Consider the following 230,686-nt stretch of genomic DNA (forward strand, 5'->3'; position numbering starts at 1 on the left):
AGGTTTACCAGGCACGTCTTTTTGCCCAACAACCGTTATCCATTCACGCTCTAATAAACTTTTCATTATATTGCTACTTACAGCAACCCCTCTCACCTGCTCTATCTCACCTCGGGTAATAGGTTGACGATAGGCTATCAAGGCGAGGGTTTCTATGGTCGCTCGAGAGTATTTCACTGCTTTTTCAGGCCATAATTTACTTAATGGCTCAGCCAAAGAAGGCCCTGCTTGAAAACGATAACCAGACGCCACTTCAATCAACTGAACACCTCTTGTTGAATAGTGCTCAACCAGTGAGTCTATGGCTTGGGTTAATCTTTTAGCAGAAATATTGAAATCTTGCAGAACAGTTTCTTGTAGTCGACGCTTACTTAAAGGCTTCTCAGAAACAAAAATCGCTGCTTCGACTAGCTCAACGAGTTGTTCATCACTAAGACGCTTAAAAGCCATATTAATCTACAATTGCAAACACAAGGCAATATTATGACAGAGGTTCGGTTACTCTTGTAGTTTTAAAGATAAATAAATCTCTGATTGCGGGGTAATTTGGGTAAAAGTGACTAATTGTTCTTTGATCAGTTCAAGCATTGCTATAAATGTCACCACCACGCCTTGGCGTCCTTCAGCAAAATCAAACAAAGTGACGAAAGCACACGGGCCACTATGTTCTGAAAGGTGCCTTAGAATTCTCGACATACGTTCACGGGTAGACAAAACTTCACTTGATATTTGATGGTGGGCGAGCGTTTTCACCCGGGTCATCACTTGACCAAATGCAAGCACTAAGTCTTTTAAATTTAAATCAGGTAGTTTTTCTTCATCAAGTGCATTGTCGACATACTCTGCATTAGCTATGAAGAAGTCTTTTCCGACATGAGGCTGCTCTTTTAATGTTTCCGCCGCTGTTTTGAATTGTTCATATTCTTGCAAACGCTTGACTAACTCAGCACGCGGGTCGGCTTCTTCTTCAAGCTCTTCATGTGTCGGTAACAACATACGTGACTTAATTTGCGCCAATAACGCTGCCATCACTAAGTATTCCCCTGCCAATTCAAGCTGTAAATCTTTCATCAGCTCAACATAGCTCACATATTGTTTGGTAATGCTATGGATTGGCAGTTGCAGAATATCGAGTTTATGGCGCTTAATCAGATATAAAAGCAGATCGAGCGGGCCCTCAAAGCTTTCTAATATCACTTTAAGGGCATCGGGCGGTATGTATAAGTCTTCTGGCTTTTCTAAAACGGCTTCGCCATGAAGAAAGGCCAGTGGCGCAGAGTTACTCATTAAATGACTATTTTGTTAGCTATTGAAACGGCGTAACGTCACCGCACCCTTCGCGAAGAATGACAATATCATCATCAGAGAAGTCAACCACTGTAGTCGCTTGCTCAATCAAATAGCCACCATGAATAATAAGATCGACCTGTTTTTCTAGGCTCATACGAATATCATCAGGGTCTGATTCGGTAAATTGCTCACCAGGTAAAATCAAGGAACATGACATCAGTGGTTCATTGAGCTCTTCAAGTAACGCTGCGGCAATTGGGTTATCCGTTACACGCATACCAATGGTTTTTTTCTTTTCGTTTAATAAACGCTTAGGTACTTCTTTTGTGCCTTTGAAAATAAAGGTGTAAGGCCCAGGCGTATTGTTTTTTATTAAACGAAAAATTTGATTATCAACACGGGCATAGGTTGCCAGTTCTGATAGATCTCGGCAGACAAGTGTAAAATTATGGTGTTTTTCAATTCCGCGAATACGTTCAATTCGCTCTTTCGCTTGCTTGTTACCAATACTGCAGCCAAGTGCATAGCCTGAGTCGGTCGGGTAGACTATCACCCCACCCTTGTGAATAATTTCGACCGCTTGTTTAATTAAGCGTGCCTGCGGGTTTTCTGGGTGAATATGAAAAAATTGGCTCATTAGTTACACTCCTGTGCGTCTTGCCAAAACTGCCAAACAGCTTGACAATCTTTTGGTAAGTATAGGTTTTTTCCGAGATCTGACCAAGGCATAGGATAATGAAAATCTGAACCTTGACTCGCGAGTAGATCAAACTCTTGACTCAATTGCCCTAAAAACTGTCTTTCGCTCGGTGCTTGCTGCGGTAAAGCGACTTCCATCGCCTGCCCACCAGCGAGCTTAAATTCGTTAAGTAATTTACGTAGCCACTTATTAGACATTTGATATCGACCAGGATGCGCCAACACAGAAACGCCACCAGCAGCCTGAATCGCCGCAATGGCAGTTGCCATATCACACCAATTGCTTGGTACATAGCCCGTTTTGCCTCTGGCTAAGAACTTTTTAAACACACCTTGGATATTCTTAGCCACACCACGATCGACCAAAGCTTGCGCAAAGTGCGCTCGGGTGATTTCAGCATCTTTTGCCAATGCTTTGGCCTGTTCATAAATATCTTCATAGCCTTTTTTCGCTAAGCGTCGACCAATCTCTTGAGCACGAGCTTCACGTTTGTTTTGCTGCTCAGTCAATAAATTAAGTAGATGTGTATTTTCAGTATCTATAGATAAGCCGACAATATGGATTTCAAAGCTCTCCCATTTTGTCGAAATCTCAACCCCAGCCACTAACTCTAAATTTAAATCTCGGTCAGCAATAAATTGCTTTGCAGGCTCAATACCCGCGACTGTATCGTGATCGGTGAGGGCTAAAACATCAACCCCCTTTTCTGTTGCTCGCTCAAGCAATGCGTTTACGCTTAAACGACCATCAGAAAAGGTGCTATGACTGTGTAAATCATATTTAATCAAGTTTATTTCTCTTCATTATTATTCGTGTTCGTGTCAACGGGTCGGATTATATCACTAATACGCCCCATTAAATTTTGTATACTTTATATTTTTAATGTTTTTGCAACTTTTTAGCTTGACTCGCTCGTTCCGATAAGGTTTACTGTGTGCATAAATTGATTCGACATATACCTGATATGAAAACATTAACTAAAAACAAAATCTGGTGGTGGCACTCGTAACATTGCGGGCGCTTTGTCGTATCTATACGATTTCAAAACCCGCACATAAATGCGGGTTTTTTTATATCTAAATTTTTTGGAATACAAACATGATTAACAACAATATCAACACACATTCTTGGTGGTGGCGCCTGAACTAGCGGGACGGCATTGTTGTATCTGTTACACAACCCCCGCAAGTTAACACTGGCGGGGGTTTTTTATTATGGGGAATGAGGTTTTGATTTTTAGTCATATTACGACAACACCAGGGGAAGTGACGAGTATAAGACAACGGCGCGATTACATTAGCAGCCCACTGTCTTTATATGCGGCACTCGATAAAACAAATTCATTATTACTGGAGTCAGCAGAAATTGACTCTAAAGATAATGTGAAAAGCATCATTTTAGTCGATGCCGCACTTCGCATTGAGTGCAGGGGCAAAACCGTGATTGCCAAAGCATTGTCTAACAACGGTCAGCAAGTGTTAAGTTTCTTGGCTGAACAAGTTGAAAACTGTAAAGCGGTTGTTGAAGGTGATGTATTAACACTTGAATACGCACCGTTCGAAGCTGAACTGGATGAGTACAGTAAGCTTAAAGCAGATAATGCATTCAGTGCCCTACGTACTTGTATAAATAAAATCAAACGTAACTCAGATACCCCTTTTGCACTATTTTTGGGCGGTGTATTTGCTTACGACATGGTAGCCAACTTTGAAACACTGCCTGACGTCCCAGACGGTGATAATGACTGTCCTGACTATGTGTTTTATTTAGCAGAAACGCTCGTATTAATTGATCATCAAGCACAAACCACTGAGTTAATTGGTAATGTTTTCAACGGACCAGAAGTTCATGCAAACTGTTTTGAAGTTGGTAAACAGCTAGAAGAGCTGAATACGCGTTGTGATAATTTAATGCCGTATTTAGCAGCGCCAAATGAAGGCCAGTCTGAAGTAACAGTAAACATTGACGATGAAACTTACTGTCAGCAAGTCAAAACTTTAAGGCAAAACATTATCGATGGTGATATTTTCCAAGTTGTGCCTTCTCGTACGTTCTCTTTACCTTGTGCTCAGCCACTAGCCGCTTATCAACAACTTAAAAAACAAAATCCAAGTCCGTATATGTTTTACATGCGAGATGAGTCTTTTGTACTGTTTGGTGCCTCGCCAGAATCGGCATTGAAATATTGTGTGAACAGTAATCAAGTCGAAGTTTACCCTATTGCAGGCACACGCCCTCGCGGCAAGTTTGCAGATGGCAGTATTAATCCAGATCTAGACAGCCGCATTGAACTTGAGCTTCGCAACGATCAAAAAGAGCGTGCAGAGCACCTAATGCTGGTAGATTTAGCGCGTAATGACGTTGCGCGAATTAGTGTTGCAGGCACTCGTCACGCAAAAGAGCTGTTAAAAGTGGACCGCTATTCACAGGTCATGCATTTAGTATCACGGGTTGTGGGTCAATTAAAACCAGACTTAGACGCACTGCATGCCTATCAAGCTTGTATGAACATGGGCACACTAGTAGGTGCACCTAAAGTAAAAGCTGCAGAGTTAGTCAGACAGACTGAAAAGCAACGTCGTGGGAGCTATGGTGGTGCAGTTGGATACTTAACGGGCGATGGTGCAATGGACTCTTGCATTGTTATTCGCTCTGCATTTGTAAAAAATAGTACCGCATACGTGCAAGCAGGTGCCGGCGTAGTATATGACTCAGATCCTCAATCAGAAGCAGATGAAACACGTGCCAAAGCACAAGCCGTCATAAAAGCCGTGCAATCTACGTATCAAGGAGCCTGCTAATGTCTAATAACACAAAAGTATATTTTTTAGATAACTTTGATTCATTCAGCTACAACCTTGTTGATGAACTGACGCTACTAGGCCTAGATTTAGTGGTTTACCGTAACAATATCTCCGCTGAAAAAATCTTCGCCAAGATGCAGCAAGAAACTGTACCGGTAATCTTAGTGTTATCGCCAGGCCCAGGTAACCCAGCTCAAGCAGGCTGCTTATTAGAGCTAATTGAACTCGCTAAAGGCCAATTCCCTATGCTGGGAATTTGTTTAGGCCAACAAGCTTTAACACAAAGCTATGGCGGAACTGTTGGTCATGCAGGTGAAACAGTTCATGGTAAGTCTTCAATTATCGAAGCTGACGACCACCCTGTATTTGCAGGTATTGGCAAACGCTTCCCGGTTGCGCGTTACCACTCTTTAATGGCAACTCATGTTCCTGAGTGCTTAAAAGTGATTGCCAAATACGACACTATTCCGATGGCCATTTACCATCCTGAAGATAAGGTGATCGGCTATCAATTTCATCCTGAGTCTATTCTTACCCCAGACGGTGCTCAGTTATTAAAACAAAGTATCGACTACTTAACACAATAGGAGCCAACATGGACAGTTTAAATCTATTACTTGAACAACAAGACTTAACATTTGAGCAAGCAAATAGCTTCTTTGATTTGGTTATGCAGGGTGAAGTGTCTGAAATTGAACTCACCGCTGCACTCATTGCATTAAAAATTAAAAAAGAAACGGCACAAGAGATTGCTGGCGCAGCAAAAGCCATGCGTGATCATGCTACTGCTTTTAACGCACATAATCTTGTTTGTGCTGATAGCTGTGGTACAGGTGGCGATGGTTCAAATACCATTAATGTCAGCACCACAGCGGCAATTGTGGCTGCAGCATGTGGTATCAATTTAGTGAAACACGGCAATCGCAGTGTATCAAGTAAATCAGGCTCTGCAGATTTACTCAGAACTCTAGGCATTAATATCGAAATGACGCCTGAGCAAGCCAGTGTATGTTTAAAAGAAACCGGCTTCACCTTCTTATTCGCGCCGCTTTATCACTTAGGTGTGAAGCATGCGATGCCAGTGCGTACCACGTTAAAAACCCGCACGATTTTTAATATTTTAGGCCCATTGACTAACCCTGCCGCCCCACAAGTGCAGTTACTAGGTGTGTATGATAAAAGTTTATGCCTTCCGATGGCCGAGACTTTAAAGACACTCGGTACTGAGCGAGCAATGATAGTGCACGGTGAAGGCACAGATGAAATTGCCCTACATGGCACAACCCATGTGGCTGAGTTGGTTGATGGTGAAATTAAAGAATACACCTTAACCGTTGACGACTTTGGCGTTGAACATTATTCATTAGACCAAATCGCTGGGGATACGCCAGAATACAATGCCAAAGCCAGTATTGAGATTTTAAATGGCACAGCACCTGATGCACACAATGCCGCTATTGCGGTAAACGTCGCTGCATTATTGGTAATGCATAATTTGGCTGCTGATTTTAAAGCCGCCACACAGCAAGTATTAACAATTTTAAAATCTGGCAAAGCAGCAGACAAACTAAAAGAGATCGTCGAGGTAAGCAATGGCTAACGTATTAGAAAAAATCGTTGCAGATAAGCAACAAGAAGTTGCTCTAAGAAAACAACAAAATCCACTAGACTCTTTTATTAACGACCTTGTGCCTAGTGACAGAGATTTTCAAGCAGCACTGGCTGCAACTGGTACACAGTTTATTTTAGAGTGTAAGAAGGCATCGCCATCAAAGGGCCTGATTAGAGATAACTTTAATCTTGATGAAATCACTGGTGTATATGGCAAATATGCCACATGCATCAGTGTGTTAACCGATGAAAAATATTTTCAGGGTAGTTTTGATTACCTGACTTATGTCAGCAAAAAAGTTGACCAACCGCTTATTTGTAAAGACTTCTTCATTGACGAGTATCAGGTTTATCTAGCGCGCTTACATGGTGGTAACGCTATTTTGCTTATGCTGTCAGTACTTGATGATGCACAATATATACACCTTGCCAATGTGGCAAAGTCACTGAATATGTCAATCTTAACCGAAGTCAGTAATGAAGAAGAAGTACACCGCGCACTTGATCTGAATGCTGAAATTATCGGTATTAATAACCGCAACTTACGTGACTTAAGCACGAATTTAGCGACAACCGAGAAGCTCAGAAAGCTAATTCCTGATGGCAAAGTTGTGATCTCTGAGTCGGGGATTTACACGCACCAAGACGTAAAACGTTTAGCGCCATTATGTAACGGTTTCTTAGTGGGCAGCTCTATTATGGCTGAGCAAGACTTAGAAGTTGCTTGCCGTCGTCTTATTCTGGGTGAAAATAAAGTTTGTGGTTTAACGCGTTCTCAGGACGCCCAAGCGGCTTTTAACGCAGGGGCTATTTACGGCGGCTTGATCTTCGCCCCTAAATCGCCCCGCTACGTTGACATTGACTGTGCTAAAGCCGTCATCGATAGCGCACCTTTAAAGTATGTTGGTGTATTCGTAAACGAAGATTTAGAACAAGTCAGTGAAATTGCGCAAACATTAAAACTTGCAGCCGTGCAGTTACACGGCAATGAAGATAAAACTTATATTGAAGCGCTGCGCGCAAAGTTACCTGTAACTTGCCAAATATGGAAAGCACAAGGTGTGACTGATGAACTACCTGAACCAATCTCAGGAGTAGATAAACATTTGTACGATACTAAAACCTCTGCGGGGTTTGGTGGCACAGGTGAAGCTTTTGATTGGTCATTACTGGCTGAGAAGAGCGCGAACAGCTTTATGTTAGCTGGCGGTTTAAACGCAGAAAATGTACTTGATGCAGCTTATACAGGCGCACAAGGACTAGATTTGAATTCAGGGGTTGAACTGAGCCCTGGTAAAAAGTGTTCGCAAAAAATTGCAGATGCTTTTAAAAACATAAGAGGTTATTGAGGTGGAAATGAATAACGCAGCATATTTTGGCGATTTCGGTGGCATGTTTGTACCCGAACTACTCGTCCCTGCACTAAAGCAGCTTGAAGGTGAATTTAATAAATCCCAAAAAGATCCTGAATTTCAGGCTGAGTTTACAAAACTATTAAACGAGTACGCGGGCCGTCCAACGCCGCTAACGCTTACTCGTAATTTAGTTACAAACCCAAAAGTAAAATTGTATTTAAAGCGTGAAGATTTACTCCACGGCGGTGCACATAAAACCAACCAGGTACTTGGTCAAGCATTGCTTACTAAGCGTATGGGTAAAAAAGAAGTAATCGCCGAAACAGGTGCAGGTCAACATGGTGTGGCAACAGCACTTGCCTGTGCACTACTTGGTTTGAAATGCCGTGTTTATATGGGTGCAAAAGACGTTGAACGTCAACAGCCAAATGTTTTCAGAATGCGTTTAATGGGTGCCGAAGTGATCCCTGTAACTGCCGGCTCTGGCACGTTAAAAGATGCTGTAAACGAAGCCATGCGTGACTGGTCTGCAAACTATAAAACAGCCCACTACCTTTTAGGTACGGCTGCTGGCCCACACCCATTCCCGACCATCGTTCGTGAATTCCAAAAAATGATTGGCGAAGAGGCAAAACAGCAGGTGTTAGATACTGAGGGTCGTTTACCTGACGCTGTGATTGCCTGTGTTGGTGGTGGTTCAAACGCCATTGGTATGTTCAGTGACTTTATCGGTGATGAAAGTGTGAAACTCATTGGTGTTGAGCCTGCTGGTAAAGGGCTTGATACTGAAGAGCATGGCGCTGCTTTGTGTAAAGGTACTAAGGGTATTTTACACGGTGCGTATACTTACATTATGCAAAACTCAGACGGCCAAATCGAAGAGTCATACTCTGTATCTGCTGGCCTTGATTACCCTGCAGTTGGCCCTCAGCATGCATTTTTGCATGAAACAGGCCGCGCACAATATGTGGGTATTTCTGATAAAGAAGCACTTGATGCTTTCCAAGCGCTTGCTAAGCATGAAGGTATTATTCCTGCGCTTGAATCAAGTCATGCCCTTGCATACGCATTAAAATATGCCGAAGAGCAAACTGAAGAAACAATTTTAGTAGTGAACTTAAGTGGTCGCGGTGATAAAGACTTAGCACACGTTCACCAAGTACTAGCAGAACAAGGAGCGCTATAATGAGCCGTTATGCACAATCTTTTGCTGCCCTTGCAGAGAAAAATCAAGGGGCGTTTGTCCCGTTCGTGACAATTGGCGATCCAAACAAAGAACTGAGTTTTGAGATCATTAAAAGCTTGATCGACGGTGGTGCGGATGCGTTAGAGCTAGGTATTCCATTTTCAGATCCAATTGCAGACGGCCCAGTGATTCAAGCTGCGAATATTCGCGCCCTAGAGCAAAATATTAATACCCAAGACTGCTTTGATATCATTAAGCAAGTTCGTGAATATAATCAAGATATTCCGATTGGCCTATTACTATATTCAAATCTTATTTTTGCGCGTGGTATCGATGCTTTTTATCGTGAAGCAAAAGAAGTCGGCGTAGATTCAATTTTAGTGGCTGATGTGCCGCTTCATGAATCTAAAATGTTCAGAAGCGCTGCAAAAGCTGCAGACATTGAACCTATTTTCATTGCGACACCAAACGCAGATGACGATACTATCCGCACTTGTGCAAGCTATGGCCGCGGTTACACCTACCTGCTTTCACGCGCAGGGGTAACTGGCACAGAAACAAAAGCGCAAATGCCAGCTGACTCTATGATTTCTAAATTAAAAGAATATCATGCAGCGCCTGCACTGTTAGGCTTTGGTATTTCAACACCTGACGATGTAAAAGCGGCGCTAAATTCTGGTGCTGCGGGTGCAATCTCGGGTTCTGCTGTGGTTAAAATTATCGAGCAAAGCCTGAACGAGCCAAGCGTAATGCTAGACTCGTTACAAAGCTTTGTTGCGACGATGAAATCTGCAACCCAAAAATAGTTTCTCCGTCCTACATGAAGCTGCAGCGGTGTTGGCTACGCTGGATAACCCTACTTTCATAGAAAACCTATGTTCATTGGGATTAACTTACTTGCCGCCTAGCTGCAATTCCAAGTAGTTTGACGAAACTTTGATGCTTAGTTCGCTAAGGCGTCTTTCAGCGCCTTAGCAACTTTAAATTGTACCTTGTTTGCCCCTTCAATCATGATCTCTTCACCCGTTTGCGGATTTCTGCCCATCTTTGCCGGGTGATAGCTCAGTGCAAACGTACCAAAACCAGAGATAGGCACTTGATCGCCCTCAGATAAGCGCTTTTTTATGATCGCCAAAATACTATTCAAAGCTGCCTGAGAATCCTTCTTCGTTAACTCACTGTGTGCCGCCATGGCCGATACTAATTCTGACTTGTTCATATATATACTGGTTTATTACTGCTAGAGGGTGGCAGAGCCTAAAAATATTTTTTGTGAATGTCAACTTGCAGTCTTACTCAAATATTGTTAATACTTTGTTGTAGGACGTAATTTAAGAGAGGTATCTATGACTGCATTATTTGAATACTTACCCCTTATCCTATTTTTCTTAGTCTACAAAATGGTCGATATATTCTGGGCGACTGCGGTATTGGTCGGTATATCATTACTGCAAATTGCATATCAATATTTCACTGAGGGTAAGATCTCAACCAAAACTTGGGGTTTCTGTGTGATTGCTTTATTTCTAGGTGGTATGACAATCATATTCCAAGATGAACAGTACATTATGTGGAAAACGACGGCTATTTACGGCTTGCTCGCAGCTGCCTTGGTCATTTCTCGATTTATATTTAATAAGAACCTCGTAAAAACGGCTCTACTCAGTATGCTAAAAACCGCAGCTGAGAAACAAGGTGAGAAAGAATTAAAGGTGGATGTACCAAAATCAGTGTATGAAAAGCTCAATACGCTTTGGTTTGTATTCTTAATCAGTATTGCAATCTTAAACCTTTATGTCGCCTATAACTTCTCGCTCGACTTTTGGGTTAATTTCAAAGTCTTCGGTCTCGCAATCGTCACATTTATTGCCGTATTGCTCACTGTTTTTCGAATTTTTGAATACTTACCCGATGGGTTTCAAGAACAAGAAAACAAAAAATAATCCCGCAAATTTAATAAAACTGTCGCTTTTTTAGTCTAGGGGCAAACTATACTTTTTTAATAATATTTAAGAATGGGGTTTGCCTTTGACTGCTTCGCAATATCGTTGGTTTGAGCTCTGTGGCGTATTTTTCTGCTTACCGCTGTTTACTTATTTATTTAAAGATTACCTATCCAGTTGGTTGTTCCCTGCTTTACTTATCCTTATGATTGTTTGCACCTTTCTATTGCTCACCGACCCGCACTTTAAGCGCTTTCGTTTAACTTCTTTAGGTCAATTTTCACAAGTCAAACATCGACTTTTTACTGGCTTCTTCATTGGCGCATTGTTCAGTGCCATGTTATTTGGCTTGGCCAATCAAACGCTATGGTTTGCTATGCCAAAGAATGAAACCACTCAATGGTTAATCTTATTGATTGCATATCCGCTGCTTTCTGTTTTGCCTCAAGAGCTTATTTTTAGAAGCTATTTCTTCCATCGTTATAAACATATTCTGCCAAGTAAAAATGTGCGTATCTTTTTAAGTGCGCTTAGTTTTGCCCTCGCCCATTGTGTATACGATAACTGGGTTGCAATTGCGCTTTCATTCGCAGGCGGACTGTTATTTTCTTACACCTATGCACACAGTCGCTCATTAATGGTATGTGTACTAGAGCATAGCTTGTGGGGTTTATGGATGTTTACTATAGGGGTTGGCAGCTATTTAGATTCCGGGATGCGAATAACCACGGGATAAAAATTAATACCAACCCTCCATAATACTTAATCATTTTAAGGGATTAAAACTGACGCTAGCTTCGTTAAAAATTTCTCATTTAGAGCAACTAAATAGCAAAATTTTCGCCTCGCTATCGACAAGTTTTTCTTGCCTCAAAATAGATCACTTAATTAAAAGGGTTGGTATAAAAAAGGCCGAATAATCGGCCTTTTAACTTAAATATTGATGCGGGTTAAAAGCCAAATAGGCTTACTGCAAAAAACTTAGTGGCTACAGTATTTACAAAGATAAGTAGTAAAATCACAGGTATAAATGTCGATAGTGAAAAGTTCACATATTTCTCCATAAAACTACCTGAATAGCTGTCACAGCCCTGAGATAACTCTTCAGAAAGCTTGGCTTTCTTCCAGCGATAAGTGACAAACAAGCACACCATTAGACCATTCAGCGGTAAAATTGTGTCGTAGAAAACATCGTATACGATATCGAACATACTCTTGTCTGCACCACCATAACTAACAAACTGAGTTAGCCAATCAACCATACCAAATGACATCGTACACAGCACTGTCAGTAGACCTGTAGCACCAGCTAAAATTAATAATGCTACCTTGCGACTTACGCCTTTTTCTTCGATTAAAGCAGCTGTTGGTACTTCAACAATTGATACAAGAGAGGTAATTGCCGCAAAAAATACCAGTAAGAAGAAGACAAACGCCACGATTGACGCACCGGTATAACCAATGTCAGTTTGCAGTGCTAAAAGAATTTTAGGTAGATAAACGAAAATCATTGAAACCGATGAATCTGATAGCTCTTCTGGATTCGTCGCTGGATTGAAGCTGAAGATAGCAGGCAGAACCATAAGGCCAGCAATAAATGCCACTAACGAGTCAGTGATGGCGACCATTTTTGCGCCACCTACAATGTCGTCTTTTTTAGAGATATAAGACGCATAAGTCATTAAGATACCCATACCTAAAGATAATGAGAAAAATGCTTGAGACAAAGCGCCATTTAGAACACTGGCATCCATCTTAGAAAAGTCTGGGACAATGTAATACTCAACACCAGCCATGGCGTTATCTAGCGTGAGTACATACGCGACTAAACCAATTAGTAGTACAAATAGTGCGGGCATTAGAAACTTAGCTGCTTTTTCAATGCCTTCTTTAACACCACCCACTAGAATTAAGTTCACAATGATTGCAACTACAACCATGTAAACAAAAACCGTGTTTTGATTAATGAACTGACCAAAATGATCTGGATTAGCCAGCATATCCAAGTTACCTAATGCAGTTTGCGCTAGATAACCAAATATCCAAACTGTAATTACCATATAAAATACAGCAATCATAAAAGGAGTTAGTACAGCGAGGCCGCCCGCAAAAGACCACTTTTTGTCATTACCAGATAAAGATTTATATGCACCATATGGGTCTTTCTGTGCTTTACGACCCATTGCCATTTCAGCCATCATCACAGGCAAACAGATAAAAGCCACAAATAATGCATAAACTAATAGAAAGGCTCCACCACCATTTTTTGTTGCAGAGACGGGAAAACCAACTAAGTTACCTATACCTACTGCAGAGCCTGCAGCAGCTAAAATAAAGCCTAGTTTTGAACTAAAATGCTCTCTGTTCGCACTCATTAAAACGTCATCCTGTTGTTATTGTTTTTTTACTTCCGCCCGACTCTACCGTCATAGGATACTGTTATCAAGTTTTTAACGTGAAACACTGCGTCTCATAGTATTGCCATTTACAAAGGGCGTATAGAAAGCTTACCATTGCATACAATTTCATACAGACCCGAATAAAGTGAATTTTATGTTGTATATGATCTACTCTACTGATGTAGAGAATTCTTTAGAAAAACGTTTAGCTACTCGCCCTGCTCATTTAGAAAGACTCATGGCTTTAAAAGAACAAAATCGTCTATTCGCAGCGGGTCCTCTTCCTGCAATTGATAGTGAAGAACCAGGTTCAGCTGGTTTTACAGGCTCACTAGTTGTCGCAGAGTTTGAGTCTCTTGAAGCTGCCCAGCAGTGGGCTGATGCAGATCCATATATTGCTGCTGGCGTATATGCTCACAGTGTTGTTAAACCATATAAAAAGGTTTTGCCTTAACAACAAGTTCAGCTTTGGTTAATTCGTTAACTTATATTCTGAACACAATTGTTAAGCAGCCCTGTAACTGGAGCTCAAAATGCGTCTAACACTAGTTGGTTTTGTTGTTAGTTTAAGCTTGTCACTGATGTCAGCGACAGTCATTGCCAATAACAAAGCCAATATCGACAAAAAACAAGCTATTACGCTGGCCCTAGCAGAATATGCAGGAAAAACGTTAAAAGTATCAGAAGAAAACACCTATTTTGTCGTGAGGATCTTGCAAAAGGACGGACGCATTGTTGACCTCAAAGTAGATAAAAAAACAGGCAAAGTGAAGAAGGATTAGTATGCGAATTTTAGTGATCGAAGATGATATTCAACTGGCTGAGAATTTACGCTCAGCACTAGAAAAAGAAAAATACAGTATCGATTTATGCCATGATGGTGAATCTGGTTTATTTCACTTACAAGAATACCCGCTTGATTTAGCGGTAGTTGATTTAGGTCTACCTAAATTAGACGGTATCGAACTGATTAAACGCGCCAGGAAAGCGGGGGTGACTATCCCCATTTTAATTCTAACTGCCCGCGAACGTTGGCAGGATAAAGTAGAAGGGCTAGATGCTGGTGCTGATGACTACTTAACAAAGCCATTCCATGTTGAAGAGCTTGTGGCTCGTTGTAACGCGTTAATCCGTCGTAGTGCAGGCCAAGCAAATCCAGAAATTAATATTGGTCCTGTTAAAATTCACACCCGCTCACAACAAGTGTGGGTCAATGAAAAAGAATTAACTCTCACTGCTTACGAATACAAAGTGCTTGAATACTTAATGGTCAACCCGCAAAAGGTGATTTCTAAATCTGAACTTACTGAGCATATTTATGATCAAGACTTCGATTTAGATTCAAATGTAATTGAAGTGTTTGTGCTTAGGCTACGTAAAAAACTCGATCCTGAAGGCGTACTTAACCCAGTTGAGACTTTAAGAGGCAGAGGCTACAGGTTTAAGAGTCAGTGGTAAATTCTACACAGGTTCCATTGAAAATAAGACAAGGCTTCGTCCTTGTCTTTGTGCTTATAATCGCCCTTCCCGTATTGTTTTACTCTGTAAGCAGTGCCTATTATGCGTCACTTGTCGATGCCACCGAAAAAAACTTAGAAGCGCACTTATATTCACTCATTTCAGAAGTCGAGTTTATTGATGAATCGGTAAAAATGCCCAATACCATATTGGCACCCGAATTAAATCGCATTGACTCCGATACTTTCGCGCTTATCTACCAAAACAATGATTTGGTTTGGTATTCGGAGTCTGCTGTCTCACTTGAATTTAACCCTGATTCAATAGACTCTGAGACTGGTGCATCTGAATTCAAACAAGTGCACTATCAAGGCAATGCATACTGGCAACTCAGCCTCACTGTTATCTTAGGTAATGCCGAACAATCTCAACAAGCTGTGTTTATCCTGCTGCGAGACGATAATGCTTTAGAAGATATATTGTCCGAGTTTACAGACACATTAATGACTTGGATGTTAATTCTCGGTGCCATCATGACACTTTTAATGAGTTTAGGTTTTATCTGGAATATGCGACCTCTGCAGCGTTTAGACAAAGAAATTAAAGCGATTGAATCTGGCAAAAAGGAGCGCTTATCACATACTTATCCTGTTGAGCTCCAAGCTATTACAGAAGATCTAAATTTACTCCTTGAGTCTCAACGCCGACAAAAAGAACGATATAGAGCGTCATTAAGCGACTTAGCACATGCACTGAAAACGCCCTTAGCTATTTTAAAATCTAGTCCTATGGCAAATGATAATGATGCACAAGAGCAACTCGATAGGATCAACAGTATGATAGAACATCAGTTAAAGCGTGCTGCGACTGGTGGTACCGATACTTGGAAGAAAACCACCTCTGTTGCCCCTGTACTTGAATCGATTTTAAATGCGATGAAAAAGGTATATCATGAGAAAGCAATTGATTTTCAATCGAATTGTGCTGATAAAACGAAGTTTTTAGGCGATAAAACAGATTTAATGGAGATACTGGGCAACCTTATCGACAATGCCTGTAAAGCCTGTGTAAGCACTGTCCATGTTAATGTCACAAGTGATGAAAAGACCCTGAAAATTGAAATTTGTGATGATGGACCAGGAATTGAAGTCGGTGCTCGAAAAAAACTGTTACAACGCGGCACCCGCTTAGATACTTATGAATCAGGTCATGGCGTTGGACTCGCAATTGTGGCAGATTTGGTGAATGATTATCAAGGAAATATAGAGATAGGCTCTGCTTCACTAGGCGGTGCGTTGTTTATTGTTGAGTTTAAATATGACTAATTTTTTTAGATTACTTTTTTGTGCAGGATTACCACTAATAACACTTTCAACACACGCCTATGAGCTTAGAGAGTGTAAGCCAATACAAAGTAACTCTCCTGCTGAGGCTAGACAGTTTATAAAGTGCCTTGATAGCAATATTGAGACATTAGACAGGGAAAGAACTATCTGGATTAAAAAGCTGGTGATGGATATGGAAGAGCTTGAGCAAGACACCGGCAATACTCAACTGTTACCTATCATAAGACGAAGTTTAAAACATCAAGACAATTACATTGAAGACAGCTGCAGATGGCGCTACCTTCATAAGATGCCAAATTCAACCAAAGCTGCTGTTGCATATAAAGAATGCAAGATACGTTTATATACACGCCATATTGAAGATTTGAAACTTAGTTATTAAGCAACAATAAAAACGGCGCTCTTTCAGCGCCGTTTTCAATAATTAACTTAGCTTTGATTCTGTTTCTTCACCACTACCTAGCATAGTCGCTAGCCACTGCCCTTCTTCGCTATTTTCTAAGGCAATTTTCACCACCATGGTTAATGGTACTGATAACAGCATTCCCACAGTCCCAAACAGCCAGCCCCAGAAGATTAAAGAAAGGAACACGACTAAAGTAGATAAGCCGAGCCCTTTACCCATATATCTAGGCTCTATAACGTTCCCCATAACCGTGTTTATCGCCACATAACCAAGTGCAACAAAGCCACTGACAAGAGGGCCTTGGGTGATAAGTGCAATTAAAACCGCAGGCACTGCGGCAATAATAGAGCCGATATTAGGAATATAGTTTAATAAAAACGCGACAACGCCCCATAAAACAAAGTAGTCGACATCTAATATCCAAAGTAACAATGCAGCGCAAAAACCCGTTGCTAAAGACACCAAAGTTTTAATGGCCAAATAAGAGTTAATAGATTCTAGAAATTTATCGATTTGTTTTTGTCGCATTTCAGGGTCATCTAAGGCCAAATGCACTTTCTTATTGATCATCGGTGCTTCGAATAACATAAACACCACAGTTAAGATGATTAAGAAAATATTGGCCATGGCCGCGCCAAACCCAGTCAGCATATTGGTTGCCATATCAATCATTTTACCCGGATCAAACAATGCAATGAGCTGTTGTTTATCGATTAAAATATTGTACTGTGCAGCAGTATCTACCAACCAGACAAAACGGGCCTGTAGATCTTCTCTATATTGTGGCAATTGCTGCGAGAAATCATTCAAAGATTGGCCAACTAAGCCAGCTAGACTAGAGCCAACAGCCACTATCATTAACATGATAAGTAAGATAGCAATGCCTTTAGGTACTTTATAGCGGGCAAAGAATCTTAGTAATGGATTACAGATGATGGCAATAAATGCAGCCAATATAAATGGCACAATGATATCCGTGGCCAGTTTAAGGCCTGCCAGCACGATAAACAGTGATGCGATAATTACCAAGCTTTTACTTAAACCTTGAAGAGACGACACATAAATTCCTTCGAAAACAAGTTTACATTTATTCTACTTCAACAATACTTAATTGATCCATCAATGATTTTTTACGTATGAAATCTAAATATAAGCGCTAAGGTTGTAGGATGAAAATACTGATAACAGGTGCAACGGGATTAATTGGCTCCGCACTTTGCAAAATGCTCGCTGACAAGCACGAACTGATAGCTTTAACTAGAAACATAAACAAAGCTAAAAGCAGATTATCAAATTCAATCAAATTTATTGATAACCTTGAAGATTTAAATTTTGATGATTTGGATGCAGTGATTAATCTTGCTGGAGAGCCCATCGCAGACAAACGATGGAGCGCGCAACAAAAGCAAAAAATTTTTCAAAGCCGTTTAGGTATTACCGAGCAGATCGTCACTAAAATAAACGCCAGTGATGCACCGCCTAAAGTGTTTATTTCTGGAAGTGCTATTGGATTTTATGGTCGTCAACCTGCAGAGAATGTTGTCACTGAGTCATACTCGTCAACGTACCCTGAATTTAGCCACCAGCTCTGTAAACAATGGGAAGAGCTCGCTCTACAGGCACAGTCACCTGAAGTGAGAGTTTGCCTGCTAAGAACAGGTATTGTACTCAGCAAACAAGGTGGTGCTTTGGACAAAATGCTGCCCCCTTTTAAGTTAGGATTGGGTGGCAAAATGGCATCAGGCAAACAAATGATGTCCTGGATCCATATCGATGACATGATCAACGCCATTGTCTTCTTACTTGATGAGCCAAGTGCCCATGGTGCGTTTAACCTGACAGCCCCTGAGCCTGTTAGCAATTCTAATTTTACTCAAATACTCGCAAAAACCTTAAAACGCCCTGCTTTGTTTCCTATGCCAGAATTTGTTTTGAAACTACTCTTTGGTGAAATGTCTGACTTATTAATATATGGCCAAAATGTCATCCCTAAAAAGCTCGAACAGCAAGGGTTTAAATTCAAGTTTAAAACACTTGATACTGCTCTGAATGAGGTTTTGAATTGACCTCAATCTGTGACCTCGTTTTTTCTAGACATGATTTTGAAATATATAGAAATAATAAAAACCACGCAATTGCGTGGTTTTTATTATAAGAATTACTTGGTTCTAAAGAAGTTTAAGCAATCTTTCTGACTGTAATTCAGCTGTAGGCGTACTTGATAAGTATGCAGATAAATAATGGTCAAAATCTACTTTTTGACCTTGCAATTTATCATCTAACATAGCTACTTGTTCTGACATGCGCTCTGGGCTTGAGCTCTCATCATTCATTTTGTCAGACAAGATTTCAAGGCGTAAAATCAACTGCTCACTAGACAAATTCACATCGATTTTGCTAATAAACTCAGCAGGGATCGAGCCACCATTTTCAAGCGCCACCTTTAACGCATCAAATCGAGCGGTATTGGCAAGCTGCTCAAGCTCAACTAACTTATGCTGTAATTCAGAAATGAACTTTTGAGCTTGCTTTTTGACAGCTGGCAGAAAGTTAATTTCAGATAATTGAGAAATCAACTTTTTGATTTCAGCTTCGCTAGCGTTTTCAGGCAACTGAGCTTTAATTTCATCAAATTGTTGCTGCTGCTCTGAGTTCAGCGCATCTTTCTCAGCTTTTTGAGATTCAAATTCCGCACTGCGTTTCGCAAACACGGCATCGTTATGTTCTCTGAAAGCTTGCCATAACTGATTTTCTTTCTTGTTACCTGCAAAACCGATTGTTTGCCACTGCTTTTGTAGCGATTTCAATACGTCGCACGCTTGTGCTAAATCCTCAGCAGCAATTTGCTCAGCTGCTGTATCAACTAGACCTTGCTTTAACTGAGCATTATGTTCATGTTGTGAACGGATCGCATCACCAATGAGTTTGGCTTGCGTTTTGAATGCATTATTCAGTGATTTATATACATCACTGTCAACACTGCCTGCTGCACGCCACTGTTTATTTAGCTTATTAAACTGGCTTTCATATTCACGCCAGTTAAACCCTTCTACTGATGTGTCTGTTGCGGCGAGTTCTGACATTTGTTTAATCAAAGCTTCACGCGCTTGCTTTGCTTTTTCACGTTGTTGCTCTTGTTCAGCAAAGAAGGCACGACAAGGTGCAAATAGCAGCTCTAGTTTTTCATCGAACTGCTTCGCTTGTAGCTTCTCTTCGTCAGTATCAACTCGGCCTAATTCATGCCATTGTGCACGTAGCTTCTTAACTAACTCAGCGCGTTGTTTAGGCGCTAAATCACAGCTTTCAATATGCTCATCTAACACAGTTAAAAGCGCTACACGCTTTGGTGCTGACGCGTACTTTTGCCAATCACGAATATCATCTAACTGCGTAGCAATTTGCTCTCGAAGCGGTTCAAGCTGTGCTTGGTTTACTGCTGTTAAACGTTCAAAGTGCTCGTTGAATCCTTTAAACACGCCAAATGCGACTTTACTTCTGCCTTGCTCAACAAGTCGTTGAACATCTTTGGCTTTACGTCTAGCTTGTTTAAGCTCATTTTGTTGCGCATCAAGTTGTTCAGCCATGGCAGCTTTAAACTGCTTGCTTAACGCACTAAGCTTTGCTTTAGCTGGTTTTTTTAGTGTGTTAGGTAATTGTTCAATAATACCTTTCGCATTGTTGTAAGCCGACTTTTGCGAATTTAAAGTGTCATCAAGCTCACTCAATTCAGTTGATGGCGTGACATTCGCAAGTGCGTCAAGTGCAGTTTGGGCAGCTTGGTTTGCAACAACCAGTTCAGGTAATTGCTTTAATTGGCTTTCAAATTCTGTAAGTGTGTCTAAATGCTTAACGAGCTTATCACTGTACTCACTAGATGTTATTTTACCACGTACTTGACTAAGCTGAGTCCCTAGCTCCGTCTGTTTTGACACATCTAGTTGCTCTAGCGCATTTACTAACGCTTGTTCAGCTAGATTCAATTGTGACTCAACTTCTTTAAGGAACGCCTCTTTTTCACGCTTCGCTTGCTCAGCTTTTTCTGCCGCTTCGAACTCAGTTTGTAAAGCAGTCAAATGTGAAGAAATACGCGCTTCTATTGCGCTGTACTTTTGCTGATTTTCTTTTATAGCTTCTTCATCTAACCAAGACAGCTCTAGACCTTGCCACTGCTCAGTTAAAATTCCGAATTGGTTGTTTACTTCTTTGTAATCGTGCTTGTCTCTGAGCGCATTTAGCTTAGCTAAAATCATTTTGACTTGCGCAAGTACTTCAGCCGGTTTTTCTTTTGCCAGTTTTTGTTGCTCAAGAGCTTGCTCAAGTGCCGCTTTTGCGTCACCTTTCGCTGATTTTAATAACTGCTTTTGTAAGCCGTATTGCTCGACCAGAGGTAAAAGCAACAACTGCAGTTGTTCATCGTCTTGTTTAAAGCTCTGCTCAATCAGTTTAGGCTGAGCAAGACGTTTTAATAGTTTTACGCGAACTTCTAGGCTTGATTCAGAAAAAGCTAGCTTTTCTAGCACTCGTTTCGATGCGTATCTATCTACATATTCTTGGCGAATAGTACCGTCAAGTTCACTTTTACCGTTTAATACTGCACTGCTAATATGTTGTTCTGCTAGCTCTTTGAGGGCTTGGTCTTGTTTATAAGCTTGCCACCAAAGACTCAAGCTATTTAATTTATTTAAGGCTTTTTGTCTGATTTCAGTCGAATTATCTTCTAATGCCATCGTCTTTAAAACATCAGCATCCTTGTCTTGCTCTAGCTTATTAAGCGCCTGAAGTCTTACTTCAGTTTTTGGGTGTTTCCATTTTGGGGTAAATAGGTGTTTAAAGATCATTTTCACTGAACCTGGCTATCTCATTTTCTTTTTTAAATTCTTGTTGTAGTTCTCTTTTGGACTTCTGAACCATTTCCCCTTCTGCGTTGATGGTGAATTGCTCATTAGTCTTGGCTACTTTTGCCTGATAAAGCATAACAAGTTGTACTGTTTGCTCTTTTTGAGCTTCTGTCAGTGGAGTGCCATCAGGCCACTTACCTGTTGAGGCCCCATACTGCAAACGCTCAAATAATTCGGGTGTTAAATTATTTACTAAGCTGTCTATGTTCATGTCACTTTTTCTTTTTTAAATACACTAAAATAATTCTGTTTACTAAATACCAAAAACAACCAATCGCGATGGCGCCTCTGGTTAACCACATTTCAATTGAATCAGGTACTGGTTGGCGTGAATAAAGATATAAGAAACCACCGAGGAAAAGGATCAATGCAAGGAAAGAGTGATTCATAAACATCTGTTGCTTTTTAACTCTTTTACGTGCAGCAATACGAGCTAATTGCTCTTCGCTGACTTCTCCGAGCTGAAGGTCACAGTGTGGACAAACCTTGTTTTTACTTGAAATAGATTCGTTACAACTTGGACAAGAAACTATTGCCATATTTATGACTCCTGCTGATACAAAAAAGGCGTCTCGAGGACGCCATTTTACTCGTTTTTGTACCAAAAGTCTTTTACTAAGGTACGTTCAAAAACGATTTATTTTTCGTTTGGATGCTCTTTATTGAACTTATCCCAGTATTCAGTGACTGACTCTTTCATTTCTTTACGAAGTAAGAAAATACCGAATAAGTTAGGTAAGGTCATCACAACGATTGCAACTGCTGCTAGTTTCCAAACTAAAGTCGTGTCTGCAAATGATGCCCAGAAGAAGCCTGCAACATAAAATACTCGGTAAGGCATCACTGATTTGCTACCAAGTAGATAAATCATTGCACGGTCGCCATAATAAGACCACGCAATTGCTGTCGAGAAAGCAAATAATAACAAGCCAATTGATACGATATATTTACCATTTTCACCAAAGAAACCTCGGCTAAATGCTTTAGTTGTCAGCTCAGCAGAATGAACTAAAGACTTACCGGTGATCATAATATCTTTGTCTACAGGCATACCATCTTTAATTTCAATAGTGCCAGTATAAACATGCTTTTCAGTTAAACCGAAACGCACATCTTCAGCAATTGAGCGAGAGTGAATAATGGTAAAGTCTTTCTCTACCGCTTTACCCTGTATTGAATGAAGTTCACCATTATAAAGCTCTACACCATGGTCTTTGTGACCATTTAAATACTTATAAAGTGATTGGCGATTTTCTTCGTTATCTTCAGAATACTGGCCTTGTAAAATGACCATGGATGAACGTTCAAATTGTGTTTCAAATTTTTCAGTCCATACACCAGAAGAAAGGATAACTAAGCCTGTCAAAGTACAGATGATGATGGTATCGATGAAAGGCTCAAGAATTGACACCATCCCCTCAGATACTGGTTCATCTGCTTTCGCAGATGCGTGTGCAATAGGTGCAGAACCTTGACCTGCTTCGTTCGAGAATAAACCACGGTTTACACCACGGTTGAAGGCATAAGCAAATGATGCGCCTAAGAAGCCACCCGCAGCAGCCGAACCTGAGAATGCGTCTGTGAACACAGCTGCAAATGAAGGTGCAATGTTTTCAATGTTGTAGAAGATTACCGCCAATGCACCAATGATATAAACCGCAGCCATTAATGGTACGACACGAGAAGTGATTGCGGCAATACGCTTAATGCCACCTAAAATAACAAGTGCAAGTAAGATAGATAGCACACCACCTGTATGCCAAGGCTCAAAACCAAAAGTGGACTCCATACCCTGAGCAATATTATTAATTTGCGGCAAGCTACCTGTACCAAAAGAGCTAATGACAGTGGCGACAGCAAATAATACGGCTAACCACTTCATATTCAAACGACGATCCATGTAGTACATTGGGCCACCAGCCATCGTGCCATCATCTGTTTTAACACGATACTTGTGAGATAGGGTTACCTCTACAAATTTAGTCGTCATACCGAAAAATGCAGTCATCCACATCCAAAATAGCGCTGCTGGACCACCAATTGAAATTGCCAGTGCCACACCACCGATATTACCAGTACCTACGGTGCCTGAAAGTGCAGTAGCAAGCGCTTGGAAGTGCGTTGTGTCACCCTCATGGCTTTTTTTATCAAACTTGCCGGTTACCACCTTACAAGCATGTTTGAAATATCTGATCTGTGGGAATTTAAGATAAATGGTGAAGAATAAACCCACACCAAGTAATACGTACGGGAACCAAGCTGCTCCCCCCAACATGCCATCTAGAGAATCTAGAAACTGCCCAAATGCATCCATGGAACATCCTCATTATTGTTATACATAAAAGGTAGCACCGTGGTGCTACCTTTTGATTTTACTGTTGATTATTATCTTAGTTTGTCTACAACCGATACAATTGCAGCAAGCGTATCTTGACCGAATTGATATGAACGTCTGTCAGACCAACCGTAATATGGGTCTGGTAGATTCGCATTATCTTTAAACGGCATTTCAATCGTGTAAGCCAACGCTTTAAACGCCTCACCCACAGCACAAGATGCAACCGTTAAGTTCGCTTCACCTGGCGCATCTTTTGGATAGCCAAACTCATCTTGGAACTCAGGTGTAATAGTAAGTAGTGCTGCTTTGAAGTCATTTTCTAATGACTCTAAACGCGCGTCATAACTTGGAATACCTTCACTACCAGCAACAAAGTTATAAGGCAATGCTTCATCACCATGAATATCTAAATACATATCAAGGCCTGCGTCATGCATCTTATTTAACACATGGAAAACCTCTGGTGATTTTTCAAGGCTCGGTTCAGCCCACTCGCGGTTAAGGTTAACACCCACTGCGTTTGTACGAAGGTGACCACGAACACTGCCATCAGGGTTCATATTTGGGACTACATAGAAAACAGCTTTTGAAAGTAATGCTGCTGCATGTGGGTCTTCGTCATCTAGAAGCTTGTGAAGTAACCCCTCTACAAACCACTCTGCCATTGTCTCACCCGGGTGCTGACGGGCAGTGATCCAAATTTTCTTTTTACCTTCTTCAGGTTCACCAATTGTAAGCAAACTAATGTCACGACCGTCTAGCGTTTCGCCAAGTGTTTCAATTTCACATGCATCATGGCTTTGCGCCCAATAGAGTAAGTCTAAATGACGCTCATAACTATAAGGAGCGAAATAAGCAAAATAGGTATGGCTCTGCTCAGGTTCGAAATCAATAGTAAGAGTACCGTTTTCGTATGCTGTAGGAACACGGAACCAAGTTTGGCGATCATATGATGCCACCGCTTGATAGTCATCCCACCCTTCAGGATAAGCTGATTTTTCTAGACCACCAATTTGCATTTTATGTTGTAAAAATGGTGTGCTTTCTAAACGAAAATGAAACCACTGAAAAAATTCAGATTCATTATCGTTGTTGATAGCGAGTTGAATATCGAGTGGCTCGTTGCTCGCAAGCACCTTGATATTACCACTGTCAAAATTACTGGTGATTTTCATCCGTAACCTTCTTTTTATAAATTAACGACGCAATAGTCGCAGACAAACATTAACTTTTTGTCTTTATCGTTTAGGAAGTGTAATTCACTTGTAAAAATAATTTTTAAAGAGTATCACACCGATTTAAGTTCAAAAACTAAAAAAGCCAGCAAAAGCTGGCTTTTTATTACTTTTCGCTATTAGCGAGGTAAGCTTGGGTATTCAACCTCAGCCATATCGTGCATAACACGAATAACCTGGCAGCTGTAACCAAACTCGTTATCGTACCATACGTATAGTACAACACGGTTACCATCAACAATTGTTGCTTGAGAATCAACAACACCTGCGTAACGGCTACCTACTAGGTCAGTAGAAACGATTTCAGTTGACGCTGTGTAATCAATTTGATCACGAAGGTCAGAGTACAGTGATGTTTCACGTAGGTACTCGTTTAATTCTTCAACCGTTGTCTCTTTTTCAAGGTTTAGGTTAAGAATTGCCATTGAAACGTTTGGCGTAGGAACACGGATAGCGTTACCAGTTAACTTACCTTCAAGTTCAGGTAGAGCTTTAGATACAGCTTTAGCCGCACCTGTAGAAGTAATAACCATGTTCAGTGCTGCTGCACGACCACGACGCTCTGCTTTGTGGTAGTTATCAATCAGGTTCTGGTCATTGGTGTATGAGTGAACTGTTTCAACGTGACCATTCTGAATACCGTACTTGTCATTAAGTGCTTTAAGTGTTGGTGTGATTGCATTCGTTGTACAGCTCGCCGCTGAAACGATTGAATCTTCAGAAAGGATGTCTTTGTTGTTAACACCATAAACCACGTTTTTGATGTCACCTTTTGCAGGCGCAGTAAGAAGTACTTTCGCAGCACCATTTGACTTAAGGTGAAGACCTAAGCCATCTCTGTCTTTCCAGATACCTGTGTTATCAACGATAAGTGCATTGTTGATACCGTATTCATTGTAATCAATTTCATCTGGAGAGTTAGCATAGATAACCTGGATATAGTTACCGTTAGCTTTGATTGCGTTACGCTCATTATCAACGGTGATTGAACCATTGAAAGGACCATGGATTGAATCACGACGTAAAAGACTTGCACGCTTTTCAAGGTCACCGTCACGGCCACCACGAACAACGATTGCACGTAAGCGTAGATCAGTGTGAGAGCCACCACGCTCGATAAGTAGACGTGCTAATAAACGACCGATACGGCCAAAACCGTAAAGAACAACATCGCGAGGCTCTTGATTGTCGCCTTTGTTTACGATGTCTGCTAATTCAGCGTTTAGGTATTCTTCAATTGAACGACCTTCGCCTGCATTTTTATGAACATAACCATAAGCTAATTTGCCTAGGTCGATACGTGCAGGTGCTAAATCCATTTTGCTAATAGCTTCTAGGAATGGGAAGCTTTCACGTAAGCGTAATTTGCTTTCTTCGAAACGTGCCACAGTCTTGTGAGCTTTGATCACGTCGATTGTGCTTGTATTTACAAGTGGACGACCGTAAACAGCGATTTCAACACCCTTGTTACGGTACAAACGACCAATGATTGGTTGCATGTTTTCAGCATAATCTTGGCGTTCTTGCCAGCTATTTTGATATTCTTGCTCGTGAGATAAGGTCATTTTTTCTGCCTAATTAAACAATTTTTTTGAACGGATAGCCCGTTAGGGCAACGCTATTCTAATTTAAACTGCTACGATTCTCCACTGTTACTGTCTAATTCATTAGGCTAAACTAGCCAGAGTTATTTTTTTATGCGGTTTTTTAGTGTAAAAACAGGTAAAACTCATAAAACACGTATATCAGGCTTATCAAATAACAAAGCAAACATAGCCTGACACAATTAAAACAATGAAGAGGAAGCAAGATGGCACTGCGGACGCTGCTCGCACTAAGTATTTTTACCCTTGTAGGTTGTGAGCAATCCCTGACCTTAAACAAAGTGTGCGAAGAAACACCTGGTTTTTGTGAAGATTTAAACAAAGATAGTCACTGTAAAGATCTGCGCTCTGATCTTATATTTGCCAGATATCACGAATACAAATCACCTACTGATGATAACAAATATGACTTACTAAAAAAGTTAGAGTCATATGATTCTTGTGTATCTCTGGCTGCAAAGATTGAGCACATAAAGTTAAAAGAAAAAACCACGTCGCGTGTTGAAGGTCACTTGACTAGCCTCAAAGAGATGAACCGTATTTTCCAAGATACAAAACAAACTGATCATCCTGGCTTACTTTATTATCACTGGTCTCGCAAAAACAGTACCTTTGCCATGAACAAACTATTAAATATGCAAGACCAAGACAACGTTAGAAATGATGCTGAAATTCAGTTATTTTTAGCAACCTATTACGCTAAATTTGATGATGAGAAAACAGTAGACTTACTCTACCGAGTACTGGAATTAAATGAAGCGGGTCAACAGCCTAAATTAGAGGTATACAGCAGCCTAGTCAGTATTTTCTTCAAACAAAAGAAATACAAACATGCTTATACTTTTGCAAAAATAGCGCAAATGTCTGGATTTGAAGACATTGATATTTTACCTGTAACGCATGAAATCACCAGTCGAGGTCGCTCGCTCGATCCATTAGACGAACTCGCTATGCAAACCTATGAAGAAATTCAAGCAGGTACGTTCGTTTCACCTCGTGACTTTTGATTAAGAAATCTCAGCTAATAAAAAACCCTAACAAGTGTTAGGGTTTTTTTATGTCTAGGCTAGTTAAGTGCTAGTTTATTTTACACCTAACTCTTCAAGACGCTCTTGTAAGTAACTATCAGCAGTGTAACGCTCTGATAACACAACTTCAGGTTTTGGGTGTAAGAATAACGGTAAAGAAATACGTGAATTCTTAGACGCTTTACCTGATGGATTGATTACACGGTGAATCGTTGATGGGAAGTAGCCACCAGATGCTTCTTGAAGCATGTCACCGATATTAATAATTAAGTTACCAAAATCACATGGTACGTCTAACCAGCCACCATCTTGTGTTTGAACTTGTAAACCTGGCTCATTTGAAGCTGGAAGTACAGTAAGTAAATTGATATCACCATGTGCCGCTGCACGAATAGCACCTGGTTCTTCATCACCTGTCATTGGTGGATAGTGAAGCACGCGTAGTAAAGTTTGCTCTGAATCTTTGATCATATCTTTTAGATCAATTGAAAACTTCGCTTTAACGTCTTCTGGTGCTTGCGCTTGAACCCAGCTTAATAACTCAGCAGCAAACTCATTCGCAATACGGTAGTACTCACGGATCTCAGCGTCTAATTGAGCAGGAACACGGCCTTTTGGATATACATGGAAGTATTCTTTGATGTCTTTAACAGTAAAGCCTTTTGCAACTTCTGAAACTTCTGGTGGGAAGTAACCATCTTGATTTTCTTTATCGAATAAGAAGTTGTGTTTCTCTTCTGTGTAGAAGAACTCTTGCCAATTTTTATAAATTGATTCAACTAATTCTTGTGGGATTGGGTGGTTCTTTAAAACGCCGAATCCTGTATTACGAAGAGATTCAACGAATTGCGCAGCTGCGTCATCTGCGCGGTAATCTACCGTAGGTAATTGTTGCATAATGGTCCACTCAGTTGTGTTTAGTTAAAACAGCTTTTTGATAAGTGTAGCCAATTATTTACTAGCCTTATCAAATAGTGTTGACCCTTGACATAAGAGTGCGGCGAGCATAAGAAAATAGACCGAGCTACATAAGGACTTATGTCCGCCTTTTGCGTAAGTGTTAAACTAAATTGAGATAGATCAATTAATCTAAATACATAAAAAAGGCTGCATAAATGCAACATTTTCTCTTTATTTACACTCAGGTTTTAGCCCTTTTTTCCATGCTGAACGCTTTAATGTCTCAGCTTCAGGGATTTTACTATTCAAAGTTTGCATGCGTGTGTCTGGGGCTGGATGAGTTGATAAAAACTCTGCTGGGCGCTCACCACTGAGTTTATTCATATTCTCCCAAAGTTTCACCGAACCAGTTGGTTCGAAACCCGCTTTTGCCATTAGATCTAAGCCAATTACATCGGCTTCACTTTCATGTGAGCGGCTGAAAGGTAAAGCCACTCCCACTTGAGCACCGACACCTAAGCCTTGCATAATCGCTTGGCGGTATTCCACATTACCCATTTGCAATGCCACATCACTTGCCTGCAACCCAAACTGCAACAAGCTATTTTGAGAAACTCGCTCATTGGCGTGCTCGGCGATAACGTGACCCACTTCATGGCCCATAACCGCAGCAAGTTGGTGTTGATCCTTTGCGACCTTTAATAGCCCTGTGTGCACACCAATCTTTCCACCTGGCAAGGCAAAGGCGTTGGCGCTGTCTTCTTTAAAAACGACAACCTCCCAGTCTTGATTTGCATATTGCGTGGGTAACTGTGCTATCAGCTTATCTGCAATACAGCGCACATAAGCATTGGTGTTTTTATCTGTTTCTATGGCTTGCTGCTCTTTCATTTGGGCAAAACTCGCAACCCCCATCTCATTCATCTTTTGTGGTGAGTAAAGCGCAATTTGTGTTCGCCCTGTTGGAGAGGTTTTACAACCTGCAGCCAATAAAGATAAGGCAACTATGCCGATCAGTTTTTTCATAGCGATTCCTTTAAAGGAAGTTTTAAGTGTATATGATTATTTTAAAATAAAAATTTACGTAAACAATATAATTCAGGCAACAAAAAACGGGCTAAATGAGCCCGTTTCAATTCAAAAAGCAGAAGCTGATTATTCAGCTGCTTTAGATACCATTACCATCGCAGGGCGAAGTAAACGACCGTTCAGAGTATAACCTTTTTGCATCACAGCTAGCACTGTGTTTGGTGCTACATCATTGCTAGGTTGAATTGACATTGCCTGATGGAAATCTGGATTGAACACTTCACCTTGTGGATTTACCGTTTCAACACCAAATTTAGCGACAGCATCTTCAAAACTCTTAAGCGTCATTTCAACACCTTCAAGTACTGGCTTAAGTGTTTCATTCTCTTTGTCAGAAAACTCAATGGCACGGTGAAGGTTATCGATCACAGGTAAAAGCTCATTAGCGAACTTTTCAAGTGCAAATTTATGTGCTTTTTCTACATCTTGTGCAGCACGGCGACGAATGTTCTCTACATCAGCTGCGGCACGAACAACACTGTCCTTTTGATCTGCAATAGTCTGTTTGGCTGCTTCAAGCTCTGCATATAAGCCTGCAATCTCTTCTTCTGGGCTTTGTTCAGTTTGTACTTCTTCTTGAGCTTGCTCTTGTTCTACTTCTACTTGCTCAACAGGCTCTACCACTTCTTGCTCTGGGGCATTATTTTGCTCAGACATATTTTTCTCCAAAATCTTACAACTGCGGACATTATGGGGATGGAAAAATCAGTTTCAAGTACTCGCCAACGAAAATTCTTCAATAATTGCTTCGATTGGTGCACAAGTTGAGCAAATCACACAAAAGCGGCTCTGATATTCACCATTTTCAAAATAAGGCAGGCTTAAAATCACTGTTTTGCCCAATTGATAACTCGATAACTCATTACCCATAATGAGGGATAAACCATTTTTAAATGCCAATTTATCTTCAATATCGTGGAGGAACCCAACTCCGAGGTTGAGCTCTTTATCTGACTCTATGGCGTTATATAAATGCCTTTCTCCAAGTAAAATACAGTTATCTGAACCTAGTTGCTGATGAAGTTGAGCAGTCCATTGTGTCAATTGAGCTGTACAAGTTTTAGGTGCGCTATTTGCCATCGCAAACATGCGTTGTAGGCCTTCTTTCAGGGGCTGCTGACTAAAAACTGTATTCATCCAAGATGCAAATTGATAACGTTGAGCATCGGTTTCAAAGTCTGGTTTATCTATCAAGATATTTTGTGACTGCCCGGCTCTATCAATTAACAGTACTAACCATGAACTACTATCAAAACCAAGTACTTCTACCCTAAAAATTATTTGTGAACTCGCTTGTGGTAAACCAACACAACAACACACTTGATATTTTTGACTGAGAGAGTGCGCTAATTCGACGAGTTTAGACTGCTCAGGTTGCCAATAGTGGCCAATATCAGACAAATTTAAATATTCACTGAGCCAGAATTTAAAACCTGCATCGGTGGGCATTCTTCCCGCTGAAGTGTACGGAGAACAGAGTAAGCCAATCTTTTCAAGCCGAGCCATCGCGTTTCTAACAGTAGCAGAGCAAACAGCCATGCCTTTTTGTTTCGCTATTTTACTCGATGGCACAGGCTGGCCTTCGCCATTGCAATACATACTCATCACAGCAGTAAAAATTTGCTGATCTCTGGGACTTAATTTCATACTTTATCCACAGGCCATCAAAAAAGTTTTCTCTTAAATGTTTTTCGGTTAGTCTTGCGCTAACTTAATCAAGGAAAATAATCATGACAAGCCCTTTTAAAACCATAGGCTTAATCGGTAAACCTAATCACAAAGGTGCGGCATTGACATTACACCGCCTTTATACCTTTTTGCAAGCATTAGGATACGAGGTACTTGTAGAAGAGCGAGTTGGTGCGCAAGTTAAAGAAATTGCCCCTGAAGGACTCATTGAATTAGTTGAGCTTGGAAAGCGCTGTGATCTGGCTATTGTTATTGGCGGTGATGGCAATATGCTCGGTGCCGCTAGAGTACTAGCACGGTTTGACGTCGCCGTTATCGGTGTTAACCGAGGGAACCTAGGTTTCTTAACCGACCTTAACCCTGATGGCTTTGAGCCTGCGCTCGAAGAAGTACTAAGAGGTGAATTCATTGCTGAATCACGCTTTTTATTAGAAGTCGAAGTCTATCGTCATGATGAATTAAAAAGTGCCAATTCCGCCATGAACGAAGCAGTATTACATGCCGATAAAGTCGCACATATGATTGAGTTTGAAGCATTTATCGATAATCAGTTTGTCTTTTCACAGCGCTCAGATGGCTTAATTGTCTCAACACCAACAGGCTCAACAGCCTATTCTCTTTCTGGTGGAGGCCCAATCCTTACCCCAGAGTTGAATGCCATGGCACTTGTCCCTATGTTTCCTCATACTTTATCAAGTAGGCCGTTAGTTGTAGATGGCGATAAAGAAGTCAGGTTAAAACTTAGCTTGGAGAATACAGATAGCTTACAAGTCAGTTGTGATAGCCATGTAGTCTTAGCTGTTTTACCGGGTGATGAAGTGGTTATTAAAAAAGCAGAAAAATCTTTACGCTTGATTCATCCGAAAAGCTATTCATACTATGATGTCCTAAGACAAAAATTGAATTGGGGCAGTAGACTTTACTAAACCCATTAAAACATTCAAAATCGGTACATAACTATCAGGAAGTACACACGTTATGAATTACATTATTATCGCCACAATCGTGCTACTAATCACACTTTTAGGCGTTTATCTTGTTATCGAAAATAATAGAAAAAAAGCAAAAAATGCTGAGAAGCAGGTTTTTAACCAAAGACACAATGAAGTAACACTGCATTTTAAAACTAAAACCTCTGAATTTGTTGCAGCCGGCGCTATACCCTCAAAATACAGTGGCACGATTAATACTATAGTTAATAACTTTTTTGTTGTGCAAGCACATACAGAAGACAATTTAAATCAACTCGAGCGCATCGTTGAGTTGTTTATTTTAACTGTGGGTGAAGAAGTGCATAAGCATCGTGAAAAGGACACCATGGATACTTTAAAAGATACCATGGCTGCTTTTGCAAAAGAACTTCCGACAAATGGTGTCGCGTATAACAAAGATTTCTACTATGAATCACTGCCTGCCATGATCACTTTATTAAAAACCGCTGACGTAGCAGATGTTGAAAGCCAAGATAAAGATGAAACAGATACAGACACTGACTCAGATCAGCACAATCAAATTGAAGTGAATAAACTCGCTACAGCACAAATTTAATTTCACGCTTGATTTATTGTTAACTACTGTATAAATTGACAGTGTAAATACTGTTTGGATATACAGATATGTTGATCAGTCTTGAAATTAGTAACTTCGCAATTGTAAATGATTTAAATATTGAATGGCGTGATGGCATGACAGCCATCACGGGCGAAACTGGTGCAGGTAAATCTATTGCCATAGATGCTCTATCACTTTGCTTAGGTGAAAGAGCGGACGCTGGTGCGATCAGACCGAGTGCTGACCGCGCTCAGATCGTGGCACAATTCAATATTCAGCAACTCCCTAAGGCTCAGCAATTTCTTAAAGAACATATGCTAAATAACGATGAGCATGATTGTATTTTACGTCGTGTCATTAGCCGAAGTGGTCGCAGTAAGAGTTACATAAATGGCGTTTCAGTTACTGCCAGTCAACTTAAAGAGTTAGGCGAATATTTAATCGCCATCCATGGACAACATGCTCACCAATTACTATTAAAAACTGAACATCAACTTCATCTCATTGATGCTTATGCAGGCCACACTCACCTACAAACTGCCGTAAAAAATCAATTTCAGCATTACCAGCAATTACAGCGAGAGTATTCAACTCTTTTAAAAGAACAGCAGGCTAAAGCGGCACAACAGCAACTTCTAGAATATCAAGTGGCTGAATTAGATGAGTTTTCACTTGAAGCTGATGAATTTAAGCAAATTGAAGAAGAGCAATATCGCCTGAGCCACAGCCAGACCATTATTAATACCTGCCAACAGGAGTTAATGGCTTTATATGAGCAAGATGGCACCACAGTGTTAAGTCAGCTACAGCATAGTGCACAACAGTTCAATAACTTAACCAGTGTTGATAGCAGCCTTTGTAACATCGCTCAGTTGCTAGAGGAAGCCGTTGTACAAGTTGAAGAAGCAAGCCGCGAAATTCGAGACTATGCTGACCAAATTGATCAAGACCCACTCAGATTGCAAGAAGTCGAAGAGCGATTATCTAAAATCATGGATCTATCTCGAAAGCACCATGTTAGACCTGAAGAACTTTATGAACATCATCAATCGTTAAAAGCGCAGCTTGATAATATTAGCTCTGATAACGCCCGTATAGATATTCTAGAGCAAGAAATAGCTCAAACACTGTCAGCTTACCAACAAGCTGCAATGGCGCTGAGTGATAGCCGAAGCCAGTCGGCGAAAAAACTACAAAAGCTTATTAGTGCGAGCATGGATGATTTAGCCATGAAGCACTGTAAGTTCGCGATTGAGTTGCTGCCAAAACCAGAACTTAGACCTAATAGTGAGGGTTTTGATGCCATAGAGTTTTTAGTTTCTACGAACCCCGGTCAACCTTTGCAAGCTTTAGCAAAAGTTGCCTCGGGTGGTGAACTCTCTCGTATCAGTTTGGCTATTCAAGTGATCATCGCTGAAAAAGTGACCACGCCAACACTTATTTTCGATGAAGTCGACGTGGGTATTTCTGGCCCAACCGCCTCTCAGGTTGGTAAATTACTTCGTAAGCTTGGAAAGTCGACGCAAGTTATATGTGTTACCCATTTACCGCAAGTTGCGTGTAGTGGTCATCAACAGTTTTTTGTCAGTAAGAAAGTCATCAAAGGGGAAACTTTTACTTCGATGAAGCCATTAGAAGATGCGCATCGAGTCGATGAGATTGCGCGACTTATTGGCGGTGAATCGATCAGTGAAACCACCCGAGCCAGTGCAAAAGAGCTATTGGCTATTCAAGCAGCATAAGCGAGAAGCGAGAAGCGAGAAGAAGATAACAAAAAACCCAGTTTGAAAACTGGGTTTTTTTGTGGGTAAAGATATTTAATATTAGACTTTAAACGTCTAGAAAATCCAGAATACCTTCGGCGGCATTACGGCCCTCAAAAATAGCTGTTACAACTAAGTCTGAACCTCGAACTGCGTCGCCGCCGGCAAAGATCTTAGGGTTACTTGTTTGGTGCGTGTAGGCCCCCTGCTCTGGCGCGACAATGCCACCCCAACTATTAATCTCAACATCGTACTGTGCAAGCCAATCAAGATTATGTGGTTTAAAACCAAATGCCATGATCACCGCATCAGCATCAAGCACATGCTCTGTGCCTGGTACTTCTTCTGCACGTTGACGCCCTGCTGCATCGGGTTCGCCTAAACGGGTTTCGACCATCTTCACACCAACAACTTTGCCTTCAGCATTTAATTCAATGCCTTTTGGCTGAACATTAAACTTAAAGTTCACGCCTTCTTCTCTGGCATTTTTTACTTCACGAACTGAGCCTGGCATATTTGATTCGTCACGGCGATACGCACAGGTAACATGCGCTGCGTTTTGACGGATAGATGTTCGTACACAGTCCATCGCTGTATCACCACCACCTAACACCACAACCTTTTGATTCGCCATACTGATATAAGGTTGTTGAGCTTCATCGTACCCCATCACTCGGTTTGTATTACCAATCAAGAAAGGCAAAGCGTCATAAACGCCCTCAGCATCTTCGTTCTCAAGGTTACCGCGCATACTTTGATATGTGCCCACGCCGATGAATACTGCATCATATTCAGCAATGATTTCATCAAGACTGATATCTTTGCCAACTTCTGTATTTAACTTAAACTCAACGCCCATCTCAGTGAAAATTTCACGTCGATTTTCCATCACTGATTTTTCAAGCTTGAAAGATGGAATACCAAACGTCAGTAGACCACCAATTTCTGGGTTACGGTCGAAAACAACCGGTTTAACCCCATTGCGGACTAGAATATCTGCACAGCCTAAACCGGCAGGACCCGCACCGATAATGGCGACTTTCTTGTCCGTCCATACAACATACGACATGTCCGGCTTCCAGCCTTGGGCAAAGGCAGTATCCGTGATGTATTTTTCGATATTACCAATTGTTACCGCACCAAACTCTTCATTGAGCGTACACGCCCCCTCACACAAACGGTCTTGAGGACACACTCGTCCGCATACCTCTGGTAAGCTGTTGGTGCGATGTGACAGCTCTGCAGCTTCTAAAATACGACCATTTCGGATCAACTTTAGCCACTGTGGAATATAGTTATGCACCGGGCACTTCCATTCACAATATGGGTTACCACAATCTAAACAACGGTCTGACTGAGAATTCACTTGGTTTTGTGAAAATGGCTCATAAATCTCTACAAATGATTGCTTACGTGATGAAATTGGTTTTTTTCTTGGATCAACACGTTGCACATCGATAAATTGGTAAACATTTTCGCTCATACTCTTCCCCTTACTGCGCCTGTACTCTTAATTCAGCGCTACTGCGAGCACGATGACCTAATAGGCTCTTTACATCACTTGAAATTGGTTTAACTAGTTTGAATTTAGGTAAATACAACTCAAATTCAGCTAGGATCTGTTCTGCTCGAGCAGAGCCCGTAAGCTCTAAATGCTCAGCAATCAAACCACGTAAGTGCTCTTGATGTGCATTAAGCTCTGACAGCTCAACAATTTCAACCAACTCTGGATTTATACGCTTTTCAAAGTCTGCTTTTTCATCTAGCACATAGGCAAATCCACCTGTCATGCCTGCACCGAAGTTGATGCCTACATTACCCAGTACGCAGACAACGCCGCCGGTCATATATTCACAGCCATTGTCACCTAAGCCTTCAACTACTGCCGTCACACCTGAGTTTCGCACCGCAAATCGTTCACCCGCTTTACCTGCTGCGAACAACTTACCGCCTGTCGCACCGTATAAGCAGGTATTACCCACAATACTTGCTTGGTGTGACTCAAAACTTGAACCAACTGGTGGACGAATTACTAGCTTACCGCCAGCCATGCCCTTACCGACGTAATCGTTAGCATCACCGACTAAAGTCATTTCAAGGCCACCTGCATTCCAAACACCGAATGATTGACCTGCTGTGCCGTGTAGCTCAATTGCCACAGGATCAGCCGCCATGCCTTGATTTCCATGTAAATTTGCAATGTAACCAGAGAGCATTGCGCCTACAGAGCGGTCCGTGTTGTTAATACGATTCACTAATGAAATACCTGATTTGCTCTCAATCGCAGCTTGTGCTTTTGATAGCAGTAGTTCATTTAGCTCTCCCTTATAATGAGAGGTATTCTCTGCAGAGCAATATAAAGTCTCATTAGTTGGGTTATTTGGCTTGGCTAACAAGCCTGATAAATCAAGCTTGCTTTGCTTGCTCGTCTTACCTTCGATCATTTCTAGTAAATCAGTGCGACCAATTAAATCGACTAAACGAGTTACGCCTAGTTGCGCCATGATTTCACGGGCTTCTTGAGCAATAAACTTGAAGTAGTTCATCGCCATCTCAGGTAAACCATGATAGTGCTTCTGACGAAGTGTATCGTCTTGAGTTGCAACACCTGTTGCACAGTTATTTAAATGACAAATACGAAGATATTTACAACCAAGCGCGACCATAGGACCAGTACCAAAACCGAAGCTTTCTGCACCTAAAATAGCTGCTTTGATGATGTCTAACCCTGTTTTAAGACCGCCGTCTGTTTGCAGACGAATGCGGTGACGAAGGCCATTTTCGACCAAGGCTTGCTGAGTTTCAGCAAGGCCCAACTCCCAAGGGCTTCCGGCATATTTAACCGATGTCAGTGGACTTGCCCCTGTGCCACCGTCATAACCTGCAATCGTGATTAAATCAGCATACGCTTTGGCAACACCCGTTGCGATTGTGCCAACGCCAGGCTCAGATACTAACTTAACTGAGATCATCGCCTCTGGATTAACCTGCTTTAAGTCAAAAATAAGCTGAGCTAAATCCTCAATTGAATAAATATCATGATGTGGTGGTGGCGAAATTAGCGTCACACCCGGTACCGAGTAACGCAATTTAGCAATATAAGGCGTTACCTTTTCACCCGGCAGTTGTCCACCTTCACCAGGCTTTGCACCCTGTGCAACTTTGATCTGAATAACATCGGCATTTCTTAAATAATGCGGAGTAACACCGAAACGCCCCGATGCAACTTGCTTAATGCGAGAGTTTTTCTCAGTACCAAAGCGCAGCTTATCTTCACCGCCCTCACCAGAGTTCGAGCAACCACCTAAACGGTTCATGGCAATTGCCAGCGCTTCATGGGCTTCTGGTGATAATGCACCAATACTCATGGCCGCTGAGTCAAAACGCTTATAAAGCTCTGTTGCAGGCTCTACATCATCAAGGCTGACAGGTGATACATCTGACTTAAGCGCCAATAGATCTCGAATGTTTGTCACTGGACGATTATTCACAAGATCCGCGTATTTTAGATAATCTTGATACTCACCAGATTTAACCGCAACTTGTAGTGTTTGAACCACATCAGGGTTATAAGCGTGGTACTCGCCACCGTGAACAAATTTTAATAAACCACCATGAGACAATAGCTTACGCTTACTAAAGGCGAGCTTATGAAGTTGCGCTTGTTCATAAGCAAAATCTTCAAAATCTGCACCCTTGATACGGTTCGCAACGCCTTTAAAACACATTTCAACAATGTCATCTGATAGGCCCACAGCTTCAAATAGCATAGAGCAACGATATGACGCGACCGTGCTGATCCCCATCTTAGACATGATCTTGAATAGACCCTTATTGATGGCATTACGATAAGCCAGCGTCACCTCGCGGTAAGTTTTATCAATCACTTTACTGTCGCACATGGCAACGAGTGTTTCGTATGTTAGATACGGATAAATTGCCGTCGCACCAAACCCTAATAACACGGCAAACTGATGCGGATCTCTGGCACTGCCTGTTTCAACTATGATGTTGGCATCACAGCGTAAATTAGTATTTACCAAACGCTGTTGTACTGCGCCCACTGCCATAGCCGCAGGTATTGGCAACATATCTTTGCTGATATTTCTGTCACTCAAAACCAGCATGACACAGCCAGAACGTGCTTTTTGTTCAGCCTCGTCACAGACTCGCTCTAGTGCTGACTTTAAAGACTCAGTTTTGTCATAGTTCAGTTGAATTTTACAGGCACAGTAATGTTCGTCATCGGCATTCACTAACTGCTGCATATCAGAAAATGTGAGTACTGGTGAGGCAAACTGAAGACGCTTGGCATGGCCTGTGGTTTCATTGAATACGTTTTGCTCACGACCAATGCAAGTCGCTAATGACATAACGTGATTTTCACGAAGTGGGTCAATCGGTGGGTTTGTTACCTGCGCGAATTTTTGACGGAAGTAATCGTACAAAGAGCGATGGCCTTCAGACAATACAGCAAACGGGGTGTCGTCACCCATTGAGCCAGTTGCCTCTTGGCCGTTTTGTCCCATTACTCGAATGACGTTGTCCAGTTCTTCATTGCTGTATCCGAATAGCTTTTGATAAGTCAGCAATAATTCATCGTCAAAATCGCGTACACCCGCATCTTCTTCTGACAAATCTTCGAAAGGTGTAAGGCGCTTTACGTTTTGCTCAAGCCAAGTTTTGTAAGGATGACGTGATTTTAAGTCTTGATCAATTTCATCAGACTGCCAAATTTTGCCATGAAGGGTGTCGATAACCAGCAATTCACCAGGACCAACACGGCCTTTTTCAACTACCTCATCAGCTGTGTAATCCCAAATACCGACTTCAGATGCAAGCGTGATAAAACCATCTTGAGTGATCACATAGCGCGCTGGTCGTAAACCATTTCTGTCTAGGTTACATGCCGCAAATCGACCATCTGACATAACGATACCCGCAGGACCATCCCAAGGTTCCATATGCATAGAGTTAAAATCGTAGAAGGCACGTAAATCATCGTCCATGGCTCGGTTCTTTTGCCATGCAGGCGGCACAAGCATGCGCATAGCTCGGAAAATATCCATACCACCGGCAAGGAATAATTCAAGAATGTTATCTAGGCTTGATGAATCTGAACCTTCTTCATTCACAAATGGCGCGGCCGTTTGTAAATCAGGTAACAAGGGTGAAGAAAACTTGTAAGCACGCGCTCTCGCCCATTGTCGGTTACCAGCAATGGTATTTATCTCACCATTGTGTGCCAAATATCTAAATGGCTGAGCTAACGGCCAACGCGGTTGTGTATTCGTCGAAAAACGTTGGTGGAAAACACAGATAGCACTTTTCATGCGCATATCTGCTAAATCTAGATAAAAGTTTGGAAGGTCTACAGGCATCATTAAGCCTTTATAAACCGTTACCAGACCTGAAAGACTCGAAATATAAAACTGCTCATCTTCAACTAAGCGCTTCTCAATTCGACGTCTTGCGATATACAAACGACGTTCTAGATCTTTTGGGCGCCAGCCTTCAGGAGCAGATACAAACACCTGCTCAAATTTAGGTAGTTGCTTTAAGGCGATAGGTCCTAACATACCTGGTTCAGTTGGCACGACTCGCCAGCCAACGAGCGTTAACGTTTCTTTTTCTAATTCTTCGTTAATCACTTTACGGGCTTGAGATGCAAGCGTTTCGTCAGCATTCAGGAACATCATACCGACAGCGTAATTTTTACCTAAGTGCCAACCGTTTTCTGTGGCAATGGCTCTAAAGAAGCTGTCTGGTTTTTGCAGTAATAAACCACAGCCATCACCTGTTTTGCCATCTGATGCAATACCACCACGGTGTTGCATTCGGTCTAACCCTGTAATTGCATTGCGGATCAGCTTATGACTTGCTTGCCCGTTTATCTGAGCAATTAAACCAAAACCACAATTATCTTTTTCTAACTTAGAGTCATATAGCATGCACCCCTCCCCCTGCTACATCTATGGTCGGAAATGAACGAGACGATTGTTCCGACAGATATTCAAAACTAGCTTTGTTTTAAAATAGAGTCAACAAAATTATGAATAGATATTCATTAACTTGAATATTTCTCATTGGTCTGACAAATTCACCAAAGAATTTAAAAAACGATAAAAATGTTAACTTGCGACACTCAAAAAACAAATGACACCGGTGACATTTTAAATTTTGTTTAACAAACTGAGAATTCAACAGCCAACCATTACTAGTTTACGTTTACGTAAACTGAAAATTAACAGAATAAATATTCACAATAATTGATATTAATAGAGGTGAGTAGCAGCTAAGTAGTGATTATATATGCTTGGCAAATAACGAATAAGTGTATGCATAAAAAAGGCCTTACATCAGTAAGGCCTTTTCATGCTTAACTTATCTATTATCAGAATCGATAAGACACCCCTAGTTGAACGTCTGATACCGAACCTGGCTGTAGATTAAAATGGCTGTAATCTAATTTAACACTCAAAGAGTCCGTTAATGAATAGCTTACTCCTAAGCCATAATATAAATCAGTCCCATCCATTTCATTTTTTATCAGTTGATTGTTCATTACACTCTCAACTTTATATTTCCATTTGTAGGCACCCATAAACGCGCCTACTCGAGCTTTACCAAACTTTAAGAAATTATATCTTGCTTGAAGAGCAAACCCTTCAGAAAAGTTAGGTGCTTGTTCAGAAATCGATTTATGAACATCAGCAGGTACCAATGATTCTCCTTTAAACGAAACTCTCCCTTGACCTAAATCGATATAACGTAAAGAAGTAGACCAATCAGATGTCAGTTGATAATAGACACCAGCAGACCAACTCTCACTCTTATCATCGATCATTATTTCTGAAACACCGTCCATATTGGCCATTGTGTAATCTGCTTTCGCTTGGCCAACACCTGTTTCTACTCCCCATTCAGACGCCAACGCTTGAGCGTTGACTAGGCAACTAGATGTAATAAGCGCAAAGCTTGGTAGAAGTGCCTTCCTTCTTCTTATTAGCAGTATAGAAATCATAATAACAACTAAGCCTCCTAGGCTACCTGATGATTTGTTTTCAATGGCGACACTCTGATGGGCTGTTACAGTGACACGCGCTTCACCTTGAGAAAGTGCACCTTTACTGTCTTTCAAAGTGTATTTGATGACATCTACACCACTAAAGCCCACTTTAGGGATATAAGTCAGTGTGCCATTCACATTGACTTTAGACTCACCATGCTGAGCAGTTGCACTGACAAGCGTTAACTCGTCTCCATCTTTATCCGTGTCATTTGCTAAAACATCTATAGTGATAGTTGCTTTGTCATTGGTACTCGCATTATCAAGTACCGCTGTTGGTGCACTGTTAACAATAAGGTTAACTGTAGCAGTACTATTAGATGTACCGCCTTTACCATCCGAAATACTGTACTGAATAATCGCTTGGCCAATTAAGTCGCTTGGAGGCGTATAAACAAGCTTATTATCTTCAATAGTAACCGAGCCAAAGTCGACGCTCGCCCCTGTAATTGTTAGCGTATCATTGTCTGCATCACTATCATTGTTTAACACATCAATAATAATTGCTTCACCAGAGCGAATTGTTACTTCATCAGACTGAGCTTGTGGTAAGTTGTTGCTGGTTTTAGGTACTGCAATACCACCTGGGTCAACCACAGCTCTGTTAGCAATACCGTCATCATCGTTTGGTCCACCGTCAACAATTTGCAATTGCACACACCAGTCACCTTCAGTTAGACCCTCAGTCCATTCATTACTACCTGGAGGAGGACAATAACCCGGTTCACCCGTTGCTGAGAGAATTTGGTTGCCATTGCCACTAACAAAATCAACCCACTCACCCTCTTTTAATTTACGATAAACAGCATTGAGTGGGATTGGTCTTCTCTGCGGAATTACAATACTGTAAGTATCACCTGCTTGTGGTAATCCCGTTGCTATAAAGTCGAATAAGCCACCAATGTTAAGCGCACTTTCATCACTAGGCAGTTCATTTTCTAATAACTGCACACCGCCAGTGCTGTTTTGTGCAACAGTAGCGCCTTTACGTAAACAAACCCCAGGTTCACCCTCAACTAAGAATTGACTGGACTCGCCAGCTTGTTCTTGCATCACATTACAGTCTGTAATTGCATCTTGGAAATCAGGAATACCATCGTTATCACTGTCAGAGTAGCCTTCTTGATCATCCGGTATTAAGTCACCATCTGTATCCTGTGAAGTTAGCGCAGTGAGCCCTTCTATTAGTTCAATGTAAACATCTTTAGAAGTTGACAGTAACGGCGTGCCATTATCTTCAGCAGTTACTGTTACTTTATAAATACCTGGAGACATAGAAGCTGTGGAGAACTCAAATACATCTGCATCTGAACTTTGATTAACAATGGTTTGTTCATTAGTACGCCAGTTAATCGTTAGACTGTCATTTGGATTTGCATCACTTGCAGTTGCCTTGATCGTGACTGGTAAGTCATTAATTTCAACTAATGAGCGTTTTTCATTATTTTGTGAAATTGTGACAGTAACCTCAGGTGCGACATTTTCTTCAACGATGGTGATGGTTGAAGCAGATTTTGCGCCCAAGTTTAAGCTGTTATCTAACGAGATAGTAAAGCGCTCGTTACCTTCTGCGATACCGTCTTCAAAAATAGAGAAGTTAATAACCGCTTCAGTACCTGAATCAATCGTTACTTCACCATTTACCAGATCGTGATCTGCGCTGTCGGCTTGACCAGATACGGTATAAGGAACGACGACTGGGTAAACCGGAGCCGGCCCATTCAAGAAGACTTTGACTTGATGCTCTCTACCTTCTGCAATTTGTGAATCCTTTGACAGTGAAATCAATGGATTTACCTGAACATTTTGCGTTGCAATAGATTGTAAACCTTGACTATCGGTAGCTTGCCAATAGACCAAATGCGCGCCAGGTGCAAATAATGGTGTTCTATCAACCAGTGAGACAGCAAGCGGATTATTGTTGAAATCAAGTGCGGTTGCGGTGCCTACATCCACTTTTGTGAATAACCCAGTAGCATTTGCAACAATATCGCTCGGTACAGTGATAACCGGTGCCGCTCCAATTGATGAAGTTATCTCTAAATTAACACTTCCTTGGGCTGTCCCTTTATCACTATCTACTATGAGATAAGACAAGGTAATTTTGCCAAGTACATCTGAAGGAGCCTGATAGTTTAATGCACCGTCAACGATACTCACTGAGCCAACCGATGCTTTTGCACCAATAATTGTTAGCTCAGAGTCTTCAATATCTATGTCATTTGCCAGTACATCCAATAGATATGTATTGTTTGCTACAGAATCAAAGTTGAATGTATCAGCATTTGCAACCGGCTTATCATTCACACTATTAACTATGATAGACACGGTCTGCACGGCACTAGTCAACGCACCATCAGATACACTGTAAGTAAAGCTATCGCTGCCATTAAAGTTAGCCTCAGGTGTATAAGTAAAGCTTGTGCCTTGAACAACTACTGTACCTTGCTGAGATTGACTAATAATCGAGACCGATAAATTGTCTCCATCGCTATCGGTCGCGCTGAAGTTTTGTGAAGTTGACGTATCTTCATCTAATGAAATTGACATCGCATTCGCAATTGGTGCGGCATTGACATAAGCAACATTGATGTTAAATGCTGAAAGCGATGCTGTTAACTCGCCATCAGATACTGAGATTACAATATTCTCAAATACGCCAACATCCCCTCTTGATGGTACACCTGATAACTGACCTGTAGCACTATCAAATTGAGCCCAGTTGGGTTTGTTAGATATGTTAAAACTAAGTGTTTCGCTATCAAGATCTTGCGCATTAGGCGTAAAGCTATACACAGTATCTTGATTTACTTGTGTAAGTGGCGAGCCTGATATCACAGGCGCATCGTTAATTGCAGAGACACTCACAGTGAAAGTTGCAGGCTCTGAGTCAAGCTCACCATCATTGGCGACAATCGTAAAGCTATCATTACCGTTAAAGTTTGCCGCTGGCGTATAAGTCACAACCTGACCATTGACTTCAGCAGAACCATTACTCGGCGAGCTAGCCATACGATAAGTAATATCTGTGCTATCTACGTCACTGGCAACGAGACTAATATCTAAAGCATTATCTTCATTTGTCACCAGTGATTGCCCAACTAAAATTGGCGAATCATTTACTGCGCTTACTGTGATTGAAACCGCCATTGGCTCAGAATCTAGTTCGCCATCATTTGCCACAAAGCTAAATAAATCAGATCCAGTAAAATCTTGATTAGGCGTGTACAGCCACTGTGTTACAGACTGTTGCACTAAACTCCCACTTACCACATCTTCAGTAATACGATAAGTCAATGCACTGTCTTCTGTGTCAGTCGCGCTCAGCGTAATCGTTAAGCTGGTATCTTCTGATGTTGTCAGTGACTGAGCTTCAGCCACTGGCGCATCATTAATAGCTTCAACTTGTAAATTCACAGTCGCAGTATTCGATTTTGCACCTGCAAAATCTTTCACACTGTAGGTAAATGCATCATCACCAAAATAATTCTCTTTGGCGACGTAAATAATCGATCCTGTTGAAGTGATCGTAACCTGACCAAACTGTGGTGCCGCTTCAACAACCACAGTTGACGAGTCAATTCCATCATCAACATCAGTGTCATTTCCAAGTACATTTACTTCAAACTGACCATCTTCTTGCAACTGAACTGTGTTATCTACTGCAACCGGCGCATCGTTGACAGGTGTTAATGTCACGGTCACTGTTGCCGGCTCAGATGTCAGGCCATCAGTGTCCGTCAAGGTGTAAGTGAAACTAAACTCACCGTTTTCATCTTGCTTAGGTGCAATATTAAGTGAACCATCCGCGTTTATAGTAACAACCGCTTTGGTATAATCCCCTGCGCCATTACCTTGGTCTTCTAACGATACATTTGCACCATTAAATTCACTTTGTTCTACATCACTATCGTTTGCGAGAATATCAAGTGAGACAGCCACATCTTCATCAGTTGTAACACTGTCATCCTGAGCAACTGGCCTGTCATTGACTGCACCAATGTTAATGGTCACGGTCGCTTGCTCAGATACTAGCCCCTCACTATCTGTAACCGTGTAGTTGAAACTATCTACACCATTTTCATTGCTATTGAGTGAATAAGTGAAAGTGCCAGCTTGCTGATCAAAGCTCACTTGACCTTTACTTGGTTGCGAAATAGCAACTAACTCACCACTTGGTATGCCATCTTCAATGTCTGAGGTATTTTCTCTGATAGCAAACACCGTCGCTGCTGCGTCTTCTTCTAGATTGACAGTAAAGTTACTGGCAATTGGCCTATCGTTCACCGCAGCAATAGAAATTGTTACTGTCGACGTATTCGATTCATTCCCTTCTGCATCGGACACTGTATAGGTGAAAGTATCTGTACCATTAACATCCTTATTAGGCGTATAGGTTGCTACTCCGTTATTAACAGAGACTGAGCCTAGTGTCGGTTGAGTTACAATACTTGTAGAAGAAGCAACCATATCTCCTTCAGCATCAGAATCATTGCTCAATAAATTAATGGTTATAGCCGTGTCTTCATTCGTCGAAGCACTATCATCTTGCGTAATTGGCGCATCTGCCACAGGCGTTATTTTCAATGTCACCGTATAAGTAGCCGATGTTGCATTCGCGCTATCCACCACTTGATATGTGAAGCTATCAGCGTGATCTTCTCCACCATTATGTTGATAAGAGAAGCTGCCATCGGTATTTAAACTAAGTTGACCATAAAGCGGCTGCGCGACAAGCGAAACCTGCAAGCTATCACCGTGAATTAAGTCATCATCGGTTGCCAAGCTCAATAAACCTGATTGAGCATCAACACTCAGCAGTGCAGCCTCATCTAAAGTGAAGCTATATGCGCTACCTAATGGCGCATCATTGACGTTATTAACCGTTAAATTGAACGCGGTTAATTCAGCAGACACTGTGCCATCAGATACCGCAATCACAACATTGTTTGTCGTGCCTACATGCTCATTATTTGGCGTCCCTGACAAGTTACCCGTTGCTGTATCAAAACTAGCCCAGCTAGGCTTATTGGTGATCGAGAATGTCAGGTTATCGCCTACGTCCACATCGCTGGCCGTTGCTGTAAAGCTGTATGCTGAATCTTCATCAACAGAAGCTGCAGGGCTGCCCGAAATAACCGGTGCATCATTGGTATTATTTACCGTAATAGTGAATGCATCGAGTGCAGTGCTGGTTGTGCCATCTGAAACACTGATTATGACATTGGCAAAACTACCAACATCATCATTCGTTGGTGTACCTGACAAGGTGCCTGTTGCTGTATCAAAACTTGCCCAGCTTGGGTTATTGTTGATCGAGAATATAAGATTATCGCCCAGATCAACATCGCTGGCTGTCGGGGTAAAGCTGTATGCTGAATCTTCATCAACAGAAGTTGCAGGGCTGCCCGAAATAACCGGTGCATCATTGGTGTTTATAACTGTGACGCTAAATGACGATAATGTAATGGTTTCAGTGCCATCGCTAACCGAGATCCGAATGTCACCGTAGACACCTACAAAACTATTTGTTGGTGTGCCACTTAATTGCCCTGTTGTACTATTAAAATTAGCCCAACTAGGTTTATTTACAATCGAGAATGTTAGGTTGTCGCCATCAACATCATTGGCTGATGGTGTGAAATCAAAGCTGGTATCTTCATCGACCGTGCTACTTGGCGAACCTGAAATAGTCGGTGCATCATTCACGCTGTCAATGGTGATGCTCACCGTGACTTCGTCTGAATCTAACTCTGCATCATTAGCGACGAAAGTAAAACTATCTGAACCATTGAAATCTGCATCGCCTCTATAAGTGACGACATTGCCAACTAATGAGGCTGAGCCACTTACTGGCGCTGTAACGATCCTATAAGTTAGCTCACTATTTTCAGTATCGGTCGCGGCAAGTGTAATGGTGATATCAGTATCTTCATCTCCTGAAACACTTTGCGCTGAAGCAACTGGTTTATCATTTACTGCATTGACAGTAATGCTAACAGTGGCCTCAACTGAATCATCGGTACCATCATTGGCAATAAAGGTGAAGCTATCCGCACCATTAAAGTCTGCATTTGGTGTGTACAACCAAGTTGTTTCAGTTTGTCGTACCAATGTACCGCTTGTCACATTGGTGGCAATCGAGAATGTTAAATCGTCATTTTCTTGATCGGTCGCTGCAAGCGTAATAACCAATGATCCATCTTCATCTAATTCAACTGACTGGGCGGTTGCAACCGGTGCATCATTAACAGAGTTAATGGTCATCGTAACTGTGGCTTCATTCGAAACAGCACCCGCTGCATCCGCTACCGTATAAGTAAATTTGTCGTTACCATAGTAATTTGCATTCGCCGTGTAAGTAATTGAACCATCAGCATTAACGACCGTTTGACCATTTTGTGCTGCGGTCACTACTTTCACACTACTTAAGTCGAAGCTGTCGTTTGCATCTACGTCAGTATCATTACCTAAAACGTTAACTTCATAAGAACCATCTTCTTGGATCTCCGCAGTGTTATCGACAGCTACTGGCGCGTCATTTACGGCGGTTAAAGTAACTGTGACTGTTGCTGTTTCAGATGCTAGACCTTCGCTATCTGTCAACGTATAAGTAAAGCTAAAGCTGCCATTTTCGTCTTGTTTCGGAGCAATATTAAGCGTGCCGTCGGTGTTAATCGAGACAGTCGCTTTAGTGTACTCTCCAGCACCATTACCTTGATCTTCTAAAGAAACATTCGCACCGTTAAAGCCTGAGTCCTCAACATCTGAGTCATTTGTAAGAATATTCAAAGTGACCGACACATCTTCGTCGGTGGTAACAGAATCATCACCAACAACAGGTCTATCATTTACGGCACCAATATTAACCGTGACAGTCGCTGTATTAGACGTCAAACCGTCACTGTCTTGGATAGTGTAAGTGAAAGTATCTTGCCCCACCTCATTTGCATTTGGCGTAAATATAAATGTGCCCGCACTTTGATCAAAGCTCACGCTGCCTTTTGCAGGCTCTGTAACAACCGTTAAATCTCCAGTTGGTATTGTATCTTCAATATCCGTTGCAAGAGCTCTCAAATTAGTGGCTTCAGAAGCTGCATCTTCATTGATTGAAATGGTTTTATTCGCAGCAACCGGTGCATCATTCACTGCATTAACAGTCACTGTTACAGTTGCTTGCTCTGAGGTGTTGTTCGCCGCATCTTTTACTGTATAGGTGAAAGTATCCTGGCCGTTTGTATTTGCCGTAGGCGTATATGTTGCGACCCCATTGGTAATTGACACAGAGCCATTACTAGGATGAGTAACAATTGCCGTAGACGAACTCACCATATCCCCTTCAGGATCAGAGTCATTCGCTAACAGATTAATCATCACTGCGGTGTCTTCATCTGTCGTTGCGGTGTCATTTACAGTAGTCGGGGCGTCAGCAACTGGCGTAATTGTGAGTGTAACCGTGTAAGCAGATGAGCTTGCACTGTTGTTGTCATTCACTTGATAAGTAAAGCTGTCACTGTGATTTTCACTGCCATCATGCACATAACTAAATGAACCATCAGAGTTTAATGTTAATTGCCCGTATTGTGGTTGGGTCACCGCAGAAACAGTCAATGTATCGCCACTATCGCTGTCATCGTCACTAGCCAGGGTCAATAAACCATTGTTTAAATCTCTCGATAAAGTTGCGCCTTCATCTAAAGTAAAGCTGGTATCTTGTCCTGTCGGAGCATCATTGGTGTTAACCACTTCAAGACTAAATGCCGTAAGACTCGCCGAGTCAGTACCATCGTTTACCGATATAGTGATATTAGAGGTTGTGCCAACATGTTCATCAGTTGGTGTACCAGATAACTTGCCTGTTTGGGTATCAAATTCTGCCCAGCTAGGTAAATTGGTCACACTGAAGGTCAAGCTGTCATTATCAACATCGCTGGCTGTTGGCGTAAAGCTATACAGTGCATCTTCATCCACTGAAGTTTGCGGTGTACCTGAAATAACCGGCGTATCGTTCACTGAAGCTATAGTGATTGAAATCGTCGCTGTATTTGAACGCCCTCCTTCACTGTCCAAAATTGTATAGGTCAACGAATCTGAACCAGACACATCCGGATTAGGTGTATAGGTGAGTGTACCGGCCGTTTGATTAATCGCAACCGAACCTAGACTAGGACCTGTGGCAACTTCAATGTTACCCGTCGGGTTCGTATCTTCGACATCTGTTGCACTTGCTCGTATCGTTAGCGCAGATGTGGGCGTATCTTCATTGATACTCGGCGCAAAATTCGCAGCAACAGGCAAGTCGTTGACGGGTGTAATCGTAATCGAAACAGTCGCAACATTTGACTCTGCTTGAGCACTATCTTTCACCGTATAGGTAAATGAGTCAGAACCATTAGCATTGGCATTCGGTGTATAGGTCACACTGCCATTGTTAATCGAAATTTGCCCTTTGGTAGGCGACGTTTTGACGGTAACCGATGAAGCCAATAGCGCATTTTCAGGGTCATTGTCATTGGCTACAACATTTACTGTACCTGCTGTATCTTCATTGGTAATCAGCGTGTCATTTACCGCCGTTGGCGCGACATTATATTGTTTTGTCACAGTATCACTAAAGGCACTACTTTGATTTCCAGCGACATCCGTCACCAACACCGTCAGTGTTAATGTACCCTCACTCAAATTAGTAACATCAATAGACGTTACTTGCGCAGTAGAACTTGTAATGGAAGTTGCACTACTGCTACTGACTGAACTTGTGCCATCTGAAATCTGATAAGTGAAACTGCCTGAACTTTCTAATCCACTTAAAGAGAAACTCAACGCAGCTTCATTATCTGCATTGATTTGACTTTGATCTATTGTCGAACTGACACCCGTTGGTGCGGTGGTATCAACTACCACAGATATAGTCGAACTATCCGTTGTATTACCCGCTGTATCTGAAGCTCGAGCAAAAACAGAATGCGTACCAGAGTTGATAGCCGTAGTTGGCGTTATACTCCATGCACCACTACTGGCCACCCCGCTTGCAATGGTACCGCCATTACTTGAAATTAGCGTAATGGTGTCACCAGTTGTGCCCGTTCCTGTAAAGGTTGGCGTTGTATCGTTTGTAATATTATCCGAACTTGAGCTACCTGTATCGCTAGCTGCTGCCAAGTCAGGCGTACTTGGTGATGTTGGTGATGTATTATCTATGGTCACACTCAGCGCCGCTGAACTACTGCTCACATTATTGGCTGAGTCAGTTGCCGTTGCACTAATGGCATGTGATACACCCGAAGCAAGCGCGCTGGTAGTGATTTGCCAATTTCCACCTGTCGCCGTTGCACTACCAATTACTGTTGCCCCACCACCAACTTGATCACTATACAATTTAACCGTTGAGCCACTTTCCGCAGTGCCGCTCAAAGTCAGCGTTGTGTCGCTGGTAATATTATCAGTGCTCGAAGCACCTGTGTCAGAGCCAGTGTCTAAATCAGGTGTGCTAGGTGCATTAGGCGCTACATCGTCATTAACAGTAATGGTAAATGATTCTTGATAGCTCGCCGTGCCATCGCTAGTTTGAATACAGATAACGTAATCGCCCGGAGAGGTAGAAGCCTGAGTTTGTAATGTGCTGCTCGAAAACTGGAAGCTGCCATTGCCAGAACTTGCACTACATGACCCATTATCACTAGCACCTGAGCTAACGAAGCTATAAGTGAAACTACTACTATCCACGTCCGTGCTGCTGGCAGTTGCTACGGTTGCAGATGTACCCGTGCTAGATTGATCGATACTGGTTGCCGTCAGAGCAATATCTGTCGGTGCATCATTAACTGCATTAATAGTCACTGTCGCTTGGTTGGTACCCGTGCTATTGGTTGTACCATCGTTAAAGGTGTAATTCAGCGAAACAGAAGAAGCTGGATCTTCTGAACTATTGCTATAACCAATTGATTGTAAGGTGCTATCAACCAATACCGAAGTGGCACTGCTGTTGAAAGTAAGTACTAAAGTGCCAGAGGAATTTGTCGTAACAGTACCGATTGATGTGCCATTGTATTCAAATGCATTCCCTTGAGTCAAAGTACCCAGTAAACCTGTGTTACTGAACACATCTTGTGAGTTTGCCCCTCCTGAACGAGCAATCGTGAGTGACGCGCCGCTATAATTACCATTATTACTATTTAAGGCATCCAGCTCAGTATCTGCAACTGTCACATCACTATCAATAACAATTGTTGAACCGTTTTCTGTAAAGCTATTACCACCGTTGAGACTCGTAAATACGGGTGCTTCATTGGCTGCTTCAAAAGTTATCAACGTATCACTACCAGAATCAGCCACGGTATATACCAAGTCACTGCTCGGCGAATTGGTAAGAGAAAGTGACACTTCTACACCTGAGAAATCGGTCGCATTGGTATCAACTTCCAGTGTGCTTGAGCCATTAAAGCGCACATTACTAGTAGAAAGCCCTGTGATTCCCGTTATTGTGATGGTATCGCCCGCAGCTAGATCAGCAATGGTGTCACCATTTAAGTCACTAGCAGCACCTGCAAAGTTGTCATTGCCCGCATTGCCGGTCATGGTATCCGTACCAGCACCTGGGCGAATGGTATCTGCACCACTGCCGCCTGTGATCGTGTCTGAACCATCTAAATCGGTTGCGCTGATCTGCAAAATATCATTCGTAAACGCTGAAGCATTTATGGTTAAATCTGCTGAAATTGCACTGCCGGTAGTATTTGTAACCGATATGGTTTGCCCATCGGCACTAAAATTATCAGTCAATGTGATTGTCGCGTTATTGTTGGTACCAATAGCAATACCTTCAATGGCAGATACCGTGGTTGTTGAAAAATCAAATGTGCCACCATCCATTAGTTTCAGCGTTTCACTGCCACCACTACCCGTAATTGCCGTGGCAAAGTCACTGAGGTTAGCTGTATCAATCGCTATTGTTGCCCCACTAACCACATTAAACGTACCTATGTTGCTAAACACCCCACCACTGACGTCTGCACCGTCCGCCACTTGTACATTATCAGCAACTGTTGAATCGCCTGTTAATGTACCTGTATAGGTGCTACCACCGATAGAGAATGTGATAGCGTCCGTGGTTGAACTAGCCGTAACACTTGTTGTGCCGCTAGAGACCGTAATTGTTCGGGTATTCGTTGTGTCATCACCGACACTGTAACTTTCAACGCTCGATAAGGTCGTAATATCACCATCACCGCTGATGGTTATGGTCTCCGAACCCACTGCGGTAACCGTGCCCGTAAAGCTACTATGTTGGCTATTGGTCATCGACACCGACGCACCAGATGCTAACGTCAGGTTCGTTACACCTGAAACTGTTGCACTGGTAATATCTGCACCTGAACTTAACGATAATGTATCGGCAACGGTATTGTCGCCTGTTATCGTTCCGGTATAGGTCAATGAACCAATATCAAATATAATTGCATCTGTGGTCGATGAGCCTGTTATTGAGTGACTTGCGCTACTGATATTCACCGTTCTTGAATTAGTAGAATCATCCGATAGGGTATAATTTTCAAGTGCTGAGACCGTCGTAACATCACCGTCTCCTGATACGGTTAGTGATTCTGTTCCACTACCTGATACCGTACCTGTAAATCCAGACAACTGTGCAACAGTCACTGTCACCGAGCCATTGCTTGTAACAGATAAGTTTTCAAAACTACTGACTGTTGCTCCTGCAATGCTGCCACCATTATCGACAGATAAAGTATCTGTACCACTGCCACCAGCAAGCGTTCCGGTGGCCGTTAATGTGCCAACGTTTACCGTATCGTTGCCACTACTCCCCGTGAGATTTTGCGCGGCACTACCCAAAGTAAAGGTATTCGCAGCAGACAATACGTAGGTTTCGATAGCGCTGTTACCCGTTAAGCCATTGCTGACGTCACTAATAGTAATGCTCTCAGTACCGGCCGCAGTCATCGTAGTAAAGTTATCATGCTGCGCTTCGGTCATGGTCACCGAAGCGCCACTAGTTAAAGTAAGCGATTCAAAGCTGCTTAATGTTGCCCCGCTGATATTTGCACCTGTATCAGCTTGTAATGTATCAGTACCTGTCCCACCAGAGAGCGTTCCTGTCGTCGTCAGTCCTGTAACATTTATTGTATCATCACCGCTGCTGGCAGTTACATTCTGCCCTGCCGATGATAAAGTTAAACTCATTGCGCTGCTTAAAACATAAGTTTCAATATCACTATCTGCTGTCAGAGCTTGATCACCATTCGCACTAGAAATCGTAAACTGGTTGGCACCCGCGCCATTAATTGTTGTAAACGCTTCATGCTGCGTTTCTGTTAGCGTTACAGACGCACCACTATCTGGCGTCAAGGTCTCAAAATTAGTCAAAGAGGAAAAATTAGCCAAGTTGGAGCCAGTTGGCACATTTAGCGTATCCGTGCCCGTTCCACCGTCTGCGGTCGAACCTGAAATATGGCTCGTATCAGCAATCGTCAATGTTTCGTCATCACTGGTAAAGGTGATTGCCGGGGATAAATTCGTACCATTAGTGGTATTAAATGCAGCCGCAGTGCTGCTTGCTGCAGTTACATTAGCAACTGAAATAGTCGCTGTACGAGACACGCTATCGCTTGTGCCATCGTTGATAACCACAGTCACTGTTCTTGACGTTTCATTTGGTGAACTGGCCGTGTTGTTATAGGTCACAGCTTGTAAGAATGTTTGCACTTCAGAGGCCGTTGCCGTCGCACCTGACAAGGTAATGGTGTCTTGCAATGTAATATCTGACGAGCCAGATATACCGGTTAATGCATCTTGTGCAGAAGCACTCACATTTAGGCCTTCAGATGCGCCATCTTGGTCATTAGTAAGACTGACAGTAATTGTTGAAATATTGTCCCCATCAGCCTCTGTAACTGCAGGATTAGCTGCAATATTTACAGCACCACTACCTTCTGAGAAACTAGCACTGTTATCATCACTTCCTGTATTGGAATCTAAATCAACTACAGGGGCATTATTCGCCGTTGAGAAGTTAAAAGTAGTATCGTCACTGATACCCGTAAAGCTGTTACCTGCAGAATCATCTACGGCAGTCACATCAATGCGAATTGCATAGTTACGGTTGCCTGTAAGGCTATTCGTCGGATTAAGATAAATCTTATCATTAGTTATACCTATGCGGCCTGCGCTTGGTGATGTAGTTGTGCCATCACTTTCAGTTGCCACATTGAATACTTCAAAGTCGCTGCTACCCGTTACATCACGAATAGTTATATTACCCGTACTCAATGCGATAATTTCATTGAAATCAATAATAATGTCGCTACTGCCTGCTACATCTGTTGCATTATCATTCGGTGTTGAATTTGTACTATCAAATGTCGGAGCTGTGGTATCAATCGTAAATGAGGTTATCGGTAATGCCGAACTTGCATTTCCTGCAGAGTCTGTGATTGTAATCGTACAATCACTGTATGTGCCTGCCGCTAATGCTGAAGAATTATTGGTTTGAGTTAGGGTAATCGTTTGATTACCTGTACTGCTAATGGTCGTTGAACTAGATGTACCACAACTGCCGCCAACCGATAAAGTCCCCGTCTCGTTTGTGCTAAAGGTATAGTTTGGCGTTGTATCATTAGTAGGAGTTGTCACTGCGGTGACTTGACTAACTGTTGGCGCCGTACTGTCAATTGTTACGCTCAAACCACTTGAGCTATTACTTGTATTGCTGCTGCTATCCGTCGCTTTTGCACTAATAGCATGCGTGCCTGCACTTAAGGTACTAGTGGTAATTTGCCAATTTCCACCTGTTGCCGTTCCCGAACCAATAGAGGTTGCCCCGCCATTTACCTGATCACTATACAGTGTCACCGTGGAGCCGCTCTCTGCCGTACCACTAAATGTAGGCGTTGTATCATTTGTTATATTGTCTGAGTTTGACGAGCCTGAATCTGAAGCAGTGTCTAAATCAGGTGTAGATGGTGCACTAGGTGCTACATTATCATTGACGGTGATGGTAAGCGACTTCTCGTAGGTCGTTGTACCGTCATTTGCTTGTATACATACACTATAACTACCAGGAGACAAGGCTGATTGTGTTTGAAAATTAACCCCATTAGTACCTGATACAGAAAAACTGCCATTATTATCGTCACCAGAAGCTGAGCAACTCCCATTAGCGCTGCTAGCATTGGTCACAATACTAAAAGAAAGCGTATCACCATCTGAATCCGTACCTGATAATGTTCCTACAGTTACCGATGTGCCCGTTGCTGATTGATTTATTGACGTTGAAGACAATGAGATATCGGTAGGTGCGTTGTTAGCTGCTACAGCTGAACCTGTCACTATGGTATATATAACAAATCGGGTGTCATAATCACTCGTTGCTGTATTTTTAAAGTGGAATTGCACTTCATCTACATTCTGCCACCGAGTATCAGTAAAATCAGAACCTCGTGTCTTTGTGAATGTTTGCCCAGTTGAGCCAAAAGAAGGAACTGAGACTGTTTCACTGAATTCTGTACCAGAATCATCATTACCTACAATCGTTAATTCATAGTTACCTGTGTTTGTTAGTGTATGCGTGTAAATCGTGAAAGACTCTAAACTAAAGTTGTTGCTGTTATTGCTGGTATAAAATTTGTACGCTCTGTCCAGTTGAACATCAGGCACAGAGCCTAGCACCATGTTATTCGAAAAGGCACCAGCCGAGTTGAATATCTGCATATCGGATTGGGAGGTATAAGAATCACCCGAATATCCTGCATCTAACAAGTAGGTAAAGCCATCTGTATAGCTAATATTTCCTTGATTTGATACAACTGATTTCGTGGAATAATTGATTGTTACCGCTATTGCACTACAGCAGCTCAGAGCAATATAGGCAACACACACCTTTGCACAAAGACCGATGACTTTTTTCAACTTCATTTCTTAACTCCGTTTTGCATATAGCTAATACACCCAAATCCGAAATACTTTGCCTCTTCGCGTTGTACTGCCTACTTCTAAAATACCAACCTTTTTAGCTACAGACGCAACAAACAAAAAGCTTATAAATCAAAATGAAACTTTTAAAACCCAAGCGCTTCACCTTCATATCAAGAGGGGTGAAACGCTGAAAAACAAATGAAAATAAATTATGAACGTGACGGATATATGCCAATTAATACTATCTGCCAATTAACAACCTGCCCTGGATTCAAGATACTAAAGGATTGGGACTGCCCAGTTTGAGCAATAGTAACTGTACCTCCACCACCACCAGACCCTTCTATTGTTAGTCCTGATATTTCCTTCAAGGTTGGTTCCGGTGATAACCCACCAGCTTTGTAGAAATTTGCACTAGTTGTACTGGCCGATAAATAAGCCCCTTCGCTTGGCTCTGAGCTATTACCAGGGTTAGTGGCTGCCTGCAAAGAGCCTGTCAACTGCCCACCACCAGATGGCGCAAATGTAGCTGCATGCGTATGTTGTGGCAATTGCAGTGAATTTAACGCAATGTCTTCCATACCAAAACGAAAGCCTATTCTATAATCTCTTCCCCCAGGCATGGTCCCCATACCAACTGGGCTGCGGCCTCGTAAATCCGGTATGCCAAAAGTAGTACGTGCATCTCCACCATAGATGTCTCCAATTAAAGAAAATAGCGATGTATTTTCAGAAATTGCCATTAGCTGCCCTGAACATATAGCCCAATCACGAATTGCAAATGTACCACCGAACGGTCTCATAGTGCCGATATATGAATCTGCTGACATAGTTATTCCTCTTCATCTTTTATTTCTTACGTGGTGACAAGCGGACTTCATTCACTGCTCTCGAGTGCCACATCAACTAGGTTACTGCTCACTTAAAATCTAAAACGTAAACTTAAGCTCACTCTTTGTTTTCTTCAGATAACCCCAAAGGATCTGCCGAGAAAACAGGGGGAATAAATAACTCTGGCAGAGCCACCTGTCGAACACTACCCACCGAGGTATTACCAAGACAAACTGTACCCACGTCATTAACACTCAGCGTCACCGCTGGGTTATCTGAATCACTAGGAAAACGCCAATATAGCTCTGAGGTTTTATAGCGGATCAATACCATCTGTTCGCAACAATCAAATTCATCCGGCTTTTCGCTAAACTTATCGTGGTATTCAGAGAGTTTTTGCTTACCCATAAACTGTACAAGCAAACTCCCCATCCCCGGAATATCAACAATGGCGGACTCAGATTGTTCAACACCAAATCCCCCCCTCCCTTCCAACCTATTGATAACTTGAGCTTTATCATTACTTGGCAATGCGCCTGCGTTATATGGATACACAGCAATGTCATATCCGTACTGATTGGTTATCTCTATGTTAATCTTCATTCGTTAACTCGCATCTGAAATAAAATTCAAAGCAGTGTTTTAACTAAAAAACGATAACACCCACACAACTATCTATCGCTTTTTCTTACATTGCTTTCCCATTAAAGAAGGCGCTGAACTGTGTTTAACTGCGTCACAACCACTACAGCGACATACCAGCTTCTAAACCAAATAAAACAGCAAACCGGTAGCCATCAAAAAGCCCTTGTTGTGTGCCAATAACATCAAGGCGGACGGCCCCATCCGCGGTTTTAATAATTAATCCACGCAACCTATCCAACTCAATTACAGTTCCTGCCCGTATCCCTTTAATATCAAAAGACACACTACTAGCTTGTAGCAGTTGAAACCTTTCTCGACCCACAGAAAAAATTGCACAACCAGTATCAACATTACCGGCCCGGGCCATATCAGAGATTTGCTTTGAGCTTTGTTTTTGCCAATCAATGATTAGCAGACTTTCGCCTACTAATGGCGCAAATTTTTCGCAATTTGCATCTTGCTTTTGCCAGCAAATTGATTTCATTTGTATTGCTTGGCAATAGTTTTCAATAATTAGGGGTAAAAATTGGGCTATTTTTTGTTGCAAACAACTCATGGTATCGAATGGATGAATTGCAATATTAACTTCGATACCCTTAGCCACATCACCTGCATCAATTTGATCATTCACCTGATGCAAAGTAAGGCAAGTTGTTTCTTCACCGTTTCTCAACTGCCAATATAATGGCCAAGGCCCACGATAGTTTGGTAAAGGGCTGGGGTGAATATTCACTAAATTATTTGCGAAATACTGAACAAGATGAGGTCTCAGCTTGTGCCTAAACATGTATACCAAACCATGATTAACTTCTAGCTTATCGAGCTGCGCTATTAACTCAGTTTCATTATTTTTTTTATACTGCAGAGTATTTACGCGGTGTTGTTGAAGCCAATATTGTAATTGGGCCAAGTCTGGATTTGGCTGTGCCTCAACGAGTACAACACACGCTAACTTTCCTGCCTGCAATAGATATTGAATTGCTGGCATACTCTGGCAACTGCCAGTAAAAAGGGCGAACTTTTGCATAACCAAGTCTCCTTACACTTTCACTGGTACAAAACCAGGTAAACCGCTCAACTGGTAGTAAAATTGCACGGTATCACCACTATTGGCAACAAAATGAGTATGCTCGATTTCACGAGGCCTACTATCAATATAAACGCTCATTTCAGGTTTAGGATGAGTTATCCCTGAATCATATTGCCCCACACTCTCCTCAGCAAACGTATCAATATGCGCATAAATGGCTAAAAAGCGTTCAGACATATCTTCTACACCATCTGGGAGTGTAACCTTGTTAGCAGGCACTACATTCACCCCATCTTCCAATTCCAATATCGGCATATTGAGTAGGCTAGATTTATTGATACTAAGTATTTCTCCAAGCTCCACTCTATCCTCCTTTGCATCCTTGGTCATATTAGTAGAGTGACTATAATCAACTTCTTTCCATTGCTGATTGAACTCTGTTTCACCGACCACCATCATCCCCCTGATTGATACACTCTGAGGGATCAACCAGCCATCAATATTAAGAAATTTAACCAAGTGCTTGGCAATACTTAGTTGCCCTTCTTTAGTGAAACCGTGCTGCATGGCCTCAAGCACTAATAAATCTATATCTACATCAGGTTCGAATTGTGTTGCGTCCGCTTCTTGTATTAATGAAACATAGTCTTCTAACTGAAGGTCTTTTACTAATTGGTGTAATGTCATCACAGCACCCGGTTGAACATCTACCAAGATCACCTGAAGCTGTTGTGCACTGTATTTTTGTGTGTCTTTGTAATAGCTCAATAAAGGGAGGAGAAGCGGCGCGAATGGTCCGCATGCCGGGTATAAAATGTTAATTTTGGATTTGTGCTTGAGTTTACTTTGAATAGCTTTATCAATGCCTCTTGCATACCCTTTTATACGGTAAACATCTTTTATTGTGTGCTTACAATTATACGGTGACATAATTAAACCAGTATCAGAGATATACTGGCGAGTCAGTACTTCTTGACTGAGCTCTGCAAGCGCCATCGACTGCACAGCTTGATCGTACATATTTTCAAACGCGGATACTAACTGTTGGTGAGTAACTTTCGTATCACTCAAAATCAGGCTAATTGCTTCAACAAAACTTTTTTGCAATAGCTCAAGACGCTGTCCAACACTTACCTTAGATTGTAATAATGACTCAAGTTGAGTTCTAATAGAGTGCTTAAGTAATGAGTCTATATTCGGATCAGTATAATCTGAAAAAGGTTTAGTGTTTGTATTTTCTAATCTTTCCATGGTTTTATCAGCAACTTGTAAAGTTTATTTACTTAACATATTTCATAAAGCATAGTTCAAACTAGATGAAACATATGATTTAAATTAAGTTATTTATTACAGCACATTACAGTTTGTTGTTAAGGCAACTAAATCACTGCTATGTTAGGTTAAATTATGACCTGATATGTTTTTATGAAATTAACGCTAAACTGTGACGCACACTATTTTTCAAACTTTATCACTGCAGGCAGTGCTGAAAGAATTAGTCGTCAAATATCAAAAAATTTTGAACTAACAAAGCCCGAAAAAATTCAATTTCCTGACGGTAAGGAACTAAATATTTGGCCTTGGAAAATGAACTTTTTGAGTCCTCGATTATATGAATCAAAAAAGTTTTTATCACATCATGGAAGAAGCACAGTGGCGTTTGATGAATTGTTTAGTGTAATGCAATCTGTCAATAAACTTTTAAGAACTGAGTTTGATGTTTGCGTGTGCCTTTATTATCCCAATGGCGATGAATATATTGACTTTCACACAGACCTTCCTGCATTTGGGCCTACAGACACAATTGCCTCTTTAAGCATAGGGGCAACTCGGAACTTTGTTATACGAGATGGGGTTTCAAAAGAAGAGGTGCTCAATCTTGAACTTGAAAGTTGTTCTTTATTAGTAATGGGTGATGGCTTTCAAGACATTTATGAACATGCATTACAAAAAAATTCGAGTATTTATGCTGAGCGATTCAATTTTTCTTTCCGAAAATTTACTGGTTACTCAGAATAAAAATAAATACCGCACAAGCTAACTACCAAAAAAATGTTTTAAGGATGGAATCTATGACTAAGACAGACAAAATATTGCGCTTTCTGAGGGAAATTGACATTCCATACGAACTGACCCGCATTAAAGGGAAAACCTTCTTGCCTGCTTTGAAGTTTAATAACGGCGTGTTACTCATTGACCAAGAGAAACTTATATACCCCGGGGATATCTTGCACGAAGCAGGTCATTTTGCGGTTTGTGAGCCAGTTTTTAGACACTTGCTTGATTCCGATGTATATAAAAATGGCTTACGTATTGGACGCGAAGCCCAAGCGATGCATGGCGAGGAAATGGCTGCAACGGCTTGGGCGGTAGCAGCAGCTACTTATTTATCGTTGCCTTTAGAGACAATATTCCATGAAGACTCATACAAAGGTGCAAACAATCATCTAAAAAGTATTTTCGAAAATAATTCTGGATTTGGCTACCCCTTATTACAAGCTTGGCAAATGACCTGCCCAAATGAAGGTTATCCCAAAATGACGAAATGGATCAGAGAGTTGCGCTGGATAGAGGCTCTACCAATTCGTGAGTAAGTTTTAGTTAAGATCTATAAAAAGGCAAAGTGAGTAAAATAACCTACGCGCTTCATTAAAAAGAAATTAACTATTTAGTCAATCGCCTCTATTAACTAGTTGAAATATAATTTTACGTCTTAAGTAAAGGAACTGTAAATATGGATTTATGTCTTTCAAAATTAGATTTTTATCAGAAAAACGGCTTTGTTCGATTTGAAAATGCAATCTCAGATAGCCTGCTTTTAAAGCTTAGAAGCTTGTCAGATCAACTAGAAGAATCAGCTCAAAAAGAGTTCTTTGAAGGCAAAATCAGAAACCAATACAACATGAGTGTTGAAACTTCAGAACCTAGGTTATTTCGTTATAATGACCTTCTATTTGATTCACCAGAAATTATCATTGAATTATTGGCTAGCCCAATGATGATGGCAATATGCAAAGACTTATGCGGTGATCAATGTGTGCCAATGCAGGCAGATCTTGTTTATAAATACCCTCACCCTCATCCCCATATTGCATGGCACCATGACGCACCTCATTCCAGGCAATATCCTTACCTAAATGTCGGTGTTTACTTAGATGATGCCAATTTAAATGATGGATGTTTGCGATATATACCAAATAGTCAGCACAATATTACTGACATATATGAGCTTTCATCACAGTATGGCTGGGAAATTCCTAACGTAGTTCAGCAACCAGCTAAAGCTGGTGACATTTTAGTTCAAGATATGATGATCCTTCATAGTTCTGAACCCAAAAGGAGTCCGGGGGTTCGTAGAACTATTTATATTGAATTAAGACCCTTTTCAGCAATCATCGAAAATGGAAAACAAAGTAAGCAATGGGCAGAATTACGAAAAGAGTGGATGTCTTATATTATCCAAGCTGCAGCTCCTGAAAATATCCCTGAAGGTTGGTATGAGTTCTACGGTAAGCCAAAATATGATTTAAACACTTTAGTAGAATTAATTAAAGAAAAGTGGGAGCCCCCTATTCCTGCAGTTTGGTCTCATAAAAATGTTGAACATCCAAACTACCCGACTCCAGCTGATTTAAGGTAACTATCAAAGCAAAGTGAAGCTTCTAAAGCTCTACCTCGCGCTGGAAGCTTGAGCTTTAATCTTGCTTAGGCGCCAAATCAAAATGCAGATAAGCGGCATTCGACGCAATACGCCCTCTTGGTGTGCGCTGAATAAAACCTTGTTGAATTAAGAAAGGTTCAATAACATCTTCAATGGTTTCGCGCTCTTCACCAATAGCTGCGGCAATATTGTCTAGCCCGACTGGGCCACCAGCAAATTTTTCAATGAGTGCAAGTAGATACTTTCTGTCCATGTAGTCGAAACCGCATTTATCGACATCGACCATATCAAGGGCTTGCTTTGCGATATCTTGGCTGACTTTACCGTCGCCTTTGACTTGGGCAAAATCTCTTACTCGGCGCAGTAAACGGTTGGCGATACGCGGTGTGCCGCGTGAACGGCGGGCCACTTCATCGGCACCTTCTGGACTGATTGCTAGGTCTAAATAGTATGCCGAGCGCGAAATAATAGTCGCTAAATCTGCTGCTGAGTAAAACTCTAAACGCTGCACGATACCAAATCGGTCACGCAGTGGTGAAGTTAAAGAACCAGCGCGCGTGGTGGCACCAATAAGTGTGAATGGTGGCAAATCGAGTTTAATCGAACGTGCCGCAGGCCCCTCACCTATCATGATATCAAGCTGATAGTCTTCCATTGCAGGGTAAAGAATTTCTTCAACTTGTGGGCTCAAACGGTGAATTTCGTCAATAAACAGCACATCACCTTCTTCTAGATTGGTAAGCAATGCTGCTAAGTCACCGGCTTTTTCAAGTACAGGACCCGACGTAGTTTTAATGTTTACTTCAAGCTCGTTAGCGACAATATTAGCAAGGGTTGTTTTACCAAGACCTGGGGGTCCGAAGATCAAAAGATGATCGAGTGCTTCTTGACGAGAGCGAGCAGCCTCGATGAAAATTTCCATCTGCTTTTTAACATGGGGCTGGCCTGTGTAGTCGTCTAATAACTTTGGACGAATGGCTCTGTCTATAACTTCTTCGTTGCCTTGAACACTTGGCTCAATCAGTCTATCAGCTTCAATCATAAGGGTTATTACATCATAGATTTAAGCGCTTCTTTGATCAGCGCTTCGGTATTCATATCTGGCTGGCTTACTGCCTTCACCGCTTTTTGTGCTTGCGCTAGTTTATAGCCTAATGCAAGTAATGCAGCAACTGCATCATCGGCTGGATTATTGGCAACCGTCGGATCTTCTTGTGGCGCAATGACCGCATTATCGCTAAATGGCGTTAGCAAATCATTGCCGAAGTCTTTTAAGCGATCTTTCATTTCTAGCACTAAACGTTCAGCGGTTTTCTTACCTACACCCGGAATTTTCACCAAAGTGGTTGCATCTTCGTTATTCACACAGTGGATGAATTGCTCAGCTGACATACCCGATAAAATCGCCAAACCGAGTTTTGGACCCACACCATTGGCTTTTATAAGCTCTCGAAATAAAGCACGCTCTTTTTTATGATTGAAACCAAATAACAACTGGGCGTCTTCACGTACCACAAAATGCGTGTAAATCGCTGCTTGCTCGCCAACATTAGGTAACTCATAGAAACAGGTCATTGGCATTTGAACTTCGTAACCTACCCCATTTACATCAAGTAAAATCTCCGGTGGTTGTTTTTCTAATAGTGTGCCGCTTAGTCTTCCAATCATGTTTATTACCTTAATCTTCGACGAACCGTTTTACTGGCATTACCAGCTAAACGAATTAAATTTTGCTCAGAATGTGCATGACAAATGGCAATGGCTAATGCATCTGCGGCATCGGCTTGCGGTGTACCCGGTAACTTCAAGATACGTTTCACCATTTCTTGAACTTGCTCTTTTTTAGCGCCACCTGTGCCTACAACCGCTTGTTTTACTTGCCTAGCTGAATATTCATAAACAGGAACATCTTGCATAGTCGCAGCAACAATTGCTGCGCCTCGGGCTTGCCCTAGTTTTAATGCAGAGTCTGGATTATGTGCCATAAACACTTGCTCTATGCCAAAGCTTTGCGGGTTAAATTGTTCCACCAGCTGGGAGACACCTTGGAAGATCATTTTTAATCGGGTCGGAAAATCATGCTCACCCACTTTAATACAGCCACTGCCTAGGTAGGTAAACTTACTTCCTTGATGATCAATGACGCCGTACCCGGTAAACCTTGAACCGGGATCTATGCCTAAAATTACTGCCAAAGCACATTCTCATTTATTTTTTTGGCATAATGCCAAAATACTGTATGAATTACCAGTTATTCATTATCTCTTTGCAGCAACGGCAAAGACACGGTTGCAATTGCACCTTGATCAAGATGATTCTCTACTTGTAATTGTCCGTCATGGTTAAGCATGATTTGTCGACTTAATGCTAAGCCTAAGCCCGTGCCTTGCTGTTTAGTGGTATAAAAGGGCACAAACAAGTTATCAAAATTGGCGATCCCCTGCCCAAAGTCTCGGATGCTAATTTTCAACATGTCATCACTTTCTTCAAGGTCTAGCTCAATGCCTTGCTGGTTATTTGCAGCATTGGCTTCAATGGCATTTTTTATCAGGTTAATGAGCACTTGCTGAAGTTGTTTTTTATCAACATTCAGCACTAACTGTGAGGCAGCTTTTGGCCAATTTTCGCTATAAGTAAATTCATAATCAAACAAAGGCAGAATAGGATCAAATAAACTTTGTACGGTGACAGCTGATTTACTCGGCTTTGGCAATTGAGCCAATTCTCGGTAACTGGTAATAAAAGCCTGCAAAGAACTTGCCCGCTCGGAAATTATCTCAAGTCCTTGCTGAAACTGAGGTTGTTTAGGAAATTCACATTGTTGAATTTTCTTATTAAGGCTGCGACTGATTGTTGCAATTGGCGTGAGTGAATTATTGAGTTCGTGACTTAACACGCGTAATAGGTCTTGCCATGCTTGCTGCTTTCTCTCATCTAGTATTTGTTCTGCTTTTATTAGCAGCAGCAGCGTATATGGGTTGCCTGCGCTTAAATACTTATCTTTAAAAGCAAAATACTCGCCTTGAAGCTGTGAAGTTTTTAACGTCACAACTGCTGAATTTTTCTCAGTGAGTGATTTCATCCAATGGAAATCTTGAAGTGAACAAACTTCTAACCCTTGACCTAAAAACAACTGGGTATGCGCGGCATGATTTGCCATCACGATATTTTGCTCATTATCGTAAGCAAAGCACATAGCTTGAACCTGATCTAAAATTTTATCGATCAGGATCTGCTTTTCAGATACTTGGCGGCTCTTGGTTTGCAGGCTGTCAGCGAGCGTATTGATCAGTTTCAACAGCGGCGCGATAGCGGCATCTTGCTGTAAGTTTCCACGCATTGTGTAATCTTCTTCAATCAAAGCCGCCAATAAGTTACTAATAAGCTGTTGTTGTTTATCTATGTTATTTCGTGTGGCATAGACCACATAAAATAACCCTAACAAGGCGATGATGCTGAAAAATGCCAACAAATAGGTATTGAGCCCTACGTAAAGTAAACTAAAAAACGCCACAAAAATGGCAGGCAGCGACAAACCCAATATTAACCGAGTCTGTTGCTGTTTATGATCAACCGCTTTCATTTTGGAGCGCTTAAAAAATTGCATGCTATTGCGCTTCGTATTTAGCCAGCCGACGGTAATAACCACTGCGACTGAGACCCAAAGATTTGGCTGTTTCGGTGACATTCCCAGCAAAATGTTTAAGTCTTTGCTCCATTGCCTGAAACTCTATTTCATCTAAGGTTAAATTGGCTTGGGTGGTAATACTTTCTTCTGGCATCATTGTAAGTATATTTTGCTGAGCGTCATTAACGGTTACGTTGAGATTCAGGCTCTCAGCTGTGATACTTGTGTCACTTAAAAACAGTGCACGCTCTATACAATGACTCAACTCTCTTAAATTGCCCGGCCAGTGATACGCGAGCAATGCAGCTTTAGCACACTCAGATAAACAAACATCGGTTTTGCCATAATGCTTGCTATGCTTCGCAACAAAGTAATTTGCCAATGGTACTATGTCGTCTTTACGCGCTTTCAACGCAGGCATGTGCAAGGTAACCGTATTTAAACGATAAAATAAATCTTGTCGGAACGACCCTACTTGAATGCCAGATTCAAGATCTGTATTGGTCGCAGACACTAATCTTACATCAGCACGTTGGGTTTTGCTTGAACCCACAGGCTCAAATTGTTTTTCTTCTAATACGCGCAGCAATTTTGCCTGCTGAGCAAGTGGAATATTACCTATTTCGTCTAAAAATAATGTGCCCTGCTGCGCCAATTGAAAGCGCCCTGCGCGGTTTTGTTTGGCATCTGTAAACGCGCCCTTTACATGACCAAATAGCTCGCTTTCAAATAAACTTTCTACAATCGCGCCCATATTTGCACTAACAAAGGGCCCTGAAACTCGCTTTGAAAACTGATGAATTTTACTTGCAAGTAAGCTTTTACCTGTGCCGTTTTCACCTGTGATCAAAATGTTCATATCACTTTTTGCCAGACTTTGTGCCTGTTTAAGCAATTGCTGCATCACTACTGATTCTGCAATGAGATCGTCATGTTGGAGATATAAGTCTTGTTTCAGTTGACTATTTTCGTCTTGCGCAAGTTCGAGCTGTTGCTCGCGCTCGGCCAGTGTAATTTGAGTTTGAATGGTATTGATGAGTGCGTCGTCTTGCCACGGCTTTTGCACAAAGTCTTTTGCACCGGCCTTCAATGCTGAAACCGCGATATCTATGGTCGCCCAACCTGTCATGGCAATTATTGGCGGCAGTTTATCGGCCAAAAATTCATTCATTTGTTGAATAAATTCAATACCTTCACTGCCTGATGTGGTATCACGGTGGAAGTTCATATCCAGCATGACAAGATCAAATGTATGTTGCGTTAATTGGGTTTTAGCCGCTTCAAGAGACGTTACCCCTTGCACATCAAAACCATGATCATCTAGTAAAAACTGTAGGCTGGCGATGATGTTAATATCATCGTCAGCCACTAAAATATTTGCCATTATTATTGTTATTCCTTACTCATAGCGAAGTACCTGGCTTGGCTCCAATACTACCGCATTTCTGGTTGGAAAATAAATGGCAAGTAACACCGCGCTGGCAACTAGCACTGTTACGACGCACGCAAGTATCGGATAAATGTAAGCCGGAACTAGCTGCTCTGTAAAATTATGAAATACATAAGCAATCAAGACAAAAAGTAGTAAGGCTAAGCCACTCCCCAGTACCAACAATTTACTACCTTGTTTTACGAATAAACTGACTATCGCTCTATCTGTCGCACCGACAGCGCGGCGGACGCCAATTTCGTTGTAGCGTTGGAAAACTGTACCCGCACTCAAGCCATAAATACCTGTTAATGCTAAGAACAACGCGAAGAAAGCACATCCAAAAGTAATAAAGAACGCTGTTTTGGCCATTTTGTGCAGCATGCCAAAGTCATCTTCTTTCGATCTAAAATAACCAGGATCAGACGCTGGATCTAAACGGTAAAATACATGATAAAAATCGGTCTGTGCTTGTTGGCTATCTCCAAAGTGCTTTAATGTCACTCTTAAAGGCACGACTTCACCTTGTAACGCCGATGTATAAATTTCGTCTTCTTTATCAAGTGCAGCAAATAGAGACGATGCATTCATTCTATTTGTCACAACTCCCACAATTGTGTGTGTCTCTTTTCCTGATTTAAGTTCAACGTCTATTTGCTCTCCAAGTGGGCTGGCATTCGGCCAGTATCGTTTTGCCATTGAATCTGAGATCACGGCTGTTCGCATGGCATTGCGATGATCTTGCTCGTCAAGGTGACGACCTTCGAGCAAATACGGACCGTAGCTTTGTGTGTTTCCAATCAGCTCAATCACATCTACTTGTGGTTTATCCTGCTCTCTTTCAATGATTTGACCCGCTGGGTAGACCGGCTTTTTGCCCAAATAGGCACTGAGAGAGACATCGCTAATACTATCTTGCTGTTCAAGTTCAGCTTTTAGTAATTGATAGTAAGTAAGTTTTTGTTCTGCAGAGGTATAACGCTTTTCATCTAATGTTAAATTCACATCTAAACTATTCTTGAAGTCGACGCCCATATCCATATTAATAATAGTTTGTGATAAAAACGCAGATAACCCGCCAATCAGCATTAGGGTAGAAATTAAAAATATTTGTGCGGTCAATAATACCTTAGAAAGTCGGCCCGCTTTTTTACCTTGAGCTCCACGTGTACCGTCCCGTAGAGTGGCATTCACATCTTGTGTTGCTGCTTTATACGCAGGTAAGAAACAAGCAAAGAAAAGCGTCACTAAAGCAAACACTAAGGCCGCGAATAAGGTGTCAGTATCCATCCCCCAGTGCCACCAGAATGCAAGGTTATCAGCCATATGACTTTGTAAAATAATTTCTGTATAACTCAGGGCAGCTCCTGCTAATAAAACCGCTAACACAGAACCAAGAATGGTTAAAATGCTCCCCTCCCACATTAACTGAGAAATTAAACGTTTTGTTGGGGCACCTAACGCAGCACGGATCGCCGTTTCTTTATTTTTTTCTAATGCTCTAGCAAGTAATAAGTTACCAACATTGATACAAGCGAGTAATAATATGCATAGTGCAACACCATTGATAAAGGTAAAAACAATACCACCCGCACCATTTACTTGTGCACTCGGAAACGATGTAATCGCAACTGTTCTTGGCTCATAGTCACGGCCCAGTGCTTGCTGCTTCTGAGCATAAAACCCTTTTAACAAGCTGGATAATTCAGTTTCTGCTTGCTCAACAGACGTGCCATTATTTAAACGACCATAGGCACTAAGCCACTCATCGTTGCTCATTTGTGGCTGCCTGTATTGCAAAGATAAAGGCTGCCAAGCTCTACCTGCGACTGGAAAAGCAAAACCTTTAGGCATAACGCCTATAACCGTCGTTAATTGATTATTGAGATTAATAATTTGACCAATGATGTCTTGCTGACCATTAAAAGTGCTCTGCCAAATAACATAACTTAACACCACCACAGACTCTGCACCGACCTGGTAGTCTTCAGCTTGTAGTGTACGTCCCATTAATGGTTGAACTTTTGCAAACTCAAAGAAGTTACTATCCACTTTTTCTAAACTAAGTCGTTTCGATGTTTGTTCAAATAATATATGCCCAAATGTTGATACATAACGACCTATCTGCGCGAAACTGGTTTGTGATTCGATTAGATTCGCGGTTTCCCAAGCCGGCATAGGATCTAAGTCTGCATCTTCTTGTGATTGAGAAGAAATATGTAAAATGGTATCGCCTTCGGGTAAGGGCAAATCTTTGTATAGCACTGAATTCAAGAATGAAAAACTATACAAGCTGACAAATAGCCCGCCAATCAGTACCAGCAGCGTCAAGGCTGAGAATTTAGGCGATTGAAGTAATTGTCTGAGTGCATACTTAATATCAAGCCACATAATGTGCTCCTTACGCTGGTACTTTTTCGACAGAATGAAGCATGACATCATTGACTAATGTGCCATCAAGAATACTAACTTGTCGCTGCGCCATCTGAGCACTGCGAGGGTCGTGTGTCACCATGCAAATCGTGCTGCCATCTCTATGTAACTGGTCAAATAACGCCATCACTTTTTCTGCATTTTGACTGTCTAAGTTACCTGTTGGCTCATCGGCAAAGATAATTTTAGGATCGTTCACCAAGGCTCTTGCAACGGCTACTCGTTGCTGTTGACCACCAGACAGCTGAGAAGGAAAGTGATTCGCACGATGTTGCATACCAACACGTTCCAATACTTCATCCACCTTACTTTGCATCAAGCTCTTAGAGACACCATTTTGGTAAGTCAGCGGCAACATGATGTTTTCACTGATTGTGAGACTAGAGATTAAATTAAAAGACTGAAAAACAAAGCCGATGTCATAACAACGGATCTGAGCCCGTTTATCTCGGCTAAAGCCCGTGACATCCTGACCATTAAATAAATATTGCCCGCTGGTTGCGGTGTCGAGTAAACCTAAAATAGACAACAAGGTAGATTTACCACAGCCAGAAGGGCCAGACAGGGAAACATACTCACCTTGTGCTATTTCAAGATTAATATTACTTAGCGCATGGGTTTCGATGTCTTCAGTTAAAAATGATTTATTGATGTTACTTAAACTTAATAATGACATGAGAGATCCTTTTTAAACCTATTGATATTATTGTATTTTGACACTGCTATGAGATGCCCATGCGCTGGTGTCAGAGATAATAATTTGATCGCCTGGGTTAAGACCAGAGAGAATTTGAATATATTTGGCAGTACTGGTGCCAAGTTTAACTTCATGTTTTTGTGCAAACGCACCGTCACTGGTCGTTTTGAACAGATCTACCGTACGATTTTTTGGTGCAAATGCAGGGCGTTTTACATAAAGCGTGTTTTTGATGTTTGTCACTTCAATGTAACCATCAATATTAAGATCTGAGCGCGCTTCCTTAGGCAGTTCAGAGATAATCCCCACCTCCACTGCCACTAGGCCATTTTCAGATAGCGGTGAAATACGCTGCACTTCACCAGAGAGCTTATTAAAGCGGGTATCAATGGTGACGGGTTGACCCATCACAACGTCTTTAACTTGTATTTCTTGTACGTTTATCTCGGCAAATAACGAATCAGGATCTATTACTAAGGCTGCATTTTCACCGCTATTAAGTTGCTGACCAAGTTCAATCGGCAGCTTTTGTACTATGCCAGAGATACCCGCTATGATCGTTAAGCCATTTACCTGCTGCTGTGCTTTTCTGAGGTTATTTTCTACCTGCTCAAGACGTGCTTGTCTTGCTAATTCGCTGGCTTGATAGTTTTGTTGCATTTTATCAGCACGTTTTATTTGTGCCTGCCAGCGGGCATACTGTTGCGTGACCGCAAGTTGAGTGCGTTTAAAATCTAATGCAGACAATGAGCCTTTACCTTGATCTAGTAACGATTGCTCTGCATCAAGTTTTAGTTTTGAGCTTTTGTAATTAAACTCAGCTTCCATAACGGCATTTTCAAGATCAAGTTGTTGAGCTTGTTGTGCAACAGCGGCCGCGTTATTTTCAGCCTTAATGGCCTTAAGTTCCCATTGAATTTTCTCTAGTTCACTCAGCAGTTCAACATTTTCTAACACCGCAATTTGCTGTCCCTGCACTACACTGTCCCCAGGCTTTGCAAGTAACTGTTGAACTCTGCCTCTAGATTGCGCTGCACTCCATTGCAATGATTTTGGCTTTAAAACCCCAGAGCCCCTTACTTCAATTTTGAAGTCTCCCTGCTGCACGTTAGCCATTTGTAATTTATCTCGTGCGACAAAATAAGACGCATCGCCTAAAAACTGCTTTGATAGGTAAATCGCTAAAGCGATCAAAGATATAACAGGTAAGTACCAATATCGTTTAATTGCAGGTTTTGGTTGTGGGGTTCTCTTCGTATCCATAGCTGACTCCAATAGTTGAACTGAGTAACTTAAATCAACAATCGAGCCAATATTTATCTTATTGTTATTTAATGATTTTTATATTCTTCAAGTTGAAGATGGTGCTATATTGTGTCGAAACTGAAACAGCTTACAAAATAAAAGTGTCTCAATTATGAGACACTTTTATACTATTCAAAATGCTTTTAAGCTGTGACTTCTTGGTGATCATGGATAATTTCGAAGATTTCTTTAAATGAATGCGCTGTTTGAAGAATATTAACTGGAATATGTAATGCTCTAGCAATATCACTGGCTGAGATCATACCTCTTAAGTTACCTTTTTCATCAACCAATAGAATATGTTGATGACCTAACCCTCTTAACGTTTCGAGTACATCTCCTATTTTAGAGTTTTCTACCATTGAGTATGGCATCGCACGTAGATCTGATTTTTTTGTCATTAAATCTTCAACAGTCAGATCATTGCGAGACTGGTTGCGTTTTTGCGCCACAGTCAGCACTTTTCTACCCGTTAAATCACGAGAGTTAATAACTCCTAAAAAGGTATCGTCATGATCTATTACTAACTTAGACCTAACATGACCATTTACCATCATGAATAAAGCATGATCTACATCTACGTCTTTTAAAATAACTTGCGGCGTTCGTCGGGTAAAATCGGTCACTATCTTAAGGGCACTACTTTCAAGGTCTAGTTTTTCAGAGTCGAAATGATCGCAGAATTGATACACTCCTTTTAACTCGACTGTGTCTATTTTTTTAAATTCACCCATCTTATTACCTCTCAGAACCACTTTTTACTTCATTGCAATAATAAAAATATGGTTCAGTAAGCTCGAATGTGCAAGCCGGTGTAAGTGACTGTAATCGCATATTACAAAAAAAAGGCTTAGACTTGATTTGGGTTAATACAATTTGAACTTTTCAAAATTTCATTATTCGTTCAATGTGTGCATTAACAAGTTAAATCATATTGTGCTGATCATCTGGACAGTTTAGTATCAGCCGATTGTTTCAACGGAAAAATTTTTGGTATTAATTAAGAAAAGGAAGCATATATGGCTTATCTCATTGATGAACAAAAGCTTGAAAAGGTCTACCTAAAAAGCTACCACACCATTGGGCGGTTTAAATATAACGTTGATACGCTTATCAATTCGCCTGAAATCTCTCGTCATCATGCAATTATCGAACATACCCAAGGTAACTGGTTAATTCGAGATGTGAGCACCAATGGTATTTGGATCAATGATAAGAAAATAAGCAAAAACCTTCCTTATCAATTATGTCTAAACGATAAAATTGATTTTGCAGCACCTGGTCGCAGCTCTTTTGTTGTCGGCGATCTAAGCACTGATTGCCAATTCTTAGTGTCTCAGTCTGATAGCAATAAAGTGATCGAAATAAAAGATCAGTTATTATTGCCAAACGAGCAAGAAGCTACACATATTGCATACTTTGATAGCATGCTTAATTACTGGTTTTTAGAAGACTTATTCACAAATGACAGGCAAGTTTTGATTGATGGAGGACTGATCAGTATTTTTAATGATCAGTGGCAATTTTACTGCTCAAGCCCGTCGACCATTACCAAGCAACTTAAGAGCGAAATAGCACAAAATATTGAATATGCCTTGTCTTTTAACGTGAGCTTAGATGAAGAAAACACGCAGCTTACATTAAATGTTGCGAGCAAAACATTCGACTTAGGCACGCGTTCACATCATTACCTGTTATTACTATTAGCACGCACCCGTATTCTTGATAAACAAGCAGGTTTAGAGCCTGAATTACAAGGTTGGATGTATAGAGAAGAGCTTGCTAAAGCGTTAGGCATCCAAATGAATCATATGAACATCATGGTTCACCGAGCCAAAAAACAGTTAGCAGATGCTTGTATGGAAGTCTGCCCTGAATTTGCTTATATGCTTGAGTCTGAAAATGGTAAGGTCAGACTTAACTGTAATGACATTACCATTGTTAAAGGCAGTAAACTTGAGACCCGCATCTCTATCTAGAGCAAGTCTCATAGTTTCATCAAATTGCTAATTTCTGTAGGGGCCTGCATGTTCAATTATGCGGGCTTCTAAGCTTTTAAGCAGGCCAAGTTTAAATAGTAACTCAACCACGACGAATAATGGCCCTACTAGTAAGCCAATTAAATCATCAACAAATGCTGGCTTTTTGCCTTCATAATAGTGCCCGATAAATTGAATTATCCAACCAATAACGAACAGCCCCGCAAATAAGCCATAAAAACTCGCTGTTTGAGCATTCATGCTTTCATAAATACTGTCTACCCCCCAAAGTCCTAATAAATATAAGCCACTCATGAGTAGGCCTAATTTAATATCTAGGGCTAAGTAAAACAGCATAGCGAGTATCGCAATAATCAATGCTGGGGTGATCAGAAGGCTGTTGATTGACGTTAAAGGAAAATACAGCAAGCCAATTACCGCAAATACAATCAGCGGCACGCCCACAAAGTGGGTTAAGATATTGCGCTCATCGCGATGGTAGAGCGCATATTTGATTAAGTGTTGGTCTAATTTTTTCATTTTAGTTCTACTTATAAATAGAGTCATAGCACTAAATTAAAACCACACTTTTCACCTGCTTGTCAATTTATACCAATCCTCTTAATTAAGCGATCTATTTTGAGGCAAGGAAAACTTGTCGGTAACGCCGCTCACGCGTCCTGCTATCGCCGAGGTACCTACATCCATGTAGGCAAGGCGGAAATTTTGCTATTCAGTTGTTCTCGGCAATTGCTCCTGCATTGCTCTACCTTCTGCATCCATGCAGTCGTAAATAAGAAATTTCCAACAAAGTTAGCGTCAGTTTTAGTCCCTCAAAATGATTGAGTATTATTGAGGATTGGTATTAAAGGGCTAACTTGTTTGCAATCTCTGCCTTAAACCTGAACAACGTTGCAACTGTCTAGACATAGAAAGAGTTAAAACCGACATCTGTGCCACCAGCTCAAACTTTTGTTTTGCCCGAGTGATCCCAGTATAAACCAGCTGTCGGTTAATCCCTGAGTGCGCCCTTTGCATGGGCGGCAACAACATTGCGGTATGAGCAAACTCAGAGCCCTGAGATTTATGTATGGTCATAGCATACACTTTCTCGTGCCTAGGTAGTCTATTCGGATAGAAATCTCGAACATGACCTTGCTCATCAACAAAGACGGCTTTTAAACTTGCAGATGTTGAATTATTAGATTGATAATTCACTAAAATACCAATATCACCATTGAATAAATTCAGCTGATAGTCGTTTTGGGTGATCATAATTGGTAAGCCCGCATATTGGCGCTGGGTTAAATCAACTAAACCACTTTGATGCAGTCTCTGCTCAATACGTTGGTTCAGTGTATTTACTCCGTAAGGGCCCTCTTTCACTGCTGCAAGTAACTGGTACTGGCTAAAAGCATGATGCACAGCTTGCACATCTTCGGCATTCAAAACTGTTTTACTTTGAATAAGGCGTAAGTAGTTTTGATAATGCCCTGCCGCTCTGTCGATTAACGCTTGATAGGCATCATTACTGAAGTCATACAATTCTAAATCTTCAAAGCCATGCTGAATTGTCTGCTGTAAATGCTTCTGATCGTTATTGTTCACCGCTTGTGCCAATTGACCAATACCACTTTGGGCATTAAATCTATGGCTCTGCTGTAAAAATGCGATGTTGTCGCAAAGCAAAAAATGACTCGGTTTTTCGTGCAATTTTGTCGCATTATTAAAACAAATTTGATTGAGTGTATTTACACAGTTTTGTGAGTAATGGGGCTGCTCGCCCAACTTTAGATGCTCACATAAGTCCCCTAGCACATTACCGGTATCGACTGAGGCCAATTGGTCTTTGTCACCAAGTAAGACTAAGCGAGCATGAGATGGTAACGCTTTGACTAATTTGCTTAACAAGGGTAAATCTATCATCGACGCTTCATCGACAATCAATAAGTCTAAGTGCAGCGGGTTGTGCTCGTTATGCCTAAAGTGATGAGTGTGCGGTACGACCCCCAGTAAGCGATGTATGGTTTGCGCTTGCTCTGGCAACAAATCAAACAATTCGTCATCTATCATGCCGCTTTCGATTAACTTTTTCTTCGCGCCTATCATAGATTCTGTTAGGCGCGCAGCGGCTTTACCGGTTGGCGCTACCAGTTTAATACTCAGCGGCGCGCTTCGATATAGTGACTGTAAAATTGCCAGCAACTTAGTAACTGTGGTGGTTTTACCTGTACCCGGGCCGCCGGTGATCACACAAAAGCGATTTAATGCAGCCATCGCACACGCCACTTTTTGCCAATCAATATCATCTTGATCGTCAAAGAAGTGATTGAGTAATTCAGTCAATGTATCTAGGTTCAAGGTCACTTTGTTGTTGTTTAACGCTTGAAACGCTTCAGCAAGGCTTGCTTCGTAATCAAAGTAACGGGCTAAATATAAGTTATTGTTCAGTAACCTCATTGGTTTATCGTCACCCACAGCTGCATGTGACGCTAGCGCTTTTATCGCAGCTTGTTTGTCATCAGACCAAGGCGCGGTTAACACATTTTCGCCTTGTAATTTTACTGGTAACGAAAATGGGTTTTGCCAGTCTATCTGCTCTAACTCCAAGCAGCTATGTTGTTGCCTTTGCGCTCTAAGTAGCAGCAAAATTAAATAAAATGCGTCATCAATTTTGGACGCATTGAGTAATTTCGCCAGCGCAATATCGCTGTGTAGCAGTTTTTCTTGCTCGATTAAAAGCGCAATAAAGCTTTGATGATCAAAAGGAGCGATGTATGCGGGTTGAGCAAATAAATCGGTTTGTTCCATTATGCTGCTCCTTGTAAAAATAAGGCATCTAACTGTTCAAGTTCACTGAGTGATAGTTGTTTAAAGAACACCCCTTCTCCGTCGCCCATGGCGCGTAAGAAAACATAATAGACGCCACCTAAATGGTGCTCTGGCTGATAGTTAGGTAAGCGCGCTTTAAGTAAACGATGTAATGCCACGGTATAAATCATATATTGCAGATGATATTGGTGTGCGTTCATGGCTTGCACTAGGTTATCGCTGGCATAGTCGCTCGGTGCATCGCCTAAATAGTTCGATTTATAATCAAGAATATAATACTTGCCTTGATGCTCGAAGATTAAATCTATAAAGCCTTTTAGTAGCCCTTTGACATTATCAAATTTAAGATTACTTGGATGCTGGGTGATGTTTGAGACAATATTATTCAGTTTCACCTGATCTAATGGCGCAAGAGGTAAATTAAACTCCATCTCCACTAAACGCTGCGCAGGCGTTATGTCTTTAAGCGCTAAATTACTATCTAGTTTGCAGGTCAGACACGCTAACACCCAATGCTTAACTGGCGCTTGCCATTTATCTTCAAAACCGAATTTATCCAGCGTCTGTTTTACAGCTTCTTCTAGTGTCAGGTTCGGTGCTTGCGGCGTTTCTGGCTCGCTAAAATCAATTAATTCAAAAATTTCGTGTAAACAGCTACCCGCTTTGGCTCCTTTTGGAAAGGTGTAAGCATCTAGGGTTTCTTGGCTTTCTGCCAATGGTAGGTCAAGCAAGTGGTTTTCATCAATTGCACCTAATGGTCTGTCATCATGATCTTGATGATAGGTTAACTGGCTAAAGCTGGTTGCTCGCCAGTCGCGCTCAATATTTACTGACACCGCTTTTACAGCGCAATCAATCGTCTGCGCTTGTTGAGCTGGTGTGTAACTTTCGCTTGGCAAACCATTAATATCAAAATAAGCGACCTGTAAATTCGCATCACTTGTACAAAGTGCGTCAAGTCGCGCGTGCCACTGTTCTGCAGAAGTCATTATATCTGGTGCAAAAAGCACGTAGCCTAGGGCTGTACGAGTAATACCTGGCTTTTTACTGCGCCCTTCTGCTAGGTTATACATGCCTACATCACAGTGGTGTACAGCGCGTGTCAATGCCACATACAACAGACGAATGTCTTCAGCTAAACGCTCTTTTTCAGCCAGTTGCATGGCATCATCGGATTTAGATAAGTCATACACCAGTGTGTCGTCTTTATGATAAATCGCTTCGCTCGCTTCACGATAGCCGCTAGCAAAAGGTAGATACACTATTGGATATTCCAACCCTTTTGAGGCGTGCATGGTGATGATTTTAACTAGGTTCTCATCGCTTTCTAAGCGTACCTGTGCGGTATCGCTTAACGACTCGGTATATTGTTTTTCATACCAACGCAAAACCCGCTGCGTGCCTTCTAGTTCAATTTGCTTATGCTGTAAGAGCTCTGCAAGGTGGCGATAATCCGTTAACCAACGCTCTACATGATGACCTTTCTGTTGCCAAAGCGCTGGTAGGCCATTCTCAACTAATAATTGCTCAAGCATGGCCATTACGCCCTTTTTGTACCACAAGGCTTTTAGCTTAGAAAACTGTAACAAGTACTCCTGCCACGCTTTATGCGTTACATTATTTTGAGCTGCTTGAAGGCTGTCTGTCTCGTTTTGCAATGCAAAAATTTGCTGGTAATTCAGACCAAATAAATCACTGGCCAAAACACCTCTTAGCAGAGCTTCGTCGTATGGACCATGCAGCACCATCAAAAATTGCATCAAAGCTTGGCTGACTGGCTGCTGGAAAACGCTTTCTCTGGCAAGATACACACTGTCTATGCCTTTATTGGTTAAGGCACGTTTTATCAAAGCCGCTTCATTTCTATCTCGTACTAAGAAGCAAATATCTCCTGCCGCCACAGGTAATCCTGCGATTGTGGCTTCACCCTGCTGTGCTTGGTTCAAAAGCGTTGCGGTTTTACCGGCATAAAGCTCAGCCAGCGCTGGATGTGCAACGCCTTTACTGGTGACCTCCGAGGTATCTTTTAAAACGCTAAAACACAATGGTGCTGCAGGCTCATTACTTAGTTCAAAGCCTTCGCCGGGCTTTTTGCCATTTGCAGCCACGGCTTCAAACGGAATGTCTTTGTTATAGATAAAGCTATTTTCATTTTGTTTGAAAATACTGTTAACTGCATCGACCACGCCTTTTGCTGAGCGGAAGTTAGTTGCAAGGGTATATTGATGTGTGTCTTGTACCTGCTTTTTGGCATGGATATAGGTGAAAATATCTGCGCCCCTAAACCCATAAATCGCTTGTTTTGGGTCACCAATCATAGTCAAAGTAGTCGCTTCGCGGGTGCCGTAAATCGATTGAAAAATACCATATTGAATGGGATCGGTATCCTGGAATTCATCGATCATGGCCATTGGGAAAAGCGTGGCAATTTTCTCAGCTAAAAGCTCGCCTTGTTCAGCAGTGAGTGCAGCATGCAATTGAGTAAGTAAATCATCAGGCGTTAGAACGCCCTGCTTACGTTTTTGTTTTTCGAGTAAGGTCGCAACTTGTTTCGCCGCCTGTTGCACTATGGCCAGCGGTAACCCTTCTTGTAACTTCTGGTGTAATGCAAACATCTCAGAAAACGATTTAAGCAAGGGATGCGACATCGGCGCTTGCCCTTTCTTGTAATACTGACTGTCTGACAGCGTTTCTTCACTCCACAAGTTGAATGAGTGCTTGGCAGAGCCAAATTCAAAATACCAATTATCAGATTGGCAGTAGTCAATCAAAGCTGCAATATTGGCTACTCGCCCAGGCGCTTTGTTTTTCGCAAGGCCCGAATTATCTAATGCAGTAAAGAAGTCGCTTGCTAACAACGCACTTTTAAATGTTTGTGCTTGTTGCTGGTATTGCGCTTTAGTGGCCAGTACATCATCTAAGTCATAACTCGGTGTGATGGTGATATTGCCCTTACTCAACAATTTACTCACTTTACTATTGAGAGATTGCGGGTTTGGCACATGCTCTAAAATAGTCTGAGTTGTGTCTGTATCGAGCGGGTAAATAAAACTGCGCCAATAGTCTTTGACTGCTTGGTCGATTAAATCAGCACTGTCGAGGACAAATGTTTGGTTAAAGCCCATGTTCGATTCAAAAGCATGCTGTTTCAGCATTTTCTGGCAGAAACCGTGAATGGTGTAAATCGCAGCTTCATCCATCGACTTGGCTGCAGCATCAAGTAACGTAAAAGCTTGCTTTTTGTCTTTGACGTCTTTTAACACTCGTAGAATGAGGTCGTCTTTTGATTCTTTGCCGAGTAGCACATCGCGCGCTTCGACAATGCGTTTTCTCACTCGGTCTCTGATCTCAGCAGTTGCTGCATCAGTGAAGGTTACCACTAAGATTTGCTCAACGTTTAAAGGCGTGCTCTCTTGCTCAGGTATGGTCAAACCCAGTAAGCAACGTAAATACAAACCTGTAATGGTATAGGTTTTACCCGTCCCTGCACTGGCTTCAATTAGGTTTTGCCCAACCAAAGGCATGACTGTTGGATCAAGCATTTGCATATTTTTCTTCCTTCGCAAGGTCAATCAGTTTGCCAAATAACGATTTACTTAGGCTGACGAACTCAGCTTCATAATCAAATAGATTTTTAAAATCGAGCGCCACATAGGGGTTTTCGCTGTCGCCCATGCCGATATATTGGCCACCGTTAAATTTATTGGTCGCCTTATTGATGTCTTCAGTGAGCGCATATTCATAGCTAGAAGCTACAAAGAAAGGTTGCGGACTGCTCATGAGTGAAATGTAAAAATTGACCCATTTCTGTAGCTCGGTTTTTGCGTCTTCTGCCTCTAACGGCGCAAAGCTAACTTGCTCGTCTAAACCATAAACAGAAGTCGTGACCGATTGTCCCATACAATTCGCTGCGCAGTGGTAAATAAACGCTCTAACCTTGTCTTTGGCTTTAATACTTGCTGGGCGATAAAAGATTTGTTGCGATTCAAAGAGTTTATCAAGCCACCCTTGTAGTTTGATTGCACCGCAGTCAATATCAATTTCAACTGGCTCTGATGGTGATGTGAGTGTTGTTTTTAAACGCTCAGCTAGGGGGGTGATCCTTTGCTGTAATTGACCTAGTTGCACTTTACCCACTTCGGCTTGGGGTAGGTCACCTCGCTGTAAAAGTTGCTCAGGGGCTTTTTCTGTCTCATTCAGAGAATCTGTTAGTAACTCATCAAGATATTGATATCGAGACAGAGCATCAAGTGCAAATGGCTCATCGTCGTCAATCACTTCTTCCGCATTGTATAAGCGCACACCCACACGTTGCTGATAAAATGCTGCTTGCGGGTTTAAAACGGCTCGGATCAACTGATTGATATCTAGCTCATGCTCAGCTGTATCAAACGGATTTGGCAGGCCTTCGCTAAAGCTTGTGTTGTTTTCATTACTCGAAGGCTCTTTATTGGCCTTTGAAATCAACCAAGTGGGATTAAAGCTTTGCTTATCACTTTCAATATAATTAAGCGAAGAAAATGGCTGCAGTGTAGCTTGATTTAATAAATGCGCAGAAGGTTTACACGCTTTGCCTTCGATATAAAAACAGCGGTCAATGTAGTCAATGAGTTCGCTGACCAAAATTGACGGTACTTGCGGCTCGTTGTTATAACATGAGCGTCCCACGTAACTGAGTAAGAGTTGTTTGCGCGCACTCAATAATGCTTCTAAAAATAGATACCTGTCATCGAGTTTACGTGAACGGTCACCTTTTTTTCGCTGACTTTGCGATACAAGGTCAAAGCCTATTGGTTGCACACTGCGCGGATAGTCACCGTCATTCAAACCAAGTAGGCAAACGACTTTGAACGGCACCGCACGCATTGGCATTAGCGTACAAAAGTTAACTGCGCCCACAAGAAAACGTTGCCCTACCCCTTTCTGTGCAACTCCTTGCTTGACCCAATAACTGATAATTTCGGGGCTTACCGCTTCAAGCATGTCTTTATTGTCAAAGTGGGTCTGTAAAGTCTCAATCACTTTGTTGAGCACTTGTAGATCCCAGCTTTGATCTGAATCTGGATGATAAAACGTTTTTATCAGTGATTTGAGCTGTTCGGCTTTGATATTAAGTGGGTTATGTTCACTCAAAATATTTTTGTGGCTGATCAAATCATCAATAAAGTGGATCAGTTTACTGAGCGACTCAGTGGCCATGCCCTCAACTTGATCGCTTGGGAAAATGCCTTCAAATGCCAGAGACTCATCGCTCATAGCTATGCCAAGCAATAAACGATTTAAGCCCTGTTGCCAGGTATTAAGCTGCATTTTAGGTAGTTCATGCTCGGCTTTATGCTCTGCGTTAATACCCCAGCGTACCCCAACTTCTTCAAGCCAAAATCTGAACTGCTCAAATTCATCTTCACTACACTGGTATTGCTTTGCAATAGGCTCTACAGCGAATAAGTCTAGGATGTCCGATACGCCAAAACGGCTAAAAGGTAAATCAACCAAAGACAAAAATGAATTGATCACGGGCTTTTCTTGATCAATAGCTAAATCTGCCAATGAGTAAGGTATATAGCGCTCTGCGGTTGCGCCGCCAAATACTGCCTCAATATAAGGACTGTATTTCGCCACGTCCGGCATCATAACTATAAAGTCTTTCGGGGTAAGGCTTGGCTCTTCATGCATCAGAGCCAAGATATGGTCATGTAAGCGCTCGATTTCACGAAGTGGCGTATGGCAGTCTTGAAACACAATGGAGTTATCATCTTCTTCGATGGATAATTGACCCTCTTGGTTTATAAACCACTGTGTGTCTTCTACTAGGGTTTCGCCTTTAAACGATAAATCGAAAATTTCTTTTTGTACTTTGCCCAGTAAGTTATCGCTAAAATCTTCGACAAACCCGTCTATCCATGAGGCGTCCAATTGCAGCAGCTGTTCGAAGTAATCACGACCTAACTTACCCCATGCCGATAGAAGAGGATTACCAATTTGGAAATATTCTCCTGACTGCGCTTCGAGCTCTGGATATTTTACAAATTTAGCGGCGATTTTAGCCTGTGTTTTTTCATCAACCACATCGCCCCAATAGTGCTCACTCGGATTAAATAAGAACAACAACACATTGGTTTTCTGCGCTAGCGCTTGGAAAATCTCAAGCTGACTACTTGGAATGGCGGACAGACCAAATAAACTTATTCTTTGGGGTAACTGCTCTGCAGAGGCTTTAGCTAGGGCTTCGATTAACATGCCATGCATGTTGGCACGGTGATAAGGGCTTTGTCCTAGGTCTTCAGTTAATGAAACGAGCTTTCGCCATAAATCGGGCTGCCAAGGTGCAATAGAAACATCCACATCTGGCAATTCATCTATACCCGACTCCCATGTGTCTAACCACTCGGGGCGATACATTAAATATTGGTCAAACACGTCGGCAATTTTTTCACATAAAGCAAAACGCTTTTTGCCCGCTTCATCATCTTCTAAATATCGTTTTAAGGGCTCATAAACTGGAAATGCGAGTTGCTCAGGCAACAGAGTCATCAGCTTCCAAGTTAAGTTCGCTTTGTTAAAAGGCGACTCTTTTGGCACTTGCGGCAGAAAGGTCTGATAGAGCTGCCAAATAAAGCTGGAAGGCAATGGAAAATCAAGTTGCGCTGCCAAACCTGAATGCTGGCTCACACCCAGTTTTAACCACTGCGACATACCCGGTGACTGAACTAGAATAATTTCTTTACTAAAAATACTGTCTAAAGGCGCTGTGTCTAATACTTTATGGAGCTGCGCTTGCAACGCCTCCATGCGATTTGACTGAATAATGTGTAACATGGTGACAAGCCTCTGCGTTCCAATGCATGTTGATTATAGCAATCTAAAAATAGTTCTCTTTAATAAGAGTATTGGTAAAATATTTGCTGTTTGTAGTGTAATTTATTTAATAAAAACAATATATAGCCAATAAACTGCAAAGCAATATTGGTAGTAAATTTAAGAAAAGAAAGTAGCAAAAAGTTGAGGCGGGTAGAAAGTAACAAGCGCAGCGTAAGATTGCTGCGCTCTGATTGCTTATGCAGAATTAGAAAAGGTCTATATCGTTACTATCATCATCTTGCTGAGTGATTAGCTGCTGCTCGATGAGTTCTTCATAAAAGCACAGCTTGTCTCTGCCGTTTTCTTTCGCGTAGTAAAGGGCTTTATCTGCTTGCTCTAACACGGTAATTGGAAAATCATACGGACTTATACGCGACATACCTATACTCACAGACATGGTTTTTACAAACGGGAAGTGCGTACTTCTCACTAACTCCATGAACTTTTCAATTTTCGCTTTCATTGCTTCATAGCTACAAGGCTCAAAAACCAATACGAACTCTTCACCACCAAATCGGAAGATTAAATCGCTAGAGCGAAAGTACTGACGCATTTTTTGTGCGAGTAAGAGCAGAACTTCATCGCCACAGACGTGACCGTAGCTGTCGTTGATTTTCTTAAAATGATCGATATCAACCATCGCTAACCATGATGTTGCACCCATACCACGTTTACGATTGTCATTTGGGTAAGCTGATTTGTGGTGATCAATTAATTGTTTTTCTAGTAACTGCTTGAGCTTTTTCTCGAACGTTTGGCGGTTTAATAACCCAGTGAGTTTATCACGTTCATTTTCGTGCAGAATACTCAGGTAATTTTCAAATATTCGACAAAATGCATTGAGTAAAACCTGATCAGAACTACTTAGGCCCTTACTTACAATCGCGATGGCGCCAATTGGTTTCTCTTGTAATGTAATAGGTAACCAACGTCGCTCTGTACCATCCGCAGACTGAACTGTGATGATACAAGCAGATTGTAAGCACGAAACCAGCTCAGACGGCGGCTCTTTTACAACGTCACGGTCTTCCCATAAAAAGTCATCATGAGGCAATACTTTCAAGCATAAACTACGCTCAATAACTAGTTGTCCCTGAACCTGAAGATCTTTGTAGATACCAACTTCTTCACATCCTATAAATTCTTGAATAGTAGAAATTAAACTATATTCAAGCGAATCTACATCACGTGTTTTAGTTATTTTTATAACGGAGTTCAGTAGCTCTTCTTGCATAATACGTCCAATCGGTTATCGACTAGTAGAAAACAACCTAAACTTTCAACTGGTTAGTGATAAGACACTGCAGTACATTTAAGTTAAATTAACAGATGGGTGTTTATTCTAATAGAAAGCTGTTCAGATAGGAATAAAGAATTTGCAAGCTGTACCCAAAAAGGAAAGAATACCATAACAAGAAAAGACTGATTGAGAAATCGCTAGATATGAAATGGCGGAGAGGGAGGGATTCGAACCCTCGATAGGGGTTAGCCTATACACGAGTTCCAGTCGTGCGCCTTCAGCCACTCAGCCACCTCTCCACTGCGCCTAAGCGCGAAGCTATACTAAGTAAAGCACCACACTTAAGCAAGCTTTTTTGCCAATATGCTGAGCTAACTGCTTAACATATCGGCAAATTTGATTACTTCTTCAAGTTCCAAGAGAAATCTAACATACGATTTAGAGAGCGCAGCGCCCCTTCACGTAAGTCCATATCAACAAACACTTCTTTACCTTCTGGACTAACAAGTGCCTCTTCAATAGCTTTAAGGCCGTTCATCGCCATCCAAGGACAGTGAGCACAGCTCTTACACGTTGCACCTTCACCAGCTGTTGGTGCTTCAAAGAACTCTTTCTCTGGGCATAGCTGCTGCATCTTGTAAAAAATACCGCGATCAGTTGCAACGATGAACTTTTGGTTATCCATCTCTTGTGCTGCTTTAATTAGCTGGCTTGTTGAACCTACTGCATCAGCAAGATCAACGATTTCTGCTGGTGATTCAGGATGAACTAACACAGCTGCATCTGGATGAAGCGCTTTCATATCTTTTAGCGCTTTCGTTTTAAACTCATCGTGAACGATACATGCGCCATTCCACATGATCATATCAGCACCCGTTTTCTTCTGAATGTAAGAACCTAGATGCTTATCAGGACCCCAAATGATTTTTTCACCTTCAGAGTCTAAGTGCTCAACAATTTCTAAAGCACAAGAAGACGTTACGATCCAATCTGCACGAGCTTTTACAGCTGTTGATGTATTCGCGTAAACCACAACTTTTCGATCAGGATGTTGATCACAAAACTTTGAGAACTCATCAATTGGACAACCCACATCGAGAGAACAGGTTGCTGCAAGTGTTGGCATAACCACGGTTTTGTTCGGCGTTAAGATCTTAGCCGTTTCACCCATGAAGCGAACACCCGCTACGATGATGATGTCTTTATCTTCTTGATTTGCACCAAAACGTGCCATCTCTAAAGAATCAGCAACACAGCCGCCCGTTTCTTCAGCTAATGCTTGAATTTCAGGATCAGTATAATAATGCGCAACTAATACGGCATTTTTATCTACTAAAAGTTGTTTAATACGTGCTTTATATTCAGCTTTTTCGGCGTCGTTAAGTGGCGCCGGCTTTGGAGGAAAGATGTAATCCTCTGGCATGATTTGTTCTGCTAAACTCATTTCTCGACCATCAGTGCACATTGCAAAATTGATGCGAATTATACGTAATTGCTGAGCAGAATCCTAGTCTGTGACGAGAATAGTAAGGGATTATTAAAGTTTAATGAAATAAAGATATTAGGTGTATGGTGGGTCATGATGGACTTGAACCATCGACCAATGGATTAAAAGTCCACTGCTCTACCAACTGAGCTAATGACCCATACAGATAGGGATGAAGAATTTTGAGATGGTGGGTCATGATGGACTTGAACCATCGACCAATGGATTAAAAGTCCACTGCTCTACCAACTGAGCTAATGACCCGCTCAAAGGATATCGATATTTAAAGTAAGTGGTGGGTCATGATGGACTTGAACCATCGACCAATGGATTAAAAGTCCACTGCTCTACCAACTGAGCTAATGACCCGCTCTAGGGTTCTCGACACTTTAAATAAGTGGTGGGTCATGATGGACTTGAACCATCGACCAATGGATTAAAAGTCCACTGCTCTACCAACTGAGCTAATGACCCGCTCGAGGATATCAGATACTTTAAATAGTGGTGGGTCATGATGGACTTGAACCATCGACCAATGGATTAAAAGTCCACTGCTCTACCAACTGAGCTAATGACCCGCTCTGGATATCAATCTTACTAAGTAGTGGTGGGTCATGATGGACTTGAACCATCGACCAATGGATTAAAAGTCCACTGCTCTACCAACTGAGCTAATGACCCGCTCATGTGATATCAGTCTAATTAAGAAGTGGTGGGTCATGATGGACTTGAACCATCGACCAATGGATTAAAAGTCCACTGCTCTACCAACTGAGCTAATGACCCGCTCGGGGATATCATACACTTATTTAAAAGTGGTGGGTCATGATGGACTTGAACCATCGACCAATGGATTAAAAGTCCACTGCTCTACCAACTGAGCTAATGACCCGCTCGGATATCTGTTCTTAATTAAGTATTGGTGGGTCATGATGGACTTGAACCATCGACCAATGGATTAAAAGTCCACTGCTCTACCAACTGAGCTAATGACCCGCTCGGATATCAAAACTTAATAAGTGGTGGGTCATGATGGACTTGAACCATCGACCAATGGATTAAAAGTCCACTGCTCTACCAACTGAGCTAATGACCCACTTAGTGCAACAAGTGATTTGAATCAATCGCCTGCTGCGGGCGCTTATAATACTTATTTAAAAAATGAGTGCAACTGAAATGCGTAGTTTTTTTCAGTTTTTACGTCTAAGCGCCTAATTTTAAACCATACTGGCAAAATATTATGCCATTACATCTTACCAAGACGTTCTGTGGCCAATTTTGCAGCAGTCGTACTTGGGTATTCTTTAATTAGAGTATTTAACAACTCTTTAGCTTTTTCAAAGTTGTTTTCTTTTTGGAAGATAATACCTAGCTTTAATAAAGCATCAGGACGTTTATTTGAATTCGGATAATTACTCACAACATCTTGGAAGTGAATCCGCGCTTGTGCGTCGTTATTCTTGATAGAAAATAACTGTCCTAACCAATAATGCGCATTTGGCATATATACAGAATTAGGGAAAGCGGTTAGAAAGTTTTGTAATTCTGGAATAGCAGCATCATAACGCTTGTCCTTCATGATCAAAGCAACTGCTCGGTCATAGGCTTCGTTTTCTGATAAATCGCTGCTGATCGCTTGTGAGTTATCAACCACAACATCGGAAGATGTCGTTGCACTAGATTGCTCATAAACTTTAGACACGCGATTTTCAATTTCTTGATACAGCTCTCGCTGTCTTTGTAATACTTTTTCAAGTTTATAACTTTGCTCCTCTGTCACACCCCTTACTTGAGATACTTCATCTTGCAACAAATTAAGTTGTTGCTGGAGTTCGACTTGCAGCAAGTTACGCGTTTTCATCATGCTTTCTAGCTGAGCTAAACGCTGCTCAATTGTTTGGGTTGAATTTGCAGCCTCAGATACAGGAGCGGGAGCAGCCCATAAATGGGTGCTCCCGCTCATCATTATGGCTGCCAAAATATATTTCGGCTTCATAATCACTCTTTCAAATTAGTAAACTAAAACCGCACGACGGTTTTTAGCAAAAGCTTCTTCAGTGCGAGACTTAACCATTGGCTTCTCTTCACCGTAGCTCACTACAGAGATTTGGCTGTCAGAAACACCTAGGCTTTGTAGGTATTTAGCAACTGACTTACCACGGCTCTCACCTAGTGCAATGTTGTACTCAGGCGTACCACGCTCATCAGCATGACCTTCGATTAGTACTTTAACACTTGGATTTTTTACTAAGAAATCAGCGTGAGCCTGAAGTAGCTCAGCATACTGACCACGAATACTTGATTTATCGAAGTCGAAGTATACGATTTGCTCTTGACGAAGCGCTTCATATTTCTGTTGTAGTTTCTCAGCTGCAGCTTGCTCTGGTGTTAAAGTGTTAACTTCTACATTGCTACCAGATTGTGATGCGTTAGCACCATTGTTTTGATTTGCAGCACTTTCGTCAACGCTTGAAGATGAGCTACATGCTGCAAGTGTCATTACTGGTAAAGCGACCAATAAAGCTTTTAAGGTTTTGTTAAGTTGCATCGAGTATATTCCTATATCAAAAATTTATACCAGTAAAACTACTGTAAAAAAGGTGACCATGCTGGTGCCTTAACCTGTCCATCAGTAACAGGTAGACGCGCTTTAAATCTGCCGTCCATCGAAACCAGAGCTAATACCTGCTTGTTATTGTACAAGGTACTATACATAATCATAGAGCCATTCGGCGCAATACTTGGTGACTCGTCTAAACGAGTACGCGTTAGCACCTGGAATAACCCTGAATTTAATTCTTTTTTTGCAATATGATACTTTCCTAATGTTCTATTCACCATAACAAGTTGCTTGCCATCTGGTGTAATTGAACCCGCCAAGTTCATATCGCCATCAAAGGTAACACGCTTAGATCTACCAGTTTGTAAATTTAACTTATATATCTGAGCATTACCACCCCTTTCCGATGTATAGACAATTTCTTTGCCATTCGGGTGCCAAGATGGTTCAGTATCTATACTTCTGTGTTTTGTTAAGCGCGTTTCTTTTCGTGTTTTTAAGTCTAATAGGTAAACCTCAGTTGCACCACCTGCGTCTTTAGAAAGTACAATAAGTAACTTTGTACCATCAGGAGAAAACTGTGGCGCACCATTTATACCCGGATAGCTAGTTATGATATCTCGCTTACCCGTATACAGGTCTTGCATAACGATTTGAGATTGGCGGTTTTCAAAAGTAACATAAGCCAGTTTAGTACCATCTGGTGACCAAGCTGGTGACATTAATGGCTCATTTGAACGAAGCAATACTTGCTCGTTATAACCATCATAATCCGCTACAACCAGTTGGTAAGGCTTATCTGTATTTTCTCGCACAATGACATAAGCAATTTTAGTTCTAAACGCCCCTTTTTCTCCTGTTAGTGATTCATAAACTACATCACTGATTTGGTGCGCATAGCTTCTAAAACCCGCTTCGTTGATGATCGACTGGCGAGACTCTTGAATATGATCCTGACTTTTCATTAACTGGCCATTGGTCATCATACGCGTTTCGCCACCAGTGATTTGCGCTCTGATCACATCAATTAACTCATACTTAACCAAGTAACGACCACCCGGTTGTTGAGTGATAGAGCCGACTAAGACTGCTTCAACGCCCTTAGACACCCATGCATCGTAGTCAATGTCTTCATCTGTAGAAGGCATTTGAGGCAAATCAGCAAATGAAAGAGGTTTAAATTTACCACTTCGTGTTAAGTCAGCAGCAATAACATCGCTTAATTGCATAGGTAACTCACCTACACCTTCGAATTTAAACGGAACGATGGCAATAGGTCTTGCACTGTCTACCCCTTCGGTAATGACAATTTCAAGAGCCGCAAAAGCATAATTTTGAATAGATAAAACTAAGCAAACTAATAATACTTTGAATCGCTTGAGCATAGTTTTCCTTATAGTTCTGGTTTAATTGTTAAGTTGATGTTCTTGAGTTGTTCAAACACATCTTTATCTTTGGAAACAGGTAAGGTATCCGCTAAACGAATAGCCCTAAGTGCGGCATCACAAACAAGTTTGTCTCCTCCTAGAGGTTTTACACTTGTTACTAAGCCATTAAAGGCAAGTCGAATATTTACGCGACACTCTTTGCCTCTCATCGCTTCATCGGTCAATAGATTTGACTGAATGCGTTGAGAAATGAGCGCCTGAAATTTTTCAACTTCGCCCATCACTTGCTGCTTTCTTAGTTTATTGCGAGCAGCTTGCTCTTGTGCTAATTGCTCTTGAAGTAGCTGCTCTTCAAGTGCTTTCAAGCGAGCCTTTTCAGCTTCTTCTGCTCTGCGTTTTTCCTCTTCTTCACGTTTTTTTCGTGCAATTTCAGCTTTGCGCAACGCATCTTCTTCGGCTTTTCGCTTATCCGAAGCAGCCTTAGCGGCTTTTTCTGCAGCTAGCTTCTCAGCGCGCGCTTTTTCAGCATCTGCTCTTTGCTTCTCTTCAATTTTTTTGGCTTTCTTTGCTTGAGCTTCAGCTTTACGCTTTTCTTCTAGCTTAGCTAACCTTTGCTGCTCCAATTTTTTGATTCGACGCGCTTCAGCTTCTCGCTCTTTTCTGGCTTGTTGTGCACGTTTTTCCAGATCTCTGATACGCTTTTCTTCAGCACGTTTTTTATTGTTTTCTTGCTGCTTGAGTTCAGCAATTTTTTGCTCAACGAGTTTCTGGTCAACGGATACAGCAGAGACAACTTTTTCTTCTTGTTCCTCAACAACTGGATTTAGCTGAACCTGCATGACTTTGGGTGTCGGCATTTCAAAATTTGCCGTAGCAAACAAAAAACCACCTAAGGCGATATGAAGTAGAAACGACTTAACAAATCCACTGGTTAATGATTCCATGACTACTCCTCAAAAGACTTGGTCATTAACCCTACTGACGGCACGCCTGCATTTTTCAAGAAATCCATTAGTAGAAGCACTTCTTGATAAGACACACGACCCGATCCTTTTATCAAAACAGGGGTTTCAGGATTTTGCTGAAGCTTAAGTTTGATCACAGCAGCAACCTCAACTGCATCCATAGGCGCCTCAGGATCAGTGCCTACACTCACGTAATAGCGACCCTCAGCATCAATACTGGCTATAATAGGTGGTGCTTCTTTTGTTTCTACCAAATCAGACTCTGACATCTTAGGCAAGTCGACTTTTACACCATGAGTAATAAGTGGCGCTGTCGCCATAAAAATAATAAGCAATACCAACATAACATCGATGTACGGTACCACGTTTATTTCTGCAACCGGACGTCGTTTTTTACGTAAGTACATATTACTTGGCCTCTACCGAATTTGCAGCTTGACGATGAAGGATATTCGCAAACTCTTCCATAAAGTTAATGTAATGACTTTCCAACTTTTCAACATTCTTTGCAAAACGGTTATACGCCATAACAGCTGGAATAGCTGCGAATAAACCAATGGCTGTTGCAATAAGTGCTTCAGCAATACCTGGTGCAACCATTTGTAGTGTTGCTTGCTGAACCTCACCTAATGCAATAAAGGCATTCATAATACCCCACACAGTTCCGAATAAGCCGATGTAAGGGCTAATTGAACCTACTGTCGCCAAAAATGAAAGGCTTGATTCTAGCTTTTCGACTTCTCTTGAAAGTGCAACGCGCATTGAACGGTGCGTCCCCTCAATAACAAGGCCCGTGCTTTGATTCGAACTTTTCTTTTGTCTTGCAAATTCCTTAAAGCCAGACACAAATAATGCTTCTAAACCTGCTGGACTACCTGTGCGTGCACTAATTTCGTTATACAACTTACTAAGTTCCATGCCTGACCAAAATTTTTGTTCGAACTTTTTAGTATCATGCATGGCTTTTGAAATAATTGACTTGCGCTGAAAAATAATTGCCCAAGAAGCTATCGACATACCCACTAACGTCAACATAACCAGTTGAACCAATAAACTTGCTTTTAATATAAGATCAATGAAATTTAGACCCGATTCCACGTTGTAATACTCCTAAAATAGTTGTGTTTGGGCATTCAGCGCCATTAGCTTATTCATCGACAATGCCACAAGCCAATAGTTCATTTAGTTTACCCAGACATTGCAGCCCTGACAATCTGATTACTACGAATTGAAGTGATTTAACGACAAACTGTTTAAATAGCATTCTTATCTTACTAACCTACTGGTTTCCTTTCTCAAATTTGATGCTTACTGTTCAAAAACCACTTAAGAATTTACCATTATGTTGTCGTCAAAGTTTTATTTAAGCGTAAGTAATAGTTATTCATCCGAAATCAAAGCTACATAATAAAATAGCAAAATGAATAGGCGCTTATTTATGAGAAGATAATGCATAAATCGGAGCTCTTATTCAAAATAAATGAATAAACCCTCAAAAGCCCATTGGTAATACCAATTTCCAACAATAAAACTAATTACAAAAAACTTGTTCAAAATATACCTTTCACTTTTAAATCATATACATAACAATTTACAGATAGGTTTAAGCTAGAGTCAAAAACGAATAAAAGACTTATCGCATTAGATTTTTTTATCTGAAATGTGTAATTTTTCTAGTTTGATAACAAATCATAGAACTCGTATTATATCTCTCGTTCCAGTAAGACAACTTACCGAAACAGTTTTTAGCAATATGATTCCTGATTTGTCGTATTGCTTAGTTAGATACAACTTTATGTATTTAATGTTCCCTTATTACTTCCTTCAACTTGTTGTTTTGCCCGCTTTTTTAGCGGGCTTTTTTTTGCCTATTTTTTTATTGAAGTAAAATTCAGACAAAAAAAAGCCCGAACATCAGTTCGAGCTCTTGGTATTAAATAATTTAGATTAAGCTTCTTCGCTTTCATCTCTATATTTGTCAGCAGTTTCTTTAATTAACGGCTGTAACTCACCCTTTTGAAACATTTCTAAAATAATGTCACAACCACCAATTAGCTCACCTTCAACCCAAAGCTGAGGGAAAGTCGGCCAATTCGCATAGTGAGGTAACTCAGCACGAATATCTGGGTTTAAAAGAATATCAACATAAGCAAACTGTTCACCACAAGCCATTAGTGCCTGAGATGCTTGTGAAGAAAAACCACAGTTAGGCAGTTTAGGTGAGCCTTTCATATATAAAATGATTGGGTTTTCAGAAATTTGTTGCTTAATTTTATCAATGGTTTCCATTTATTAACCTCTATGTGACGATGCGTAGCCATGAAAAATCGAATTCGTTGCGTGGTAAAACACGCATTTTTGGCAAATAAAACAAATAGTCTCTAACTACGCCATTGCTGTTTGCCTAAACTTGAGTAAAATACTCAGGAATTATAGTATCACTATAAAGTTAATTCGTATAGAAATCTGGACCTCAGTAGTCTATGTTTCAGTCGTAATTAGCAAAATACATAACAAATGGAGATAACCATGGCTTTTGAACTACCGTCATTACCTTATGCAATCGATGCGCTAGAACCACATATTTCTAAAGAAACTTTAGAATTTCACCACGGTAAGCACCACAACACTTATGTAGTGAAATTAAATGGTTTAGTTGAAGGTACTGACTTTGAAGGTAAAACACTTGAAGAAGTAGTATGCAGCTCTGAAGGCGGCGTTTTCAATAACGCAGCACAAATCTGGAACCACACTTTCTACTGGCACAGCCTAGCACCTAACGCAGGTGGCGAGCCAACTGGTAAAGTTGCTGAACTAATTAATGCGAAATGGGGCTCATTCGCAGCATTCCAAGAAGCATTCAACGACAAAGCAGTAAATAACTTCGGTTCAAGCTGGACTTGGTTAGTACAACTAGCTGACGGTTCACTAGATATCGTAAATACTTCAAATGCAGCGACTCCTCTAACAGAAGAAGGTGTAACGCCTATCCTAACTGTTGACCTTTGGGAACACGCTTATTATATCGATTACCGCAATGTTCGTCCTGAATACCTGAAAGGTTTCTGGGCTCTAGTTAACTGGGAATTTGCTAACAGCAACCTAGCTTAACATATCTTTAATTGCAGATAATTGAATAAAGGCGTCTATAGACGCCTTTTTTGTACTTCCATCTATACCATTCATCAATTAAATATTTGGATTTTTTAGGCAATTTCCTAATTTCATGTCTAAGCTTTAAATATACCTTTTACTATTAAATAGTTTCTTATTCTTAGCTCACACAGGTTATTTGGAGGTCGTTATGACAATATTCGAACATTATCAAGCCAGATATGAAGCTTCCCAAGAAGAAGAATATTCAATCGCTGAATTTCTAGAGATCTGTAAGAACGATAAATCGGCGTATGCAAGTGCGGCAGAACGTTTACTCATGGCTATTGGTGAGCCTGAGATGGTTGATACTTCTACAGATGCAAGGCTAAGCCGATTATTTTCAAATCGTGTCATTGCTCGATACCCTGCTTTTAGCGAATTTTATGGCATGGAAGAGGCCATTGAACAAATCGTTTCATATCTAAAACATGCTGCGCAAGGTTTAGAAGAGTGTAAACAAGTACTTTACCTTCTCGGCCCGGTTGGTGGTGGTAAATCGTCGATTGCAGAAAAACTGAAATACCTAATGCAACAAGTTCCGATTTATGCCATCAAAGGGTCTCCTGTGAACGACCATCCCCTTTCTTTGTTTAATCCTGTAGAGGATGCAAACTTACTAGAGAAAGAATATGGTATTAAACCTCGCTATTTAAAAACTATCATGTCTCCTTGGGCAACCAAGCGCTTACATGAGTTTGGTGGAGACATCACTCAATTCAAAGTCGTTAAACGCTATCCGTCTATTTTAGATCAGGTGGCAATAGCGAAAACTGAACCTGGTGATGAAAACAATCAAGATATTTCTGCATTAGTGGGAAAAGTAGATATTCGGAAACTTGAACATTATGCACAAAATGATCCAGATGCTTATGCATACTCGGGTTCACTGTGTTTAGCAAACCAAGGCCTTATGGAGTTTGTTGAAATGTTCAAAGCACCAATTAAAGTGCTTCATCCTTTATTAACTGCAACGCAGGAAGGTAACTACAACGGTACAGAAGGCATTTCCGCGTTACCTTACAACGGTATGATATTAGCGCACTCGAATGAGTCTGAATGGCAAAGTTTCAAAAATAATAAAAACAATGAGGCATTCTTAGATCGAGTCTATATCGTAAAAGTGCCGTATTGCTTGAGAGTGTCTGAAGAAGTTAAAATTTATCAAAAGCTATTAGATAATAGCGAACTCTCTTCAGCGCCCTGTGCACCAGGTACCCTAGAAACACTTGCTAAATTTGTGTCGCTCTCAAGATTGCAGGAGCCTGAAAACTCAAGCATTTATTCTAAAATGAGAGTGTATGATGGTGAGAGTTTAAAAGACACAGATCCAAAAGCTAAGTCCTACCAAGAATATCGCGATTATGCGGGCGTCGATGAAGGCATGACGGGTTTATCTACTCGCTTTGCATTCAAGATTCTTTCTCGTGTATTCAATTTCGACCATGCTGAAGTTGCGGCCAACCCAGTTCATTTATTCTATGTACTAGAACAACAAATTGAGCGTGAGCAATTTAATGCTGAAGTACAAGAGCGTTACCTAAGCCACCTAAAAGGCTACTTAATTCCTCAGTATGTGGAGTTTATTGGTAAAGAGTTACAAACCGCTTATTTAGAGTCGTACTCAGAGTACGGCCAAAATATATTCGACCGTTATGTTACTTATGCTGATTTCTGGATCCAAGATCAAGAATACCGTGACCCTGATACAGGGCAGCTATTCGATAGAGCAGCTTTAAATGCAGAACTTGAGAAAATAGAGAAACCTGCCGGCATTTCTAATCCGAAAGATTTTAGAAATGAAATAGTCAACTTTGTATTAAGAGCGAGAGCGCATCACAACGGTGAAAATCCTGTTTGGACAAGTTATGAAAAATTACGCACTGTCATAGAGAAGAAAATGTTCTCAAATACTGAAGATCTTCTACCTGTGATTTCATTCAATGCCAAAACGTCTGCTGAAGACCAGAAGAAACACGAAGACTTCGTAAATCGTATGGTTGAAAAAGGTTACACAGAGAAGCAAGTTCGCTTGCTATCAGAATGGTATTTGAGAGTTAGAAAGTCTCAGTAAAGCGTGAGTTCTTGGAGGGTGATTTATGGCACATTTTATAGACCGTCGCCTGAATGGGAAGAATAAAAGTACGTTGAATCGTCAGCGCTTCATCAGACGGTATAAGAAGCAAATTAAAGAAGCAGTATCAGATGCGATAAATAAGAGAAGCGTCACCGATATAAGCAGTGGTGAAAGTATTTCAATACCACAGCGAGACATCAGTGAGCCTATTTTTCACCAAGGCAAAGGGGGTGATCGTGACATGATCCATCCTGGTAACGATCAATTCAGTACTGGCGATAAAATACAACGTCCCCCTTCTGGTCAGGGAGGGGGTGGCGGTGAAGGTGAAGCCAGTGATCAAGGTGAGGGTCAAGATGACTTTGTTTTTTCAATCTCGAAAGATGAGTATCTTGACCTGTTGTTTGAAGACTTAGAACTGCCTAACCTTCAACAAAGTCAACTTGACAAATTAGTGCAAATGAAAACTCACAGAGCAGGGTTTTGTAATGATGGTATGCCAAGCAATTTAGATATTGTTCGTTCCTTGCAAGGGTCGTTAGCAAGAAGAGTTGCAATGTCTGCTGGAAAAAAACGTCGATTAAAAGAGGCTGAAGAAGAGCTTGAGGCATTATTAAATGAAAGCGTGCCTCCAGAGCATCAAATTAATAATCTTAAGTTAGAAATAGAAGAGCTTAAACGTAAGATCGCAGCCGTACCTTTTATAGACAATTATGACCTACGTTTTCGTAATTACGAAAAACGCCCTCACCCAACAAGCAAAGCAGTTATGTTTTGCTTAATGGATGTATCAGGTTCAATGGATCAGGCTACGAAGGATATGGCAAAGCGTTTTTATATTTTACTTTATCAATTTCTAACTCGTACCTATAAAGATATTGAAGTCGTTTATATTAGGCATCATACCCAAGCAAAAGAAGTCGATGAACAAGAGTTTTTCTACTCTCAAGAAACGGGCGGCACCATTGTCTCTAGTGCACTTAAACTCATGGATGAAATAGTAAAAGAGCGTTACTCACAAGGTGACTGGAATATCTATGCAGCTCAGGCTTCAGACGGAGACAACTGGGCTGATGATTCGCCACACTGTACAGATATTCTTACCAATAAACTGCTTAAAACGGTTCGGTATTACGCTTATATAGAAATAACAACTCGCGCTCACCAAAGTCTTTGGCGTGAATATCAGGGCATTGCGCAAACCCACAGTAACTTTGCCATGCAGCATATTCGAAGTGTTGAAGATATTTATCCAATCTTCAGAGAGTTATTTAAAAAGAACCAAAAACAACATCAAGGCGCTGCTTAGTCTTAAGGAGGGGTTATGACATATAATCCGATCAACGACGGTCCTGACTGGACATTTGAACTACTTGAAGAATACCAAGCTGAAATTGCTCGTGTAGCGGAGTTTTACCGTTTAGACACCTACCCTAATCAAATTGAAGTTATCACTGCTGAGCAAATGATGGACGCGTACTCAAGTGTTGGTATGCCCATCGGCTATAGTCATTGGTCTTACGGTAAAAAGTTTATTCAAACTGAGCAAAATTATCGCCGAGGTCAAATGGGCCTAGCGTATGAGATTGTTATTAACTCGAACCCTTGTATCGCTTATTTAATGGAAGAAAATACTTTGCCCATGCAAGCGCTGGTAATGGCGCATGCATGCTATGGACATAACTCTTTTTTCAAAGGCAACTACTTATTTAAGACCTGGACCGATGCATCTTCTATCATAGATTATCTACTATTCGCCAAAAATTACATTTCTGAGTGCGAACAAAAATATGGCATTGATGAAGTAGAAAACCTAATTGACTCTTGTCATGCATTGATGAATTACGGTGTTGATAGATATAAACGACCCCAACAAATTTCAATGTATGAAGAACAAAAGCGTCAAAAGGAGCGAGAAGACTACTTACAATCTCAGGTAAATGAGCTTTGGCGTACAATTCCTAAAAATCAGCAAGAAGAAACGATAGATCAGCCACGATTCCCTTCTGAGCCACAAGAGAATATTCTTTATTTTATTGAGAAAAATGCCCCATTACTGGAGTCATGGCAACGGGAAATTATCAGAATAGTTCGAAAAATATCACAATATTTTTATCCGCAAAAACAAACTCAGGTGATGAATGAGGGGTGGGCGACATTCTGGCATTACACCATTCTGAATCATTTATATGATGAAGGAAAATTATCTGACGCATTTATGCTAGAGTTTTTGCAAAGTCACACCAATGTTGTTTTTCAACCGCCTTACAACAGTAAATTTTACTCCGGTATAAACCCCTATGCGCTCGGTTTTAATATGATGACAGATATTAGGCGTATTTGTGAGAACCCAAACGAAGAAGATAAACGTTGGTTTCCAGAATTTGCTGGCGCAGATTGGCTTGATACCCTGCATTTTGCCATGCAGAACTTTAAAGATGAAAGCTTTATTAGTCAGTTTTTATCCCCGAAACTGATCAGAGATTTCAAGCTCTTTACCATTATCGACAAACAAAAAGCGCCACATTTAGAAGTTGGTGCTATTCATAATGAAGAAGGTTACCAAAAGGTTCGTTCTGCGCTCTCAGCACAGTACAATTTGAGTAATCATGAGCCCAACATACAAGTCTATAACGTGGACGTAAGAGGTGATAGATCTCTCACACTTCGCTACGTACCACAAAATGGTATTCCACTTCATGATTCAAAAGCAGAAGTAATTAAACACCTTTATAGACTTTGGGGTTTTACTGTTCGACTTGAACAAGTGAATGAGTCGGACATAGTTGAAACAATTGCACAATGTCCTAAGGAAGAAGATGCTAAAAAAGTAAGCTGAACTTAGTCAGCTTACTCTTTCATATCTTTACTAAAACAGGCGACACGGTTACGGCCTGTTTCTTTGGCGTGGTATAAAGCAATATCAGCCGCTTCAATCCATTCTTCATGTTTTTGAAAATCGCTTGAAAAAGTAGCGACTCCAATGCTGACAGTGACTTTAATTACTTTATCATCATAAAAAATGGAAGATTTTTCGATTAAAGAACGCAGCCTATCTGCAAACACCACAGCCCCCTCTTGAGAGGTATCGACTAAAGTAACTGCAAACTCTTCGCCACCATAACGACCAGCAGTATCCGACTCTCTTAATGTTTTCTTGAGCAGATCAGAGATATGTCTAATTGCTTCATCGCCGCCACCATGACCATACTCATCATTGATCTTCTTAAAGAAATCAATGTCGAACATTAACAAGCTACTGGCACCTTGGCTTCTTTGTAATCTTAGAAACTCTTTTTTAAGTTGATCTTCCCAGAACCCCCTGTTCGAGAGCTTAGTTAAGCTATCTGTACGGCTCATTTTTTCAAGTTGACGATTGGCTAGTTCAAGGTCTTGCTTGTTCACCGCCTCATCCGTCACATCGTATATTATTAGGCAAATGTGACTCACTTCACCTGTAAGCGTGGTCAGTGGTATTATGGTTGAATTCTGATACATATGATCAGCTTTACCAGTGATCGGACGGTAATTTTTAAACCTAAAAATATAAGGTTGCTGCTCCCAAATAGTGAAAGAGCGATTTTTTAAAACAAAAACTGGCTCTGTTTTACTTCTAAACCACTTCTCATCAAGGCTTGGAAATAAATCAAATATATCTTTATCTTTTACCGCGCTTGGTAATAGCCCTGAATGGTTTTCCATAAAACCATTCCATACACAGACCTGATAATTTCTGTCTAACACAACTAGACCGACGTCAACTGTGTTGAACATATCCATCAGCCAGTGAACTTCATTCATGTCAAAATCTGCAGCAGGCATACGATTATTCTTCTAGTAAATAAGCAACTTTATATTTGAGGGTCTTAATTGAATCCTCAGTAAATAACAGCATCAGATCACATTTAATATCGTGATCTTCAATACCATAGCTAATCTCAATCGCTAATGTTCTTTGCCAGCGACCCTTATTAGCTTTAACCAGATCTGACACTTCACAATGTTGACCCAATACAACCGGGTGTCCTTGACTAAATGGCATATCTAGCTGGCGAGACAGTCCTGACAAAATAGCACCAATCAGTATGTTGCTAATATCCATCAAAAGCTCTAACTCAACCTTATTATTTAATTCCCCTGAATAATTCATTAGGGAGGCAATTTCTTTAAAACTGGAGTCATTTAATAACAGCAAGGCTTCACCAGACACGCCGCCGCCGATAAACCCCTGACATACGCCAGATGTCGATGCATTTGCATCAATGGCTTGAAGCGCCATGTGAAGCTCGCTCACTTCCAAGACATTAACATTTGGTATTGGTAATTCAACGAACACATTTAGTAATCGTGCAAGTAAATCACCTGCTTGACCCATTGCAACGTTGGTTAATTCTTGATAAATGTCTCGTAATTCAGAGTCTACTTGTTCACCTAATTTGTGAACTAAGCTTTCACGAATTGCTCTATCTCGAATACCATGCTGCTCTATGATTTCTATCAGCTTTTCTTTATCACAGGGTTTACGAATAAAATCAATTGCACCTAAAGACATCACACGCTCATGAGCATTTGGCTGAATATCACCAGAGACAACCACTGTCAGCACATTTAATTGCTGCTCATTGATAGCTTGAAGTACTTCATAGCCGTCCATATGTGGCATGTTTAGATCTAAGAAAAGTATTTCTGGAGAGAACTGTTTGATTTTTTCAAGGCAGTCTAAACCGTGCTCTGCAAATTCAACTTTGATATCCCAGTCTTCTGGTAACGAACGGGCCAATTGCCGACGCGCAAGTTTGGAATCATCACAAATTAATACCAATGTTGACATAAAAGCTCTCTTCACTGTTGAACTACAAGTTACCGTAATTCTCTTTTGATTATAATTATTTGAAGTGCAGAACGATTGCAAATGTTAATAAATTTGGCTTAGATTTACAACGCAATTATTCTTAGTAACATATCGTTTGATTATAAGTATAATACAGTTGAAACAATTAAGTTAACCCAATAAGGAATACTTTATGCTGAAAAAAATCATACTGGCGTTGAGTTTAGCTTCATCAGCAACTCTTGCACTAGAAATTGAAGAGAATCAAATCGATAAAGGCAAAGTATTTGCGCAAGGTAAAGAGGTTACTTTATTGGGTAAAGGTGTAACTATCGGGCAAAAAGCACCAAATTTCAAAGTGGTTGATGCTCAGTTTAAAGCGGTTACATTAAATGATTTTTCAGGCAAAGCGGTATTAATAAGTATAGTGCCTAGCCTTGATACAGGTGTATGTAGTTTACAAACTAAATTCTTTAATCAAGAAGTCGCAGACAAATACAACAACATAGAAATGCTCACCATCAGTGCTGACCTACCATTCGCACAAAAACGCTTCTGTGCAGTTGAAGGCATAGATAAAATCCAAACGCTATCCGACTCAGTTTGGCGAGATTTCGGTAAGCAATATGGGCTTTATATTAAGGACATGGGCCTTTTGAGCAGAGCTATTCTGGTTTTAGACAAAGAGCACAAAGTGACATATAAACAACTAGTGTCAAATCTTGCCACTGAGCCAAATTACGAAGAGGTTATCACACACCTCAATCAGCTATCTGGCAAAACGACAGAGCCCAAAACTGACACAGAATAAAACGAAAAAAGCCGCAAATGCGGCTTTTTTAATTACTGGCTAAAAAAATTAATTAACCTAGTAATTCACCTAGCTGAGCGCTTACCGCTTCTACAGCCTGTGTACCATCTAAACGGTGGTACTGAGTATTGCCCTGCTCTGCTTCTGCTTGGTAGTAATCAACTAGTGGTTTTGTTTGGTCGTGGTAGATACCTAAACGCTTACGTACTGTTTCTTCAACGTCATCATCACGAATGATAAGGTCTTCACCCGTTACGTCATCTTTTCCTTCCACTTTAGGTGGATTGTAAACTACATGGTAAACACGACCAGAACCTGGGTGTACACGGCGACCGCCCATACGCTCAACGATGATCTCATCAGCAACGTCAAACTCAATAACGTGGTCGATAGCAATGCCATTCTCTTTCATTGCATCCGCTTGAGGGATTGTGCGTGGGAAACCATCTAGTAAGAAACCATTTTCGCAATCAGCTTTAGCAATACGCTCTTTCACTAGACCGATGATGATTTCATCAGAAACTAGCTGACCTGCGTCCATTACTTTCTTAGCTTCAAGACCCAGAGGCGTGCCCTCTTTGATTGCAGCACGTAGCATATCACCAGTTGAGATCTGTGGAATGCCGTATTTGTCCATTAAAAATTGAGCTTGAGTGCCTTTACCTGCACCCGGCGCGCCTAGAAGGATGATGCGCATAGTGTGTTCCTCTTATTCGGGAGTTTATTTGAAGTTGTTGGGATTTTTTCACAAGCTGCATGTTATCTCAAGCAACTTATACTAATTGCTGATTAACTGCACAAAAAAAGGGGCCAAAGTGATACTTTGGCCCCTTTAATATTCAATTAAGCGGTTACTTGCTTAAATCAAGCATTAGCTTGTTAAGTTTCGCTACGAATGCAGCTGGATCTTTCAGGCTGCCGCGCTCTGCCAACAAGGCTTGGTCTAGTAATACATCAGACCATTGTACAAATTTATCTTCATCTTGCTCAACGTTTAAGTGTTTCACAAGTTGATGTTCAGGGTTTAGTTCAAAGATTGGCTTCGCTTCTGGTACTGCTTGGCCTACTGATTCCATCAGCTTTTGCATTTGTGAACTCATGTCGTTGTCATCAACAACAACACACGCCGGAGAGTCAGTCAAGCGGTGCGTGAAGCGCACTTCTTTAACTTTGTCGCCTAATACTGTTTTAATGCGCTCAACTAAGCCTTCAACTTCTTTTTCGCTTTCTTCTTGCGCTTTCTTTGTTTCTTCGTCGTCTAAATCACCTAGGTCTAAGTCACCGCGAGTAATTGATGCAAACTGCTTTTCGTTGAACTCAGTTAAGTGACTCATCATCCACTCATCAACGCGATCTGCCATAAGTAGTACTTCGATGCCTTTCTTGCGGAAGATTTCTAAATGAGGAGAGCTCTTCGCCGCCTCGAAGCTATCTGCAACAACATAGTAAATCTTATCTTGCCCTTCTTTCATACGCTCAATGTATTGCTCTAAAGACACATTTTCAGTGCTTTCGTCAGTATGCGTTGAGCTGAAACGAAGTAGCTTCGCAATGGCTTCTTTATTAGAGATATCTTCAGCAGGACCTTCTTTTAATACCTTACCGAATTCATTCCAGAATGTTTGATACTCTTCTGGTTTGTTCTTGCCCATGCGATCAAGCATTTTAAGTACACGAGATGTACAGCCTTTGCGGATCGCTTGAGTGATCTTATTATCTTGTAGAATCTCACGTGATACGTTTAGTGGTAAATCGTTTGAATCTAGAAGACCTTTCACAAAACGAAGATAGCTTGGCATAAACTGCTCTGCATCATCCATAATAAATACGCGCTGTACGTAAAGCTTCAAGCCACTTTGACGGTCACGGTTCCATAAATCGAATGGTGCTTTTTTAGGAATATAAAGCAAGCTAGTATACTCAGTCTTACCTTCTACTTTGTTGTGTGCCCAAGTTAGAGGCTCTTCCCAGTCATGACCTACGTGCTTATAGAACTCTTTATATTCTTCGTCAGAAACTTCTGATTTGTCGCGCGTCCAAAGCGCTGTCGCACGGTTAATAGCTTCCCACTCGCCTGGTTGCGCCGGGATTTTCTCACCGTCTGGGCCTTCAGACTCTTCAACAGGTTGCTTATACATTTCAACTGGAATTGAAATATGATCTGAATACTTAGTCACGATACTACGTAAACGGTACTCTTCTAAAAACTCCGTTTCGTCTTCACGTAAATGAAGGATAATATCTGTACCGCGCGATGCTTTTTCAACTTCAGCCAGTGTAAATTCACCTTCACCTTTTGAATGCCATTCTACTGCCTTTTCTTCGCCAGCCTTACGTGTCACAACCGTTACTGCATCAGCAACAATAAATGCTGAATAGAAACCAACACCAAACTGACCGATTAATTGTGAATCTTTTGCTTGGTCACCAGATAAGTTTTGGAAAAATTCTGCAGTACCAGACTTTGCAATCGTACCAAGTGAGTTGATCACTTCTTCGCGGGTCATACCAATACCGTTATCTGAGATAGTTACGGTTTTTGCGTCTTTATCTGCACTAATACGAACGCGTAAGTTTGCATCACCCTCGTAAAGGTCACCGTTTTGCAGCGCTAAAAAGCGAAGCTTGTCAGCTGCATCCGATGCGTTTGAAACCAATTCACGTAAAAAGATCTCTTTATTTGAATATAAAGAGTGGATCATTAGGTTTAGTAATTGTTTGACTTCTGTTTGAAAGCCTAATGTTTCTTTTTGAGCTGTGGTCATCTTTATCTCCGATTAAACCAGTATTTGCACAGTGTTATGAGGTATATGGGGCGAGGAAAAATAACTTCAAGAGGAAATTTGAAATTTTTTGCGCTGCAATGACTGCAGCGCAAAAAAAAGAATGTTTAGTTTTGAACTTGGGGCTTCCAACTATCAGACCAAGCATTGAACAATGCTTTCACAAGCGATGCCATTGGGATTGCAAAAAATACCCCCCAAAAGCCCCACAAACCGCCAAAGAATAACACTGCAACAATAATAAATACTGGGTTCAGGTCTACCGCTTCGGAGAATAAAAGTGGGACTAATACATTACCGTCTAAGGCTTGAATGATCCCATACACAATTAAAATGGTCCAAAATTGCGTATCTAATCCGAATTGGAACATAGCCACCGCAGCAACCGGAATAGTCACTAACGCTGCTCCTACAAATGGAATAAGTACAGAGAAACCAACTAATGCTCCTAGTAGCGCCGCATAGCGTAAATCTAAAATCCAAAACGCGACAAACGTGGCAGTACCAATAATGAGAATTTCTAGCACCTTACCACGTATGTAGTTCATAATCTGATGATCCATTTCATGCCAAACTTGCTGAATAAGACGTCTGTCTTTAGGCACCAATACAGACATACTTTTAGTGAGTACATCTTTGTCTTTTAACATAAAGAAAACCAGTAATGGCACTAAGATTAAATAAATCATCCAAGCGACAATATCTTTAATAGAGGTTAGTGAGAACGATAAGATAACTTGTCCGGCTTCAAGAATTTTATTCTCTGTACTGGCAACTAATGCTTTTACTTGTTCACCTGAGATAAGCGTAGGATATTGCTCTGGAAGATGTAAAAGTAAGTCTTTACCCTCTTCTAACATCACTGGCGCTTCTTGTAATAAATTACTCAGTTGTTGCCATAATACCGGGATAAGCCCTAATGCCATGGTCAGCAACACGCCAGAAAAAAGTAAAATAATAAAACTTGTCGCTAACACACGGCTTTTTATAACATTTTCAATTTTAGCAACTGGCCACTCTAATAAATATGCAATAACCAAAGCCACCAACACAGGAAGAATAAATGGGCCAAATAAATAGAGCGAAACAGCCAGCCCCAACACAATAAACAGAAGCGTGACAGAATTAGGATCAGAAAATTTATTCTTGTACCACTTTGAAACAAGTTCAAACATATTAAAGATTCACCTCTATATAAGGATAAGGTTTAGCATCATGGTGCTGAGTGTAGCTAAACTTTTTTGCTTCTAAAAAAAATAGAATGTCATTTATCAGTTGCTTTTGTTCATAAATAAAACATACAGATTGCTTATTTAATTGTGCTTGCTTTAACTGAAGTTTAAATTGCACAAATAATTGTGGGCACTGATAAGTACTTAAATCAATTGTTAAACACATAACCGCTTTACCAAATTTTACCCGCGATAGTGTAACATTAAAAAATTACACATAACCATCTACAAAGTAGATAGCTCAGCCACAATCGTTTATTCTATAAATAGTTTTACTTTTTTTACGCGTATTTATGGCAAGAGTTAACAACAAAGCAAAGTTACCTGATAACCCGACACTTAAAGACATCAACTGGTATAAGAAGCAGCTTAACTGGGGTGAGCTGCCGCCTTTCTATCATTTAGTTGCCTCTTCCGTCAGTGAAAGTGACGGACTGTTCCAACATGGGTTTGATAATGCTGTTACACGCCTAGTTGACAAGCGTAACTGGAATTTAGCACTACTAGACGGCTATGAAGACGATAACGGCAACATCTTTTGTGAAAATAAACCCAAAATAGCCATAGACCAAGTTTTTACTGACCGAGGTTTTGAATTATGGGCACTGCCATACGCAAAAGATAAACCCTTAGAAACTGATATGTTAATTAAGGATAATAAGTTTCTAGAATTTAATACCTGGGACCCTCATGCAATGAAGACGCTTCTGCGCTTCAATCAACTACATAAATTTATTGCATTCTATTTCGAACGTGGCGATGTTGCAGACAAAGCCCTTATCCTTCATTCTCATAAAGTAGTGCATAAAATTATTACGTATCTAAAAAAAGAAATGAACGTTGTTACAGTTAAAGGGGTCTCAATAAAAGAATTCTATCAACTGTGCGAAAAAGACAGCCGTATGTGTAGCGATGAGATTGACTTAGCTCAGATCATGCTTGGACTTAGCGGCAATAAGGAATAACATGCTCAAAAGCTTATTGCTGAGTGGTTTACTCAGCACTATGCTACTATTTTCAAGTAGTTCAATTGCTCAAACAGACTTTAAATTGCCCGATTTAGGCTCATCTGCTTTAGAAGTGCTCCCCATTGATAAAGAAAAAGCCTTGGGTAAAGTCATGATGATGCAGATCAGAGGCGGTTCACCGCTTGTTCAAGACCCAGTTTTAGACGAATACATATCGTCTCTTGGCAATAAGCTTGTTGCAAATGCCAACAATGTGCGCTTTCCGTTCACATTCTTTATGATCGATAATCAAGCCATTAATGCATTTGCTTTTTATGGTGGTCACGTCGGTATTCATACCGGTTTGATTGCGCAATCAGATAACGAAAGTCAACTTGCCTCGGTGCTGGGGCACGAAATTGCGCACGTCACACAGCGACACCTAGCGAGACGTTTACAACATCAAAAAGATAATTCAGCAATGACTGTCGCAGGTATTGTCACTGGCATACTTGCAACAATAATTGCGCCTGATGCTGGCATGGCAATCCTGTCGGCAAGTACTACTCAGGCGGGTTTAAGTCAATTGTCTCACAGTCGAAAAGCTGAGCAAGAAGCAGATCGCTTTGGGATGCAAACCTTATATAACGCAGGATTCGATCCCTCTCAAGCTGGTGCCTTTTTAACAAAATTGTCAAACCAGGTACGTTTTCAAACCAAACCACCAGCGTTTTTACTAACTCACCCACTACCTGATTCTCGAGTTTCAGATGTGAGATTAAGAGCACAACAATACCAAGCGAGGCAAATACAGCCAAGTGAAGACTTTAACTTAGCTAAAAGCCGTGTCATTGCAAGATATCAATTAGACAGCAAAGATGCTCAAGCTTTTTTTGAGAATGAAATTCGCAAATCAACTTCACTTGATAAAAAACATCTAGAATACGGTCTTGCCATCAGCTTACTGGATCAAAAACAAGCTAAAGAAGCTGAAAAAATATTGCAGCCTCTACTTGATGACGAGCCTAACAACTTATTTTATTTAGATGTTTATACCGATATTTTGATTAGCCTTGGGCAATCAGAACAAGCGGTAGAAATGTTAACCAAACATAATAATTTACGACCAAATAATCAGGTATTGGCTTTAAATTACGCAAACTCAGCAATTAAAGCAAAGCAGTATGATATTGCTGAGCAAACCCTAAAATTATTTTTACTCGATGAGCCTGAACACTTACTTGCAAAAGAGTTGCTCGCTGAGCTCTATAAGAATAATGGCGACCAAGCAGCCTATTATGAAGCCAAAGCAAGTGTGCTCGCTTCTTACGGTGCTTTTCTCAAAGCCGCTGATGAGGTACAACGTGCACTTAATCATGTTGATACTTTAGAAACCGTCAAGAAAACCAGACTCAAAGCACTTTTAAAACAATATAGACAGATGCAGAAAGAGCTTGCCAAACTTTAAGTCTTTGCCTCGTTCACTTAAAATACGCAAAATTTAATTTAGGAAATGAATATGTCTGTAACCATTTATCATAACCCGCGTTGTTCAAAGTCACGTGAAACGCTCGCTTTACTAGAAACGAATGGTGTGACACCAGAAATCGTTGAATATTTAAAATCGCCCGTTGATTTAAGCACTTTAGATACTTTACTTGCTCAGTTAGGTTTTGAATCGGCACATCAACTTGTACGTAGTAAAGAAACACTTTACAAAGAATTGGGCTTGAATAAAGACACAGATGAAGCCGCTCTTAAACAAGCAATGTTAGAGAACCCTAAACTGATTGAGCGCCCTATCGTAGTAAAAGGCGATAAAGCGGCGATTGGTCGTCCACCTGAGTCTGTGCTGGCTATTCTTTAATGACCACATTATTGGTTTTGTTTCATTCTAGCCACGGCTCTGTGAGAGCCATGGCCAATGAAATTGCAGAAGCTGCTGAATCACAAGGTGCAACCGTGTTGCTTCGCACTTTTGAGCAAAGAGAAACTCATGACATCGTCGTCTCAAAAGACGACCTGTTGCGATGTGACGCACTTGCATTTGGCACACCTACTCGATTTGGCATGATGGCAGCACAAGCCAAACAATTTTGGGAAACAACCAGTGATATCTGGTTAAAAGGTCAGCTTATTGACAAACCGGCTTGTGTGTTTACTTCTTCAAGTAGCATGCATGGTGGTAATGAAGCAACATTACTTAACTTATCGCTACCATTACTACATCATGGCATGATGTTACTAGGTGTCCCCTATGATGTGCCTGAATTATCTCAAACTACCACTGGTGGCACACCTTACGGTGCCAGTCATGTTGCTGGCACTACAAATACATCAATGCTCAGTGAGACAGAAACGAAAATCTGTCGCTCTGTTGGAAAACGTCTCATCACTATTGCTGAAAAATTAAAATGACATCTGTAGAAAAAAAGCCGCTAACTAAGCGCTTTCAAAATATGGCTTTAACAGGCTACGTAGGTTTGCTGATTTTAATGCCACTGTGGTTATTTGTACTTTCTCCTAGAGAAGGTCACAGCCTTGGGTTTATGTTTACGGTATATATTCTTCCGCTACTGTTACCCTTACGAGGGTTTATAAAAGATAACCCTTACACTTACGCTTGGGCAAACTTCATCGTATTGATTTACTTCTTGCATGGCTTCACCTTGTTGTGGATTGCAACTGATGAGCTACTTTGGGTGCTGTTAGAGCTACTCTTTGCAAGTTTAATGTTCGTTGGTTGTACATATTATGCAAAACACCGTGGTCAAGAACTGGGGTTAAGAATTCGTAAGCTCAAACAAGATCTCGCTGATGAAAAGGCAGCACACGAACATACTGAAGAACAAGATTGATACCGCTCCTTAATCATACTCAGTTTTAAATATAAAAAAGAGCACCAACTGGTGCTCTTTTTTATTTGTAGTCTTGTATTTTAAAACAGAAGATAAATTAACTTGTTAAGACGGTAAATAACACAAGCAGTGATAACATGACTTGTAAGCTCGTACTCAAATAGGCTTTGCCATAAAGAAGCTTTAAAGACCAAGGGTGTCGTTTAACCGGATACAAGGCCCCTCTTTTGATTTTCCGAGATAGCGTAATGAGCGCAATGCTCAAGATAGAGAAAAACCACACACTTTCACTTTTATAATCAAAAGTATCACTAAAGAATAACGACAGCTGAAGTGGAAATGCAAAACATACTATTGCCACAAATATGTGCACTAATCTGATTTTATTATATTGCTCCCCTTCTGACAGCTCTTTAATACCATGCTGTTCAAGCGTCTTCTTCGCGATAAATGCACCATGCTTCAATGCTAAACGGTAAGGTGTTTGCCCTAAGTCATTAACAACTTTTGCCTTGCAATCATGCTTAAATAGCAAAGCTATCATGGCTGAAGAATTAGATAGAACCGCGAAGTGCATTAATCCATTTCCGTCTTCGTCTTTTTGGCTAAGATCCTGTGAATCAATAAGTTGTTCGACAATACTCACAAAGCCCTGCTCGATAGCATGCATAAATGCGTTTTTGCCATGCTCGTCAACTAATGTAGCTCTTGCACCTTGCTTTATATATTCAATCAGTTCTGCTTGTTTTACATGCTCTGAGGTGATCAAATTCAGCAGAGCTTGTTCTGTGAGACTCTTGACTTCATCTTCATCAATTAAGTGGCTCAGTAAATCAAAAACAGGTTCATCTGAATTAGTTTGAGTAAGTAAATATTGGGTCGTTTCATCAAGGTTCAGCAAACAATCAGGAAGAAGTGCAATCAGGGGCTCTTTTAAAACATCTTGTCGCCAACAGGTGAGTAGTTGTTTTGGTGACAAATTGACGCCATTTTGAATCGTCCAAAGTATGACATCAGCCATAAGTTTATCAGACAACAACTCGAAAAAGTCAGGGTATGAAACACAGTTGAGCTGGGCGTTAATTTGACTGTATTGAGCTAGACGCTGAATAAGCATTAACACAATTGCTTGATGATCGAGCCCTGCCTGATTGAAATGAGAAACCAGCATTTCTGTATACGTGCGGTGTTCTTCTTCATATTCATCGATATGTTGAAAATGACAGGCTTCAAATGGGTCTAGTGGCTTAAGCCAAATCAAATAGAAAACTGGCGGTAAAATGGTACTTTCAACACCTTGCTCATCGGTTAAGGTCTGACATTCAGGCCAAGCTTCTAGTGCATCGAGAATGAATGCGCCATTTTGCTCCGCAAGCCCTTTAAGAAGTAATGGATATTGTGCAGGCCAAATTAAAACTTTTTCCATCAATTACTCACAAACTTTGAAGCTATCTGTATTAATCTTAAATGCGCAGATCATAGCAGCTCATATATATAAAATCTTATTTTTTCAGCTGAATTCAAGGTATCTTAATGAAACTTTCGAAATTATAATGACAATATAATTTGAAATCGATTTAAGGGCCCTATCATGGCATCAACTAAATTCGAGACTTGGCAAGTCATACTTATCATTATTGGTGTTCTAGGTATTATTTGGAGTAATATCGCGCTGCTTAAATACTCAGCTAAATTTGATATAAAAAAGAAAATTGATAAGCAGATAAAACCAGATAATGAAAAAGAAGAGTAAAGCTTACAACCTTTACTCTTCCTGAATAACTTACACTAACCAATGCGCCATTAAAGCAATCACGGGTAATGTTACTAACGTTCTTAAAATAAAAATTGTGAATAATTCTAGGATGTTAACCGGAATTTTACTCCCCAGAAGTAAAGCGCCAACCTCAGACATATAGATAAGCTGTGTCACACTCATCGCTGCAACAATAAAGCGCGTTACATCGCTTTCAATACTGCTGGCAGCAAGAATTGAAGGAATAAACATATCAGCAAAGCCAACGACGATAGTTTGTGCTGCTTGAGCCGCTTCTGGCACTTGTAACAATTCAAGGTATGGAACGAATGGCGTCCCTAAATACTGAAAAACAGGCGTATATTCAGCAATGATCAGTGCAAACGTACCCACAGCCATCACCACTGGAAGCACAGCAAATACCATATCTAGTGCGTTGGTCATCCCCTCTTTCAATGTGCCTTTAACACCAGGTGCTTTTTCAGCTTTCTCTAGTGCTACAGATAACGCATGTTGAAACAAGGTTTTACCTTCGGGTACGGCTTCTGCATCATGTGCAGGCTCAGTGCCATCAATATAGGTAGATTTTTTAAAGCTTAAAGGCGGTAATCGAGGCACGATGATCGCAGCGACAAAACCAGCTAAACATACGGTTAAATAGAAAGGCGCAAATAAATGCTCAAGCTTTACTTGGCCAATGACCACTAAGCAAAAAGTGATCGAAACAGCTGAAAAAGTTGTTCCAATAATAGCTGCTTCTTTTTGTGTATAGTATTTTTCTTCATATTGACGAGCAGTCATTAAAATACCCACACTGCCATCACCTAACCAAGAAGCCACACAGTTAACCGCACTTCTACCTGGTACTCCGAATAATGGACGCATTACTTTTGTAAGCAAAGTACCCACCAGCTCTAGTAAACCGAAATTAAGTAGTAAAGGTAACAACAATCCCGCGAGTACAAACACAGAAAATAACACAGGTAACAGGTCGTTCAGTACCAAGGCGCCGGTATGATCAGCATGGATAAAAGCAGGACCTACTTTAAAAAAAGTCATTAATATAAATGCTGCACCCAATAAACGGGTCACTAACCAAATCCAACTCACATCAAACAAATGTTTAAACAGTGCAAACTGCATCAAGGCTTTTGGCTTCAACAGTTTGGCGACTAAACTTAAAACAGCCGTAACACAGACAACCCCTACAATCATAGCGTGAATAAAAGGCGCAACAAATGCTTGCAGTTTTTTAGCTAGTACAGCAATGGGAATAGTCATTGCTTCTCCAACTGAGACCGGTGTCATAAACAAAAATACACCGATTAAAGACGGTACAATAAACGCAAACAAAGTACGCCAGTGCACTTTATCTTTTTGATAAGGTTGAGTTGTCATTATTATTTACCTATAAAAACGCAGAAAAGAGCCGCAGCTCTTTTCTGTTCTTCAAATATTACTTGTTTAGATTGATAAGCCTTTGCTACCAATTGCTTTATTTAGCTTCTGTTGTAATTCACTTAACAACTCAGCGGTTAAAGCTTCACCATCATTGTTTCGCCATGTCACTGATGACTCTTTATCTGATAACGAAGATATTTTGATACGATAATCACCTTCTTCAATTGGTAGAATAGTCACTTCATCACCCCAAATAGAGTCCCATACGCTATCTTCAGGCTTTTCATATCTAACATGTAGTTCGTCTTTTTCTCCATCAACACTGATGATAGTAAAATTAAGCCGCTCTAAAACATTGGCTAGATTTGCAATGACAACATTAAGTGGTTGTGCTGCAACCATAGCAGCATTGCCTTTCGGGTCGAAGCCCATATCTAATGCCAATTGACCTTGTTGTTTGCGAAGCTCAACAAGTAATAAACGGTATTGATAATCGAATTCAGCAACAACTTGATTCAGCGCACGCACTTCTAATTGCTGTTTAAGTAAATCAGTTAATTCAACTTCATCACTTTGGTAATCGACAAGTTCAGCACTTAACGACGCGGTTCTTTGGTGTTCACTTTGAGAAACCGTAAATTTATATTTTTGTTTAGACGGCGTAGTCTCTTCTTGCCAAAACCACTTTGAAGAAGGCGTGATCACTGAATACCAATCGGTAAGTGCCTCACCTTGATTTTTGTTCATGCTTTCGAAACCAGCTTGGTTGCCAGCAACAACAGAATCAACGGCTTGCCAAATAAATGAAGTCAAATCTTCAATGCCATCGTTTTTATCAAAAAATACTCTAGCGAGTTTGTCATTTTGTTCAACCCAAGAGCCAGCAGCAAGTGTGAGTACTTGTTGAGGCGGGCGCAATGCAAGTGCCTCAGTATCGTTATTGTACTGTGCTTCTTGCATAACATAAGTTGGATCTTTGTAAGGCTGTTTTAGATCACCCGGAACTTGAACTGCTTTATTAATACGGTAATTTCTTTCGTGGTGGGTGTCATTCGTGAAAACACTACATCCAGATAAACCAAGGATCACGCCTAACGCGACCGTTTTTGGGATCCAATACTGCACTGATTATTCTCCTTAGCAGACCCTGTTATTTAGTTATATGAGTCGGGCATGCTTAGTTTGGTTCACTGTAAAAGCGAAAATTATTATTGTGACTAAACTTTCTTATAAATTTTAATCACTTAGAATCTTTTACTTAAAAAATTCTCAATATGTTACTTGTCTATCCACACAAACACAAGAAACGCCAGCCTTTTAAAAGTTGATAACCACAGTTACTGTGCGTTATTAAGCGTATTGTGATACACTCTCGCGCGACTTTTTCATTGGAAAAGGTTTGTTTATGTTCAATACATTAACAAACACATTGTCTGAATGCTTAGATGGCTTTTGCTCAGCGCAATGTAAAAGTAAATTATCGAATATTTTCAAATTCGACAAGCTTGATGAACTTGCGCTAGCTCAAAGCATGTAATGTTCTGTTGTGTCGAAATAAAGCATTAAGAAGACGCATTTTACTTAGAGAATCAGCGTTGCTGTTTTCGTTTAGATGCATACGAAACAAATAAATTAATTTGGCGACTTAATGACCGCATTTACAAACCAACAATTAGTACTAACTGCAATAGGCGAAGATCGCTCAGGTATCGTTAGTGAACTCACTCAACTCGTCAGCGACTGCCATTGCAATATCATTGATAGTCGTATCGCCATTCTAGGGCGAGAGTTTACCTTCATAATGCTTCTTAGTGGCGATATGGCCGCCATCAGCCGTGTTGAGCACACCCTACCTGTTAAAGGCATGGAGCTCGGTTTGCTTACCATGATGAAACGTACCAGTTCTCATACCGAAGACGATTATATTGGCGCTTATAATTTAGAATACACTGGCATAGACGCGCCAGGCACTCTCAGCAAAGTGACACGTTTTATCGCAGAGCATAATGTCAGTATTGCATCGTTAAAATCTGACACGTATGAACAAGACAATGAATTACATATGCGCTGCGAGTTAGAATTAAATTTACCTGCACAGATCGATCTTGACGATTTCAAAGTACAATTCGAAGCACTTTCAAGTACACTCAATGTAGATTACATTTTAAGACGTATTCGCTAAGGATATATATGAACACATTAAAAGCAGGTGACAACGCACCTTTATTCTCGTTACAAAACCAAAATGACGAAACAGTCGAGCTAAAAACCTTATTAGAATCAAACCAAGTTTTAGTTTACTTCTATCCTAAAGCGTCAACACCTGGTTGTACGGTTCAAGCTGAAAACCTACGTAACGAAAAAGCACAACTTGCTGAGCTAAATACTGTTGCGGTTGGTATTAGCCCAGATCCAATCAAGCGTTTAAAGAACTTCGAAACTAAGAAAGAGTTAAACTTTGACCTATTATCTGACGAAGATCATGCCATTGCAGATGCGTTCGGTGTGTGGGGTTTGAAGAAGTTTATGGGTAAAGAATACGATGGTATTCACAGAATTAGTTTCTTAGTGTCTCAAGATGGCAAAATCAAACATGTATTTGATAAATTCAAGACTAAAGACCATCACGAAGTAGTAATTAACTTCCTAAAAGAAAACGCATAATCGTATTTTTCTAAAAGCAAAAAGGTATGCTAAACGCATACCTTTTTTGTTTTACGCCTAGCGTACGTTACTTTTTATACCAATCCTCTTAATTAAGTAATCTATTTTGAGGCAAGGAAAACTCGTCGATAGCAAGGCGAAAATTTTGCTGTTTAGTTGTTCTAAATAAGAAATTTTCAACGAAGCTAGCGTCAGTTTTAGTCCCTCGAAATGATTGGGTATTATTGAGGATTGGTATTATCGTGAATCGCATCTAATCGTGCTAATAAACTTGAAGTGTCAAAACGCCCACCACCTAGCGCTTGAACGTCAGCATAATATTGGTCAACCATTGCGGTCAGTGGAATACTTGCGCCGTTGTTTCGCGCTTCATCAAGCGCAATGCCCAAATCTTTACGCATCCAATCTACCGCAAAGCCGAATTCATATTCACCCGCTAACATGGTTTTATAACGGTTTTCCATTTGCCATGAACCAGCAGCGCCTTTTGAAATTGTCTCAATGACTTTTTCACCATCAAGGCCTGCTTGCTTAGCAAAATGAAGTCCCTCTGCTAAACCTTGTACTACACCTGCAATACAAATTTGATTAACCATTTTACAAGTTTGACCTGCACCAACAGGCCCTAATAACTGGCTAAAACGACTAAACGTAGCCATAACAGGTTGCACTTTATCAAATACTGATTGTTCACCACCGACCATTACGGTCAGTACGCCATTTTCAGCACCGGCCTGACCACCTGATACGGGCGCATCAAGAAATGCGATTGATTGCTCTGCCGCCTTTTCAGCTACTTCTTTCGCAACTTTTGCCGATGTGGTTGTATGGTCAACTAAGATAGCACCTGACTTCATACCTGCAAGCACGCCATCTTCACCATACACAACCGAGCGTAAGTCATCGTCATTACCAACGCACATAAATACAATTTCAGCCTGCTCTACTGCCAATTTTGGCGAAATTGCAAAATCACCGCCATGCTCTTTAGCCCAAGCTTCAGCTTTGGCTGTGGTGCGATTAAACACGGTTACTTGGTAACCCGCTTTCTGTAAATGCCCAGCCATTGGAAAGCCCATGACACCTAAACCAATAAAAGCCACATTCATTGACATAAAATTGTCCTATTTGTTTGTTAGGGTATGAAGATTGGAGCTTTTATACCCAAGACGCTTGGGTATGGCAAATGAAATAGACACATGCGGATTAAAAATAAAAAGCAATCTACTCGCTTTGGATGTATTAATTATGGATAACATTTATAGATACAGTATTGATTTACTTAATGGCAAAAAACTTCCAATGAGTACTTTTGAAGGTAAAACCTTGCTCATTGTGAACATTGCCAGTAAATGCAGCTTTGCAAACCAAGTTGCCGGATTAGAATCTCTCTACAAAGAATACAAAAAAGATGGTTTTGAAATATTAGCGGTACCCTGTGATCAATTTGGTCATAGCGAGCCTTTATCTGGTGAGCCTTTACTCGACTCTTATAACAAGTACTTCACTGCCAGTTTTTATATTTCACAAAAACATCATGTGCTTGGCCCTGATGCACACCCTATTTTTAACTATTTGAAAACGCATACACGAGGCATAGTGCAAAATCGGGCAATTAAATGGAATTTCACTAAGTTTTTAGTAAACTCAAAAGGTGAACTCGTCGCACGTTATGCGCCTAGAACTAAACCAGAATCACTAAAAACCGCTATTGAGAGTCAGCTTTATGATGAAAGTCGCCTTGTTCAGCTCGCAAAGGTATGAACAACCCTATTTCGAACACGCATTATCAAACACCAGTAATATTAGCGTCTCGCATTTTAGCGAAGCATTAAATGTGCAAACTGCACCACTATGTTCGGGCTTTCAAGCTGTCTGCGCCTTTGTAAACGATGACTTATCAAGCCCTGTATTAGAATTATTAGCTGAGCAGGGCATACGCTGTATCGCATTAAGATGCGCAGGCTTTAATAATGTCGATATAGCATGCGCTAAAAAACTCGGGATCACCGTAGTTCGCGTACCAGCCTACAGCCCTGAAGCCGTTGCAGAGCACTGTGTTGCCTTAATGTTGACGCTTAGTCGTAAAACCCATAAAGCTTATAACCGAGTAAGAGAAGATAACTTCGACCTAAATGGCTTACTCGGTTTTAATCTGCATAAAAAAACGATCGGTATTGTTGGTGCTGGGAAGATTGGCCAAGCCCTGATCCGAATTCTCAATGGCTTTGGTGCAGAGGTTTTAGTGTTTGATCCCAATGTTGGCGAAGGCTCTTATACTCAAGTTAGCCTAGATATGTTAATGGCCCAAAGTGACATCATTTCTCTGCATTGCCCTTTAAATGAAGCCACTCATCATATCATTGATGAAACTGCGTTTAATAAAATGCAAGACGGAGTCATGCTCATTAATACTAGCCGCGGTGCGCTCATAGATACTCAAGCCTGTATTCAAGCACTTAAATCAAGAAAATTAGGTTACTTGGGACTAGATGTCTATGAACAAGAGTCAGAGCTGTTCTTCAAAAATCGCAGTGAAGAAATTTTGCAAGATGACTTATTCGCTCGCTTAGTGAGCTTTCCTAATGTACTTATTACAGGTCACCAGGGGTTCTTCACAGAAGAAGCACTTGAGCAAATTGCTGATGTGACAATTGGTAACTTGAGTGACTTTAGTCAAAACAAACCACTATTGAATGAAGTGAGTTAATTTAAACTAAGTTTAAGTAGCCACACTAAATTGTCGGTTTTCATCAAGCTTGATGTGCAAGTCGCTACGTGCACTCAAGCTTTCAATACCCCAACGCGTTAATCGCTCAAAATATTGAATAAATGCTGTAACTTCTTCATCACTCATGCCAGTCCCTACTCGTTTTATTAACTGGTGTTCTTGCTGTAAACGCCAACTGTAAACACGCTCGAAGCTTTGCGCATTTAAAAAGACTAATTTATCGAAAAGTGCAAACAGGGCTTGATAATCATCCGATAAGAATTGATTTACTCGATCACGGTATACCCCATTTGAGTCTTGCGTTGCTTCAAGATCATTCACCGGCATCTTTAAGTGGTCACGACTTTGAGGCAGTAGCCCTAAGCACCAACCTTCAAAAATAAGTACCTTGGGCTTATTTATGCTTGTTAACCACTTAGCACTGCTATATGGCTCATCGGTCGCCTTATTAAAACGAGGTAAGATAAAATCCTCACTATTTTTAAATCGTTTTACTTGCTCAATAGCAAAAGTAATATCGTGCGTACCTGGCACGCCTCGCACTGTAAAAAGCGGATGGTAGTGAATAGCTCGCTCTGCTCTTTGTGCTTTTGATAAATAAAAGTCATCTAAAGAAACAATCTCAGTAACAAAACATTGGCTCTCCAAGTAACTCTTTATATAAGCTGATAATGTTGATTTACCACTGCCCTGAGCACCATTGATGGCTAAACAAAATGGGCTCTTTTGATGTGATAATACTGGCTCTAACCAGTCGATCACACACTGCACATTTTCTGGGTAACTTTTTAAAAGAGTATGCTTCTCTAAAAACTCTGTTTGCCAACGCATATTGACCTCTTATAAATGAAACACATATAGAAAAGGCCGCATGGGCGGCCTTTTAGAGTACATGTAAACTTATTAAGCTTGTCTTGCTTCTAACATGATACGTTTCATGTCACGTACGGCTTTTTCAAGGCCGTCAATCGCTGCGCGTGCAATGATGGCGTGGCCAATGTTCAGCTCATAGATTTCAGGCATTTCAGCAATCGGCTTTACATTGTGGTAATGCAGACCGTGACCTGCATTCACTATGATCCCTAGACCGTGCGCATATTTCACGCCTTCACGAATGCGCTCGAGTTCTTGTGTCATTTCTTTATCTGTTTCGGCATCGGCATAAGCACCTGTGTGGATCTCGATATAAGGTGCTCCAGTTGCTTTTGCAGCATCAATTTGTGCTTTATCAGCATCAATGAATAACGATACTTTAATACCCGCAGCTTCTAGTTTGCTTACTGCGTCAGTGATTGCTGCTTGATGTGAAATAACATCAAGGCCACCTTCAGTGGTTAATTCTTCACGCTTTTCAGGTACTAGGCACACATATGCAGGCTTCACTTCAAGCGCAATATTGATCATTTCTTCAGTCAGCGCGATTTCAAGATTCATACGAGTTTGAATGGTTTTGGCCATTACATAGACATCTCGGTCTTGAATATGACGTCTGTCTTCACGTAAATGTATGGTAATACCATCAGCACCGGCATGCTCAGCAACCGCTGCCGCATGCGCTGGGTCTGGATAACTAGTACCACGAGCTTGTCTAAGCGTTGCAATATGGTCGACGTTAACGCCTAATAAAATATCTTTCATTGCCTTACCTTGATAAAAATAATTCTCGGCTCTTTAAAGCCTTGTTTCCTAAAAGTGGTTTTAATAAATACCGACTTAAATACTTTGCAGGTTTGCGCACCTCAGGATCTGCAAACTCCCCACTTGCCATGCGATTAAGTACTTTACCATTAAACCCCATTTGCGGGTTGTCGGTAACAACGAAGCCTAATTCTGGAATATATTGGTAATAATATTTATCTTTTATCTCATCACCATCTGCATCCATGTCAAACTCAACCCCAAACCCCAAAGCTTCAAGTAACTGATACTCATAAGAACGTAATACGGGTTCAAAGTCATTACAGTCTACTAGTTGTTTTAGGTGTTTTTGATATAGCTCGTAAATATATTCTTGTGGCTCACTGGCTGGGATCACTCTATAACTGAGCTCATTCAAATAAAAAGCACAATATAGCGGCTTACCTTTTAAAGGAAGTGGGTTTTGTACTAATTCGAATTGGTTTAAATATTTAAGGTCGTAGTTGCCAGCATAACGGCACAAAATTGGGGTGAATGGTTGAAGTTGGGCACTGTGTTTAACTGACTGTTTGCCTTTTAGTCTAGCCAACATGGTTAGGTGCCCGACACCTTCAACAAGCATACTTAGCATGGCCTGAGAGTCACTGTAAGGACGTCTATGCAGTAAGTAAGCTTGTCGAAAGTCGTTATGCAATCAGTCTTCTCCGTAGCCTAGAGAGCGAAGTGCACGCTCATCGTCAGCCCAGCCAGACTTCACTTTGACCCAAAGTTCAAGAAATACTTTGTTATCAAGCATATCTTCAAGGTCTTTACGGGCTTCACGACCGATAACTTTAAGCTTTTCGCCTTTATTACCGATTACCATACGCTTTTGTGATTGACGTTCAACTAAGATCAAACCATTGATCTGCCAAACGCCATTGTCTTGCCATTTAAACTGTTCGATTTCTACGGTCACAGAGTAAGGGAGTTCGTCACCCATGAAACGCATGAGCTTTTCACGAATGATTTCGGCCGCTAAGAATCGCATTGAGCGATCGGTAACGTAATCTTCAGGAAAGTAAAACTCACATGCAGGAAGACGTTTGCGAACCTCATCTTTCACTAAATCGATATTTTTACCGTTCTTAGCAGAAATTGGTACGATGCCAACAAAGTTGCCCTGCTCACTCAGCCACTGCATATGCGGAAGTACGGCTTCTTTGTCTTTTACGTTATCCGTTTTGTTCATAACGATAAGCACTGGACGACCACTGTCTTGGACTTTTTTTAGTACCATTTCATCGTCTTTCGTCCAGAGCGTGCCTTCGACCACAAAGATGATCAGTTCAACATCACCAATTGAGCTTGATGCTGCACGGTTCATTAAACGGTTAATCGCACGTTTTTCTTCAATATGAAGACCCGGCGTGTCGACATAAACGGCTTGATAGTTGTCTTCAGTATGAATACCCATAATACGGTGACGGGTAGTTTGCGGTTTACGCGAGGTGATACTGACTTTTTGTTCAACAATTTTGTTTAGTAACGTTGATTTACCCACATTAGGGCGACCAACGATTGCGATCATGCCGCAGTGCGTATTAGGCGTCATTCTTTAAAATCTTCAATGCTTGCTCTGCTGCTTTTTGTTCCGCCTTGCGACGTGAACTGCCCACAGAAATAATGCTTTCCATCCCTTCCACTTCACATTCAACCGTGAATGTCTGGTTATGTGCCTGACCTTTTGTGTCGATCACTGTGTAATTTGGTAAAGGCAGTTTTCGAGCCTGTAGAAACTCTTGCAGTAATGTTTTCGGATCTTTTTGGTTGTGACCCGGAGAAATTGCCGCTAAACGAGATTCATACCATGTCAAAATAAGCTTAGTACAAGAATCGATATCTGAATCTAAGAAAACTGCGCCAATAATCGCCTCAACAGCGTCAGCAAGTGTCGATTCGCGTCTAAAACCACCGCTTTTTAGTTCGCCTGGCCCTAAACGAAGGTAATCACCTAAATTAAACTCAACACCAAATTCAGCTAAAGTTTGACCGCGTACAAGCGTCGAACGCATGCGACTTAAATCGCCTTCACGTGCTTTAGGAAACTTTTTGTATAACGCATCGGCGATCACGTAGCTCAAGATAGAATCGCCCAAAAACTCCAAACGTTCATTATGTTGGCCTTTGTGACTACGGTGAGTCATAGCTTGTTCAAGCAATGACTCGTCACTAAATTCATAGCCTATTTTTTTATATAATTCTGCTACACTTCTTTTCATTTTATTGAATATTACCTAGGCGTTCAAAACGAACACCGGTTGGAACCCACCCTGGTAACAGGCTATCTGGGCCATTATCAAAATCAAAACTCATCCAAATAAATACCGCTTTGCCCACTAAATTTTCTTTAGGAACAAACCCCCACATACGACCATCTTGACTGTTATTACGGTTATCACCCATTACAAAATAACTGTCTTTAGGCACTACCCACTCATCTTTACGAGTACCAGCTTGCTGGTAATAGCGATCAGTAGATTCTAAAGCTTGTGGATTTATTAGAATGTCATGTTGTGCACCTGGTAAGTCTTCAGTCAATCTTACCAAAGGCATTGGTCCTTGCATAAATTCATCACGGTTAACAATATCAAGGCCTATTTTATTGTATTCACCACACACTAGGTTGTCAGTGCGCTCTTTACCTGCTTCACAATTAGGCTTGATAAAAAGTTGGCGGTTACGATAAACAATACTGTCTCCCGGTAAGCCAATGACGCGTTTAATAAAGTCAATTCGCTCATCCAGTGGGAATTTAAATACCGTAATATCACCGCGCTCAGGTTCACCGACTTCAATCATCTGTGAACGCCAAACCGGATCTTTAATGCCATACGCATATTTTTGAACCAAAATAAAATCACCATCTAATAGCGTTGGCATCATAGAGCCTGATGGTATTTGAAATGGTTCAAAAATAAACGAACGGAAGATGGTGATCGCAGCAATCATCGGAAAAATTGATTTTGCACCCTCTACAATGGCAGGCTCAGGGGCAATCTGCGCAATCACATCATCATCAAGAGGAGTTTGCGTGGCGCCTTGTGCCAACGCAATTCGTTCTTTTCGCTTTGGTGCGAACATGTAATGGTCAATCAACCAAATCAAGCCTGACCCAAGAGTCAAAAGCACCAAGAATACAGAAAAATAGCCTGCCATTAATAAGTCCTGTTATTTACCTACTTTAAGGATTGCTAAGAATGCATCTTGAGGAACTTCAACGTTACCCAATTGCTTCATTCGCTTCTTACCTTCTTTTTGTTTTTGAAGTAGCTTTTTCTTACGACTCACGTCACCACCGTAACATTTCGCGATTACGTTCTTACGTAACTGCTTAACTGTTGTACGCGCAATAACATGCGTACCGATAGCTGCTTGGATCGCAATATCGAACATTTGACGAGGAATTAGCTCTTTCAACGCATCAGCCAACTGACGGCCACGCTGTTGAGAGCCTTCACGGTGCGCGATAATCGCCAGTGCATCAACACGATCGCCGTTAATTAGAATATCAACCCTAACCATATCAGAAGCTTGGAAGCGCTTAAAGTTATAATCTAGTGACGCAAAACCACGGCTCGTTGACTTGAGCTTATCAAAGAAGTCCATCACAACTTCCGCCATCGGTAGCTCGTAAGTCACAGCAACTTGGTTACCGTGGTAAGCCATCTTAGTTTGAACACCACGCTTCTCAATACACAATGTAATTACATTACCAAGGTATTCTTGAGGAACAAGGATATTCGCTTCCACAATCGGCTCACGAATTTCGATGATGTCATTAACTGGAGGTAACTCTGACGGGTTATCGATTTGAATAACGCCATCTTTTGTTTCCACCTCATACACTACCGTTGGTGCAGTAGTGATAAGGTCCATGTTATATTCACGCTCAAGACGCTCTTGAATAATTTCCATGTGTAGCATACCTAAGAAGCCAACACGGAAACCAAAACCAAGTGCTGTTGAGTTTTCAGGCTCGAAGAATAATGACGCATCATTTAGGCTTAGCTTGTTAAGCGCATCACGGAAAGCGTCATATTCGTCTGAAGCAATCGGGAACATACCCGCGTAAACCTGTGGCTTAACGCGTTGGAAACCAGGTAAGCGTTCAGGCGCTGCATTTTGTGTCAGGGTGATTGTGTCACCTACAGGTGCACCATGGATATCTTTAATACCCGCAATCACAAAGCCTACTTCACCGGTTTTCAACACTCCCGTGTTTGTCTGCTTAGGCGTGAAAATACCAACATGATCAGCAATATGTGTTTGATCTGTTGACATAATCTTGATTTTATCACCTTTACGTAATTCACCATGTTTAATACGTACCAGTGATACAACGCCTTGGTATGGGTCAAACCAAGAATCGATAATTAGCGCCTGAAGAGGTGCTTCAGGGTTGCCTACTGGCGGTGGTACATCACGTACAATATTTTCTAGTACGTCTTTAATACCAATACCTGTTTTTGCTGAACATTGAACGGCTTCTAGCGCGTCAATACCCACGATTTCTTCAATTTCTTCAGCTACGCGAAGTGGATCGGCCTGAGGCAAGTCAATTTTGTTTAAAATTGGAATAACTTCTAAGTCCATTTCAATCGCGGTGTAGCAGTTTGCAAGAGTTTGTGCTTCTACACCTTGACCCGCATCTACAACTAATAGTGCACCTTCACACGCCGCAAGTGAACGTGATACTTCATAGGTGAAGTCAACGTGTCCTGGCGTATCAATGAAGTTAAGTTGGTAAGTTTCACCATCATCAGCCGTGTAGTTTAACGTTACACTCTGTGCTTTGATTGTGATACCACGCTCACGTTCGATGTCCATCGAATCCAGAACTTGCTGCTGCATTTCACGATCTGTTAAACCACCACAGACTTGGATTAAGCGGTCAGACAAAGTTGATTTGCCATGGTCGATATGGGCGATAATAGAAAAGTTACGGATATGCTTCATATTTCTGGATTCTAAACTTCTTAAGTCATTAAATTAGATATTAGGGTGGGATTTTACATTTTATTTGCGCTAATCACCATCTATTTGCTTCACAGAGAAACTAATTGGGTAAATTTTTACCACTTTTACTTGGTGTTTAATGCGACTAACTCTATAACGAGCGACTAAAAACCCCAACACGCCACCCATTAACGCAAACAAAATCTGTAATGGTTCAGATAAATTTAACAACAACGCGCCAATAAACATCATTATAAATGCGCCCATTAATGGGGCCATATAGACCCAAGCGCCATGATTTACTAGCTGACTGTCATCAAGGGACAGTTTTATTTTTTGACCTACTTCAACAGACTCACTTAGGTCAATGGGAAAGAGTTTCTTATGTGTACCAAAAAGGCGGCTAAATATTTGTGAGCCACATTTACCATTACACCCTTCACAGGCTGGTTTTGGTTCGGCTTGGAGATAAGCAGTCGTGCCGCGAATTTTCGCGACACTCAAGGTTTGTTCTATCATAGAGCTCGTTTTACAGACTCAGCAATGCTCTTCGCTGTTTGCGGAGGAATTTTACCTACCACAGATACATCAAAAGCACCTGAGTTGTGAACATAAACAGTTGTTGCGCCTGATGATAACGCGCCACTCGGTCTTTTACCAGCCAGCGGTCTTTGCACAAACACTGAAAATTCAACTAACCCGTCTGAAAATAAATAATAATCTGCAAGTTCATTATTTAAATCTAATTTATGTCTATCGGCTTTTAACAAGGTAAACCCTTGTGGTAACCAATCGATCTGCCAATTAGACTGAGATTGTGGGCTTATCACATTTTCACTAACTAGAGTTGGTTCAGGAAACTCTCTGTTTAAGAGCTCGACAAGCTGTTGTGCAGGCTCAGACGTAACACTAATGTGTGTAAGCTGAAGTTGTTCGAGCAATTCACCGGCTTGATTCACATAAGCCGCTTTTAATAACAGTGATGATTCAGTATCAATCCACAACCAGTAATTGTATTTACCACTGTCTTTTGATTCTAAACGAACGAGCTGAGCAGGACGTCCTGCGATCCGCCCTTTTCCGCCAAGAACAAAATCATAATCTTGTTCTAATACCACTATGTCTTTAAAAAGTACTTCAGGGATTGGACCAGCAATTGTGTCAGTTTTAATTGAATAAGGTGTCGACTGTGGCTCAAAGTAAGTGACCTTGTCATCAACACGGACAATTTCAAGGCCTGCACCATTAAGTAAACTTAACAGCTCTAACTCTTGATTTTGATGTTGTGCATGTAACCAACGGTATGGCTCCATGCCCTTTTCTTTCATCACTACAAAAGAAGCATCAAAATTTCTTTGATGCACAGCAGTTGCCATATTTTGTAGTAACTGTTTTGCGGAAAGTAGTTCAGAAGCCTGAACTACCATGGAAAAACATAAACTAATAAGAAAAATAAACGGCTTCATTAATTAGATTCTTTACTCTCTTCTACTTTCTCAGTTTTTGCCTGGTGTAAAGCATGGGCCATTCTAGATTGACGTTGATGTTCAAGTACAAGTGCGCCAATGCGTTGCTGCTGAAGCTCTCTCACCCCTTGCTGGGCGCTTTGTAATGCTGAGCCCTCGGAGGAGAAACTCACTGGCGCAACACCACCTGCCACAGGAATGGACTGCAGTACAGGTAAATCATCACCAACAACTGGTGTCTGCTGCATGGTGTTTACACCTAATACCGCAACTAATGCAACGCTCGCCGCTATCGCGATTTGAGAAAACGGCTTTTTCCAGCTACTGATACTGACAACATTAGTTTGCTCTGGCTGATGAGCGACCTCTTCAATGCCTTTTACATTGTGGCAAGGTTCATCTGCCAATGCTGCTGCAACGCTTGCAGTAATGTCAATTGTTATTGCATTATCGCTTTTAGCTCTCAATGCATCACCTATCATGGCATAACGCGAAAACTTTTCAGAGTCTAATTGACTTAAACTTGCATCATCTAGGATGCGCTCACCGTCAAAGATCTCTGAAGTGCTTACTTGTTCATTCTCAGCTTTATTAGCTTGGGCCATATTTACGACTCACTAATCATTGGGTTTAAATTATTATCAATTGCTTCTCGCGCTCTGAAAATTCGCGATCTGACTGTGCCAACCGGACAGTCCATAATCACTGCAATTTCTTCATAGCTCATACCCTCTATTTCTCGAAGGGTAATGGCTGTTTTTAAGTCATCAGGCAAGCCATCTATGGTTTTATAAATAACCGCTTTAACTTCATCACTCAGCAATAAATTCTCGGGCGATGCATTCGAACGAAGCGAATCTGCGTTATCGTAGAGTTCAGCTTCTTCAGCATCAATATCGTTGGCTGGCGGTTTACGACCTTGAGCCACCAAATAATTTTTAGAACAGTTAACCGCAATACGGTATAGCCAAGTATAAAATGCACTCTCACCTCTGAAATTAGGCAGAGCACGATACGCTTTTATAAACGCTTCTTGTGCTACGTCAGCTATATCGCTTTGATTTGATACATATCGAGAGATAAGACCTGCGATTCTGTTTTGATATTTGGCAACTAAGAGGTTGAAGGCGTTTTTATCTCCTTGCTGTACCCGCTTGACCAATGCTAAATCCAATTCCTGCTCGCTCATTCGAGCCGGTACTCCTCTTTTTTATAATTGTAACTAAATGTGAGTTGCCATCTTTCACAGCAATTGAGACACACTAATAAATAAAAAGTTCTGTTTTTTTGAAATTTTTTTTAAAATATCGTTCAAACGCCTAAAATAACCTCTTTTTGAAAGTCTATTTTGGCTTAACGTTCGTACTTTTACGATCATAGTACACTTGTTAATGTACATCACATAGAAAAACGAAGATTCGAATATGAAACAAATCAATAACCATGAAACTGACGTGGTTGTCATTGGTAGTGGTGCTGCCGGATTGAGCCTTGCACTTTCACTTGCTGAACACTGTAGCGTTACGGTGATCAGTAAAGGGTCTTTAAAAGAAGGGTCTACACTTTATGCTCAAGGTGGCATAGCAGCTGTTTTTGATAAAAAAAATGACAGTATTGAATCGCACGTTGAAGACACGTTAGCAGCCGGCGGCGGTTTATGTGACAGGGATGCTGTGCACTACACGGCAAGTAATGCAAAAGCTTGTTTAAAATGGTTAATTGAACAAGGTGTTCCTTTCGACATGGAGTTTGATAGCAAAGGTAAAGAGCGCTATCACTTAACGCGTGAAGGTGGACATAGCCACAGACGTATCCTGCATGCTGCGGATGCAACAGGTAAGGCCGTTCAAACCACATTGGTTAGCCAAGTACAATCTCACAACAATATTAAGCTGCTTGAAAACTACAATGCCATAGATTTGGTAAAAGATACTAAATGTTCCATTCAACCTGTAAAAGGTGTCTATGTTTATAATCGTCTTGCCGACAAAGTAGAAACGATTTCTGCCAAGTTTGTTGCCCTTGCCACCGGTGGCGCGAGTAAAGTCTATCTTTATACTTCTAACCCTGATGTGTCTAGCGGTGACGGCATTGCAATGGCGTGGCGCGCAGGTTGTCGTGTTGCGAATATGGAATTTAATCAATTCCATCCAACTAGCCTCTATCACCCCGAATTGCAAAACTTTTTGATAACAGAAGCGATGCGCGGTGAAGGTGCTCACTTAAAGCGCCCTGATGGCACACGATTTATGCCTGACTTTGACGAGCGTGAAGAACTCGCACCGCGTGATATTGTTGCCAGAGCGATAGATTTCGAAATGAAGCGCTTAGGCGCAAACTGTGTTTATCTAGACATCTCACACAAAGACAAAGACTTTATCATTGAGCACTTTCCCACCATTTACGCAAAGTGTTTGAGTGTAGGGTTGGATATTACAAAAGAGCCAATACCTGTCGTACCAGCAGCACATTATACCTGTGGCGGTGTCATGACAGACTTTAATGGTCAAACCGACTTACAAAATCTCTATGCGATTGGAGAAGTCGCTTATACAGGTCTGCACGGCGCGAACCGTATGGCGAGTAACTCATTACTCGAGTGCATTGTTTTCGCACATGCAGCAGCCAAGGATATTTTGTCTAAACTTGAAAACTCACAGGCGCCTGATCCAATCAATCAGTGGGATGAAAGCCAAGTAGGCAATTCAGACGAAGAAGTCGTGATCACCCATAACTGGCATGAGCTAAGATTATTTATGTGGGATTATGTCGGCATAGTTCGTTCAACAAAACGCTTAGAACGAGCATTACGACGAGTTGAGCTGTTACAACAAGAGATCCAAGAATATTATGCCAACTTCAGGGTTAGTAATAACTTATTAGAACTCAGAAACCTAGTACAAGTTGCTGAGTTAATTATTCGTAGTGCCTTAGAACGTAAAGAGAGTCGTGGCTTGCACTACACACTCGACTATCCTGAACAGAGTGACAACCCTACACCCACGGTTTTAAAACCGTAGACAAAAAGCGGTTCTCTCTCTTCAAAACCGATCCTCTTAAATGTTCGAATCATTTTTGAGGATTGGATTTCTTTCATTCAAAGCGAATCGACACATTCTTCGCCAATCTTTTTCACTCATCGAAGAAGCCAAAAATTGTATGGTTTCTGATTTTTCTTGGGTGGTTCTGACTTTTAAAGATAAGACGGAAAACTGAAGTTGTGCTGAAATAATATGTCCAGATACCGCCCTTTCACTATGCACTTCGATATAATTATCTTCACAGTCAAGTAACAGTGTTCCACTACGTGGCGTCGTATCTTGGGTAATTTTATAAAAAAGTAAAAACGCTAAAACTGCAGCGATGCAAATAAACAAGAAAGAAATCAGATGTGCAGAAACGAGAAAGGTGGCAAAGCTTAAAACCGACAAGAACAGCGCTACGACCCTGAAGTCTTGCCGGTTATCTGCAAATAAAATTTTATACTTTGACGCGGCCAAGTATAAACTGAACCATTTTGTTTAGCTCTGGATCTGGACACTTTTCATGGCCCATAAACCAAGCAAATAAATCAGGATCTTCCACTTCAAGTAAACGTTGAAAAATTAGTTTGTCAGGGTCAGGCAACTCGTCAAAAGCTTCATCAACAAACGGTCCAAGCAGTACATCTAGTTCTAGCATTCCCCTTCTACAGGCCCATTTTAGTCGTGATTTTGGAAAAAGCTGAGTCATCTATAACCTCAAAGTAATTAGAATAATCTAGAGTGGTGAGTATATAAAATCAGATAACACATTAAAATGCTACACAGCCGAAAAGTTGATATTAAGCAATGTATATCAGTAATCTTAGAGTAACTCGACAGGCAATTTCAGTTTTATATTGATGCCCTCCCCTAATGTGGAGCTACACTTGATTTCCCCTTTTAAAAGCTGCGTTATCAGGTTATAAACTATATGCATGCCCAAACCGCATCCGCCTTGATTCCGTTTAGTGGTTACAAAAGGGTCAAACACTGTTTTAAGCATTTCAGCACTCATTCCCTTACCATTTTCATCATAGCTCAGATGCCAAAATTCTCCGTCTTGGTGAATAGAAACTTTGATATTGCCAGACTCAACGCCTTCAAAACCATGGATCATCGAATTGTTTAATAAATTAGTCATTACTTGATATATTGCACCAGGGTAGGTGTGCAATTCAAAATCTTCGCCTTCTATGTCTATCTCTACTTGCTTTCCTTTTGTTAAGGGGACCAATGAATCAAATACTTCTTTTAGATAAGCTTTTATAAAGATGTTTCTTGCTTGTTCACTCGATTGGTCAACAGCAACTTGCTTGAAATTACTAATTAAGCTTTGCGCCCTATCTAAGTTTCTTAAAATCAGTGCATAACCCTGGTTTTGTTCATTGATTGCATTATCTAAATCTTGCTGCCTCAGTGACTTGTTCTCAAGCTTATGCTCTATCGCAGCCAAACTTTCTTGGTTGTATGTAAGTGCTGTCAATGCGACACCTAAAGGCGTGTTTATTTCGTGGGCAACCCCTGCGACTAAACTACCTAGTGACGCCATTTTTTCACTTTCGATCAGCTCTTGTTGTGTATGTTGCAGCTCCATCATCGCTTGCTCTAGTTTCTGATTCTTTTTATAAAGTTCATCGGTTCGCATTGCGACATTAATCTCTAATTGCTCGTTTAGCTTTTGTAATGCTTCTTGATTTTTCTTAAGCTCCGCAATGTCCTTTAGTGCTCCAGCAATGCGCGTTGCTCTGCCGTCCTGATCACGTTTGACGACTTTCCCCCTATCAAGTACCCAGGTCCATTGCTCAAATAAGTCTTTAACTCGTATGGCTATTTCATAGCTGTCTGTTTTGCCTTCTATACATTCACGTACTTTTTCTTCAACCAATATACAGTCTTTTGGATGAACGAATTGATCAAAATCGTCAATGGTCATCACTGTGCCTGCATCACCATAATCAACTTTCGAAGACACTGTATGACGATAAATTTGATTGCTATTCACATGCCAATCCCATAGCTCGTCACCACTGGCCCAGAGTGACCACTCTAACCGCTGCCTCAGCTCAGACATTTTAATATTGTCACGCACAACTTTTTTGTATCTCTGTTGACGGGCATAAACAACAGAGGCTATAAGGGTTAATACTAAAAAGATATAAAAGCTTTTAGAGCCAGTATTCCACCACCAAGGCGCTGCAATACTGAGTCTGAATTGATGAACCGGTGAAGCAACATTAAAACGGTTAATGGTATACGCTTCGACAGTATAGTTTCCTGGTTTGAGTTTTAATAAGCTTACTTGTCTTACTCCATTTGCCAGTTTTAACCATTGCTCGCTCAATCCTATAACGCGATAATAAAACTGATTTTGCTCTGCGCCATAATCCAAGCTGGAATAGTTCAAAGAAATAATGTCTTGGTTATGTTTTAGCTCTAGCCCCTCAGCCAGTTCAGGGGCAACCGACAATACAGACCCTTCTGCAGGTTTAAGTGACTCGCCCAATAACTCAATTTCGCTAACTAATAATGGCCTTGCAGAATTATCTACATCGAGTTTTTGCGGGTAAAATTGATTGAACCCTTTCGCACCACCAACAAACAACCGCCCATCAGGTGCCAACCAAGCAGCGTTATAGTTAAACTCATTGTCTTGAATGCCATCGGTCGGCGAAAAGTTGTGCACATTAAAGTTACTGATATCAATACGACTGAGCCCGCCACTTGTTCCAGCCCAAACATGCCCTACTCCGTCATAAATAAGGCCCCAAATCGCAGTATTACTTAATCCTTCATTTTGTGTGAAAGTGCGATCAATACTAAAGTCACTTTGAATAAGGGTGATCCCTTGCTCACTGGCGACCCATACTCTGCCATAGGCGTCTTGAACAAGCATGAAAACCAAATTAGACAGTAGTCCATCTGATGTATTGATTTGTTGAAGTTCATCCCCTTTATAGCGGAATAACCCATTGCCAATACTGCCAAACCAAAGCTCTTCTTTTACAACAAGCAATGAAGAAACATGGGAAGGTGCATCAAGTGAACTTGCAAAATACGGCATTAACTTACTCGTATTTTCATTAAAAAACATCAGACCCATTGTTCTTGAGGAGAGTAATAACACGCCGTCATACAGAACAATATCGTTAAAACTTAACTCCGGCCCATTTCCAAAGTCGGGCTTAAAATGCTCCAGAGTTTCTGTCTCAAATGAGAACCGAAACACACCATTGCCGCGTGTTGCTATCCATAAATCGCTGCCATACATGAATAACTTAGTTATAAAACTACCTTGCACAGCAACTAACGCCTTATAAATAAATTGCGACTCGATAAACCCTTGCCCATTGAAAACATAAACCCCCGCTGAAGTACCTACCCAAATTCTATCTAGCTTATCAATAGCAAAACTGCGAGTGTCTGGCGTGGCCAAAGGCGAATCTGGATAGTTATCTGTACTGACATGTCCAAACGATTCGCTCAGTTGGCTAAAAAAATGTAGACCTCGGGTTTCTGTACCAATCCAAATGCCTTTATTTTCGTCTCTCATAACGGACAAAATATTATTATCTTGAAGGCCATTTGCTTGCTGACGTTTATACCAATGGTTTAACAAGGTGCCATCGAAATGGAATAAATAGACACCGTTATTTGTCGCGAGCAATATTTCATTGGTCGAAAGATACAAATTATTGAGGGTGATGTTCGAGACTTCAGCAAACGTTTTCGACCATAAAACTCTGCTATATAACAAATCATAAACTATCAGCTCTTCACTTTTCGTCAGCAGGAATACTCTTTGCCCCCTAACCTTGAGCATCTTGAACTCACCTTCGAATAGCAATAGCGACTGTTGCTGCTCGTTAATTTTCATTAAACCTTTGTCGGTGAGATAATAAATGTTGTTATTTTGTGTCTCTGGTGAGCGAATGAAATTGCCCACTACGGGAGATTGGCTAACTTCTAATGTACTTTTATTAATTTGATAACTTTCACCATTGGCGGTCGACACCAACACATGTGCGCTTTGACAAGTTAAATCATTCACTCTGTCAGAGGTTATCGCGTCAAAGTCACTTGCCAAAAAAGAATGAAACCGCCCATTTTGGGTATTGTAGCGGCTTAACCCTGTATGTGTGCCTATCCATACATCTTGACCGCTGATACAAATATCGGTGATAAAACCACCAGACAAACTATTTTTATCTTGTTGTTTTGGTTGAAACTGTTTGAATTCATGGCCATCGAACCTATTCAAGCCCGCTTGTGTGCCCACCCAAATATAACCAAACTGATCTTGAGCTAGCGCTGTAATGGAGCTTTGTGTGAGACCTGCACTATAATCGTAAGAACGCATGATCTGCGCCGTATCGGTAAACTGCGGCACTGCCAGTACCAATTGACTAGAAAAAAGCAGAAATAAAAAAGATAGAATTGTCGCTCTCATACCCTGCCATCAAACACACCAAAGTGTTTTAAATATAGCAAAGCTATTAAAACTCACTAGAAAATAAACAAGTTTTTAAAGTTCAAAATCGCTTTTTGTGCCGTCAGCATGCAACAGGTAGTAACCTGCGAGTTTGTTGTTTTCAAGCTCAATAAGGCTGATCGCAGCGTGAGATAAAAGATAAGGTGATCGTAAATGCTCAGAACGACAGAGGTGCTTAGTCACTTTCATCTGCCAGCGCTTGGTAAAAAAGTTGAGCGGACTCCATCTTGCATATAAAAATGAGTCTAAGTGGTCAAAACACTTCAACAGGGTTTTAGGGAATTCATTTTTAATCCCTGATGCAGTTAATTGCCAAATACGGTTATCATGTTGACCAAAACGCGCTTGCACAGAAAAGCAAAAAGAATAGTGTACGTCGCCCGATAAGATAATAGTTTCTATCGGCGTGTCACTACGTCTAAAAATATCCATCAGTTTTCTTGCTGCACCTTCGTGAGCCATCCAGTTTTCAACATCCACAACCAGTGGGTGACCACAGGCATTGAAAATGGCTTGCACCGCTTCAATGGCTTTTACCCCAAATACTGGCGCAGGAGACACTATAATTGTTTCTTTTTGATGCTGAAGTTGAGTTTGAAGAAACATCAGCATTTCCCAATCCATTAAGCCACTGGGCTCATTAAAGTCTTGCTCATTTCGCCAACGGTGTGTTCTTGTGTCTAACACAACCAGTTTTGGCGTTGTTTCAAGGCAGTAATGCCAATTATCAAACTGATGAAGGTGCGTATCAAATTTTGTCAGGTGCCATTCACATGTATTTAGACTAGAGCTGAAATGGGTTAAAAGCGTTTTAGACACTGAACCTGCGTCATTACCCAGCCCTTGGAAGAGCCAATAAGACAACAAACCATTGCTAATAATTCGTTGACTGGCTGGATTTGACGAAATATTTTGCTCCCATTGAGCGGTTAAATTCCAATCGTCCGTGACATCATGATCGTCAAACATCATCAGAGTTGAAACATTTGCAAACAGCCTTGCAACTTTTGGCAAGCTCCTTACAAAGCCTTTTAAACTTGTTTTTTGTAACTCGTATAATTCAGTATATTTGGCGTTTGCACTCTTAAAATGTGCTGTTTCAAAATCAAATAACTGCCAGCACGCTTCGCTGTGTGCTAATAAATAGTACGCAATAAACTCTTCTAGATAAATGAGGTGATTCACCGCATGGCTACTGGTGAAATGCGGGTCATCCTTACGAAGCCAATAGCCTAAACTGCGTTTTGAACGTTCTTGCCAAGGCGTTTTTGGCAAATGTGGCGTTCTTGCAAATAATTGCTCAGATAAATTATCAGGTAAATTTATATATTCAGTTCGGGCTTCTTTGAACAAACCGAGTTGCTCAATAACAGCATAGATGGCTTGAAGCATTGGCCCGGCCACATCATCGGCATAGATTTGATCGCCTGAAAGCAATAATAAGGTTGGCGCTGTTGTTTGATTGAGTCTCGCCTGAGAGAGCGTTTCATCTGCACTCGCTAACGAATCTTCTACAGGGTAATGCGGATTGCGACAAGAGCCGTGTAACACTTGCTTTAAAACATGAGGAATAACTAACTCAGGCGTATCGGCATGGGCATAACAATAAGCTGACAAATCCGCTTTAATATCATCAAGATACAACGTATAGCCTATTGCTGTATCGACAATAAGCTCACCACTTTTTGGTTTCACATTCACTATGTAGAAAAAACAATGCTTACCCAGTGGTATTTCGAGTACTTCGTTTTCAACTTCAGTGCCTGTAAACTCAAAACGTACAGCCCGAGGCATTGAGGTAACAAGTTGCAAACACACATTACTAGGCTCAGCCCGACGAACCATCGGGCCAAGTAAAAGTTCTGGAAGGTGTGTATTTACAACTGACATAACGATTATTTGCGCTTGGCTAAGCTAAATAGATCATAAAAGTTGTTAGTTGTTACCGTTGCGAGCTCTTTATATGTGATGCCTTTTAAGTCTGCAATATAATAGGCAACATCTTGTACATAGGCAGGCTGATTGGTTTTGCCACGATAAGGCACTGGCGCTAGGTAAGGTGAGTCAGTTTCGATGAGTAATCTATCTAATGGTATTTGTTTCACCACCTCTTTTAATTCAACCGCGTTTTTAAATGTCACAATACCTGAGATTGAAATATAAAAACCTAAATCTAGTGCTTGCTTTGCCATGCTCCAATCTTCAGTAAAACAATGCAAAACACCACCGCATTTATCGGCACCATGGGCTTTCATTAGATCTATGGTATCAGTTCGGGCATCTCGGGTATGAATGATAAGTGGCTTTTGTAGTTCATTAGCCACTTCTATGTGCCCGACAAAACTCTCTTGTTGCACTGAATGTGTATCTTTTGAATAATAATAATCTAAGCCTGTTTCGCCAATCGCAACCACTTTATCGTGTTGAGCCAATGACAATAACTGACTTTTATCCAGAGCTTGATCTTGGTTTAAAGGGTGCACACCACATGATACTGAAATATCATCAAATGCTTCAACTTTTTCAAGCATACTCGGGAATTGATCAAGTGTGACGCTCACACATAAAAAGTGTTCGACTTGCTTTTGTCTTGCTGCATCTAATGCTTCTGGGAGTGATAAACCAAGTTTATCGAAATCTAATCTATCTAAATGGCAGTGCGAATCTACAATCATAACTACTCTTACATGGTGTAGGTGGGTTTTTCTGAATTAAGTGCTGTCCCCAGCAATTTTACGATTTTATCGTTAACTGTTTCATTTCCCTCAGAAAAGCCAACGCCCACGCCTGGTGGATTTGAATTTTGCGCGCCTTGCGGCGTTATCCATACTACTTTGCCTTCAATCACATCTTCTTCTAATGCATCTGGCAAAGTCACGCGAAGCGATAAAGGCTGCCCCATATCAAAGCGAGAGTTAGTTTTAACGAACAAGCCGCCGTGCTTTAATGCGGGCATATAACAACGATATAACTCGTCAAAATCTTCAAAATCTAGAAGTAAAACTTGCATAGTGCTCCCCTACTGCAAAGCCTGTTTTAGCGCTGTAAATAACTTAAGCAAGGCTAATTGTAAATTCAAACCTGGGATCTGTTGATGATCCTTTATAAAGTCAGCCAAAGCCTGCTGTGCGACTGTAATCTTCGAAAAGTCAGCACCATTGTATAAACCTTGCTTTATTCGCCCTTGAACAAAGCGCCCCATTTCATTCACCAACTCAGGTGATTTTACCAATAATTCAACACATTGCGACACATCTGTAGTATGGTTGAGTGTTTCAATACTATGGAATAATTGGTTAATTTGTTCAACTTGACCCGTTTCAAACCAATGCTTTATTTTCAAAGGTTGTGATATAAACAAATTAATCCATGGCTGTTCAGCGTAATCACCTAATTGCTGAGTCAACCAAGCCCTAACTTGCTGCTCGGATTGAACCGCTATATTGCTCTTTGCGCAGCGACTAACAATCGTCGCTGGCAATTGCGCGACATCATCACAAGTTAAAATTAAAAAGCGTTTTGCGTTTGGCTCTTCAAGGGTTTTTAGCAGCGCATTGGCCGCTGAATGCGTCATTTTATTCGCTTGGTGGACTATCACTACTTTGTTGCCACCTTGCTGCGCCGAATGATAGATAAAATCGCCGGTTGCTCTTATTTCATCTACACCTATGGTCGCCCCCTCAGAGCTGACAAGCAGTTTATCAGGGTGAGTTTGTGCAGCAATTAAGGCACAACTTTTACACTGACCACATGCCAAAAGCTCTGAAGTTTTTTCACACAAGATGGCATCAGCTAGCCCTTGTGCTAATGCTAACTTGCCTACTCCTTGCAACCCTGCAAGCAACTGAGCATGATGAAAGCGACCCGCTTTAAAGCTCGTATTGAGCTGTTGCCAAGGGCGCTCTAACCAAGGCATCATCACAAATTAACCTGCTGATAAAAGTTTTCTAGTGCCGCCAGAATGTCAGCGTGTACTTCATCTATTGCTTGCTCTGCGTTTATTACCACGCAGTTTTCATCCGATTCAGCTAATGCTAAATAACGTGCGCGAGTTTTTTCGAAAAACTCAATCGCCTCTAACTCAATTCTGTCTAATTCTCCGCGTCCACGAGCGCGTGACAAACCCACCTCTGGAGAAATGTCCAGATATAAGGTGAGATCGGGCTTCAAGCCTTGTAACACAATATCAGAAAGACTATTCAATGTGGTTTGAGATAAACCTCTGCCACCACCTTGGTAAGCTTGTGAAGACATGTCATGTCTGTCACCCAGTACCCACTTGTTGGCAGCAAGACTCGGTCTGATAACATTATGCAGTAACTGCGCCCGTGCAGCGTACATAATAAGTAGCTCAGTTTCACCTGCCACTTCTTCTTCATACTGGTTTTTAACAAGCGTTCGAAGTGCTTCAGCCATTGGCGTGCCACCCGGCTCGCGGGTGTTAATAAAGTCAATTTGCTTGTCTGCAAGAAACTGTTGGCAAATTTGCATTGCTGTTGATTTACCGGCCCCTTCAAGGCCTTCAATCACAATAAATTTAGCTGTCATTACTTCTCTTTAAAATATACTGTCTTACGGCCTTATTATGATCCGTTAAGTTTTTAGAAAACTGATGCTGGCCATTGCCTTTGGCAACAAAGTAATAGTAATCAGTTGTATCAGGTTGAGTCGCCGCTATGATTGCCTCTTTTGATGGCATGGCAATGGGGGTTGGCGGCAAGCCATTTATTCTGTATGTATTATAAGGCGTATGCTCTTTTAAATCTTTGCGTTTAATGTCGCCATCAAAGCGTTCTCCTAATCCATAGATTACCGTTGGATCAGTTTGCAAACGCATTTTCTTATTGAGTCGGTTAATAAAGACTGATGCGATTTTTTTGCGCTCCCCAGCATAACCCGTTTCTTTCTCAATGATCGATGCCAATATAAGCGCTTCATAGGCATTTTGCAGCGGCAAATTGGCCATTCTATTTTCCCACACTTGCGCTAGCTCTGCTTTCATAGCCTCATGTGCCCGTGTAATTATCGACAATGCGCTATCGTTTGCATGATAAAAATAAGTTTCGGGTAGTAACCAGCCTTCCGCATAGTTAGTCACTTCTAATTGCTCTGAAAGCTTTGCCTCGTCAATATCGTAATCGATAAAATCAGCCGATTTGAGCTTATTGAGGACCATTTTTAAAGTGTCACCTTCGATCACGGTAAAACTAAACTGTTTTTGTTGGCCTTGGTGAATTTTATCAATGGCCTCTAACACGGTTAAATTTTGTAGCTCATATAAGCCTGGTTTTAGCGAGGTATTCGCAGGAGATAACTTGGCATATACTTGCAGTGCAAAACACGAATCAATATTGCCTTTCGCTAACCACTCATTACAAAGTCGATGAACACCTGTACCACGTTTCACTTCAAATAGCTCAGAGATGTTTGTCAGTTGTAACTGCTTGAAGTGTGTGATTTGCTGTTGAATGAATACGGCAGCGAATAACATCAAAAGCACAAAGGCTGCGGTTATCTTCTTAAGCATGTAAGGAACCCATTAAACTCTGTTTGACGATTAATGCAGCTTCAAGCTCAAACTGTTCAGCATCTAATTGAATAATTGGCACTAACTCCATCAAACTATTACAAGTAAACAACGCGTCCATATCAGACCAAAAATCGATACTCTCTTCAACTTCAATAATGGTATTTACTTGCTGCAATGCACTAAGGTAAACACCTTTTATTCCTGCTTTTGACAATTTAGGCGTAAATAACTCACCATTTTTAAAACCAATCAAATTTCCTGCTGATGTTTCAATCACTTGATTATTGATGTCTAACACTAACACATCATGGCTATCAGTAAACTGCTTGGCATCTTGTTTAACCAAAACTTGTTCAAGTCTATTCAATGTTTTTAAACCCGCCAACAATGGTTGATGACCAAGTTTTACGTTTGAAGTACTTACTTTTATCCCATGACTCTGCCAATCAGCATAATGCGTAGGAAAAGGAAGGACAGATACAATCGCATTGAGGCTTGGCTCGTCAGGCGCTTGGTAGCCACGCCCTCCTTCACCTCTGGTGATAACCACTTTTAATACGGCTAATTGATGCTCTGCCGCATGCTTTTCACACTCGAGTTGCATCTGTTGCCAATCAATTTTTGGAAAATATAGTGCTTTGGCACATGATTGTAGGCGTGTGAGATGTAAATCCCAGTGTTGGACTTTGCCTGATTTAATGGCTGCAGTGGTAAAAAAGCCATCGCCATATTGAAATCCGCGGTCTCGAGGTGTGATTGTGGTTGTTATTTTTAAGCTCATTTTAATCACAAAAAAGCCCGGCATCGCCAGGCTTTCTTTAATAGTTTGTCGCCGTATTTAAAGATTATACCTTTTTAAATAGCAACGAGCCATTGGTTCCACCAAAACCAAATGAGTTACATAATGCATACTCAAGTTTTGCGTCACGACCTGTGTGAGCAATATAATCTAGATCACACCCTTCATCTGGGTTATCTAGGTTGATAGTCGGTGATACTTTTTGATCGTGTAACGATAGCGCTGTGATAATTGATTCAACAGAGCCAGCAGCACCTAGCAGGTGACCCATCATTGATTTAGATGAACCAACCATCACTTTATCAGCAGCGGCACCGAAAATAGACTTAACCGCTTGCGTTTCAGCTTTGTCACCCGCATGCGTTGAAGTACCGTGTGCGTTGATATAACCCACTTCTTCAGCGTTTACACCAGCATCTTTAAGGGCATTTTCCATCGCAAGCGCCGCACCTGAGCCATCTTCAGGTGGTGACGTCATGTGGAATGCATCGCCACTCATACCAAAGCCAACTAGCTCAGCATAAATTTTTGCACCGCGTGCTTTTGCATGTTCGTACTCTTCAAGTACCATCACGCCCGCACCATCTGCCAGTACAAAACCATCACGGTCTTTATCCCAAGGGCGAGAAGCAGCTTGTGGATCATCATTACGTGTTGAAAGTGCACGTGCTGCACTAAAACCACCCATACCAATTGGCGTAGATGCTTTTTCCGCACCGCCTGCAACCATCGCATCTGCATCACCATAGGCAATCATGCGCGCAGCATGGCCGATGTTATGCAAACCAGTTGTACAAGCAGTAACGATTGAAATATTTGGACCTCTCAAGCCATGCATGATAGACAAGTGACCAGAGATCATATTGATAATTGTCGAAGGCACATAAAACGGTGACAGCTTACGTGGGCCACTATTAAGTAGTTTTACATGGTTTTCTTCGATTAATGTTAAACCACCGATACCTGAACCTACAGCTACACCTACACGTGCTGCATTTTCGTCAGTGATTTCAAGACCAGAGTCTTTTAAAGCTTGAACCCCTGCTGCAACACCATATTGGATAAACAAGTCCATTTTTTTGGCTTCTTTCTTCGGCATGTACTCAGTGACATCAAAGTCATTGATCAGACCTGCGAATTTAGTTCCAAAATTTGTGGTATCAAAGTGCGTGATGTTAGAAATGCCACTTTGGCCTTCTAGTAAGCCTTGCCAGGTTGATGCAACATCATTACCTAGCGGCGTCAACATACCTAAGCCAGTTACTACGACTCGACGTTTAGCCACGGTTTCCTCCAAAAGGGATTGATTATTTTTATGAGGGGGTAGAAAAGACTAAGGGCAGCGAATGCTGCCCCAAGTGATACGTTTGATTACTCAGCGTGAGCAGTAACGTAGTCGATCGCTGCTTGAACAGTAGTGATTTTCTCTGCTTCTTCGTCAGGGATCTCAGTGTCGAACTCTTCTTCTAGAGCCATTACTAGCTCAACAGTGTCTAGAGAGTCAGCACCTAAGTCGTCTACGAAAGACGCTTCGTTTTTAACTTCTTCTTCTTTAACACCTAGTTGCTCAACAATGATTTTCGTTACGCGTTCTTGGATATCGCTCATTCTTCTTTCCTTTATTAAAACGCATTTGCGTTATTTTCAGATTGCGGCGTAGTGTACGGCGCATAATTCTGGGTTTCAAGGATTTGCTCAGATATTTTGATCTGGTCAAACCTGTTATAAATTAATTTATACTTTTATCGCTTATTTTAATAGCAATTTCAAGTAAGATTGCAGCAAGATCACAAAAAATTAATTGAATCTTTTTTATGATCTACAGCAATTAAACCATGTACATCGCACCATTTACATGCAAAGTCTCACCTGATACGTACGCAGCCGCATCAGATGCTAAATAACATACAGCAGCTGCAATTTCTTCAGGCTGACCTAAGCGACCTGCTGGCACGTTAGCAAGCGTTGCTGCTTTTTGCTCGTCAGTTAGCTCATCAGTCATGTCAGTCTGAATGAAACCTGGTGCGATAACGTTCACTGTAATACCACGAGAAGCCACTTCACGTGCTAGAGATTTAGAAAAACCAATTACACCCGCTTTTGCAGCTGCATAGTTTGCCTGACCCGCATTACCCATCGTACCCACAACAGAACCAATGTTAATGATACGGCCAGCTTTTTTCTTCATCATAGGACGAAGAACCGCTTTAGACAGGCGGTAGATAGAGCTTAAGTTGGTATCGATAATATCGTTCCACTCATCGTCTTTCATACGCATAAGTAGGTTATCACGAGTGATACCCGCGTTATTAACTAGCACGTCAATATCACCAAAATCAGCTTTAATTGCCGCTAACGTTGCTGTGATTGAATCAGCATCAGTCACGTTTAACGCGTAACCTTTACCGTTTTCGCCTAAATATTCACTAATTTTTTCAGCGCCAGATTCGCTCGTCGCAGTACCTGCAACAATCGCACCTTGTGCAACTAATGCATTAGCAACAGATTTACCGATACCACGGCTTGCACCTGTTACTAAAACAATTTTACCTTCTAATGAAAATAGATTGCTCATTTTTTATCTCTTCTTATTTAGCAGATTCAATTGCTGCTGCATCGTTCACAGATGCACAAGAAATTGATCTATCAATACGCTTAACTAGGCCACTCAGTACTTTACCTGGGCCGAATTCATAACTTTGTGTAATACCAAGCTTTGCAAGTTCTTGAACTGTTTCAGTCCAACGCACAGGGCTGTAGAGCTGACGTACTAGCGCATTTTTAATCGCAGCAGCTTCTGTTTCAATAGCAACATCAACGTTGTTGATCACGCTCGATTTCGGTGCATTGAATGCAAGTGCTTCTAAATCAGCTGCCAGTTTTTCTGCTGCAGGCTTCATTAGTTCACAGTGAGAAGGCACGCTTACAGCTAGTGGTAGTGCGCGTTTTGCGCCAGCTTCTTTACAAGCCTCAGACGCTTTTTCTACCGCTTCTTTGTGACCCGCAATAACAACTTGACCAGGAGAGTTGTAGTTAACAGGCGCAACCACTTGCTCACCCGAAAGCTCAGCACAAATTGATTGGATCTTATCATCATCAAGACCGATAATCGCAGCCATTGAACCTACACCAGCTGGTACGGCCTCCTGCATATAAAGACCACGGTTCTCAACCAACTTTACGGCTTCAGCAAGGCTTAAAACACCTGCACATACCAACGCTGAGTACTCACCTAAGCTGTGACCAGCTAGAACGGTCTCAACTTCTGCATTGTTTGCTACCCATTCACGGTAAACAGCAACGCTCGCAGTTAGTAATGCAGGTTGTGTACGATGAGTTTGATTGAGTTCTTCAGCTGGGCCGTTAACAACAAGATTTGCTAGGTCATAACCAAGCGCTTCCGATGCTTCTGCAAATGTTGCTTTTACAATTTCTGATGATTCAAGTAACTCTGCAAGCATGCCAACTGCTTGTGAGCCTTGACCTGGGAATAAAAGTGCAATCTTCTGTGACATATAATGCTCTTTATAATAATAGTTATGCCACCCTCACCCCAAGTCAGTAATTTTCGAGGGACGATGGCGAATGTTCTTCATCTAATGCAATTTGTTCGAAGGTCGCTTCTATTTTTTCAGGAACTTGTTTTTCAACTTCTCTGATAGCTTCTTCGATTGCAGCAAGAAACGCCTTGTTCGAAGCATTTCCGTGACTTTTCACAACAATACCACGCAATCCTACCAGACTTGCACCGTTATACTGGTCGGGGTTCACCCTTCTGTAGAGTTTTTTTATGATTGGACTGAGTAATACGGCTAATAATCGGTAGAAAAAACGTTTTTTCAACGCTTTTGTAAACTTATGCATAATAAGTTTAGCAATACCTTCACATGTTTTTAGAGCGACATTACCCACAAACCCCTCACAAACAACAACATCAGCTTTACCTGAAAACATATCACTGCCTTCACAAAACCCTGTGTAGTTAAGATAAGGCGTTGCCTTCATCATATTCGCGGCTTCTTTAATTGTGTCATTGCCTTTAATGTCTTCAGAGCCAATATTAAGCAAACACACTTTTGGTCTATCACCTTTACAGGTCTCGCCGGCAACAATACTGCCCATAATGCCAAACTGAAACAATGTCTGTGCATCACAATGCACGTTTGCACCAAGATCCAGTAAATAAACAGGTTGTTTTTTTTCTGTAGGTACAGCAGAAATAAGTGCTGGTCGTTTGATACCGGGTAGCATTTTTAACACAAAGTGTGCAATCAGTAACAATGCACCAGTATTACCTGAACTAACGCAAGCTTGTGCTTGTTTGCTTTTTACTAAATCTAAAGCGATACGCATTGAAGAGTCTTTCTTGTTTCGAAGTGCTTGCGCTGGCTCGCAATTATTAGAAACAACTTCACTACAGTGCTTAATGATTAATCTAGGGTGAGAGTCTGCTTTATGTTTTATTAAAGCATCAGAAATGCAATTTTCATCGCCGCAAAGGAGCAATGTAAGATTGGGGTATTTATTAACCGCAGAAATGGCGGCTGGAATAGATGAACGGGGGCCGTAATCGCCCCCCATCATATCTAACGCAATGGTTAGATGAGTCAGCATAAAAGCAATCTCTTATTTAGAAATTACTTTTTCGCCTTTGTAGTAACCATCAGCAGTCACGTGGTGACGAAGATGAGTCTCACCAGAAACCTGATCTACAGTTAGAGCTGGTCCACTGATTGCGTCGTGTGAACGGCGCATGCCACGTCTTGCGCGAGACTTTTTGCTTTTTTGTACAGCCATTAGCCTTCTCCTAAGAATTTTTCTTAAGTTGTTTTAAAATTTCAAATGGATTTGGTTTGCTCTCTGTTGCGACTACTTCACCAAAGCTCGCAGGCTCTTCGGAATAAGCGCAAGATGCTTCGTCGTGTGTTGGCACTATAGGAATCGCTAAAATAAGCTCGTCTTCTATAAGTTGACGAAGATTTATTTCACCTTCTTCATTCAGTTCAACCACATCGTAGCAATCAGGAAGATGGTCCGACTCATCACCCGCTTTAACCGGTGAATAAGCAAAGTCATGTTCCAAATCCAACCCTAAATCTCCATTACAACGCTGACAAATAACGGTCAGATGTGCACGGAAAGAACCGCGAATTACAACCAACCCTTGTTCATCATTACTGCAATGAATGTCTACCGCTATTTCACCAGTTTGATCTTGCACAACTTGCTCTAAGCGAGAAAGTTCTTCAAGCTGAACAACGCCGTCATAACTGAGTCTGCGTTGAGCTGCTCTGCAAGGATCAAGAGTGATGGGAATTTTCACCTTTTGCATAGGGGCTGCATCATATAGATAGTTAATGTTTTAGTCAAAATAAAAATCAAAGTTTCCTTTGTTTTTCGCTCTATTGCGCCCTATTCTAGCGCCATTGGTATTTTGACAACTAAGTGTTTATGAAAACTCCTCTTATTTTAGCGTCAAGCTCGCCATTTAGGCAGCAAATTTTAAAAAAATTGAACCTACCTTTTTCATCGTTTTCACCTGATGTAGATGAAAGTCATTTAAGTAATGAAACACCAGAAGATCTAGTAGCCAGATTAAGTGTGTTAAAAGCAAAAGCAGCTAATGACAAATTCGAAGAAGGTTTGGTGATTGGCTCTGACCAAGTGGCCGTTCACGACGGTAAAATACTTGGTAAACCACATACAAAAGAAAATGCCATCAAACAACTGCAAAGCTTCAGTGGCAATAAAGTAAGTTTTCTAACAGGATTATGTCTGTACGATATAGCAACGAACCGACATGAAATCATTGTTGAACCATTCAACGTTCATTTTAAGAAGTTAACTCTCGAACAGATCGAGGCATATTGTGATGCTGAAACGCCTTACCAGTGCGCAGGCAGCTTTAAAAGTGAAGGTTTGGGGATTTGTTTGTTTGAAAAATTAGAAGGCAGCGATCCAAATTCATTGATTGGGCTGCCTTTAATTAGATTAACCGAGCTGTTAGCTGGCTTCCACATCGATGTGTTGCTCAGTCAACAAAAAAGTACCTAATTCAGTTAAACTGTCTAGTACAGCCAGCGCTTGGGTCTTTTCAAGCGCTGCTCTAGTTGCGGCACCATGGGTTAATCCAACCGCTGCAACACCCGCTTGCTTGGCCATTTCAATATCTAATAATGAATCACCTATCATAATGGCATCTTCAGCAGCCACACCTGTCATCGTTAAAATTTGATTTAACATATCAGGATTCGGCTTCGACTGTGCTTCATCAGCTGTTTTAGTGGTAACAAAGTATTCTTCAGTTGATGTTTCAGCCATTAAGCGGTTTAGCCCTGTACGAGATTTACCGGTCGCAACGGCCAGTTGCACTTGACTCGCGGCTAAAGCGTCTAATAAGTCATTTGCTCCTGTAAATAACGGCGTAGGCGTATGGTCGCCTACTTTATAAACCGTTTTATATGCTTGAGCTAACGCTTCCCACTTGTCTTCATCACTTGGAAACAGCTTTGCAACCGCGGTCGGTAAAGATAAACCAATAATAGATTTGGCAGCATCATCGGTCGGAATGGCGGCACCACATTGCTTAGCTGCAAGTTTTAAAACATTCACAATTTTTGGCACTGAATCCATTAAAGTGCCATCCCAATCAAAAATAACAAGCTCGAACTGCATTACTTTGCTCTTAATGTTTTCAAAGCGTTATTTAATGCTTTATCTAGTGGTGCCTCAACATGCATGGTTGTTTCATGCTTCGGATGCAAAAAACGAAGATCATGGGCGTGTAAGAATAAACGGCTCAGTCCCATTTCTCTCATACGGCTGTCAAAAACTTGGTCGCCATACTTATCATCACACGCAATAGGATGGCCTTTACATTGAGTGTGAACACGAATTTGGTGAGTGCGACCTGTCACTGGCGATGCTTGTACCAACGTACAACCATCAAAACGCTCAAGTACTCTAAAGCGAGTATGTGATGCCTTACCTTGCTCTTCATCTACTCTTACAACACGCTCACCTGATTGTAAGGTATTTTTTCGAAGAGGTTCGGTGACATTTTTAATTTTTGCCGCCCACTCACCCACTACTAATGCCCAGTAGTTTTTCTCCATGGTTTTTTCACGGAGCTGCTCGTGGAGTCCTTTTAAAATAGAACGTTTCTTTGAAATCAGAAGACAACCTGATGTATCTCTATCTAAACGATGCACAAGTTCTAGGTTTTTTTCTTGCGGTCTTAAAACACGCAACGCTTCAATTAAGCCATAACTCAAGCCACTGCCGCCATGTACAGCCATACTTGAAGGTTTATTGATCACAATGAGATATTGATCTTCAAATAAAATTGCATCTTCTAAAGCTGATATTTTATCTAGATTTTTTGGTACAAACTCTTCTCGCTCAGCCACTTTAATAGGTGGAATACGAATTAAGTCGTCAATTTGCAATTTATAAACTGGCTTAACGCGCTTTTTATTAACTCTTACCTCTCCCTTACGAAGGATTTTATAAATTGCACTCTTAGGCACCCCCTTCAAATGGGTCACTAAGAAGTTATCAATTCTCTGACCTTGCTGATCTTCAGTTACGGTTACAAAGCTGACTTTTAAAGGAGATTTTTCTGACATTGCCTAATCACTGATTTGAGTAATAATTTAGTTGCTATCACGACGTTATTAATGGGATAATCGACGCGCAATTTTTTTGCGAAACTGCTTTTTATCGCAAAGACAATAATCGTGATGCACATCATGGGTGACGATCATACAGATAGCAGCTTGGATTTCCAAAGCTTTTGTCACCCGAATAACACGTGCCTTTAGCTCACTTCGATGCGCGTAACAGATCGCAGTGAAGGCTAAGCATGATTAAAAAAGAAAGCAAAAATAGAAATAAATGTCTGATTGCGTAAGTAAAAGCCAAAAACGAGATTAAACTTATTCACTAAGAAGCGCCCTTACCGTGCGAATAAACTGGTAGTGATAACCGTCACCGTGCGCTTAAAAAATAAGTTGTAAGAACATTCCATTGACCCCAGTCGTGAGACTGCATCATTAAATATGGGGCACTCGTCAGGTCCACGCTTTGCACATCAGACTCGACTTAATTTGAAAGTAGAGTTAACAATATGAAACGTATGCTGATCAATGCTACGCAGCAAGAAGAAATGCGCGTCGCACTGGTTGACGGTCAGAAATTATATGACTTAGATATCGAAAGTCCTGGCCACGAACAGAAAAAAGCCAATATTTACAAAGGTAAAATCACTCGAATCGAACCATCTCTAGAAGCTGCATTTGTTGATTACGGTGCTGAGAGACACGGTTTCCTTCCTCTTAAAGAAATCGCTAAAACTTACTTCCCAGAAGGTTACACGTTCAATGGCCGTCCTAACATCAAAGATGTGATCAAAGAAGGCCAAGAAGTTATCGTTCAGGTTGATAAAGAAGAGCGAGGCCAAAAAGGGGCTGCTTTAACAACTTTTATTAGTGTTGCAGGTAGTTATTTAGTCTTAATGCCGAACAACCCTCGTGCCGGTGGGATTTCCCGTCGTATTGAAGGTGACGAGCGAATTCAACTAAAAGAAGCGCTAAGCCGATTAGATTTACCAAAAGGCATGGGACTGATTGTTCGTACTGCGGGTGTTGGTAAGTCATTTGAAGAACTAGAGTACGATTTAAAAGCACTTCTTGTTCATTGGGATGCAATCCAGCAAGCTGCTGACAGTGGTAAAGCACCATTCTTAATCCACCAAGAAAGTAATGTAATTTTCCGTGCGATCCGTGATTATTTACGTCGTGATATTGGTGAAATTTTAATTGATAAAGCCCGTGTTTTTGAAGAAGCTAAAGCACATATCGAGCGCTTCCGTCCTGACTTCATCAACCGCGTTAAGCTTTATCAAAACGACGTACCACTATTCACGCATTACCAAATCGAAAGTCAAATTGAATCTGCTTTCCAACGTGAAGTACGCTTACCTTCTGGTGGCTCAATTGTCATTGACCCAACTGAAGCATTAACGTCAATTGATATCAACTCTTCAAAGGCGACCAAAGGTGGCGATATTGAAGAAACCGCATTAAATACTAATCTTGAAGCGGCTGATGAGATTGCACGTCAATTACGTTTGCGTGATTTAGGTGGTCTAATTGTTATCGATTTCATCGATATGACTCCACCACGTCATCAACGTGAAGTTGAAAACCGTCTAAAAGATGCTGTACGTCCGGACCGAGCACGTGTACAAATTGGTAAGATTTCACGCTTTGGTTTACTTGAGATGTCACGTCAACGTCTTCGCCCTTCATTAGGTGAAGCGAGCCAGCATTCATGCCCGCGCTGTAGTGGCCAAGGTACAATTCGTTCGAACGAATCTATCGCCCTTTCTATCTTACGTTTAATCGAAGAAGAAGCGATTAAAGAGAATACTGCACAAGTCAACGCACAAGTGCCTGTAGCTGTTGCAGCTTATCTTCTAAATGAAAAGCGCAAGTCTGTTCATCGTATCGAGAAACGTCATAACTGTAATGTATTCATCATTCCAAACCAGCACCTAGAAACACCTCACTATGAAGTGGTTCGTTTGCGTAAAGATGAAACACCAGAGACTGCGAGTTACGAGCAAATTGTTACACCTGAGCCGGAAGTAATCGAAGTTGCTGTAAACACAACCCCTAAAGAAGAGCCGGTACTTAAAGGTGTTGTTATGCCTTCTGCACCAGCGCCTGCACCTCAACCTGCAGTAGTTGCGCCTAAAGCCGAAGAGGTTAAGTCTGAAGGGCTATTAACGCGTATAGGTAATTGGTTAAAAGGTCTGTTTTCATCAGAAGAAGAATCTGAAAAGAAAGAAACTGAGAACAAAAAGCAAGAACGTAAACCACGTCGCAATAATGATAATCGCCGTCGCAATCAGCAGAAGCGTCGCAATCACAAAAAACGTGATGATGCCCAAGCTAAAGACAATTCTGAAAGCAAAGACCAGATTGAGAAAAAAGAAGGTCAGGAAAATCGCAATAAGCGCCGTCGTCAAAATACACGTCGTCGTCCTGACAATCGTACTAATAAAGAAGCTGATGAAAAGCAACAAACTAATACCGAAGAAACTGCAAATGCTGAAGTTCGCGTAAAACCGAGACGTCAGCGTCGCAACCTTCGCAAAAAGGTACGTATTGCTGATCAAGAAGCTGCTATTGAAAATCTAGATAGTAACAATACAGCTGAAGGTTCTGAGTCTGAAAATGCGACTATTTCTCAAGAGCAAACCCAAGTTAAAGCTCAAGGTGAGGAAAAAGCCGCACGTTCTGAAACAAAGCGCGCTGAGAAGCCTAAAAAAGCAGTTCAAACAGAGGATAAACCGGTAGAGGCTGTTTCTGATGAAGCCACTCAGGTAACGGAAGTAACTACTGAATCTGTTGAGCAAGGTGAAGAAGCTCCAAGAACACGTTCTCGTCGTTCTCCTCGCCACCTTCGTGCAGCCGGTCAGCGTAGAAGAAAGCCAGAATCTTCTGAGAAAGAGCAAGAGCCTGCATTCATCCCTGTAGCAGATCAAGCTGCAGCTGAATACGAAGCTGAGCTTAAAGCTAAGCAGGTAACAGAAGAGGTTGTTGAAGTAGCTGAAACGCCAAAAGCAGAAGAAGCTGTTGCAGTAGCCGAAGCGCCTCAAGCTGAAGAAGCTGTTGCAGCTGCTGAAACGCCTAAAGCTGAAGAAGCTGTTGCAGCTGCTGAAATGCCTAAAGCAGAAGACACTGTTGAAGTAGTTGAAGCACCTCAAACAGAAGAAACTGTTGAAGTAGCTGAAGCACCTCAAACAGAAGAAACTGTTGAAGTCGCTGAAGCACCTAAAGCAGAAGAAACTGTTGAATTAGTTGAAGCACCTAAAGCAGAAGAAACTGTTGAAGTCGCTGAAGCGCCTAAAACAGAAGAAACTGTTGAAGTAGTTGAAACACCTAAAGCAGAAGAAGTTGTTGAAGTCGCTGAAGCGCTTGAGGAAGAAGCTGTTGAAACACCTAAAGCGGCTACCGCTTTGTCAGCGCTACCTCGCGTTCGTTTCCATGCCAATGCATCAGCGCCAATGACAAAAGCACAAAGCAGTGATGACATTGAAGCATTTGAAATGCCATCAGCTATGCCTTTAGAGCAACGTACACCTACTCATAACTCAGGTATGTCTGCGGGCTCTAAAGCACCAACGGCGAGAGCAAGTGCCGACATGGCCTCTCCTGCTCAAGCTGACTAAGTATCACTACTGACTAAAAAAGGCTGCATCTGCAGCCTTTTTTGTTTTTTGTAAAAAACTAGAGTTTATACCAATCCTCTTAATTAAGTGATCTATTTTGAGGCAAGTAAAACTTGTCGGTAGCGAGGCGAAAATTTTGCCATTTAGTTGTTCTAAATAAGAAATTTTCAACGAAGCTAACGTCAGTTTTAGTCCCTCAAAATGATTAAGTATTATTGAGGATTGGTATTATCCACTGCGTATAGCTTCTCTTTCTCAAGCACCTTATGAATATACTTTCTAGTTTCGTTATAAGGTAAATTTGCGCTCAATACTTCTAAAACACGCTCTGGAGACATAGAGTTAATGACTTTACTGGCATTGCGAATGCTTCTAGAGCCATCACCATTGAAAGCCCTCGCGACATTCCCGGCACCAGTATTGTAAGCTGCTATCATGCAGTACTTCCTGCTTAAAGGATCTGAAATATGTTTTAAGTAACGTTTATCTAGTAAATGCAAATAAGCCGAGCCCGCTTCTATATTATTATCAGAAACGTATAAATATGGCGCTGACATTGGCGCGTCTATGTCATATAAGAATCGATTCACGTCAATTCCTGCACTTGTAGGCACAACTTGCATTAAACCAAAAGCGGGAATATGCGATTTCGCCATTGGATTGAAATGGCTTTCGGTATGCATCACTGCCAATATCGTTGCAGGAGGTAACTCAAATCGTGCACTTTGCTTTTTTATCGGCGCAAGGTATTTCTCTGCACGCTGTGATACCTGATTGCTTTTAGGTAAGGTGATTACAAATTCAGTAATAAGCGTGTCCTTTGGTGCCTCTGAGATAATTTCAGGCACACTCTTTTTAAGAGTAAGCATACGCTTTTGTTCTAACTGTTTTAAGGCTGCTTTATCTTTTTCTAAAGATTTAAGCGATTGTTTATTACCATTTTCATTCACAAGTTGTTCGTCATACTTTTTATCAAGCGCTTGTTGCTGAAGACGCGTTTGCTTCTTTATCTCTTGCAGCGCCTTTTTCAATGCCTTTGCTTGAGATTTTTTATCGATCTTTGTGGTGTCTGATTGTTTAAAATCTCGCTCATCTAAAGATGCAGGTGCATGGTTATAAAACTCTTTCAGTAGTGCTTGTTCAGAGCGAAGAAATTGCTGAAATAACGCCTCTACTTCGTGTTTTTTAGGTGCGTTCCCTGCCTTATGCTTAACACTCAAAGTGAGCGTATTATTCTCAAAATCAACATTCAATCTGGCTGAATCATCCTCAGAATAACTCACAAACTGATTTTGATTTGTTACTTGCGCATCACCCCAAGATTTTAAAAGCTGATCCCTGAATTTATCATATTCAGCCATTTGCGTTTCAACATAGCGGTTAAAATCTTTTAAGTGCTGCTGTTTAAACGCCTCAAATTCAGATAAGTTGTTTTCTTGAGAGGGCTTTTGCTCTGCCTGCCATGACTGCATGGCTTTATCGAGTTCAGAATAAAGCGTAGAAGGCGTAGCTTGCACCTGCAGTGCTAAAATGGGGGATGCTGCTAATAGCATTAATTGACGTTTCATTTGCTTGTCCTCAATGACAAAAAAAGCGCATCGAATGATGCGCTTAGAATTGCTTTAGTTTGTTAATCTAGCAATTTCCTTTTCTAAATCTTGCTCTGCTTTGAACGCTTTAAATTCCTGATATAAAAACTGCTCATCTTGTGGATCAATTTTAAGCTTTGTTTCTTTCACTAAGTCTTGAAACAGTGTTTTTGTCAGCTCTGGAGATAAAGTTGTTAATGCACAAAAATAATCTTTGCCAGCAATATCAACGATGTCAGCTTTAACTACGCGAGAGCCTCGTAAAGTTTGTTTAGTTAACTGCTTAGAGACAGAACTAAAAGTTGAGCCCACAGTCGTTTTATCATTTGCATCAACACGGTTAGCAAAAGTTTTATCTAAACCTTCAATACGTGTCTCAATTTGTTGCGCCAATGCCAAACGTGCATTTGCAACTGCCATTTTTTGATCTATTGAGATATTACCTGAGTACTTAATACAATCAGCAGCTGCAATACCATTTTCAACAACAGGGTTTAAAACCCAATCAGGTACATTTACACGAGAGCTTGATGCCGTGCTGTCTGAGGTTGAACTACACGCTGATAGCATACCTGCCATGAACACTGATGCAATTAGTGGTTTAACTTTCATCTTGGTTTCCTTTATAGCCTTAAGCAATGTTAGAGTTACTGTAGCAAAGTTAATCAAGCTAAACAGTAATAAAGTGTAAAAACACCTTTTAACAATTTTACACTTTCAAATGTTACTATTTTTATTTAACTTACTTGGTTATAAGTTACTATATTCTTTATTTATTTTCAGTGCAAAGGATGTGTCTTTGAAGGTATTTCATTTTTTCTCATTAAAACAACTTTTTGTTTGCTGCCTAACGCTTATATTTCTATCGGGTTGCAATACCATTCATGCTAACAAAAGCGCTATCTTGCAAATAGAACAAGGGCAATTTACCCAAGCAAAGCAGACTATAAAACAAAACTATTCGTCTGTGGGTCGAGATAGACTTCTGCACGAATTAGAACTTGCGACTATTCTTCACCTAGAGAAAGATTACTTACAAAGCAATCAGCATCTTGAGAGAGCTAAAACACACATCGAATCGTTTTACACGATTAGTGTATCTGAACAAGCCTTAGCAATGTTAAGCGGGCCCAGTTTTGCCAACTATGAGGGCAAAGACTATTATTTACCCCTGATACATTATCTGAAAGCGTTGAACTTTAATTCACTCGCTCAACTTAACCCAAGTATGCGTGAAACCTACCTAGATTCGAGCCAAGTTGAAATGCGACAGCTTGATGTTTACATGGAAAATTTAAAGTCTGAAACGGGTGGTTACAACCGTTCTGAACAAGAAAATGAAGGCTCTCTTACTGATATTATATATGACATTTTAAAACCAATCGCTGCACCAGAAGCACTTTTAGAAAACATAGAATATAAAGATGATGCTTTCATTCATTTATTCAGTGGTCTACTAAGTGAGCAAAATAAAGATTTAGATGCTGCTCGATTGCAGTATCAGAGGGCCGCTCACGCATATGCAAATGGCTTTACTAAGCAATATGGCTTAACTGATACCACCGAAAAACTTGCACTGAAAAACTTAGCGCGGACGATGAAATTAGCAGGTGGCTATCACTCAGAATTGCAAAACCTGCTGAGTAAACATAGCTCTATTGAAATTCCCGAGGGTAAACAAGTTACGATTATCCAAAACCTAGGGATTGCACCAGAAAAAAAACAATTTAACTTTATGTTAAGGGCCGAAGCGCGATCTAAAGCCTTGGTGATGTACCCTATTTTTATTGGCTCAGAACAAGAAAAGCGTGAGCAGCGACTGTGGTTTCAGATGCTTTATGCTGACACTAGCTTATTTGACCTGATGCAAAATTACATACTCGGTGATGTAAGCGATGTACTTCTTGGCACCATGACTAAGCGGATCCCATTAGGCTCTTTGTGGGATGAAGCTGAAGATATCGGGCTAATCGATGCACTCGAATATGGGGGTAGGATCTCAGTAAGTTATTTAGCTCCACCCAAATTACCGATCCGTAAGACTGAGATTTGGCAAGGCAATAAAAAATTAGCAGATCTTGAGCAATTTCATTCAATAAGCCAATTAGCCTTACAAAAGGCCTTGATTGATGCTCAGTCTGAAATTCGTATTGCATTTACGCGAGAGCTCGTCAAAGCCTTAACCGCTCGTAAAGCGATGCAAGTAGCAGGCGCAGATCAAAACAATCTATTAGGAAGCTTTGTGAAAATTGCTTCAACCGCCGTGAACGCAATTACCGCATCGGCTGACACAAGACAATGGCAGTCATTGCCTGCACAAATCAGGCTAGCCCAACTTTCTCTCGAGCCTGGGCTACAAAATTTAACAATAAAAACCACCCTAAACTCGGGACGAGTGATACAACAATCGGCTAACATAGACGTACAAGGTTCAATGACGGTTTGGCATACGCGTACCTTTTTAAATGCTGTGCCAACAGTTAATGCTCTATAAATGGAAAACACAATGCAGAGAACAAGAAACTTTTTAACCTACTCTGGTCTTTTACTTTCAGGCACTTTATTACTTTCAGGCTGCCAAAGTACAAAGATTGAACGCGTAGACAGCAATCAAGAGATTGCTCTATCTGACAATTGGAATGCTAAGGATTCGCAACTCGTCGCCGAAGCTATGGTCAATGATATGCTCACCTTTCCATGGGTTAGCGATCACTTGAAGTACCACAGCAGCAAGCCTGCCATTATCATTCAAAGTGTTCGTAACAAATCTCATCAGCATATTGCAGTTGATACTTTTTTAAATGATTTAAAACGTGCCATTCTAAGAACGGGTCAGGCTGATTTCGTGGCGAACAGCAGTATTCGAAATGAGATCCGTGAAGAACGTAAAGACCAAGAACTTAATGCCTCTATCGAGACGCAAAATGAAATGGGACAAGAGCTAGGCGCTGATTATGCCCTCTCTGGGAGTATCAACTCATTTGTTGATGAACAAGATGGACAAAGAGTGACGTTTTACCAAGTAGACCTAAGATTAATCGATATGACAAGCAACCGTGAGGTATGGAATGGCCAGAAGAAAATTCAAAAACATCAAAAACGTTCGCGCTTTGGTTTCTAAAGCTCCTATAGCTGCGTGCTTATCTTTGCTGATGTTATCGGGTTGTCAGTCTACCTCTTCTAGAACTGAGCCTGTGACCCCAGCTTGGATCACACAAACTCCAAGTGCACCGAATGTGGTATACGGCGTTGGTCAGGCGCAGAATTATGGCGATTTACAGCAAGCTAAAAATACAGCGATTGAATCAGCCCGTGTTGCTTTAGCAAAACAACTTAATGTCGTGATCACTGCCGATACCCGTATTGTGCAACAAGCCAGTAATGGCAGTAGTAAGTTTAAACTCAACGAATTAATTCGTTCACAAGTGCCTGACTTAAAGCTACAAGGGTTACGCATTAGTGAAGAGTTTCAACAAGGCAATACCATTTATGCTCTCGCTGAGTTCAATAAAACCAATGCAATTATGCAAACCGAACTCGAGATTTCAGGTATTGATAGCCAAATTGCAGGTGTAAGCTTAACCCAGCCGACTAAAACACAACGTTTGAAATCTGCATTGAGAGTTAAGAAGCTTTTAGCTGAAAGAATTCAAAAGAATGAATTCTTGTCTATGCTGCAAAGCCAACAAGTGATCTTAAGTGAATCAGTATTTTATAAAGCCAAGCAAGCTGAAGAAGTGATTGCTGATTTAAGCTTTAATCTTGAAGTAACTTCTGAGAAAGAATCAAATTTAAGAGATCACCTGGCTAAAGCGCTCACAGATCAAGGCTTAAAAGTTTCGACATTTAAACCGGATTTTACTATCAAGATCAGAACTGATTGGCAAAATATTAACCAAGACAGCACTCATTATAGCGTTGCGCAGACCTTTGTTTCTATCGTTGAGAAAGGGGAAGAAAGAGCGCACTTCAACAGTAAAGTAAAAGCGGCTTCTTCTTATCAAAGTATGGCAAAAAATAAAGCCATGGATAAGATTGCAGATAACCTAGCTGCACAAATCGCTGAGTTTATTTCTTCATCTTATATGTAAGTGCACACTTACAAATTAAACCAACCTTAACTTTATCGCTTGGTTACGGCCAAGCGTTTTTGTTTCATTTAAAGCTGTATCAGCCAAAGCCAGTAGATCTGTATAATTATGTGCTTTGTTTGCTAAGGTCGTCGCAATGCCGATAGAGACAGTCACAAAGTCATTGTCATCATCTTTGTTATAACAGATTTTGCGAGATAAAATATTATTCTGAATGCGGTTTGCTATTTTTAGTAATTCTTTTTCTGGGGTATTGTGTAAAATCATCACAAATTCTTCACCAGAAAAGCGCCCGACTATATCTTCGCTTCTACCTGCAGATAACACATTCGCAATGCCCATAAGTGCCTCGTCGCCTGCCGCATAACCATATTTAAGGTTATATTTTTTTAGGTCATCTACATCAATCAAAAATACGGTTAATTCTGTACTATAACGGCAAGCTGTTTGCCAACTGCGTTGTAAAACACGTTCAATTTCACGACGATTATAAAACCCAGTTAATGCATCATGAGTTGCATAACCACTGATAATATCTAATTGATGTTTTGTACGAATATGCATGGCTAACCGACCAAGTAAGCTCTCTTTTTGTCTGCTTACATCGAGCATATCTGATACGCCGATTGTAAAACCTTGTGCCTCGATTTCATCGGTTAACTTATCGCTATAATAAATCACAGGGGTTGTACTTTGCGACATTGTACGAAACTGCTTACAGAACTCAAAGTCAGGGTCTGCTTGGTGTTCAACGAGTATCAAAGCACAGTTTTGCTTCAGCGCTTTACTCAATAAAGCATCTTGCGACTCAAGTTTATAAAAATCATATTCTGCATGAGACAAATAACTTGAAACTACTTGAGATGATAGTGAATCACCAAGCATAAACACTTTTTCATTAAACTTCAGATTACAGGCACTGTACTGATCAATTTGATGCACGGCTTCATTTTTAAAAAATGACAGCAAGGTACTTTCATTTTGTAAACCTGTAATAAAATCTCCAGTTCCGTTAACCAAGGCAGGGACTTTATGTCCAAAGTCACCTTTTTCCCAGTCCGATTGCCATTGTAGAAGTTGTGCTTGCTGCTGCTCACTAAACTCAAACTCATCCACACCATATTTAACGAGTAAAGAATCTAAAATTACAGGGTCAGATATATCTGAATTGTCTATCCATAGTGCTCGGTATATAGCATCCCTAAACTCAAAGGCTTTATCTGGATAACTGCCTGACACCGCATTGAGTGTTTCATTCAGCATTGAGGTATTAACCATAAATTTGGGGTTATGGATCTCGATGTCAGGCGCTTTATCTAATACGGCTTTGAATTCGGCATTGAGAATATCAATATACTTTAACTCTTGAACATTTGCAGAGGGTGCATGCTCTACTAACCGCCACTCGATTTCGTTAATTAAATCGAGACTTTTTAACCGCTCGTGTAGTACAAAACAAAACGGGCAATTTATATCAGCATAAACAAACGGCTTTTGATTCATAATAGTCAGGCACATTAAAGTATATTCTTAAATATAGACAAGACTTTACCTTAGAGTAAGCCAATAAAAAAAGAGCCGAGGCTCTTTTTTTAGAATTATCATAATTTACTGCTATTCGTTTTCTTCATAAAAGCGTTGTAACTGCTCTTTTAGATTCGGTGGAATACCTTTTATTGTAAGCGTGTCATTTTGAGCATCATACAATACTCGCTCGCCTAAGTGTTTGCGCTCAAAACCCACACTTACACCGCCACCTAAACCTGAAAACTTCACCATCGTTGTTAAAGTCTTCTTATCAACCGGAAATGATTCAGCTAAGTCATAGCTTTGATCTTTATAAAAGTCTTCAAATTGGGTCTCTGAAGATTTTGACAGTGTTTCAGATAAGTCAGCTATATTTGCGTCTTCACCTGTTGTAATACAGTCATTACAGTAATCGAAGACTTCTTTTCTTAGATTATCTTTTTCTTCTTTATTAAACTGCTGTTCACTCAAATAATCTTCTACAGCCGCCAACATCACATTCGATTGTTGTTTAGCATCAATGCCTTCTTCACAGCCTAAAAAGTCCAAGAAAAAGTCAGCCACTTTTCGCCCTGCTCGTCCTTTAATGAATGAGATGTAACGGGCATCTTCTGGTTGCGTATCCCAAGACGATAAATCAATTCTTGCAGCAAGCTGCATACGAGAGATATCTAAATGGCGGGAGGCAGATAAATCAAGCTCTGAAGTAATCGAGTAATGCTCTTTAATGTTTATAAGCGCGATTAGCACGTATTCTGTTGCCACATATTGGTAGTGACAAAATACCAGATATCCAGTTTCGTTAAACGCGTATTTATTTAGCTCTTCTTTTAATACCTGTGTGGCTTGTTCAGTCACACTATAAAAATTGAGTTCATTATTGCGATAACTCTGCATCGCCGATGCGACTTGGCTATTTTTATCTGGGCTAAACGCACAGTATCCTTTGCCAGGTTTACTGGTGTAAGCATGATGTAATTGTTCAATAAATACATTCACTCTGTCGTTAATCGACATCTCATCATTGCGTAAATGGATTTGGGTATCTTCGTCCTGTTTGTCGACATAATGGACAACCAGTTTATTCACCTCAATGCTCATCTTTGTTTTTCGCGCCTCTGGTGTTAAAATAAAAAATTATTATTTATTGATTTTGAACCAACTGATGCCTATCCAATCTAAATATTCCAACAAACAAGTAGAACAAATTGTCGACCAGCTTATCGATGTGTTAACTCAACAACAGGCACCTGTTGATTTAAGTCTAATGTGTTTAGGAAATTCTATCACGCATATTCTAAAAGAACATGTGCCAGAAAATAAAAGACAAGCTGTTGCCGAAAACTTCTCTAAAGCGCTCGTGCAATCGGTAAAATAACTGAATGAATCTCACCCCTGACAACCAGTTTTCTTCGAAAGCCAGCCAACTATTGAGTTGGGGACACTGGTTTACTTTCGCTAATATTGGCTTAGTACTGCTTATCAGTTCTATTTATTTATTTGCAGATAGCCAACCAAGTACACCGCTTGGTTGGTTCTACATGCTGATAACTTGGGTGAGTCATACCAGCTTTATTACGTTTTGTGCGTTTGTCTTAACCATATTTCCACTGAGCTTAGTATTCCCTTATCCGAGGCACATTCGTGGCATGGCTGCGGCTATTGCAACGATTGGTGTTTCAACCTTATGCCTAGATGCTTTCGTGTACTACAGCCTCGGCTACCACATCAATATTCAGTCGCTACCTGAGATAATTAGCTTACTTTGGTCGACACTCACAAGCTCGCCAGCCGTAACTACTGTCATAGCTGGTTCTATCATTATCGTTATTTTAGGAATGGAATTGATCGCCAGTAACCATGCTTGGCGACACCTAGATAGATTGAAAAACCTAAAATTTGCCCGTTACGCTACCAGTGTACTGGTGACTTGTTTTGCCCTAAGTCACAGTATTCATATATGGGCCGATGCAAACAACTATTTCGATATTACGAAACAAGACAATGTATTGCCGCTCTCTTACCCAACAACGGCAAAAACCTTACTGGCCCGTCACGATTTACTTGATATTGAAAAATATCAACAAGCGAGAAATGTACAATTAGAAGGTTCAAAGGGTGACTTTGTACTTAATGCTTCATTACCAAGTTGTGAAGCAGCTAATCGAATCGTCAATATTATTGTATTTAAAAACAACGACCAACTGACTGAATTTGTATCTGCGCGTTCCGATTTATCAGTGCTTGACAATGTTTTACAGCCGAGCAATCGTCAAGATGCGCTGTTTAACCTTATATATGGACTACCTGCATATTACAATTCTGAAAAGCTACGAGGCTCTTTACCTGCTTGGTCACAGAAAAATGCGTTATTGGGCCTATCAGGCTTTACGGATTCAGGCTTCAAAGATATTGATGGTGAGCACCCGGTCAACATCATCTTAGCAGATAAACTTGAAGCTCTTCCTACTGAGAATGTGATCGCATTGTCTCTTGTTGACGACAACAGCAAAGAGCTAATTACCACCTCACAGGCATATGTGTCAGATTCTATTCAAATCAAAAATAGTGACAGTTTTAAACAACTTAACGACATCATCTATTCTGTGGTATCTGAGCAACTCAATTGCCCTACACTTGCCGAGGCTACCATGTTAGGTAGAAACCTAAACCAAGACTTCCGCCAAGAAGGCGTGAACTACTCTAACGGTGTATTAATTACTTTCAAGAAAGACCGAATTACTTTGGTTAATCCAGATGGCAGTTATAAACAAATGTCAGGCTCAGAGGGTTTCTTATTAGAGCAAAGTTTAGATATCCCTTTCCTTATCCACAGTATTAAAGAGTTACAGAAGTTCACTCGCAGTAGTGGTGGCAATTAACTTGCATCTCTTTTTAGCTTTACTATATTTCTATAATCCTTCTGAGGGTCATGGAGAAAACTAAAGGGAGCTGTTTATGCTAAAAACATATGCCATCATTCTTATACTACTGCCTATGAGTGTGTCTGCTGAAAAGGTCTCTGTCAGTTACTATAAGTGTGTTACAGACAGAGGCACTATTTTTAGTCAGCACCCTTGTGGTAGAAATGGCACAGTTCATACATTGACGCATTCCAACCCTGAGGCAAAAATACCTTCAGAACAGCACTTCAAAACACTCAATAATCTTGAGAAGCAACAAATAGTCCGAAATTTAAAGCGTGAGATCCGTGCTAAGCGTCAGAAATCTGCTATTTTGAGTCGTGACAGAGACAGAGACTCTAGAGAGCAACAAGCTCGCTTGAATCGCGTTATGGATGACCGAAAAAAACAACAAACTATCCGAGATGTTAAAAAGCAGCTCAAATCTATCAATAAGCAATATTTAAAAGATATTAAAGACATTGATAAACAAATAGCGAGATTAGAGAAGCAACTAGCCCGCTATCAATAAGGCTTAAAACAAGTTAAATAAATCATAATCATCTGTAGACCATTGTGGGATAGCCAAGCACCCCATTTTCATTATATAGTGTTAGCAAGATAATGCGTTTTTGGTAATTTTCACCCTATTTTGACGACAAATTACCTAAATATCGAGGATGATGATGCACGCTTTCAGTCTAGCCCAATTGATACTTTCTGGCTTTGCTAAGCACTATCAATTATTTCAAGAGATCACAGGGCAAGCCCCTATCGCTTTTGCTACACAAGACTGGGGTAAAATCCAGCAAATCAGCAAAGCACGTATCCATCATTATGATGCTCGAGTCAACGAAACCATCAATGACGTAAAAGAACTATTAAACTGCGATGTGCTTGATGAATCTTTTTGGTATCAAGTAAAACAACACTATCTCGACTTATTAACCTTTCATCCTCAAGCTGAACTAGCAGAAACCTTTTATAACTCTGTATTTTGTCGTTTATTCGACAGACAATATTTCAATAATGATTTTATTTTTGTCGAAACAACCTTAAAAGATGCACCAGCTGTTGCCGTTGAAACCGAATATCGGAGTTATTTTCCAGTTGTTAAAGGGTTAAAACCCACCATCAAACAGATTATCAATGAGTTTGACTTTCAATGTGAATTTGCCAATTTAGAACAAGATATTAGATTATTAGTAAAGGCGTTTATTCAACAAGCACCCGATACGCACCACCAGCACCATCAAATGCGTTTTGATATGCTGCCCTCGCCATTTTATCGCAATAAAGGCGCATATATCATCGGTCGCGTAGTCTCTCAGAGTGGCATTCAACCCTTTATTATTTCTGTGTTGCACAACGAGAATGGTAAACTTTGTATTGATGCCTTACTGACAAACTCTTCACAAATGCGGGTTATTTTTGGCTTTGCGCGCGCGTATTTTTTGGTATCAACTAATACCCCATCAGCTATGGTGCATTTCTTAAATCAATTAATGCCGAATAAAACGCCTGCGGAGCTCTACAATGCAATAGGCTTTCATAAACAAGGTAAAACCGAGTTCTATCGTGAGTTTTTACACCATCTAGATAACAGTAATGATAAGTTTGTGATCGCCCCAGGAACCCCAGGCATGGTGATGATGGTATTTACGCTCCCAAACTTTCCGTATGTTTTTAAAATCATTAAAGATAAATTCTCTGAAAGTAAGCCTTTTGGTCGTGACACGGTTTTGGCTAGATATCAGCTGGTCAAAAATCACGACCGTGTTGGTCGAATGGCTGATACCATCGAATACTCCGATGTCGTATTACCGTTAAATAGATTCTGCCCTGAATTGCTTAAACAATTACAAGCAACCATTGCTGGCAGTATCAAGATAGAAAACGATCATTTAGTTATTAAACACTTATATATCGAACGACGAATGAATCCGCTCAACCTGTTTATTGAGCAAGCTTCGGACGAACAAAGTTTTAAAGTCATTGACGATTATGGATTAGCCATAAAAGAGATGTTGCAGGCTAATATCTTTCCGGGAGATATGTTGCTGAAAAACTTTGGTGTCAGTAAGCATCACAGGGTGATATTTTACGACTACGACGAAGTGCAATACTTAACAGAAATGAATTTTAGAGCGTTACCTAAGCCTAGTTTAGATGACTTATACTCAGGGGCTGATTTATATTCAGTTGCACCACAAGATGTATTTCCTGAGCAGTTATTAACTTTTGTGATGACGAGCTCTAAATTAAAAGCATTCTTTGAGCAGACGCATCCCGAATTATTAACCGTTGAATATTGGCAAAATGCACAAGCCGATATTATCAACAAAGTGAGTAAACATATTTACCCTTACCCGCCAGAGCAAAGATTTAACCACATTGCGAAACAAAAGAGATTAATGTGAATATCAGTAAAATAGATTTAAATTTATTAGTATATCTCGACACCTTATTACGAGAATGCAATGTCACCCGAGCTGCTAACCAGCTTAGTATTACGCAACCAGCTATGAGTAATGGCCTAAAGAGACTGCGTAACTTATTCAACGACCCAATTTTGGTTCGAACCAGTGATGGCATGGTGCCTACAGAGCGCGCCTTAGAGTTACAACCCGTGATTCGCGGTATATTAATGACGCTTGAAGAAACGCTTGCGCCAAATCGTGAGTTTGAAGCAAGTCAAAGCAAACGTGTATTTAGGATCATGGCAAGTGACTACGCCGCAAGTACGCTTGCGCCAAAACTATTAACTAAGTTACATGAAGAAGCCCCAGACACTACATTAGATATTTTAACGCCTAGTGACGTCACCTTTCATGATGTAGAAAATGGTAAGGTAGACATGGCCATCAACCGCTTTGAAAATCTGCCTCAATCTTTCCACCATAAACGTATCTGGAAAGACAGCTTTTGCTGTTTAATTAAGTCTGATAACCCAATTATCGATAAATTTAACCTCGATGCATATTTAAAAGCACGCCATATTTGGGTAAGTAAAACGGGCTTTGGTGTGGGTGTTGGTATGGACCCAGAAGATGTGCAAAAACTGGGTTGGGTTGATGAAGCGCTCGCGCACTTTGGTAAACACAGAAACATAGCTACCTTTACCCGTAACTATCATGTCGCTATTCATCTGGCGAAAGAACAAAACTTGATTGCTACACTGCCATCAAAAGCTGCCAATATTTATAAAGATGATCCACAGTTAGCTATTTTAGAGCCGCCGTTCCCTATTCCACCTTTCGAGCTGGATATGATCTGGAGTCCTCTCCTTCACCGCGACGCGAGCCATATTTGGCTGCGACAGAAAGTCGCCGAGGTGGCTGAAGAATTAAAATAGCCTTAACATCATGAAATTAAAAACGAATACCTGCTTTTGCAGGTATTTTTTTGTTTAAAAAACACACGTCGTTACATTTAAAAAGGCAAATAAAGCTAACTCGAAGTAAAAAATTTTTGACCCAACCACTATTTTGACGTAATTTCACTCATGTTAAAAATATTTAACCTAAAGTAAAAAGGAATAAACATGACTAGACAGCAAAAATTTAAAGAATGGCTCGATAGCTGTAGCTTTCGAGAGGTGACATTACTCGTTGACTTGCTTATTTGTGGCTACATCTTGTTTTATTATTTACGTGCGGTGTCATTAGCAAGTACTGAGCAATTGAATGATATTACTTGGTTATCTGGGCTACTTGGTAATGTAATTTTTTATAGTATTGTTTTGATGATCGCCAGTTATATTCTCTTAGCATTTGCAAGTGACAAAGAGCTAGAACAACCCATGGATGTGCGTGAAAAGCAAATCAACTTAATCGGCTACAAATACTCGGCATGGATCTTACAAATAGGTTTGGGTATAGGCATTTTCCAATATCAGATTGAAGCTAACCAGTTTTTTGCAGATAAAATCAGCATGCCATTTTTACCGCTACATATCATGGTCATTGCTTTTATCTTAGCAGAGGTCGTATTTTATGGGGTTCAACTTATTAAAGGCCGCACAGGAGCGATTTATGACTGATCGCGTTATCACGAATTCGATTAGAACATTGCGATTTTTAAACAATGAGATGACACAAAAGCAGCTTGCTGAAGCCATTGGGGTGACACGTCAAACAGTGATGGCCATTGAAGCCAATAAATACTCGCCAAGTTTAGAAGTGGCATTTAAGATTGCTGAAGTGTTTTCTTTACCCCTTGAACAAGTGTTTCAATATAAAGAAGTTGAATAAAGCCAAAGGGTTGGCTTTATTCTCTTTGAAAAAGTTTAAAGCTTATTAGATTCAACCTGCTTTTCACTTTCAGCTTGTTCTAATTTATGCTGCAGTTCTGCTTCTTCATAGCCCAAAAAAATATTTGTTTGAAATATTGCTAGCACACCCATCAACATCAAGGATACCAAACTCACACAACTCGATTTAATAAAGGCTTTAATTTTACTACCGGTAAAAAAGGTCGTGAATGCGTATAAAGGAAAAACAATTCCAATAGTGGCAGAGATAATTTGCCCTATTTGAGAATTCATTTGTCCCAGAATGAGTAATAATGACGTAAACCAAGAAACATGTGTAAAAGGCAATAAGGCCAGTAAATACAACTCAGTAAAATTATAGCCTGATTTTCTAAACATCAATTTGAGCATGATTGCATACAAAACACAGTGAAGAAAAGTCACAAACAATAGAGAGCTTTCAATCACTCTCCCCATATTTTTTACAAATTCTTGGTTCTCAAAGGAAGTAGAAAAGCTGTAGTGCTCAGCCAAAGATTGATCGGTAAATGCGGTTAAAAATACCAGAAATGTAATACTCCAAAACGCATATTTTATTGGATTAAAATATCTAGCTCTTTTACCTTCAATGTAATCCTTACAAACTACAGCAGGCTGAACGGTCATTTTAATGAAAGTATGTAAAAAAGGAGATTCAAACTCTAACAGCGCTCTTTGAGCTGTCTTAAATAGTTCTTTTAGAGTAATGCGTTTTACTTTCTCTTGACCACATTCGCCACAAAAGCGTGTTGTTAATTTTGCACCACAGTTTAAGCAATTTGCTTGCTCATCAAAGTTTACCACGTGATTTATCCCTATCGAAAACGACTAAAAATAGAATGTTAAATGCTATTCTTGTAAGCAAATTGTCCCTAACCTGATACTTTCTGTCAAAGGTTTATTTACATATCCGATATTAATACATTGAATAAAGCGTCAGTTTTAGTCCCTCAAAATGACTAGGTATTTACGAGAGTTGGCATTATTAATAATCAGGATAATAAAAAAGCTAATCATGTTATATGATTCGCTTTTCTAAATGCTTAAGAGGTCAGAGTGCACTTTAGGTAATGGCTTTTCGCCCTGAAAACGCATGCATAAGCGTCATACCATCGACCAAATCAAGCTCCCCGCCCACTGGCATGCCATGAGCAATACGAGAAGCGAGTACATCATATTTTTGACAAAGCTCAGAGATAAAATGTGCTGTTGCCTCACCTTCTACAGTTGGGTTAGTGGCGAGAATCACCTCATCGATATTACCATCTGATAAACGACGCTCTAGCACATCTAAACCAATTTCATTTGGGCCTATGCCATCTAACGGTGATAAATGCCCCATTAATACAAAATACAAGCCTGTGTATTGACCTGTTTGCTCAATGGCAAGTACATCAGTTGGCGATTCAACCACACACAACAAACGACTATCTTGGCGTTTAATATTTTGACAAAGCGAACACTCTGGCTCTTCACAAAATGTGCGACAAGTTTGGCAGTGCCCAATAACTTGCATCGCTTTAGTTAGGCTTTGCCCTAACTGACTGCCGCCTTCTCTGTCTCTTTCAAGCAGGTGAAAAGCGATACGCTGAGCCGATTTAGGGCCAATGCCAGGTAAACAGCGCAAGGCTTCAATGAGTTGTGATAAGGTTCCAGATAGTTGCATAACGCTTCTTTTTTATTTAAAACTCAACACTTTTACCAACCCTCTCAATTAAATTGTTCTATTTTAAGGCAAGTGAAACATGTCGATAACAAGGCGAAAATCTTTCTATTTAGTTGTTCTAAAGAAGATGTTTTCAACGAAGTTAGCGTCAGTTTTAGTCCCTCAAAATGATTAAATATTACTAAGGGTTAGTATTGTGTACTAAGTATGTCTAGTTAGATTGACGTGATTATAAAAGTGCGACAAACCAGTCACAAGCATAATTGAATGACTTATAGAAAAATCATAGATAAGTGTCGTTTCATGCCAGCTTAATATTTCCAGCTATACTGAAATGATGAAGATAAATCGACGCTTGTTTATCAAAGGGGCATTGAGTGTTGGTGCTCTAAATTATTGCGCCCCGCTTTTGTGCCTTCCAGTTGAGACTATTCAAATGGAATACGACCTAATGGAAGAGCGAGATAAACGAAGTAGAGCTGACTACATTCTCAACTTTGCTTCTCCTTATAAAACCAGCCAATACAGAACGACCCCTCACCTTCACCAACAATTAAAATTTTATTTAGAGTCATTATCTGAAGGTAAAATATACGTATCACTATTTGACAACGGGCAACTAGGTGTAGGCACTGAGTTGATGGCCTCCATAAACCATAAACGTATAGATGCTGCATTAATTTCAGTTTCTAACTTATCCCGAGCTCTGCCATTGCTCGACATTTTAAACATCCCATTTTGGACGAGTAGCAACCAAGCATACCTAAACTTGATCAGCTCTAAACAATGGCATGATTTAGTACTTGCCCCCATTAAGAGTCAGGGTAAATTCCAAATTCTATTACATCATATTGTTGGTTCACGCACATTAACAACGGTTAAACGCTCAAACAAACGCATCATAATGCCCGAAGATCTAAAAGATATTACATTACGCGTGCCCGCATCTAAAGTGCTTACTCACTTTTATAAACTTACGCAGGCTAATATTGTCGAAATACCATGGAGTAAAACTGCTAAAATGGCCCGTCTAGGTCTAATACACGCGCTTGATCCTGGTATAGTTGGACTTCATTCAGGTCCTGACGGCTTAAAAAGTTACTTAAAACATGTTACAAAAATCGACAGTGTGCCGGATGCATGGGTAACCGTTATCAGCCAAGCTTGGCTAAAGCAGTTACCAGCCACTTTGAAAGAAGCAGTAACCATTGCAGCAGAAAAGACATTTGAGCATCACGTCAGTAATTTTAATTCTATTCATACCGCGTGTATCAAAGGGCTCTCAAAATATGGCACCGCTATTTACCAGCCAAGTAATAAAGAGCAATCAGAATGGATAAGGCAGTTTGGCCATCACCAACCTGCCTGGCGGGACATAAAAAAAGATTTACTAGGTGAGCTCAAAACCTTTGATAAATTACTAGATGCGACCAATGAAACCAGCCCCTTTCAGTTTTCTTAGTATTGCGATAACCCGTATGAGTTAATTTATCTCCATCAACAGGTTTTCGATTTTCATAGTATTGACTGGTGCCTCACACCCAGTTATTTCAAGCTTTCTGAATATAAGCTCCCTCTTTTTTATGTCATGCTCTTTGTTAATCGACTTGATGTGTCATCAGCACAAAATGCTTTAGTCTTTCCCGAATTAAAGCTTCGGAGATCAAATCAACTGAATATTCCATTCGCTCTTTTGCATGAAGTGGCTCGCTCTACTGAGCTGCCTATAGATATATTTTACCCAACACATATGAATCGTAATTCAGAGCTGCTGATGGCTGGTATTGATTTCTGCAAAGCCGGTGGCACCATAGACTTCACCACCAGTACCACTGACTATGATTTAGCACATGGGGAGCTCGCTGCCGCAGAAGCCCTTGCCTACTGTCTTGAAAAAGGTGTCGCTGAGGGTCAACTCACAATGAGCTCGGATGGGCATGCAAGTCTACCTATATATGATGCACACAATAACTTGATTGGCTTTGAAGTGGCCCAAGAGTCATCGCTTTTACATGCATTTCAACAAGCTGTATTAGAATTTAACGTACCGCTTGAACAGGCGTTAATGGCTATCACCCTAAACCCTGCGCACATACTTGGCTTAGCTAAAGGACAGATAAAAATTGCAGGCGATGCCGATTTAGTCTTGTTAAGAAAAGATGACTTAACAGTCCATAGTGTTTGGAGCAACGGGCGAATGATGGTTGAAGAGCAAAACATCATTACACAAGGATTCTTTGCAAAAGCCTAACGTTTACCTCCCTAGCCTATTTTCGCTTTTAGCTTATTTAGGCTTTTTTATTTTCATCCTAAAAATATAAGCCCCCAGTAAACCACTTATAAAACCAAAAATATGATTAGAACTGCTGGTTTGAGCAGAAAAGTCTAATAATGTCGCCAAAAAAGCAAAATCCAAGTAATAGGTAACGGCAACTAGCACCGTAAAACTAATTGCACCAACCAAGTTACGATTGAACACAGCCGTGCCAAATAAAAAGCCATAATAGCCCATCACAATGCCCGATGCGCCAATATGATTACCATACTCACCAAATACCCAGACCAAACATCCCGTCACAAACATTATAAAAACAGTGACACGTTTAAACCCAGCCTGCAAACTCGCTAAATATCCGCTGATGAATAAACCAATAGAATTACCCGTCAAATGGCCCCAACTCGCATGGATGAAAGGTGCTGTAAAAATACCGTATAAACGCTCGGGGAGCTGAGGCACTAACCCCAAATTAGATATAATAGGTGGGTAGAACGATGCCATTGCCATAAGTACATGCATAAGCAGCATGACTAACAGTAATAATCTGAAGTTGTATGGAAAAAGCTTTATGCGCTTTTTTTCATTCATTCTATTTAGCATCTTTCATTATTTGCAAACACTTGTAGCTCGACATCGTTCATCTAATTTATGTCATTTTTAGAGAAAATTAACACGAACTTTCACTATTCAACGGCATTTTCCCCTCATTTACCTAAAAAACTTGCCCTTCACTGTTTGTGGGCTGACAATGGGTTCATTCCTCAATTGTTGTTTAATGAGGAACATTTCTTACTTAAAACATAGATTGAGATTTTACTCAATTAAAAAGAGAAGATAACAATGAAAAGAACTGTTATTGCGACAGCCTTGGCCGCTGTCTTTTTAGCTGGCTGTTCTGAGTCAGAACCAAAAGTTGAAAAAGTACAACAAGTAGAACAAACAGCTGGCAAAGCTGAACTTGGCACATTCGGTGTAGACCTAACTGCACGTGATGTAAGCGTTAAACCTGGTGACGACTTCTTCATGTATGCAAGTGGCACTTGGTATAAAAACTACGAAATGCCTGCCGACAAAACGCGTTACGGCGCATTCACGTCACTTGCTGAGCGCAGTGAAAAACAAGTTAATGCCATCATCGAAGACATTATTTCTCGAGATAACTTAAATGCAGAAGAGCAATTGATTGCTGATTTCTACAACGCATTTATGGATGTTGAAACCCTTAACAAATTAGGGATCACACCAATTCAAGGCCTACTTGATGAGATCAAAGCCATTGATAATACAGACGGCCTAACAAAAGCGTTCGGTCAGTCTTGGCTTACAGGCGTAAACTCACCGATTGGCGGTGGCATGTGGTTTAACCGCCTTGACCCTAACAAATATGAAATGTCTATGGGCGCGGGCGGTCTAGGTTTACCAGATCGTTCATATTATTTAGAAGAAGCAGAGCGTTTTGAGAACACACGCGCAGAATATGTTGCTCATATCGCAAACATGCTTAAATTTGCAGGCTTAGAGAATACAACTGAGCGCGCACAAGCGATCCTTGCACTAGAAACTAAAATGGCTGAAGGCCATTGGCCACGTGAAAAGCGTCGTAACCGCGACCTGACACTAAACCAAATCAAGCGTGAAGATTTGGCTAAAGAGTACCCTGGTTTCAATTGGGATCTGTACTTTGCACAAACAGGTTACAAAGTGCCTCAGTTAAATATGTCTCAGCCTGAGCCAATCAAAGCAATGATTGACCTTGTGAATAAAGAAGACCTTGCTGTTTGGAAAGATTACCTGACTTTCCATGCTATCAGTGGCAATGCAAGCCTGCTTTCGGAAGATATCTTCAACGCATCTTTCGAGTTCTACGGTAAGCACCTGAGTGGTCAGCAAGAACCTCGTCCTCGTTGGAAGCGTGCTGTGAGCCAAATGTCTGGTACACAATCTTTAGGCTTTGCGATTGGTAAAGTGTACGTTGATAAACACTTCCCTGAGTCATCGAAAGAGCAAATGTCTGAACTGGTTGAAAACCTGCGTAAAGCCCTTGGCGAGCGTATCGAAGGTCTAGACTGGATGGGTGAAGAGACAAAAGTAAACGCACAAGCTAAGTTAGCTGCATTCGTACCTAAAATTGGTTACCCAGATGTATGGCAGTCATTTGATGGCCTATCACTTAAAAACAATGACCTAATGGGCAATGTTAAAAACCTGCGTCAATTCTTCAGAGATGACAGCGCATCAAAAGAGCTTGAGAAAACAGACCGTAACCGTTGGGGTATGACGCCTCAGCGAGTAAACGCATACTACAACAGCTCATTCAATGAGATTGTATTCCCTGCAGCGATTTTACAACCACCATTCTTCGATCCAAATGCTGACGCAGCAGTGAACTATGGTGGCATCGGCGCAGTTATCGGTCACGAAATGGGTCACGGTTTTGACGACCAAGGCTCTAAGTCTGACGCTGAAGGTATTCAACGTAACTGGTGGACAGACTCAGACCGTGCAGCGTTCGAAGCAAAAGCTGACAAACTTGCTGCTCAGTACAGCCAGTATGAGCCAATCGAAGGTAACTTCGTAAACGGCCGTAACAGCCTTGGTGAAAACATTGGTGACGTAGGTGGTTTAGCAATGGCTTACCACGCGTACAAGCTGAGCTTAAATGGTAAAGAAGCACCTGTTATCGATGGCCTAACTGGCGACCAACGCTTCTTCTTAGCTTGGGCACAAGTTTGGAAAGAAAAGCGTACTGAACAAAGCATGCTAAACCAGCTTCGTGCGGGTACACACGCACCAGGTCGATTCCGTGCCCTTGCACCACGTAACCATGACGCATGGTACAAAGCGTTCGACGTAAAACCAGGTGATAAGTTATATCTTAAACCAGAAGAACGTGTACGCATCTGGTAATAAGCAAAAAGCTTAAAACTTAAAACGATAAACCCAGCAATGCTGGGTTTATTTTTGTCTGCCCAAATAAACTTCAGACAAAAAAATAGCGCCTAAAAGCGCTATTTTAATATATTTCATGCTGTCTAAATTAGAACGGCATTTTGAAGCCTGGTGGCATCTGCATACCGCCAGTAACATCAGACATACGTTTAGCTGACTCTTCACCTACACGACGAACAGCATCGTTCACAGCCGCAGCTAAAAGGTCTTCAATCATATCTTTGTCGTCTTCCATTAAGCTTTCGTCAATTTCAACGCGCTTAACGTTGTGGCTACCTAGCATAGTTACTTTCACTAAGCCTGCACCTGCTTCGCCTGTTACTTCTAGGCTTTTGATCTCTTCTTGGGCTTTTTCCATGCGCTCTTGCATCTGCTGAGCTTGCTTCATGATATTGCCCATTCCACCTTTAAACATAATACGCTCTCTTACATATATTTTATTTGGCTAAAAGATAAGGTCTATTGTACTCGATTACAATGCCTGTATGGTATTTTCATCGACCTCGGCACTAAATTGCTCGATAAGTTGTAATACAATAGGATCTTGATTAATTGTTTCTATCGCTTGTTGATGCCTATGCGCATCTATTTTTTGTTGAATTAGATACGGTGAGTCTATTACCCCTTCTGCAAATTCAACGATAAGTTCAACCTCAGAGCCGTACATATCATTCAATGCAGCTTGAAGTTTTTGTCTTAAAATAGCACTGTCTAAATGACGCTGACTGATATCAACTTGAATGTTGGCTTGATTATTCTCATAGTGGTAAATCGAATGCAACGCGAATTGACGCATACGACCACCCAGAGCCATTTTCTCAATCAACTTAGCCCAGTCATCTTGCTGATGGGCAAAACGAATTTCACTGATTGGGCTGGCAAACCCTTCAGGTACTGGCACAGCTTCTTCTTTAGGCGCTTCTTGCGCTTGCGAGGTTTGCGGTGCAATTTGCTCTAACAACTCAGGCGCCAGTTTGCTTTCGTCCGCTTTATGCCGTTCGCTAAATGGGACTGGTTTTTTCTTCGGTGTTACTGGCGCCACATTTGAGTCTGGCGCGTTTTGCGCCTCAGACTTTTTTGGCTCATCTCCTTGAGCTGATAATAACTGCCCTGCCCCTGAGATATTTCGATTCTGCAAAATGCGAGCGATGGCAGATTGTGCTTGCCCTTGTTGAGCTTGTAAGCGTGAAGAAGCGGACTCTGAATTTTGAGAGCTAGCGTCTTGCTGCACTTCTTGTGTAGCCTGAGGCTCATAAGCGGGCATATAGCCTTGCTCTTGCGCATCTTGCATCACTTGCTCATATTGCGCGGCCAGTTCTTGCTCTTGAGGCTCTGGCGCATATTCTTGTTGTGCTGGTGCATGTAAATTTTGTTGAGCTTGCTGATTAAACGCATTGCTTTCAACATTCAGTTGATTGTGTAGTTGCTCAATAGAATGCTCTTGTGAACTTTGTGCTACAGGTTGAGTTAACTCTGAAGACTGTTCAGTAACACTATGTTCGACCACCGACTGCTGGCTAGGTTCGGCCTGAATAGGCTGAACTTGGACAGGTTCTGATTCAATCTGAGGCGTTGCTGATTTTACAGGCATCTCAGGTATAGCATGAGGTTGCTGAGTGGTATTCCCACCTGCTGACGCATTATTTTGCTTTAAGCGAGCGCGAATGTCTTGCAAACCTTGTCTTGGTGACGCTGTAGGTGCAGGCTGAGCTTGAACCGAGTTGTTTGATGCAGAGCCAGTTTGGGCACTAGACGCGGCAGAAGGTTGACTATCTGCATGCTCAAATGCAATTAAACGCAGCAACACCATCTCAAAGCCAAGTTTTTGCTCTGGCGCCCACTGAAGATCTTTTTTACCATTTAACAGCAGTTGATAAAACAGCTGTACTTGCTGGGGGTTAATCTGTTCACTCAGCGTTGCAATATCGGATTCTGAAAATACCGAAATTTTTGCTGCCTGTGGCACCAATTGCGTGAGCTGAATGGCGTGTAGAAGTGCAATTAAATCGTCTAATACGGCAAGATAATTACCATTTTTAACTGCTATCTGTGCGACTTCATCCAACACTGCCGGTGCATCTTGGCAAAGTACTGAAGCCAAAATACTCACAGCATGACTAACATCCATCAGGCCAAGCATATCTTGAACTGCAGCTAAAGTAAGCTGAGCATTGGTTTGCGCTATGGCTTGATCAGTCAAACTCAACGCATCACGCATACTGCCATCAGCAGCTTTCGCCAGTGCTTTTAGGGCTGGTTCTTCAAACTGAATTTGCTCTTGCGGCAGAATATAAATCAGCTGCGATACAATTTGCGATTGCGACATCGCATTCAAATTAAACTGTAAGCAACGTGACAAAATAGTAATGGGTAGCTTTTGTGGATCTGTTGTCGCCAATAAGAATTTTACATGCTCTGGCGGCTCTTCGAGTGTTTTTAAAAGCGCGTTAAAACTGTGCTTTGACAACATGTGCACTTCATCGATGAGGTACACTTTATAGCGACCGCGAGTCGGCGCATATTGAACGTTGTCTAGGATCTCTCGCGTATCTTCAACTTTCGTTCTTGAAGCAGCATCGATTTCTATTAAATCAATAAATTTACCCGCTTCTATATCTAAACAGCTTTGGCACTGTCCACAAGGGTTTGAAGTGATCCCTTCATCGCAGTTTAGACTTTTTGCGAATATGCGGGCGATGGTGGTTTTACCAACGCCCCGAGTCCCAGTGAAAAGATAAGCGTGGTGCAACCTTTGCTCATTGAGGGCATTTACGAGCGCCTGTTTGACATGCTCTTGGCCGACAAGTTGGTGAAAGGTTTGCGGACGCCACTTCCGTGCTAGGACTTGATAACTCATATTATTCGCCTTCGAACTCAACTAACTTAAGAATATTAATACCTAAGTCTGCAACACGTTGCTCACCACCTAGTTCAGGTAACGATACAACAAAAGCTGCGTCTGTTGCATTACCACCAAGCTTTTGCACAAGCTTAGCTGTTGCTTCAATCGTGCCACCTGTTGCAAGTAAGTCGTCAACTAACAATACTTTGTCACCTTCAACAATTGCATCAGTGTGTAACTCAAGCACGTCTTCGCCATACTCTAACTGGTAAGACTGGCTTATCACTTCACGAGGTAATTTACCTGGCTTGCGCACTGGAATAAAAGGAATACCTAGCGCATACGATAAAGGTGCGCCAAAAATGAAACCGCGCGACTCTGTACCAATAATTTTAGTGAAGCCTTGATCTTTGTATGCTGCAATGAATGCATCAATCGTTTCTTTAAACGCTTTTGGATCAGCAAGTAAAGTGGTTACGTCACGGAACATAATACCTTCTTTAGGGTAGTTAGGTACCGTAGCAATACTGTCTTTGATCAGCGTGAGATTAGCTTGTGTCATAATGAAGCTTTCTATTTTGTAAAGAAAGTGATTATAACAAGAATGAGAAAAGTTGAAACTTTGAGAAATCACAAAGCCAAGTTTTTAGCTTGTTTGCGCAATAAAACGACAAAAGGCTACATAAAGTAGCCTTCTATAGTAAAGACAAAATGTCTTTTGTTTCTTTGATGATTAAGCTGCAAAAGCCGTTGCTAAACCAAGAATTGCATTTAGACAGCCAATACCTACAAAAACAGCTAAGAAGGCAATGAAGTATTTAGCGTTGAACGGATCTTTAAAATCACCCTTTGACATAGTACACCTATAAATTTTTAAGCACGAAAAAACGGCGTTCATAATAGACGATCCGAGCTATGCGTTAAAGTAAGAAGTGCAAAAAATCGCTAAGCTGGTTACACAGAAGGTTATTTGGTGACTACAACACCCAACTCTGCCAAAGCGTTTAGTGTTTGTGTTGCACCACCTATTAGCTGCTCCTCACTAAATTGTGGAATAATTTCAACCACTTTTGACACAAGCTCTAACAAGTTAATACCTGGATTATTATCTAGTTGCTCTAACAAAATCGCGGTCATAGGGTTTGAAGCGATGAAGCCTACATCATCCTCTTCGTCACGATACACGACAAAATAATGGGGTTGTTCACTGGGCTCAGTTGGTTGAAAGTCTTCACTAATTTGATGAACTGGGTATTGATAAGACAGGTTACGCGCGGTATTTGACAGATACAAAGGCTGATTATCTAAGTTTATAAGCTGTTTTTGCATTTCATCTTCAAAACAAACTGACACATCCAACTCAACCCACTCATAATGTGCAAGCTCTAACATAAATATGGGGTCACTTTCTTGCATAACATATTCATGCTGCAGAAAAGCTAAAAACTCAGCACTAATGTCCAAAAAATACGGAGATGAGCAATCATGGCTAATGAAAAAGGTGCGAACAAGTGTCTGCCAATGTGATTCACAATATAAGCTTTTAAGAACCGGAAAGGCTGAGCTGACAAACCCTTCGACGTTGTTAAAAAACAACTCTTTATAAACTGTCATTCTTTCTTCAGTTACATCATGAGGTTTTTTGACATTTTCAGGATCTCTAATATGAGCCATAAATGCATTTTGAACATCGATGAATGACACTAGGCAACTCCTTTACTTTTAGCTAAAAACTCAGACTGAAGTTTTTTAACTATGTCTACTTCGCTCAGCAATTCTGGCATGCTCGGAATATTAAAGTCACGTTCGAGTAAAGTAGGAAACAAACCGTGATAATCATAGGCTTTTGAGAGTAAATCCCAAACTGGGTCACATACATCCGCACCATGTGTATCAACTAGCAGAGAAGTACTTTCTTCATAATGCCCTGCGACATGACCATACACAATACGCTCACTTGGCATGGCATGTAAAAACTCGATTGCATCGTAACCGTGGTTGACACTGTTTACATAAATATTATTTACATCGAGTAGTAAGTCACAATCAGCTTGCTTTAAAACTTCTAGCGTAAATGCTTGCTCTGACATTTCTTGACCAGGCGCGGCATAGTAAGAAACATTTTCGACAGCGATCCGCTGCTCTAAAATATCTTGTACTTGCTTTATTCGATCAGCAACGTGTTTAATTGCGTCTTCAGTAAATGGGATCGGCATCAGATCATACATATGGCCTGTACCCGAGCAGTAGCTCAAGTGCTCACTGTAGAGTTTTATATTGTGAGTTTTAAAGAAACTTTTAAGTGACTTCACAAATTCAATATCAAGTGGCTCAGGTGAACCTAATGACAGCGATAACCCATGGCAAATAAAGGTATGTTTTTCGGTAAGTTGTTTAAACTGCTTACCAAATTTCCCGCCCATTTTCAGCCAATTTTCGGGGGCAACCTCTAGAAAATCAACTTGACTCGGTGGCGACTCAATAAAGTCATCCAACATTTCACGTCTGAGGCCTAGACCGACCATGCCTATGTCATTAGCTACCATATTAATACCTTAGAATTTATGGCTTGTATTTAACCTGAGTTCTGGATAATAAATCTATCTCCAGCGGCTACTTTCAACGTTAACTGCGTTGAATTTTTTTGCAATAGACTAGCTATTGACGCATAAATTCGCCTTACCTACATGGATGTAGGTACCTTGGCGATAGCAGGACGCGTGAGCGGTGTTATCGCTAAAAGTTTCCGCCTGCAGACTTGAAAAGCGTTTATCATCACAATATCAATAAGTTAGTAAATCTCTTACCCAAAACTCAGGTTATTATAATAAGAGGAAATTTTGCAAAGAAGTTTGAGGCAGATAATCTGCCTCAAAGAAGAACACTAAGAATTAGTGAGCGCCACCACATTTACCTTCGCCACACTTACCTTCTTTTTTAGCTTTGCCGCCACATTTACCTTCACCGCACTTGCCTTCTTTTTTAGCTTTACCGCCACATTTACCTTCGCCGCACTTGCCTTCTTTTTTAGCCTTGCCGCCACATTTGCCTTCGCCGCACTTGCCTTCTTTTTTAGCCTTGCCACCACATTTACCTTCGCCGCACTTGCCTTCTTTTTTAGCTTTGCCGCCACATTTGCCTTCGCCGCACTTGCCTTCTTTTTTAGCCTTGCCGCCACATTTACCTTCGCCGCACTTGCCTTCTTTCTTAGCTTTGCCGCCACATTTACCTTCGCCGCACTTGCCTTCTTTTTCAGCTTTACCACCACATTTGCCTTCACCGCACTTGCCTTCTGCAGCATCTAATTGATAACCAGAAGACATGGTAGTAAATGCAAATGGGTTAGCATTTACTTCTGCTGATGCAGTTAAACTCGCAGTACCAACAACAACGGCACCTAACGTAGCAGCGATTGATTTTGTTTTTAAATTTTTCATACTCGACCCTTTGGGATATTTCGTTCAATTCAATTAGTAGACCCTACTATAAAAAAGAATATTTCATTAAATCTAAAAAAATTCAATTTTAACTTAGCAACACTCTTCCTCTCGTTTAAAATAAGCGCCCTTTAAGTAGTATAGAGCAAGTTATGAAATTGATTTTGGCACCAATGGAAGGCGTTGTAGATTTTAAAATGCGCCAACTTTTAACCAACCTTGGTGGCTTTGATTTATGTGTAACTGAGTTTATTCGCGTTGTCGATCTCACTTTTCCACGCAGAGTGTTTATCAAAACTTGCCCTGAACTATTAAATAATGGCTATACCGAGTCTGGCACCCCTGTCCGCATTCAGCTTCTGGGTCAAGTTCCCCATGCGCTTGCTGCAAATGCGCGTAAAGCCGTCATGCTTGGCTCACATGGCATCGACCTTAATTTTGGCTGCCCTGCAAAAACGGTTAATAAAAGTAAAGGCGGTGCAGTTCTATTAAAAGAACCTGAATTGATGTACCAAATTATCAAGGCGGTAAGAGAAGCTGTGCCTGCAGAACACGAGGTTAGTGCAAAAATACGTTTGGGCTTTGATGATGACAGTAATACTGCCGAAATTGTTGATGCTGTTCAAAGTGCGGGCGCTTCAAGCTTGGCAATTCATGCTAGAACCAAGCGAGATGGCTATAAGCCGCCTGCTTACTGGGAGAAAATAAAACCTCTACTTGAGCGAGTAACCATGCCCATCGTCGCAAACGGCGAGATTTGGCAAGTCGAAGACGCATATCGCTGTCAAGAGCGCAGTGGTTGCTCAGATCTCATGCTTGGCCGCGGTGCATTAGCTACACCAGACTTAGCTGCAAAAATTAAAGCACATAGAGAAAATAAGCCTTACACGCCTTTATCTTGGGAAAATGTGATTTACCATATTTTGCATTCGTCTATGCACCAAGATCCTTCTTTAAGTGAAAAATACTTTTCATCAAGAACCAAACAATGGCTCGGCTATCTTAAGCTTCAGTATCCACAAGCCAATGATCTTTTTGACGAAATTAGAAAGCTGAAGAATAAAGACGAAGTTGTCTCTGTGCTAGAGAAATATGCAAAGTGTCCTAGCATTGATTCAAATCATAACGAATTCGCCTAGAAGTACCATAATGATTGCTCATAGGAGAGCGATCATGAATGCAAATCAAACTAAAGACTTTCAAAGCAAGCTAAAAATTGAATTAGACTCTGTTCGATGTGAGTTTTTAAATGAGCTTAAAGACGCACAACATGAGTTTACTGGCGAATTAGCTTCAATGTTAGAAAACTCAACACCAGGAGAGTGGATTGACTTAGCGGTCACTAAAATTAACCCAAATCAGTTTCCCCGCTTTCAGCGGCTTATGGAACTAGAAGCTGCTTTATGCCAAATAGATATTGGCCAATTTGGTTATTGCTGTGATTGTGAGACAAAACTTGACCTTCTGGAGCTTTCAAAAGATCCGGCTAAACAACGCTGCCCGGCTTGTGAAGAGAAAAAGCGAAAAAAAGCACACAACTGATTGAAAAGGCCTTAGTAAGAAAAGGCCTTTTTATTATCTATCACTCACAGTTACATCTAAAAATAAATTCTAGCTAAAGATAAAACAGCTGCGGGTTTCATGACGATATAACCTAAGAACTCCATTGCTTGTTCTGGTTGCAGTGATAACTTTTGATTTAATACCACCATGGCCTGTTGTTCTGACCAAGCCTGAAAGTGAATGCCCAAATCTACCTCAGCCAATACTAATATTAACTGTTTATAGGCTACTAGCTTCTGTTTTTCACACTGCTCGAAAGTCGCGTGTAAGTTAACAAACGCATGCTGCCAGTTTAAACCTGTTACGATAGAACAATGCTTTTTTGCAATCTCGACTAAACTTAATGCTTCTAAATCGTTTTCATGATTATCATACTCATTTGTTAAAGCTTGAATATTGGCTAAAACAACCTGAGGGTTTTCTACATTACCTAAATAGTGATTCACTTTGCTTTGATACCACTCTTTACCGTTAGGTAGTTGGTAAATGCCTAAACGGCTTCTTGGCTTGTATGTCTTAAAATAGTCAGTTAGATCAGTTAATGATTCAGATTCAGAATACGCTTTTATTTTTTTCAGTTCATACCTGTTATAAAGTATCTTGCTTTGTTTAGCATCCTCTAACCTTGCCAGAACTAGGTTTTGCCATTTCTGTCTTTGTGCTTCATTGAGATTTTTTGCCACATTAATGGCCGCTGGCCAGGGTAAATATCTCTCTGGATAACGTTCTTGAATTATCAAATATTGCAGTTCATTCACTTGATACTCATTAAGTAACTTGAGGTCAGCCGAATTTAAAGCTGTATGCCTTTGCTTTAAATAAACTTCACTGAATGGTAAAACTTCAGACAGTTCACCTTCACTCTTGGAAAATAAAACAGCATTGATATTTTTAAGTTGTGATTGCACTTCTTCAAAAGAACTAAGTCTCTGCTGCTCTGAACACGCGGATAACACAATCAGAATGGGGAGTATTATTAAATAAAGTTTATTTTTCACCTTCACTTCCAACTATAAAAAAAGCCCCTTTCGGGGCTTTCTATTTATAAGCTTATGCCTTTACGTTGTGCTTTGTCCTTAATGAACGTTGCCCAACCTCTAGCAAACTTACGAGTACGTGGATCTTCTTGTGCTTTGACAATTGCTCTATAAGCTTGCTTATACTTCTCTTGGTATAAGTAAGCTTCAGCTAAGTCAGAATAAGTCGAACCTTTCTTGTCAGTACCTAACTCAAGCGCTTTATTTAAACGCTCAACTGCAGCACTGTACTTTTGCTCAGTAAGTAATAAGTTACCTGCCTTTCTAAAAAGATCTGCGTCGTCATCAAACTTAGCTGCTTCTTCATAGTATTTAGCGGCAGTTACAAGATGCTTCGCTTGGTGGAAGTAACTTGCAACAGCTGTAACGTTTTGCTTAGTACGCTTAACTTTGTCTTCCTTTAAAGCTTTTTCCATAACAATGGCTGCTTTGTAAGGAATATCGTTTAGCGAGTAATAGCTGCTTAAAATTTTGTAGTGGTTCTCTTTCTCGAAATAGCCTTTTCTGTAAGCTACTTCCATAATTGTCTGACCTTTAGTGAACTGCTCGGTAGACATGTAGAAAGAACCTAAACGAGTCCAGTTTTGTTTGTCATCAGGGAACAACTTAACTAGAGTCTCACCAACTTCTACAACCTTATTAAACTGCTTAAGTTCAAAGTATGAACCGACCTTCAGCATGAAGTAATTTTTATTTGGCTCTTTTGCCAATTTAATTGCTTTGTCTGCTGGTTCGATAACCTTTGCGAACTGCTTTAACTCAAAATAAGCCTGAGCAATTTTCGCATATACTTTGTCGTCTTCCTCACCAGTAAAGTCCATCCAGTCATTGTAGGCTTTAACACCTTCAACATACTTTTGCTGGCCAAAGTAAAGATCTGCAACAAATTTAAGAGTATCTGCTTGGTCTTTGAAGTTTAAAACATCTTTTTCTACAGCGCGCTTAACGAAATCTAGTGCCTTAGTATAATCTTCTTTTTGAGCATAGAAGTTACCTAAGTATCTATCTACAGTTGCTTTATCGAAATCATTAGACGGGTCTAACTCTTCCATTAAAGCAATTGCTTCATCAAGTTGGTCGTTATTGTAAAGTTCAAATGCTTTAACAACTTTCTTACCAGTACGCTCACCCATGATCTTTGTCTTAGCTTTTTTACGCGCTTCGATTTTAGCTGGGTCAGGTGCAGCAACAGCGTTGCTGCATACACCTGTAAGCGTCATAAGTAGCGCAAGAGCTGTTGCTTTATGTAATTGCTTCATTTCTTCGCTCCTTATTAATCTTGGTTAAGTTTAAAGTCTAACTGTACAGTAAGACCAGGTTGCTTTTGTGGTTTGCCATCGATGATTTTCGGGCGATATTTCCACTTACGTAATGCTCTCATCGCTTCACGGTTGAAAATACGCTTTGGTTCAGCATCAATAACTTTTACATCTTCAACACCACCAAGCTCATTAATAGTGAATGAAAGTTGTACCCAACCCTCTTTACCATCACGTGCCGCTTGAGTTGGATATTTCGGCTCAATACGTACGATAGGTGTTGCATCACCATCACGACCAAATTCACCAGGCCCACTTAGGCCACCTGCAGTGCCACCAATGTCGATGCTAGGCATGTTAAAGCCAATAGCACCCGGATTTGGGTTAGCATTGTCAGGCTGCGGCGGCTGCGGTTTAGGCGGCTGCTGCGGCGGCGGCGGAGGTGGAGGCGGAACACGTCTGCGCTCTTGAACCTCAGATTCAGGTGGATTCGTCAAAATTTCGACTACAATTTCTTCTTTTTCATTTTCAGCTCTATCTGCTCCGCCAGAGATCAGAAATGCCATAAAATAAAATAAGCCGAAAGTAACTGCCCCACCTGTTACAAGTGAAAACAGAAAACGAATCATTACTTAGCTCCAGCGATTGAGATTTTTAGTTGATCGTCAGTCGCCTTGATTTGGTCCATAACTTTAACAACCACACCATGCTTCGCGCCTTTATCAGCTTGAATAATGATAGTTTCTGTTGGTTGCTCAGCTAGGATGCTCTCAAGGTTTGCACTAACACGCTCAACATCAACTGCGCGCTTATCCATCCAGATTTCACCGTTTTCACGGATAGCGATGAATACGTTCGCATTTTTCTTAGTTTGAGCTTGTGCAGCCTTTGGCTTTTGTACTTCAATACCAGCTTCTTTCACGAAAGAAGTTGTTACGATGAAGAAGATAAGCATGATGAATACGATGTCTAGCATCGGTGTCATGTCTACTGCTGCTTCTTCTTCCTCACGAAAACGTTGTTTACGTGCCATATTAATATCTCTCTTTAGTGATGAGGCAAACTATCTACTAGCTTTTCTTTAGCTATTTTCGCTCTAGCTTCTAAGCGAGTGCTGAAGAATACACCAGATAGTGCCGCAACCATTCCTGCCATTGTTGGTATCGTTGCCATTGAAATACCCGATGCCATTAGACGAGCGTTACCAGTACCTTGAGTAGCCATCGTTTCGAAAACGCTGATCATACCCGTTACAGTACCTAGTAGGCCGATTAATGGACACATGGCTACCAATGTTTTGATAATCAACATGCGCGCTTCTAATTTTTCAGACGCTTCAGAAATCCATGCATCGCGGATTCTGTGTGCGTACCAAGACGTAGTGTCTTGGCGGGCGTCCCACTTCGCTACGATATCCGCTTTCATTTTCGGATACTCGGCGAGTAGGAACCAATAGCGCTCAATCATTAATACCCACATTAGAAAGAGTGCTATCGCGACCACGTATAATACCTGGCCGCCTGTGCCAACAAAATCCCTGATAGATTCCCAAATCTCCATCAGGACTAGCATTAGGCTTTCTCCTTCTCCGCATGCGCAGCAACAATACCTGCACTCTGCTCGTCTAGGATATGTAGAACTGCTTTACTACGACCTGAAACGATTGCGTGTAATAGGATTAGTGGTAGTGCAGCAATCAGACCTAGAGCTGTTGTTACAAGCGCTAGAGAGATGTTACCTGCCATGATCTTCGGATCACCAGTACCGAATAATGTGATTGATTCGAACGTTAAGATCATACCAACTACTGTACCAAGTAGACCTAGTAGCGGTGCGATAGCAGCTAAGATCTTGATGATGTTGATACCAGCTTCGATACGAGGCGTTTCACGTAGAATTGCTTCGTCTAACTTAAGCTCAAGGTTTTCAACGTCTTGGTTTTTGTTGTCATGGTAAACTTTAAGAATACGACCAAGTGGGTTGTTTTCGTTAGGCGTGTTGATGTTCTTAACCTGTGCTTTGATTTTAGCACTAACCATAAGTAGGTCTAGGAAACGAACTAACGCTAGTAACGCACCAATAGCAAGTAATGCAGTGATGATGTAACCAACTGTGTCACCCTGGTGCCAACGTTCTTCAACAGTTGCACGCTGAGTGTTTAGACGTAGGATACCGCCACGCGCAGGGTCAACATAGAACTTAGTGTATGAACCAGCTTGTGTATTTAGAAGGTCAGCAACAGTGTTGAAGATGTGACCATCTGGCTGTTTACCTAGTGGAACGATAGCTTTGTTAGCTGCATCGTATACTACGTAGCCGTCTTTTGTGATTAGGTTGAAGTTACCAACACGAGTAACCTGCTTAGTATTGATTTCACCGCTTAGCTCAGCAACTTGTGCTTCGAAAGTAGATACTTTTGCAGATTCTGTCATTTCAGTTTGGAAAGCAATCCAAAGCTCTTCTAGTTCGCGAGTAGTCGGTAGTTCTTTAGCTGCTGCTAATGAACGAAGAACTTCTGCACGTCCTGGCTTTTCAGCACTTACTAGTGATGCTTCGATTGAACCGATCGCTTCAGAAGCTGAACGACGAACAACACCGAACATCTCACCTAAAGTACCCGTTGCGTTTTGAAGCTCAACTTCTTTTTCCGCAAGTGTGATTTCGTTTTGTTTAAACTGGTTGTTTAAACGCTCACCACGAGCCTTCTCGTTTGCTAAATCACGCTTAGCTTTATTAAGAAGTGCTTGCTTGTCAGCACGAGCAGAAAGGAATTCTTGCTCACGTTGCTTGTTGATTTTACCTTCAGAAATACGGTTTTGTTTAACTTCTTGAAGGATTTTGTCTAGAGTTTCAGTGTTTGCGTGCGCGTTTAGAGCTGCACCAGCTGAAACAGATAGAGCAGCCGCTACTGCAAAACCTTTAAATAATTTCTTCATTATTTATTACTCCGCGCCAAAGATTGGAAGTGCTAGTAGTTCAGGTGCTGCCTGACCACGTGCGATACGGATGAAAGTTTTAACTGGCTTGATGTACTCTTCGCCTAGCTCATCCCACTGTTTTGCGCTGTTGTTCCAAACCCAAGCGTGCTTAAGGTCGAATGATTGAGCAACAAATGCAACACGGCCAATACGTGCGAAGTCAACGTTGATGTTTTTACCGTTGATTTCTAGTGAGCCTTGAGATGCAACCATTGTTGAGCTGTAATCAGTCTCAATTGTGTATGCTTCAAGAACCTGACGGAACTTCTCTGAAGTAGTTACTTTAGAGTTAGAAAGAAGATCACGTAATTTTTCAACACGACCTAAACGAGTTTCAGTGTCAAACGGAACGTCCGCTTTGATGAATTGCTCAAGCGTATCGATCATGCGATACATCAGAGGCACAACGTCCTGTTTAGTTTTCTCAATCGTACCAATCTGACGATTAAGTGACTCGATGCTAGCATTTTGGTCTGCTACCAAACGTGCTACGTGGTCGTTATAAACTTTTAATAATTCTGTTTCATCAACAACACTGCGGTACTCACCGATCATCTCTTGAGTTTGACCATAAATGTTATCAATTTTTTCTTGTGATTTTTTTGCAGCCGTTTGAGTTTGCTGACCTACTTTCTGTATGTCATTCAAAGGATCTGCAATCACGTTGCTGCTTGCGAAAGCTGTTGCACCTAGTAGTGCTGTAGCTACAAGACTCTTTCTGATTTTAACAGACATAGTTCCCAACCAATTAAGTAATGTTACTTTTATAATTTTTTGCTCTTTATAGTAGAGCTACCCTGATATCTTTCTATAGATATCAACTTTCCAATAATGCTAAATGCAAGGCCATGTGTCAACTTCATAGGCAAAACTAATTTTTTGAAAATGGATTAATATTTTTTATATAAAACATAATATTAACATCACAAATCATTCACTGAAGCATTTTGCCTTTGCAAAACGGGCAAAGCACACATTGTTTTTACATTTTGTTACAGGGTAAAAACATCCTGTAACTGAAGTTTTAAAACACCAAGGTTTAATTTTAAACCCATGCTTTTAATGGATTTTTATTAAGTTTTGTTTTTTTGTATTTTTTTTACTTGTGGTAGTGAAAATACACTTAAACAGCTTAGTTTTATGCACAAATTTCTGCGACGACTTGATTAAAAACATCGATGAACTGCGATATATGCAATCCATCCATTAATGCATGATGTACTTCAATTGAAACGGGTAATGTTCCTTGCACTTTTTGATATTGTCCAAAGACGACTTTCGGAATGCCTGAAGCAATGGGGGTATGCTCTGCGTGTTTAAAGCCTGAGAATTTAAACCATGGCAAAATTGAAATATACATTTGCGTTATTTTATCAGCACCTTCAATAAAAGAAGGGTTTAACAATGGTTTATCTAAAAAGGTATGTTTTTGCTGAGTGTAATGTTCACAATATTCTAATAATGAATTTTGTGTTTCTAACGGAACGAATCTAAAACTCTCATCTGAGCGCAAAAATACAGTGCTCAACGTAATACCTGTTACTTCAACAGGTTTATTGTCAACTATTCTATACCTGATTGGTGCATAACGCGCCACCGCTTCTTGTAAGCAATATAAGTAGCTGGCTGTAAAACTCAATTGCTGTGATTTTGCATATTCGAACAATAATTTCACATCAAGGTCAATAACAACATTAAAGTAGGGTTGTGAGAAAGGTAAGAAGAATTTGAAATGCTCGGCTCTCGGCCAAGTGTCGAGATCAATTTTTTTCATAAAAAAAGGGATGTTTGATTACATCCCTCTATTAGACCAATTACATTATTTAAAGCAAAGGAATTATAGACCGTTTGCAATTATTTCTTGTGCTAGTTCATCAGCAATAATATGAGTCGACTTTTGCTCTTCTTCTGAACGCTTGAAGATTTCAGCTAGTGTGTCATAAATGCCTTCCACATGCTTAGTGGCATCTGCTTCATTATAACCAGCCGGCTTAGTTTCATAGTAAACGTTAATAATACCACCAGCATTAATCACATAATCTGGTGCGTATAAGACGCCTTTTTCTCGTAAAATTTCACCATGGCGAGACTCAGCTAACTGATTATTTGCACAACCAGCAATGATTTGTGCTTTTAAACGAGGAATTGTTTCATCATTCACCGTTGCACCTAACGCACACGGCGCGTATACATCAACGCCTAGATCATAAATCTCGTCGATATTCACAGCTGTTGCACCAAAATCATTTACCACTCTGTCCACAGACTCTTGATTGATATCCGTAACGAATAACTGTGCGCCTGCTTCGTGTAAGTATTTACATAATGTGTAAGCTACTGCACCTAGACCTTGAACAGATACTTTAACGCCATTTAAATCTTCATGGCCGTGCTTGTGTTTGAAGGCAGCTTTAATACCAAGGAAAGTACCAAGCGCAGTAAATGGCGAAGGATTACCACTTTTACCTTCTAAGCCCATGACATAATTTGTTTCTTTGTGCATCGTCATTACATCACCAGTTGTGATATTCACATCTTCTGCTGAGTAATAAGTACCGCCTAAACGCTCAAGTTGCTTACCAAATGCTCTAAATAAAGCTTCAGATTTAATTGTTTTCGCATCGCCAATGATCACAGACTTGCCACCACCAAATGGTAAACGAGCAACCGCATTTTTATAAGTCATGCCCTTAGAAAGACGTAATACGTCATAAACAGCATCTTCATCTTTTGCGTAATCCCACATGCGGCAGCCACCCACTGCAGGACCTAACTTTGTGCTATGCACAGCAATAATTGCTTTTAAGCCTGACTCTTTATCAGAGCAAAACACCACTTGTTCATGGTTATCAAATTCAACTTGGTTAAATACAGCCACTTTATAGTTCTCCGAAATTTTTACCCAATAGTCGGGCATAGCGCTGAAACTGCATCGACTCTATCACTATCTTTTTAAATTCTCTATAAATTGAGACAATCCTCCCCTACAATTCTCTTAATAGACAATTTTAATTCAATAAATATAAATTTAACGAAAATTATAGTTAAATTAAAACCAGTAAATATTTGCTTAAGTTAAAAATAGTTACTCAAGCGGCATAAAGAGCTTACGTTAACGTAAAGGTTATGGTAAGTGTAAAATTTTTAATACAAAAAACCGCCATTTGGCGGTTTTTAATTTGATATGCTAAATTCTGATAAGGGCTCAGGTTCTATAAAACAGGCCCTTCATCACGCAGTATATGCAAAAAGTGCATATGCTTTTGATATTGATTGATCACATCATTTATCACAGCAGCTTCAGACCAACCCATAATGTCATAATCCTGACCGCCTTCAAGCAAGTGAACTTCCGCTCGGTAGTAACTTTCACTCCCTTCTTCTTGATCATGACTAAAACTTGGCTGAACGTGCTCTTTTTTATACACGCCGTATATAAAGTCGTGCTCTTCACCGTGGTTCACAACTATAGAAATACTCTTGTCTGAAGTCTTAATTTCTACCTCAATATCATTTAATTCAAACTGTGCTTTTAACGCTTTGAATGCACGTTTTACTTCTTTATTCAAAAACTGATTAATGTCTTTTTTATCTGGCGTTGAAACTATGTTATTGAGTTTTTCTTTCCAATCAGTGGTTTCCTCACCACCCATATTTAACACCGCATGGTGCTGTAAACTTTCACGTTTCGCACTTTCAACTTCGAGAGCCTTTACTAAACCAAAGCATGAAAACAGTAGCACGAGTGAGAAAGGTAATGCGCTAGCAATCGTCATAGTTTGCAAGGCTTCTAACCCCCCAACTAAACTGAGCACAGCTGCAACCACGCCAACACTAATTGCCCAGAATAGTCGCTGCCATACTGGTGTATTGTTTTCACCATTTGAACACAACATGTCTATCACCATAGCTCCTGAGTCACAGGATGTGACAAAGAATATGACGATCATTGCGACTGATAATACCGTCAATATCGTTGACCAAGGGAATTGCTCTAAGAATACAAATAAAGCAACCGAAGAGTTTTCACTCACCATATTTGCGACCTGTTGAGCACCCTGCTCAACTATCATGTAAATCGCACTGTTGCCAAATACGGTCATCCAAAGCAGAGTAAATGCAGTAGGCACTACCATTACACCTAATACGAACTCTCGAATGGTTCTACCTTTTGAAATACGTGCGATAAATAAACCAACAAATGGCGCCCATGCTAACCACCAGCCCCAGTAGAAAATGGTCCAACCTCCAATCCAGCTTTTTTTCTCATAAGCAAACAGGTTAAATGTATTCGAGACAATTTCAGAAAGATATGCGCCAACGTTTTGTACATAGGCTTGTAATAAAAATACACTAGGACCAAGTATGAAGATAAATGCGAGTAAAGCTATCGCCAATAGCATATTGGCTTCTGAGAGTATTTTAATGCCTTTATCTAATCCTGTTGCCACCGACACTGACGCCAATGCAGTGATGACCACCATGATAATGACTTGATTGGTTTGGCTGACGTCAAATTCGAATAAGTAATTAAGCCCGGCATTTACCTGACTTGCACCTAATCCTAAAGAAGTCGCCACGCCAAAAACTGTACTGACAACCGCAAAAATATCGACTAAATGACCTTGCCACCCATAAATCTTATCGCCAATGATTGGATGAAGTGCTGAACGAAGCGTTAGAGGTAATTTATGACGATAGCTAAAGTAAGCCAATACCAAAGCAACTATGGCGTAAATGGCCCAAGCATGAAAACCCCAGTGGAAAAAGGTAATTTTCATGGCTTCTTTGATGGCTTCTAAAGAGCCCTGCTCTGCCGTTGGCGGAGACAAATAGTGCATAATCGGTTCCGCCACGCCAAAAAACATCAAGCCAATTCCCATGCCTGCTGCGAAAAGCATGGAGATCCAGGTGCCTAATGAGTAATCAGGGGTGGCATGGTCAGGCCCTAGTTTTACCGAGCCAAATCGAGATAAGCTAAGATACAATACAAAGCCCAAAATGATTGCAACGGTAAGTACATAAAACCAACTGCCATTTACCGTAATCGCACTTTGAATATCTGCAAATAATGACTTTGCCATATTTGGTGCAGACACAGTGACTATCATCAGTAGCAGGATAACTAGAGAAGCAGGGTAAAACACCGCTTTGTTGAATTTTGCTTGTTGTCCGAGCATGGAACACCTTTTTTCGCTAAAAAAGCTTTCATCTATAAATAAAAATACCAATCTAATTTGCACAATTTAAATTGAAAGAATAAAGAAATAGATAAAAGCCTCATGAATAATTAATTTCATCTCTAATTAATTATATGAAGTTTTCTTAGAAAAGTAATCTCCGCTCTAAGTAAAAGCTCTATAGAAAAAGTGATACATAAAAAAAGCACTTATATAAATAAGTGCTTTTTAGAGTGTTTTGATTTTAAGTTGAAGCCTATTCAGGCTCGTATCCAAGATTTGGTGACAACCAGCGCTCTGCCTCTTCAAGGCTCATATTGGTTCGCTGCGCGTAGTCTTCAACCTGATCCTTTTGGATTTGCGCCACCGCATAATATTTAGAATCAGGGTGAGAGAAATACCAGCCCGATACAGCAGCACCTGGCCACATTGCATATGAGCTTGTAAGTTGCATACCGATACGATCTTCAGTTTGCAGTAACGACCAGATTTTTTTCTTCTCAGTATGTTCAGGACATGCAGGATAACCTGGAGCAGGACGAATACCTTGGTAATTTTCACGAATAAGCTCTTCATTACTGAGGTTTTCATCAGCTGCATAACCCCAGTACTCTTTACGAACTTGCTCATGAAGATATTCAGCAAACGCTTCGGCTAAACGGTCAGCAACCGCCTTAACCATGATCTTGTTGTAGTCATCTTGTTGCGCGTCGAATGCTTCAGCTAAGTCGTCTTCTTCAAGACCGCCAGTTACAGCAAATGCACCAAAGTAGTCAGGTGTGCCTTTCGGCGCGACATAGTCGGCTAAACAGTAATTCGGGAAATCAGTTTTCTCCGTTTGCTGACGTAAGTGACAACTTAACTCTAATACTTCAGAACGAGTTTCATCTGTGTAGATCTCAATGTCATCACCTACACGGTTTGCTGGGAATAAACCAATCACGCCAAGTGGTTTCAGCGCTTGTGTTTTTTCAAACTCATCAAGCATCGCATTAGCATCGTGATAAAGCTTTTTCGCCTCTTCACCAACAATCTCGTCATCAAGAATACGAGGGAATTTACCAGCCAATGACCAAGTCATAAAGTAAGGTGTCCAGTCGATGTATTCACGCAATGTTTTGATGCTGACATCTCTAAACTCTGTAACACCCAGCTTTTTTGGCACAGGTGGCGTGTAGCTATCCCAATCAAGTTTTGCGGCATTATCACGGGCACGCTGGATAGTAACAGGTTTACTACGTGGCTTTTTACGCGCTTGTTGCTCACGCACTTTTACATACTCAGCGGTAGTCTTAGCTAGAAACTCTGGCTTTTGTGTTTTGCTTAATAGGCTTGATACCACACCTACCGCACGGCTGGCATTGTTCACATACACTACGCCTTTGTCGTACTGGGGCTCAATTTTAACCGCAGTGTGTGCTTTAGAAGTGGTTGCACCACCAATTAATAATGGAATATCAAAACCACGACGGGTCATTTCTTTCGCCACATGTACCATTTCATCGAGCGATGGCGTTATAAGGCCCGATAGACCAATGGCATCGGCTTTTTCGTCTATGGCAGTTTGCAGAATTTTCTCAGCAGGCACCATCACGCCTAAATCGACCACTTCATAGTTATTACACTGAAGAACTACGCCCACAATGTTTTTACCAATGTCGTGTACGTCACCTTTAACCGTTGCCATGATAATTTTACCATTAGTTGCGCCCTCTTCTTTCTCCGCTTCGATATACGGATCAAGGTAAGCAACGGCACGTTTCATTACACGAGCTGATTTTACAACCTGAGGCAAGAACATTTTACCAGCACCGAATAAATCACCGACGACATTCATGCCGTCCATCAATGGACCTTCAATCACTTGAATTGGTTTATCCATTGAAGCGCGACACTCTTCAGTATCTTCTTCAATATACTCGGTAATACCTTTAACAAGTGCGTGTTCTAAACGCTTTTCTACTGACCAAGTTCGCCACTCTAGGTCTTCCACTTTTTCAGCTTGCGCCAAACCAGAATATTTAGGTGCCAACTCAACCAGTCGCTCACCTGCGCCAGGATCGGTATTTAATACAACATCTTCTACGGCTTTTCTCAGCTCAAGGGGAATATCATCATAAACTGCAAGCTGACCAGCATTCACAATGCCCATGTCCATGCCAGCTTGAATCGCATGGTATAAGAACACTGAGTGAATGGCTTCACGAACCGGATTATTCCCACGGAACGAGAAAGATACGTTCGATACACCACCCGACACTTTACAGTGCGGCAAGTTTTGCTTAATGCGACGTGTGCCTTCAATAAAGTCAACCGCGTAGTTATCGTGCTCTTCAATACCTGTTGCTACCGCAAAGATATTTGGATCAAAGATGATGTCTTCAGGTGGGAAGCCTAGCTGGTCAACCAAAATACGGTAAGAGCGTTCACAAATTTCAAATTTTCGGTCGGCTGTTTCGGCTTGCCCTGTTTCGTCAAACGCCATAACGACAGCCGCAGCACCAAAGCGTTTGATAATTTTAGCCTGACGAATAAACGGCTCTTCACCTTCTTTCAATGAAATCGAGTTAACGATCGCCTTACCCTGAATGCACTTTAAGCCCGCTTCAATGACTTCCCATTTAGACGAGTCAACCATGATAGGCACGCGAGAAATGTCAGGTTCAGAAGCAATCAAATTTAAGAATTTGGTCATTGCCGCTTTCGAATCTAACATGGCTTCATCCATGTTGATGTCGATAACTTGTGCGCCGTTTTCTACTTGCTCACGCGCAACATCAAGGGCTGTTTCGTAATCTTCTTCTAAAATTAGGCGTTTGAACTTTGCAGAACCGGTAACATTGGTTCGCTCTCCAACGTTGGTAAAAATTGCGGTATTTTGTTGCGTCATCTGATACTTCCTAATTCAAGTTACACGCTTCAAGGCCCGCTAAGCGCATACGCACATCTAGCTCAGGCAGAGATCTTGGTTTAATTTGCGCAAGGCCATTAGCAAATGCCTTAATATGCTCAGGTGTTGTACCACAACAGCCACCGACGATATTGATGAAGCCTTCTTTGCCCCAGTCGATGATTTCTACTGACATTTCATCGGCTTCTAAATCGTACTCACCAAATTCATTCGGTAAACCAGCATTAGGATGCACTGAAGTAAAGGTTTCACACACGCGCGACAGCTCTTCAACATAAGGACGTAATAAGTCTGGGCCTAAAGCACAGTTCAAACCAATTGAAATAGGTTTAATGTGTCGAATTGAATTATAGAATGCTTCTGTTGTTTGACCTGACAATGTCCGACCAGAAGCATCGGTAATAGTACCTGAGATCATAACTGGCAGCGTAATACCCGCTTGTTCAAACGCCTCTTCTACCGCAAATGACGCAGCTTTAGCATTTAAGGTGTCGAAAATCGTCTCAATCAAAATTAAATCTGCACCACCTTCAATCAAAGCAAGCGTAGACTCAATATAGGCCTCAACCAGCGCATCGAAGGTAATATTACGATAACCAGGGTCGTTTACATCTGGTGAGATTGAACACGTTTTAGAAGTTGGACCTAATACACCTGCTACATAGCGCGGTTTGTGCGGCTCTTTCTCAGTGAACTCATCACAAATTTTACGTGCTAATTTAGCCGACTCAAGGTTGATTTCACGACTCAAACTGCCCATTTCGTAGTCTTCCATCGAAATGGTGGTCGCGTTAAAGGTATTTGTTTCAATGATATCAGCACCAGCTGCTAGATATTTACGATGAATATCTGCAATGACATCAGGTTGAGTTAGGCTTAATAAATCGTTATTGCCTTTCACTAACACATGCCAATCTTTGAAGCGCTCGCCGCGATAATCTTCTTCTTCAAATTTATATTCTTGGATCATGGTACCCATGGCGCCATCTAAAATAAGAATACGTTGTTTTAAAGCCTCTTTTAAGGCTGCACTTTTATTCGGCATAGTTGTTAGTCCTTACATCTTGGCTAACTAGGTTAATATCGTATGGGGTTGTTTGGTAAACGTAATAATTCAGCCAATTTGAGAATAACAAAAAGGCATGACTTTGCCATGTTTTACTCGGTTTTTGCTCAGCATCGTTATTCGGGAAGTACCCTTCTGGCTTAGGCGCATCCGGGCTTTTGGCTAGGTCGCGAAAATATTCTTTTTGTAAAGTATCAGCATCGTATTCAGGGTGACCGGTTAAAAACACCTGACTGCCAGACTGATTTTTAATTAAATACGCACCCACTTTTTCTGAGCCTGCTAACACGGCAAGTTCTGGTGTACTTTGGATTTTAGTAAGGTCAATGTGACCGTAGCGAGAATGCGGCACTAAAAACTCATCGTCAAAACCACGAGTTAGTGCACCATGCTCAAACAAACAACGGTGCTTAAATACACCGCATAATTTATCGTCACGAAGTTCACGCTTTAAACCATAATGATGGTACAAACCCGCATGAGCTGCCCAACAAGAAAATAACGTTGAAGTCACATGGTTTTCAGCCCAATCAAATAGCTCTTTGAGTTCTTGCCAGTATATGACATCGTCATATTCCAGATGAGCCAGCGGCGCACCTGTGATGATCATGGCATCGTAGTTTTCCTCTTTTACATCAGAAAAATAGCGATAGAACATATCTAAGTGTTGTTCAGAATTTTCTGAACTACGGTGCGTATCTAAACGTAATAAATCGACGTTAACCTGAAGCGGCGTATTCGCAAGCAAACGAATAAACTGCACTTCGGTTTCAACTTTGTTGGGCATAAGATTAAGAATCGCCAAGCGCATCGGACGGATCTCCTGCGTTCTTGCCCGTGATTTAGGCATCACGAAGACATTTTCATGTCTGAGTGTAGCAATGGCAGGTAGCTCATCTTTTACGGTGATCGGCATACAATTCTCCCCAACTTAATTTATGGGTGTCATTATGAACGTAAAGTCGAAAAATTCAACCTCTAGATGTTTAGATGTCTAAAATCCCAACTCATTTGTTTGCAACTGAAAAATTTACTTAGATAATTCACGCTCAAACATCATTATAAAAAGAGAAAAAAATGGGGATCGGTGAACTTGCCGCAATCAGCGCAGCCATAGTCTGGGCGTCATCTACGATGTTATACAAACGCTTTAGCCATCACTTATCGCCCCTGCAACTAAATGTCAGTAAAGGCATAATTGCTTGTGCACTGATGTTATTAATTTTGCTCATTTTGCCTACCAGCCCTTTACCACAATTAGCCAGCTCTTGGGCTTGGCTTATTGTCAGCGGCATTTTGGGTATTGCTATTGGCGATAGCGCTTATTTTGCTGCACTTAGAAATATAGGCCCAGCACGTACACTTGTCATTGAATCTCTCGCGCCTGCCATTGCGGGTGTACTAAATATTGTCTTGCTCGGGGTATGGCTCAGTGGCCTTGCATGGCTTGGTATTGTTATCACAACTTTAGGTGTTCTAGTGGCTATTAAACCCAAAAATCCATTACCTCAAGTTGAGCACAGCATTTATATCAAAGGCGTTGGTTTTGCGTTGCTTGCAGCCACTTGCCAAGCGGCAGGCATGGTGATGTCAAAGGGTGCTATGAATGCTGAACAAATCGGTAGTTTGTGGGCTGCTTTTATTCGTTTATTTTCAGGCACACTGGTTGTCGCGTGTGTTGTCGCCTGTCTAAAAGAGCAAAATCTCAAACAAGCCATTACCTTAGATGGTATAAGTCAAAAGCAATGGCTTTTTGTCGCGGTGTTTTTTGGCACCTTTATTGGCCTTTGGTTGCAGCTTATTTCAGTCAAGCATACCGATCCGGCTATCGCACAAACTATTTTCGCAACCGCTCCATTGATGGTGATGACCATTGGCGCCCTGCGCAAAGAACCCATGACAAAAAATATGATATTGGGTGGGATAATTGCTTTTTCTGGTGTGGCACTGTTAGTTTTGAGTTAATTTCATGAGTTTAAAAAAGAGATAACTTGCTGTTTGATTGACGAAATCGCTAGGTAAACTCTACAATATGCAAGTTAATTTTGAACATGAAAGGTTTCATCTATGGCATTGCCAGATAAGTTTATTTATTCAATGCACCGCGTTAGCAAAGTGGTGCCACCTAAACGTACGATTTTAAAAGATATTTCATTATCTTTCTTCCCTGGTGCGAAAATTGGTGTACTTGGTCTAAACGGCGCAGGTAAATCGACTCTTTTACGCATCATGGCGGGTGTTGATAAAGAGTTTGAAGGTGAGGCGAATGCACTTGCTGGTACTAAAATCGGCTATCTTCCTCAGGAACCTCAATTAGACGAAAACAAAACAGTTCGTGAAACTGTTGAAGAAGCTGTCAGCGAAGTTAAAAACGCCCTTGCGCGTCTTGACGAAGTCTATGCGGAATATGCAATGGATGGCGCTGATTTTGACGCTCTAGCAAAAGAGCAAGGTCAATTAGAAGCTATTATTCAAGCGCATGATGGTCATAACCTAGATAACGCTTTAGAGCGCGCTGCTGATGCACTTCGCCTACCTGAGTGGGATGCAAAAATTGAGCACTTATCGGGTGGTGAGCGTCGCCGTGTTGCTATCTGTCGTTTGCTTTTAGAAAAGCCAGATATGCTTCTACTAGACGAACCAACCAACCACTTAGATGCTGAGTCTGTTGCATGGTTAGAGCGTTTCTTACACGACTATGAAGGGACTGTTGTGGCTATTACCCACGACCGTTACTTCTTAGATAACGTTGCTGGTTGGATCTTAGAACTTGACCGTGGCCATGGTATTCCGTGGGAAGGTAACTACTCTTCTTGGCTTGAACAAAAAGATGCACGCCTTAAACAAGAAGAAAAAGCTGAAAAAGCACGTCAAAAATCAATTGCTCAAGAGCTTGAATGGGTGCGTTCAAACCCGAAGGGTCGCCAAGCTAAATCTAAAGCGCGTATGGCGCAGTTCTCTGAACTACAGCAAAGTGATTACCAAAAACGTAACGAAACAAATGAGCTATTCATTCCACCTGGTCCTCGCCTAGGTGATAAAGTAATTGAAGTAAATGGCCTAACTAAAGGCTATGGTGACCGTGTACTTATCGACAACCTAAGCTTCAGTGTACCAAAAGGTGCAATCGTTGGTATTATCGGTGCTAACGGTGCAGGTAAATCAACGTTATTCAAAATGATCTCAGGCCAAGAGCAAGCAGATGCTGGTACTGTTGATGTTGGTGAAACTGTAGAACTCGCTGCGGTTGATCAGTTCCGTGACAACATGGACGACAGCAACACTGTTTTCCAAGAAATCTCTAACGGTCAAGACGTACTTAAAATTGGTAACTTTGAGATCCCAAGCCGCGCCTATGTTGGCCGCTTTAACTTCAAAGGCAACGACCAACAAAAGTTTGTAAAAGAGCTTTCTGGTGGTGAGCGCAACCGTCTTCACCTAGCTAAGCTTTTAAAAGCTGGCGGTAACGTTTTACTACTGGATGAGCCAACCAACGACTTAGACGTTGAGACACTTCGTGCTCTAGAGAATGCGATTTTAGAATTCCCAGGCTGTGTAATGTGTATCTCGCACGACCGTTGGTTCTTAGACCGTATCGCTACACACATTCTTGATTACCGTGACGAAGGCCAAGTGAACTTCTTCGATGGTAACTATACTGAGTATGAAGCTTGGCTGAAGAAGACCTATGGCGCACAAGCTGCCGAGCCTAAGCGTATTAAGTACAAAAAAATTGGCTAAATAATCCACGCAATAGCTAATTTTTGCAAATCATTGATATTGAAAGCCCTGTTTATGCAGGGCTTTTTTTACACTGGAGCCTAAGTGTATTACTATCTATGCTTAGATTATCTAGAATATTGAGAGAATGATGATGGAAGAACGCAGACGTTTTACGCGTATTTTGTTTTCAAACCAGGCAACCTTAATGACTGCCAGTGGTGATTACAATTGCCAAGTACTCGACCTTTCATTAAAAGGCGCGTTGATCACCTTGCCTGTAGGCTATGTTCCCCTTCAAGGTGAAGCCGCTAACCTAAAGTTTCATTTACCAGACAGTGATGTACTGATTTCAATGGAAGTCGAAGTAAGACATGTCGAAAGTGAATATTTAGGCCTTCACTGTAATCAAATCGACCTTGAGAGTGTGACGCACCTTAAACGCTTGATTGAACTCAATGTGGGTGATGATGCTGTACTGCATCGAGAAATCGAACAACTTGCCTTTAAAAACGCTTAAACAAATTAAAAACTAACTATCAGTTATAAGAAGAGATAAAAAAATGATTTTGGAATCTTTACAAGGATTTTTGCCTTTTATTAGTTATTTCGTAATTGGCTATGCAATTACTTTGTGCTTTTTGTTTGTATACACCTACATAACGCCACACTGTGAATGGCGTTTAATGAAAGAAAACAACCCTGCTGCTGCGGTCGCGTTCTGCGGTACATTAATTGGTTTTATTTTACCTATCGCCAGTGCAGCGGTGAATGCTGTGTCGCTTTTAGATTTTGCTGTTTGGGGTGTGATTGCCGGAGTGATGCAGCTAGTTACATTCTTTACCGTTCGCTTATATATGCCGAAGCTGTCTGAAAAGATTGAAGCACAACATTTGAGTGCTGGTTTATTTTTAGGTGCAGCCTCACTGGCTACGGGAGTTTTAAACGCCGCCTGTATGACTTACTAGGAGGCATGATGAAACGTAGCAAACACATTAAATTAACTTTACTTATGGGCGCTACTGGCTCATTAGCAGGCTGTGGTGATAGTGAAGAGTCCGCTTTATTATTTCAAGATACGATGGAATGTAACTCTTTTGGCATTGAGTTAGAAACTTGCCAAGCAGAGTATCAGCAAGCGTTAGAGCAACACTTAAATGAAGCCCCGCGTTACGCCACCGAGCAATTGTGTGAAGGTGATTTCGGCTTCGATAGATGTGAATCTAACAGCGGTATTTGGCAACCTCTTATGGCTGGCTTCATGATAGGCTTAGTCGCTGAGGCTGTCGACGAAGGGCTCGATGCTTTAAAGAAAAAACGTAAACATAAACGTGCCATGTTAGGCGGAAAATACTATTCAGGTGCCAAACCTTTATACCGTAGCCGTGACGATTTCTTTAGCTATCGTAATTCAAACAATGACTATGTGGCCAGTGCGAGTAGCAGCGGTTCTACGCTCGTCAAATCAAGTAAAGTGAACTACAAAGCAAAACGAAAACCCGTTACTCGTAAACGCGGTGGTTTTGGTCGTAGTGCTTCAAGAAGTAGCTGGGGAGGTTAAGCGAAAGCTTAACCTCTAGTTTCACATTATGTTCAGAAGATCATCCCCGCCTCGCCAACATTGGAAACAGCTCGCCAAAGAAACTGGCTTTAACTTTCATACCATGCACGGTGAAAGTTATTGGGATGAAAGTATCTATTACCAATTTACTTTACAGCAAATAGAGCAAGACATAGAGGACCCGAGTGTCGAACTCAATCAAATGCTTTTAGAGTTGGTTTCTAAAGTCTGTGACGATGATGAGCTCATGCAGTTATTTGCCATCCCCGAACAGCAGTGGGATTTAATTCGTCGTTCTTGGTTTAGACGAGATCCGCATTTATACGGCCGCTTTGATTTTAGTTACAACGGCAATGGCCCGGCCAAATTACTCGAGGCAAATTTTGATACACCGACTTCATTATTTGAAGCTGGTTATTTTCAATGGCGTTGGCTTGAAGATATGGTTGATGCTGGACAGCTGCCGAGGCACAGCGACCAGTTTAATGCCTTACAAGAAGCACTGATAAAACACTTTCGACAACTACATCGATTTCATCGTGCTCAACGTTTATATTTCTCGTGCTGTAAAGATACAGAAGAAGACCTAGGCACAGTCGAATACATGCGCAGCTGTGCCATGGAGGCGGGTTTAAAAACGGGCTTTTGTTTTGTCGAAGACATTGGGCTCAATGACGCCAACCAATTAACCGACCTAAACAATAACCCCATAAGTTGGATGTTTAAACTTTATCCTTGGGAGTTTATGTTTACCGATGAGTTTGCACCTGCTTTATCGAATTTAAAGATGCAGTGGTTAGAGCCAGCTTGGAAAGCCATCATTTCAAATAAGGCGATTTTACCTTTACTTTGGCAAATGTTCGAAGGCCACCCGAACCTGTTACCAGCTTATTTTTCGAAAGATAAACACAAACTCGATACGGCCGCTGGTATCGTTAAGAAGCCGATTTTTTCTCGTGAAGGGGCAAATATAGAAATTACCAAAGCAGGTAAAACGCTGGCTAGTTCTGGCGGCGAATATGGTGATGAAGGTTTTATTTATCAAGCTTTTCATGCTTTACCAAACTTTGATGGCAACTACCCTTTAATTGGCAGTTGGATGGTAAAAGATGAAGCTGTGGCTATGAGTATTCGAGAAGACAGCTCTTTAATTACACAAGATCTGAGCCGCTTTGTACCGCATATAATCTTGGGCTAATTTGCAGCTTTTAAGTTATAGCCATTTAAGCATATTCACAAATGCGCTACCATTAACACAAATCATTTCATAGGGATGAATACTATGTCGCACACACGTGCTTTTCCTTTGAACCAACATCTCATTTCAGTCTCAGGCCAAGATCAACTTAACTATTTACATGGCCAATTGACACAAGATTTGAATTTAATTAACGAACAGCAATTTCTGTGGGCAGGTCATTGTTCACCTAAGGGCAAGCTTTGGGGTGCATTTAAGCTATTTAAGCATCAATCAAAATTTTATTTATTAGGCAGCCCTGCTGAATGTGAAGCTTCAGCGAGAGAGCTAAAAAAGTACGGTGTTTTCGCTAAAGTTGAAATAGAGCTTCACGAAAATCCAAAACTTTTCGGGCTTTTAACTAACGACTTTTCTGCAACCTGTGAGCAGTTTGAAATCACATTCTCGGAACAACAAAATAGCAGTGAGTTTGCAGGCGGCATTGCCCTGAAACTCGATGAAACTCGTCTTATTGTTTTATTAAACGATGACGCAGAATTACCTAATAGCATTTCGCTTGAAAACGATGCAACTGAGTTTGAAGAAGCGGCCATTTTGGCTGGTGAGCCATCACTAAGCACTGACTATATTGAAGAGTTTGTGCCGCAAATGATCAACCTTCAAGCAATCGGTGGTATTAGTTTTAAAAAAGGCTGCTATACAGGCCAAGAAACCGTTGCACGTATGCGTTATTTAGGTAAAAACAAGCGCGCTATGTACATAGTACAAGGCGATGCTTCTCAAGCAGTTGAAGACGCAGATTTAGAAATTCAACTTGAAGAAAATTGGCGTCGTGCAGGCAAAATCATTTGCCAAGTGTTCAATGCAAACTCAAACACCTACTCTGCACTGGCTGTATTACCAAATGATACACAATCAGATGCTACACTTAGGTTAAAACAATCTCCAGAGCAGTTGGTTTCAATCCAACCGCTTCCTTATTCTCTTGAAGATCAATAATTGGATCCTATTATGAAAATCACTAAAGACGCCGTTGTAAAAATGCACTTCTCTGTAATGGATGACGAGCAAAATACCATAGATAATACCTACGACGGCGAACCGCTTGAGATCATCTCGGGCCACGGTTACTTAGTACCAGGCTTAGAAGCGGCTATTGCGGACAAACAAGCTGGCGACACTTTCTCTGTCACTATTGAGCCAGAGCAAGGCTATGGTGAGCGTCATGATAACCTAACCCAGGTTGTTGAAAAGTCAATGTTTGAAGGTATGGACATTGATGTGGGTATGCAATTCAGAGCGACCACAGACGAAGGTGAGCACACCGTAATTATCATTGGTATTGAAGGTGATGAAGTTGTCATCGATGGTAATCACCCGCTATCGGGTTTAACCCTGACTTTTGATGTTGAAATCGTTGATGTGCGTGAAGCAACGGCTGAAGAGCTTGAGCACGGTCATGTACATACAGAAGGCGGTTGTGGTCACGACCATTAATGCAACTGTAAGCTGTAAGCTGTAAGCTGTAAGCTGTAAGCTGTAAGTAAAAAATAGCGCCAATGTTATGTTCGGCGCTATTTTTTTATTTAGGCTAAATGAGCTAACTATGTCTAACTAAAATCAAATGGATCTTTACGCTTTTTAACTGGCTCATGTTCCTCGTCGTCTTCATCAATATCTGCTTTTTCAGGCGTATTAATCACTTCAGGAACATACTTAAGCGCTTCGGGAAAACTAGCAAGTAAGGTTTCTTGGTCATTTGTACCAACACGGTATTTAGTGCCATCCTTTAGCTGGATTTCGATAGCAGAGAAACCGGCAGCTGCATAAACCCATCCATCATGACTAATACGCATTCCGACACCATGACGTAACGAGTTACGAACCGCTCTCACAGACTCTATATCATCAAAATTTAGTGTTTTCTTACCAACACCTGGGCCAAACCAAAAACTGACTGAATGGTTGCTTTGATTCACTTCAACAGTCAGACCATAAAAAGCTATAGCAACCAAAACAAGTAATGCAGCAAACCCAACGATGCCAGCATTAAACCCTATTAGTTGCGCAGCAACGGCTAAAAAGCTACTGATCCACAATAAAATTGCCCATATCACCCATGCAAATTGTGTATGCTTGTACATAAACTCTCTTTAATTAATCTTCAATTAAAACTGGGGTTGGACGCTTGAAGTCTTGCAGTCCACCACTAAAGCTGTAAATCAATGTCGCGCTGATTTCAGTGTCTTTTTTAAGCTTATTCTCTTCAGGCTGTGAATTGTGTCTATAGGTATAAGCCACTTTAAAACCAATTCCACCTAACACTTGAGTAACCAGTGCCGTTTCGCTCAAAACTCGGGTATTTAACCCTGATAGTGAACGCTCAATACTGATATCTTGGTTAAAGCGCGTTCTCTCAGAGACTTTGCGCTCCCACTGTAAAGCCAAACGTAATAATTGGCCTTGCTGGACACGATCTGCACCCTCGAATAGATCAATTTCATCACTGGTTCGCGTTATTGATAAACCTGGACCTACATCTAAATCAACGGTGTTCTTTCTACCCTCAAATAAACGCGTGCCATATCCGAGTGCAAAGGTGGCGGTATATTCTTTACCGTTAAATTCGTCGTCTTCGTAGTCAGCGTATAAAAACAACGACTCATTATCTTCACCAATTTTATAGTTACCTTGCATTGACACAAAGTAACGCTCCGCTGATACCGTTTCAGTCCCAGTCTCTGCATCAGTGTCTTCACGGTAAAGACCATCAAACTTAAAGTGATTTCGCCAGTGGGTGAAATCTTGATACAAATTGCCCTTCAACTTAAACGCAGTATTTTCAGCGTTACCTTTGTTGATGATTAAACCAAACTCCGTATCGCCATATAAAAACTCACCTTTGTGAAGTTCATGTATTTCTTCATCTGATAGCTCTCCGTATTCATGGAAATCTTCAAATGGATCTACCGCATAGGTAGGGTTGCTGAAAGTAGCAAAGCAGAGACCGGCTATGAGTGCCGGTATTTTTATTTTTTTTATTAACATGCTTATCTATTGAATGTTTTCTTCGGCTTCTTGCTTCCATAACACATGACAGAACGGCGCATCCAAGTCGCGACTGATAAGAATTTTAGCAAGCACTTCATCACCATCTTCGTATTCAATGCCCACTAAAACTTGTACAAAATCTTCAAGATCACTTTCAAGAGATACAAATTCTTGCCAGCTATCATCAGGTTCACTGTCTTCAATAAAACCAAACTCTTCATGATGTTGGTTAAATTCAGCAATATCTAACTCTGATAAATTTTGTGGTGCTAACTCTTGAAAAATTTCATAAGCTTGATGGGTTGCTTCTTCAATACTACAAAGACGTGCTGGCATAGAAAGTCTCACTAACAAATATTGTGGCTATCATACAAAACCGTCAATTACTTGGCTATGGTCTTGAGTCGAATTGATGAATTTACATGGTAAACAAAGCCATATAGAGTGTTAACTCTAAAACGATAATAAAAACAGGTTCCCTATGGTTTCACTCGAAATAATAAACAATGTTGCTTACGTCACCCTGAACCGCCCTGATAAACAAAACGCATTAAGTGTTGAAATGTTTATTCAGCTTGATAAATGCATTAAAAAAATCAAAAAACAGCGTGAAATTCGCGCTGTTGTTATTCGCGGAGCGGGCGCGCATTTTTGCTCAGGGCTAGATGTGAAGTCTGTCATGGCTAAACCTCTGAATATCGTTAAGTTACTTTTTAAATGGCTACCAGGAAACGCAAACCTTGTGCAGAGGGTCGTACTTGGCTGGCACACTATCCCTGTACCTGTTATTGCTCTCATGCAAGGTAATAGTTTTGGTGGGGGCCTTCATATTGCGCTAGGTGCAGATATGCGCATCGCCAAAAGCAGCACACAAGTTGCTATTATGGAATCACGCTGGGGCTTGTGCCCTGACATGGGCAGCTCACCTTTATTACTTGGGTTAACGCAATACGACAAAGCTTTATTGCTGAGTAGCCAAGGAGAACCTATTGATGCCCTGCAGGCCTTTAAACTTGGTTTAATTACAGAAATAGTCGAAGATCCTGAAAAACGCTGTAATGAGATCATAGAGCAACTCAAAACACGCTCTCCAGATGCACTCGCTGCGATTAAGCGGATGCATCAAGCAAGTTTTCATTTTAACCGCAGACGCATTCTCGCAAAAGAAACTTGGTCCCAAATCAAACTGTTATTAAGTAAAAATACGCGTATCGCCATGTATAATGCGACTAAGGAAGAAGCCAAACCATATAATCAAAGAGGAAAATGGTAAGAAGGTCGCATCGACACTCCTTACTAACTCTTTATACTTGGACTATGAATAATACTAAAACATATCTTTTAGCTTGGTTTAAATTCAGCGCCAGTTTGATGTTACTTATTGGCTTTTTGTTTATCTCAAAGCTAACTACCTCATATTTTCAAATTGCTTTTCCTAGTGCCTTATTGGCTATGTTGATTGTGTTTGTATTATTAATGACGGATATCGTGAAAGAATCTTGGCTCGCTCCTGCTTGCCAGCCTATTTTGAAGTATATGGCGTTGTTTTTCATACCTGCGGGTGTTGGATTAGTTGAGCATATAGATGTCTTTACGACTCATTGGTCATTATTGTTGCTGGTATTGCTGCTGGTGCCTTTAATAGGGCTTGTCTTGGTTTCATTCATTACTAGTTTAAGAGGCAAGCATGCTAAGTGACTTGCTTATCACAATGTTTGTTTGTGCGTTCATTACTGGGCTATTTTTAGTTACCAGAAGGTTGAATAATCAATTTCCCTCTCCTCTACTGAACCCTCTACTGCTTTGTATTGTGATGCTGAGTGCAGTACTGATTTTTTCAGATATTAATTATAAAGACTTTTCCAAAGCCAGTTACCCCATTCATTTCTTTTTAGAAGTGGCTGTTGTCGCACTCGCCTACCCACTCTATAAGCAAATGCATGAAATTAAGCGCTCTTTGGGCTTGCTATTACTGAGTGGTTTTATAGGTGTCACCAGTGCCACATTGATTGCCTTCATATTATGCAAACTCTTTGCTGTACCTGATGAGCTGTTAAACTCTTTAATGGCGCTCTCAGTGACCACTCCAATAACACTCATTATCACTGACGGATTAAACGGCATTCCAGCTATCGCCGCCTTTATGGTTATCTTGATAGGCATGTTTGGTGCTGTGTTTGGGTTGTCTTTACTACATCTTTTTAAGGTTAAAGATCAAAGAGTAAAAGGCCTTGCTCTTGGGGTGGTATGTCACGGTATCGGCACCGCAGCTGCGATTGAGCACCACCCTCAGGCTGGTGCTTTTGCTTCGGCTGCCATGATAATCAGTGCATTGATCACCGCAATTTGGGTGCCCACGCTTTATGCTATATTGACGCAACTAAGTGGTGGTTGATTTATTTAACTAATAAAGCAACTCATAAGTATTATAAAACAATGGGTTATTTTATTTCTTATGCTAACCTCTGATTAACTCCATTATTTGTTTTAAATTTATTAGGTATTGACCGTGATCCAACAAGAAATAGAACAAGTTGAACGTTACTACACCATTATTAAAGACTATTTAGTCAACTACAGCATGCAAGTGGCTGCTGCGATCTTAATCCTCATTATAGGGATGTGGGTTTCTAAGAAGCTCTCTAAAACGGTAGAACGTTTATTACTCAAGCATAACATTGATATTGCATTAACCAACTTTATTGCCAATGTGGTGAAAGTGCTGCTTATTGTGATGTTTGTGGTGATTGCCCTCGGAAAACTCGGGATCAGTATTACGCCATTTGTTGCTGCCATAGGTGCAGCCTCACTCGGTGCGGGCTTGGCTTTGCAGGGAATGCTTTCAAACTATGGGTCGGGCCTTGCGATTATTGCTACGCGCCCATTTGTTGTCGGTGATACGATTTCTGTTAAGGGTGAATCTGGTCAGGTTAAAATGATAGAGCTGGGCCATACCATTTTAATCAATGAAGAAAACGTTGAGATCACCATTCCTAACAAGCACATCGTTGGCGAAGTACTGCATAACTCATTTAATAACTCATTGGTTATGGGAGAAATCGGCATTGCCTATAGTGCTGACAGCGATAGAGCCATTAACCTTATCAAAAACATTCTCTCATCTCATGACAAAGTGGCCAACGAGCCGCACGCTAAAATTGGTATTGAACGCTTCGATGATAGCGCGGTGATTATTAGTTATCGCTACTGGGCACCCACTACTGAGCTGATTGATACTAAACTCGATATTAACCAACAAATATATGCGCAGATTAAAGCCGCTGATATTGAAATACCGTTCCCGCAGCGTGTGGTGACGATAAAAAACGAGAATTAAAATATTTAAATTATGATTGCTAGGTTTTTAGCCTGAGCATAAAAAAGCCGTTCGAATTGAACGGCTTTTGTGTATTTATTTCAAACTAAGTTAAGGCTTTGGGAGTTCAGAGAGCTTAACTGGCTCTGCCGTTAAACTTGAGCTGAAAGAATCAGTTTCAACGCTTTGTGACTTTTTCTTCTCTGGTAATTTTGGGCTATCATCACCATGTGTCGGCAAGCCACCTTTAATTAGTTTTAACTGCTGTCTATTTAATTCCATAAATATATTCCAAGTAAGATTTACTGCTTTGAGAATTTTGCTGTTGAAAGCTTCCAAGATTTTATAGTAAAAGATAGGCTCACAAGTGAAGTTAATATTATCATTAGTTTTTGCAAGTTATCCCTAACATAAAGCTTATAATAAGCATTATCCAACCAATCAATCCAATAAAAGTAAACTTCAACAAAAGCAACGAAATTGTTTACAACACATACTAAAGAAATAGCTATTAAGGTCGCTTCTTGCACTGTATAAGTATGTTTTTCATAAGCCTCTGCAAAAAACTTAATTCTATAAAGCTTGTAAGCTACATATCTTCGTAAGAATACAAATAATAAAAATAATAAAGACATGGACATTGACCACACATAAAAACCAATTGGTTTTGAAAACGCCCACTCTAAAGTTGATAACGCTACAGCACTTGAAGCCAAAATACATAGGATCAAATATCTAGCATTTATGTCTTTCCATGAAAAGATAAGGGCAAATAGGTAACAAACCAAGGCAAAATAATCAAAAGGATTTAACATCATTCTTTCACCTCTTCAACATCTTTATTATTCTTATTTTCTTTGTCATTTTTCTTACCAAAAATATCAAAGTATGAGGCAGGATCGCGACCACTGATCAACAGTATGTCGATAAATTTGCTGAGAGGGATTTCGTTTTTGCCGCTTTCCCAATTTGAAATGGTTGATTGGTCGCACTCAGATATCATACGCTTAGCAAGCTCAGCTTGACTTAAGCCTAGTTCTTGCCTGATCTGACGAATGAATCGCTGTGCTTCAACCTTGAAGCTAAAAGTCTTCCTTTTGCGCTCGGTTGCTTTCATTATTTCCTTTCCAAGAAAAGCTATATCCTTAGCTTTTTCAATAAAACAGTTTTACTCAGTTGAGTCATACATGACTAAAAATTTACAGCATAATAACAGAGCCGTTTCATAAGTGAAACACTCTTTTTGGTTCTTTATTAGGCATAGTAAGCAAGATTTGTAATGTTAAGAAAAAAACCCGTTCGACTTAACTAAGAGATAAACATAAAAAAGGCCCGATAGTTCAATATCGGGCCTCTGTATTAATTTTTAACTTAAAGCTTATTTATGCTTTGCGCCAAGTAGTTTTACCTGCACTGTCCTCAAGTACCACCCCCATCGCTGTTAACGCATCACGCGCAGCATCTGCAGCAGCCCAATCTTTATTCGCTCGCGCTGTTAAACGCTGCTCAATTAACGCTTCAATCTTAGCAACTTCGTCGTCGTCTTGGTCGCCTTGTAAAAATTGCTCTGGTTGTTGCTGTGCAATACCTAGCACTTCAGCAAGCTTCACAAGAATAAACGCGTGCTCGCCCGCCGCTTTTGCATCTTTTTCTTTTAGCAAGTTCACTTCTTTTGCTAATTCAAAGATAACTGGCAGCGCTTCTGGTGTATTGAAATCATCGTTCATTGCGGTTTCAAAACGCTTAGCAAACTCTGTTTGCTTGTAATCAACTTCAACCAGCTCAACATCACGTAACGCTGTATAAATACGTTCAAGCGATGAACGCGCCTGATCTAAATTCTCTTGTGAGTAGTTAAGCTGGCTGCGATAGTGACCGTTAATTAAAAAATAACGTACTGTTTCGCGGTCGTATTGCTTTAATACTTCACGCACTGTAAAGAAGTTACCTAAAGATTTAGACATCTTCTCTTTATTTACTTGCACCATACCTGTGTGGATCCAAGTATTTACGTAGTTACCGTTATTAGCGCAGCATGACTGGGCAATTTCATTCTCATGGTGCGGGAACTGTAAGTCTGAACCACCACCATGAATATCAAAATGCTCACCTAAATGTTTTTGGCTCATTGCACTACATTCAATATGCCAGCCTGGACGACCTTCACCCCAAGGTGATGACCAAGAAGGCTCACCTGCTTTGGCTTTCTTCCAAAGTACGAAATCTAGTGGATCATCTTTGCCTTCAGCGACTTCCACTCGTGCACCCGCTTGCAGCATATCTAAATCTTGCTGAGAAAGTTGGCCGTATTGTTCAAATGTTGATACATCAAATAGTACGTCGCCGTTTTGTGCAACGTAGGCGTGTTTTTTCTCAACAAGGCGTTCGATCATGTCGATGATCTCATTCATATGGCCGGTTACCGTTGGTTCAATATCAGCTGGCAACATATTCAATGCTTCAAAATCTTCGTGCATTGATTTAGTCATACGAACCGTTAAGTCGTTTATTTCTTCATTGTTTTCAGCTGCGCGCTTAATAATTTTGTCGTCTACATCGGTGATGTTACGTACATAGGTAACATCAAACCCTAAATAGCGAAGATAGCGATTCATCACATCGAATGAAACGTAAGTACGCGCATGACCCACGTGGCAGAAATCGTAAATGGTGATACCACACACATACATGTCGACTTTGCCTTCGACAAGAGGTTTAAACGGCGCTTTTTCACGAGTAAGTGTGTTGTATATCTGCAACATTGAGTCTGTTTCCTAATCCAATAATAGACATAAGCCGCAATCATAACACTTGAATTCGCCCTGCTCTATACCCGATTGCAGCTATTTCCCGATAAATAAGCCATTAACACAAAGCTTTAACCTATTTATATTCTGCTATAAAATACATTCCTTTAATAAACACATATCGAATAGGTAACCACAATGGTTGTACTTCAAACAAACTTTGGTGAAATCAAAGTAAATCTTTTTGCAGAAGAAGCACCTGCTACAGTTGAAAACTTTTTAAGCTACGCGAAGTCTGGTTTTTATGACGGCACTATCTTCCACCGCGTAATCGACGGTTTCATGGTTCAAGGTGGTGGTTTCACTCAAGGTATGGAACAAAAGTCTGTTCAAGCACCAATTCAAAATGAAGCTAACAATGGTCTGAGCAACAAAACTGGTACACTTGCTATGGCACGTACACCAGATCCACACTCAGCAACAGCTCAGTTCTTCATCAACGTAAACGACAATGACTTCCTAAACTTCTCTAGCGAAACATCGCAAGGTTGGGGTTACTGTGTATTCGGTGAAGTTGTAGAAGGCATGGACATCGTAAACAAGATCAAATCTGTTGCAACAGGTTCTGCGGGCTTCCACCAAGACGTACCACTTGAAGATGTGATCATCGAGAAAGTGACTGTTGCTTAATTCTGAGTGCTAAGCAATTAAGGCTAGGTATGCACCTAGCCTTGTCTTTTTCATCATTCACTATTCATTTTCTTTTAGGCTTTTTGAATGGCATCTCGCAAAACCTACTTTATCTCTGACTTACATTTAACTGAAGACCGTCCTGACATTACTCATGCTTTCAAACTCTTTCTTGAAACCCATATGACTGATGACGTCGATGCTTTGTATATTCTTGGAGATTTTTTTGAAGTATGGATAGGCGATGATGGTCATACAACACTGACCGACGAAGTTGCCTCGCTGTTGAAATCTGTGTCAGATAAAGGCATTCAAGTATTTTTTACCCATGGTAATCGAGATTTTTTGCTTGGGAAAAAATATGCCAAGCAAGCAGGCATGACTTTATTGCCTGAACAAAAAGTCATTGATTTATACGGTACACCTACAGTCATTCTGCACGGTGATGAAATGTGCACCCAAGATGTTGCCTATCAAAAGTTTCGCAAGAAGAGTCGCGGCTGGTGGTGGCCAAAACTGATGCTCGCCATGCCACTCAGTTATAGAAGAAAAGTCGCCAAACAAGCGCGCCAAAAAAGTATTGAAAGCCAAAAAGGCAAGCCATTAGATATTCTAGATGTCACCGCTGACGCAGTGTTAGACATGTTTGCAAAGCACAATGTAAAACACATGATCCATGGTCATACACACAGACCAAATGTGCACACAATTGAAAAAGACAGAGACACGTTAACTAGAACGGTACTCGGTGATTGGTATTCGCAAAGCTCTTATTTAGTGGTCACTGAAAACGAACAAACGTTGCACCAAGGAAAACCATTTACCGGATAATTTCCTAGTAAAAGATTGAATATAGCAACCGTGATTGCTTTCCTCTAACTGACCTAATTTATTGAGTTTTTGTTTCAATATCGGCCAACAGCATATCTATATTTTCAGCTTCTCTTTGTAATGCCCTTACTTCATGTGCTAATAATTTTTCTAGTTCATACTCACAAACAGGCGTTGGCGCTTCGACACATTCAAGCAAAAGTTCAGGACAAAGACGATTAAAGATGTACTTTGCTCTTTTCATATGAAAACTCGAAGTGACCAGTACAACTTCAGAAATAGCTGCCTGTTTTAAGATAGGTTTTACAAGCAAAGCATCTTCTAAAGTAAAACGGCTTTCGGCGATGGGTAAAAATTGAGTATCGGGAACACCCAACGCTTTTAAGTAAGCTTTTACGTAATCTGCATGAGCATGTTCAGTCACATTAAAATGCGCACCAAACCCGCCAGTACAAAGGATCTTTAACTCTGGATAATTTAAATGGTATTCGAAAGTTGTCTGACATCGTGGTTTAACAATTTCAGACAACTCCCCTTGGGCATTATTTGGCCCGCCCAGTAAAATAATCGCTTTTGACATTCAATGCCTTTAATCTGTCTTTTAAGCTAGTGTCGGCGCACCTGAATGGAATTTAAAGTCTTCATCTGGAGAGGCTATTAGTTCAGCTTCTACCTCACCAAAAAATGCGACGCGTTCAGATATGTCTTTCCCTGCAATTTCTTCTGCCAGCGTCAGGTAGTCTTGATAATGGCGCGCTTCAGAGCGCAGTAACGACACATAAAAATCACCAAGCTTTTTATCTACATGTGGTGCTAGCTTTGCAAATCGCTCACAAGAGCGGGCTTCGATATAAGCGCCACAAATCAACTTATCAATGAGTTTTTCTGGCTCATACGTGCGAACATGTTTAAGTAGCCCACTTGCGTAACGACTTGATGCACAATATTCGTATTCAACGCCACAGTCATGCATGATCTCTAATACTTGATAAAAGTGATGTAACTCTTCTTTGATAAGCAAGACCATTTTATCAATCAAATCTTGCCCATAAGCGGTCTGTGCTTTAGGCACCATTGATTTATTCAGCTTATTGCAATCTGCTAGCTCTTGCCAACTGCCTATTTTTCGATAAGTAAAATCTTCATAGGGCTTAAGCCACTCTAGAAGCGCCGTACCACTGTCTTTATCTACTGCGTATTTACGAATCAAATACATAGCAGATTGCGCTGCTTTTAGCTCGCAGACCATATGGTCAATTAAAATGACTGGTAGGTTTTTAGGGTCTTTTGCTGCTTCAATCCAACTAGTTGGGGTTTCGCATTGCAAGAATTGATTTATTGGCTCTAAAAGCTTATCCAAGGCTGACTCTCAAAGTGACTCTAATAAAAATTAACGCGAATTGTATCATAAAACTGGCTCAGGCTAATGCATTGGATCAAAGGAAGATTATTGCGTTCAAAGGATTCAAAACTTTTCAATTAGACGAAAGTTTAACCATTTCTTGACAAAGAAATGCTTCTTACGCATAAATAACTATGAAAGATGTATAAAAAACACACACCCTTTGCCAAATTCTGATAAGGAGGCCTTATGATTTTAAATCATTTATGGGGCTTGTACGCTCACCCACTCGAAGAGTGGCAAACCATAGATAATCGTCATGAGAGCATGAAGTATAGTTTATCTCATATCGCGCTTATCGCATTAATCCCAAGTATTATGGGATACATTTCTTCTGTACACATTGGCTGGCGCATCGGCACATCAGACGTCGCATTTCTAACACATGAAAGTGCCCTATTGATTGGTGTCGCTATGTATTTTGCACTGATTATGGGGGTATTTGCTCTAGCCTATTTAGCACATTGGATGGCGGTTACATTCGGAGCTAAGCCAACGTATACACAAACTTTAGAACTTGCAGCTTATACAGCTACGCCGTTATTTATGTCAGCTGTTTCTGCTGTTTTTCCTGAGTTGTGGTTTGTAGTGACTGTCGGTATGGCCGCACTGGCTTACTCTGTTTACTTACTTTATACCGGAGTGCCTATTTTAATGCACATCCCTGAGGAGCGAGGCTTTATCTATGCAAGCTCTGTAGTGACTTGTGGATTGGTCTTAATTGTAATTATTATGGCTGGAACGGCTATTTTATGGACTAATGGCATAATTAGCCCTACCTTTAGTTAGGGTGCTTTAAATAGCCCCTAAATTTTTGCTTTTATCCAAAAGTTAAAAGGAGCGAATAATCGCTCCTTTTTATATGTCTAATAGAAGTGAATAATTAAATAATTAAATAATTACTCGCCCTCTGACTCTTCTTGGTTATGTAACTCAAGTGAAGCAGACATTGCTTGCTCACGTGTTGATTTTGCAGAGTCATTACGTAGTGCATCGATACGATTTAGGTATTCTTGATCGATATCACCTGTGATGTACTGACCATCAAATACTGATGTTTCGAATTCTGTTACTTCAGGGTTTTCTTGACGAACTGCAGCGATAAGATCTTCAATAGATTGATAGATTAAGCCGTCTGAACCAATACTCTGGTTGATATCATCTACTTCACGACCGTGTGCAATTAGCTCTGCAGCTGATGGCATGTCGATACCATATACGTTCGGGAAACGAACTTCTGGTGCAGCTGAAGCAAAGTATACGTTTTTCGCGCCTGCTTCACGTGCCATTTCAACGATCTGCGCTGAAGTTGTACCACGTACAATTGAGTCATCTACAAGTAATACGTTTTTACCTTCGAATTCTCTGTCAATCGCATTTAATTTACGACGTACAGATTTCTTACGCATTTCTTGACCCGGCATAATAAATGTACGACCTATATAGCGGTTTTTAACGAAGCCTTGACGGTATGGCTTGTCTAGAACCGTAGCAATTTCTAGCGCTACATCACATGACGTTTCAGGGATTGGAATAACTACATCGATGTCTTTATCGGCCCATTCGCGTGCGATCTTCTCACCTAGCTTAGTACCCATATTTACACGTGTCGCATAAACTGACATGTTATCGATTACAGAGTCAGGGCGTGCGAAGTATACAAACTCAAAAATACACGGTGCATGTTGTGTATTAACAGCACACATTTGTGAGAATAGTTGGCCATCTTCAGTCACGTAAATTGCTTCACCTGGTGCTACGTCTCGCACAAATTCAAAGCCATCAGCTTTGAGTGCCACGCTTTCAGAAGCAAACATGTATTCAGTACCGCTTTCAGTTTCGCGCTTGCCATATACAAGTGGACGAATACCTTTCGGATCACGGAAAGCCACAATACCGTGACCAATGATCATCGCAATACTTGCGTAACCACCAACAACTAGCTCATTCACATTTGAAATTGCACTGAACATATCTTCAGCTTCAAGCTTTAACTTACCTGATTTACAAAGTTGATGCGCTAAGATGTTTAAAAGAATTTCAGAATCTGAAGTGGTGTTTACATGACGGCGAGCTTGGCTGAATAATAACTCTTTAAGCGCTTCTGCGTTTGTTAAGTTACCATTGTGCGCTAAGGCAATACCAAATGGAGAGTTTACATAAAATGGCTGTGCTTCTGCAGAACTTGAAGAGCCTGCAGTTGGGTAACGCACATGGCCGATACCAATATTGCCTTGAAGGCGCTTCATATGGCGGGTATGAAACACATCTTTAACAAGACCATTTGCTTTTCTTAAGCTAAACGTATTGTTATCGATTGTGATGATGCCTGCTGCATCTTGCCCACGGTGTTGCAAAACAGTTAAGCCGTCATACAAAGCCTGATTAACAGGAGATGTTGCGACTATACCAACGATACCACACATTAAATTTTTCCTCGCCGATTAACGGTTTCCGATTAACGGTTCACTGAATTTAAAAAGCTAGAGTTGTCTTCTAAGTAAGAGAAAAACCACTCAATAACAAAACTAAATTCAGGGATCAAAGTTGATGCTGTCCACCAAGGTGCATCGGGTGCACCGGTAAACGCATCCAGAAAAAACAGTAAGGCGCTCACGACTAATACACCTCGAAGTGCACCAAACACAATACCTATGATACGGTCGGTGCCTGACAGGCCTGTACGTTGTACAAGTTCTGACAAAATATAATTAACAAGCCCACCCAACAGTATGGTCGCAAAAAATAATATGGCAATTGCGGCCGCATTTCTTAAAAGGGGTTCTGAAATGGATGTAAGGAAGGTTGCTAGATATTGATAGAATAAACTAGAAATGAAAAATGCGCTGATCCATACAACCAATGACATTGCTTCTTTTACAAAGCCTCGCATTAGTCCGAATAAGGTGGAAAGACCAACTATACCGAGAATCGCGTAATCAACCCAGTTCATAATAACCAACAAGTCGTTAATTTGGGGCGCATTCTATAAGAGCCAAGGGTCAATTACCAGATCATTTTGTTATATCGAATTGGGTTAGTCGGCCTTTTAGTTTTGTAAGCTTTTCTAACTCTGGCAATTTTTGTTCTAGATCGGTCTTATCTAACTGAGGACCAACGAATACTTTGGTTAACTCCCCATTGCGCGTTTTAATGGGTCGGGTAAATGCGGTAAAACCTGCGTTCTTTAGTTTTTTCATCAATGCTTCAACATTGGCTTTATGAGAAAAACTGCCCAGCTGTATGACGTACGCCATGCTGGTTAAGTTAGATTCTTCTGAACGTTGCAAAGGCGCTATTTCTGCCTCTACTACTTGCTGTTGAGGTTTTACAACTTCAACCTCTGGTTTTGCCTCTTCAACAACTTGTATTGGTTGTGAGTTTGAATCGTTTGTCTCTGTGTTCACAGCTTCTTTAATTTCTGAGCTATCAGCTTTTTCTGTAGAGGCAGGCTCAGCGTCAAGTGCAGTCTCATCATGCAAAGCTTCAGGTTTAATCTCAGGGGCAAGCTCAGCTTTTGCATCAATCTCTTGCTGAATTTCAATTGTAGTGAACTCAGGGCGCTCAGGAATGGCTTTAAAACCGTCTTTGAAGTGAACTTTTTCACCATCAAGAATATTCGGTATAAAAATGATGGCAGCGACCACCACAATACTAGTACCCACTAAACGGTTTAAAAATCCTGAGTTCACAGCTTATCTCTCTATTTTTGCCAATACTGAATTGCTTCTGCAACAGTAAAGAAGGAACCAAATACAATCATTGCCGTTTGATCATCTAGTTGTGATAACTGGCTATCAAGCGCTATATCGACCGAATCGAACGACTTTGCGTTCTGCTGTTGCTCTTGCGATAGCAAAGGTAACAAGTTAGATGCTTGCTCTGCACGTGGGCCATCTAAAGACGCTAATGACCAAAAATCAATTAATTCAGACACTTCATTGATTACACTGGCTTTATCTTTATCAGCAAGCATAGCGATTAATGCATGGATTTTAAACCCTTGCTGCTTCAACTCTACTAATTTTTGCTTTAGGTAGCGTGCTGATTCAGGGTTATGTGCAACATCAGTAAATACTTTTGGTGAGTCACTTAGTTTTTGAAAGCGGCCTTCTACTTTTAAATCAGCTAAACATTTTTCAATCACTGATAGCTCAGGAAGTAACTCTAAACGAGCCAGTAATGTCAAAGCTGTGGCGACATTTTGTGCCGGAATACTCGGCTTTTCAAACTCAAACGAATGCGATTTATAACGCCAAACAAACGATGATTGTTTTGGTTCAAAGAAAAAGTCTCGCTTAGACAGAATTAACTCAGCTGATATTTCATCACCATACTCAGTGACTGTATGGGGAATATTTAAGTCTCCCACTATCGCCGGTTTATCAGCACGGAAAATACCCGCTTTATCATAGCCAACTAATTCACGGGTATCGCCTAAGTATTCTTTATGGTCAAGGTCGATAGTTGTAATAACGCTTGCTATCGGCTCAACAATATTGGTGGCATCAAAACGACCGCCTAAACCCACTTCAAGTAAGACATAATCGACTTTGCAGCGTTTAAAAATCGCCAGAGCGCCTAGCGTACCAAATTCAAAATAAGTCAGAGGTGTTTCGCCCCTGCCTTTTTCTAACAAGTCAAAAGCATCGACATGATATTGATCGTCTAACTCTTTACCATTTACACGAACACGCTCGTTATAACGAATTAAATGTGGTGAAGCATACGTGCCTACTGAGTAACCCTGAGCGAGTAGCAGACTTTCTAAGCAACGTGCGGTGGTGCCTTTACCGTTAGTACCGGCAATCATGATGATTTTCGAGGAAGAATTGAGAAGATTAACCGAATCGGCAACTTGTTTGATGCGCTCCAAGCCCATTTCAATATTGGCAGGATGAACACGCTCTAAATAACAAAGCCAATCATCAAGACTTGATGATTGGCAAGGTATATTTTGTGACATAAAAACAGCTTAAATTAAAAAATTTACGCTACTCTATGCTCTTGTTCAGTAGATGGCAAGTCCATAAACTTCGCTAAATTACGTGCTAGTGTGTCACGCATTTCACGGCGATCTACAATCATGTCGATTGCACCATGCTCAAGTAAGAATTCTGAACGTTGGAAACCTTCAGGTAATGTTTCACGAACAGTCTGTTCGATTACACGTGGACCTGCAAAACCAATAAGTGCTTTAGGTTCTGCAACATTGATATCACCAAGCATTGCCAGTGAAGCAGATACACCACCCATTGTAGGATCGGTCATGACTGAGATAAATGGTAAACCTTTTTCACTCATTTTAGCCAGTGCCGCACTTGTTTTTGCCATTTGCATCAATGACATAAGTGCTTCTTGCATACGCGCACCGCCTGATGCAGAGAAACATACTAATGGCATGTTGTGCTCTAAACATTCGTTTACTGCATCAACAAAACGTGCACCTACCACTGATGCCATTGAACCACCCATGAATGAGAATTCAAAAGCAACAGCTGCAACCGGCATACCTTTAAGACGACCTGTCATCGCCACAAGTGCATCTTTTTCGCCACTTACTTTTTGCGCTGCTGTAATTCTGTCTGAATATTTTTTAGAGTCTTTAAATTTGAGCACATCTTGTGGCTCGTGCTCGATGCCAATCTCTTTACGATCAGCATCGTCTAAAAACATTTCAAGGCGCTGACGTGCGCTAATACGCATGTGGTGGTCACACTTGGGACATACGTTGTGTGACTTTTCTAATTCTGCTTTATACAAAATTGCATCACATGATGAACATTTTGCCCAAACACCTTCTGGGACTTCTTTTTTGTTATTACCTGATGATTTGGTGGTTCTAGGTAAGATTTTTTCTAACCAACTCATTTGCAATTCTCTTATGCTAATTCTGTGTTGTGGCGTCTGTATTCATTCAGACAAACTGAACTCATTAAACCATGATTTATTAGACAAAGGTATAAAAAACTGGTCGTATAAGTCTTAAATAAGCCGCCATAATTCATTAACTAACCCAAGCTTTCGCTTTAAAATTACTCAATCTCAGTATCTGGTAAGAATAAAGGACCAAGTGGTGTCGACGGTATTTGCCATTGCTCTGGGTAATCGACATCGACTAAATACAATCCATTAGGCTTTGCTGTTGCGCTTGCTTGAGTTCTGTCTTTGAGTGCCAGTAATTCTGCCATCCATTCAGGTGGATATTTACCCGTACCAATATCAAGCAAAGTGCCTGTAATGTTTCTCACCATATGATGTAGAAAGGCATTGGCTTTCACGTCTATGATAACAAAGTTACCGACACGCTCGACACTTAAGTGCAGCATTTTTCGAAATGGTGTGTTTGATTGGCAATGCACAGCACGAAATGAAGTAAAGTCTTGCTCACCTAACATAACAGGACAAGCCGCTTGCATCAGCTTTTCATCAAGCGGATGGTGGTAATGCGTCACACCGCTTCTTAAAATACCTGGTCGATAAGGATTATTGTAAATCACGTAACGGTAACGGCGTGCTGTCGCGCTAAACCGAGCATGAAATTCATCATCGACCACTTGCGCAAACTGGATCGCAATATCGTCAGGCAGTTGCGAGTTAGCACCTAGCGTAAATGCGCTCATATCTCGCTCTGAGTGCGTATCAAAATGTACAACCTGACCAGTAGCATGAACACCAGCATCTGTTCTACCTGCACACACCACTTCGACTTCATGGTTACAAATGCGAGACAGAACAGTTTCTAACTCTTGTTGAATACTGTTTACATGAGACTGTCTTTGCCAACCACTGTATTGAGCGCCGTTATATTCGATACCAAGTGCTACACGCATGAATTTATTACCTCTGTCTAGACTAGCGCAGCATTCTAAGCCATCGCGACTTTGAATTAAAGAGAGAACTGAGCGCTAGAAAAAATAAAGGAGGCTAACGCCTCCTCTATTATTGGTTGTTTAAATGACCAAAACTAAGCATATACATTAAGACTGTATTTTGTCTCTTAGTGAACTTGCTTCAGCTTGGACTGATTCAGGACCTGCATTTATCACTTCTTCGATAATGGCGAGTGCACTCTCACTGTCATCAATTTCTATATATGCTCTGGCTAAATCTAGTTTTGCAGAAAAACCGTCGGCTTCTAAGTCAACATCAGGGGCATTCTCGCCTGCAAGCAAGTCATCAAAATCACCTAAACCAACATCCATATTCGCTTCTTGATAAGGCTCTTCTGCTGTTTCAAAGTCGTCACTTTCTGCGAGTAGGTCGTCAATTTCTAGATATTCTTCAACGTCTGGCTGAGAAACCTCGTCATCGCTTTCAATTGCAACATCTAATTTGTCAAGATCTTTATTTAACTCTTCACTTAAGAGCGCATCGAAATTGAGCTCAACGTCATCTAATGATTCTGTATCAATTGGTTCTGGTTCAGCTAAATCATTCAGCAATGCATCAAAGTCAGTATCAGAAATCTCTGACATAAATTGATCTTCAATCGCCGATTCATCAATAGCTAGTTCAACAGGTGGTTCAACTTCTTCGTTGTTAGCAAGATCATCCAGCTCGTTTAAAAACGCCTCTGGTGATATTGCTTCAAGATCCGTTAAAGCTTGCTCCGTTTGAATATCACCTTCAAGTTCATCTTCAATACTGTCATCTATTGACGTATCGTCGCTTGGTAGCTCAGAGTCTTCCTCTTGAATGGCTTCTTCTTGAGCTAATGTATCTTGAATTTCAAGTGCTTGCTCTTCCGTTGTAGCCTCTAGCGCGGCATCTTCGTCAAACTCCGGGAAATCCTCGATTTCAAGCTCATCTTCGATTGATGGCGCAATTTCTTCCTGAATTGTTTCTTCTTCAGGTGGTGTATCTTGAATTTCTAAAGCTTGTTCTTCTGTTGCAGCTTCTAGCGCGGCGTCTTCGTCAAACTCCGGGAAGTCTTCGATTTCAAGCTCATCTTCGGTGCTGTCAGCAGGTAACTTATTCTCAGAAGGCAACTCAACTTCTTCTTGAAGTGCCTCTTCTTGAGCTGGTGTATCATGAATTTCAAGTGCTTGCTCTTCCGTTGCAGCCTCTAGCGCGGCATCTTCGTCAAACTCTGGGAGGTCTTCGATTTCCAGCTCATCGTCAATGTCATCAGCAATTAACGAATTGTCACTCGGTAGCTCTGAATCTTCGTCCTGAACGGCTTCTTCTTCAGGTGGTGTATCTTGAATTTCTAAAGCTTGTTCTTCTGTTGCAGCTTCTAGCGCGGCGTCTTCGTCAAACTCAGGGAAGTCTTCGATTTCAAGCTCATCTTCGGTGCTGTCAGCAGGTAACTTATTCTCAGAAGGCAACTCAACTTCTTCTTGAAGTGCCTCTTCTTGAGCTGGTGTATCATGAATTTCAAGTGCTTGCTCTTCCGTTGCAGCCTCTAGCGCGGCATCTTCGTCAAACTCTGGGAGGTCTTCGATTTCCAGCTCATCTTCGGTGCCGTCAGCAAGTAACTCATCTCCAGAAGGCAACTCAACTTCTTCTTGAAGTGCCTCTTCTTGAGCTGGTGTATCTTGAATTTCTAGCGCTTGTTCTTCTGTTGCAGTTTCTAGCGCGGCGTCTTCGTCAAACTCCGGAAAATCTTCGATTTCAAGCACATCTTCGGTGCTGTCAGCAAGTAACTCATCTCCAGAAGGCAACTCAACTTCTTCTTGAAGTGCCTCTTCTTGAGCTGGTGTATCTTGAATTTCTAGCGCTTGCTCTTCCGTCGCAGCTTCTAGTAAGGCATCGTCTTCAAACTCCGGGAAGTCTTCTATTTCTAGCTCATCTTCGATGTCATCAGCAATTACGGCTTCTTCTTGAACTGGTGTATCTTGAGTTTCTAGAGCTTGTTCTTCTGTTGCAGCTTCTAGTGCAGCAGCTTCGTCAAACTCAGGGAGGCCTTCGATCTCTGCCTCACCTTCGATACTATCTGTTAATGAAGTACTCTCATCTTGTTCAACTTCAGGTCCTTCACTGTTGATTTCATATTCAATGTCGGTATCAGATAAATCACCTAATTCTGGCTCATTATCATCTTCTAACAAATCATCAAAAGAAAGTTCATCATCTGTGAGTAAATCATCGTCAAGTGTACTATCTGACGTTACACCTGCTTCTAATGCTTGCGATAATTCCTGCTCAGTTTCACTGATATTTAGAAGATCTTCATCCAGTTCTTCATCTAAATCTAATTCTGGATAACTTTCTAATTCAGCACTTGGTGTAACCGTATCAATTTCTGGCAACTCTTCTTCAGATGATAAATCAATATCATCTGAAAGCGGGTCATCACCAAGCTCCACTTCTGCGTCATACTCAGCATCATTTTGCCACTCAGCTTCAGACTCTAGCTCCTCTAGCATTTCATCAACGCTTTTCAAAGGGGCCTGAGGTGTTTGAGCTTCTGGCTCCGTCGGTATGTCATCATCAACATCAGTTGAAGTATGTTGATTCATCGCATTTAGCTCATCAACAATACTCTGCTCAATAGATTTAGGCTCTAATATTTCATTTTCAGACGTTGTAGATTCTTCGGCTTGGTTCTCTTCAATTGACTCTTGAGCTTCATCAACTGGTTCATCGATTAAATCATCTTCAAAGGAACCCTCTAACTCATCAAGAGCAATGTCATCTTCTAAACTTTCAACTTCTTCGATCGGTTCAAGTTCACTGAATTTTTGAACTTCATCAACGGTTTCTTCACTTAACTCTTCGTCAAAGTCTGCCTCATCGATTAGATCATCAAGCGCTGCATCAAACTCGTTTTCTTCTGATGCCGGTTCAGTTAATACATCATCTTCAAGGAGGTCATCTAAATCATCAAGTGCGATGTCATCTTCTGAAGTTTCAACTTCATCAACGGTTTCTTCTCTTAATTCTTCTTCAAAGTCTGGCTCGTCGATTAAATCGTCTAGCGCTACATCAAGCTCATTTTCATCTGTTGATGTGGGTTCTGTTAATAAATCATCTTCAAGGAGATCATCTAAATCATCGAGTGCGATGTCATCTTCTTCGCTTTCAACTTCTTCAGTCGGTTCTAGTTCACTTACTTCTTGGGCTTCTTCAAAGTCTGGCTCGTCGACTAAGTCATCAATGGCAGCATCAAGCTCGTTTTCTCCTGATGTAGGTTCTGTTAATACATCATCTTCAAGGAGGTCATCTAAATCATCTAGTGCGATGTCATCTTCTGCGCTTTCAACTTCTTCAGTCGGTTCTAGTTCACTTACTTCTTGGGCTTCTTCAAAGTCTGGCTCGTCGACTAAGTCATCAATGGCAGCATCAAGCTCGTTTTCTCCTGATGTAGGTTCTGTTAATACATCATCTTCAAGGAGGTCATCTAAATCACCGAGTGCGATGTCGTCTTCTGCGCTTTCAACTTCTTCAGTCGGTTTTAGTTCACTTACTTCTTGGGCTTCTTCAAAGATTTCTTCACTTAATTCTTCTTCAAAGTCTGGTTCGTCGATTAAGTCATCAAGGTCTGAATCAAGCTCGCTTTCATCTGTTGATACCGGTTCTGATAATAAATCATCTTCGAGGAGGTCATCTAACTCATCGAGTGCGATGTCGTCTTCTGCGCGTTCAACTTCTTCAGTCGGTTTTAGTTCACTTACTTCTTGGGCTTCTTCAAAGATTTCTTCACTTAATTCTTCTTCAAAGTCTGGTTCGTCGATTAAGTCATCAAGGTCTGAATCAAGCTCGCTTTCATCTGTTGATGCCGGTTCTGTTAATAAATCATCTTCGAGGAGGTCATCTTCTGAAGTTACAACTTCCTCTTTTGTTTCAGGTGTTGGTGTGTCTTGAACATCATCAACGGTTCCTTCACTGAACTCTTCTTCTAAGTCTGACTCGTCGACTAAGTCTTCAATGGCGGTATCAAGCTCGTTTTCATCTGATACAGGTTCTGACACTAAGCCATCTTGAAGGAGGTCATCTAGATCATCAAGCGCGATGTCATCTTCAGAAGTTACAACTTCCTCTTTTGTTTCAGGTGTAGGTGTGTCTTGAACATCATCAACGGTTTCTTCACTTAACTCTTCTTCGAAGCCTGGCTCGTCGATTAAGTCATCAATATCAAGATCCAAGTCATCTGCTTCTGACGGATCTTCATTAATCGATAAATCATTTTGATTTGACTCTTCTATTAAAGAATCAATGTCATCTAAATCAACATCAGCTTCTTCAGTTTGCGCTAGATCAGGTTCATCTTCACCTTGAGTTTCATCTAGTAGCGCGTCTATGTCATCGATATCAAGATCATCTGAAGCAACATCATCAAGCAAACTGTCAACATCGTCGGCATCTACTAATTGTGAATCATCATGTTCTGAATCCGAATTTTCTTCTGCTGCACCACCGACTTCGTCTAAAAGATCATCGATATTATCAATATCAAAATCGTCTTCATCGTTGATCTCAACAGCAGGCTCGTCAGTTTGCGCAACTTCATCTAATAAGTTATCAATATCATCCAGATCAAAGTCTTCATCTGCTCCTTCAGAACTTTCATCCTTTGGGGGCTGCTCTGCAACCTCATCAATTAAGCTGTCAATATCGTCTAAATCAAAGTCGTCGCCAGTACTTTCAGGCTCTTCTGTCTCAGCCCCGTCTAAAATTGAATCTATATCGACATCTTCTTGCTGTTCAGTGGCAAGTTCTTCACTTAGTGCAGCTAAAGCATCATCACTCACGTCTAATTCGTCATCAGATGAGTCGTCGGTTTCATTGAATAGATCATCAAGGTCATCAGAGCTTAAAATATCGTCGCTGTTTGAACTACCAGCATCTAAGTCAACCATATCATCGAGCGAATCGTCAGCATCGAAGTTTTGCTGTAAGAAGTCATCTAGATCATCACCTTCAGAGCCGTCATCGAAAGCAACATCGTCCCCTAACAAGCTATCTAGCTCGTCTTGATCAAGCGTGTCATTACCTGCTTCAAAGCTATCATCTTCCAAAGAATCAAACATCATGTCGTCATCTTCAGGCAAGATGTCATCGTCTAGCTGTACGCTATCTTCAACTGGTACGCTACTATCTAACGGTGGTACATCTAAATCGAGTGGATCGGCTGCAGCAGCACCTGCAACTCCCGCAGCTGCGGCGGCTCCTGCTGCAGCTGGCGCTTGGGGTAAGAAATCATCTTCGTCATCCGTGCTGTTCGTATTCTTACGTTTTCGTAAAAACATCACTAACCCGCCAATCACCAATAAGGCAGGTAAAGTTGCCAATACCCCAATCATCACGGGGTTTGAAAGTAGATCAGCACTTTGTTCTTCTTGTTGCTGTGCCCTTTGACGCTCTATCAAGGCATTTTGAAGTTCGATGACCGACTGCAGCTGTTGCTGAATTTCAGAATCTTGGCCAAGTTGATTGCGAACATTTTGCAGCTCTTCAGAAATGTTTGTTAGCTGGCCTTTTAGCTTGTTGTTTTCTTCTAGTATTTCTTCAACACTGCGAACAGAGTTCTTAAATTGTGATTGTAGCTCTTGTAGCTTAGCATCTTGCTCCATTTGCAATGACTTAAGCTGCGAAGTAAGTTGCTGTTGTGCATTATCAACATCGATTTTTCGCGCTTGAGTGACTTTTTTTTGTGCTTCTTCAATAGTTTGGTTGTCGAGCATGCCGCTCTTTTTTAGCTCCCACAAGTCATCGTCTTGATCAGAGCGCTGCTTTGCTATGGCTGGGTTTTCACGACGCATTTCTGCAATGGTCGGTATTTTAAGATACGCGCCGTCGCGCATGTGATTTAGGTTTTTATCTAAAAAAGCATTGGGGTTTTTGCGATAAAGGGCGCTCATTACTTGATAAACAGTAACAGAGCCGTCATCAGGCCTAATTTTTTGCGCAATTCGCCACAAAGTGTCCGAGGGCTTTATTGGGCCAATAGAGCGACCCATTTGACCATAATCGGCATTCTTAGGGCCCTTTAAAATGGTACCGTCTTGTGTGTAGGCTGGTATGGTTATCAATGCAAATGCAAAGAAACAAATAAACACTAAACCGCGCATGTTGATCCTTTAGATATCATGTCCAACATCGTGCTAAACATTAAAATATTGCTAATGGTGGCTTTTGCAAGCTCTATTCCAACTGCAAACTATAAACCAGTTACATTGGAATATCTATGGCAAAGCTTTGATAAATAGTGCCTAGAGCGTACTAAAGTATGAGAAGATGTGAACAAAGAATATTGTTTATAGTCAATATATTGGCTGGTTTTTGAACTGGCAGCTGTAAAAAGCGGCAAAACCCTGCCGAAGCGGGGTTTTGCCATTGTGAATTAGAGGTAGTTATTTACTAACTCTTCAGCTATTTGCACGCTGTTAGTCGCTGCACCTTTGCGAGTGTTATCAGAAACCACCCATAGGTTTAAACCATGTGGGTGAGATATATCAGCGCGTAAACGGCCAACATACACAGTATCATTACCGCTAGCGTCAGACACAGGCGTTGGGTAATCGTTTTCGTCTTCAATGAGTTCAACACCTGGAGCATCGTTAAGTAATTGCTTAACTTGCTCTAAGTCATATGGCATACGCGTTTCTAAATGAATGGCTTCTGCATGGCCAAAGAACACAGGCACACGCACTGCTGTTGGGTTTACCATTACCGAGCTGTCACCTAAGATCTTTTGCGTCTCCCACACCATTTTCATTTCTTCTTTGGTATAGCCATTTTCTTGGAAAGCATCGATTTGCGGGATCACGTTAAAAGCGATTTGCTTAGGGAAAATCTCGTTTTCCATCGGACGCGCATTCATTAAGTTAGCTGTTTGCTTTGCTAGCTCATCAACCGCTTCTTTACCAGCACCAGAAACCGCTTGGTATGTAGATACATTAATACGGTCTATTCCATAAGCATCGTAGATAGGCTTAAGCGCCACCAGCATTTGAATCGTAGAACAGTTTGGGTTAGCAATGATGTTGCGATTTCTGAAGTCTGCCAAGTTATGTGCGTTTACTTCTGGCACAATCAGAGGAACGTCATAGTCATATCTGAAATGTGAGGTATTGTCGATCACAACACAACCTGCTTCTGCGGCAATCGGTGCATATTTTTCTGATACACTGCCACCAGCAGAAAATAGACCAATGTGTGCGTTCGAAAAATCAAACTCTTCTACATCCAAAACCGTTACTTTTTCGCCATTAAAGTCAATTTCTTCACCTGCACTTCTACTGCTTGCAAGCGGGAAAAGCTGATCAACTGGAAACTTACGTTCTGCTAATGTTTCGATGATTTGACGACCAACAAGGCCTGTTGCGCCAAGCACGGCGACATTAAATTTCTGAGACATTTGACCTCATCCTATTCTGAAACTGTAAAGCCAAGTGTTGCGAGTTGTTCCGCAAACTGACTGCCATTATTTTTTACTGTCACTGTGCTGAATTCTCGTCTTACTGGATAAGACTTACGAAGGTGATCAAACCCCTTCTCTGACAGTGACTTTCTTAAAATGCCATCATCTCGTCTAAGATCGTAAACCAGATGAACAAGTCGACCTAAGTCGCCTTGGGTAAAATTATCTTGTAATGTGACTTCTGTGATCACAGGTTTTGGTAAAAAGTCACTTAACTGTTTCTCTGCTTGGATACCTAATAACTCGCACACTTTTTGATAAAGCATTTGCGTACCACGAGCCTTGCCCTCAAGAGTATGCCCTGCGATATGCACACTGCTATAACGGACAAAAGGCAATAACTCAGTTAATATGTTTGGTTCGTTTTCCCATACATCTAACACCAGCTCTAACTGCTTTCCTGCTTGCATAGCTTCAAGTAATGCTTGGTTGTCGATGACTTCGCCTCGGCACGCATTAATGACCAACATATTATCCTTTAATTTCGCAATACGCGCTGAATCAATTAGATGCAGGGTTTTATGTTTACCAGTTTTAACTAATGGCACGTGAAATGACACTATGTCAGATTGCGCTAATAGGGCATCTAACTCAATGTGTTCTTCAAGTTCACCATTTTCAAATTTAATTGGATCACACAACAATAAGTTGATGCCACTACCTTGCAGTTTTTCACGTAAACACTGGCCAATGTTGCCTACCCCGACAATACCTAGAGTCTTACCTTGCAAGCTTGTTGATGTTTCTTGTGCATAGGCATAAAGTGCACTTATCACATACTCTGCAACAGCAATGGCATTACAACCAGGTGCGCTACTAAATGCTATTTTTTTGTCGTCTAGTAATTCAGTATCAATATGATCGATACCTATGGTTGCAGTACCCACAAATTTTAGCTTTTTAGCATACTGTAGTAGCTCAGCGTTTACTTTTGTCACTGAGCGAGTCAGTAAAATATCAACGTCTTCGATTTGTTCAGGCTTAGCATTGCGTCCATCAAATCGCGTTACACTGCCTAAATCAGCAAAATACTCCTCAACTAAAGGCATATTTTGATCTGCCAAAATCTTCATCTATATTTTCCGAGGTAACTGCAAAAGCGCATTGTAACCGCGGTATCAATAAATTGCGACTCAGTGACTTTGATTCGGCTGCTTTATTGGCCAGTTAACTGGACAAAATTAGTAAATCGTGCAAATTTCAAACTCATCAGATGACTTGCAATCATAGGCAGTTAGAGCTAGTCTAAAGCTTAGTGGTCAGACCACCATAACAAGGAAAACAATATGACTCTGATTTTTGTATTAATTTTAATCGCGCTACTCAGTGTCGCTAGCTATCACAGAGCTAGTTGGCATAGCTGCGTAGCGGTAGCTGGGGCAACCTTGCTAGTCGGTACTATTGCTGGTGCATTTGGTGCTTTATCTTGGCTTATTTTCTTAGCCATCGTTTTGCCTCTATCACTAAGCAATATTCGTCAACAGTATATCAGTGGCCCGCTTTTCAAAGCATTTAAAAAGGTCACACCAACTATGTCAGAAACCGAGAAGTCTGCAATCGATGCGGGTACTACTTGGTGGGAAGCAGATTTATTCTGCGGCAACCCAGACTGGCGTAAGCTTCACCAATACCCTAAACCTCGTTTAACGCCTGAAGAACAAGCTTTCTTAGACGGCCCGGTAGAAGAAGTATGTGCCATGCTTGACGATTGGAAAGCAACGCACGAATTAACCGATTTACCAGAAGACGTTTGGCAATATTTAAAAGACAACAAATTCTTCGCGATGATTATCAAGAAGCAATATGGTGGTCTTGAATTTTCAGCTTATGCGCAATCTTGTGTGCTACAAAAGCTAACCAGTAAATCGACGCTTCTATCTTCAATTGTTGGTGTACCAAACTCGTTAGGTCCGGGTGAGCTACTACAGCATTACGGTACGCAAGAGCAAAAAGACCATTACCTACCTCGCCTTGCAAAAGGTGATGAAATTCCATGCTTCGCATTAACGTCTCCTGAAGCGGGTTCTGATGCCTCTTCAATTCCTGATTTCGGTGTTGTTTGTAAAGGCGAATGGAATGGCGAAGAAACGTTAGGTATTCGTTTAACTTGGAATAAGCGTTACATCACGCTTGCCCCTGTTGCGACTGTATTAGGTTTAGCGTTTAAACTACGTGACCCTGATGGTTTATTAGGTGATGACAAAGAGCCTGGTATCACGTGTGCGCTAATTCCAACTAACACACCA

The 230,686-nt window shown here is 41.0% G+C and carries 202 protein-coding genes, 11 tRNA genes and 1 pseudogene (2 of these 214 only partly in view); 72 read left to right on the top strand and 142 right to left on the bottom strand.

The window, feature by feature from the left end:
• The 4 genes in view from scpB to rnm are tightly spaced (at most 48 nt apart) and all read right to left on the bottom strand, a layout consistent with a single transcriptional unit that may run on beyond the window.
• Positions 1 to 450, bottom strand: partial view of an SMC-Scp complex subunit ScpB gene (gene scpB / locus AAEU28_RS02240; RefSeq protein WP_421962779.1) — the 5' portion only. Its footprint begins 138 nt before the window's first position; 450 of the gene's 588 nt are visible here — the first part of the coding sequence; it begins with the start codon at positions 448 to 450; the stop codon falls past the left edge of the window.
• A gap of 48 nt (positions 451 to 498) precedes the next feature.
• The gene (locus AAEU28_RS02245) at positions 499 to 1,287 is read right to left on the bottom strand and encodes a segregation and condensation protein A (RefSeq protein WP_421962780.1); all 789 of its coding nucleotides are present in this window, start codon (positions 1,285 to 1,287) and stop codon (positions 499 to 501) included.
• A gap of 19 nt (positions 1,288 to 1,306) precedes the next feature.
• Entirely contained in the window at positions 1,307 to 1,927 is a 621-nt protein-coding gene (locus AAEU28_RS02250) for an L-threonylcarbamoyladenylate synthase (RefSeq protein WP_421962781.1), read from the bottom strand.
• Positions 1,927 to 2,778 carry an RNase RNM gene (rnm, locus tag AAEU28_RS02255; RefSeq protein ID WP_421962782.1) on the bottom strand — a complete coding sequence of 284 codons (852 nt, stop codon included), beginning with the start codon at positions 2,776 to 2,778 and terminating at the stop codon, positions 1,927 to 1,929. Before rnm ends, AAEU28_RS02250 begins: the two co-directional genes overlap by 1 nt.
• A gap of 441 nt (positions 2,779 to 3,219) precedes the next feature.
• Between rnm and AAEU28_RS02260 the strand changes: the two genes are divergently transcribed.
• Genes AAEU28_RS02260 through trpA form a run of 6 tightly spaced genes read left to right on the top strand, consistent with a single transcriptional unit; the run spans position 3,220 to position 9,752 of the window.
• Positions 3,220 to 4,791 (top strand): anthranilate synthase component 1, encoded by a 1,572-nt coding sequence (locus AAEU28_RS02260; RefSeq protein WP_421963089.1) that lies wholly within the window; start codon positions 3,220 to 3,222, stop codon positions 4,789 to 4,791.
• Positions 4,791 to 5,381 carry an aminodeoxychorismate/anthranilate synthase component II gene (locus tag AAEU28_RS02265; protein WP_421962783.1) on the top strand — a complete coding sequence of 197 codons (591 nt, stop codon included), beginning with the start codon at positions 4,791 to 4,793 and terminating at the stop codon, positions 5,379 to 5,381. Before AAEU28_RS02260 ends, AAEU28_RS02265 begins: the two co-directional genes overlap by 1 nt.
• 8 nt (positions 5,382 to 5,389) lie before the next feature.
• Positions 5,390 to 6,394: an anthranilate phosphoribosyltransferase gene (trpD, locus tag AAEU28_RS02270; protein WP_421962784.1), complete on the top strand. Its 1,005-nt coding sequence runs from the start codon at positions 5,390 to 5,392 to the stop codon at positions 6,392 to 6,394.
• The gene (trpCF, locus tag AAEU28_RS02275) at positions 6,387 to 7,754 is read left to right on the top strand and encodes a bifunctional indole-3-glycerol-phosphate synthase TrpC/phosphoribosylanthranilate isomerase TrpF (protein ID WP_421962785.1); all 1,368 of its coding nucleotides are present in this window, start codon (positions 6,387 to 6,389) and stop codon (positions 7,752 to 7,754) included. The genes trpD and trpCF overlap by 8 nt, the downstream gene beginning before the upstream one ends.
• 7 nt (positions 7,755 to 7,761) lie before the next feature.
• A complete protein-coding gene (gene trpB, locus AAEU28_RS02280) occupies positions 7,762 to 8,946 on the top strand; it encodes a tryptophan synthase subunit beta (RefSeq protein ID WP_421962786.1) in 1,185 nt (394 codons plus the stop codon).
• On the top strand, positions 8,946 to 9,752 hold the full coding sequence (gene trpA / locus AAEU28_RS02285) for a tryptophan synthase subunit alpha (RefSeq protein ID WP_421962787.1): 807 nt from the start codon (positions 8,946 to 8,948) through the stop codon (positions 9,750 to 9,752). Before trpB ends, trpA begins: the two co-directional genes overlap by 1 nt.
• Before the next feature lie 137 nt (positions 9,753 to 9,889).
• Here trpA and AAEU28_RS02290 read toward each other — a convergent pair whose 3' ends face one another.
• Positions 9,890 to 10,165 (bottom strand): HU family DNA-binding protein, encoded by a 276-nt coding sequence (locus AAEU28_RS02290; RefSeq protein ID WP_058030026.1) that lies wholly within the window; start codon positions 10,163 to 10,165, stop codon positions 9,890 to 9,892.
• Between the two features lie 127 nt (positions 10,166 to 10,292).
• Between AAEU28_RS02290 and AAEU28_RS02295 the strand changes: the two genes are divergently transcribed.
• Together AAEU28_RS02295 and AAEU28_RS02300 are read left to right on the top strand one after the other, a co-directional pair.
• Positions 10,293 to 10,889: an inner membrane-spanning protein YciB gene (locus tag AAEU28_RS02295; protein ID WP_421962788.1), complete on the top strand. Its 597-nt coding sequence runs from the start codon at positions 10,293 to 10,295 to the stop codon at positions 10,887 to 10,889.
• Positions 10,890 to 10,974: 85 nt separating this feature from the next.
• Positions 10,975 to 11,625, top strand: a complete 651-nt coding sequence (locus AAEU28_RS02300) for a CPBP family intramembrane glutamic endopeptidase (protein ID WP_058030028.1) — start codon at positions 10,975 to 10,977, stop codon at positions 11,623 to 11,625.
• Positions 11,626 to 11,839: 214 nt separating this feature from the next.
• Here AAEU28_RS02300 and AAEU28_RS02305 read toward each other — a convergent pair whose 3' ends face one another.
• Positions 11,840 to 13,264 (bottom strand): sodium-dependent transporter, encoded by a 1,425-nt coding sequence (locus AAEU28_RS02305; protein ID WP_421962789.1) that lies wholly within the window; start codon positions 13,262 to 13,264, stop codon positions 11,840 to 11,842.
• A 178-nt stretch (positions 13,265 to 13,442) separates the two neighbouring features.
• Here AAEU28_RS02305 and AAEU28_RS02310 point away from each other — a divergent pair, with 178 nt between their 5' ends.
• From AAEU28_RS02310 to AAEU28_RS02330, 5 genes are all read left to right on the top strand, one after another.
• A complete protein-coding gene (locus AAEU28_RS02310) occupies positions 13,443 to 13,742 on the top strand; it encodes a YciI family protein (RefSeq protein ID WP_421962790.1) in 300 nt (99 codons plus the stop codon).
• Positions 13,743 to 13,821: 79 nt separating this feature from the next.
• Positions 13,822 to 14,070: a PepSY domain-containing protein gene (locus AAEU28_RS02315; RefSeq protein ID WP_138484578.1), complete on the top strand. Its 249-nt coding sequence runs from the start codon at positions 13,822 to 13,824 to the stop codon at positions 14,068 to 14,070.
• 1 nt (position 14,071) lies between these two features.
• Positions 14,072 to 14,746, top strand: a complete 675-nt coding sequence (locus AAEU28_RS02320; protein ID WP_138484580.1) for a response regulator transcription factor — start codon at positions 14,072 to 14,074, stop codon at positions 14,744 to 14,746.
• Positions 14,740 to 16,071: an ATP-binding protein gene (locus AAEU28_RS02325; RefSeq protein ID WP_421962791.1), complete on the top strand. Its 1,332-nt coding sequence runs from the start codon at positions 14,740 to 14,742 to the stop codon at positions 16,069 to 16,071. Before AAEU28_RS02320 ends, AAEU28_RS02325 begins: the two co-directional genes overlap by 7 nt.
• Entirely contained in the window at positions 16,064 to 16,474 is a 411-nt protein-coding gene (locus tag AAEU28_RS02330) for a hypothetical protein (protein ID WP_421962792.1), read from the top strand. The genes AAEU28_RS02325 and AAEU28_RS02330 overlap by 8 nt, the downstream gene beginning before the upstream one ends.
• Before the next feature lie 42 nt (positions 16,475 to 16,516).
• On the opposite strand, the gene AAEU28_RS02335 is transcribed toward AAEU28_RS02330, so the two are convergent.
• On the bottom strand, positions 16,517 to 17,557 hold the full coding sequence (locus AAEU28_RS02335) for an AI-2E family transporter (RefSeq protein ID WP_421962793.1): 1,041 nt from the start codon (positions 17,555 to 17,557) through the stop codon (positions 16,517 to 16,519).
• A 110-nt stretch (positions 17,558 to 17,667) separates the two neighbouring features.
• Between AAEU28_RS02335 and AAEU28_RS02340 the strand changes: the two genes are divergently transcribed.
• Complete coding sequence (locus AAEU28_RS02340) at positions 17,668 to 18,564, top strand: TIGR01777 family oxidoreductase (protein WP_421962794.1); 897 nt, start codon at positions 17,668 to 17,670, stop codon at positions 18,562 to 18,564.
• Positions 18,565 to 18,666: 102 nt separating this feature from the next.
• Here AAEU28_RS02340 and AAEU28_RS02345 read toward each other — a convergent pair whose 3' ends face one another.
• The 6 genes from AAEU28_RS02345 to AAEU28_RS02370 form a co-directional block, all read right to left on the bottom strand.
• Positions 18,667 to 21,336, bottom strand: a complete 2,670-nt coding sequence (locus AAEU28_RS02345) for a DUF349 domain-containing protein (RefSeq protein ID WP_421962795.1) — start codon at positions 21,334 to 21,336, stop codon at positions 18,667 to 18,669.
• Positions 21,326 to 21,607, bottom strand: coding sequence for a YeaC family protein (locus AAEU28_RS02350; protein WP_058030038.1), 282 nt, complete (start codon positions 21,605 to 21,607; stop codon positions 21,326 to 21,328). The genes AAEU28_RS02345 and AAEU28_RS02350 overlap by 11 nt, the downstream gene beginning before the upstream one ends.
• Position 21,608: 1 nt before the next feature.
• Positions 21,609 to 21,935: a hypothetical protein gene (locus tag AAEU28_RS02355; RefSeq protein WP_421962796.1), complete on the bottom strand. Its 327-nt coding sequence runs from the start codon at positions 21,933 to 21,935 to the stop codon at positions 21,609 to 21,611.
• Positions 21,936 to 22,033: 98 nt separating this feature from the next.
• Positions 22,034 to 23,710 carry an alanine/glycine:cation symporter family protein gene (locus tag AAEU28_RS02360; RefSeq protein WP_421962797.1) on the bottom strand — a complete coding sequence of 559 codons (1,677 nt, stop codon included), beginning with the start codon at positions 23,708 to 23,710 and terminating at the stop codon, positions 22,034 to 22,036.
• 71 nt (positions 23,711 to 23,781) lie between these two features.
• Positions 23,782 to 24,909, bottom strand: a complete 1,128-nt coding sequence (locus AAEU28_RS02365) for a M14 family metallopeptidase (RefSeq protein WP_421962798.1) — start codon at positions 24,907 to 24,909, stop codon at positions 23,782 to 23,784.
• Between the two features lie 179 nt (positions 24,910 to 25,088).
• Positions 25,089 to 26,534, bottom strand: coding sequence for a glyceraldehyde-3-phosphate dehydrogenase (locus AAEU28_RS02370; RefSeq protein WP_421962799.1), 1,446 nt, complete (start codon positions 26,532 to 26,534; stop codon positions 25,089 to 25,091).
• A 245-nt stretch (positions 26,535 to 26,779) separates the two neighbouring features.
• Between AAEU28_RS02370 and AAEU28_RS02375 the strand changes: the two genes are divergently transcribed.
• Entirely contained in the window at positions 26,780 to 27,580 is an 801-nt protein-coding gene (locus AAEU28_RS02375; RefSeq protein ID WP_421962800.1) for a DUF2989 domain-containing protein, read from the top strand.
• Positions 27,581 to 27,655: 75 nt separating this feature from the next.
• Here AAEU28_RS02375 and AAEU28_RS02380 read toward each other — a convergent pair whose 3' ends face one another.
• The 4 genes from AAEU28_RS02380 to AAEU28_RS02395 form a co-directional block, all read right to left on the bottom strand.
• Positions 27,656 to 28,498 (bottom strand): isopenicillin N synthase family dioxygenase, encoded by an 843-nt coding sequence (locus AAEU28_RS02380; protein WP_421962801.1) that lies wholly within the window; start codon positions 28,496 to 28,498, stop codon positions 27,656 to 27,658.
• Between the two features lie 234 nt (positions 28,499 to 28,732).
• Entirely contained in the window at positions 28,733 to 29,527 is a 795-nt protein-coding gene (locus AAEU28_RS02385) for a M48 family metallopeptidase (protein WP_421962802.1), read from the bottom strand.
• Between the two features lie 129 nt (positions 29,528 to 29,656).
• On the bottom strand, positions 29,657 to 30,247 hold the full coding sequence (grpE, locus tag AAEU28_RS02390) for a nucleotide exchange factor GrpE (RefSeq protein ID WP_421962803.1): 591 nt from the start codon (positions 30,245 to 30,247) through the stop codon (positions 29,657 to 29,659).
• A gap of 54 nt (positions 30,248 to 30,301) precedes the next feature.
• Positions 30,302 to 31,237 carry an HrcA family transcriptional regulator gene (locus AAEU28_RS02395; RefSeq protein WP_421962804.1) on the bottom strand — a complete coding sequence of 312 codons (936 nt, stop codon included), beginning with the start codon at positions 31,235 to 31,237 and terminating at the stop codon, positions 30,302 to 30,304.
• Between the two features lie 83 nt (positions 31,238 to 31,320).
• Between AAEU28_RS02395 and nadK the strand changes: the two genes are divergently transcribed.
• The 3 genes from nadK to recN all read left to right on the top strand — a co-directional run bounded on the left by nadK (position 31,321) and on the right by recN (position 34,572).
• Complete coding sequence (gene nadK, locus AAEU28_RS02400; RefSeq protein ID WP_421962805.1) at positions 31,321 to 32,205, top strand: NAD(+) kinase; 885 nt, start codon at positions 31,321 to 31,323, stop codon at positions 32,203 to 32,205.
• A gap of 52 nt (positions 32,206 to 32,257) precedes the next feature.
• The gene (locus AAEU28_RS02405; protein ID WP_421962806.1) at positions 32,258 to 32,827 is read left to right on the top strand and encodes a hypothetical protein; all 570 of its coding nucleotides are present in this window, start codon (positions 32,258 to 32,260) and stop codon (positions 32,825 to 32,827) included.
• A gap of 68 nt (positions 32,828 to 32,895) precedes the next feature.
• Complete coding sequence (gene recN / locus AAEU28_RS02410; protein ID WP_421962807.1) at positions 32,896 to 34,572, top strand: DNA repair protein RecN; 1,677 nt, start codon at positions 32,896 to 32,898, stop codon at positions 34,570 to 34,572.
• A gap of 88 nt (positions 34,573 to 34,660) precedes the next feature.
• Here recN and AAEU28_RS02415 read toward each other — a convergent pair whose 3' ends face one another.
• The 7 genes from AAEU28_RS02415 to AAEU28_RS02445 form a co-directional block, all read right to left on the bottom strand.
• The gene (locus tag AAEU28_RS02415) at positions 34,661 to 36,076 is read right to left on the bottom strand and encodes an FAD-dependent oxidoreductase (RefSeq protein ID WP_421962808.1); all 1,416 of its coding nucleotides are present in this window, start codon (positions 36,074 to 36,076) and stop codon (positions 34,661 to 34,663) included.
• A 10-nt stretch (positions 36,077 to 36,086) separates the two neighbouring features.
• Positions 36,087 to 40,544, bottom strand: a complete 4,458-nt coding sequence (gene gltB / locus AAEU28_RS02420; protein ID WP_421962809.1) for a glutamate synthase large subunit — start codon at positions 40,542 to 40,544, stop codon at positions 36,087 to 36,089.
• A 443-nt stretch (positions 40,545 to 40,987) separates the two neighbouring features.
• Positions 40,988 to 56,593 (bottom strand): tandem-95 repeat protein, encoded by a 15,606-nt coding sequence (locus tag AAEU28_RS02425; protein WP_421962810.1) that lies wholly within the window; start codon positions 56,591 to 56,593, stop codon positions 40,988 to 40,990.
• Between the two features lie 209 nt (positions 56,594 to 56,802).
• Positions 56,803 to 57,423 carry a phage tail protein gene (locus AAEU28_RS02430; RefSeq protein WP_421962811.1) on the bottom strand — a complete coding sequence of 207 codons (621 nt, stop codon included), beginning with the start codon at positions 57,421 to 57,423 and terminating at the stop codon, positions 56,803 to 56,805.
• Between the two features lie 118 nt (positions 57,424 to 57,541).
• On the bottom strand, positions 57,542 to 58,027 hold the full coding sequence (locus AAEU28_RS02435; RefSeq protein WP_421962812.1) for a hypothetical protein: 486 nt from the start codon (positions 58,025 to 58,027) through the stop codon (positions 57,542 to 57,544).
• 142 nt (positions 58,028 to 58,169) lie between these two features.
• Positions 58,170 to 59,096, bottom strand: a complete 927-nt coding sequence (locus AAEU28_RS02440) for a formyltransferase family protein (protein WP_421962813.1) — start codon at positions 59,094 to 59,096, stop codon at positions 58,170 to 58,172.
• Positions 59,097 to 59,108: 12 nt separating this feature from the next.
• Positions 59,109 to 60,350, bottom strand: coding sequence for a hypothetical protein (locus tag AAEU28_RS02445; protein WP_421962814.1), 1,242 nt, complete (start codon positions 60,348 to 60,350; stop codon positions 59,109 to 59,111).
• 174 nt (positions 60,351 to 60,524) lie between these two features.
• On the opposite strand from AAEU28_RS02445, the gene AAEU28_RS02450 reads away from it, so the two are divergent.
• The 3 genes from AAEU28_RS02450 (at position 60,525) to AAEU28_RS02460 (ending at position 62,739) form a co-directional block, all read left to right on the top strand.
• Positions 60,525 to 61,118 (top strand): alpha-ketoglutarate-dependent dioxygenase AlkB, encoded by a 594-nt coding sequence (locus tag AAEU28_RS02450; protein WP_421962815.1) that lies wholly within the window; start codon positions 60,525 to 60,527, stop codon positions 61,116 to 61,118.
• A gap of 53 nt (positions 61,119 to 61,171) precedes the next feature.
• A complete protein-coding gene (locus AAEU28_RS02455) occupies positions 61,172 to 61,693 on the top strand; it encodes a hypothetical protein (RefSeq protein ID WP_421962816.1) in 522 nt (173 codons plus the stop codon).
• Between the two features lie 140 nt (positions 61,694 to 61,833).
• The gene (locus AAEU28_RS02460) at positions 61,834 to 62,739 is read left to right on the top strand and encodes a phytanoyl-CoA dioxygenase family protein (RefSeq protein WP_421962817.1); all 906 of its coding nucleotides are present in this window, start codon (positions 61,834 to 61,836) and stop codon (positions 62,737 to 62,739) included.
• 55 nt (positions 62,740 to 62,794) lie between these two features.
• On the opposite strand, the gene ruvB is transcribed toward AAEU28_RS02460, so the two are convergent.
• The 9 genes from ruvB to AAEU28_RS02505 form a co-directional block, all read right to left on the bottom strand.
• Positions 62,795 to 63,802, bottom strand: coding sequence for a Holliday junction branch migration DNA helicase RuvB (gene ruvB / locus AAEU28_RS02465; RefSeq protein WP_138630609.1), 1,008 nt, complete (start codon positions 63,800 to 63,802; stop codon positions 62,795 to 62,797).
• Between the two features lie 8 nt (positions 63,803 to 63,810).
• On the bottom strand, positions 63,811 to 64,428 hold the full coding sequence (gene ruvA / locus AAEU28_RS02470) for a Holliday junction branch migration protein RuvA (protein ID WP_058030063.1): 618 nt from the start codon (positions 64,426 to 64,428) through the stop codon (positions 63,811 to 63,813).
• Positions 64,429 to 64,433: 5 nt separating this feature from the next.
• The gene (ruvC, locus tag AAEU28_RS02475; protein WP_421962818.1) at positions 64,434 to 64,955 is read right to left on the bottom strand and encodes a crossover junction endodeoxyribonuclease RuvC; all 522 of its coding nucleotides are present in this window, start codon (positions 64,953 to 64,955) and stop codon (positions 64,434 to 64,436) included.
• A 56-nt stretch (positions 64,956 to 65,011) separates the two neighbouring features.
• The gene (locus AAEU28_RS02480; RefSeq protein WP_421962819.1) at positions 65,012 to 66,343 is read right to left on the bottom strand and encodes a sensor histidine kinase; all 1,332 of its coding nucleotides are present in this window, start codon (positions 66,341 to 66,343) and stop codon (positions 65,012 to 65,014) included.
• Between the two features lie 25 nt (positions 66,344 to 66,368).
• Positions 66,369 to 67,772 carry a sigma-54-dependent transcriptional regulator gene (locus AAEU28_RS02485; protein WP_421962820.1) on the bottom strand — a complete coding sequence of 468 codons (1,404 nt, stop codon included), beginning with the start codon at positions 67,770 to 67,772 and terminating at the stop codon, positions 66,369 to 66,371.
• Between the two features lie 15 nt (positions 67,773 to 67,787).
• Positions 67,788 to 70,208 (bottom strand): ABC transporter permease, encoded by a 2,421-nt coding sequence (locus AAEU28_RS02490; protein WP_421962821.1) that lies wholly within the window; start codon positions 70,206 to 70,208, stop codon positions 67,788 to 67,790.
• Positions 70,209 to 70,218: 10 nt separating this feature from the next.
• On the bottom strand, positions 70,219 to 70,926 hold the full coding sequence (locus AAEU28_RS02495; protein ID WP_421962822.1) for an ABC transporter ATP-binding protein: 708 nt from the start codon (positions 70,924 to 70,926) through the stop codon (positions 70,219 to 70,221).
• A gap of 27 nt (positions 70,927 to 70,953) precedes the next feature.
• Positions 70,954 to 72,210 carry an efflux RND transporter periplasmic adaptor subunit gene (locus tag AAEU28_RS02500; RefSeq protein ID WP_421962823.1) on the bottom strand — a complete coding sequence of 419 codons (1,257 nt, stop codon included), beginning with the start codon at positions 72,208 to 72,210 and terminating at the stop codon, positions 70,954 to 70,956.
• A gap of 185 nt (positions 72,211 to 72,395) precedes the next feature.
• Complete coding sequence (locus AAEU28_RS02505) at positions 72,396 to 72,986, bottom strand: CBS domain-containing protein (RefSeq protein ID WP_421962824.1); 591 nt, start codon at positions 72,984 to 72,986, stop codon at positions 72,396 to 72,398.
• A gap of 285 nt (positions 72,987 to 73,271) precedes the next feature.
• On the opposite strand from AAEU28_RS02505, the gene AAEU28_RS02510 reads away from it, so the two are divergent.
• The gene (locus AAEU28_RS02510) at positions 73,272 to 74,231 is read left to right on the top strand and encodes an FHA domain-containing protein (protein ID WP_421962825.1); all 960 of its coding nucleotides are present in this window, start codon (positions 73,272 to 73,274) and stop codon (positions 74,229 to 74,231) included.
• A 27-nt stretch (positions 74,232 to 74,258) separates the two neighbouring features.
• Here AAEU28_RS02510 and AAEU28_RS02515 read toward each other — a convergent pair whose 3' ends face one another.
• From AAEU28_RS02515 to AAEU28_RS02630, 24 genes are all read right to left on the bottom strand, one after another.
• Entirely contained in the window at positions 74,259 to 74,771 is a 513-nt protein-coding gene (locus tag AAEU28_RS02515; protein WP_421962826.1) for a DUF962 domain-containing protein, read from the bottom strand.
• Positions 74,772 to 75,104: 333 nt separating this feature from the next.
• Positions 75,105 to 77,042, bottom strand: a complete 1,938-nt coding sequence (gene recD, locus AAEU28_RS02520) for an exodeoxyribonuclease V subunit alpha (RefSeq protein WP_421962827.1) — start codon at positions 77,040 to 77,042, stop codon at positions 75,105 to 75,107.
• Positions 77,042 to 80,611 carry an exodeoxyribonuclease V subunit beta gene (gene recB / locus AAEU28_RS02525; protein WP_421962828.1) on the bottom strand — a complete coding sequence of 1,190 codons (3,570 nt, stop codon included), beginning with the start codon at positions 80,609 to 80,611 and terminating at the stop codon, positions 77,042 to 77,044. Before recB ends, recD begins: the two co-directional genes overlap by 1 nt.
• Positions 80,598 to 83,882, bottom strand: a complete 3,285-nt coding sequence (gene recC / locus AAEU28_RS02530) for an exodeoxyribonuclease V subunit gamma (RefSeq protein ID WP_421962829.1) — start codon at positions 83,880 to 83,882, stop codon at positions 80,598 to 80,600. Before recC ends, recB begins: the two co-directional genes overlap by 14 nt.
• Positions 83,883 to 84,129: 247 nt before the next feature.
• The gene (locus AAEU28_RS02535) at positions 84,130 to 85,158 is read right to left on the bottom strand and encodes a GGDEF domain-containing protein (protein WP_421962830.1); all 1,029 of its coding nucleotides are present in this window, start codon (positions 85,156 to 85,158) and stop codon (positions 84,130 to 84,132) included.
• A 215-nt stretch (positions 85,159 to 85,373) separates the two neighbouring features.
• Positions 85,374 to 85,463, bottom strand: a tRNA-Ser gene (locus tag AAEU28_RS02540).
• A 101-nt stretch (positions 85,464 to 85,564) separates the two neighbouring features.
• Positions 85,565 to 86,608 (bottom strand): quinolinate synthase NadA, encoded by a 1,044-nt coding sequence (gene nadA, locus AAEU28_RS02545; protein WP_421962831.1) that lies wholly within the window; start codon positions 86,606 to 86,608, stop codon positions 85,565 to 85,567.
• A 126-nt stretch (positions 86,609 to 86,734) separates the two neighbouring features.
• A tRNA-Lys gene (locus AAEU28_RS02550) sits at positions 86,735 to 86,810 on the bottom strand.
• A gap of 28 nt (positions 86,811 to 86,838) precedes the next feature.
• Positions 86,839 to 86,914: transfer RNA gene (locus tag AAEU28_RS02555), tRNA-Lys, on the bottom strand.
• 29 nt (positions 86,915 to 86,943) lie between these two features.
• A tRNA-Lys gene (locus tag AAEU28_RS02560) sits at positions 86,944 to 87,019 on the bottom strand.
• Positions 87,020 to 87,048: 29 nt separating this feature from the next.
• Positions 87,049 to 87,124: transfer RNA gene (locus AAEU28_RS02565), tRNA-Lys, on the bottom strand.
• Between the two features lie 28 nt (positions 87,125 to 87,152).
• Positions 87,153 to 87,228: transfer RNA gene (locus AAEU28_RS02570), tRNA-Lys, on the bottom strand.
• 27 nt (positions 87,229 to 87,255) lie between these two features.
• Positions 87,256 to 87,331: transfer RNA gene (locus AAEU28_RS02575), tRNA-Lys, on the bottom strand.
• Between the two features lie 29 nt (positions 87,332 to 87,360).
• Positions 87,361 to 87,436: transfer RNA gene (locus tag AAEU28_RS02580), tRNA-Lys, on the bottom strand.
• A gap of 30 nt (positions 87,437 to 87,466) precedes the next feature.
• Positions 87,467 to 87,542 (bottom strand) — tRNA-Lys (locus AAEU28_RS02585).
• Between the two features lie 28 nt (positions 87,543 to 87,570).
• Positions 87,571 to 87,646 (bottom strand) — tRNA-Lys (locus AAEU28_RS02590).
• 24 nt (positions 87,647 to 87,670) lie between these two features.
• Positions 87,671 to 87,746, bottom strand: a tRNA-Lys gene (locus AAEU28_RS02595).
• Between the two features lie 150 nt (positions 87,747 to 87,896).
• On the bottom strand, positions 87,897 to 88,646 hold the full coding sequence (gene ybgF / locus AAEU28_RS02600) for a tol-pal system protein YbgF (protein WP_421962832.1): 750 nt from the start codon (positions 88,644 to 88,646) through the stop codon (positions 87,897 to 87,899).
• A gap of 15 nt (positions 88,647 to 88,661) precedes the next feature.
• Complete coding sequence (gene pal, locus AAEU28_RS02605) at positions 88,662 to 89,198, bottom strand: peptidoglycan-associated lipoprotein Pal (RefSeq protein WP_138482044.1); 537 nt, start codon at positions 89,196 to 89,198, stop codon at positions 88,662 to 88,664.
• Positions 89,199 to 89,236: 38 nt separating this feature from the next.
• The gene (tolB, locus tag AAEU28_RS02610; RefSeq protein WP_349286134.1) at positions 89,237 to 90,595 is read right to left on the bottom strand and encodes a Tol-Pal system beta propeller repeat protein TolB; all 1,359 of its coding nucleotides are present in this window, start codon (positions 90,593 to 90,595) and stop codon (positions 89,237 to 89,239) included.
• An 8-nt stretch (positions 90,596 to 90,603) separates the two neighbouring features.
• The gene (gene tolA, locus AAEU28_RS02615; protein ID WP_421962833.1) at positions 90,604 to 91,542 is read right to left on the bottom strand and encodes a cell envelope integrity protein TolA; all 939 of its coding nucleotides are present in this window, start codon (positions 91,540 to 91,542) and stop codon (positions 90,604 to 90,606) included.
• A gap of 2 nt (positions 91,543 to 91,544) precedes the next feature.
• Complete coding sequence (gene tolR / locus AAEU28_RS02620) at positions 91,545 to 91,970, bottom strand: protein TolR (RefSeq protein WP_058030082.1); 426 nt, start codon at positions 91,968 to 91,970, stop codon at positions 91,545 to 91,547.
• A 1-nt stretch (position 91,971) separates the two neighbouring features.
• Positions 91,972 to 92,661 carry a protein TolQ gene (gene tolQ, locus AAEU28_RS02625; RefSeq protein ID WP_421962834.1) on the bottom strand — a complete coding sequence of 230 codons (690 nt, stop codon included), beginning with the start codon at positions 92,659 to 92,661 and terminating at the stop codon, positions 91,972 to 91,974.
• Positions 92,662 to 93,510: 849 nt separating this feature from the next.
• Entirely contained in the window at positions 93,511 to 93,852 is a 342-nt protein-coding gene (locus AAEU28_RS02630) for a Grx4 family monothiol glutaredoxin (protein WP_058030084.1), read from the bottom strand.
• Between the two features lie 240 nt (positions 93,853 to 94,092).
• On the opposite strand from AAEU28_RS02630, the gene AAEU28_RS02635 reads away from it, so the two are divergent.
• From AAEU28_RS02635 to AAEU28_RS02650, 4 genes are all read left to right on the top strand, one after another.
• Positions 94,093 to 94,674, top strand: a complete 582-nt coding sequence (locus tag AAEU28_RS02635; protein ID WP_404390124.1) for a Fe-Mn family superoxide dismutase — start codon at positions 94,093 to 94,095, stop codon at positions 94,672 to 94,674.
• Positions 94,675 to 94,867: 193 nt separating this feature from the next.
• On the top strand, positions 94,868 to 96,790 hold the full coding sequence (locus AAEU28_RS02640) for a PrkA family serine protein kinase (RefSeq protein WP_421962835.1): 1,923 nt from the start codon (positions 94,868 to 94,870) through the stop codon (positions 96,788 to 96,790).
• A gap of 25 nt (positions 96,791 to 96,815) precedes the next feature.
• Positions 96,816 to 98,102 carry a YeaH/YhbH family protein gene (locus tag AAEU28_RS02645; protein WP_421962836.1) on the top strand — a complete coding sequence of 429 codons (1,287 nt, stop codon included), beginning with the start codon at positions 96,816 to 96,818 and terminating at the stop codon, positions 98,100 to 98,102.
• Positions 98,103 to 98,117: 15 nt separating this feature from the next.
• The gene (locus AAEU28_RS02650) at positions 98,118 to 99,632 is read left to right on the top strand and encodes a SpoVR family protein (protein WP_421962837.1); all 1,515 of its coding nucleotides are present in this window, start codon (positions 98,118 to 98,120) and stop codon (positions 99,630 to 99,632) included.
• Positions 99,633 to 99,643: 11 nt separating this feature from the next.
• Here the strand turns inward: AAEU28_RS02650 and AAEU28_RS02655 are convergent, their stop codons facing one another.
• Complete coding sequence (locus AAEU28_RS02655; protein ID WP_421962838.1) at positions 99,644 to 100,615, bottom strand: diguanylate cyclase; 972 nt, start codon at positions 100,613 to 100,615, stop codon at positions 99,644 to 99,646.
• A 4-nt stretch (positions 100,616 to 100,619) separates the two neighbouring features.
• On the bottom strand, positions 100,620 to 101,624 hold the full coding sequence (locus AAEU28_RS02660; protein WP_349286142.1) for a response regulator: 1,005 nt from the start codon (positions 101,622 to 101,624) through the stop codon (positions 100,620 to 100,622).
• A 193-nt stretch (positions 101,625 to 101,817) separates the two neighbouring features.
• Between AAEU28_RS02660 and tpx the strand changes: the two genes are divergently transcribed.
• Positions 101,818 to 102,435 carry a thiol peroxidase gene (tpx, locus tag AAEU28_RS02665; RefSeq protein WP_421962839.1) on the top strand — a complete coding sequence of 206 codons (618 nt, stop codon included), beginning with the start codon at positions 101,818 to 101,820 and terminating at the stop codon, positions 102,433 to 102,435.
• Positions 102,436 to 102,487: 52 nt separating this feature from the next.
• On the opposite strand, the gene adk is transcribed toward tpx, so the two are convergent.
• The 4 genes from adk to AAEU28_RS02685 all read right to left on the bottom strand — a co-directional run bounded on the left by adk (position 102,488) and on the right by AAEU28_RS02685 (position 106,616).
• Positions 102,488 to 103,132, bottom strand: coding sequence for an adenylate kinase (gene adk / locus AAEU28_RS02670; protein ID WP_058030092.1), 645 nt, complete (start codon positions 103,130 to 103,132; stop codon positions 102,488 to 102,490).
• 154 nt (positions 103,133 to 103,286) lie between these two features.
• Complete coding sequence (htpG, locus tag AAEU28_RS02675; protein ID WP_421962840.1) at positions 103,287 to 105,200, bottom strand: molecular chaperone HtpG; 1,914 nt, start codon at positions 105,198 to 105,200, stop codon at positions 103,287 to 103,289.
• 125 nt (positions 105,201 to 105,325) lie between these two features.
• A complete protein-coding gene (locus AAEU28_RS02680; RefSeq protein WP_421962841.1) occupies positions 105,326 to 106,393 on the bottom strand; it encodes an AI-2E family transporter in 1,068 nt (355 codons plus the stop codon).
• A gap of 1 nt (position 106,394) precedes the next feature.
• A complete protein-coding gene (locus tag AAEU28_RS02685) occupies positions 106,395 to 106,616 on the bottom strand; it encodes a hypothetical protein (RefSeq protein ID WP_421962842.1) in 222 nt (73 codons plus the stop codon).
• Between the two features lie 127 nt (positions 106,617 to 106,743).
• On the opposite strand from AAEU28_RS02685, the gene AAEU28_RS02690 reads away from it, so the two are divergent.
• The 5 genes from AAEU28_RS02690 to AAEU28_RS02710 are packed head-to-tail and all read left to right on the top strand — an operon-like array spanning position 106,744 to position 110,255.
• A complete protein-coding gene (locus AAEU28_RS02690) occupies positions 106,744 to 107,415 on the top strand; it encodes a hypothetical protein (RefSeq protein WP_421962843.1) in 672 nt (223 codons plus the stop codon).
• 1 nt (position 107,416) lies between these two features.
• Positions 107,417 to 108,865 carry a M48 family metalloprotease gene (locus tag AAEU28_RS02695; protein ID WP_421962844.1) on the top strand — a complete coding sequence of 483 codons (1,449 nt, stop codon included), beginning with the start codon at positions 107,417 to 107,419 and terminating at the stop codon, positions 108,863 to 108,865.
• A gap of 51 nt (positions 108,866 to 108,916) precedes the next feature.
• Positions 108,917 to 109,264 carry an arsenate reductase (glutaredoxin) gene (gene arsC / locus AAEU28_RS02700; protein ID WP_421962845.1) on the top strand — a complete coding sequence of 116 codons (348 nt, stop codon included), beginning with the start codon at positions 108,917 to 108,919 and terminating at the stop codon, positions 109,262 to 109,264.
• Positions 109,264 to 109,815, top strand: a complete 552-nt coding sequence (wrbA, locus tag AAEU28_RS02705; protein ID WP_421962846.1) for an NAD(P)H:quinone oxidoreductase — start codon at positions 109,264 to 109,266, stop codon at positions 109,813 to 109,815. The genes arsC and wrbA overlap by 1 nt, the downstream gene beginning before the upstream one ends.
• A complete protein-coding gene (locus tag AAEU28_RS02710) occupies positions 109,812 to 110,255 on the top strand; it encodes a DUF2069 domain-containing protein (RefSeq protein WP_421962847.1) in 444 nt (147 codons plus the stop codon). The genes wrbA and AAEU28_RS02710 overlap by 4 nt, the downstream gene beginning before the upstream one ends.
• Positions 110,256 to 110,352: 97 nt before the next feature.
• On the opposite strand, the gene AAEU28_RS02715 is transcribed toward AAEU28_RS02710, so the two are convergent.
• Positions 110,353 to 111,681 (bottom strand): ankyrin repeat domain-containing protein, encoded by a 1,329-nt coding sequence (locus AAEU28_RS02715; RefSeq protein ID WP_421962848.1) that lies wholly within the window; start codon positions 111,679 to 111,681, stop codon positions 110,353 to 110,355.
• Between the two features lie 165 nt (positions 111,682 to 111,846).
• Between AAEU28_RS02715 and AAEU28_RS02720 the strand changes: the two genes are divergently transcribed.
• Entirely contained in the window at positions 111,847 to 112,008 is a 162-nt protein-coding gene (locus tag AAEU28_RS02720) for a DUF2897 family protein (protein ID WP_130256720.1), read from the top strand.
• A 30-nt stretch (positions 112,009 to 112,038) separates the two neighbouring features.
• Here AAEU28_RS02720 and AAEU28_RS02725 read toward each other — a convergent pair whose 3' ends face one another.
• Positions 112,039 to 113,409, bottom strand: a complete 1,371-nt coding sequence (locus AAEU28_RS02725; RefSeq protein ID WP_421962849.1) for a YjiH family protein — start codon at positions 113,407 to 113,409, stop codon at positions 112,039 to 112,041.
• Between the two features lie 66 nt (positions 113,410 to 113,475).
• Complete coding sequence (bamC, locus tag AAEU28_RS02730) at positions 113,476 to 114,537, bottom strand: outer membrane protein assembly factor BamC (protein WP_421962850.1); 1,062 nt, start codon at positions 114,535 to 114,537, stop codon at positions 113,476 to 113,478.
• 280 nt (positions 114,538 to 114,817) lie between these two features.
• On the opposite strand from bamC, the gene AAEU28_RS02735 reads away from it, so the two are divergent.
• The 3 genes from AAEU28_RS02735 to bcp all read left to right on the top strand — a co-directional run bounded on the left by AAEU28_RS02735 (position 114,818) and on the right by bcp (position 116,076).
• A complete protein-coding gene (locus AAEU28_RS02735) occupies positions 114,818 to 114,949 on the top strand; it encodes a hypothetical protein (RefSeq protein WP_421962851.1) in 132 nt (43 codons plus the stop codon).
• A 111-nt stretch (positions 114,950 to 115,060) separates the two neighbouring features.
• The gene (locus tag AAEU28_RS02740; RefSeq protein WP_138482089.1) at positions 115,061 to 115,594 is read left to right on the top strand and encodes a glycine cleavage system protein R; all 534 of its coding nucleotides are present in this window, start codon (positions 115,061 to 115,063) and stop codon (positions 115,592 to 115,594) included.
• Between the two features lie 8 nt (positions 115,595 to 115,602).
• A complete protein-coding gene (gene bcp, locus AAEU28_RS02745; RefSeq protein WP_058030105.1) occupies positions 115,603 to 116,076 on the top strand; it encodes a thioredoxin-dependent thiol peroxidase in 474 nt (157 codons plus the stop codon).
• A 221-nt stretch (positions 116,077 to 116,297) separates the two neighbouring features.
• Here the strand turns inward: bcp and AAEU28_RS02750 are convergent, their stop codons facing one another.
• On the bottom strand, positions 116,298 to 117,191 hold the full coding sequence (locus tag AAEU28_RS02750) for an NAD(P)-dependent oxidoreductase (RefSeq protein ID WP_421962852.1): 894 nt from the start codon (positions 117,189 to 117,191) through the stop codon (positions 116,298 to 116,300).
• Positions 117,192 to 117,255: 64 nt separating this feature from the next.
• On the opposite strand from AAEU28_RS02750, the gene AAEU28_RS02755 reads away from it, so the two are divergent.
• Positions 117,256 to 117,840 carry a glutathione peroxidase gene (locus tag AAEU28_RS02755; RefSeq protein WP_404390166.1) on the top strand — a complete coding sequence of 195 codons (585 nt, stop codon included), beginning with the start codon at positions 117,256 to 117,258 and terminating at the stop codon, positions 117,838 to 117,840.
• The gene (locus AAEU28_RS02760; RefSeq protein WP_421963090.1) at positions 117,806 to 118,786 is read left to right on the top strand and encodes a 2-hydroxyacid dehydrogenase; all 981 of its coding nucleotides are present in this window, start codon (positions 117,806 to 117,808) and stop codon (positions 118,784 to 118,786) included. Before AAEU28_RS02755 ends, AAEU28_RS02760 begins: the two co-directional genes overlap by 35 nt.
• A gap of 12 nt (positions 118,787 to 118,798) precedes the next feature.
• Here AAEU28_RS02760 and AAEU28_RS02765 read toward each other — a convergent pair whose 3' ends face one another.
• The 11 genes from AAEU28_RS02765 to rpoE form a co-directional block, all read right to left on the bottom strand.
• Positions 118,799 to 119,638: a kinase gene (locus AAEU28_RS02765; RefSeq protein ID WP_421962853.1), complete on the bottom strand. Its 840-nt coding sequence runs from the start codon at positions 119,636 to 119,638 to the stop codon at positions 118,799 to 118,801.
• Between the two features lie 72 nt (positions 119,639 to 119,710).
• Positions 119,711 to 120,445 carry a pyridoxine 5'-phosphate synthase gene (gene pdxJ, locus AAEU28_RS02770; protein ID WP_138482097.1) on the bottom strand — a complete coding sequence of 245 codons (735 nt, stop codon included), beginning with the start codon at positions 120,443 to 120,445 and terminating at the stop codon, positions 119,711 to 119,713.
• A gap of 4 nt (positions 120,446 to 120,449) precedes the next feature.
• The gene (gene recO / locus AAEU28_RS02775) at positions 120,450 to 121,139 is read right to left on the bottom strand and encodes a DNA repair protein RecO (protein ID WP_349286159.1); all 690 of its coding nucleotides are present in this window, start codon (positions 121,137 to 121,139) and stop codon (positions 120,450 to 120,452) included.
• Positions 121,140 to 122,039: a GTPase Era gene (gene era, locus AAEU28_RS02780; protein WP_138562540.1), complete on the bottom strand. Its 900-nt coding sequence runs from the start codon at positions 122,037 to 122,039 to the stop codon at positions 121,140 to 121,142. It lies immediately after the preceding gene.
• Positions 122,029 to 122,706, bottom strand: a complete 678-nt coding sequence (gene rnc / locus AAEU28_RS02785; protein ID WP_138482104.1) for a ribonuclease III — start codon at positions 122,704 to 122,706, stop codon at positions 122,029 to 122,031. Before rnc ends, era begins: the two co-directional genes overlap by 11 nt.
• 1 nt (position 122,707) lies before the next feature.
• Positions 122,708 to 123,643, bottom strand: coding sequence for a signal peptidase I (gene lepB, locus AAEU28_RS02790; RefSeq protein WP_421962854.1), 936 nt, complete (start codon positions 123,641 to 123,643; stop codon positions 122,708 to 122,710).
• A gap of 12 nt (positions 123,644 to 123,655) precedes the next feature.
• Complete coding sequence (gene lepA / locus AAEU28_RS02795) at positions 123,656 to 125,443, bottom strand: translation elongation factor 4 (RefSeq protein WP_421962855.1); 1,788 nt, start codon at positions 125,441 to 125,443, stop codon at positions 123,656 to 123,658.
• 69 nt (positions 125,444 to 125,512) lie between these two features.
• A complete protein-coding gene (locus AAEU28_RS02800) occupies positions 125,513 to 125,962 on the bottom strand; it encodes a SoxR reducing system RseC family protein (RefSeq protein WP_421962856.1) in 450 nt (149 codons plus the stop codon).
• Complete coding sequence (locus tag AAEU28_RS02805; protein ID WP_421962857.1) at positions 125,959 to 126,909, bottom strand: MucB/RseB C-terminal domain-containing protein; 951 nt, start codon at positions 126,907 to 126,909, stop codon at positions 125,959 to 125,961. Before AAEU28_RS02805 ends, AAEU28_RS02800 begins: the two co-directional genes overlap by 4 nt.
• Positions 126,909 to 127,514 (bottom strand): sigma-E factor negative regulatory protein, encoded by a 606-nt coding sequence (locus tag AAEU28_RS02810; RefSeq protein WP_421962858.1) that lies wholly within the window; start codon positions 127,512 to 127,514, stop codon positions 126,909 to 126,911. Before AAEU28_RS02810 ends, AAEU28_RS02805 begins: the two co-directional genes overlap by 1 nt.
• Before the next feature lie 2 nt (positions 127,515 to 127,516).
• Positions 127,517 to 128,098, bottom strand: coding sequence for an RNA polymerase sigma factor RpoE (gene rpoE, locus AAEU28_RS02815; RefSeq protein WP_058030117.1), 582 nt, complete (start codon positions 128,096 to 128,098; stop codon positions 127,517 to 127,519).
• Between the two features lie 235 nt (positions 128,099 to 128,333).
• Here rpoE and nadB point away from each other — a divergent pair, with 235 nt between their 5' ends.
• Positions 128,334 to 129,929, top strand: coding sequence for an L-aspartate oxidase (gene nadB, locus AAEU28_RS02820; protein ID WP_421962859.1), 1,596 nt, complete (start codon positions 128,334 to 128,336; stop codon positions 129,927 to 129,929).
• Between the two features lie 36 nt (positions 129,930 to 129,965).
• Here nadB and AAEU28_RS02825 read toward each other — a convergent pair whose 3' ends face one another.
• The 17 genes from AAEU28_RS02825 to yceD all read right to left on the bottom strand — a co-directional run bounded on the left by AAEU28_RS02825 (position 129,966) and on the right by yceD (position 146,082).
• The gene (locus AAEU28_RS02825) at positions 129,966 to 130,409 is read right to left on the bottom strand and encodes a hypothetical protein (RefSeq protein WP_421962860.1); all 444 of its coding nucleotides are present in this window, start codon (positions 130,407 to 130,409) and stop codon (positions 129,966 to 129,968) included.
• The gene (locus AAEU28_RS02830) at positions 130,390 to 130,641 is read right to left on the bottom strand and encodes a succinate dehydrogenase assembly factor 2 (protein ID WP_390440870.1); all 252 of its coding nucleotides are present in this window, start codon (positions 130,639 to 130,641) and stop codon (positions 130,390 to 130,392) included. The genes AAEU28_RS02825 and AAEU28_RS02830 overlap by 20 nt, the downstream gene beginning before the upstream one ends.
• A gap of 114 nt (positions 130,642 to 130,755) precedes the next feature.
• The gene (locus tag AAEU28_RS02835; RefSeq protein WP_421962861.1) at positions 130,756 to 134,379 is read right to left on the bottom strand and encodes a sensor histidine kinase; all 3,624 of its coding nucleotides are present in this window, start codon (positions 134,377 to 134,379) and stop codon (positions 130,756 to 130,758) included.
• A 75-nt stretch (positions 134,380 to 134,454) separates the two neighbouring features.
• Positions 134,455 to 136,311, bottom strand: coding sequence for an alkaline phosphatase D family protein (locus AAEU28_RS02840; protein ID WP_421962862.1), 1,857 nt, complete (start codon positions 136,309 to 136,311; stop codon positions 134,455 to 134,457).
• A 5-nt stretch (positions 136,312 to 136,316) separates the two neighbouring features.
• Positions 136,317 to 137,096 carry a TatD family hydrolase gene (locus AAEU28_RS02845; RefSeq protein ID WP_421962863.1) on the bottom strand — a complete coding sequence of 260 codons (780 nt, stop codon included), beginning with the start codon at positions 137,094 to 137,096 and terminating at the stop codon, positions 136,317 to 136,319.
• Positions 137,097 to 137,104: 8 nt separating this feature from the next.
• Positions 137,105 to 137,431 (bottom strand): PilZ domain-containing protein, encoded by a 327-nt coding sequence (locus AAEU28_RS02850; protein ID WP_404390200.1) that lies wholly within the window; start codon positions 137,429 to 137,431, stop codon positions 137,105 to 137,107.
• A 9-nt stretch (positions 137,432 to 137,440) separates the two neighbouring features.
• Positions 137,441 to 138,340 (bottom strand): DNA polymerase III subunit delta', encoded by a 900-nt coding sequence (gene holB / locus AAEU28_RS02855; RefSeq protein WP_421962864.1) that lies wholly within the window; start codon positions 138,338 to 138,340, stop codon positions 137,441 to 137,443.
• Positions 138,340 to 138,969 carry a dTMP kinase gene (gene tmk / locus AAEU28_RS02860; RefSeq protein WP_421962865.1) on the bottom strand — a complete coding sequence of 210 codons (630 nt, stop codon included), beginning with the start codon at positions 138,967 to 138,969 and terminating at the stop codon, positions 138,340 to 138,342. The genes holB and tmk overlap by 1 nt, the downstream gene beginning before the upstream one ends.
• Positions 138,959 to 139,948: an endolytic transglycosylase MltG gene (gene mltG / locus AAEU28_RS02865; protein WP_421962866.1), complete on the bottom strand. Its 990-nt coding sequence runs from the start codon at positions 139,946 to 139,948 to the stop codon at positions 138,959 to 138,961. The genes tmk and mltG overlap by 11 nt, the downstream gene beginning before the upstream one ends.
• Complete coding sequence (gene pabC, locus AAEU28_RS02870) at positions 139,941 to 140,732, bottom strand: aminodeoxychorismate lyase (protein ID WP_421962867.1); 792 nt, start codon at positions 140,730 to 140,732, stop codon at positions 139,941 to 139,943. The genes mltG and pabC overlap by 8 nt, the downstream gene beginning before the upstream one ends.
• Before the next feature lie 64 nt (positions 140,733 to 140,796).
• Positions 140,797 to 142,035 carry a beta-ketoacyl-ACP synthase II gene (gene fabF, locus AAEU28_RS02875; protein ID WP_349286174.1) on the bottom strand — a complete coding sequence of 413 codons (1,239 nt, stop codon included), beginning with the start codon at positions 142,033 to 142,035 and terminating at the stop codon, positions 140,797 to 140,799.
• Positions 142,036 to 142,121: 86 nt separating this feature from the next.
• Positions 142,122 to 142,358 (bottom strand): acyl carrier protein, encoded by a 237-nt coding sequence (gene acpP, locus AAEU28_RS02880; protein ID WP_058030130.1) that lies wholly within the window; start codon positions 142,356 to 142,358, stop codon positions 142,122 to 142,124.
• A gap of 220 nt (positions 142,359 to 142,578) precedes the next feature.
• Positions 142,579 to 143,325, bottom strand: coding sequence for a 3-oxoacyl-ACP reductase FabG (gene fabG / locus AAEU28_RS02885; RefSeq protein ID WP_058030131.1), 747 nt, complete (start codon positions 143,323 to 143,325; stop codon positions 142,579 to 142,581).
• A 13-nt stretch (positions 143,326 to 143,338) separates the two neighbouring features.
• Positions 143,339 to 144,265 (bottom strand): ACP S-malonyltransferase, encoded by a 927-nt coding sequence (fabD, locus tag AAEU28_RS02890; RefSeq protein WP_421962868.1) that lies wholly within the window; start codon positions 144,263 to 144,265, stop codon positions 143,339 to 143,341.
• 43 nt (positions 144,266 to 144,308) lie between these two features.
• Positions 144,309 to 145,364 (bottom strand): phosphate acyltransferase PlsX, encoded by a 1,056-nt coding sequence (plsX, locus tag AAEU28_RS02895; protein ID WP_421962869.1) that lies wholly within the window; start codon positions 145,362 to 145,364, stop codon positions 144,309 to 144,311.
• A gap of 12 nt (positions 145,365 to 145,376) precedes the next feature.
• Positions 145,377 to 145,547 carry a 50S ribosomal protein L32 gene (rpmF, locus tag AAEU28_RS02900; RefSeq protein ID WP_058030134.1) on the bottom strand — a complete coding sequence of 57 codons (171 nt, stop codon included), beginning with the start codon at positions 145,545 to 145,547 and terminating at the stop codon, positions 145,377 to 145,379.
• A 10-nt stretch (positions 145,548 to 145,557) separates the two neighbouring features.
• A complete protein-coding gene (gene yceD, locus AAEU28_RS02905) occupies positions 145,558 to 146,082 on the bottom strand; it encodes a 23S rRNA accumulation protein YceD (protein ID WP_421962870.1) in 525 nt (174 codons plus the stop codon).
• 119 nt (positions 146,083 to 146,201) lie between these two features.
• Between yceD and AAEU28_RS02910 the strand changes: the two genes are divergently transcribed.
• Complete coding sequence (locus tag AAEU28_RS02910) at positions 146,202 to 146,804, top strand: Maf family protein (RefSeq protein WP_421962871.1); 603 nt, start codon at positions 146,202 to 146,204, stop codon at positions 146,802 to 146,804.
• Here AAEU28_RS02910 and AAEU28_RS02915 read toward each other — a convergent pair.
• Complete coding sequence (locus AAEU28_RS02915) at positions 146,754 to 147,425, bottom strand: HAD-IA family hydrolase (protein WP_421962872.1); 672 nt, start codon at positions 147,423 to 147,425, stop codon at positions 146,754 to 146,756. The genes AAEU28_RS02910 and AAEU28_RS02915 overlap by 51 nt on opposite strands.
• On the bottom strand, positions 147,425 to 148,378 hold the full coding sequence (gene rluC, locus AAEU28_RS02920) for a 23S rRNA pseudouridine(955/2504/2580) synthase RluC (protein ID WP_421962873.1): 954 nt from the start codon (positions 148,376 to 148,378) through the stop codon (positions 147,425 to 147,427). Before rluC ends, AAEU28_RS02915 begins: the two co-directional genes overlap by 1 nt.
• 500 nt (positions 148,379 to 148,878) lie before the next feature.
• On the opposite strand from rluC, the gene rne reads away from it, so the two are divergent.
• Positions 148,879 to 151,989: a ribonuclease E gene (gene rne, locus AAEU28_RS02925; RefSeq protein WP_421962874.1), complete on the top strand. Its 3,111-nt coding sequence runs from the start codon at positions 148,879 to 148,881 to the stop codon at positions 151,987 to 151,989.
• Between the two features lie 212 nt (positions 151,990 to 152,201).
• Here the strand turns inward: rne and AAEU28_RS02930 are convergent, their stop codons facing one another.
• Both AAEU28_RS02930 and AAEU28_RS02935 read right to left on the bottom strand, forming a co-directional pair.
• Entirely contained in the window at positions 152,202 to 153,557 is a 1,356-nt protein-coding gene (locus tag AAEU28_RS02930) for a transglycosylase SLT domain-containing protein (protein ID WP_421962875.1), read from the bottom strand.
• Positions 153,558 to 153,611: 54 nt separating this feature from the next.
• Positions 153,612 to 154,190: an LPP20 family lipoprotein gene (locus tag AAEU28_RS02935; protein WP_404390229.1), complete on the bottom strand. Its 579-nt coding sequence runs from the start codon at positions 154,188 to 154,190 to the stop codon at positions 153,612 to 153,614.
• Between the two features lie 292 nt (positions 154,191 to 154,482).
• On the opposite strand from AAEU28_RS02935, the gene AAEU28_RS02940 reads away from it, so the two are divergent.
• The 3 genes from AAEU28_RS02940 to AAEU28_RS02950 are packed head-to-tail and all read left to right on the top strand — an operon-like array spanning position 154,483 to position 157,669.
• Complete coding sequence (locus tag AAEU28_RS02940) at positions 154,483 to 156,072, top strand: hypothetical protein (RefSeq protein WP_421962876.1); 1,590 nt, start codon at positions 154,483 to 154,485, stop codon at positions 156,070 to 156,072.
• 12 nt (positions 156,073 to 156,084) lie between these two features.
• Positions 156,085 to 156,699, top strand: coding sequence for a penicillin-binding protein activator LpoB (locus AAEU28_RS02945; RefSeq protein WP_421962877.1), 615 nt, complete (start codon positions 156,085 to 156,087; stop codon positions 156,697 to 156,699).
• A complete protein-coding gene (locus tag AAEU28_RS02950; RefSeq protein WP_421962878.1) occupies positions 156,647 to 157,669 on the top strand; it encodes a hypothetical protein in 1,023 nt (340 codons plus the stop codon). Before AAEU28_RS02945 ends, AAEU28_RS02950 begins: the two co-directional genes overlap by 53 nt.
• Before the next feature lie 15 nt (positions 157,670 to 157,684).
• On the opposite strand, the gene AAEU28_RS02955 is transcribed toward AAEU28_RS02950, so the two are convergent.
• Both AAEU28_RS02955 and yejK read right to left on the bottom strand, forming a co-directional pair.
• Positions 157,685 to 159,172 carry a diguanylate cyclase gene (locus tag AAEU28_RS02955; protein WP_421962879.1) on the bottom strand — a complete coding sequence of 496 codons (1,488 nt, stop codon included), beginning with the start codon at positions 159,170 to 159,172 and terminating at the stop codon, positions 157,685 to 157,687.
• A 111-nt stretch (positions 159,173 to 159,283) separates the two neighbouring features.
• On the bottom strand, positions 159,284 to 160,297 hold the full coding sequence (gene yejK, locus AAEU28_RS02960; protein ID WP_421962880.1) for a nucleoid-associated protein YejK: 1,014 nt from the start codon (positions 160,295 to 160,297) through the stop codon (positions 159,284 to 159,286).
• A 64-nt stretch (positions 160,298 to 160,361) separates the two neighbouring features.
• Here yejK and AAEU28_RS02965 point away from each other — a divergent pair, with 64 nt between their 5' ends.
• From AAEU28_RS02965 to AAEU28_RS02995, 7 genes are all read left to right on the top strand, one after another.
• Positions 160,362 to 160,574 carry a DUF1414 domain-containing protein gene (locus AAEU28_RS02965; protein WP_058030147.1) on the top strand — a complete coding sequence of 71 codons (213 nt, stop codon included), beginning with the start codon at positions 160,362 to 160,364 and terminating at the stop codon, positions 160,572 to 160,574.
• Between the two features lie 4 nt (positions 160,575 to 160,578).
• On the top strand, positions 160,579 to 162,078 hold the full coding sequence (locus AAEU28_RS02970) for a DUF3413 domain-containing protein (RefSeq protein ID WP_421962881.1): 1,500 nt from the start codon (positions 160,579 to 160,581) through the stop codon (positions 162,076 to 162,078).
• 76 nt (positions 162,079 to 162,154) lie between these two features.
• The gene (locus AAEU28_RS02975; RefSeq protein WP_421962882.1) at positions 162,155 to 162,631 is read left to right on the top strand and encodes a DUF4124 domain-containing protein; all 477 of its coding nucleotides are present in this window, start codon (positions 162,155 to 162,157) and stop codon (positions 162,629 to 162,631) included.
• A gap of 154 nt (positions 162,632 to 162,785) precedes the next feature.
• Positions 162,786 to 164,519: a bifunctional isocitrate dehydrogenase kinase/phosphatase gene (gene aceK / locus AAEU28_RS02980; RefSeq protein ID WP_421963091.1), complete on the top strand. Its 1,734-nt coding sequence runs from the start codon at positions 162,786 to 162,788 to the stop codon at positions 164,517 to 164,519.
• Positions 164,516 to 165,454, top strand: a complete 939-nt coding sequence (locus AAEU28_RS02985) for a LysR family transcriptional regulator (RefSeq protein ID WP_130255821.1) — start codon at positions 164,516 to 164,518, stop codon at positions 165,452 to 165,454. The genes aceK and AAEU28_RS02985 overlap by 4 nt, the downstream gene beginning before the upstream one ends.
• A gap of 189 nt (positions 165,455 to 165,643) precedes the next feature.
• Positions 165,644 to 166,141, top strand: a complete 498-nt coding sequence (locus AAEU28_RS02990; protein ID WP_421962883.1) for a hypothetical protein — start codon at positions 165,644 to 165,646, stop codon at positions 166,139 to 166,141.
• Positions 166,134 to 166,352, top strand: a complete 219-nt coding sequence (locus AAEU28_RS02995) for a helix-turn-helix transcriptional regulator (RefSeq protein ID WP_421962884.1) — start codon at positions 166,134 to 166,136, stop codon at positions 166,350 to 166,352. The genes AAEU28_RS02990 and AAEU28_RS02995 overlap by 8 nt, the downstream gene beginning before the upstream one ends.
• Positions 166,353 to 166,387: 35 nt before the next feature.
• Here AAEU28_RS02995 and AAEU28_RS03000 read toward each other — a convergent pair whose 3' ends face one another.
• Positions 166,388 to 167,194, bottom strand: a complete 807-nt coding sequence (locus AAEU28_RS03000) for a DUF3667 domain-containing protein (RefSeq protein ID WP_421962885.1) — start codon at positions 167,192 to 167,194, stop codon at positions 166,388 to 166,390.
• A gap of 259 nt (positions 167,195 to 167,453) precedes the next feature.
• A complete protein-coding gene (gene recR / locus AAEU28_RS03005; protein ID WP_058030155.1) occupies positions 167,454 to 168,056 on the bottom strand; it encodes a recombination mediator RecR in 603 nt (200 codons plus the stop codon).
• A 334-nt stretch (positions 168,057 to 168,390) separates the two neighbouring features.
• On the opposite strand from recR, the gene AAEU28_RS03010 reads away from it, so the two are divergent.
• On the top strand, positions 168,391 to 169,518 hold the full coding sequence (locus AAEU28_RS03010; protein ID WP_421962886.1) for a TRAP transporter substrate-binding protein: 1,128 nt from the start codon (positions 168,391 to 168,393) through the stop codon (positions 169,516 to 169,518).
• 228 nt (positions 169,519 to 169,746) lie between these two features.
• A pseudogene (locus tag AAEU28_RS03015) lies at positions 169,747 to 170,307 on the top strand (amidohydrolase family protein); the annotation flags it as partial.
• 33 nt (positions 170,308 to 170,340) lie between these two features.
• Here the strand turns inward: AAEU28_RS03015 and AAEU28_RS03020 are convergent.
• Positions 170,341 to 170,922, bottom strand: coding sequence for a rhomboid family intramembrane serine protease (locus tag AAEU28_RS03020; RefSeq protein WP_421962887.1), 582 nt, complete (start codon positions 170,920 to 170,922; stop codon positions 170,341 to 170,343).
• Positions 170,923 to 171,174: 252 nt separating this feature from the next.
• Here AAEU28_RS03020 and AAEU28_RS03025 point away from each other — a divergent pair, with 252 nt between their 5' ends.
• A complete protein-coding gene (locus AAEU28_RS03025; protein WP_421962888.1) occupies positions 171,175 to 173,241 on the top strand; it encodes a M13 family metallopeptidase in 2,067 nt (688 codons plus the stop codon).
• A 130-nt stretch (positions 173,242 to 173,371) separates the two neighbouring features.
• Here the strand turns inward: AAEU28_RS03025 and AAEU28_RS03030 are convergent, their stop codons facing one another.
• The 7 genes from AAEU28_RS03030 to AAEU28_RS03060 form a co-directional block, all read right to left on the bottom strand.
• A complete protein-coding gene (locus AAEU28_RS03030; RefSeq protein ID WP_058030182.1) occupies positions 173,372 to 173,698 on the bottom strand; it encodes a YbaB/EbfC family nucleoid-associated protein in 327 nt (108 codons plus the stop codon).
• A 57-nt stretch (positions 173,699 to 173,755) separates the two neighbouring features.
• Positions 173,756 to 176,140, bottom strand: coding sequence for a DNA polymerase III subunit gamma/tau (dnaX, locus tag AAEU28_RS03035; RefSeq protein WP_421962889.1), 2,385 nt, complete (start codon positions 176,138 to 176,140; stop codon positions 173,756 to 173,758).
• A gap of 1 nt (position 176,141) precedes the next feature.
• Positions 176,142 to 176,687 (bottom strand): adenine phosphoribosyltransferase, encoded by a 546-nt coding sequence (gene apt / locus AAEU28_RS03040; RefSeq protein WP_058030184.1) that lies wholly within the window; start codon positions 176,685 to 176,687, stop codon positions 176,142 to 176,144.
• Positions 176,688 to 176,858: 171 nt separating this feature from the next.
• Positions 176,859 to 176,981 (bottom strand): hypothetical protein, encoded by a 123-nt coding sequence (locus AAEU28_RS03045; RefSeq protein WP_276320054.1) that lies wholly within the window; start codon positions 176,979 to 176,981, stop codon positions 176,859 to 176,861.
• A 110-nt stretch (positions 176,982 to 177,091) separates the two neighbouring features.
• On the bottom strand, positions 177,092 to 177,829 hold the full coding sequence (locus AAEU28_RS03050; protein WP_421962890.1) for a DNA-binding domain-containing protein: 738 nt from the start codon (positions 177,827 to 177,829) through the stop codon (positions 177,092 to 177,094).
• Complete coding sequence (locus tag AAEU28_RS03055; protein WP_421963092.1) at positions 177,829 to 178,650, bottom strand: DUF692 domain-containing protein; 822 nt, start codon at positions 178,648 to 178,650, stop codon at positions 177,829 to 177,831. The genes AAEU28_RS03050 and AAEU28_RS03055 overlap by 1 nt, the downstream gene beginning before the upstream one ends.
• A 366-nt stretch (positions 178,651 to 179,016) precedes the next feature.
• Positions 179,017 to 179,562 carry a hypothetical protein gene (locus AAEU28_RS03060; protein WP_404390275.1) on the bottom strand — a complete coding sequence of 182 codons (546 nt, stop codon included), beginning with the start codon at positions 179,560 to 179,562 and terminating at the stop codon, positions 179,017 to 179,019.
• Between the two features lie 152 nt (positions 179,563 to 179,714).
• Between AAEU28_RS03060 and AAEU28_RS03065 the strand changes: the two genes are divergently transcribed.
• Both AAEU28_RS03065 and AAEU28_RS03070 read left to right on the top strand, forming a co-directional pair.
• On the top strand, positions 179,715 to 180,701 hold the full coding sequence (locus AAEU28_RS03065) for a tRNA-dihydrouridine synthase (RefSeq protein ID WP_421962891.1): 987 nt from the start codon (positions 179,715 to 179,717) through the stop codon (positions 180,699 to 180,701).
• Between the two features lie 34 nt (positions 180,702 to 180,735).
• Positions 180,736 to 181,104, top strand: coding sequence for a conjugal transfer protein TraR (locus AAEU28_RS03070; RefSeq protein WP_421962892.1), 369 nt, complete (start codon positions 180,736 to 180,738; stop codon positions 181,102 to 181,104).
• Positions 181,105 to 181,160: 56 nt separating this feature from the next.
• Here AAEU28_RS03070 and AAEU28_RS03075 read toward each other — a convergent pair whose 3' ends face one another.
• The 13 genes from AAEU28_RS03075 to AAEU28_RS03135 all read right to left on the bottom strand — a co-directional run bounded on the left by AAEU28_RS03075 (position 181,161) and on the right by AAEU28_RS03135 (position 196,472).
• Positions 181,161 to 182,123 (bottom strand): hypothetical protein, encoded by a 963-nt coding sequence (locus AAEU28_RS03075; protein ID WP_421962893.1) that lies wholly within the window; start codon positions 182,121 to 182,123, stop codon positions 181,161 to 181,163.
• Between the two features lie 44 nt (positions 182,124 to 182,167).
• Positions 182,168 to 183,421, bottom strand: a complete 1,254-nt coding sequence (locus AAEU28_RS03080; protein WP_421962894.1) for a hypothetical protein — start codon at positions 183,419 to 183,421, stop codon at positions 182,168 to 182,170.
• A gap of 14 nt (positions 183,422 to 183,435) precedes the next feature.
• A complete protein-coding gene (locus tag AAEU28_RS03085) occupies positions 183,436 to 184,050 on the bottom strand; it encodes an energy transducer TonB (protein WP_421962895.1) in 615 nt (204 codons plus the stop codon).
• Positions 184,050 to 184,454 (bottom strand): ExbD/TolR family protein, encoded by a 405-nt coding sequence (locus AAEU28_RS03090; RefSeq protein ID WP_058030192.1) that lies wholly within the window; start codon positions 184,452 to 184,454, stop codon positions 184,050 to 184,052. Before AAEU28_RS03090 ends, AAEU28_RS03085 begins: the two co-directional genes overlap by 1 nt.
• A 14-nt stretch (positions 184,455 to 184,468) precedes the next feature.
• Complete coding sequence (locus AAEU28_RS03095; protein WP_421962896.1) at positions 184,469 to 184,993, bottom strand: MotA/TolQ/ExbB proton channel family protein; 525 nt, start codon at positions 184,991 to 184,993, stop codon at positions 184,469 to 184,471.
• Complete coding sequence (locus tag AAEU28_RS03100) at positions 184,993 to 186,357, bottom strand: MotA/TolQ/ExbB proton channel family protein (protein WP_138480866.1); 1,365 nt, start codon at positions 186,355 to 186,357, stop codon at positions 184,993 to 184,995. The genes AAEU28_RS03095 and AAEU28_RS03100 overlap by 1 nt, the downstream gene beginning before the upstream one ends.
• Positions 186,358 to 186,363: 6 nt before the next feature.
• Positions 186,364 to 187,134: a DUF3450 domain-containing protein gene (locus tag AAEU28_RS03105; protein WP_058030195.1), complete on the bottom strand. Its 771-nt coding sequence runs from the start codon at positions 187,132 to 187,134 to the stop codon at positions 186,364 to 186,366.
• Between the two features lie 403 nt (positions 187,135 to 187,537).
• Positions 187,538 to 188,173: a CatA-like O-acetyltransferase gene (locus tag AAEU28_RS03110; protein WP_421962897.1), complete on the bottom strand. Its 636-nt coding sequence runs from the start codon at positions 188,171 to 188,173 to the stop codon at positions 187,538 to 187,540.
• Positions 188,174 to 188,236: 63 nt separating this feature from the next.
• The gene (locus AAEU28_RS03115; protein ID WP_421962898.1) at positions 188,237 to 189,277 is read right to left on the bottom strand and encodes a Leu/Phe/Val dehydrogenase; all 1,041 of its coding nucleotides are present in this window, start codon (positions 189,275 to 189,277) and stop codon (positions 188,237 to 188,239) included.
• A gap of 334 nt (positions 189,278 to 189,611) precedes the next feature.
• A complete protein-coding gene (locus tag AAEU28_RS03120; RefSeq protein WP_421962899.1) occupies positions 189,612 to 191,579 on the bottom strand; it encodes a BCCT family transporter in 1,968 nt (655 codons plus the stop codon).
• Positions 191,580 to 191,835: 256 nt separating this feature from the next.
• Positions 191,836 to 194,469, bottom strand: a complete 2,634-nt coding sequence (metH, locus tag AAEU28_RS03125) for a methionine synthase (protein ID WP_421962900.1) — start codon at positions 194,467 to 194,469, stop codon at positions 191,836 to 191,838.
• Positions 194,470 to 194,479: 10 nt separating this feature from the next.
• Positions 194,480 to 195,535, bottom strand: coding sequence for a homocysteine S-methyltransferase family protein (locus AAEU28_RS03130; RefSeq protein WP_130255420.1), 1,056 nt, complete (start codon positions 195,533 to 195,535; stop codon positions 194,480 to 194,482).
• Positions 195,525 to 196,472, bottom strand: coding sequence for a homoserine O-succinyltransferase (locus AAEU28_RS03135; protein WP_421962901.1), 948 nt, complete (start codon positions 196,470 to 196,472; stop codon positions 195,525 to 195,527). The genes AAEU28_RS03130 and AAEU28_RS03135 overlap by 11 nt, the downstream gene beginning before the upstream one ends.
• 161 nt (positions 196,473 to 196,633) lie before the next feature.
• Between AAEU28_RS03135 and AAEU28_RS03140 the strand changes: the two genes are divergently transcribed.
• From AAEU28_RS03140 to AAEU28_RS03175, 8 genes are all read left to right on the top strand, one after another.
• A complete protein-coding gene (locus AAEU28_RS03140) occupies positions 196,634 to 197,521 on the top strand; it encodes a DMT family transporter (protein ID WP_421962902.1) in 888 nt (295 codons plus the stop codon).
• A 102-nt stretch (positions 197,522 to 197,623) separates the two neighbouring features.
• Positions 197,624 to 199,297, top strand: a complete 1,674-nt coding sequence (gene ettA, locus AAEU28_RS03145) for an energy-dependent translational throttle protein EttA (RefSeq protein WP_058030209.1) — start codon at positions 197,624 to 197,626, stop codon at positions 199,295 to 199,297.
• A gap of 127 nt (positions 199,298 to 199,424) precedes the next feature.
• Positions 199,425 to 199,796, top strand: a complete 372-nt coding sequence (locus AAEU28_RS03150) for a PilZ domain-containing protein (RefSeq protein WP_421962903.1) — start codon at positions 199,425 to 199,427, stop codon at positions 199,794 to 199,796.
• 43 nt (positions 199,797 to 199,839) lie between these two features.
• On the top strand, positions 199,840 to 200,244 hold the full coding sequence (locus AAEU28_RS03155) for a DUF350 domain-containing protein (RefSeq protein WP_349286216.1): 405 nt from the start codon (positions 199,840 to 199,842) through the stop codon (positions 200,242 to 200,244).
• A gap of 5 nt (positions 200,245 to 200,249) precedes the next feature.
• A complete protein-coding gene (locus AAEU28_RS03160; RefSeq protein ID WP_421962904.1) occupies positions 200,250 to 200,837 on the top strand; it encodes a DUF1190 domain-containing protein in 588 nt (195 codons plus the stop codon).
• Between the two features lie 28 nt (positions 200,838 to 200,865).
• Positions 200,866 to 202,035 (top strand): glutathionylspermidine synthase family protein, encoded by a 1,170-nt coding sequence (locus AAEU28_RS03165; RefSeq protein WP_421962905.1) that lies wholly within the window; start codon positions 200,866 to 200,868, stop codon positions 202,033 to 202,035.
• A gap of 84 nt (positions 202,036 to 202,119) precedes the next feature.
• Positions 202,120 to 203,034 (top strand): YgfZ/GcvT domain-containing protein, encoded by a 915-nt coding sequence (locus AAEU28_RS03170; RefSeq protein ID WP_421962906.1) that lies wholly within the window; start codon positions 202,120 to 202,122, stop codon positions 203,032 to 203,034.
• A gap of 12 nt (positions 203,035 to 203,046) precedes the next feature.
• A complete protein-coding gene (locus tag AAEU28_RS03175) occupies positions 203,047 to 203,532 on the top strand; it encodes a peptidylprolyl isomerase (protein WP_349286219.1) in 486 nt (161 codons plus the stop codon).
• A 113-nt stretch (positions 203,533 to 203,645) separates the two neighbouring features.
• Here AAEU28_RS03175 and AAEU28_RS03180 read toward each other — a convergent pair whose 3' ends face one another.
• From AAEU28_RS03180 to AAEU28_RS03190, 3 genes are read right to left on the bottom strand one after another with little or no spacing between them, the layout of a single operon-like run.
• Entirely contained in the window at positions 203,646 to 204,179 is a 534-nt protein-coding gene (locus AAEU28_RS03180) for a hypothetical protein (protein WP_421962907.1), read from the bottom strand.
• A gap of 13 nt (positions 204,180 to 204,192) precedes the next feature.
• Complete coding sequence (locus tag AAEU28_RS03185) at positions 204,193 to 205,083, bottom strand: DUF481 domain-containing protein (protein WP_421962908.1); 891 nt, start codon at positions 205,081 to 205,083, stop codon at positions 204,193 to 204,195.
• 6 nt (positions 205,084 to 205,089) lie between these two features.
• Positions 205,090 to 205,422, bottom strand: coding sequence for a DUF440 family protein (locus tag AAEU28_RS03190; protein ID WP_349286222.1), 333 nt, complete (start codon positions 205,420 to 205,422; stop codon positions 205,090 to 205,092).
• A gap of 145 nt (positions 205,423 to 205,567) precedes the next feature.
• Here AAEU28_RS03190 and AAEU28_RS03195 point away from each other — a divergent pair, with 145 nt between their 5' ends.
• The 4 genes from AAEU28_RS03195 (at position 205,568) to AAEU28_RS03210 (ending at position 208,423) form a co-directional block, all read left to right on the top strand.
• Positions 205,568 to 206,359: a crotonase/enoyl-CoA hydratase family protein gene (locus AAEU28_RS03195; protein ID WP_421962909.1), complete on the top strand. Its 792-nt coding sequence runs from the start codon at positions 205,568 to 205,570 to the stop codon at positions 206,357 to 206,359.
• A gap of 44 nt (positions 206,360 to 206,403) precedes the next feature.
• Entirely contained in the window at positions 206,404 to 206,784 is a 381-nt protein-coding gene (locus tag AAEU28_RS03200; RefSeq protein ID WP_421962910.1) for a CidA/LrgA family protein, read from the top strand.
• Positions 206,774 to 207,481, top strand: coding sequence for an LrgB family protein (locus AAEU28_RS03205; protein WP_421962911.1), 708 nt, complete (start codon positions 206,774 to 206,776; stop codon positions 207,479 to 207,481). Before AAEU28_RS03200 ends, AAEU28_RS03205 begins: the two co-directional genes overlap by 11 nt.
• Before the next feature lie 114 nt (positions 207,482 to 207,595).
• Complete coding sequence (locus AAEU28_RS03210; protein ID WP_421962912.1) at positions 207,596 to 208,423, top strand: mechanosensitive ion channel family protein; 828 nt, start codon at positions 207,596 to 207,598, stop codon at positions 208,421 to 208,423.
• Between the two features lie 90 nt (positions 208,424 to 208,513).
• On the opposite strand, the gene AAEU28_RS03215 is transcribed toward AAEU28_RS03210, so the two are convergent.
• From AAEU28_RS03215 to cysS, 4 genes are all read right to left on the bottom strand, one after another.
• Positions 208,514 to 208,684, bottom strand: coding sequence for a hypothetical protein (locus AAEU28_RS03215; RefSeq protein WP_421962913.1), 171 nt, complete (start codon positions 208,682 to 208,684; stop codon positions 208,514 to 208,516).
• 20 nt (positions 208,685 to 208,704) lie between these two features.
• A complete protein-coding gene (locus AAEU28_RS03220) occupies positions 208,705 to 209,220 on the bottom strand; it encodes a hypothetical protein (RefSeq protein WP_421962914.1) in 516 nt (171 codons plus the stop codon).
• Entirely contained in the window at positions 209,217 to 209,519 is a 303-nt protein-coding gene (locus AAEU28_RS03225; RefSeq protein ID WP_138480905.1) for a helix-turn-helix domain-containing protein, read from the bottom strand. Before AAEU28_RS03225 ends, AAEU28_RS03220 begins: the two co-directional genes overlap by 4 nt.
• A 265-nt stretch (positions 209,520 to 209,784) precedes the next feature.
• The gene (gene cysS, locus AAEU28_RS03230) at positions 209,785 to 211,164 is read right to left on the bottom strand and encodes a cysteine--tRNA ligase (RefSeq protein WP_421962915.1); all 1,380 of its coding nucleotides are present in this window, start codon (positions 211,162 to 211,164) and stop codon (positions 209,785 to 209,787) included.
• A 183-nt stretch (positions 211,165 to 211,347) separates the two neighbouring features.
• Here cysS and AAEU28_RS03235 point away from each other — a divergent pair, with 183 nt between their 5' ends.
• Positions 211,348 to 211,839, top strand: coding sequence for a peptidylprolyl isomerase (locus AAEU28_RS03235; protein ID WP_421962916.1), 492 nt, complete (start codon positions 211,348 to 211,350; stop codon positions 211,837 to 211,839).
• An 87-nt stretch (positions 211,840 to 211,926) separates the two neighbouring features.
• Positions 211,927 to 212,670, top strand: coding sequence for a UDP-2,3-diacylglucosamine diphosphatase (lpxH, locus tag AAEU28_RS03240; RefSeq protein WP_421962917.1), 744 nt, complete (start codon positions 211,927 to 211,929; stop codon positions 212,668 to 212,670).
• A gap of 58 nt (positions 212,671 to 212,728) precedes the next feature.
• Here lpxH and AAEU28_RS03245 read toward each other — a convergent pair whose 3' ends face one another.
• Positions 212,729 to 213,250, bottom strand: coding sequence for a YdcF family protein (locus tag AAEU28_RS03245; protein WP_421962918.1), 522 nt, complete (start codon positions 213,248 to 213,250; stop codon positions 212,729 to 212,731).
• 21 nt (positions 213,251 to 213,271) lie between these two features.
• A complete protein-coding gene (gene miaE, locus AAEU28_RS03250) occupies positions 213,272 to 214,030 on the bottom strand; it encodes a tRNA isopentenyl-2-thiomethyl-A-37 hydroxylase MiaE (RefSeq protein ID WP_421962919.1) in 759 nt (252 codons plus the stop codon).
• A 231-nt stretch (positions 214,031 to 214,261) separates the two neighbouring features.
• Between miaE and AAEU28_RS03255 the strand changes: the two genes are divergently transcribed.
• Positions 214,262 to 214,861: a Yip1 family protein gene (locus tag AAEU28_RS03255; protein WP_349286235.1), complete on the top strand. Its 600-nt coding sequence runs from the start codon at positions 214,262 to 214,264 to the stop codon at positions 214,859 to 214,861.
• Between the two features lie 110 nt (positions 214,862 to 214,971).
• Here the strand turns inward: AAEU28_RS03255 and purF are convergent, their stop codons facing one another.
• The 9 genes from purF to AAEU28_RS03300 all read right to left on the bottom strand — a co-directional run bounded on the left by purF (position 214,972) and on the right by AAEU28_RS03300 (position 229,513).
• The gene (purF, locus tag AAEU28_RS03260; RefSeq protein ID WP_058030235.1) at positions 214,972 to 216,498 is read right to left on the bottom strand and encodes an amidophosphoribosyltransferase; all 1,527 of its coding nucleotides are present in this window, start codon (positions 216,496 to 216,498) and stop codon (positions 214,972 to 214,974) included.
• A 32-nt stretch (positions 216,499 to 216,530) separates the two neighbouring features.
• Positions 216,531 to 217,025, bottom strand: a complete 495-nt coding sequence (locus tag AAEU28_RS03265; RefSeq protein ID WP_058030237.1) for a CvpA family protein — start codon at positions 217,023 to 217,025, stop codon at positions 216,531 to 216,533.
• A gap of 61 nt (positions 217,026 to 217,086) precedes the next feature.
• Positions 217,087 to 217,764, bottom strand: coding sequence for an SPOR domain-containing protein (locus tag AAEU28_RS03270; RefSeq protein ID WP_421962920.1), 678 nt, complete (start codon positions 217,762 to 217,764; stop codon positions 217,087 to 217,089).
• 11 nt (positions 217,765 to 217,775) lie between these two features.
• Positions 217,776 to 219,038, bottom strand: coding sequence for a bifunctional tetrahydrofolate synthase/dihydrofolate synthase (gene folC, locus AAEU28_RS03275; RefSeq protein ID WP_421962921.1), 1,263 nt, complete (start codon positions 219,036 to 219,038; stop codon positions 217,776 to 217,778).
• A 23-nt stretch (positions 219,039 to 219,061) separates the two neighbouring features.
• On the bottom strand, positions 219,062 to 219,943 hold the full coding sequence (gene accD, locus AAEU28_RS03280; protein ID WP_138480922.1) for an acetyl-CoA carboxylase, carboxyltransferase subunit beta: 882 nt from the start codon (positions 219,941 to 219,943) through the stop codon (positions 219,062 to 219,064).
• A 164-nt stretch (positions 219,944 to 220,107) separates the two neighbouring features.
• Complete coding sequence (truA, locus tag AAEU28_RS03285; RefSeq protein WP_138480924.1) at positions 220,108 to 220,905, bottom strand: tRNA pseudouridine(38-40) synthase TruA; 798 nt, start codon at positions 220,903 to 220,905, stop codon at positions 220,108 to 220,110.
• A 147-nt stretch (positions 220,906 to 221,052) separates the two neighbouring features.
• A complete protein-coding gene (locus tag AAEU28_RS03290; protein ID WP_421962922.1) occupies positions 221,053 to 227,088 on the bottom strand; it encodes a FimV/HubP family polar landmark protein in 6,036 nt (2,011 codons plus the stop codon).
• Positions 227,089 to 227,360: 272 nt separating this feature from the next.
• A complete protein-coding gene (locus AAEU28_RS03295; protein ID WP_138562667.1) occupies positions 227,361 to 228,377 on the bottom strand; it encodes an aspartate-semialdehyde dehydrogenase in 1,017 nt (338 codons plus the stop codon).
• 11 nt (positions 228,378 to 228,388) lie between these two features.
• On the bottom strand, positions 228,389 to 229,513 hold the full coding sequence (locus tag AAEU28_RS03300; RefSeq protein ID WP_421962923.1) for a 4-phosphoerythronate dehydrogenase: 1,125 nt from the start codon (positions 229,511 to 229,513) through the stop codon (positions 228,389 to 228,391).
• Positions 229,514 to 229,726: 213 nt separating this feature from the next.
• On the opposite strand from AAEU28_RS03300, the gene fadE reads away from it, so the two are divergent.
• A protein-coding gene (gene fadE, locus AAEU28_RS03305; RefSeq protein WP_421962924.1) for an acyl-CoA dehydrogenase FadE crosses the window boundary here: on the top strand, positions 229,727 to 230,686 show its beginning. Its footprint extends 1,491 nt past the window's final position; only the first 960 of its 2,451 coding nucleotides appear in the window; the start codon lies at positions 229,727 to 229,729; its stop codon lies beyond the right edge, outside the window.

Source organism: Pseudoalteromonas sp. SS15 (assembly GCF_049257195.1).
GTDB lineage: Bacteria > Pseudomonadota > Gammaproteobacteria > Enterobacterales > Alteromonadaceae > Pseudoalteromonas.

Bases quoted from the DNA above. Each gene is read 5' to 3' on its own strand.
- AAEU28_RS02915 (WP_421962872.1), bottom strand. From the start codon at position 147,425: ATGCAGTTCGAGCTTGTTATTTTTGATTGGGATGGCACTTTAATGGAT.
- folC (WP_421962921.1), bottom strand. From the start codon at position 219,038: ATGTCACAAAATATACCTTGCCAATCATCAAGTCTTGATGATTGGCTT.
- AAEU28_RS02495 (WP_421962822.1), bottom strand. From the start codon at position 70,926: ATGTCATTATTAAGTTTAAGTAACATCAATAAATCATTTTTAACTGAA.
- yejK (WP_421962880.1), bottom strand. From the start codon at position 160,297: ATGAGCATTGAGGTGAATAAACTGGTTGTCCATTATGTCGACAAACAG.
- AAEU28_RS03095 (WP_421962896.1), bottom strand. From the start codon at position 184,993: ATGCTAGTCCTGATGGAGATTTGGGAATCTATCAGGGATTTTGTTGGC.
- AAEU28_RS03220 (WP_421962914.1), bottom strand. From the start codon at position 209,220: ATGATGTTAAATCCTTTTGATTATTTTGCCTTGGTTTGTTACCTATTT.
- AAEU28_RS02345 (WP_421962795.1), bottom strand. From the start codon at position 21,336: ATGATCTTTAAACACCTATTTACCCCAAAATGGAAACACCCAAAAACT.
- holB (WP_421962864.1), bottom strand. From the start codon at position 138,340: ATGATGCCTTGGTTAGAGCGCCCTTGGCAACAGCTCAATACGAGCTTT.
- AAEU28_RS02995 (WP_421962884.1), top strand. From the start codon at position 166,134: ATGACTGATCGCGTTATCACGAATTCGATTAGAACATTGCGATTTTTA.
- grpE (WP_421962803.1), bottom strand. From the start codon at position 30,247: ATGTCTGAGCAAAATAATGCCCCAGAGCAAGAAGTGGTAGAGCCTGTT.
- AAEU28_RS02805 (WP_421962857.1), bottom strand. From the start codon at position 126,909: ATGAAGCCGTTTATTTTTCTTATTAGTTTATGTTTTTCCATGGTAGTT.
- AAEU28_RS03120 (WP_421962899.1), bottom strand. From the start codon at position 191,579: ATGCTCGGACAACAAGCAAAATTCAACAAAGCGGTGTTTTACCCTGCT.
- AAEU28_RS02265 (WP_421962783.1), top strand. From the start codon at position 4,791: ATGTCTAATAACACAAAAGTATATTTTTTAGATAACTTTGATTCATTC.
- AAEU28_RS02360 (WP_421962797.1), bottom strand. From the start codon at position 23,710: ATGGATGCATTTGGGCAGTTTCTAGATTCTCTAGATGGCATGTTGGGG.
- wrbA (WP_421962846.1), top strand. From the start codon at position 109,264: ATGACCACATTATTGGTTTTGTTTCATTCTAGCCACGGCTCTGTGAGA.
- AAEU28_RS02930 (WP_421962875.1), bottom strand. From the start codon at position 153,557: ATGAAACGTCAATTAATGCTATTAGCAGCATCCCCCATTTTAGCACTG.
- trpB (WP_421962786.1), top strand. From the start codon at position 7,762: ATGAATAACGCAGCATATTTTGGCGATTTCGGTGGCATGTTTGTACCC.
- AAEU28_RS03070 (WP_421962892.1), top strand. From the start codon at position 180,736: ATGAATGCAAATCAAACTAAAGACTTTCAAAGCAAGCTAAAAATTGAA.
- AAEU28_RS03190 (WP_349286222.1), bottom strand. From the start codon at position 205,422: ATGCCAGCACGTCTTTGTAGTATTGAAGAAGCAACCCATCAAGCTTAT.
- AAEU28_RS02990 (WP_421962883.1), top strand. From the start codon at position 165,644: ATGACTAGACAGCAAAAATTTAAAGAATGGCTCGATAGCTGTAGCTTT.
- pal (WP_138482044.1), bottom strand. From the start codon at position 89,198: ATGCAACTTAACAAAACCTTAAAAGCTTTATTGGTCGCTTTACCAGTA.
- AAEU28_RS02735 (WP_421962851.1), top strand. From the start codon at position 114,818: ATGTTCAATACATTAACAAACACATTGTCTGAATGCTTAGATGGCTTT.
- AAEU28_RS02440 (WP_421962813.1), bottom strand. From the start codon at position 59,096: ATGCAAAAGTTCGCCCTTTTTACTGGCAGTTGCCAGAGTATGCCAGCA.
- AAEU28_RS03170 (WP_421962906.1), top strand. From the start codon at position 202,120: ATGTCGCACACACGTGCTTTTCCTTTGAACCAACATCTCATTTCAGTC.
- bcp (WP_058030105.1), top strand. From the start codon at position 115,603: ATGAACACATTAAAAGCAGGTGACAACGCACCTTTATTCTCGTTACAA.
- accD (WP_138480922.1), bottom strand. From the start codon at position 219,943: ATGAGTTGGTTAGAAAAAATCTTACCTAGAACCACCAAATCATCAGGT.
- AAEU28_RS03265 (WP_058030237.1), bottom strand. From the start codon at position 217,025: ATGAACTGGGTTGATTACGCGATTCTCGGTATAGTTGGTCTTTCCACC.
- rluC (WP_421962873.1), bottom strand. From the start codon at position 148,378: ATGTCAGAAAAATCTCCTTTAAAAGTCAGCTTTGTAACCGTAACTGAA.
- AAEU28_RS02690 (WP_421962843.1), top strand. From the start codon at position 106,744: ATGGCAAGAGTTAACAACAAAGCAAAGTTACCTGATAACCCGACACTT.
- ruvB (WP_138630609.1), bottom strand. From the start codon at position 63,802: ATGATTGAAGCTGATAGACTGATTGAGCCAAGTGTTCAAGGCAACGAA.
- AAEU28_RS02250 (WP_421962781.1), bottom strand. From the start codon at position 1,927: ATGAGCCAATTTTTTCATATTCACCCAGAAAACCCGCAGGCACGCTTA.
- htpG (WP_421962840.1), bottom strand. From the start codon at position 105,200: ATGACCACAGCTCAAAAAGAAACATTAGGCTTTCAAACAGAAGTCAAA.
- cysS (WP_421962915.1), bottom strand. From the start codon at position 211,164: ATGTTGCAGATATACAACACACTTACTCGTGAAAAAGCGCCGTTTAAA.
- AAEU28_RS03300 (WP_421962923.1), bottom strand. From the start codon at position 229,513: ATGAAGATTTTGGCAGATCAAAATATGCCTTTAGTTGAGGAGTATTTT.
- AAEU28_RS02445 (WP_421962814.1), bottom strand. From the start codon at position 60,350: ATGGAAAGATTAGAAAATACAAACACTAAACCTTTTTCAGATTATACT.
- AAEU28_RS02305 (WP_421962789.1), bottom strand. From the start codon at position 13,264: ATGAGTGCGAACAGAGAGCATTTTAGTTCAAAACTAGGCTTTATTTTA.
- fabD (WP_421962868.1), bottom strand. From the start codon at position 144,265: ATGTCACAGAAGATTGCACTTTTATTCCCAGGTCAAGGCTCACAAGCA.
- AAEU28_RS03085 (WP_421962895.1), bottom strand. From the start codon at position 184,050: ATGATTCGTTTTCTGTTTTCACTTGTAACAGGTGGGGCAGTTACTTTC.
- truA (WP_138480924.1), bottom strand. From the start codon at position 220,905: ATGCGTGTAGCACTTGGTATCGAATATAACGGCGCTCAATACAGTGGT.
- AAEU28_RS02655 (WP_421962838.1), bottom strand. From the start codon at position 100,615: ATGCCTGCTGCAGATTTTGACATGAATGAAGTTCACTGGCTGATGGAT.
- ybgF (WP_421962832.1), bottom strand. From the start codon at position 88,646: ATGAAGCCGAAATATATTTTGGCAGCCATAATGATGAGCGGGAGCACC.
- AAEU28_RS02715 (WP_421962848.1), bottom strand. From the start codon at position 111,681: ATGGAAAAAGTTTTAATTTGGCCTGCACAATATCCATTACTTCTTAAA.
- AAEU28_RS03060 (WP_404390275.1), bottom strand. From the start codon at position 179,562: ATGAAAAATTTAAAAACAAAATCAATCGCTGCTACGTTAGGTGCCGTT.
- AAEU28_RS02485 (WP_421962820.1), bottom strand. From the start codon at position 67,772: ATGGCAAATATTTTAGTGGCTGACGATGATATTAACATCATCGCCAGC.
- apt (WP_058030184.1), bottom strand. From the start codon at position 176,687: ATGACACAAGCTAATCTCACGCTGATCAAAGACAGTATTGCTACGGTA.
- AAEU28_RS02850 (WP_404390200.1), bottom strand. From the start codon at position 137,431: ATGCAAGTTTTACTTCTAGATTTTGAAGATTTTGACGAGTTATATCGT.
- AAEU28_RS02945 (WP_421962877.1), top strand. From the start codon at position 156,085: ATGCAGAGAACAAGAAACTTTTTAACCTACTCTGGTCTTTTACTTTCA.
- recB (WP_421962828.1), bottom strand. From the start codon at position 80,611: ATGCAAATGCTTGATCCAACAGTCATGCCTTTGGTTGGGCAAAACCTA.
- AAEU28_RS02630 (WP_058030084.1), bottom strand. From the start codon at position 93,852: ATGGAAACCATTGATAAAATTAAGCAACAAATTTCTGAAAACCCAATC.
- tolB (WP_349286134.1), bottom strand. From the start codon at position 90,595: ATGCTCAAGCGATTCAAAGTATTATTAGTTTGCTTAGTTTTATCTATT.
- AAEU28_RS03245 (WP_421962918.1), bottom strand. From the start codon at position 213,250: ATGTCAAAAGCGATTATTTTACTGGGCGGGCCAAATAATGCCCAAGGG.
- AAEU28_RS02480 (WP_421962819.1), bottom strand. From the start codon at position 66,343: ATGAAAGCGGTTGATCATAAACAGCAACAGACTCGGTTAATATTGGGT.
- AAEU28_RS02515 (WP_421962826.1), bottom strand. From the start codon at position 74,771: ATGAAAAAATTAGACCAACACTTAATCAAATATGCGCTCTACCATCGC.
- AAEU28_RS02645 (WP_421962836.1), top strand. From the start codon at position 96,816: ATGGCACATTTTATAGACCGTCGCCTGAATGGGAAGAATAAAAGTACG.
- lepA (WP_421962855.1), bottom strand. From the start codon at position 125,443: ATGAAGCATATCCGTAACTTTTCTATTATCGCCCATATCGACCATGGC.
- nadK (WP_421962805.1), top strand. From the start codon at position 31,321: ATGACAAGCCCTTTTAAAACCATAGGCTTAATCGGTAAACCTAATCAC.
- AAEU28_RS02810 (WP_421962858.1), bottom strand. From the start codon at position 127,514: ATGGCCCAAGCTAATAAAGCTGAGAATGAACAAGTAAGCACTTCAGAG.
- recN (WP_421962807.1), top strand. From the start codon at position 32,896: ATGTTGATCAGTCTTGAAATTAGTAACTTCGCAATTGTAAATGATTTA.
- AAEU28_RS02535 (WP_421962830.1), bottom strand. From the start codon at position 85,158: ATGCAAGAAGAGCTACTGAACTCCGTTATAAAAATAACTAAAACACGT.
- AAEU28_RS02295 (WP_421962788.1), top strand. From the start codon at position 10,293: ATGACTGCATTATTTGAATACTTACCCCTTATCCTATTTTTCTTAGTC.
- AAEU28_RS02750 (WP_421962852.1), bottom strand. From the start codon at position 117,191: ATGTCAATGAATGTGGCTTTTATTGGTTTAGGTGTCATGGGCTTTCCA.
- rpmF (WP_058030134.1), bottom strand. From the start codon at position 145,547: ATGGCTGTACAAAAAAGCAAAAAGTCTCGCGCAAGACGTGGCATGCGC.
- AAEU28_RS02310 (WP_421962790.1), top strand. From the start codon at position 13,443: ATGTTGTATATGATCTACTCTACTGATGTAGAGAATTCTTTAGAAAAA.
- AAEU28_RS02640 (WP_421962835.1), top strand. From the start codon at position 94,868: ATGACAATATTCGAACATTATCAAGCCAGATATGAAGCTTCCCAAGAA.
- ettA (WP_058030209.1), top strand. From the start codon at position 197,624: ATGGCATTGCCAGATAAGTTTATTTATTCAATGCACCGCGTTAGCAAA.
- AAEU28_RS03235 (WP_421962916.1), top strand. From the start codon at position 211,348: ATGGTTGTACTTCAAACAAACTTTGGTGAAATCAAAGTAAATCTTTTT.
- rpoE (WP_058030117.1), bottom strand. From the start codon at position 128,098: ATGAGCGAGCAGGAATTGGATTTAGCATTGGTCAAGCGGGTACAGCAA.
- AAEU28_RS03150 (WP_421962903.1), top strand. From the start codon at position 199,425: ATGATGATGGAAGAACGCAGACGTTTTACGCGTATTTTGTTTTCAAAC.
- AAEU28_RS03100 (WP_138480866.1), bottom strand. From the start codon at position 186,357: ATGAAGAAATTATTTAAAGGTTTTGCAGTAGCGGCTGCTCTATCTGTT.
- AAEU28_RS02500 (WP_421962823.1), bottom strand. From the start codon at position 72,210: ATGGATACGAAGAGAACCCCACAACCAAAACCTGCAATTAAACGATAT.
- nadA (WP_421962831.1), bottom strand. From the start codon at position 86,608: ATGAGTTTAGCAGAACAAATCATGCCAGAGGATTACATCTTTCCTCCA.
- AAEU28_RS03135 (WP_421962901.1), bottom strand. From the start codon at position 196,472: ATGCCGATCACCGTAAAAGATGAGCTACCTGCCATTGCTACACTCAGA.
- AAEU28_RS02370 (WP_421962799.1), bottom strand. From the start codon at position 26,534: ATGACCTTATCTCACGAGCAAGAATATCAAAATAGCTGGCAAGAACGC.
- acpP (WP_058030130.1), bottom strand. From the start codon at position 142,358: ATGAGCGATATCCAAGAACGCGTAACGAAAATCATTGTTGAGCAACTA.
- recC (WP_421962829.1), bottom strand. From the start codon at position 83,882: ATGTTACACATTATTCAGTCAAATCGCATGGAGGCGTTGCAAGCGCAG.
- AAEU28_RS02740 (WP_138482089.1), top strand. From the start codon at position 115,061: ATGACCGCATTTACAAACCAACAATTAGTACTAACTGCAATAGGCGAA.
- plsX (WP_421962869.1), bottom strand. From the start codon at position 145,364: ATGCTGACTCATCTAACCATTGCGTTAGATATGATGGGGGGCGATTAC.
- AAEU28_RS02365 (WP_421962798.1), bottom strand. From the start codon at position 24,909: ATGAAAATCACCAGTAATTTTGACAGTGGTAATATCAAGGTGCTTGCG.
- AAEU28_RS03215 (WP_421962913.1), bottom strand. From the start codon at position 208,684: ATGGAATTAAATAGACAGCAGTTAAAACTAATTAAAGGTGGCTTGCCG.
- era (WP_138562540.1), bottom strand. From the start codon at position 122,039: ATGACGCCTAATACGCACTGCGGCATGATCGCAATCGTTGGTCGCCCT.
- AAEU28_RS02320 (WP_138484580.1), top strand. From the start codon at position 14,072: ATGCGAATTTTAGTGATCGAAGATGATATTCAACTGGCTGAGAATTTA.
- AAEU28_RS02965 (WP_058030147.1), top strand. From the start codon at position 160,362: ATGCCTATCCAATCTAAATATTCCAACAAACAAGTAGAACAAATTGTC.
- AAEU28_RS03010 (WP_421962886.1), top strand. From the start codon at position 168,391: ATGATGAAGATAAATCGACGCTTGTTTATCAAAGGGGCATTGAGTGTT.
- arsC (WP_421962845.1), top strand. From the start codon at position 108,917: ATGTCTGTAACCATTTATCATAACCCGCGTTGTTCAAAGTCACGTGAA.
- AAEU28_RS03175 (WP_349286219.1), top strand. From the start codon at position 203,047: ATGAAAATCACTAAAGACGCCGTTGTAAAAATGCACTTCTCTGTAATG.
- AAEU28_RS02975 (WP_421962882.1), top strand. From the start codon at position 162,155: ATGCTAAAAACATATGCCATCATTCTTATACTACTGCCTATGAGTGTG.
- AAEU28_RS03130 (WP_130255420.1), bottom strand. From the start codon at position 195,535: ATGCCGAATAAAAGTGCAGCCTTAAAAGAGGCTTTAAAACAACGTATT.
- AAEU28_RS02830 (WP_390440870.1), bottom strand. From the start codon at position 130,641: ATGACTCAGCTTTTTCCAAAATCACGACTAAAATGGGCCTGTAGAAGG.
- AAEU28_RS02450 (WP_421962815.1), top strand. From the start codon at position 60,525: ATGAAATTAACGCTAAACTGTGACGCACACTATTTTTCAAACTTTATC.
- AAEU28_RS02755 (WP_404390166.1), top strand. From the start codon at position 117,256: ATGGCAAATGAAATAGACACATGCGGATTAAAAATAAAAAGCAATCTA.
- AAEU28_RS02720 (WP_130256720.1), top strand. From the start codon at position 111,847: ATGGCATCAACTAAATTCGAGACTTGGCAAGTCATACTTATCATTATT.
- AAEU28_RS03080 (WP_421962894.1), bottom strand. From the start codon at position 183,421: ATGAAGCAATTACATAAAGCAACAGCTCTTGCGCTACTTATGACGCTT.
- AAEU28_RS02725 (WP_421962849.1), bottom strand. From the start codon at position 113,409: ATGACAACTCAACCTTATCAAAAAGATAAAGTGCACTGGCGTACTTTG.
- AAEU28_RS03065 (WP_421962891.1), top strand. From the start codon at position 179,715: ATGAAATTGATTTTGGCACCAATGGAAGGCGTTGTAGATTTTAAAATG.
- gltB (WP_421962809.1), bottom strand. From the start codon at position 40,544: ATGCTATATGACTCTAAGTTAGAAAAAGATAATTGTGGTTTTGGTTTA.
- AAEU28_RS02970 (WP_421962881.1), top strand. From the start codon at position 160,579: ATGAATCTCACCCCTGACAACCAGTTTTCTTCGAAAGCCAGCCAACTA.
- AAEU28_RS02385 (WP_421962802.1), bottom strand. From the start codon at position 29,527: ATGAAAAAACTGATCGGCATAGTTGCCTTATCTTTATTGGCTGCAGGT.
- AAEU28_RS02950 (WP_421962878.1), top strand. From the start codon at position 156,647: ATGGCCAGAAGAAAATTCAAAAACATCAAAAACGTTCGCGCTTTGGTT.
- AAEU28_RS03295 (WP_138562667.1), bottom strand. From the start codon at position 228,377: ATGTCTCAGAAATTTAATGTCGCCGTGCTTGGCGCAACAGGCCTTGTT.
- AAEU28_RS02760 (WP_421963090.1), top strand. From the start codon at position 117,806: ATGAAAGTCGCCTTGTTCAGCTCGCAAAGGTATGAACAACCCTATTTC.
- AAEU28_RS03185 (WP_421962908.1), bottom strand. From the start codon at position 205,083: ATGTTAATAAAAAAAATAAAAATACCGGCACTCATAGCCGGTCTCTGC.
- AAEU28_RS02395 (WP_421962804.1), bottom strand. From the start codon at position 31,237: ATGAAATTAAGTCCCAGAGATCAGCAAATTTTTACTGCTGTGATGAGT.
- tmk (WP_421962865.1), bottom strand. From the start codon at position 138,969: ATGACAGCTAAATTTATTGTGATTGAAGGCCTTGAAGGGGCCGGTAAA.
- trpD (WP_421962784.1), top strand. From the start codon at position 5,390: ATGGACAGTTTAAATCTATTACTTGAACAACAAGACTTAACATTTGAG.
- AAEU28_RS02685 (WP_421962842.1), bottom strand. From the start codon at position 106,616: ATGTGTTTAACAATTGATTTAAGTACTTATCAGTGCCCACAATTATTT.
- tpx (WP_421962839.1), top strand. From the start codon at position 101,818: ATGCTGAAAAAAATCATACTGGCGTTGAGTTTAGCTTCATCAGCAACT.
- AAEU28_RS03255 (WP_349286235.1), top strand. From the start codon at position 214,262: ATGATTTTAAATCATTTATGGGGCTTGTACGCTCACCCACTCGAAGAG.
- AAEU28_RS03020 (WP_421962887.1), bottom strand. From the start codon at position 170,922: ATGAATGAAAAAAAGCGCATAAAGCTTTTTCCATACAACTTCAGATTA.
- AAEU28_RS03105 (WP_058030195.1), bottom strand. From the start codon at position 187,134: ATGTCTGTTAAAATCAGAAAGAGTCTTGTAGCTACAGCACTACTAGGT.
- AAEU28_RS03155 (WP_349286216.1), top strand. From the start codon at position 199,840: ATGATTTTGGAATCTTTACAAGGATTTTTGCCTTTTATTAGTTATTTC.
- AAEU28_RS02840 (WP_421962862.1), bottom strand. From the start codon at position 136,311: ATGTCAGTTGTAAATACACACCTTCCAGAACTTTTACTTGGCCCGATG.
- AAEU28_RS02415 (WP_421962808.1), bottom strand. From the start codon at position 36,076: ATGAGCGAAAATGTTTACCAATTTATCGATGTGCAACGTGTTGATCCA.
- AAEU28_RS02710 (WP_421962847.1), top strand. From the start codon at position 109,812: ATGACATCTGTAGAAAAAAAGCCGCTAACTAAGCGCTTTCAAAATATG.
- AAEU28_RS03045 (WP_276320054.1), bottom strand. From the start codon at position 176,981: ATGTCAAAGGGTGATTTTAAAGATCCGTTCAACGCTAAATACTTCATT.
- AAEU28_RS03195 (WP_421962909.1), top strand. From the start codon at position 205,568: ATGGTTTCACTCGAAATAATAAACAATGTTGCTTACGTCACCCTGAAC.
- AAEU28_RS03180 (WP_421962907.1), bottom strand. From the start codon at position 204,179: ATGTACAAGCATACACAATTTGCATGGGTGATATGGGCAATTTTATTG.
- AAEU28_RS02380 (WP_421962801.1), bottom strand. From the start codon at position 28,498: ATGCAACAATTACCTACGGTAGATTACCGCGCAGATGACGCAGCTGCG.
- AAEU28_RS03290 (WP_421962922.1), bottom strand. From the start codon at position 227,088: ATGCGCGGTTTAGTGTTTATTTGTTTCTTTGCATTTGCATTGATAACC.
- AAEU28_RS02375 (WP_421962800.1), top strand. From the start codon at position 26,780: ATGGCACTGCGGACGCTGCTCGCACTAAGTATTTTTACCCTTGTAGGT.
- AAEU28_RS02290 (WP_058030026.1), bottom strand. From the start codon at position 10,165: ATGAACAAGTCAGAATTAGTATCGGCCATGGCGGCACACAGTGAGTTA.
- AAEU28_RS03025 (WP_421962888.1), top strand. From the start codon at position 171,175: ATGAAAAGAACTGTTATTGCGACAGCCTTGGCCGCTGTCTTTTTAGCT.
- ruvA (WP_058030063.1), bottom strand. From the start codon at position 64,428: ATGATTGGAAGACTAAGCGGCACACTATTAGAAAAACAACCACCGGAG.
- AAEU28_RS02660 (WP_349286142.1), bottom strand. From the start codon at position 101,624: ATGTCAACATTGGTATTAATTTGTGATGATTCCAAACTTGCGCGTCGG.
- AAEU28_RS02635 (WP_404390124.1), top strand. From the start codon at position 94,093: ATGGCTTTTGAACTACCGTCATTACCTTATGCAATCGATGCGCTAGAA.
- recD (WP_421962827.1), bottom strand. From the start codon at position 77,042: ATGGAACAAACCGATTTATTTGCTCAACCCGCATACATCGCTCCTTTT.
- AAEU28_RS02505 (WP_421962824.1), bottom strand. From the start codon at position 72,986: ATGGGTGAATTTAAAAAAATAGACACAGTCGAGTTAAAAGGAGTGTAT.
- AAEU28_RS02455 (WP_421962816.1), top strand. From the start codon at position 61,172: ATGACTAAGACAGACAAAATATTGCGCTTTCTGAGGGAAATTGACATT.
- mltG (WP_421962866.1), bottom strand. From the start codon at position 139,948: ATGCTTAAGAAGATAACCGCAGCCTTTGTGCTTTTGATGTTATTCGCT.
- AAEU28_RS02490 (WP_421962821.1), bottom strand. From the start codon at position 70,208: ATGTGGCTTGATATTAAGTATGCACTCAGACAATTACTTCAATCGCCT.
- AAEU28_RS03140 (WP_421962902.1), top strand. From the start codon at position 196,634: ATGGGGATCGGTGAACTTGCCGCAATCAGCGCAGCCATAGTCTGGGCG.
- AAEU28_RS03165 (WP_421962905.1), top strand. From the start codon at position 200,866: ATGTTCAGAAGATCATCCCCGCCTCGCCAACATTGGAAACAGCTCGCC.
- AAEU28_RS03200 (WP_421962910.1), top strand. From the start codon at position 206,404: ATGAATAATACTAAAACATATCTTTTAGCTTGGTTTAAATTCAGCGCC.
- AAEU28_RS02340 (WP_421962794.1), top strand. From the start codon at position 17,668: ATGAAAATACTGATAACAGGTGCAACGGGATTAATTGGCTCCGCACTT.
- AAEU28_RS03110 (WP_421962897.1), bottom strand. From the start codon at position 188,173: ATGAAAAAAATTGATCTCGACACTTGGCCGAGAGCCGAGCATTTCAAA.
- AAEU28_RS02355 (WP_421962796.1), bottom strand. From the start codon at position 21,935: ATGGCAATAGTTTCTTGTCCAAGTTGTAACGAATCTATTTCAAGTAAA.
- AAEU28_RS03090 (WP_058030192.1), bottom strand. From the start codon at position 184,454: ATGGCACGTAAACAACGTTTTCGTGAGGAAGAAGAAGCAGCAGTAGAC.
- AAEU28_RS02765 (WP_421962853.1), bottom strand. From the start codon at position 119,638: ATGCGTTGGCAAACAGAGTTTTTAGAGAAGCATACTCTTTTAAAAAGT.
- rnc (WP_138482104.1), bottom strand. From the start codon at position 122,706: ATGAAAAGAAGTGTAGCAGAATTATATAAAAAAATAGGCTATGAATTT.
- AAEU28_RS03030 (WP_058030182.1), bottom strand. From the start codon at position 173,698: ATGTTTAAAGGTGGAATGGGCAATATCATGAAGCAAGCTCAGCAGATG.
- AAEU28_RS02330 (WP_421962792.1), top strand. From the start codon at position 16,064: ATGACTAATTTTTTTAGATTACTTTTTTGTGCAGGATTACCACTAATA.
- pdxJ (WP_138482097.1), bottom strand. From the start codon at position 120,445: ATGAAAGATATTTTATTAGGCGTTAACGTCGACCATATTGCAACGCTT.
- AAEU28_RS02935 (WP_404390229.1), bottom strand. From the start codon at position 154,190: ATGAAAGTTAAACCACTAATTGCATCAGTGTTCATGGCAGGTATGCTA.
- lpxH (WP_421962917.1), top strand. From the start codon at position 211,927: ATGGCATCTCGCAAAACCTACTTTATCTCTGACTTACATTTAACTGAA.
- trpCF (WP_421962785.1), top strand. From the start codon at position 6,387: ATGGCTAACGTATTAGAAAAAATCGTTGCAGATAAGCAACAAGAAGTT.
- AAEU28_RS02910 (WP_421962871.1), top strand. From the start codon at position 146,202: ATGAAAACTCCTCTTATTTTAGCGTCAAGCTCGCCATTTAGGCAGCAA.
- AAEU28_RS02800 (WP_421962856.1), bottom strand. From the start codon at position 125,962: ATGATAGAACAAACCTTGAGTGTCGCGAAAATTCGCGGCACGACTGCT.
- AAEU28_RS02245 (WP_421962780.1), bottom strand. From the start codon at position 1,287: ATGAGTAACTCTGCGCCACTGGCCTTTCTTCATGGCGAAGCCGTTTTA.
- AAEU28_RS02845 (WP_421962863.1), bottom strand. From the start codon at position 137,096: ATGATTGTAGATTCGCACTGCCATTTAGATAGATTAGATTTCGATAAA.
- AAEU28_RS03205 (WP_421962911.1), top strand. From the start codon at position 206,774: ATGCTAAGTGACTTGCTTATCACAATGTTTGTTTGTGCGTTCATTACT.
- recR (WP_058030155.1), bottom strand. From the start codon at position 168,056: ATGCAACTATCTGGAACCTTATCACAACTCATTGAAGCCTTGCGCTGT.
- AAEU28_RS02350 (WP_058030038.1), bottom strand. From the start codon at position 21,607: ATGAACATAGACAGCTTAGTAAATAATTTAACACCCGAATTATTTGAG.
- tolR (WP_058030082.1), bottom strand. From the start codon at position 91,970: ATGTACTTACGTAAAAAACGACGTCCGGTTGCAGAAATAAACGTGGTA.
- AAEU28_RS02835 (WP_421962861.1), bottom strand. From the start codon at position 134,379: ATGAGAGCGACAATTCTATCTTTTTTATTTCTGCTTTTTTCTAGTCAA.
- AAEU28_RS02430 (WP_421962811.1), bottom strand. From the start codon at position 57,423: ATGTCAGCAGATTCATATATCGGCACTATGAGACCGTTCGGTGGTACA.
- pabC (WP_421962867.1), bottom strand. From the start codon at position 140,732: ATGAGCTTAAAAATAACAACCACAATCACACCTCGAGACCGCGGATTT.
- AAEU28_RS02695 (WP_421962844.1), top strand. From the start codon at position 107,417: ATGCTCAAAAGCTTATTGCTGAGTGGTTTACTCAGCACTATGCTACTA.
- trpA (WP_421962787.1), top strand. From the start codon at position 8,946: ATGAGCCGTTATGCACAATCTTTTGCTGCCCTTGCAGAGAAAAATCAA.
- dnaX (WP_421962889.1), bottom strand. From the start codon at position 176,140: ATGAGTTATCAAGTCCTAGCACGGAAGTGGCGTCCGCAAACCTTTCAC.
- aceK (WP_421963091.1), top strand. From the start codon at position 162,786: ATGCACGCTTTCAGTCTAGCCCAATTGATACTTTCTGGCTTTGCTAAG.
- AAEU28_RS02650 (WP_421962837.1), top strand. From the start codon at position 98,118: ATGACATATAATCCGATCAACGACGGTCCTGACTGGACATTTGAACTA.
- AAEU28_RS02510 (WP_421962825.1), top strand. From the start codon at position 73,272: ATGGCTTATCTCATTGATGAACAAAAGCTTGAAAAGGTCTACCTAAAA.
- nadB (WP_421962859.1), top strand. From the start codon at position 128,334: ATGAAACAAATCAATAACCATGAAACTGACGTGGTTGTCATTGGTAGT.
- purF (WP_058030235.1), bottom strand. From the start codon at position 216,498: ATGTGTGGTATCGTTGGTATAGTCGCAACATCTCCTGTTAATCAGGCT.
- AAEU28_RS03225 (WP_138480905.1), bottom strand. From the start codon at position 209,519: ATGAAAGCAACCGAGCGCAAAAGGAAGACTTTTAGCTTCAAGGTTGAA.
- AAEU28_RS02460 (WP_421962817.1), top strand. From the start codon at position 61,834: ATGGATTTATGTCTTTCAAAATTAGATTTTTATCAGAAAAACGGCTTT.
- AAEU28_RS03160 (WP_421962904.1), top strand. From the start codon at position 200,250: ATGATGAAACGTAGCAAACACATTAAATTAACTTTACTTATGGGCGCT.
- AAEU28_RS02315 (WP_138484578.1), top strand. From the start codon at position 13,822: ATGCGTCTAACACTAGTTGGTTTTGTTGTTAGTTTAAGCTTGTCACTG.
- AAEU28_RS03055 (WP_421963092.1), bottom strand. From the start codon at position 178,650: ATGGTCGGTCTAGGCCTCAGACGTGAAATGTTGGATGACTTTATTGAG.
- lepB (WP_421962854.1), bottom strand. From the start codon at position 123,643: ATGGCAGGCTATTTTTCTGTATTCTTGGTGCTTTTGACTCTTGGGTCA.
- yceD (WP_421962870.1), bottom strand. From the start codon at position 146,082: ATGCAAAAGGTGAAAATTCCCATCACTCTTGATCCTTGCAGAGCAGCT.
- AAEU28_RS02680 (WP_421962841.1), bottom strand. From the start codon at position 106,393: ATGTTTGAACTTGTTTCAAAGTGGTACAAGAATAAATTTTCTGATCCT.
- AAEU28_RS02955 (WP_421962879.1), bottom strand. From the start codon at position 159,172: ATGAATCAAAAGCCGTTTGTTTATGCTGATATAAATTGCCCGTTTTGT.
- AAEU28_RS02425 (WP_421962810.1), bottom strand. From the start codon at position 56,593: ATGAAGTTGAAAAAAGTCATCGGTCTTTGTGCAAAGGTGTGTGTTGCC.
- AAEU28_RS02435 (WP_421962812.1), bottom strand. From the start codon at position 58,027: ATGAAGATTAACATAGAGATAACCAATCAGTACGGATATGACATTGCT.
- adk (WP_058030092.1), bottom strand. From the start codon at position 103,132: ATGCGCATCATCCTTCTAGGCGCGCCGGGTGCAGGTAAAGGCACTCAA.
- AAEU28_RS02405 (WP_421962806.1), top strand. From the start codon at position 32,258: ATGAATTACATTATTATCGCCACAATCGTGCTACTAATCACACTTTTA.
- metH (WP_421962900.1), bottom strand. From the start codon at position 194,469: ATGACGCAACAAAATACCGCAATTTTTACCAACGTTGGAGAGCGAACC.
- tolA (WP_421962833.1), bottom strand. From the start codon at position 91,542: ATGGAATCATTAACCAGTGGATTTGTTAAGTCGTTTCTACTTCATATC.
- rne (WP_421962874.1), top strand. From the start codon at position 148,879: ATGAAACGTATGCTGATCAATGCTACGCAGCAAGAAGAAATGCGCGTC.
- fabG (WP_058030131.1), bottom strand. From the start codon at position 143,325: ATGAGCAATCTATTTTCATTAGAAGGTAAAATTGTTTTAGTAACAGGT.